The organism is Ruegeria sp. CF1, from assembly GCF_056537445.1.
The window spans coordinates 1-222,194 of sequence record NZ_JBQFRN010000006.1 but is presented as its reverse complement, the minus strand read 5'-3'; the positions used below and the strand labels follow the sequence as shown (position 1 = coordinate 222,194).

The window sequence follows — 222,194 nt, the reverse complement described above, 5'->3', positions numbered from 1 at the left end:
CCCAATCAAAAACCTCAGATGCCCCCAGTCTCTCCCGAGCGTCTCCGCAGCTTCCACCGCGTCCCAGCACCTCAGCAGCGCCGGTGAAGGGCGTTCTATGCCTTACGCATTCAACGCGCAAGTGGAAAATTCAAGAATATCGCAAAAAACTTCAAATTCATTTTTTATACAATAATTTCAAATATTTGAGTGGAACTCACCTCATGGAAATCGGCGAAAATCATCCTTCAAGCACATCAGATATACCGCCTAGGTTTCAGTGCTTGTTGGTTCAAACCCAACATATAGTGAGAACATTACAGTCACCCACAAGACTATACCGACTCGACGGCAATCAGCGATTCATTTCCAATCCCGGAATCGCGCCCGATATCGGCGCCGCCAGGCGCAATGCAAGTTGGTCTTACAGGGCCTTGCGCATTGTCTATGGATAGGCTCAGGTCTTTTCAAAGCAAACCCGATACGCCTGTGACCTTGATATGACGAATGACATTAAGTTTCCCTTGCTGCGAACCGTTGGATTTAACGGTCTCTTGGTGACCTTTGCGCAAACCATGTCCGAGCCGTCGAACCGCGCCGCCCTGGCGTTTCGGGGCGCAGTCGAGGCGCAGCAGATTGACGGCGTGCTTGAGACTTCGGCCTCGCTGGCATCTGCATTTATAAGGTTTGATCCATTAAGCCTGTCGCATCATGACATCGAAGAGTTGCTGCGGGCTATGCTGGTCAGTCGCGATTGGTACGCTGCACCTTTGCCTGCGGGGCGACGATTCTGGAAAGTGCCGACGGTCTACGGTTCCGATCTTGCGCCACAGCTAGAAGACGCGGCATTGGCAGCAGGGTTGTCACCAGCGGACGCCATTGATCGTCTCAGCCAATCGCGTGTGCGGGTTTTAACCATCGGATTTGCGCCGGGCCAACCTTATCTCGGGCCACTCGGACCCGAATTCAACATTCCACGCCTGAAAGAGCTGACGCCGATGGTACCTGAAGGGGCGTTGGTTTTGGCAATTTCGCAATTTGTCCTGTTCTCGGGGCCAACCCCAACCGGATGGCGTCATGTTGGACAAACCGCGTTTCGTTGCTTTCGTCCGGACATGGGGCGAAGTTTTGCCCTCAACCCCGGTGATGAGATGCAGTTCATCTCAGTCTCGCGCGAGGAGCTTGAGGATATCCGTACAACCTGCACTGATGGCTCTGGTGGTGCGAGTTGCGAGGAGATCGCGACATGACGCTGATCGTCCACCGCATCGGCCCAGCTTGCACGGTTCAGGATCAAGGGCGCACCGGGTATCTGGATCAAGGCCTGTCGTGTTCGGGTGCCGCAGATATAGTGGCACTTTATGAAGGGGCCGCGTTGCTTGGTAACACCCCAACGAGCGCCGCCCTCGAAATGGCGGGGATGGGTGGTGAGTTTGAGGCAACCGCACCAACCGCCATCGCGCTGACCGGCGCACCGATGCAGGCCAGTATCGATGGCAGCCCCGTCTTGTGGAATGCATCGCATCAGATGGAGGCTGGGCAGCGGCTGGTAGTCGGGTCGGTGCTGCAGGGCAGTTACGGGTATCTGAATCTGGGTGGCGGGATCGGGACCGACATGACTCTGGGCTCACGCGCGGCCCATCTGACCGCAAGGATCGGGCGCGCCGTTCAAGCGGGTGATCACCTGCCTTCGACGGAAACCGGCAAGACCGGCCTGAAACTGCGTTCGGAGGATCGGTTTTCGGGTGGGACGTTGCGGGTTGTGGCCAGCTTTCAAACCGCACTGTTCGATGACGAGACGCTGGCACGGTTTACGCAAACGACATTCCGCCGCGGTGCCCGAGCCAACCGGATGGGCATGCAGCTGGATAGCGACGGTAACGGCTTCGCGGCAAAGGGTCAGTTGAACATACTGTCCGAAGTCATAACTCTCGGCGATATACAGATGACCGGCACCGGTGCGCCCTTCATCCTACTGCCCGAGTGCCAGACCACCGGAGGTTACCCGCGCATCGCAACCGTTCTGCCCTGTGATCTGCCCCGCGCTGCACAGACCCCGGCGGGAGGCGAGGTGCGCTTCGAATTCGTAACACTGGAACAAGCCATCGCGCTGCAAGCCGCATTTAAGGCCGACCTTGCCCGCCTGCCCGCCCGTGTTGAACCATTGGTCCGCGATCCGCATGACATCCCGGACCTCCTGTCCTACCAACTGATCAGCGGAATGATCTCTGCCACCGAATAAGGAGTTATTGCGATGCCGAGCGTCGATCTGAATGCCGATATGGGCGAAAGCTTTGGCCCGTGGAAGATGGGTGACGATGAAAGCCTTCTGAAGATCATCACATCAGCCAATATCGCCTGTGGCTTTCATGCGGGTGACCCGGATGTGATGGCCAAGACCATGGCTCTGGCAGCCCAGAACGGTGTGGGCATCGGTGCGCATCCCGGTTTTCCTGACCTGCAGGGATTCGGGCGTCGAAACATGAAAGTGCCCCATGAGAGCTTGCGCAATCTGGTGCGTTATCAACTGGGATCGGCAATCGGCATGGCCAAGGCGGTGGGCACTGAAGTGCGCCATCTAAAGCTACATGGAGCGCTGGCCAATATGTGCTCGGTCGATATCGATATGGCGCGGGCCTGTTATCAGGGCGCATTGGACGTGGACCCGGACATCATCATCATGGTGCTGGCGGTAACCAAACAAGAAGAAGCGGTGCACAAGCTGGACTGCAAATGGGTGGGCGAAATCTTCGCCGACCGTGCCTATAACGACGATGGCACTTTGGTGGATCGGTCACTGCCGGGAGCCGTGATCCATGATCCGGCGCTGGCCGGACCGCGCATTCTGAACATGGTGAAGGAAGGCGCCATCATCACCAAATCCGGCAAACGCCTTGAGACCTCAATCGATACGATCTGCCTGCATGGTGATGGCCCGACGGCAGTTCAGATCGCGCACTCGGTGCGCGAGAACCTGATCGCGGGCGGAGTCGAGGTCACAAAATTCATCCGTTAGTTACAACAACGTAACTTTGGCACCCCATCTCCAAACTGTTGCCCATGCAGGTCTTAGCGCCTAGCATGCATGGCAAGTGCATGATCTGACTACCACAAATCCAAGCAACGCGCCGCAAGGAGGTGAGCCTATGTCTTTTGATCTGATGTCCTACCAGCCAAGGGGCGACAAGAAGAACTCAGACTTCTTCACCGAATATCTTCCCAGGATTTACGAGCGCCGCATCAGCTCGGGCATTGCGGATCAAGTCGGTGCGATGCGGGCCATTGTCATTCAGGTCGAGACAGATGCGCTGTTTGACACGCTGGTCGAGCTTTATGTGATGACCCCCTATCGCCACACCGCCAGCTATTTGGGACAGACACACAAGTTCTCGGTGATGCATTCACATGCCGATTATCCGGCGCTGATCCTGATGGCTCCGCTCAGCCCGGCATTCGAGGATTTCATCCCGCGTATCAATCGTATGTACCCGCTGGCGCGCGGTAAGCCGCAGACGCGATATGTAGGTGAGATTTACGGTGCCACCGACCTGAAGGCGCTGACTGGAACGCTGGAGGATCAGAATATTCGGTTCGAATATTCTGGGGACACCGAAAATCCGTTCTACACGCTGGAAGGATACCGCTTTACGACGCCATCGGATTTCACGTGCAATCGCGTCGGCTATTCCACGCTGGATTTCAACGACACAGACAGTCTGGGGTTAGGCGATCGTGTTTTGCTGAGCGATGTGGAACAAGCCAAGCTGGATCAGGCCGCTGCGTTTGGGATGGATAGCAAAATCGCACCCCTGATGCTGGGGATCGACCATCTGGCGACACGCATTCTGGCCGGGGAACGTGAGGACGCGATCCTCGAGTTTCTGACCATGGTGCCTTATTACTTCTGGGGGGCCTACAACATCTTCGACATGAACTCGTCGACCAATGTGAATCGCAATGCCAGTGTGGATGACGACAAGAAATCCCCTGCCAAGGTCTTTACTGCTAACAACACGCCGTCGTTCGTGAACTCTTTCGAGCAATTGCCGATGCCAACCGAGGATTTCGTGCGTAATTTCGGACGACGCTTGCACCACATGGCGGTTGAAATTCAGGACGGCGACCATGGCGCGGGTGAGAAAAATGTCGATTTCGTGGTCAACACTCTTAAAGACAAGGGCGTTCCGTTCCTGGCCCATGTGGTCGGGGAATGCAAAGATGATCCGAACCTGAAACAGATCTTCTCAAAGCACTCGAAACACACGCTGCTGATCACCGAATACATCGAACGTTGTCATCACTACGACGGTTTCTTCACCAAGGATAACGTTGCAGCCTTAACTGCGGCGGCCGGGCAAGATGAACAGTATAAGCACGGCCACGTCTTCGATTGATTTGCCATAAAAAATGGGCTGCGAGATCATCGCAGCCCAGGCCCATCCAGGAGAGAATGCCGGGTCTTATGACGGCCCGATCATGAAACACGTGACATTGCGCGCCTGTAACCGACGACAGGCCAGATCAGCCTGCTCGCGGGTCATGCCCTGAAATGTCGCGTCAAACCCACGCGAGCTTTGGTTCACCTTACGCAAAGTGCCTTCCAAAGTGGTCATTTCCGACAGCGCAGTTTTCAACAGAACCTTCTCGGCCTCATACCGTGTGGTGTAGCGGCCAACATTGACGCCCCAAAGGTGACCGCCGGATGTGGACAAGCGGGTCACAACTTCGGGTTCAGGCTCGGGCTGTTTGGCCGGTTCGACCGAGGCCAGCACCACGTTTTCGGAAGGCTTGGCGCCATCCGACGGTGCTATGTCTGCTGCTGCAATCGCAGCAGCGATACCGTCCTGAATCCGGGTGTTGTCTTTTTCAGCCGTTGCGGCGACCGACCCCGCGACCTGAACCGTTTCGCTCGCCACTGGGCGCAACACCGGGCGCAGGCTCTTTTTCGGCGGGCCCGCTTGGGCGACCACTTGTGCACTACCCAGACCAGCATTCCCTGCATAGGCCGGGCGGGCGGGCTTACGGATTGGCGCACGCGAGGGGGCACGGCGGAAACCCATATCCAAAAGCTCGGCCACCCGGGCGTTGCGCGATGCACCTGATTTGCCACCGAAGACGGTCGCGATGATACGTTCATCCTTGCGCTTGGCCGAAGCAACCAGATTAAACCCTGCAGCGCGGGTATAGCCGGTCTTGATCCCATCGGCGCCCCGATAGGCTGCCAAAAGGCGGCGGTTGGTGTTCGGTACAGTCTTGATCCCGGCATTCGTCGATTGGCGCGAGAACAGGTTGTAGTACTGCGGGTAATCATACAGCAGGTGACGGCCCAGCGTGGTCATATCCCGCGCGGTCGACAAATGCCCCGACTCGGTCAGACCATGGGCATTCTTGAAGGTGGTCCGGCTCATCCCCATCGCCTTGGCGGTGCGGGTCATGCGACGAGCAAACGCCGCCTCGGACCCGCTGAGGGCGATGCCGATCGCGGTTGCCGCGTCATTGGCGGATTTCACCGCCGCCGCCCGGATCAGATAGCGAAACGCGATTCGCTGCCCAGTGCGCAAACCCAGCTTCGAGGGCGGCTCAGCCGCTGCAGCCTTGGTGATGCGCACCTGAGTGTCCAACGTGATCTCACCATTCCGCACGGCCTCAAACGCAATATACAGCGTCATCATCTTGGTCAGAGATGCCGGATGCAACCGCGTGTCGGCATTGCGGGAATGCAGCACTTCTCCGGTGCGTGCGTCGATCACCATGGCCGCGTAAGGGGCCGCCATGCCCTGAAGTGGTGCAAATGAAAGCAGCCACAGAAATGCTATAAGTAATAAGCCCATTCGGGCCGGAACTGTCCGCCGAATCTGCACGATCTTTGCCTCTGTCTGCCTCGCGCCGCCAGGTTTTCCCGGTCAGCAATTTTTATTTTGATATTCTTCAGGCTAACACAGGGATGGGTTTAAAGAAACTGAAAGCTGCGTTTGAGTGGATCATATACACAGTCAGATTCACGCTACATATGGTGTTTCATGCGCGCCCGAACACCATACAGGCGATTGTGCCGAATTTCAGGCAAGCCGTGTCATCGAATTTTTTGTGACTGATGTCAAACGGCAACAGGTCAGGAAATCTGATCAATCAAAGCTGAAAGATCACCCAAATCCTTCAACTCGCGGAACCGTGGGTTGGAAGTTGGGACCTCGGCCTGCTCGACCTCCCATACCAACCCGTGCGGGACATGCACGCCCCAGCACCCGGCTTCGATTGGGGCCACCACGTCAGAACGCATCGAGTTTCCGATCATCATCGAAGCGTCGGGTCCATCACCGTACTGGTCAAAAATCATCGCATAGGTCGCCGCCGTTTTTTCGCTCACGATCTCGACGCCATCGAACAGCTCACCCAATCCGGATTGCGCCAGCTTACGCTCCTGATCGATCAAGTCGCCCTTGGTGATCAGCAGAACCTTATGCGTCTCGGCCACCGCCTCGATGGCCTCGCGCGCATGGGGGAGCAGTTCGATGGGATGTGCCAGCATCTCCTGCCCCGCTTCAACAAGTTGGCGGATGACGCGCGCCGGTACGCGATCTTCCGTCACCTCAATCGCTGTCTCGATCATCGACAGGGTAAAGCCCTTGATGCCATACCCATAGTGCTGGATGTTGCGCTTTTCGGCGGCAAGTAGACGTTCCATCAAGTGATCGTGATCGGCGTGATCGGCGAGCAATTCGGCAAAATATGCCTGAGTCAGCTGGAAGAAACGCTCGTTATGCCAAAGGGTATCGTCTGCATCGAACCCGATTGTTGTCAGCTTGTCCCGCATCGCATTTCCGTCCGGTTGCTCTTTTCTCTGGCCACCGTGACGTTATATAAGCCGGGAAACAATTCGTAGTGTTAATCGAGATTCTCTTACAGCAATGCGCAAACACCAGTGGATCATGTCTGAAAAGGACGACGAAGACGACGACACGTCGGTCCTGGTGCAAACGCGCCCCAAGACCAAGCGGCCGCCGCTGTATAAGGTGTTGTTGCTGAATGACGATTACACGCCGATGGAGTTCGTGGTGCATGTGCTGGAACGGTTCTTCGGCATGACCCATGCGCAAGCGTTTGAAATCATGCTGACCGTCCACAAGAAAGGTGTCGCCGTGGTTGGCGTGTTCAGTCATGAGATTGCCGAGACCAAGGTCGGGCAAGTCATGGATTTCGCGCGCAGGCATCAGCACCCGCTGCAATGCACCATGGAACGCGAAGAATAACGCGCGGCCATGTCCTCTCGCCTTGATCTAGCCTTGAACAGCGGGCTCAGCCTGTCGCAACCGCTGACTGTTTTGGCGCCTACCCCGGACCACGATTTGTCGGACCTTCCGCGCGAGGCGCAGATGGTGCAGCCGTTCAAACCGTTCCACGATCACTTTGCCACGCAGGGCTTTGTCGCTACGCCCAATAGTGACGCGCCTTGCCAGGATGCGGTCGTGTTTCTACCGCGCGCCAAGGCGCTGGCCCGGGCGCTGATCCATCAGGCCTGCAGCCGCGCCAGCGGGGTCATCGTGGTGGACGGGGCCAAAACCGATGGCGTCGACAGTTTGCTGAAAGATATCCGCAAGCGGGTTGCGATCGAGGGTCCAATCTCGAAGGCACATGGCAAGATTTTCTGGTTTCAGTCTGATGCGGACGCCTTTGCCGACTGGGCTGCGCCTGAAAACCAAATGGTTGACGGCTTCCATACCGCGCCCGGTGTGTTTTCCGCCGATGGTATCGATCCTGCCTCGGCCCTGCTGCTGAAGTCTCTGCCAACCAAGCGCGGCACGCGCATCGCTGATCTGGGTGCAGGTTGGGGCTTTCTGTCCGCCATGCTGATCGACGACACCTTGCGCAGCCTGCATCTGGTGGAGGCCGACCACACCGCCCTTACTTGTGCCCGCGCCAATGTCACCGACACCCGTGCGCAGTTCCACTGGGCCGACGCCACCAAATGGAGCGCGCCCGAGCCGCTGGACATGGTGATCATGAATCCGCCCTTTCACACCTCGCGCAGCGCCGACCCGACATTGGGCCAGGGCTTTATCACCAGTGCTGCACGCAACCTCACCCGCAACGGTCAACTCTGGATGGTTGCAAATCGCCACCTGCCTTACGAGGCCACGCTGGCCGAGGCTTTCGACCGTGTTGATGAAGTGGCAGGAGACAACCGCTTCAAGGTTTTCCATGCCTCTCGCCCTCGGGGCTGAGGCCCGCTAACCTGCGCCAGAACTCAGGAGGATTCGCATGTCCTTTTCCATCGCGGGCAAGACCGCAATCGTCACCGGGGGTGCCAACGGCATCGGACTGGCCATCGGACGGCACTTTGCCGATGCAGGCGCCAATGTCATGTTCGCCGATATGGATGAAAAGCGCCTGTCCGATGAGCTGGGCGAACAGGCGGATGACAGCAACATCCGTTATTTCGCCGGTGACCTGCGTGAAAAGTTGACCATCGCCAATCTGCTTTCGGCCACGCTGGATGCGTTTGATCAGGTTGATATCCTGATCAATGGTGCGCGGCAGGTGATCCCGTCGGACCCGCTGGACACCGATGACGATTCCGTGCGCACATTGCTGAACCAGAACCTGATGCCCGCGCTGCGACTGAGCCAACTAGTGGCTAAGCGATTTATCAAACAGGCTGATGGAGACGATGAGAACCCTGCCGGGTCAATCATCAACCTGTCCTCGATTGCCGCACGCCGCACCCATCCCGATCTGATGGCCTATTCCGTTTCGACCGCTGCGCTGGATCAGATGACCCGTTCGTTGGCGGTTGCACTTGCGCCCAGCCGCATTCGCGTAAACTCCATCGCACTAGGATCGGTCATGAGCGCTTCATTGCAGTCAACGCTGAAAGAAAACCGAGATTTCCGGGACGACATCGAAAAACATACTCCGCTTTCCCGGATTGCCGCTCCGAACGAACTGGTCGAAACCGCGCAATTTCTCGCGTCGGACGCTGCGGGCTTCATGACAGGCCAAATTCTAACCATTGACGGAGGCCGCACCCTGCTGGACCCTGTCGCAGCCCCGGCCCACTGATCCCAATGTTCGATAAAGAAAAAGCCACCGCCGCTGCCTGGTTCCGCCAGTTGCGAGATGACATCGTAACCGCCTTCGAAGCGTTGGAAGACAGCCACACCTCAGGCCCCTTCTCGGATTCTCAGCCGGGAAGGTTCGAAGTCAAAGAAACTAAACGGCAGTCTGACGATGGCTCCGACGCGGGCGGCGGGCTGATGTCGGTGATGCGCGGGGGCCGCGTGTTCGAGAAGGTGGGCGTTAATGTCTCAACCGTCTTTGGTACGCTGGGTGAGCGCGCGCAAAACGCGATGGCCGCGCGCAAGGGTATTCCGGGGATGAAGGACGACCCCCGGTTCTGGGCTTCGGGCATCAGCCTTGTGGCCCATATGCAGAACCCGCATGTGCCTGCGGTCCATATGAACACCCGGATGTTCTGGACCCCACATGCCTGGTGGTTCGGTGGCGGCTCCGACCTGAATCCCTGCATCGAATATGACGACGACACCGCCCATTTCCACGCCACCCAAAACGCGCATCTCGACCCGCACGGACCCGGCCACTACCCGCGCCTCAAAGATTGGGCTGACGAGTATTTTTATATCCCCCACCGAAAGCGCGCTCGGGGTGTCGGCGGGATCTTCATGGATGACTATTGCACCGGCGACTGGCAGGCGGATTTTGCGCTGACGCAGGACATCGGTCGCGCCTTCCTGCCCGCCTTTCTGCCTCTGGTCGAAAAACGCCGGGTGCAAAGCTTTGACGACGCGGACAAAAACACCCAGCTGGTGCATCGTGGGCTCTATGCCGAATACAATCTGGTCTATGACCGGGGCACCAAGTTTGGTCTGGAAACCGGGCACGACCCCGATGCTGTTCTGATGAGTCTGCCGCCCTTGGCCAAATGGGTCTGACCGCTAAAACCCCATATCGATGGAATTATCAAAGCAGTAGTTTTGCGCCGAAGCGGCGGACAGGTTCTCACCCACCCTGTTGACGGTCAAAGAATATCCCGGATTGGTATCCGCGCCGGGCGGTGGAGTTAGCGAAAACTGCACTGTCCGAACACCTTTCTCGTAAGCTTTGGAAACATAAATCCGCTGCGAGTTTGAAACTCCCAATGTGCGAACTGCATAATCCCCAATTCCACACCAATAGGTGACCGCAGCCGAGGATCCACCGACAGGCTTCACTTCGTAGGTTCCATCCTTTAGCGGCGTGATCTGGGTTCTGAACTGCGGTCTAAGTTTATAGCCAAAACCAACGCCCTGAGACTGCGCAATGGTGGGGGTCAGTATGATGGCTGTCAAAGAGAGGCATGTAAGAAAACGCATATAAAACACCCTATGAAAAACGCGATCACGGCTGAGACGACGTGGGACCAACCAGCCTATACGAATCAATATAGTCAAACCGGGCCTCAGGTCTAACTCAACCCGTAACACATCAGCTTGAGTGAAAATTCTTTCTTTGAATATGTGGTGCGCTATGATCTCTGCATCAGCAGTTTCCAGAGTGGCCCGTGGAAAAGTCATTTCCCAAAGACTGGTTCGATCTTTCCGGTGAAAAATACGCCGACTTCGGTGCGTTATTTTATCTGGCTGCCCTGACCAAAACGCATCGTAACCGCAGTTTGGCACAGGTTCTCTATGCGTTCGAAACGCCGCTGAGATTGGGCCAGTATCACATCTTCCGCCAAAATGGCTTTCCGCGCGGCTTCGTAACATTTGCCGGTCTCAGCCCGGAAGCCGAATATCGCTATGCAGTTAAAGAAGAGCCGCTGAAAGATACCGATTTCGCCAGCGGCACATCCTTCTGGATCATCGACATGGTGGCACCCTTCGGCCAAACCCGTCAGATCGTCGACATGCTGAAACGGGACATCCCGCACCCGCGTGTGCGCACCAATCGCCTTAGCAGCGACCTGTCCACAAAGCGCATCGTCGAATGGACACGCGATGACCAGCAGCAGGTGCATATGCGCCTTTACCGCGATGCCGAATTTGCCAGAACGCTTGAGCAGGAAAACGGATGACTTCGGTTGTAACCATATCGGGCGATACCACGGGCGACGTGACCGGCTTTCCTCCGAATGTCGCTTCGGGTGACCTCGATGTCACCGCAACATCGGATTTCGGAACCTTCACCGGGGCCACCTGGGCAATCTCCGATCAACCGGATTTCGGCACCGCCTCAATAGATGCGAACGGTACGTGGACCTATACCGTCGACCCGGCCTTCTTCGATAGCCTCGATGACGGAGAAATCCAATTGGACTCGTTCGAGGTGACGGTCACCGCCAATTTCGCCAATGGTTTCTTCACCTTCAGTGGAACCCAGACCCAGATCATTGATATCACGATCGAAGGCGTTTGCTTTACCGCAGGTACTCTGATTGAAACGGCGGAAGGCCAGCGCGCCATTGAGACCCTGCGCGTGGATGACGACGTGTTGACTGCCGATCACGGAATACAGCCGATCCGCTGGATCGAAAGCAGCACCATGTCGCCCGAGCGATTGCGCGCAAATCCTGCGATGCGCCCGGTGCGTTTGACCGCAGGCAGTCTGGGACCCGGTGTTCCATCCCGCGATTTGCTGGTGTCTCAACAGCATCGCCTCCTGATCCACGGCCCCAAGGTCGAGATTCTGTTTGGCGCGCCCGAAGTGTTGGTCGCCGCCAAACATCTGTGCTCGTGGCCGGGAATAGATATTGATACCGGTGATGAGCCGGTCGAATACCTGCATATCCTGCTGGACAGGCACGAGATTTTGTTTGCCGAAGGGGCTCAGGCCGAAAGCCTGTTTCTGGGTGAAGAAACCCTCCACACGCTGTCTTCTGACGCGCTGCAGGAACTCGCCGAGATATTCCCCGAGCGCGCCTCGGACGAACATATCGGCTTCGGCCTTGCTGCGCGGCTGATCCTGCGCGAACATGAGGCGCGTGCGCTTGCCTAGGTCTTAGACAACCCGCCCCCCGACATCCTGCGGAGCCAGCGCGACGGTCTTGATCACCGCATAGCATGTACTGCCCTGCTGCAAACCCAGCGCCGCGACCGAGCGTCGGGTCACGCGCGCCAGCACAACACCCGCAGTTGTTTTGACCGACACGATTGCACCGGGCCCCTCACCTGCCCGGATCGCCTCGACCTGCCCCGACAACACATTCAAGGCTGAAAGACCCTCGGGTGGTCTACTGGACAGGATCACCTCTTGCGCCGGAATACGAATACGCAGCTCTTCGCCGATTTGATGGGCAATCCGAGGCAGGTAAAGACGAGCGCCACCGGCATCAAGTTCGGACAGGCCATCGTCGTGATGCGCCGTAACACGGACCCGCAGAACGGCCCCCACCGCGCGCACGCCTGCAGGGGCCACGGATGGGTCCGACAGAACATCGGACGCGGGACCATGCCGCACGACACGCCCGTCCTGCAGCGCGACCACGGACGTTGCAAGCCGGGCAACCTCGGCCGCCGAATGGGTCACATAAAGTATCGGGACCGAGACCTCATCCCGCAACCGTTCGAAATAGGGCAGGATTTCAGCCTTGCGCGCGTCGTCGAGCGCGGCCAGAGGCTCATCCGCAAGGATCAGGCGCGGGCTGGCCAGCAGGGCGCGGCCAATGGCGACGCGCTGTTTCTCACCCCCCGATAGCATCGCTGGGCGGCGGTCCAGCAGATGGCCAACACCCAACATCTCGATCACCCGATCCGGGTTTTCGCGTCGTGCCCCGCGCGGTGCAAACCAGCGACCATAATTCAGGTTCTGGCGTACGGTCAGATGCGGGAACAGACGGCCTTCCTGAAAGATATAGCCCAGACGCCGCCGATGCGGCGGCAGCCATGCCCCACGATCCGTGTCGAATAACACCCAATCGCCGACCGCGACCCGCCCGGCCTCGGGCCTCAGTAGCCCCGCGACTGCATTCACCACCGTCGTCTTTCCCGAACCAGAACGCCCAAACAGAACCGTTACACCGGAAGGTGCGTCGAAATCGAGGTCCAGCTTCATCCCGGGCAGCTGGTGTTGCAGGCGGACGGACAGGCTCATGATCCGGCCACGCGTTTGGCCACACGACGGCCGACATATTCCGACAGCAAAAGCGCGCCCATAGCGACGATGATCGAGATGATCACCAACCGAGTCGCCGCCGCCTCACCCCCCGGAACCTGCAAGAACGCATAGACTGCCGAGGGCAACGTCTGCGTCTGACCGGGTATGTTCGAAACAAAGGTGATCGTGGCCCCGAACTCTCCCATCGCCTTGGCAAACGCCAGGATCGCGCCCGCAATGACCCCAGGCAGGATCATCGGCAGCGTCACCGTTCCAAAGACCAGCAGACGCGAGGCCCCCAAAGTGGCGCCTGCCTGTTCCAGTTTTGGGTCTACCGCCTCGATCGACAACCGGATCGCGCGCACCATCAGCGGAAAAGCCATGATCCCGGCAGCCAGCGCAGCGCCAGTCCATCGGAAAGCAAAAACGATCCCAAGCTCGGCCAAAGGCGCGCCCAACGGCCCCTGAATCCCAAAGGTCAGCAGCAGCAGATAGCCGGTCACCACCGGCGGCAGGATCAGAGGCAGATGAACCAGACCATTCAGCAACTGGCGCCCCGGAAACCGCCAGCGCGCAAGCGCATAGGCAATGAAAATCCCAAAGGGCAACGTGATCAGCGTTGCCCAGAACGATACGCGCAGCGACAGGCGCAATGCCTCCATCTCTGCCGGGCCCAACCATCCCATCGTACTACCCTTCGGGCAGGGAGAACCCCTGCCTCATAAATTCGGCCCGTGCGGAATTGCCTTGCAAATAGGTCAAAAGCGCGTGCGCCGCAGGTTCTGCAGTAGAAGTCAGGGCTGCCGGATACACAATTTTCGGATGGACATCCGCAGGGATGACACCGATGACCCCGACCCGCTCATCAGCCACAGCGTCCGAGCGATAGACGATCCCCAAAGGCGCCGCCCCCGTCGCAACCAGCGCCAGCGCGGCACGAACATTGTCCGTCTGGGCAATCCGGTCCTGAACATCGCCCCAGAGTCCCAGACCCTGTAACGCGGCCTTGCCATAGATGCCCGCAGGCACCGCATCGACCAAAGCCATGGCCAGATACCCACTGCCTAGACGGGTGCTCAGGTCAAACCCCGCCTCAATCTCGGCCGTGTCAGCCCCCGGCGCACCAATCAAAACCAGACCGTTACCCAGCAACTCAATACGTGAAGCGGTATCGATCAGGCCCTCATCCTGCAGCACGTCAATCCAATCCTCGTTGGCCGAAATGAACAGATCGGCGGGCGCCCCCGCTTGTATCTGCCGCGCCAGCACCGAGGAGGCCGCGTACGACACCGTCACCTCTTGCCCGGTCTCAGCCTCATAACTTCTGGCAATCACGTCCAGTGCGGTCTTGAGGCTGGCGGCGGCAAAAACCAGCACGCCCTCGGCCCGAACCGGGGCAGCGAGTATCGCGCAGAAGGCCAAAGCTGCGATCAGACAGCGACAGGCGCCCGTCATTCTTTGCCTCCGGATCAGAGGGTTGCAATCCCTCTGGGCATATCGGAGGCAACACATGGCAGGCAAGGCCCTTTGGCCTTACAACCAAAGCTACGGCCCATATTGAACTCAGAATTCGATGGAAAACGAGAATCGCCCAACCCAAGATCAATATGCTGTCGCGCTTCTCTAAAACCGGAAACTCCCGAGGTAGAGCGCTCAATCGCTAAACAACGTGTCTGATCCGCCTCGCCTGAACAGCGATATCCGCATTTCGCTATTCAACCACGATATGACAAATGAGTTTGCTCGATTGGTAACCGCGCCCAGTTGCCTAAACGCTGATCTGAAACCTTGCGCAATTTTGCAAAAGAAATTGTGCCATACCCTCTTGCACCCACGCACGGGCTTAGCTACATGAGCCCTCACGGGTGATTAGCTCAGTTGGTAGAGCGCTTCGTTTACACCGAAGATGTCGGGAGTTCGAGTCTCTCATCACCCACCATCCTTTCCCCACAATGGATCAAGGTCTTACGCGACTAGCACCTCTAAATCCGCCCGTTTTAGACATCATGGCCTTCGCATAATCACGATTTACCGTTGCACGGTCCTCGAAGCGAGCATGCACGACGCAAAAGAACAGGGCACCGTCATCTAGGCCGTTGCGAGGAGTAAACCAATCAAAGGGGTCGGTGGGCTCTATCGATGCAATCTGATTGGTTGGTGGATCAACAGGTGCGACATTGGCTTCACTATTTGTGATATCATCGAGCAGTGTTGGACGGGCCGTGCCGGTATCCGGCGTGAGAATACCCATGATCTGCTCGCGACCAGCCGGAACGAAACGTCCGCTCTCCTCGACTGGAAACCGGATCGGCTGTCCGGCATAAATATCCCGCTGAACTTCACTGTTGTTAACAACAAGGGTTCCGTTAACGAGCACGTACGGAATGCCTTCCGACGGAAGACCTTGCTGACCGAGAGTATAGTTCGCCTTTTCGGTCACAGATTCCGGGTCGAAAATCGTGATGTCAGCGACCATGCCTTCCTGCATACGCCCACGCACCTGCATTGCTCGCAACCCTGAGTCACCTAAGCGCTTCGCATGGATGTAACTTAACTGAGTGAGTGTGAGCATAAGCGGCACATTCGCTTCGCGAGCCAGTCTCAAGACAAGCGCGTGGCTGCCTGCTGACCGAGGATGCCCGGCATAATCTTCGTAAGGAGCATCCCAATTCATCAAGTTGCCCTCGATGTCTAGCCCGGCCATACCGTCGCCCGAGATGCCATAGCCTGCGATAGTAATCCAATCATTCAGCCATTGCTCCCTTGGCGGGCTAAAAACAATTGCCGTCCGTCCCGGTTCATTCTCAGCGAAGCTCAAAAACTCGTCTTTTGTAACGAAGCGATCGAGTTGGGGATCAAAGATGGTGTCTTCGTATTTGTACCCCATCGAACCTTCCCAATTTTCGGGGGCGATGATCGAAGCGCCGTAGTTTCCCGATCCGGCAGTCCAAGGATAGTAGCTGGACCAGACGTTGTAGCCTTGGTCGCGGGCCATCTGGAGCTTTTCCTGATTTTCCCACCACCCATAATCATTGTCATGATGAATGTGCAGCGGGGCACCAAGCACCATCGCATTGACCAAGATTTCATTTACACCCGTCTGTGTTTCTGTCGGCGTCGAAGCACTGGGATGAAATCGGTGATGGACGGAAGTCAGTCTACCGTAACGCGCCGCAGCCCGCTGTGCTTCGAACATCTCATAGGTGGTAATACCTTCGCGAGCGTAACCGATGGTCGATCCCACACCGAGTGCTCCAAGACGTAGTCCCTCATCCAGCTGGGCAGTGATTTCGTTCATCTGCTCACGGTTGCTTGGTACAGAAGACCACCCCTCGACGCCGTCTTCCACAGATTGTGCCCTCAGTGCGAAGAAGTTCCGGAAGTCTATATCTCCACCTTCAAGCACGAGCCCGTCATGGACCCGCATCCGTGCGAATTCTTGTCCAACCACCGTGCCATAATTTGCCTGCGTTGAGCCCTCTCGTGCTTCATACCATTCATCAATGTTAGCGGCTCCGACCTCAAAATCCATTTGAGTTGTGACGCCATCCCTAAGGTTTACTTTGATACCCCAAGGGTCCAACCCGTGTTGCTCAAGGTCGATAAATCCGGGTGCCACAACGTGCCCTGTCGCATCGATGGACTGGCTGCCGTTAATATCTTCGTCGGTGATCGCAGTGATCCAGCCGTTGCTTATTCCAACGTTAGCAATCTGGTCGAACCCAGTTTCCGGGTCCATGACCCGACCGTTGAGAATGACGATGTCGTAAGTCTGCGCGGCGCCTAGTGTCGAAAAAACAGACAACGTGCCCGCCAGAAACAAGGTACGCATGGATGGATCCTCCCTTTTATCGACAAAACTGAATGTTTTGTTATTTTTGGAGTCTGCTTTCGCCCCACCTCAGAAAACGATCCGAGTTCTTAGACCGAACAGCATAATGCTATCCTGCGTGGGGTTCAGCAGCGGGTCAGAAATGAACTGCAGTGATGGCGTGATCTGCAGCCCGGGTGATATTGAAAAACGATAGAATGCTTCGAGCGTGAACTGATCACCGTCTATGCCCCTTGCCTCGGCCCAGTTCAGTCCCAGCCCGGCCAGATCGGTATTGCGACCGTAATATCCCAGACCTGCAGAAACGGACCGATCATAAAGCGCCGCTGTCCCTTTTGAGGCCCCTGCCCTGAAGAATGGCATCCATTTATTGCCAACAAACCACGCCGCTGAAAACGCGGCCCCGTAGTCTTCTGGACGGCTGCCATCGTCGGCTGCATCCGCGTGCCAAAGGGTCAGGTGGATATTGTCAAAGTAGATGCGATCAAAGCCGGAGGTGTAACCAAGCTCGAGTGACTTGAAGAGATTGCCATCGCCAAACACATCAAAGTTTGGATCAGACGGGTCGGCGTTTGCGTCTGAGATGCTCGCAACAGCGTAGAAGTTTTCGCTCAGCTTTACCCCACCGGCAATGCCAAGGCCTTGATTGGGTGTGTTAATAGTCGGGTTGGTATTGAAAGACAGGTTCTGGAAACCGCTGTATGGGCTGACCAACCCATAAATGTCCACAAAGTCCGTTACATCAATCTGCCCGACTTGCAGTGTCCACGAGCCGTTCTCGGCCCTTTGCGTCCAGAACAGATTGGTCAGCAGCAAACCATTATCGTTGAAGGCTGTCCCAGTGATCGAAAGTGCTCCGCCATCCAGCCCGAGGAATTGCGGGGCAACATCGGTGTAACTGTGCCGGTCTTCGATCTTGAATGTCAGAGAGCCGCGTTCAGTTGCCTGCCAACTGCCGTAAAAACGCGCAATTCCGCTTGCCGCTTCGCCGGTTCCCAGATCAGCATTCGTGGATTGGCCCAATGCCAAGTAATCAATGTTGAACCGAAACCCACCCTCAGCCAGCCGGTCTTTCCACTGAAACCAACCTGGTGCGATATTGCGTGGAAAATCGGAACGGTATTGCGGATCGGTTAGCCCATCGCCGGGCTCTAGATCAGCTTCGACCGAAGATGGCCCGGACAGTCCCTGAGCCGACGCTGCGCCAGCAAAGGCAATACTCAATGCGGCAAACAGAAGTCTTATCATTCAGATGCCCTTGCCCCGCTGGTCTTGCGATCTCCCGCCGCCCGGATGCGATCGGCGGCGCGCTGCTTCCATTCCAGCCTGTCTGCTTCAGTTTCCAGAGTTTCGACGCGTTCCGTCTCCAACTGGAAAGTCGCATTCATAGGCATGAGGCCGTCCACAACCATCATATTCTGAACAGAAGGATCGATAGTCAGCGTGCCCGTCAGCCGAACGGGTTCGTGGAAATAGCTGGGCGTCCAGTCTCCATTCAACCGTACACGGATCATCTGGTTGGGCGGAGGAGGAGGCATGTGACTACACATCCCGCGTTCCGGCACCAGATACGCGACAGGTCGCCCGTCCGGATCACTCGGAGCGGGAATGGCAAAGCCCGCGAGTGTGATTGTTTGACCGTCGAATTGCGGATTTCCGTTTGTACCTGCTTTTCTTCGACGTTCCGTCACGACCTCTCGCTGATCCAGCAGCCAGTCGACATCAATCCCATCTGCCACCAAGGCATCCTCAGTCTCGGTCAGAAGCTCTTGCCATTTCTGCCTTTCTTCATTGCTACCAAAGTCCCGCTGCAATCTGCCGCGCAGTCGTACGACGTAAAGGACATCGTCGAATTGTTCGGCGCTAAGTTCGCGATAGGGGTCTTCAAAGACCTGCGCGGACGGGTCAGGCAGGTCAGACCAGTCTAACGCGGTTTCTGGCGTCGCCATGACAGGAAGAGCACACCAAACCAACCCTGCGAATACTACGGAGCGGAAGCAATGTCGCATAAATACTCTCCGGCTGTTCAGACAGGTCAATCCAGTGTGTTTTTGTAGATGACGCCGTCCTTCATGATCAGGCGGATCGTATCTGGGCTTTCAGGCCTCGGGTCGGCACCGAACCATTGATCACCCGTGCCAACAACCGTGAAGTCTTCAAGTGGGTTACCATCGATGAGCAGGATATCCGCATAAGCTCCTTCCTCGATAACGCCCAGTTTTCCGGCGGTGTACGGGTTCATAAAGTCACCTGACAAAGCGACCACCTCACCACCCGTCGATGTCAGCGTCACCATCGACGTGTAGGGTCCAAAAAACTCATTGTTCAGGTGCTTCTCGTAGGCAATCTGGATATTGCATGCCTCGACCGAACCAACACAGTCGGTCTGGAACCCTCGCTTCACCGGGCATTCCTTCATATTGTCGATGTAGCCCGCAAATGTGGCCGAGGCGGACTTTGCCTTAGCAAGACTCGACGGGACATTTGCCACTGCCGGAATATCTAGCAATCCGGGATCGAAGGCCGTCAGGTTGGTGGTAATGTATGCCCCTTTTTCGTTCATGACTTGGGCAATTTCACAGTCAAACGAGAAGCCATGTTCGATCGACATCACACCCGCATCTAGCGCGCTCAGGATTGCTTCCTTCCGATAGGAATGCGCCATGACATAGCTGCCATACTCGTTTGCCACCTGTACCGCAGCTTTGATTTCCTCAGGCGATCCAGCCAGCAACTGCCACGGATCGAAGGCCGATACGACGCCACCAGATTGCATGAACTTCAACTGCGTCGCGCCCATGCGGAAATTGTTGCGTGCGAACTTGTAAACGTCATCAACACCGCTAATTTCCTGCGCCAAGTTCAGCCTGCTCATGTTTGTTTCAGACCCGGGCGGTGCAGTGAAATTCGCGAAGTCAGCGTGACCACCTCGCGTTCCGATAAATGCACCAGATGGAAAGTAACGCGGGCCGTCAATTTGGCCTGCGTCAATTGCACGACGTAACCCGCCATTGGCGCCACCCGCATCCCTGACTGTGGTGAAGCCCTGCATCAAATACATCTCGGCCATCCGTGCACCGTGTATGGCAAAGTCCTCCCAGGTTGTGTTGGCCTCCATCGCAGGTAACGTCGGCCCCATCAGCATGAGGTGCGCGTGCAGTTCAATAAACCCGGGGGTCAGTGTCCGTCCCTCTCCGTCAATGACCGTAGCATTGGGGGCATCGATCGCTTCGGTTGATACGGCCTTAATCAGATTACCCTCGACCAATACGCTGGCATTCTCGATACGCTGTTCATTGACGCCATCGAAGACATGCACGTTGGTAAACAACGTTTGAGGTTCTTCTTGATCCTGAGCATGCGCGGACGTTGAAAAAGAAAGAGCTGCAGCGACAATTACCGTCGAGCAAAGGGACAATCGTAGGCCGGACATAAGTACTCCCTTCATATTCGTGTTTTGCAAACTGTAGTCCGGAAAATCTTGGCTCGGTTGCCACTTTCGAATTAGGATGTTCGAATGTGATTGAAAAAATGGCCACTTCTTAAAACTAATCCAGACAAGGGTGACGAGCTTGCCTTTCAACTCCACCTCTCAAGAGCATAGCGAGGGCTTTATTCGCCTCTCCTTAGCTGCTCCGTTCCTGCAATATCTCACCGAACGTAAGATCAATCCGCAACCAGCATTGGATCAGGTCGGCCTGAAAGCCGAACTGTTGTCTGACCCAGCCGTGTTCGTGCACTCAGAGTTGGTCTATGGTTTGGTAAATGCCTTCTCAGAAGTATCAGGGGATCGATACCTTGGACTGAAAGTAGGGGAGACGTTTGACCTGCAAGAGTGGCCTCCGTTCGCTCAGGCCCTGCAATCGACAAAGACGCTGTTCGAGTTCTTTACCCGTTTCGTGGGGCTTGTACCGCAGGAATCCAATTCTGTGCGACACAGCCTTGTCGTAGAAGCGGACAAAGCGACTTATCGAATCGAAAGGCAACAAGAGCCTACTGTACCGCCGATTCAGGTGACCGGTTTTGGTGCCGCAATCTATGTACGCCTATTGCAGACCGTCGTCGGGGATGCCTGGGATTCTTCGCGTGTGCGATGGGAAAGCAGATACATCAACGGACTACCTATCGACTACAAGGGGATCGAGGTCGGCCTTGGGACCGATCCCGGAATGCAGATTAGTTTCCCTGTAGAATGGTTGTTTTTGCACCATGTCTCGGAGGGCTCTGCCAAGCCCATCGCCTCACCGCGACAAGATGAAGAAGTAACCGTAGTAGCTGCTTTGCGATCTGTTTTACGCGATAAGCTGGATGAAACCGATTTGGGACCAGAGGTGGTGGCTGGATTGTTGGGAATACAGCCGGAACGGTTTCTTAAAGCGCTTCAGCAGCAAGGCACAACGCTGCCCCGCGAAATCAAACGGCTGCGTGTCGATGTCGCCAAGGAACACCTCGGAGAAGACAAAATGACAATAGCTGAGATCGGTCTAATGCTCGGCTACTCCGACAAATCCCATTTCACACGCTTTTTCAGGGGCCAGACCGGAATGACACCGACCAAGTTCCGCCTGGGTTCGTAATTATGTTGCAAATGCCTGGATCAGCTGTGCGAACTTGATCTCGGAACAAAAGCAAAGGCGCGACCAGACTGCCGTCTCGACCGCGCCTTAAATCATTCTATTCGAACGCCATTATTGGCCCGTGGTCTCTACGCACGTTCCCTTGCCCCATCCTGACTTGCTGCCAGAGGCAGAGTAATCAAACGTGCCCTTCTCAGGGTGAACGTTATAATTCAGCGTGTAATCCTCACCGACATACAGATAGGTCAGGGTGTCGAGACCGGGAAACACATCCACATCCTTGTCGATATCCCCGATCGTGATGTGGCCCTTTTGCTGCCCATCATACTTCACAAGCCGAGCGGCCATTTCCGGGTGTTCCGCATCCGGTGCCTCACATTCAAACACCCGTTCCTCGGCGAATGCGGCTGCAGGCAATAGGGTAAGAAGCAGAGCTGCCTTTTTCATTGATTTCCAATCTGTATTCGATCTGTTGCACTGCGGCGGCTATTGACGATTTTGGGCGGAATTTTGTCCAAACTCGGGTCGTTCTGCGGTCTCGTTACACGCATCTCGTTAGACCAATTCACGTTTGGGTTTCGCCTGCGTTTTGAGGTGAGCACTAAGCACATTTCCATCGCGTTTTGGGGAGTATCCAACCCAGCATTGAGGGCTCGAAGACAGAGACAATGGGTCTATGCACCCATCAGCTCCTGAGAAATTTCTTAGGGTTCGTCATGGCAACCATTTGGAACCTCAATTTGTGAATTCCAATGCTGAAGGGGGCAGCGCGGGACCGGGCCAACTCTGCCCTATAGCTTTGCCCATAGCGGGACGTGCGGTCGCAGTGGGGTGAAAATCCCTGCGCGCGCTCCCATCTGTTCAGGACAGAAAAAGGAGAGCGTCTGATGCAATGTCCGATTGATGGAACTCAGCTGGTAATCACCGAGCGGAGCGGGGTCGAGATTGATTATTGTCCGCAATGTCGTGGCGTGTGGCTGGACCGTGGAGAACTGGACAAAATCATCGATCGCTCTGCCGACCATACGCCGCCGCCACCGCCGCAGCGGGGTTTTGATGACCGATCTGATCACGGATACCGTAAAAAGAAGAAACGCGGCGGCTTTCTGGATGAGCTGTTTGACTTCTAAGACGTTGGCACCGTGATCTGAGAGGGTTTTATCGCTTGTTGTATAGTCACGGGTGAGATGGGTGCGAGCACCCATCCTACGCTTGCTAAAATTGGTTTGTCTCATCCTGAATTGGTCGAGGGACATTCTGAAATGTGAATTTTAGCGGAATCAAAGCTGTAAGAAACAACATCGTGATGCTGCTCACAGAAATTAAGATACCCGCCCAAACTATCCCATCTGATAGATCAAATTCATTGATTGGCAGTACAGAAGCAACGCAAATGGCTTGGGCAGCAAAGACGAGTAATATTGTTGAAACTGGAAGAACGAGTGAAAGGCTTAAGCCAATTGCTTGAGCGACGCGGTGAAGCCAATGGCTTTGGTAGCCCACTCTTTTTGGGATAAGGGCGTCAATCCAAGCGTTGTTCCCTTTTAGGTGCAACATCCGCATGTTCGGGTGTTCAGAGGTAGTAAGAGAGAACAGTTCGATTCGCATGCGAGTCATTGTGAAAATGTCGAGCGCTTGAAACACAATCAAGACGGCAAAAACGCTCAACGACAATGAGCAAAACTCCGTCAGATAGGGTATTTGATTGAAATTCAGTCCAAAATACCCTGCATCACCTATAGCGTCGTTTGCCGTTGCAATTGAGAGTATGCTTACAACAAATGCATAAACTATCGTTTTGCCGTAGTTTGCCTCTGCTCGATTTTGAACATTGCATAATGCTTGGATGTAGTCGTCATTAACGAAATAACTGTTGTCGCGTGTCTCACAATAGAATCCAAAAATGGCTCTACCTAGTGGCGTTTTCCAAATCGTTGACGGTGCATCTTCCTTTCGCTCTTGGTTAATATTTAGCTGACTATCACTTTGTTCCAATTAGCTTTTCCTTCTTCGCTTCACATTCCCGCCCCGCTGACCTGGCCTGCCCGCCGTTGACCTCCCGCGCGATTTCACGGCGTCTTCCGAGGCTTTCTCGACCGCCCATTGGCGCGCCATAGGGTCGTCGGCGACGGCCAGATCGACCGCTTCCAGACGTTTGATCTCATCCCGGATGTTGGCGGCCTCTTCGAATTCAAGATTCTCGGCGGCCTTGCGCATCTGGTCGCGCAGCCCGTCCAAGTGCGCTTCCAAATTCGCACCATGCATCGGTTTGTCGATGGTGGCGGTGACCCGGTTCATGTCGACATCGCCTTCGTAGAGACCGGCCAGAACGTCCTCGACGTTTTTCTTCACGGTCTCAGGCGTGATGCCGTGTTCTTCGTTATAGGCGAGCTGTTTGGCGCGGCGGCGGTTGGTTTCGCCCAAGGCGCGCTCCATCGAGCCGGTGATCTTGTCGGCATACATGATCACCCGCCCATCGGCGTTGCGCGCGGCGCGGCCGATGGTCTGGATCAGTGAGGTTTCCGAGCGCAGGAAACCCTCTTTATCCGCGTCCAGAATGGCGACCAGCCCGCATTCTGGGATGTCGAGCCCTTCGCGCAGCAGGTTGATGCCGACCAGAACGTCGAAGGCCCCAAGCCGCAAATCGCGCAGGATTTCGATGCGTTCCAGCGTGTCGATGTCCGAGTGCATGTAGCGCACTTTGATGCCCTGTTCGTGCAGGTATTCGGTCAGGTCCTCGGCCATGCGTTTGGTCAGCGTTGTCACCAGCGTGCGGAATCCGTTGGCGGCCACCTTGCGCACCTCGTCCAGCAGGTCGTCCACCTGCATCGACACCGGGCGGATTTCGACCTCGGGGTCCAAGAGGCCGGTGGGGCGGATGACCTGTTCGGTGAAGACACCGCCGGTCTGTTCGATCTCCCACTTCGCCGGGGTGGCCGAGACAAAGACGGATTGCGGGCGCATTGCGTCCCATTCCTCGAACTTCAAAGGTCGATTGTCCATGCAGGACGGCAGGCGGAACCCGTGTTCGGCCAGCGTGAACTTGCGCCGATAGTCGCCACGGTACATGCCGCCGATCTGCGGGACACTGACATGGGACTCGTCGGCGAAGACAATCGCGTTGTCCGGAATGAATTCGAACAGGGTTGGCGGCGGTTCGCCCGGCGCACGGCCCGTGAGGTAGCGCGAGTAGTTCTCGATCCCGTTGCAGACGCCGGTGGCCTCGAGCATTTCCAGATCGAAGTTCGTACGCTGTTCCAGCCTTTGAGCTTCCAGCAGCTTGCCCTCTCCGACCAGTTGATCCAGCCGGATGCGGAGTTCCTTTTTGATCCCAATGATCGCTTGGTTCATCGTCGGCTTCGGCGTCACGTAGTGCGAGTTCGCATAGACGCGCACCTGTTCCATCGTCGCGGCACGTTCACCGGTCAGCGGGTCGAACTCGGTGATGGTTTCCAGTTCCTCGCCGAAGAACGAGAATTTCCAAGCACGGTCCTCAAGGTGGGCCGGCCAGATTTCCAGGGAATCGCCACGCACCCGGAAGGACCCGCGCTGGAAAGCCTGATCGTTGCGGCGGTACTGTTGGGCAACCAGATCAGCCATCACCTGCCTCTGGTCATACTCATGACCCACCTTCAGATCCTGTGTCATCGCTCCATAGGTCTCGACCGAACCGATACCGTAGATGCACGAGACCGAGGCGACGATGATCACGTCATCGCGTTCCAGCAGCGCCCGCGTGGCCGAGTGGCGCATCCGGTCGATCTGTTCGTTGATCTGCGATTCTTTTTCGATGTACGTGTCCGACCGCGGCACATAGGCTTCTGGCTGGTAATAGTCGTAATAGGAAACGAAATACTCGACCGAGTTCTCTGGGAAGAAGCCCTTGAATTCCCCGTACAGCTGCGCTGCCAGCGTCTTATTTGGCGCCAGGATGATCGCAGGCCGCTGCGTTTCTTCAATCACCTTGGCCATGGTGAAGGTCTTGCCCGTCCCGGTCGCACCCAGCAGGACCTGATCTCGCTCACCATCATTCACACCGCCTGCCAGCTCTTTGATCGCCGTCGGCTGGTCGCCAGCCGGGGCGAACTCGGTGTGCATGACGAACTGCTTGCCGCCCTCCAGTTTCAGACGCGCGCGCACGTCGTCTGCGGTCAGTTGAGTCTTGTCGGAATGGGCATAAGGCATGGGCGGGCTCCGGGTCAGGCCCCTACATTTGTTCTTATTTTGTCCATCTGCAAGGGCTGATCTGGATTCATTTTCAGCTAAGCGGTCCGGGGTTGGGCGTCGGGGTGCGTTTGAACCTTCGCCGCCAAGGCCGACAGGTTCTCGGCCTGTACGCAACCCATCATCATCTTCAACAGGGTTTGTCCCATTAACCAGCCCAACGGTCCATATTTCATACGAAAATCCATACTCCAGATAACACGGCTGCGCGTGTCGGACAGCGGTGTGATGGCAATCGCCGCCTGTGCTTCGCGCAGAGGCATCGCCATCTGCGACAACCGTACGGTGTAGCCGCGGTCAACCTGCCAATCCGTCACCTCTTCGACCAATGATGTGCCGTTCGCGAAGTGACACCGGCGCTGTGACCCAACACCATCCGATCCGGCAGTCAAAGCATCAACCGATGTCACCTGCGGGGTAAACTCATCGATATGCATAAAGCGGCGGAGGATAGCCCAAATCTCATTGGGTCGGGCGTTGATGTCGAGGTGGCGTTCTTGGTGAAGCATCCTGCTGTCCTTTTATGTCTGCGCGCTTTCTACCCCGAACTAATGACAATACCTGTCATTAGGCAGTCCATGCGACCCGCGACAATTGTCATCTTGTCCCGGCGCGCGCTCTGACGCATAAACAGCTTCAGCCAAGTGAGTACGGAGAGGCGACATGCGCGCACGGATTTACCAGCCTTCGCGAAACGCGATGACCTCGGGGATGGCCAAAACCCGCAAATGGGTTCTGGAATACGCCCCGGCTTCTGCGCGTGAGGTCGATCCGCTGATGGGCTGGACCTCGTCCAATGACACCCAAACGCAGGTGCGTCTGAAGTTCGATACCAAGGAAGAGGCGCTGGACTATGCCAAAGACAACGGCATCGACGCGCAGGTATGCGAGCCGCACGAGCGCAAGCCGAACCTGCGGGCGCGCGGCTATGGTGAGAATTTCGCCACTGACCGGCGCGCTCCCTGGACCCACTGACAAGGCCCTGTGAATGATCGACATCCGCCAAGCAGACCCCGGCGCCAAGGATCTGCGCCCGATCATTCAAGCGCATCTCGCCCATAGCTGGGACGCGACACCGCAAACCTCAAATCATACGCTGGACATTGATGCCCTGCGCGAGCCGGGCATTCGCTTTTGGGCTATTTATGAGGCGGGTAAGCCCTTGGGTTGTGGTGCGCTTAAGGCGCTGCCGGATGGCACTGCCGAAGTTAAATCGGTGCACGTGGTTGCTGCTGCGCGCGGCCGAGGATTGGCGCGTGTGATCATGAACCATCTTGCCGATCTGGCCCGAGCCGAGGGCGTTTCCGCACTTGTCCTGGAAACTGGCGCAAATCATCTCTCGGAATATGACGCAGCACGCAAGCTATATGAAACATTGGGATATTCCTATTGCGGTCCGATCTACGGCTATGACGCCGATCCAAACAGCGCGTTTATGCGGTTGGACCTTACGTTCAGCCCAAAACACTGAGGGAAAAGCTGAAAGCACCCGCTTGGTGCAGTCTGACCGACCGCTTTGAATTCAGATATAAGGGCCGTACCCTTGCCCCGTTTCGAAAAACATCTGAAAAAATGGCGAGCCGTGGAGGACTCGAACCCCCGACCTGAGAATTAGAAGTTCCCTGCTCTAATCCAGCTGAGCTAACGGCCCGGTCTTGTTCCGCTTGTATCAGTCAATCCATTAGGATTGTCAACTTGATAGGGGGCAAGCTTGTTCTTTCAAAAAGGTTATTTCCATCAGGGTATTGGCCGAATCTGGCAGACCTCTCGGCAAGAGACATTGAACCTACCTGCAGTTCAAACTTGCAGCCCAGCGCGCCCTGCGTCACGTTTGAAATCACAAATTGTGATTCCAAACGGATATGATGACGAACCCGGAAAACCTGCCCAGCCCTCAAGAGGTCCAAAACGCCATTCATCGGGTGCGCGGTGTACGCGTGGTTCTGGCAGAAGATCTGGCGCAGTTTTACGGAAAATCCGTCAGCGCCTTCAATCAGGCCGTCTCGCGCAATAAGGATCTGTTCGAAGGCTACCGCTTTCAGCTTTCCGACGCTGAGGTCGCGGATTTGCAATCACAGAATGTGATCTCAAAACCCGAAGGCCGCGGTGGCCGACGGGTCAATCCGTGGGTCTATACCGACTACGGCGTAGCTATTGCCTCGACTTTGTTTAAAGATCCGCGCGCGATCAGGATCACGCGGATGATCACCGAAGCCTTTGTTGACGGCACCAATGCGCTAGCGGAAACCCCGCGCAACCCGCCTGAGATTCTGCCACCGCAAGATGCCCCTACGCCGTTGCTTCCAAATGGGGATCAACTGCGTGATCTGGCCGAAAACATCCTTGATTCCGGACAGCAAAGCCTTGTGGACTACATCGCCAATCCCACCACCAAACGGCAGCAGGCGGTGGCAGTGATCATGAAGACCCTCGCTGAAACGGCGGGCGAAGAGGTTCGCACACAACATGACCGTCTGCGCCTGAGCATCGCCGAACGGCTGGCCAGCGGAGACTATGCCGACGATGATGACCGGAAAAAACTGCTTGAGCTGCTGCACGCCATGAAAGACTGACCGCCTTAAAGGCCCAGCTCTGCCCGCGCCTTTCTGGTCAGCTTAGCTACGACCAGATCGTATGAGATTACAATATGATCTCGCAGCGACGCGTCGCTCATGCCACGTTCATCGTAAACCTGCAGCCATTTCATACCTCGCGATGCCAGATAAGGCGCTGGGCGGATACCTGGCTCATCTCCGAGGACCTCAAAGGCTAGATCGGTAGCCTTGAAGGTAAACGCATCCTTTCCGTCGTTCCAACCACAGATGGCAAAGACTTTGCCGCTTACTTTCCAGACATCTGCGTTGCCCCACTGCACGACATGGCTGGTGGCTTTGAGGTCCGAGCAAAAGGCATTGAATTCATCACGAGTCATCGCGGCGACTGTGGCGCTCTGGTCAGGACAAGGCAAGACCCGCTTTGCGGGCGCAACTTTCTTTACCCGGCATTAACCTAGCTGCGCCAAATCATAGGTGATGTATAACTGTAATTCTCCCCTCTCGCCTGAGGTTTGGCTCCGTGATCTATTCGCCTCCAAGGCGGTGCAGCAAGGTGGCGTAATCCGTCGCAAGGCGCGCGATATAGAGCGCTTTGCCGGGATGGAGCGTTTTATGGCCGAAATCAATCGTCGCGGTTATCAAGTGGCGGAAAACTCGGGCCAGATCGTAATCTTCTGCAACCGCGCACCCGTGCGTTGGCTCACCTGAGCCACGCAACGCTTTCTTGAAAAGAAAGCGCCCCGAAATCTTTTCAAGATTTCGCCCCCCACCGATTCAAGGCTTCAAAAACTTTGCCGTTCCGACAGTGCGCTGTTTCGGGGTCTGAAGATTCCGGGGATTGGCTTGGATATCTCCCGGCATCGCGACATTGCGTGGTTTCTGCAAGGCAAACGAGCCACAGGCGACACCATCGCCATCGGGGTCATTGCGCTTATGATATCCGGGCCTTCCTTCGCGAAAAGGCCCGAAACCCAGCATCTCCACCGCATCACACCCAGCCAGCGCCACCAGATGGATCACCGCTTCATGACGTTCGTAGTCTGAAACGCGCAGGTAGACACCGATTGCGATCATTCCTGTGGTTAAGGGCAAGGCCAGCACCATCAGTAGAATACGCACCGGGGACAGAGCCTGCCTGCGCAACGCGTCTGCCCGCCGTTGCCGCCGTGTAAGACGAGGGTTCGGATCGGTGTCTTTCGTTTGTTTCCCGGTTGTCATGCCATAGGTCTTACACGCGGTATGTGGCAAAGCCATGGCCGCAATCGGGGTCGGCTTGGAAAAAGCTCGACCTTATCGCACCACATGCACGGCACATTTGGCGTGGCGCACCACATGGGTCGCGGTTGAACCCAACAACAGGTCCTGCATCCCCGGGCGGTGCGAAGCCAGGATGATCAGGTCGGGCTTATTCACTTCGGCCCAGTCCAGAATCGTTCGCCCGGAATGGCCTTCAACCACCAGCCCCTTCGCATTCGGGACGCGCGCCGCCAGAGCATCAAGCTCGGTCTGAATGGCCTTGCGGGCTTCGGACAGATACTCGGCAGGCATGTACGAGATCGCATAATCCGGAATGTGCTCTACCACATGCAGCAGCGTAACCGCAGCCTCGGGCGTCGACAGTAGTTCTGCCAGCTTCAACGCTGCCGAGCTGTCCCGTTCGGCATCAAAGGAAATGGGAACAAGAATGTTATGATACATGGCTCGCGCCTCCGTAGTTGTGCCGCTATACTGCGCGACCGGTGGCGGCCGTGCATTGACTCAGATCAGGTCTCACCGAATGTCTCGGCGACGTCGTACATCACTGGTTCAAAGCTCTTGCACAGCTCGTTAACCCTGCGATTCCGCTCTCGCATCTCCGGTGTGCGCAACATCGCCAGGAAATCCTCGCGGCGCTCCCATTGTGAATAATTGGCAATCCGCGTCTGGGCATCATTCACATGCAATCCGGCTGAAATGAAACCCGGCTGTTTCGAAATGAACTCGGCATAAGCATCGGTCAGCGCCTCAAGAAGGTCCTGGCAGGTTCCGGGGGTCATCTCGAAGGTGGTGATGACAGTCTGATAGCTGTTGGTTTTGGAAATCTGCGGCATAAGGCTCCTCCTTTATAGCTGACCCGAGCCTAGCACAGCTTTTGAAAACGCCACCCTTTTCCTGCACATAGACAATGTTTTTGGATCAAAAAATCTTTCTCGAAGATGAACAAGAAACTAACCATCCGTTAACCATGTCTGCCGATGCTGCCCCCATGGCTCGTCTGGTTCTCGTCATTCCGCTGCTTTTCATGGTGTGCACTCCGGCATGGTCCGGTGCGTGGCTCCGCGAGAAGGGGTCAAGCTTCACCGCGTTATCTGTGACCGCTTTCAAAGAGGAAGACGTCTACAAGTACAAATCCTCGCTTTATACCGAGTGGGGATTGCGGCCGAAACTCACGATCGGACTGGATGCCGAGGAGCATCAGGATTTGTATGGGCACGCGCTGGTCTTTGCACGCGTGCCGGTTGCAGACATGGGGTCAGCAGGGCGTCTGGCGGCCGAGTTCGGCGTTGGCGCGCACCATCGCCAGTACAGTAGTTGGGCAATGTACAAAGCAACACTTTCCTACGGCAAAAGCACTCAAACCGGATTGGGAGGCGGATGGATCAATGTCGACGCAGCGCTCGAAAACCGCACCCATGAGGCAGTGATCCGCAAATTGGATTTCACGGCCGGTCTGTCCTCGGGTCGACGGTTTGACCCGCTCCTGCAGATCGAAACTTCTTATGTTTCGGACCGACCATGGTACTGGAGGGTGCGACCTTCGCTGATGTATCGCCCAAAGACGGGCAGACTCACCTGGATTCTGGGTGCCGAGCGCAATTCGGCTGATGATAACATCGGGATCAAATTTGGATTGTGGCGCAGCTATTAAAGATGGGCCGCCTACATTCAGGCGGCCCACCACATCAATCAGGTATCAATCCGCAGAATGGTCGAAACCGCACCACGCAAGCTTTCGGACCAGCGCAGGCGGATATCGCTCTGGCCCGATCCCTGTCGCAACTCGACATATGGCGCGGTATAGCGCACCGCATTCAACGATGTCCTGAGGCTTCCCAGGGCAACAACCGCATCACACCCGCGCGCCCTGCCCCCGAACGGCAATTGGCCCTGCGAACTGACGGTCCAGGCTGATGACGGTGAGCTTTGCGTGTGCTGCAGCCGCAATGGATTGGCGCAAGGCGTATCGATGCCGTGGAACGTATTGTTCTCGAAACACACCCTCTTGTGCCTTTCCGGATCAAGATCGGCAAAACTGGTATCGACCCGGTCCACTCGGTCGATCCGCACGTTGTTGACGCGGAACTTGTTGCCGGTGACGGTCAGCCCGTTCAAGAAATGCCCCGTGCCATGGGGGCGGATCACCAGATAGCTGAACCAGGGGGCAACATCGCTGGCATAAAAGATGTTATCCGTGATGCTCAGCGCGCTGAACGAGAAGCTGGTGAAATAATCCGGGTTGGCATCGTGCTCGTTGGTCCATTCGATAAAACAGTTATCGACATAGTTCTCGGCGATGGACGAACTGTTATAGCCGCCGATGATCACCAACCCGGCGTTGCGCACCCCGTTCGCGACGTTGTCGCCCTGGAAGAAGTGGTTGCCCAGCACCAGATTGTTGTCGCCGCTCAGCACCGCGAAATGATGGAACCGCGTGGCCCGGTTGTGGCGCAGCTTGACGTCGTTGGCATTGGCGTTCAGCGCGATTGAGCTTCGGTCCGGCACGTCCAGACTTTCCTCGGTCGATAGGAACTGACAGCCATCGATCAGCATCCCCTGACATCCGCGCCCGATTGATGTGATACCCCGGTCCTTCGGGCGACTGATGAAACAGTCTTTCAGTACAAAAGTGTTCCCGCCCGGAGACAACCGGATCGCGCTGCACCGACCGTTACACTGGAACTCGATCCCTTCCATGTTGAACTTCTGCAGCGCACTGAAACCGCTGAAATCTAGCAGGTACTTGAACGATGTGAAGGTGAAGGTCTGCGTCCCTGCGGCATCATAAGTCGGCGCACTCAGCGTGATTTCACCGGTGCTTTCGTTTTTCGACCGCACATAAACCTCACGCCCGACCCCGCTGCCGGTGACCAGCGAACCCACCGGTATATTCGCCACATTGGCCACGTTGGTCAGCGTATCAGGATCAGACGGGCTGTAGGTCGCGATCGAGGTGAAGGTCTCGGTATCCCAGGTCGAGCTGCTTTTGACGTCAAACTGCCCGTTGCGCACCACGCGACGGGTGGCATAGCCCGTCCGGTTCGGCACAGCCGCTGCCATATCGATGGGCTCGGTCACCGCGATCTTGCGCCCGCCCAGATCCAGCGATTCATGGTCCGAGCTGTTCAGCAGCGCCTGAAACGCCTTCTTGAACGCCAGCATTTCATCGCCGAAGGCGGTGATATAGGTGGGCAGATCGAAATTCTTGGTCAGCAGCAGCATCTTGTCGATCGGCATCGTGACAGTTCCGTCGAACGAGATCTCGGACGCCATATTGGTGTTCTCTTCCAGCCGGAACTCACCCTGCGGCACGTAAACCTTGCGACCGTTCGCCGCCTGATCCGCTGCCTCAAACGCTGCCGAGTCATCGGTGACACCATCCCCGACCGCCCCAAAATCACGCACATCGACCAAACCGATCATGTCGCGCAGGAAGACCGAGGTCACATCCGCGATCTCGATATCATCCACCCGCACCACCGCGCCGTTGGTGCCTTCGATATCCAGACCAAAGTGACCGTAAAGCGCCGCATTGCCCCACGGCATATCCACACCGGGGCGCAGCCCCGTGCCCACGATGGCCGTTACCTCATGGACGGTGCCATAGCCGGTCAGCTGCACCGCCGAGCCCTGCTCGACCAACCCGTCCACATGCGCATCTCCGGCACCACCGGCCCAGCCCGCGATCCGCACCTCGGGCAATGGCCCACTGATCGCCTTCACCCGCGCCTTGATCTGCAGATAGCAGCCCGGCAACAAGGGCGTCTGCCCCATATACCGCAGCCGCTGCGGTTCTGCCGTCTTGTAAATCTCCAGACAGCCTGCAAAATCCGCATCCGCAGGAACAAACACACCCGTGCCCGACCCCTCATAGGTCGGAGAGCCCGGCGTGCCGTCGCCGCTGGACCAGACCCCAAGACCAGCCGCATAGGCGGGCGGCATGAACACGATGCCGTCGGTGATTGCCTTGTTCATGTAAAATCCCCTTCCCAATCGCGCCAAGCACGCGCGCCAAAACCCGATACCGCCCGGGCCCTGAGCCCAAGCGCATGGGTCTGAGTATCGAAAAGGGATTAATCGCGGCTCTTACCACCGTGACGGTGGTGTTGCCTCAGGCCGCCGGGTCAGAATTACCCAGCAACTGCACGCCATTGATCTTCCAAAGGCCCTCTTGCTGGATCATCTGGTAATCCAGCAAATGCACGCGACCCTCGCCATCGGTGATCATGACCTTCTGCCACAGGTTCCCGGCGACCTCGCGCAGTTCCAGAAACCGCACCTCCGCTGGCCGCCAGACCATCGGATAACCGCGCCGAACCATGACCCCGAAATTATCCGGGTCGCCAAACATGCGCTGGATATTCGGGCTGGCAAAAGTGAACGCGGTGGCAAAGTCATCCGCCTTGAACGCCTGTATCTGGGCCGAGATATTGGCCTCGATCTCGTCACTCTGAGCAAAAGCTCCGGATGCCAGTCCGGCACTCAGGGATAGGGCAAGCAATAGTCGACGCATGGGGCCACCTCCTGAATCAAGAGTAGCCCCACACGGGATCAGGTCAAATCAGACCAGTTCTCCGGCCAGCGCCTTGTCGATCAGAGCTATCGTCTCCGGTACGCCATAAAGCGCGATGAACCCACCGAACCGAGGACCCTGCGACGCCCCCAGCAGCACCTCATAAAGCGCCGTGAACCAGCCGCGCATCGGATCAAACCGCTCGCGCCCGATGGAATAGACCACCGATTGCAGTGCCTCGTCTTCCATCGGGCCATCATAGGCTTCCAACGCCGCCTTCAACGCCTCCAGCGCCTCGTGCTCTTGCTCTGTCGGCGCGCGGTGCTTGCGCGTCGGTTTGACAAAATCGTTGAAATACCGCACCGCAAAGCCCGCCGCTTGATCCAAATCGGGGTGCGTCTCGGCAGTGGCTTCAGGCGCATAGCGGCGGATAAAGCCCCACAGCGCCTCTTTGTCTTCGGCCCCCGAAACAGACGCTAGGTTCAACAGCATCGCAAAAGGAACCATAAGCGTGGATACGGGCACATTCCCACCGTGGATATGCCACACCGGATTGTTCAGCTGCGCCTTCAGGTCCTGTCCCGGATAGGCCCGCAACTGTTGATGATATTCATCATACGCCTTTGGGATCACATCGAAATGCATCCGCTTCGCGGTCTTGGGCTTTTGATACATGAAATAGGCCAGCGACTCGGTGGGCGCATAGGTCAGCCATTCATCGATCGAAACACCATTGCCCGACGACTTCGAAATCTTCTGGCCGTTCTCATCCAGAAACAGTTCATAGCTGAAATGTTCCGGCGCACGACCGCCCAAGGCCCGGCAGATCGCGTCATAGATCTTTTCGTTAGTGGCATGTTCCTTGCCATACATCTCGAAATCAACGCCCAAAGCGGCCCAGCGCGCGCCAAAATCAGGCTTCCACTGCAGCTTCACATTGCCGCCAGTCACGGGCAGCGTCCATTCCTTGCCATCCTCGTCATCGAAGGTGACAGTGTAGGTATCGGCGCAAACCTTCTTCATCGGCACATACAGAACCCGCCCGGTCTCGGGATGGATCGGCAGGAAGATCGAGTAGGTCTGCTGACGTTCTTCGCGCAGGCTTTTCAGCATGATGGCCATCACGTCGTCATACTTCTCAACGGCGCGCTTCAGGATCTCGTCGAACTGGCCCGAGCGGTAAAACTCGCGCGCCGAATAGAACTCATACTCGAACCCGAAAGTATCGAGGAACCGGCGCAGCATCGCATTGTTATGCTCACCAAAGCTGTCATATTCACCAAACGGGTCCGGCACCGAGGTCAGCGGACATTGCAGATAATCCTGCAGCGCCTCGGGGTTCGGCACATTGCTGGGCACTTTCCGCATCCCATCCAGATCGTCCGAGAAACAGATCAGCTTGGTCGGGATATCCGACAGCGCCTCAAACGCGCGCTTGACCATCGTGGTCCTCGCGACCTCACCAAAGGTGCCGATATGCGGCAGACCTGAGGGGCCATAGCCCGTCTCAAACAGCACATATCCCTTCTCCGGAGCGCCCTGCTTATACCGTTTGAGCAACCGCCGCGCCTCTTCAAACGGCCACGCCTTGGACGTCATCGCGGTTTCACGCAGGTCAGACATTTGGATACTCCATCGGGAAACGTGCCAGACACCCCATGCGCCCGGACCGGCCCCTGTTATTGTGCAGGTGCAGTATGAGTCAATAAAGGGTGGTGATTTTCATGCCTCTATGAGCATGAATACCATGCCATCAATATCTGCTCTGAATTACGAATGTCCGCAACGTTGGATTGCCGCCTTTGACTTGCTAAGACAAACTAGCGACCGCGCCGACAAATTCGGTCCACCGCTCGCGATCTACAAACCCATAATGCCCCGCACCCGACCACTCATGCGCTGTGCAGTCGCGAAGTTCGGAGCAAAGGTGTCGCGGCATATCCGGCGAGATAATGTCGTCCGCCGTACCATAATACATTTCCACCGGTTGCTGGATGTCACCTGGCGAAAAGCCCCAGTCCCAAAGGGCCATCGTCATTTCGAAAACTCCTTCCTCGTATTGCAGATAACCAAGACGAAAGTTCTCTTCGAACAAGGCTTGCTGCTCTGGATTGCGGAGCATTGTTTTGGCTTCATTGGGCATTTGGTCAACGACAGACTCCACATATGAAGGGATGTCTTTCAAAGCACTATTAGCGCCAATACGCTCTGCCCATCGGATCAGTAAGCTCAGGTGGCGCAATTTTGCGATGGTTTTCAGATCCTTCAGTACCAGCATCTTGGTGACACCGGGCTCATCGAATGGTGCCACAGGAGAAGCGAGCGCAACTTTACGCACACGTTCAGGCATGTGAAATGCTATAGCCAAAGCGTGGGGGCCGCCTCCGGAATGGCCCGCTACATTGAATGTATCGAGGCCAAGTTGATCCGCCAGATCCTCCATATCAGCGCCCCAATCCATCATTCTCCGATCCTTCTTCGGGCTCGACCCTCCAACACCCGGTTCGTCGGCGGAAATCCAGTGTACGCCGAGCGAAGCGGTCAGACTGTCGTCAGGATGACGAATTACGTGAGAGTCGGAAAACCCATGGCTGAAAATCACTGGAGTTCCATCTGGGTCGCCGTAAGTGCTGAATGCAAGCGTTCTGCCATCTCTAAGAGTTATATGATTGGTCAATTTGTTCTCCAAAAACAAAATAACTTTGTGTGGTGAGTTCATTGGACTGCTGGCATAGATTTAATCCAAGAGTACGAGCCGATCTCACCTCTTTTGCACCATAACTATTGGTCCGCATAATGAAACGCCGATGTCAGATTGAGTTTTCAACGGACGTTTACATCAAAGCCGAAATCACCCACCTTCATTGATCGCATTCATTGCACCCCAAAACTACCAGTTGAACCTCCCCGCACCCGCTCCTATCGTGCGGCAACAAACGTTTCATTCAGGACGACACCATGACCGAGCAAACCCCACATCCGATGTCCCCGCAGGATTGCCTTGTGGCGATCATGGTGGCGATTTCCGCCTCGGACGAGAACATCCGAACCGCAGAGCTGGTCAAGATCGAAGGCGCGGTCAACATGCTGCCGGTGTTCGCGGGTTACGATATCGACCGAACCCGCCGCGTCTCGCAGATCGTGTTTGATCTGTTTGAGCAGGTGGACGGGCTGGATGCCCTGTTCGGACTGATCCGTGACAACCTGCCCGAACGCCTGAACGAAACCGCCTACGCGCTGGCCTGTGATGTGGCCGCCGCTGACGGCACTCTGGCCGAAACCGAACTGCGTCTGCTGGAAGAAATCCGGTACGAACTCAGCATCGACCGCCTGCACGCTGCCGCTATCGAACGCGGGGCACGGGCGCGGCATACAACCTAGCTACCGTAGAGCGTACCCCAACGCTCAATCAGATTGCGTTGCAATTTGCGAGACCGCCGGTTCCAAGCCCGCGCGCCGTCCGGGCGCTCGCGCGACGCACGCGGGATCGTGGCGCGGTGCGCGGTGTCGGCTGTGAAGATCGCAAAGGCCAGATCCACTCCATCTGCCGTTGTCATGTAACCGCCAAGACCCGAGACGAAGTTCAAAGTACCCGTTTTTGCGTCGACCTTGATCGGATGATCCTTGACCGGCTGCCCATTTTTGTCGGCCAGCGTGAAGGACCGAAGCAACGGCCGCAGCTCCTCTGATTGCCCCGCCGCCACCAGCGTATTGACCAGACCGGCGGGGGCCATACGTGAGGAACCGCTAAGTCCGGAATGATCGACCATCGCGATCCCATCCGCGCCAAAACGCTCTGCCGCCCATAAGTTCATTTCTGCGGCTGACTCCTCAAGGCTCTGCGGCGCAACCCCGCGCGCCTTGGTGGCCGCCAAACCCACCATTTCGGCGGTTATATTGGTCGAATATCTCAGCATCCCCTTCAGGATGCTTTCCAACGGATCGCTCTGATGCACCACCAGTTCGGTCCCTTGCGGTGCTTGCCGCGTCACCTGCACCCGGCCCAGCACGATCCCGTTCACGCGTGCCAAAGTGCGGAACACATCTCCGGCATAAAGCGCAGGCTTGCGCACCGGCAGCCAGCGTGCCCCGCCATTGCCTAGCGCGCCTTTGGCCACGGTCCAGCGATCCTGTCGCGCGCTTGGCTGATAGGTGTAAATCGGCAGGCTGCGGCTCTCGACTCGCATCGATGCCATCTCTACCGAAGGCGTATAATTCGCGCTGCGCGCATCCATGGTCACGCCATAGCCAGATCCTTCGCGTTTCCACTCGAAATGCACACGGTTGAAATTCAGGGAAATCCCGCTGATCGACGGGCTATAGCCCAGATGATCCGGCTGCCCCGGATCAATGCTGAAGACGTAGGGCAGCGCACCATCAAAGACTTTGAACGCGCCCTTCACCTCGGTGATCCCGGCCTTGCGCAGATTGGCTGCCATTGTGGCCAGCGCGTCTGTATCCAGCAGCGGATCACCGCCACCCGCAAGGATCAGGTCGCCTTTCAGAATGCCATTTTCGACCGGTCCATCCGCGATCAAGCGCGTTTCGAACCGATACTCCGGACCCAGCACATCCAGCGCATAAAGCGCGGTCAGCGCCTTGGCGACGCTGGCTGGTGGTAGGCTTTGGCCCTCGCCGAACACCTCCAGCGGCGTTCCGGTTTCCACGTCGGCCACGGCGAAAACAACCTCGCCCTTCAGCCCCGCTGCCTGAACCAGTCGCTCGGCCCCGCTGGGCTGCGGGCCACGCAGCACAGGGCGCAGAGACACCAAAGGCGCCTCGGCCAGACCTGCGCCCGGAACCAGAGACGCCCCTAATCCACCCAGAAACAAACGACGCGAAATTCGATCGACCATGGGTCTATTAGAATCCCAGAGCTTAAATGCAGACAATCACTTGATTAAGATTATGCGCCGAGAGGAGTCATTCCGGCAACACCCCATCGCCCCAGATGCCGCGATTGCGAAGATCAGTTGAACTCAAATCAACCATCGGCACGTTCACGAAACACCATGCTGGCGCGTCCGCACGCCCCAGCAAATGCCGCGCCTGTCCATCAATGCGGTACTTGGCATAAAGCCGCGCCGCCGGGGACATCCGGGCCGAAATCCGATCCCCCCGCCGTGCCACCACGCCCACCGGGATACTGTCCATGATCAGCCGCCAGTCCTTCCAGCGATGAAACTGCGCCAGATTATCCGCGCCCATCAGCCAGACGAATCGGACACCCGGATAAAGCCGCCTGAGCGCTGCCAACGTATCCGCCGTCGCCCGCGTACCCGTCAGTGCTTCTATATCCGTGACCTCAACCCGAGGATGCCGCATCACATCGCGCGCCGCCGCGACCCGTTGCGCCAAGGGCGCAGGCCCGCGTTCCTTCAGCGGATTGCCCGGAGACACCAGCCACCACACCCGATCCAGCCCAAACGCCTTCATCGCTTCACGCGTCACATGCACATGACCTTGATGCGGAGGATCAAATGACCCTCCGAACAACCCCACGACCTGCCCGGCCCCCGCATATGGAATGGTACTGCGTTCCATCCTCTGCTGATGTTCAGAACTGAGAGGTGTTGTCAATCAATCGGCTGCACCACATCGCCAAGCCTGACTTGCCCCGGCTGCACTACTTCGGCACACCAACCCCCATGCCCCCGCACAGCAGAATGGCCGCCTTTGCCCAACGCCTCCTCCATCCGACTGCATGGAGCGCAGATCACGGTAAAGCGTAAAATGGCCTCTCCCACTTGCACCTCACGCCCCTTAAGCGCCGCCAGATTGATCCCAGAAACCACCAGATTGCGCCGCAGGATCTCAGGCATAACCGATCCCTGCCCCAGATAAGAGCCAATCGCCGCCAGATGTTCCTGCTGGATCAAAGTCACCGCCCGCTTGCCCGCCCGGCTGCGGTCGCCGTCGAGCCCATCGGCTGAGACCCAAACATCGTTGCGCCCATCCATTTCCGCTCTGCGGCCGGGACGTAAACCGATCCATGTCACCCGGCCCGGTTGCGCCCAACCGGCAATCAGTTCCGCAAGTTCTGCCAAAACCCCACCACTCCTTGTCGTGTTGGTTCTACCGGATCAAACGACCACAGAAAATTCACAAAACCACCAGCTTGCCCCGCCCGCTCGCCTCGGATATCCAGCGTTCCAACTTGATTTCCCCGACCCAGAGGACGCGACATGGCCGCCTATCAATATGTCTACCACATGCAGGGTGTCTCCAAGACCTATCCCGGTGGCAAGAAGTGCTTTGAAAACATCCACTTGAGCTTTCTGCCCGGTGTGAAAATCGGTGTTGTCGGTGTCAACGGCGCGGGTAAATCGACGCTGATGAAGATCATGGCCGGCCTCGACACCGACTTCACCGGTGAGGCATGGGCGGCCGAGGGCGCCAAGGTCGGCTATCTGCCGCAGGAGCCGCAACTGGATGAATCGCTGACCGTCCGCGAGAACGTCATGCTGGGCGTGGCCGCGAAAAAGGCCAAGGTCGACCGGTTCAACGAGATTGCCATGGAGATCGCCGAGAACTATACGGACGAGCTGATGGAGGAAATGACCACCCTGCAGGACGCGATCGACGCCGAGAACCTGTGGGACCTCGACAGCCAGATCGACGTCTCGATGGAGGCGCTGCGCTGCCCGCCGGACGATACCAACATTGCCAACCTCTCGGGCGGTGAGAAACGCCGCGTGGCGCTCTGCAAGCTGCTGCTCGAAGCGCCCGATATGCTTCTGCTCGACGAACCAACCAACCACCTCGACGCCGAGACCATCGCCTGGCTGCAACAGCACTTGATCGACTACAAGGGCACCATCCTCATCGTCACCCACGACCGGTATTTCCTGGACGACATCACCGGCTGGATCCTCGAACTCGACCGCGGTCGCGGCATTCCGTACGAGGGGAACTATTCCGCATGGCTGGAACAAAAAGCCAAACGGCTGGAGCAGGAAGCCCGCGAAGACAAGTCCAAGCAGAAGACCCTGCAACGCGAACTGGAATGGATGCGTCAGGGCCAGAAAGCCCGTCAGGCCAAATCCAAAGCCCGGATTAACGCTTATAATGAGCTGGCCGAACAGTCCGAACGCGAAAAGCTGACCCGTGCCCAGATCGTCATCCCCAACGGCCAGCGCCTTGGCGGCAAGGTGATCGAGGTCGAGGGCCTGTCGAAACACATGGGCGACAAGCAACTGATCGAAGGGCTGGACTTTGCCCTGCCACCCGGCGGCATCGTCGGCGTCATCGGCCCCAACGGTGCCGGTAAATCGACCCTGTTCAAGATGCTCACCGGTCAGGAACAGCCCGACAGCGGCACCATCACGCTGGGCGACACGGTCGAGCTGTCCTATGTCGACCAGTCCCGCGACGACCTGAAAGACAACGACACCGTGTGGGAGGCGATCACCGGCGGCGCCGAGATCATCCAACTGGGCGACGCGCAGGTCAATTCCCGCGCCTATTGCTCGTCGTTTAACTTCAAGGGTGGCGACCAGCAGAAGAAGGTCTCTCTACTGTCGGGTGGTGAGCGCAACCGTGTCCACATGGCCCGCCTGCTGAAAGAGGGCGGCAACGTCCTGCTGCTCGACGAACCAACCAACGACCTGGACGTTGAAACCCTGCGCGCACTGGAAGACGCGCTGGTCGATTTCGCCGGCTGCGCCGTGGTGATCTCCCACGACCGCTTCTTCCTTGACCGGATTTGCACGCATATTCTGGCCTTCGAGGGCGATGCCCATGTGGAGTGGTTCGAGGGCAACTTCGAGGACTACGAAGAGGACAAAAAACGCCGTCTGGGACCGGACGCGCTGGAGCCCAAGCGGTTGAAGCACAAGAAGTTTGCGCGGTGATTTGATTGGAAAAAACAATCTAAGAAAATACATCCATTTTGGCGCAGTATTGCTTTTCGTTCGAAGCAATGCAGAGGATAGTTTGCCCTACATCGGAGAGGGATATATCCAACAAAATTTGGAACGAGTATTTAGTTACATCGAAGAACTAAATCTCAAAGTTTCAAACAATGCGTCAAAAAAACTCAAAGAAATGAAGGCGGAATTTGACAACAAATATAAAGATGGTTCGAACTTAGAGGCTCCCGACGGCAAGGCACGATTTGAGGAGATCAATGTTCTACAAAGAGTTATACTTGCCGAAGCAGAAGAATTATCCGCGTTCTTCCCTGATGAAAGAAGATACAATACCGACCTTTTGTTCGAAGATATCTCTGGAATATTTGGCAGAGAAACCTTTGGTCGATTGCCGGAAAACGCACAGAAAGACTTCCAAGAAGCCGGCATGTGCATAGTACTTGGACGCGGAACAGCTGCTGCTTATCACTTGATGCGCGGTTCAGAATGTTGCCTAAAGCATTTGTATTTCTCTGTTATCAAACAAAAAAGATTGAGCAAACCAATGTGGGGCCCAATGGTAAAAGCGCTATCAGAGCGCAAAGCACTTGACGATGCCTTGAGCGGAACTCTGGACAATTTCAGAAGCGGTTTTAGAAATCCTGTAGCTCACCCCGACAAGTTTTATACCATTGATGAAGCTCAAGATCTTCTAGGCACAACCACCCAACTTGTTTCTCTGATTGCCAACCACGACAAATACGTAACGCCGAAGCAAGCGTAGGATGGGGTTTCACCCCATCACGCACTCAACGATCATACCCGAAAACTCGCACGATCTGTTCCCGCGCACCAAACCACTTGCAAACTCCAACCTCTCAAATGATGGGGTAAGACCCCAACCTACGGCTCTCCGAACGTGCCATCGGTGACCACACCGCTCCACTCCGGATCAACCCGACCTGCACGAATATCGCGATGGATTGACGAATACGGCCAATCGGTGGGGCGCTCGACCAACCCGTGCTTCACCGGATTCCCCCGACAATATGCCATATGATTGCGATAATCCGTTTCATCCCGAATTGCATGCTCCCAAAACCGGCGCTGCCAAATCCCGGCATCCCCTTTCGCAATTTTCGAATCTGTGCGTAAGGTGGGGTTCCACTCCACCACTCCCGACGCCTTCACCCCACGCGTAAACCGCGCCTTAATCGCACCCCACCGTGTCGAATAATCCGCATCCCCCGGCGGCAAGGTCCACACCGCGTGCAAATGATCCGGCAACACCACAAGCGCATCGCACCAGAACGGCCGCTCCCTCTGGGTCACTGCAAAGGCGGCCCGCAAATGCGCCACCTCTCGCACCAGCAAATCCGACGACCGGTCGGCCAAAGACACGGTGAAAAAATACTTGGCCCCGGGAATGCGGACGCGTCGATAATCGCTCATGCTGTAACTTGATCATGACGAGGGTTAACGGATTCTGAATGCCACTCCGACGCGCCAGATAAATAACCGGACCTTATCAAAGCTCTGCTAACTAATAACCAGAACCATCGGCGGATTTTTGTACAAGACGGACGATTCCGCCTCAAACCCTTGTACAATCCATACAATCCGCCCTTGCCACACCGTCTGACCGATGCCATATCCAAGAGGCTTACGTTTTTCTATTTCGACCTGCAGTCTCCTTCTACGGCGCTCAGTCTATCGATACAGACAACGACGCCGGGCTGCCGCATCCACGTGGGCAGCACTAAACAGGAGACAACGGATATGCCCGCAGGCACCGTAAAATGGTTCAACACCACCAAAGGCTATGGCTTTATCGCACCCGAAGATGGCGGCAAAGACATCTTCGTACACATCTCGGCTGTCGAGCGTTCGGGCCTCACCGGTCTGGCCGACAACCAGAAGGTCACGTACGAGCTGCGCGCTGGTCGTGACGGCCGCGAAAGCGCCGACAATATCGAACTGGCCTAAGCCATTCAAAGGGCGGGATTTTTCCCGCCCTCTCCGCTATGCCCGCGCCCCGTGTGTGGCATAGGGAATACATCACAATCGGGTTATTCCTCCCCGGTGATTGACCAAATCCGCTATCATTTCAAAACTAGCGTTATGATTTCTTTGGTCATTTGAGGGATGTCACCATGTTCACACGCCGCGTATTTCTGGCCGGTACTGCCGTCAGCCTGCTTCCGGGCGTTGTCAGCGCCAAGAAAGCGGTCGAGTATGATCCCACGCCACAATTCGTGCGGGTCAAAAAGCAATTCCTACCCGGTCAGCTGCTGGTCGTTCCCCGTTCCTTCTACCTTTATTACATAACCGAACCCCGCAAAGCGATCCGCTATGGCTGCGGCGTCGGCAAAGCCGGACTGGAGTTTACAGGAACCGCAACTATCGACGTAAAGAAGGAATGGCCCACCTGGCGACCGACCGATGAGATGATCGAACGCGACCCGGTGGCCTATGGTCGGTTCAAGGACAACGACTATGTCCAACCCGGAGGGAGCGATAATCCACTGGGCGCGCGCGCTTTGTATCTGTTCCAAAACGGAGTCGACACCTATTTCCGCATCCATGGCACCACACAACCGCAAACCATCGGTCGCGCGGCCTCGAACGGCTGCATACGGATGCTGAATGAGCATGTAATCGATCTGTACAACCGGGTGCCGATTGGAACCGTGGTGACCGTGGTCTAAGCCGCCGACCAATCCACATCGTCGGCTTTTTCAATCCTCAGGCGACCTTCTGGCCATGGGCGCATCAGCTTCTGCGCCGCTTCTTCGGATCCATGTAACCAGCAATCCACATCCTGCGACCCCAGCAACACACCCATACGGTGGTGGATCGGCTTTACATCGGCATTTGGCTCGCAGGTGACTGAGGCGACCTGATCCACACGCTGCCCACCAGGGGCCTCCCAACTATCCGTAATTGCAGCAAATAACAGCGGTATGCCATCCTTCGCTGCGATACGCCATGCAGTTTTGCGCCGTTTCTCTCCGGTCCACTCGTACCAGCCATCAACTGGTATAACTGCGCGCCCAACACCTTCGAATGCGCTTTTGTCAAAAACCGTTTCAGAGCGAGCGTTGATAATGGTCTCCATCACCGGACGTCCGCGCGCATTGACCCTGCCGACCGGGATCATCCCCCAACGCATCATCTTCAAGCCTTCACCGGTCAATACCGTCACCTCCTGACCCGGTTGAATGTTTCTGCGCGGGGGTTGAGGCCTTACGTTATCTTTCACGTTCAGGAACTTAGCTATCTCGCCAATTGGTCGTGTGAGAAAAAACCGGCCTGGCATAGGACCCTCCTAATCGGTAGCACGCTCCGCTAAAGCCAGTACAAAAGGTCCTAGCGCGTCAACGATCAGCGCAACGCCTTGGGCATTTGGATGGATGCCATCAGATTGCATGAACTGGCGCGCGACTGCAGGATCGCCCTCGGTCGCGATCCCGTCAAAGAAGCTTTCCGCATAGATCGCGCCATACTGCTGCGCCAGTTCCGGATACATGGCATCGAAACTTTGCTTGTAATCCGTCCCATAGTTCCCGGGGGCTTGCATGCCGATCAGCAGAACTTTGACATTCGCAGCGTCAGCGGTGTTCAGGATTGCCTCAAGATTGGCGCGCGACACATCCGGATCGATACCGCGTAACAGATCATTGCCGCCGAGGGCTACAATCATGCCATCGACCTCTGGCGTCAGAGTCCAATCAACGCGGGAGGCTCCTCCTGCGGTCGTATCCCCGGAAACACCGGCGTTGATAAGCTGAATATCCGCCCCTTCCTCCTGCAACCAGCGTTGCAGTTGGGGCACAAACCCGTCTTGTTGCGGAAGTCCATATCCTTGTGTCAGGGAATCTCCGAGCGCCGCAATCACCACCGGCTCAGCCGTCGCGGCAAATCCGCAACAGATGAACACGCCTGACATCAAACCCTTGCGCAGCTTCTGTATCGCGCCATATCCCAATGGACTGTACCCCTCTTGATGGCCTGATCGATGACGACACCCGTTCTCACCCTCCAAGATGCCGCATTATCGCTGGATGGCAATGCCGGAAGAGTGGATATCCTGCACGACATCACCTTGACTGTGAGCAAGGGTGAAACTCTGGGGCTGATCGGTCCCTCTGGTTCCGGAAAGTCTTCGCTACTGATGCTAATGGGCGGCTTAGAACAGGCAACCGGTGGACGCGTTACCGCATTGGGCCAAGATTTGACGAAAATGAGCGAGGATGCACTGGCACGGTTCAGAAGAGATGCCATGGGCGTAGTGTTTCAGAATTTCCACTTGATTCCGACGATGACCGCGCTTGAGAACGTGGCGACCCCGTTAGAACTCGCGGGACACAAAGATGCATTCCAGCGCGCCGCGGCCGAGTTGGAGGCCGTGGGCCTTTCACATCGTATCGATCACTACCCGGCGCAGTTGTCCGGCGGCGAGCAACAGCGTGTGGCGCTGGCCCGCGCTTCGGCCCCGCGCCCGCATATATTACTGGCAGATGAACCAACGGGAAATCTGGATGAAACCAACGGTTCAGCAATCATTGATCTGTTATTCGGACTGCGGGACCGTCACGGGGCAACTCTGGTTCTGGTCACGCACAGCCATACGCTGGCTCAGAAATGCGACCGCGTTGTGCGCTTGCGCGATGGGCGTATCGCCGAGGAATCCCAGCGTGAGGCCGCCGAATGAGCCTGCGTCTGGCCGGTCGCCTGGCCCGGCGCGAACTGCGCGGTGGGTTGCGCGGGTTTCGGGTGTTTCTGGCCTGCCTGGCTTTGGGTGTTGCAGCAATTGCTGCGGTTGGCATGGTGCGCCAAGCCATTCAGACCGGATTGCAACAAGAGGGCGCGTCGCTCTTAGGCGGCGATGCCCAGTTGGAGTTCACCTATCGCTTTGCAAACGATGAGGAACGTGACTGGATGGCGGACACCGCGCAAGCAGTGTCGGAGGTCGTCGATTTCAGGTCCATGGCCGTCACGGGTGATGGCGCAGGCGCGCAACGGGCGTTAACTCAGGTGAAGGCCGTGGACGGGGCCTATCCGCTGTTGGGATCGGTGGCTCTGGAACCCGCAGTTTCTTTGCCCGAGGCCTTGGCGGGCGCCAATGGGCTGCCCGGCGCCGTGATGGCTCCGTCCCTGATTGACCGCCTGAACCTTGCGATTGGGGACCAATTTGATCTCGGCACGCAGAGGTTCGTTTTGATGGCCTCGCTGGAACACGAACCGGATGGTGCGGCAGATGGGTTCTCGCTGGGACCGCGCACGTTGGTTCGAACCGAGGATTTGCAATCATCGGGCCTGCTGGCTCCGGGTACTTTGTTTTCCACCAAATACAGGATGAACTTGCCGCAAACCGCCGAGTTGGAGGCGCTGTCGCAGCAGGCCAGGCAGGCCTTCGAGGGAACCGGCATGCGCTGGACTGATGCCCGCAATGGTGCGCCCGGGATATCCGAGTTTGTAGGGCGCCTCAGCGCGTTTCTGGTGCTGGTTGGTCTGTCCGGATTGGCGGTTGGGGGGATCGGCGTATCGGCTGCCGTGCGCGCCTATCTGTCCCAGAAAACGGAAACCATTGCGACATTGCGGACTTTGGGCGCTGATCGGGCCACAATCTTTCAGACATACATGATCCAGATCGCCGTTCTTTCAGGCGTTGGTATCGTCATGGGTTTGACCCTGGGCGCGGCGCTTCCAATGCTGCTGGCACCGGTTATCGAAACCCAACTGCCGATCCCTGCTGTATTCTCGCTATATCCGCAGCCCCTGTTCGAGGCCGCACTTTATGGTGTGCTAACCGCGTTCCTGTTTACGCTTTGGCCTCTGGCCAGAACCGAGGAGGTGCGTGCGGCAACATTGTTCCGGGATGCGCTGACTTCGGCAAGCAGCTTCCCGCGCTTGATCTATGTAATTGCGACTGCAATTGGCCTGGCCGTACTGATCGGAGCCGCCGCTTGGTTCAGCGGTTCAACCCGGTTGACCCTCTGGACAAGCGCAGGTCTGGCGGGGGCGCTCACTTTGCTGACCCTTTCTGCCATTGCCATTCGCAAATTGGCCCGCGCGGGCGCTCCTTGGGCCAGAGGGCGTCCAGCCCTGCGGTGGGCGTTGTCCGCCATCTCTGACCCACGCGAAGGCGCAGCATCGGTGGTCCTGTCCCTTGGGCTCGGCCTTTCGGTCCTTGCGGCGGTGGGGCAGATCGACGGCACGCTACGCAATGCGATTTCGGGCAACTTGCCCGAGGTCGCACCCTCGTATTTCTTCGTCGATATCCAGAAGGATCAGATGCCCGGGTTCAGCGAACGTCTCGACACCGACCCTGCCGTCAGTCGGGTAGAAAGCGCTCCGATGCTGCGTGGGATCATTACCAAAATCAATGGCCGACCCGCGCGCGAGATTGCAGGCGATCACTGGGTTCTGGACGGCGACCGAGGCGTAACCTACTCTGCCCGCCCCCCACGGAATGCCCGCGTGACTGACGGGGTTTGGTGGCCAGAGGACTACAGCGGCCCAGCGCAAGTCAGCTTTGCCGCAGAAGAGGCCGACGAGATGGGCCTGAAACTGGGCGATGAGTTGACCGTTAATATCCTGGGCCGCGATATCACAGCTGAACTCACATCGCTGCGCGAAGTTGATTTCTCCACTGCAGGAATGGGTTTTGTCATGTCGATGAACCCCTCTGCCTTGGCTGGTGCCCCGCATAGCTTCATCGCTACCGTCTATGCCGAAGAACAGGCCGAGGCCGCCATTCTGCGTGATTTGGCCAGTCAATTCCCCAACATCACGGCAGTCCGGGTCAGAGACGCCATCGACCGGGTATCAGGCCTGCTGGCAGGGCTTGCAGCAGCCACGTCATATGGCGCAGGGGTTTCTCTGTTGACCGGGTTTTTAGTGTTGATCGGTGCGGCGGCAGCGGGCGAACCGGCGCGTAGGTACGAGGCAGCGATCCTCAAGACTCTGGGTGCCAACCGTGGGCGCATATTGCGCAGCTTTGCCCTGCGGGCAATCCTTTTGGGAGCAGCCGCAGGTTGCGTTGCTTTGCTGACCGGAATTCTGGGCGGTTGGGCCGTGGCTACTTATATATTCGACACAGAGTTCGCGGTCATCTGGCCATCCGCGCTTGGGATCGTCATCGCCGGTGTTGGCGTTACCTTAGGCGCGGGGATGGTCTTTGCCCTGCGCCCGCTTTCAGTACGCCCTGCGCGTATACTGCGCGCCAGCGACTGAGTTCAGCGCATACAAGCGACAGGCTGCAATATTTTCAGCAATTGGTCATTGTCGCAAACCAACGCATCGAGCGTGATTTCGTCCAGCGACGCATAAAACACCTCAGCCGCATCTTGCAGCGCCAACCGGAGGCGGCAGGCATCGGTCAGTGGGCAGGTGTTGTCAGCATCCGCAAAACACTCGGCAATCGGCAACCCGCCTTCGACATGGCGAAACACGGACCCGACCCGGATCTGATCCGCCGGGCGTGCCAGCGTCATGCCGCCATTGCGGCCGCGTTGTGTGCTGAGATAGTCTAGCTGGCTCAGTTGGTTGATCACCTGTGCCAGATGGTTTTCTGAAATATTACAGACATCGGCGATCTCGGCCTTCGTGACCAGCCGTTCCTGATGTGCGGCGCAATACATCAAAACACGCACCGCGATATTCGTCCGTTTGGTAATCCGCATTAGGGCCTCCCGAATCTAAAGGTGAAGCTTTATTGCATGTCTCGTAAAAAGACTGTTTGACATACATCAATCGTCAAAGAAGGACGCGACCCGCATGGCAGACCCTTATTTCTTCGGCTATGGCAGCCTCGTGAACCTGTCGACGCATGATTTCCCCGACCCGCGCCCAGCGCGACTGAAAGGTTGGCGACGCGCATGGCGGCACACGGATCTGCGCCCGGTGGCGTTTTTGACCGCTGTGCCGGATGCTGATTCCGAGATCGATGGTATGATCGCCCATGTTCCTAAAAACGACTGGGCCGCGTTGGATGAAAGAGAATGGGCCTATGACCGCGTTCCAGCCACACGGTCGGTCACGCACACTCTGACGCAAGAGGTGGAAATCGCTGTCTACGCAGTCCCGCATGATCGACACACCGCGCCCAGCAATCACCATCCCCTATTGCTCAGCTATATTGATGTTGTCGTGCAAGGGTATCTGCGGGCTTTTGGACCAGAGGGCGCCGATCGCTTCTTTGCAACAACCGATGGTTGGGATGCTCCGATTTTGAACGACCGCGCCGAGCCCCGTTATCCCCGTCACCAACAATTGAAGCAGGCCGAGACCGAATTCGTGGATGACCGCCTGCAACGCGTTTCGGCGCAAGTTTTGCGACCCGGAGAACAAAGAAAGGCAGGTGATTTACCTGCCTCCTTCGTGTTCTAAAGCTCTGACCCTGAAGTCAGCCGCGAGCGCGGATCACCTGCAACAGCGGCAGCAAGGTCGCCATTTCGGGCCCGCGCTCCATCCCCGTTAGCGCTTTGCGCAGCGGCATGAACAGGCCTTTGCCCTTGCGGCCTGTGGCCTCTTTCACGGCCTTGGTCCATGTGCCCCAAGTTTCCCCATCGAATGGGCCTTCGGGCAGCAATGAGACAGCCTGAGCGATGAACTCACGGTCCTCGTCAGCGATCAGGGGTTCGGCCCCATCACGACACAATTCCCACCATCCCTCGAGATCGCTCAGCGTCGTGATGTTTTCGCGCGCCATGGTCCAGAAAGGCTCGGCCAGTTCAGCAGGTACACCTGCTTTAGCAACGGCATCGGCCACATCGGCCAGCGGTAGCGATTGCAGGTGCTTCGCGGTCAGCGGGAACAGGTCCTGCACGTCGAACTTGGTTGGGGCCGCACCGAAGCGTGTAACATCAAAGCCGTCGATCAACTCTGACATATCCGAGCGCAACTCAACCGGATCTGACGACCCCAGACGCGCCATCAGGCTCAGTAAGGCCATTGGCTGCACGCCCTGCTCTCGCAGATCGCGCAAGGCCAGAGTGCCCAAGCGTTTCGACAACGCCTCTCCCTGCGGGCCAGTCAGCAACGAGTGGTGCGCAAAACGCGGACAGGTGCCGCCCAACGCCTCGATGATCTGAATCTGCGTTGCGGTGTTGGTGACATGGTCCGAGCCGCGCACGACATCGGTTACGCCCATCTCGGTGTCATCGACCACAGAGGCAATCGTATAGAGAACCTGACCATCGCCCCGGATCAGCACCGGGTCGGATACTGAAGCTGCATCGATCGAGATGTCGCCCAAAATGCCATCGTTCCATTCGATACGCTCGTGGTTCAGTTTGAACCGCCAGACGCCATTGCCACGCTCAGCGCGCAGGGCTTCTTTCTCGGCATCGCTGAGGTTCAGCGCTGCACGGTCATAGACCGGCGGCTTGCCCATGTTCAGTTGCTTCTTGCGCTTGAGGTCCAGCTCGGTGGGCGTCTCGAACGCCTCATAGAACCGGCCCATCTCGCGCAGCTTATCGGCGGCCTCGGCGTAGCGGTCCAGACGCTCCGACTGTCGCTCAACCCGGTCCCAATGCAGGCCCAACCACTCCAGATCCTGCTTGATCGCGTCGACATATTCTTCCTTAGACCGCTCGGGATCGGTGTCATCAATGCGCAGAATGAACGTACCGCCAGCCTTGCGGGCGATCAGATAGTTCATCAGGGCGGTGCGCAGGTTGCCCACATGGATGTAACCGGTGGGCGACGGGGCAAAACGGGTCGTGGTCATGGAAGTCTCCTGTTGGCGCGGCTCATCTCACATGGGCGCGATTTTGTCCAGCAGGGGCTTTCAGGTCGGTTCAACCGGCCAAATGCCATCTAAGCGTTCGAGCCCGGCTTTGATGAGTTCACGAAGCACGTCGAGATCAATATCCGGTAGCTTATTCACATATAGGCAGGATTTACCCAGCTTGTGCTTGCCCAGTCTCGATAAGATATCTCCGAAGTCGGCATACCCTGGCATGATGTAGATGGAATGCGCCGCCTTGCGCGGAGAGAACCCAGTTGCGAGAAAGTCGCCCTCGCGCCCTGACGCATAGCGATAATGATATCGACCATAGCCAATGATCGACGGGCCCCACATTACTGGCGCATAACCTGTGGTTTCACGAAACAGCCTGTCCAGCACGTGCGCCTCCTCCGCCTTGCGGGTCGGCTGAATACTCGCCAGAAAATCAGCAACGTTTTGCTCGGTGGGTACGGTTTTATTCGCAGATCGCGGCATGAACAAAAATTAACACGTAATGTTCAACCACGCAGCCCATATAACAGTGCCATAGTATGGCCACAGGCCCAGACTGACCTAATTCAGTCAAACATGCTCTGACAGGGAGAACGACCATGACCATCAGATTGACTCGCCGGGCGGCGCTTGGAACGGTTGCGGCTCTGCCGCTTGCGGCAGCTACTTCGCCTGTTCTGGCCGCAGGTACCGAGACCAAAGCCAACTCTACAATAGCAAAATCGTTTCAACTGGGCGATTTCACCGTCACCACCTTGTTGGATGGCAGCCTGCCTCGTGATGGTGCGCAAGACATTTTCGGCGGCGGCGCCTCGGATGAAGATTTCGCCCGTGTATCGGCTGACAACTTCATCTCGCCAGATGTTGCGCAGTTCTTCTTCACACCAACGCTGGTTAATACGGGGTCCGAGATGATCTTGTTTGATACTGGGCTTGGCCAAGGTGGAATTCAGGCCGCGTTGGCCGACGCCGGCGTAACGCCTGATCAGATCGATGTGGTGGTCATTACCCACATGCATCCCGATCATATCGGTGGTATGACAACCAATGATGCCGCGACTTTTGCCAATGCGCGTTATGTAACAGCAGCACCCGAATACGACTTTTGGTCAGCGCAAGACGCGGGCAACCGAGTGGGTGATATGGTTGCAGCCAAAGTCACCCCGATGGCAGAGAAGATGACCTTTATCGGGGATGGTGGTGAAGTCGCATCCGGCGTCACCGGTATGGCAGCGTTTGGGCATACTCCGGGCCATATGGTCTATCACCTAGAAAGCAACGGTCAGCGTCTGGTCCTGACGGCGGATCTTGCAAATCACTATGTCTGGTCATTTGCACATCCTGAATGGGAAGTGCGATTCGACATGGACAAAGCCGCTGCAACGGAATCGCGCCGGAATGTGCTGGGCATGCTGGCTGCGGACAAAGTGCCTATGATCGGCTATCACATGCCTTTCCCAGCCGCTGGTTATGTCGAATCCCGTGGCGACGGGTTCCGGTTCGTGCCGGTCAGCTATCAAATGATGGGCTAGGAGCTAAAAACCAGCATCCGGCCGCACTTTTGACCCATCCGTGAAACGGGACAGGCGAAAGGCGGTCGGATCAACGCAAGGCGTGCTTTCCGTAACAAGGTCCGCCACTAATCGACCTGCGGCAGGACCGATGCCAAAACCGTGGCCGGAGAAACCGGTCGCAATATGAAGGCCCAGCACCGCGTCCACTTTCGAGATGACCGGGATCGCATCCGGGGTCACATCGATCAGGCCGGCCCAGCTTTGCACGATCTCCGCACTATCAAGCGCAGGCAACGCCTTGCGGGCGTTGGCCCACGCCCTTCGCAACACTTTCTGGGAAGGTTCCGGGTCGAGTACTCGGCAATGTTCAAACGGTGTCACATCGGTCGGCAGCCAGCTTCGGTCTTCATTCGCCTCGACCATCCAGCGTCTCGAAAGGCGAAACCTTAAGGACCGCCACTCTTGCCGGAATGCGGGCAGAAACTGCAACCCGAGTCGGAAACTGTCGGGAACGATATCCACCGTATTCTCGTGACCCGAAGCTATGGTGTATCCCCCGTCCGAGCGCTTTCGAATGGCAAAATCATCACTCCAAAGCGACACCTCTGGCCCTTCTGCAACCGGAGAGGTCCGCATGACCGTATTGAGCACTTTGAGCTGTGGCAGAGCGATTCCAGCGTTCCCCGCAAACAGCCGAGACCAGGCTCCGCCTGCAAGTACGACTTGACTACACCTTACGCGGCCGCGTTCGGTGAAAACACCTGCGATCCGGCCCGCAGCAACATCGACACTTCGCACCGCGCATTGCGTCATGATCGCGGCCCCACGGTCGCGCGCCGCCTCGGCGAATGCGGGGGCCGCCCATTGCGGCTCGGCTCGCCCGTCCTGCGGCATGTAAAGCGCTGAGCGCAGTTTCATACTGTTATCCGACAGCAACCCGTCCAGTTCAGGGCCGGATACCATGCGAGCACCTGTTTGCAGCCCTTCAACATGGTCCAGCCATCGCGTCAGGTTTTCATCGTCTCGTGCGCCAGATGCGCCAAACACGATTCCTGATTGAACATAGCCTGTGGCGCGTCCCAATCGCGCATCCAGCCCTTGCCAGATTCTAAGCGCCTCTTGCATCAGGGGGATCTCGCGCGGATCACGTGTCCCAAGGCGCACCCAGCCCCAATTGCGCGAGCTTTGCTCGCCCGCAATCCGGCCCTTCTCGCACAACAAAACGGAAGCACCTCGCTCAGCAAGCTCGAAGGCTGCCGAAGCCCCGATGATTCCACCACCTATGACGACAACATCTACGTGTTTGGGAAGTGTGAGATCAGATTCGACGGGTGTCGGTGTGGGGCCTGGCATTAACCGCTCGGTGCTCGTTCATCGGAGCGACATCCAGCCTGAAGGCGATTTCACTGGCAATGTAGAAAACGGTTGGTCCCGGGCAATTGCCGGAACCTGTGGCCAATTGGCCAATGCGCGGCGAATAACGCCGCGCAGATGCGTTCAGATTACGCCGCCCCGGAAAGTTGCGCCCATTTCTGGCGCAGTACCGTGCTGAGCTTGGGATCGGACTTTGATGCAAGCGATTCCTGTGGCTGCAACACCGGAAATTCCGATCGCAACGGAACCGGGCCTGCCACCGCGCCGGGCGTCGGCTCTTCCTGGCTCATAATGTCTGCAATCGCAGCATCCAGCGCCTGTTCATCCAACTTGCGCGGCGCTGATTCCATAGGCTTCAACTGCAACGGAGAATGAAGCGGCTTATCGTATCCATTCGTCATTTGACCACCAATACCTTTACTGACATCCCAAACACGGATGCCTTTTCCCAGTTCCACAATCCCGGTCATCGGCTCTGAAAATGGCAGGCCAACCTACCGGATTGCGTCACATCCGCCCCATATGAGGCAGACCCCTGTCGTAAATGTGGCAAAAAAAGGACGCACGTACAAGCGAAACATAGTCTTTTCATCGCACAACTGGCTGAAATGGATAAACAAACTGCCGCAGAAATCCACATTACCATGCACTTTCGAAACAATGGTAAATTCTTCAATCAGAGCGGTGCTTACGTTCTATCCCGCCAGCGATTTACAATCGGATAGCGGCGATCCAGCCAGAAGGCCCGCGGTGTCAACCGTGTGCCAGGCGCGGACTGGAAGCGCTTGTATTCACTAATGTAAATCAGATGTTCGACCCGCCGGGCCTCGGCCTCGTCAAATCCGGCTGCAACGCAGTCGGCGATTGAGCCATCCTGATCCACCAAAATATCAAGAATCGCATCGAGAACGGGGTAGTCCGGCAGGCTGTCGCTGTCTTTCTGGTCTTCACGCAATTCAGCACTTGGCGGCTTGTCGATCACCGAAGGGCGTATGACCTCACCCTCGGGACCCATCATCCAATCGCGATGATTGGCGTTGCGCCAGCGGCAGGTCTCGAACACGCGGGTTTTGTACAGATCCTTGATCGGGTTATAGCCACCGTTCATGTCACCATAGATAGTGGCGTAGCCGACTGCGACCTCGGACTTGTTGCCGGTGGTCAGCAGCATCTCGCCAAACTTGTTCGAGATCGCCATTAGCAGAAGACCGCGCAGGCGAGACTGGACATTTTCTTCGGTCAGGTCCTCATTCCGCCCTGCAAAAAGCGGAGCCAAAGTGTTGGTTACCGCTGCGCGTCCCTCAGAGATCGGCACAAAGTCGTAGTGCACGCCCAGCGCCTTGGCGACGGCTTCGGCATCATCCAAAGAACTTTGGCTTGTATATTCCGAAGGCAGCATTACGCAGCGTACATTTTCCGCACCGATCGCATCCACGGCTATTGCGGCCACCAGCGCCGAGTCGACGCCGCCCGACAACCCCAGCACAGCTTTGCCAAACCCCGTCTTGCCCATGTAATCGCGCAGAGATTGCACCATCGCGCGATAATCCTGCTCCCATTCGTCGGGTTGCGGCACGACTTCACCAGCCACAATACGCCATCCGTCATCTTGGCGCGACAGATCGATATGGCTGACGGCCTCATCGAAGACGGGCATGCGGAACGCAAGCTCTCCACCCGGGTTCAATCCAAACGTAGCACCGTCGAAAACCTGATCATCCTGCCCGCCGACCATGTTCAGGTAGATTACCGGCAGACCCGTTTCGACCGTGCGAGCCACCATGTGGTTCAACCGGATATCGTATTTGTTTCGAAAATAGGGCGAGCCGTTGGGGATCAGCAGAAACTCGGCCCCGGTTTCTTCCAGTGTCTCGGAGACATCCTCGTGCCACCCATCCTCGCAAATCGGGCTACCGATACGAACATTTCCAACCGCATAAGGGCCGCCCATAGGACCCGCATCATAAAGGCGTACTTCATCAAAGACGGTTTCATTGGGCAAATGATGTTTAAGAACTTTGCTGACAATCCGCCCACCTTTAAGGATCAGGTAGGCGTTATAAAGCTTCCCATCTTCAACCCAAGGACCGCCGATGGCCAACGCCGGGCCGTCGGCACAGTCTTCAGCCAACGCCTGCACCGCATTCATCGCGGCCCGATGAAACGCGGGCTTCATCACCAGATCCTGGGTATTGTAGCCGGTTATGAACATCTCGGGCAGCGCCACAAGATCGGCCTGCGCCGCGCGCCCTTGCTGCCAGGCTGCAGCAGCCTTGGCGGCATTACCGTCGATATCCCCAACCATTGGGTTCAATTGCGCCAGAGTGATGCGGAAACGATCGGCCATTTTTGCCCTCTTGCCCTCATGTCTTTCAGGGATTTAGCAGATCACACCGCGAGTGAAAGGCAAATGCGCCAAAAGCCGTTGCTCTGCCCTCGGCGGTATCTTAGTTTTGCGCCAACACAAACACCGCAGGCAGGTACAAAAATGAAAGCGATCCGCACATCCCTTACCGCTGCAACGCTTACAATGCTGGCATCTTTTGTGATCGCCCAACAGGACGGTCAGATTGTCATCGCTGATGATGATGTCGGAGGTGTCTACGAGGGCACGTTCGAAAACGGGCTGCGCCATGGCACCGGCACTTACCGCCTGCCGAACGGTTTTGAATATTCCGGTCAATGGGTCGAGGGCGAGATTCAAGGGCAAGGCACCGCGCGCTACGCCAATGGCTCTGTCTATGAAGGGACATTCACCAAGGGCCAACCAGAAGGGCGCGGCAAAATCGTCTATTCTGATGGCCAGTCCTATGAGGGCGAGTGGGCCAACGGCACGATAAACGGAACCGGTATTGCGACATATTCCAACGGCTCGCGATACGAGGGCGGCTTCAAGGACGCCAGATATCACGGTCACGGCGTGCTGACCGGCCCGGATGGCTCGGTTTATGAGGGCGACTGGGTAAACGGCCAGAAAACCGGCAGCGCCAAGATCACCTACGCCGATGGAAGTACCTATGAGGGCGACTTGAATGGCGGGCAACGGCATGGTCAGGGCAGTCAAGTCTGGGTCGACGGCATGACCTATGCCGGGTCATGGGCCAACGATCAGATGGCCGGAACAGGCCGTTTGGTTCAACCCAACGGAGATGTCTACGAAGGCGAAATGGTCGAAAATCGCCGACAGGGCAAAGGCAAGTCCATATACGCCAACGGTGCGACCTATGAAGGCGACTATTCTGACGACCAGCGCCATGGTCAGGGCACCTACAAGGGCAGCGACGGGTTTGCGTACACAGGTGCCTGGCAAAAGGGCCAGATTGAGGGCCTGGGTGAGATGCTCTATCCCGATGGTTCGGTTTATATCGGCGACTTTCTGGATGACCTGCCTCATGGCAAGGGGCAAACGACATACCCCGACGGATCAATTTACGACGGCAACTGGATCGCCGGGATTTTTGAGGGCACCGGCACGGCAACCTATCCCAACGGAACGGCTTATACGGGCCAGTTCAAAAACGCCCGCTTCGACGGCAAAGGTATTCTGACCTTTGCAAATGGCTATCGCTATGATGGCGATTGGGTAGACGGTGTCCGACAGGGGAAGGGCAAGGCTACGTTTCCGGACGGGATCATTTACGAAGGCGATTTTCTGAATGGCAAGCGTCACGGCAAGGGAACACTGACCCGACCGGGCGGATATAGCTACACAGGCGACTGGGCCAACGGCAAGATCACTGGATTTGGAACCGCCACCTATGAGACCGGTGATGTCTATGAGGGCAATTTTCTGGAAAATAAACGCCACGGTGACGGCACGATGCGTTTCGCGGGCGGCGAGGTTGAGATCGGCGTCTGGGAAAATGACACGCTGGCGACCGAAACAGAGACTGCCCCCGAAACCCCCGCTGCGGGTGCTGAAACCACTGAGCCAGACTCTACCCCCGACGCGCCCGCCCCTGACGCGACAGACCCGGATATAAACGACGGCTAAATCAGCCCTACCAAGGCACGCGCTTGCCAGCCCAATCGTAAAAACTGCCCGAGTCAGCGGGGGTGAGTCCATTGATGACGGACAGCAGATTGGCCGCGGCCTCAACGGGTTCAACAGCCGGGTGGCGGGCAAGGTACTTTTCGGTAAAGGCCGTTTTGACTGTTCCGGGGTGCAAAGCGACACATATGGCCTGTTTGTGCGTGCGCGCCAATTCGATGGCAGCCGTATGTACTATCTGATTCACAGCCGCCTTGGCCGCACGATAACTGACCCACCCACCCAGCCGGTTGTCCCCGATTGAACCAACCCGGGCCGACAGCACGGCGATCACCGATCTGCGGTCGCGTGGCAGCAGGCGGTGCACGTGCTTCAACACCAAGGCCGGGCCAACTGCGTTCAGTGCAAACTGGTCCATCATCGCCTTCGCCGACAAGGTGCGCATAGATTTTTCCGGACCCATACCGTTAATCTCAAGCGCCCCTGAGGCCACAAGGATCAGATCAAACGGATCAGAAAGGGACGCCAGCATACGCTCTGCGCCATCCGGGTCGGTCAGGTCAAACCCATCCGTTGATCTGGCCAGTCGGGTGACTTTGACACCATCCGTTGTCAGGTGGTCATTCAAAGCGCGCCCGATACCGCCAGAAGCTCCGATGATTAATGCAGTTTTCATGCACGAGAAGTTAGCCGAAAGCTTCATCGCTTCAACTCCACCGTCAATTTTGTTCCCCCGTAAATTTCCCGCTTTTCATTCGCCGCGCGCCCTGTATAAGCTGATCTCCATGATCAACCGCGCAGATATCGCTTTTGCAAACGCCGCACCCAGCGGTGCGTTGTTGCGTGGTCTACTGATCCTAATCCGCCTCTGAGCGTGCCATCCGGCGCGCCCGCTCAGAGGAGGACGCCCGCGCGCCAAGAGGCTTTAGGACAGAAGAAGAAAGAGAACCCCATGACAAACGTGACCGATCAAGACCGCGTCGTGATCTTCGACACCACCTTGCGCGACGGCGAGCAGAGCCCCGGCGCGACCATGACCCACAACGAAAAGCTCGAAATTGCCGAGCTTCTGGATGAGATGGGCGTCGACATCATCGAAGCCGGATTCCCCATTGCATCGGAAGGCGACTTCAAAGCGGTGTCCGAGATTGCCGAGCGCTCGAAGAACAGCCGCATCTGTGGTCTGGCCCGCGCCAATTTCGCCGATATCGATCGGTGTTGGGAGGCGGTGAAACACGCCGAGAAGAACCGGATCCACACCTTTATCGGAACCTCTCCGCTGCACCGGGCGATACCAAATCTGACGCAAGACGAGATGGCCGACAAGATCCACGAAACGGTCAGCCACGCGCGCAACCTTTGCGAAAACGTGCAGTGGTCGCCGATGGATGCGACCCGGACCGAATGGGATTATCTGTGCCGCGTGATCGAGATTGCAATCAAGGCTGGCGCCACCACGATCAATATCCCCGATACTGTCGGTTATACTGCCCCGGTCGAGTCTGCAGATCTGATCAAGCGCCTGATCGAGACGGTTCCAGGCGCGGATGAGGTAATCTTTGCCACCCACTGCCACAACGACCTTGGCATGGCGACAGCGAACTCTCTGGCAGCTGTCGCAGGTGGTGCGCGTCAGATCGAATGCACCATAAACGGGTTGGGTGAACGCGCAGGCAACACCGCGCTGGAAGAAGTTGTGATGGCGTTGCGCACACGCAACGACATCATGCCGTGGCATACTGGCATCGACACCACCAAGATCATGCATATTTCGCGCCGGGTCGCGACCGTGGCCGGATTTCCGGTGCAGTTCAACAAGGCCATTGTCGGCAAGAACGCTTTTGCCCATGAAAGCGGCATCCATCAGGATGGCATGCTGAAGAACCGCGAAAACTTCGAGATCATGCGCCCTGAAGACATTGGGCTCTCTGGCACCTCTTTGCCGCTGGGCAAGCATTCGGGCCGCGCTGCACTGCGCGATAAGCTTGAAACGCTGGGGTATGAGGTTGGTGACAACCAGCTCAAAGACATTTTCGTGCGCTTCAAGGATCTGGCCGACCGCAAGAAAGAAGTCTTTGACGATGACCTCATCGCGTTGATGAGCGTCGACGACGAAGCGGACGATCACCTGCAACTGGTGTCGATGAAAGTGACCTGCGGTACCGGAGGTCAGGCCGAAGCGACGGTCGAGCTGGAAGTAGAGGGTGCAGACAGGATCGCCACGGAAAACGGTGACGGCCCAGTCGACGCAACCTTCCGGGCGATCCGGGCGATCTATCCCAACACTGCGCGGCTGCAACTGTATCAGGTGCATGCGGTAACCGAAGGCACGGACGCGCAAGCCACGGTTTCGGTCCGTCTGGAAGAGGATGGTATGATCGCCACCGGTCAGTCTGCAAATACAGATACGGTGGTTGCGTCGGCCAAAGCCTATATCCACGCGCTGAACCGCCTGATCATGCGTCGTGAAAAGGCCGGTCCGGGGGCAGATACACGCGAGATCAGCTACAAAGACCTGACCTGATTGAAGGGTAAGGCGAATGGCTCCCGCACCCGCGGCGGCCCGGCTTCGCCGACCCTTCTTGGGTTTTGGGCCCGGCAGCGCGCCTCTGGCGCGCTGCCGGGCCCAACGCGTTTGACGGCATCTTTGATGCGGGCAAACAGGACGGGAGCTTTCCCTGCGTAATTCTTGCTTATCAAAGCTGAGCGAACAGCTCCGACAAGCGGCGCGTTTCGTCTTCGATCCCGAAGGGTGCATTCAACATGAACATACCTGATCCGACCATGCGATGACCTTCCCGCGCCGGAGGGAACGTGACCTCATGGCAAATCGTTTTGGGATATCCAGCGGATTTCAGAGACGAAATCATAGCCTTGTGACGTGCATCCGTCAGGATTGGATACCAAAGTGCGATCACACCCACATTCCATTTGCGGTGCAGCTTCGCGATCACCCCAGGCAAACGGTCATACTCGGCTTTCACTTCATAACTGGGATCGATCAGCATCATGCCCCGCCTCGGGGTCGGAGGCAGCAACGATTGGGCCAACTCAAACCCATCCTGCCGATAGACCTTCGCCCCGAAAGGAGACAGCGCCAGTGAAAGTGCCGTATGTTCCTGCGGATGCAGCTCGGCGAAATGCAAGCTATCCTGTTTTCGCAGCAGGTTGGCCGCAATCAGAGGTGAACCGGGATACGCTTGCACGCCGTGACTGGCCTGTATGGTATCCAGCACCCGCGCCATTGGATGATCGGAATCAAACCAACCTTCGCGCCTGACGCGCCCGATCCCGGCGACAGCTTCACCCGTTCGAACCGCCTCAGCCGCGTCAAGGTGATATAGTCCACGCCCGGAGTGCGTTTCGATATAGCTGAGGGGTTTGTCCTTTTGGGTCAAATAACGCAGCGTCCACGCCAATAAAGCGTGCTTTTGTACATCAGCCAGATTTCCTGCGTGGTAAATGTGTTGATATGAGAGCATCTTGCCTTCTAAAGTCCCCATCAATAAGGCGGAAAGGTGCTGACTGTCGCGGAATCAGCCCTTTAACCGGGCGAGTTGGCACCCTATAAGGCATCCGTCCCGGAACCGTCGAGTCGCGGGCAGTGGAAATTCTGACAAACGGGATCAGGGAAATATGGGCATCTTTGGCAATCTGGGCGGCCTGTTCACAGCGGACATGGCTATCGACCTTGGAACAGCGAACACGCTGGTTTATGTCAAAGGGCGTGGAGTGATCCTATCTGAGCCCTCGGTCGTTGCCTACCACGTCAAGGATGGGGTCAAGAAAGTCCTTGCTGTTGGCGAGGACGCCAAGCTGATGTTGGGCCGGACCCCGGGCTCCATTGAAGCCATCCGTCCGATGCGCGAGGGTGTCATCGCGGACTTCGACACCGCCGAAGAGATGATCAAGCATTTTATCCGCAAGGTGCATAAACGCTCGACATTCTCGAAACCCAAGATCATCGTTTGCGTCCCTCATGGCGCAACCCCGGTTGAAAAACGCGCAATCCGCCAATCGGTTCTGTCTGCAGGCGCGCGCCGCGCCGGCCTGATTGCCGAACCGATTGCTGCTGCGATTGGTGCAGGAATGCCGATTACCGATCCAACTGGCAACATGGTTGTGGATATCGGCGGCGGGACCACCGAGGTTGCAGTTCTGTCGCTGGGCGACATCGTCTATGCCCGCTCGGTCCGCGTGGGTGGAGACCGGATGGACGAAGCGATCATCTCGTACCTGCGGCGTCAACAGAACCTGCTGGTGGGTGAATCAACTGCGGAACGGATCAAGACCACCATCGGTACCGCACGGATGCCAGACGACGGGCGTGGCCAGTCGATGCATATCCGGGGTCGCGACCTGCTGAACGGTGTGCCCAAGGAAATCGAGATCAGCCAGGCTCAGGTGGCCGAAGCGCTGTCTGAACCCGTGCAGCAGATTTGCGAGGCGGTGATGACCGCGCTGGAAACCACGCCGCCCGATCTGGCGGCGGACATCGTGGACCGGGGCGTGATGCTGACCGGTGGCGGTGCGCTGCTGGGTGATCTGGATCTGGCGCTGCGCGAGCAAACCGGTTTGGCAGTTTCTATTGCTGATGAAAGCCTGAATTGTGTGGCTTTGGGCACGGGCAAAGCACTCGAATACGAAAAACAACTGCGCCACGCGATTGACTACGAAAGCTAAGGCGCGCACCCTGATGGGGTGAGAACTCGGGCACGAGCAGCACGGGAAGGTAACCTGTGGCAAAGGACCGATCACAGCGCGATGAATACACGACCCCTTTGCGCCGCCTGCTGCTGGGGATCGTGGTCCTGTGCCTGCTGGGTATCTTCCTGATCTGGCGCATCGACAGCCCGCGCGTCGAACGGTTCCGCGCGCAGGTGGTGGACACGGTTGTCCCCTCGATGGAGTGGGCAATGGTTCCGGTCACTGCGCTGGTGAACCTGTCTCGTGATTTCCAAAGCTATCAGCGGCTGAGCGAGCAGAACCAGGAATTGCGCAGCGAGCTGCGCCTGATGCGCGCCTGGAAAGAGGCCGCGCTGCAGCTGGAACAGGAAAACGCCCGCCTGCTGGATCTCAACAACGTACGGCTCGATCCGCGCCTGACCTATGTCACCGGGGTGGTGATGGCCGATAGCGGCTCACCCTTCAGGCAATCTGTGCTGTTGAACGTAGGCGAGCGTGACGGGATCGTGGATGGTTGGGCAACGATGGACGGGATCGGAGTGGTCGGGCGCATCTCGGGCGTGGGCCCGGATACCGCGCGCGTGATCCTGATGACCGATGCCTCAAGCGCGATCCCGGCGACGATCCAGCCTTCGGGGCAGACGGCGCTGATCGCAGGTGACAATACTTCGGCCCCTGCAGTGGAGTTTCTGGAAAACCGGGAACTCGTGCGACCGGGCGACCGGGTCGTTACATCAGGCGATGGTGGCGTGTTCCCCGGTGGCTTGCTGATCGGTCAAATCACGGTTGATCCCGGTGGCAGGTTGCGTGTGCGGCTGTCGGCAGATTTCGAGCGGCTCGAGTTTCTGCGCGTACTACGCTATCAGTCGGCCCCACCAATCACGGAATCCGGTGATATCGTCGGCCCGCGTCAACCCGAAGCATCCTTGACCCCATCCGAGGTCAATGATGGATAGGTCGGTCTCAGGTCTGTGGGCCAAGCGCGGTCTCTATGTCGCTCTGGCGGCATTTGTGGTTTTTCTGCACCTGTTGCCGCTGGATACAAAACCTGATCGCCTGCCCTTTCCTGACATACTGATCGCTCTTACTTACGCTTGGGTTTTGCGGCGGCCGGAATATATTCCGATCCTGATCATTGCCATGGTCATGTTCATGGCCGATTTGCTGTTGCAACGCCCACCGGGGTTGCTTGCTGCGTTAGTGGTTCTGGGTGCAGCCTATCTTCATTCCACTGCAGCTGGCATGAAAGACAGTGGGTTTGTGGGCGAATGGGCAACCGTCGGGGCAGTGATCACGGTTGTGTTTGTGCTCTATCGACTCATTCTTGCTATCCTCTCGGTGCAACAGGCAACTCTGGGACCGGTAGTGGTGCAAGTTATTCTGACAATCGCAATCTATCCTGTGATGGTTTTGATGAGCCAAACTGTGTTTGGCGTAAGGCGCAAATCTGTTGCCGACAGCACGATGCCACGGGTGCGGCCATGAAGCAGCGCAAACCAAAGCCCAAGGGCCTTGCTTACAAACGTTTGCCGCGCCGCGCCTTGATCCTCGGTGGGCTACAAGCGGCCTTTATCGGGGGGCTGGCAGCCCGGATGCGGTTCATGCAGGTGGATCAAGCGGATGAATACCGTCTGCTGGCCGAAGAAAACCGGATCAACATCCGTCTGATCCCACCAACCCGGGGCCGGATTTATGACCGAAACGGGCAGATCATCGGATTAAACTCTCAGTCCTATCGCATCGTCATCGTGCGCGAGGATGCAGGCGATATCGACAAGGTCATCGCCAAGCTTTCGGAACTGATCCCGTTGACCGGGGACGAAATCGAGCGTGCCAAAACCGAAATGCGCCGATCGGCCCCGTTTCTGCCGGTCACGCTGGCCGATCAAGTAACGTGGGAGGATATCTCGAAAGTCGCGGTCAATGCCCCCGCACTGCCTGGTGTCACGCCCGAGGTCGGCATGACACGTCAGTATCCGCGCTATGAAGATTTCGCCCATGTGGTCGGCTATGTCGGCCCGGTCAGCGACTATGATCTGAGCCAGATTGAAGACCCCGAGCCGGTACTGCGCATCCCACGGTTCCAGATCGGCAAGGTCGGGCTGGAAGCCAAGCAAGAGATCACCTTGCGCGGCAAGGCCGGGGCCAAGCGGGTTGAGGTCAACGCCACAGGCCGGGTGATGCGCGAGCTGGACCGCCAGGTCGGCGAAGCCGGGGCAGATTTGCAATTGTCAGTCGACGCCAATCTGCAGCAATACGCGCAGGCGCGATTGGCTGGGGAAAGCGCCGCTGCGGTCGTGATCGATTGCGAAACCGGCGACATCCGCGCCATCAGCTCGGCCCCCAGCTTCGATCCGAACCTGTTCGTGCGTGGGATCTCGGTGGCGGACTACCAGATGCTGACGCAGGACAAGTATCGCCCGCTTGCCAATAAGACAGTACAGGGCACCTACCCTCCTGGATCGACTTTCAAAATGATCACCGCCATGGCTGCGCTCGAAGCCGGGGTGATCAGCCCATCCAGTACAGTGTACTGTCCGGGTCACATGAAAGTGGGCAGCCGCCGCTTTCACTGCTGGAAACGCGGCGGGCACGGGACGGTTGACCTTGAAACCTCGCTGAAGCGCAGTTGCGACGTCTACTATTACGACGTGGCAATACGTGTCGGGATCGACAAGATTTCCGAGATGGCACGCACCTTCGGACTGGGTATCAAACATGACATTCCGATGTCTGCCGTTGCTGCCGGGCTTGCCCCCAATCAGGAATGGAAGCAGCGGGTTCACGGACAGGACTGGCTGGTGGGTGACACTGCAAACGCTTCGATCGGTCAGGGGTTCATGCTTGCCTCACCGCTTCAATTGGCCGTGATGACGGCGCGTTTGGCGACAGGTCGTGCCGTGCAACCACGCCTTGTTCGATCAATCAATGGGGTTGAGCAACCCACGGGCGCGGGTGAACCGCTGCAGGTCAATCGCAACAACCTTGAGCAAGTGCGCAAAGCCATGTTCACGGTCTCGAATAACAGGCGTGGCACCGCGTATCGCAGTCGCATCATTGCCGATGAGTTCCGCATGGCGGGCAAAACCGGCACTAGTCAGGTGCGCAATATTACCAAGGCAGAACGCGCCGCAGGTGTAATCCGAAACGAAGACCTGCCATGGGAGCGTCGAGACCACGCCCTGTTCGTCAGCTTCGCCCCCTATGACAATCCGAAATACGCCGTGGCTGTGGTGGTGGAACACGGCGGAGGCGGCTCCAAAGCCGCGGCCCCAGTGGCGCGCGATATCATGCTGCAGGCACTCTACGATGGCACGCCACCGCTCGAGGCGTATCCGGCCGGAGACCGAGAGCGCATCAAAGAACAACAGAAACGGCTGGAGGGTGACCGTCGCCCCAAAGCGCGTCCTGACGAGAAGGACCGCGCATGAGCTATCTTGAATATGCCGTCAAATCCACGCCGTCGGGGTTTCGCAAGTTCCTTTATATGAACTGGCCGCTCACCCTATTGCTGATCAGCGTGGCAAGCGCGGGGTTCCTGATGCTCTACTCGGTCGCGGGTGGATCCTGGATGCCGTGGGCGGAACCGCAAATGGAACGGTTCGGTCTGGGCTTGGCAGCCATGTTTATCATCGCGCTTGTGCCTATCTGGTTCTGGCGGAACATGTCGGTTGTGGCCTATCTGGGCGCGATCGGTCTACTGATCGTGGTCGAACTGTTTGGAACGATCGGCATGGGGGCGCAGCGCTGGATTGATCTGGGCTTCATGCGGCTGCAACCCTCAGAAGTAATGAAAGTGGCGTTGGTGATGGTGCTGGCCGCTTATTACGACTGGCTGCCGGCGCACAAAACGTCGCGCCCGCTCTGGGTGATTATCCCGGTCATTTTGATTCTGATCCCGACATTCATGGTGCTGCGCCAGCCCGACCTAGGCACATCGATCCTGTTATTGGCTGCTGGTGGTGGTCTGATGTTCCTTGCCGGGGTGCATTGGGCCTATTTCGCTGCCGTGATTGCAGCGGGGGTTGGCCTGATAGCTGCGGTGTTCAACAGCCGAGGGACAGAATGGCAGTTGCTCAAAGATTACCAGTTCCGACGCATCGATACGTTTCTGGATCCTTCAACCGATCCGTTGGGAGCGGGATATCACATCACGCAATCCAAGATCGCTCTGGGTTCGGGGGGCTGGAATGGGCGCGGTTTCATGCAGGGAACGCAATCACGTCTTAACTTCCTGCCCGAAAAACACACCGATTTCATCTTCACCACCTTGGCCGAAGAGTTCGGCTTTGTCGGCGGCATCACACTGTTGATCCTTTACGGTCTGATCCTGATCTTCTGCATGGTCACGGCGCTGTCGACCAAGGATCGTTTCTCGTCTCTGGTGACACTTGGGATCGCGCTGAATTTCTTCCTGTTCTTTGCCGTCAATATGTCGATGGTGATGGGGCTGGCCCCTGTGGTCGGAGTACCGCTGCCGATGGTCAGTTATGGCGGCTCGGCCATGCTGGTCCTGATGGCCGCCTTTGGCATCGTTCAAAGCGCCCATATACATCGTCCCCGCTGAAAGGTTTTCCATGCCCGTGAATGTCCTGTTTTCCGCGCGCCCTGAGTTGTGGCCTGAGTATGAAGCTCTGATGCATCAATACTTGTCGGACGCAGGGCTAGATTTTCATCTGGCCACGGACATCCCTGCAGATCAGGTCGACTACATCGTTTACGCCCCGAACGGAGGGGTGCAGGATTTCACCCCCTTCACACGGCTCAAGGCAGTGCTGAGCCTCTGGGCGGGGGTTGAGAAAATCTCGGGCAATGAAACCTTGACCGTTCCGCTGGCGCGTATGGTTGACGGGGGGTTAACGCAAGGCATGACGGAATGGGTGGTGGGCCATGTGCTGCGCTATCACCTTGGGATGGACCAACACATTACGCTACAGGATGGGGTCTGGACACCTGATGCGCCACCACTGGCCCAGCAACGCACCGTCTGCATCTTGGGTTTGGGCGCATTGGGTGAAGCATCGGCCCACGCGTTGGCAGCGTTGAATTTCCATGTCATCGGTTGGAGCCGTACCGCCAAGACTATTCCCGGCGTGACCTGTCTGCATGGTAAGAACGGGCTGCGCGATGCACTGTCCCAGGCCGAGATAGTGGTTTTGCTGCTGCCAGATACTCCGGCGACCGAAAACACGCTCAACGCCGAAACACTGGCGCTGTTGCCGGAAGGGGCCAAGATCATCAACCCGGGTCGCGGGCCGCTTATCGATGATGAGGCCCTGCTGGCCACGCTGAATTCAGGGCAGGTCGGGCACGCCACGCTGGATGTCTTCCGCACCGAACCCCTGCCGACCGAGCATCCCTATTGGGCACATCCCAGTGTGACGGTGACGCCACATATAGCCTCGGAAACCAGACCTGTTACCGCGGCTCAGGTGATCTGCGAGAACATTCGCCGAGGTGAAGCGGGTGAACCCTTTCTCCACCTCGTCGACCGAAAGCTTGGGTACTAGGCCGCGATCAGCCCGCGGCCTTTGAGCAAGGCTTCGACGCCAGGCAGACGTCCACGGAAGGCCAGATACAGCTCTTCCGCCTCGCGGGATCCGCCAGTTGACAGGATGTGTTCCTCCAGTGCCTTGGCGCGTTCGGGATCAAACGCACCGCCCGCTTCTTCAAAGGCGGCAAAGGCGTCGGCATCCATGACTTCGGACCACATATAACTGTAATAGCCCGAGCTATAACCGTCGCCCGCAAAGACATGGGCGAAATGCGGGGTGGCGTGGCGCATTCCAATGGCCCGAGGCATGCCGATTTCGGCCAGCACCTCGGCCTGTTTCTCCATCGGATCAGCGGGGGCAGCCCCCTCATGAAACGCCAGATCGACCAGGGCCGAGGCAACATATTCCACCGTCTGGAACCCCTGATCGAAATTGGCGGCCTGTAGCACCTTCTGCAACATCTCTTGCGGCATCGATGCGCCCGTTTCGGCATGAGTGGCGAACTCAGCCAATATCTCGGGCACTTCCAGCCAATGTTCGTAAAGCTGGCTGGGCAGTTCAACGAAATCACGCGCCACCGAGGTGCCCGAGATACTCTCATAGGTCACATTGGACAGCATCTGGTGCAGGGCATGGCCGAACTCGTGAAACAACGTTCGGGCGTCATCATAGGACAAAAGCGCTGGTTCACCTTTGGCAAAGTTACAGACGTTGATCACGACCGGAGCCTGTTCTTTCGGGTATTTCGCCTGCCCGCGCATTGCGCTGCACCATGCACCCGACCGTTTCGATCCGCGTGCAAAGTAGTCACCGATGAACACCGCAATATGCTGCCCGTCACGGGTCACCTCCCATGCACGGCAATCGGGATGATAGAGCGGCACATCAAGCGGCGCGAACTCCAGCCCGAACAGCCGTGTGGCGCAGGCGAAAGACGCCTCGATCATCCGGTCCAGTTGCAGGTACGGCTTCAGCGCCGCTTCATCGAGATCATGTTCGGCCTTGCGGCGTTTCTCGGCATAGTAGCGCCAATCCCACGCCTCCAGCGGGCCATTTACGCCATCCTCTTGCATCATTGCCGTCAGCACCTCGGCATCTGCGTCGGCGCGGGATTTGGCGGGCTCCCACACATCCAGCAGCAGCTCTCGCACGCGATCTGGTGTGCGGGCCATCTCGGTCTCAAGCTTGTAGGCGGCGAAGCTGGCATACCCCAGCAGCTTGGCGCGTTCTTCGCGCAGGCGCAGGATGTCCGCCGCAATCTCGCGGTTGTCGGTCTCACCTCCATTTGCCCCCCGTGCAGTCCACGCGCGATAAGCCTTTGCACGCAAATCCCGGCGGGGCGAGAATTGCAGAAAGGGCACGATAATCGACCGAGAGAGGGTCACCACCGGGCCATCCGCCCCCTTTTCCTGACCCGCTGCGCGCGCTGCATCGATAACAAAGTCCGGCAAGCCTTGCAGGTCTTCTTCGGTCAAATCCATGAACCAGTCGCGTTCATCCGCCAGCAAGTTCTGCGTGAAGGACGTGCCCAGAGACGCCAAACGGGCCTTGATCTCTTGCATTCTCGCATCGTCGTCGCCGGTCAACGCCGCCCCCGCCCGCACGAACCCGCGATGAGACAGCATCAAAACGCGCGCCTGTTCATCGGTCAGGTCCAGATTATCGCGCCGGTCCCATAAATCCGCCACGCGCTTAAACAGTGCTTTGTTTGATGAGATGCGCGAGTAGTGTGCCGCCAGCTTGGGCGAAAATTCGCGTTGCAGTTCTTCACGCTTGGGGTTGCTGTCCGCACCTGCAACGGTGAAAAAGACCGACAGAACCTTATCCATCTGCTCGCCTGCAGCCTCCAGCGCTTCGATCGTATTGGCGAATGTGGGCGTGTCCGGACTCGCTGCTATCGCCTCAATCTCGGCATCATGTGCGTGCATCGCCTGTTTCAGCGCGGGGGAAAAATCATCATCCGAGATTGTGTCAAACGGTGCGATTTCGAAAGGCGTGTTCCAGTCTGAAAGGATCGGATTGGTCATTGAGGTCTCCTTTGGCCTCATAGCTAAGACCGTCCGTCGAAATGATCCAGAGCTACCCGAAAATTTGAGCCCACCTTAATGAGATGCCCCGCAGATCGGGCAATCGGTGCGACGCGCCAGGGTGATCTTGCGGCTTTCGCCGTATAGCGCATCGTAGATCAACATCTCACCTCGCAATGCCTGCCCGGCGCCGGTGATCACCTTGATCGCCTCAACCGCCATCATCGAGCCGACCACACCCGGCAGTGGGCCGATTACTCCAGCTTCGGCGCAAGAAGGTGCAAGGCCGGCGGCAGGCGCTTCGGGGAAAATGCACTGATAGCACGGGCCGGTTGTGGCGGGATCGAACACACTCAGCTGCCCTTCCCATTGCGAAAGCGCCCCCGAGATCAGCGGTTTGCCCAACGCAACGGCCGTTCGGTTGGCCAGGTAGCGGGTATCGAAATTGTCAGTGCCATCAAGGATCAAATCGAAATCAGCGAACAGATCTGTTGCAATCTCTTCGGTCAGACGGCGATGATAAGGCAAGACAATCACATTGGGATTCTGCGCCAACATAGACTGCTGGGCTGAAAACACCTTGGGCATACCGATATCAGCATCGCGGTGAATAACCTGCCGCTGCAGGTTCGCGTTCTCGACCTCGTCATCGTCGATTACGCCGATTGTTCCCACTCCGGCGGCGGCCAGATATTGCAGGGCGGGTGCGCCAAGGCCCCCGGCCCCGATCACAAGCACCCGCGCCTGTTTCATTCGCTTTTGGCCGGGACCGCCCAGTTCACGCAGAACGATGTGGCGGGCATAGCGTTCAAGCTCGGTCTCGCTGAACTGATCGGATGGCTTGGCGGGCTCCGACGTCTGGCCGGACGCGGCGCGATTTCGCAACGCCTTCAAACCCCGCCCATAAAGCAGCACCAGCACAGCCGCTCCAGCGAGGATCAGCCACATCGCTGCCGACCCGCCGGTTGCCTGACGCAACGGGTTACCCTCGGGCAGCAGAAGTTGAGCAATAATCACGCCTGTCAGGAGCGCGCCAACAGAAACCAGCCGCGCGCTGCGCGACACCCCGGCAATATAGCCAACACCCCATAGCCCGGCAGCAAGGATCAGAACCAGCAGCATCAGCCCCGCCCGGTTGAACCGAACCCGCCCGCGCCGCGATCAGTCTCGGTCAGTGCCTCAACGTCCTGGAACATGGCCTGCACCACCGGTGCGACGATCAGTTGCGCGATACGTTCGCCATGCGTAATCTCGAACGGTTCCTGACCCGCGTTCATCACGATCACGCCCAATGGCCCGCGATAGTCGCTATCGATTGTACCCGGAGTGTTGGGCAAGGTGATCCCGTGTTTCAAGGCAAGGCCCGATCGTGGACGCACCTGAACCTCGAACCCCTGCGGAATTTCGATCCTAAGGCCTGTCGGTATCAGCGCACGACGGCCCGGTTCAAGAATAACAGACTCACCATCCGGCAGATTGGCGCGCACATCCGCCCCGGCAGCACCCGCGGTTTCGTAGGAAGGCAATGGCACCAACGGGTCAGCCCCCTCCTCTCGGATCACGCGAATTGCCACCATACCTGCACCTCTTGTCTTTATGGCTGTTATCTGGTCAGCGCGCCAGCGATCTTGGCTGCCAACCGCTTTGCCACATCATCTTTGCCCATACGCGGCCATTCTTCGGCACCTTGCTCTGAGATCAGGATCACCGCATTCTCAGAACCGCCCATGATACCTGTCGCGGGGCTGACATCATTCGCAACGATCCAGTCACATCCCTTGCGGGCACGTTTGGCCGTAGCATGTTCGATCACGTTGTCTGTTTCGGCGGCAAAACCCACTACCAAAACGGGCCTGCCACTTCCCATTCGCGCGATGCGCTTCAAAATGTCGGGATTCTCGGCAAACTCTAGCGCGGGCACCCCGTCGCGGCTTTTCTTCAGCTTCCGGTCCGAGGCACTGGATACCCGCCAATCGGCCACTGCAGCTGCAAATACCCCCGCATCCACCGGAAGCGCTGCGTCGACCGCATCCGACATTTGCAGCGCGGTCTCTACACGCACGACCTTCACGCCGTCTGGAGGAGGCACGTCAGCCGGACCCGTGATAAATGTAACATCGGCCCCCAGCGCAGATAGCGCGCGTGCAACAGCTGTTCCCTGAGCGCCCGACGATCGGTTGGCGATGTATCGTACCGGATCAATTGGTTCATATGTCGGACCCGATGTCACCAGAATACGTTTGCCAGCCAAAGGCCCATCCCCGAACTGCGCCTCGATCGCCGCGACAATTTCAAGCGGTTCCGACATGCGGCCCGGACCGTATTCACCGCAGGCCATATCGCCTTCGTTCGGGCCGACAAATCGCATCCCGTCTGCTTCCAGTTGCGCATGGTTGCGCCGGGTTGCGGGATGCTCCCACATGCGGACATTCATCGCAGGCGCACACAGAACCGGCGTATCGGTCGCCATCAAAAGGGTCGAGGCCAGATCATTAGCCAACCCGCCTGCCATCTTACCCATCAGATCGGCCGTTGCCGGAGCAACCACGATCAGATCAGCCGAACGGGAAAGCTGAATATGACCCATCTCAGCTTCATCGGTCAGATCAAAGAGATCTCGATAGACCTTTTCACCGGCCAGGGCAGACACGGATAACGGAGTTACGAATTCTTCGGCAGCACGCGTCAAAACCGGCGTGACCGCCGCACCACGTTCCCGCAACCGCCGGATCAGGTCCAGCGACTTGTAGGCCGCAATCCCACCGCCGATAATCAGCAGAATACGTTTCGATGACAGCATGGCTCGCCCTTCCCGTCCCGGTCGGCCCTGACATTAGGCAACGCTGGCGGGCAGTTCCAGCAGTTAATTCTGCACCTCAAAGGCTTTGCAGGGGTCTTCTCGCTCGACTGTGGGGCTATCGATAACAGCATCAAAATCCCCGCTCACGACCCCATCTTCGGATTGTCCAAGCACAAAGACCTTCAAACCGGGGCGCAGTCGCGACAGAAAAGTCGGAATTCCGCGATCCTTGCGGGCATGGCCATTGCCAGTGATGACCGCGACAGGCCCACCAGTTTCGTCGGTGGCGCGCAGAATGGCTCGGGTCAACACAGCGTCCCTCAGACGTTGAATGGCGACCATCTGCGGTAGAACTTCAGCGGGCAATGCGTCGCAATGTGCCGCCAGTTGATCAGCCTCGCGTGCGGCTTGATCTTCATCCGACAGAGGTACAGTCAATCCATATCTGGCCGCATCAGCCCCCAACGCTGTGGCCGCCCCGCGTTCCATCGCAGCGCGGGCCGCTTCACGCGGAACCATCGCGCCATACACCGGCACATCCGCGGCCTGAAAAATGGGGTAGTACATTCTGAGAGGCGGCCAGCCGGATTCTGCCCAGCGCAGAATTCGGGACAGCTCCTCGGGATTGGTTGCCGCTTTTTGAGCCAACCGCTGAGCACCTTCTTCGGTCACCATCTCCCAGACAACCGCCGTGGGCGTGATTGCCTCAACTGCTTCGGCTTGGACCAGATGATGCTGAGGGTTGTCATGTATCTCGCCCAGAATGACGACATCCGCGGCCCGCATGTCGGCCAACACGTCCTGAGGGATAAATTCAGCAGCTCGAACCGATTGAGGCAAAGTGGCGAGCAACCCAAAAGCTGTAAGAATCGCAAGAGGTTTCATGCGAAGAAGTGTTGCACCTCGCGCGATTGCGCTTCAAGGTTCTTGCGCATCTTTGTGAATGCTGCCGCCTCGAGTTGGCGCACACGCTCTTTCGACAGGCCAAGCTCTTTCCCAAGACTTTCCAGCGTCCGGGCAGGCTCACGCAGTTTTCTTTCGCGAACGATAAACCGTTCGCGATCGTTCAAAGCTTGCATCGCCGCCACCAGCCATTCGCGCAGTTGCTGGTTGTCGTGGCTGTTCTCTACTACCTCGGCGGCTTGTTCGCTGTCATCTTCCAGCGCATCAATCCACTCGCGCCCGTCCTCATCTGCAGACTGCACCGCATTCAGCGAGAAATCGGACCCTGCCAGACGGCCTTCCATCATCTCGACATCTCGCAGCGGGACTCCGATTTCGGCTGCAATCTTCTGATGCAACTGATGGCGATCCAGCTCCAGCCCCTCAGTTGCGGCTTCGCGCTCCAGACGCGCCTGTACCCGACGCATATTGAAAAAAAGCGATTTCTGGGAGGAGGTCGAACCAGTGCGCACCATCGACCAATTGCGCATCACATAATCCTGAATGCTGGCCTTGATCCACCACACTGCATACGTCGAAAACCGCACACCCCGATCCGGATCGAACTTGTCGGCGGCTTTCATCAAGCCCAGTCCCGCCTCCTGAATCAGATCATTCATCGGCGCGCCGTAGCGTTTGAATTTCGCCGCCATTGATATCGCCAGCCGCATATAAGCCGTAATGAGGCGATGCAGCGCCTGCTCATCGCGTTCGTCGCGCCAGGCATAGGCCAGTTTCAATTCAGTCTCCGCATCCAGCAGCTCGGCCTTCATTGCCTGCCGGGACATCGAAAAATCATGTGCGTTGTCGAGTGCCATGCAATTCTCCCCTTTTATCACAGGCGATGGGCCGGGCTTGCCTTGCCGACTTGTGATCGATACGCAGGACAAAACCGGGTGGATCACCAGAAAGGTAATAAAAGTGCATGCCGATTTAACCTTTATCTTGGGCGGCGCGGCATCCGGAAAATCTGCTTTTGCGGAGCAACTTGCTGTTTCAAATGGGAAAAGTCGCGTTTACCTTGCGACATCACAAGTGTTTGATGACGAGATGCGCCTAAAAATCAGGCAACATATTGCACAACGCGGCAGCGGGTGGACGACGATCGAAGCGCCATTTGATCTATCGCCGGAACTCGCCAAGCTGACAAATGATCAGATTTGCCTGATCGATTGTGCAACCATGTGGCTGACAAATCACCTGCTGGCAGAGAATAACCTAGAGGAAGCACAGGCCGGACTGCTTGAGGCGATGAAGACCTGTGCCGCCCAGATCGTCGTGGTATCAAACGAAGTCGGCCACGGGATCGTCCCCGACAACGCCCTTTCCCGCCGGTTTCGTGAGGCTCAGGGACGGCTGAACATCGCTCTGGCTGCGCAGGCAGATCGGGTGGTGCAGGTTGCGGCCGGGCTGCCGCTGGTTCTCAAAGGGCAACCCCTATGACGCGCCTGCATTTGGTACGGCACGGCCCCACCCATGCTAAAACTATGGCAGGCTGGTCCGACCTTCCTGCCGACTTGAGTGATGAGGCCGCGATTGCACGGCTTGATGCGCATCTGCCTTCCAATGCCGTCGTAATCTCATCAGACTTGTCACGCGCCAGCGATACGGCCAGCGCCATTCAAGGCACGCGACTCCGCCTTCCGCACCACCGCGATCTGCGCGAAATTAATTTCGGCAACTGGGAGATGCGCCCCTTCGCCGAGATCGAGGCGGAAGATCCCGAGCTTTGCTTTGCCTACTGGGATAATCCGGGCGAGGTCAGGCCTCCAAACGGGGAAAGCTGGAATGAGGTCCGCGCGCGTGTCGATAGGGTCGTCGACACCCTGATCGCGGTCCATACCGGATGTGACCTAGTCCTGGTCGCCCATTTCGGAGTGATCCTGACTCAGGTCCAACGCGCTCTGGACGTAGACGCCCAACACGCGTTTGGTCACCGCATCGACAACCTGTCCGTCACCGAGATCACGCGCCATAACGATGGTTGGACCGTAGGTCGGATTAATCACCGACCGTGATAAGTGTGCGCACAAATCTCTGATTTACCGACGCGTCTCTGTCCGACATCGTTGCTGTATGACATATGATCTCTTTATCGGTGACCGGTTGTTCTCCAGCTGGTCCATGCGCGGATGGCTAATGCTTGAGAAATTCGGCCTGCCATACCGCACCCACATGATTGGCCTTTATTCCGGCACCATGGCGGCAGATATGGAACCACTGGGCCCGGCGCGCCTTGTTCCTGCGCTGCGTCTTCCAGATGGAACCGTGGTCGGCGAAAGCCTCGCGATGGCAGAGACATTGGCAGAACGCCATCCCGAAGCAGGGCTTTGGCCGTCAGACCGCTCCGCCCGCGCCACAGCCCGGTGGCTTTGTGCTGAAATGGTTGCCGGTTTCACAGCGCTACGGGGGCAATGCCCCATGCAGTTGAAACATTGCTGGGAAGGGTTCAAACCTTCACCTGAAACGATGACTGATTTGCAGCGGATCGAAACCCTCTGGGCCCATGCACGGAAGGTCTCTGGCGCCGCGTCGGGCCCGCTGTTTGGTGCCTATTCTCTGGCTGATGTTTTCTACACGCCGGTCGCTGCGCGAATTATTGGCTACGGACTGCCAGTCTCCGAAGACAATCGCGCATACTGCATGCACCTGCTCTCGGATATCGCAGTTCGACAATGGCGCGCCATGGGCATGACGGTCGCGTATGAGCCCTTCCCGTATCCGCAAGACCGTCCCGCACACAGCTGGCCAATTGGCGGGGATTCAGGGGCATTGGCAGTCAGCACAGGCCCCTCGGTCAACACAGCCTGCCCCTATTCCGGCAAGCCTGTACAAGACTATCTGGAACTCGATGGCAAGATTTGGGGCTTTTGTAATCCGTTTTGCCGAGACAAGACCGTTTCTGACCCTGAGGCGTGGCCGAAATTTACGGCGATGGTTGCTGACGTTAACGATTCTTAAACTGCAGCCATGGCAGCAACGTCCTGTTAACCAAGGACAGGATTGCCATGGTCGCCCGTGCTCACACCGTTGCCTTTCAAGGGGTCGATGCCCGCCCGGTCGAGGTGCAATGCGCCGTCTCACCGGGCCTTCCGGCCTTTTCCATCGTGGGATTGCCGGACAAGGCAGTCTCCGAAGCACGGGACCGGGTACGCAGCGCGCTAAGTTCGATGGCGATCGCGCTGCCGTCGAAACGGATCACGATTAACCTTTCGCCTGCCGATCTGCCCAAAGAGGGCAGCCATTTCGACCTGCCTATCGCCGTCGCTTTGTTGACTGCGTTGGAAATCATTCCAGCGGATGCTGCTGAGGGCGCTGTCGCGTTGGGCGAGTTGTCTTTGGATGGTTCTCTGGTACCCGTCGTCGGCGCGCTGCCCGCTGCCATGACTGCAGCCGCCGATGATCGCAGCTTGCTTTGTCCCAGCGCCTCTAGCGCCGAAGCCGCGTGGGTTGACGCCACTCAGGTGATCGGAGCGGGCTCGCTTGGGGATGTGGTGCGGCACTTTACCGGTCAGTCTGCGCTGCCCGCTGCGACACCGGGCGAAGTGAAACTATCACCCAATGCACGGGACCTGCGGGACGTGAAGGGGCAAGAGCGCGCCAAACGCGCCTTGGAAATCGCCGCCGCCGGGCGGCATCATTTGATCATGATCGGGACACCGGGTTCCGGCAAATCCATGCTGGCGGCGCGTCTGCCGAGTATTTTGCCGCCTCTGAGCCCGGTCGAAGCTTTAGAGACATCGATGATCCAGTCGCTTTGCGGCTTACTGGACGAAGGTGGCATCAGCCGCGCCAGACCGTTTCGCGAGCCGCACCATACCGCTTCGATGGCCGCGATCGTGGGCGGTGGCAAAGGCGCGAAACCCGGAGAGATATCACTGGCGCATAACGGCGTCCTGTTCATGGACGAATTCCCCGAATTTCCGCGTACCGTTTTGGAAACCCTGCGCCAGCCTATTGAAACCGGCGAGGTAATGGTCGCCCGCGCCAACGCCCATGTGAAATACCCATGCCGCTTTATGCTGGTAGCCGCCGCGAACCCGTGTAAATGCGGATACCTTACGGACCCGTCCCGCGCCTGTTCACGCGCGCCGGTCTGTGGTGAGGATTACTTGGGGCGTATCTCAGGGCCGTTGATGGACCGGTTCGATTTGCGCATCGAAGTCCCTCCGGTCGGATTTACCGATCTCGACCTGCCGCCTACCGGCGACAGCTCTGCGACCGTCGCAGAGCGGGTTGAAGCGGCGCGCGCCATACAAGCAGATCGCTTTCGCGACACGCCAAATACCCGTCAAAACGCAGATGTCGAAGGCAATGTGCTGGAAGAAATCGCCGCCCCTGATGCCCAGGGCAAAGAACTATTACTGAAAGCCGCGGAACGCTTTGGCCTGTCGGCCCGCGCCTTTCACCGCATCCTACGCGTGGCCCGCACCATTGCCGATCTCGAAGGTGAGCCGGATGTGCGCCGCCCCCATGTCGCCGAGGCGCTGAGCTTTCGCATCAGCGCCAAAGCAGGAGCTTAAAGTTTCGCCTCAATCGCTTGCCAGATTTTCTCGGCGATGTTCACGCTATTGAACCGCTCAAGCTCCTGAATACCAGTGGGTGAGGTCACGTTGATCTCGGTCAGGTAGTCGCCAATTACATCGATCCCCACAAAGATCTGACCACGTTCCTTCAATAACGGTCCGATCGCAGCGCAGATTTCCATATCTCGCTCGGACAGGCCGATTTTCTCGGGGCGCCCGCCCACATGCATGTTCGAGCGGGTCTCGCCCTCAGCCGGAACCCGGTTGATGGCGCCCACTGGCTCCCCATCGACAAGTATGACCCGCTTGTCGCCATTGCGCACATCGGGCAGGAATTTCTGCGCGATCAGAGGCTCACGAGAAAAGCCGGTGAACAGCTCATGTAGCGATGTCAGGTTGCGGTCATTCGCATCAAGACGGAATACGCCAGCACCTCCGTTGCCGTAAAGCGGCTTGAGGATGATATCGCCATGCTTTTCCTTGAACGCCTTGATGGTTCGCAAATCCCGCGCAATCGTGGTGGGCGGAGTCAGTTCAGGGAAATCCAGAACCAGCAGCTTTTCGGGATAGTTTCGCACCCAAAACGGATCGTTAACCACCAGGGCCTGCCCCTTTAGCCGGTCAAGCAAATGGGTCGAGGTGATGTAGTGCATGTCAAACGGGGGGTCTTGGCGCAGCCAGACGACATCAAATTCAGCAAGGTCCACTTCACGCTCAGGGCCCAACACTGCCGGGTTGCCAGCGACTCGTTGCACCGTCATGTCATGGCCGCGCGCCGTGATCTTGCCTTCCTGGTAAGCCAGTTGATCCGGGCCATAAAAAAACAGCTGGTGGCCGCGCACCTGAGCCTCTTCTGCCAGACGGAAAGAGCTGTCGGCGTTGATATCCACGGCCCCGATTGGGTCCATCTGAAAGGCGATCTTCATGGTGTATCCCTCAATTCCACGCTCGATACATGGCGCAGAGGCTTGACGGGTTCAATGGGGGTCAGTCCAAACCAAAGGCGTTTTCGATGATTTGAACAGTTCCAGTGTCATCAACCAGTGCCGCATCAAACCGAGTATTCGTCAGCTGACCAGCAGGCTCCTGTTCAAGAAACTGGGCAGCGGATGCGCAAATTCGATCCATCTGTCGGCGACTAATCCGAGCGGCTGCACGGTCAAAACTACGGCTTTTCTTAACCTCAATGAAGACCAACCCATCTGCGTTGCGCGCGATCAGATCTATTTCACCGCCAGCACCGCACCACCTGCGTCTTGCGATTGAATAACCCCGTCGCACGTATTCGGCGGCCACGCAAAGTTCGGCGGATTGTCCAGCGTGATAAGATACAGAACCCCGAACGGATCTCTGTGCCATATCATCCCTTTCCCAGCTTCAGAGCCATCTGATAGATCGGACGGCGCGGCAGGCTGAACATCTCTGACACCAGATCTGCCGCATCACGCACCGAATGCGTTTGCAATGCTTTTATCAATGCCTCTTCTACGTCAGAGTCCTTAACAGATTGCGAATGGGCGCGATCCACAAGCAGAACCACCTCGCCCTTAACCGATAAGCCCTCGTACTCTGTTGCCAGATCAGCGAGCGTCCCTCGGCGAGTTTCTTCAAACTTTTTGGTGAGTTCACGGCACAGGGCCGCCTGTCGGTCTCCACCCAAAATATCCGCGAGATCAGAGAGGCAGGCAGCCACGCGCTTCGGCGATTCATAGAAGACAAGCGTTCCGGGGACGCTGCGCAGGGATTCGATTCGTGAACGCCGTGCGCCAGAGGCATTGGGCAAGAACCCGGCAAAGAAAAATGCATCCGTGGGAAGCCCCGCCAATGTCAGCGCCGTCAAAACAGCAGACGGTCCCGGAGCACATGTCACGTTGTGCCCAGCCTCAGCCGCCTGACGGCCCAAATCATAGCCGGGATCGGCGATCAGCGGCATTCCCGCCTCGGACGCGTAAGCCACCGATTGCCCTTGTTCCAGCGCCTCAAGTATTTTTCCCCGCGCGCCCGCGCCGCTGTGATCGTGGTAGGCCAATATGCGGCGCCCTTCGAGCGGCACGCCATGGATTTCCATCAAACGTCGCAAGCTGCGTGTATCTTCGGCAGCAATCATGTCTGCCGAGGCCAAAACATCGAGCGCCCTGAGCGTAATATCGCGTGCCGTCCCGATTGGGGTGGCAATAAAGTACAGCCCAGCGGCCAATCTGATCTTTTGGAAATTCAAAGCTGGACCCTCACAGCGTGACGTTTATTATCGCGGTTCAATAGACCAAGGTGCCCTCAGACGCCGGATCAGGGAGTTTTCTTTTAGATGTTTACCGTTTGCAAGCCCGCACGCAAACTGGCGAAATCCGCCATTGTACTGGCCTCGGCCGCTTTTCTGGCCGCCTGTGAAGTCGGCGGCATCAGCGGAGGCCCCTCGATCGACACCTCTGACCCGGTTCCGGTGGCCCTGTTGGTCCCAAGCGGATCACCTCAGTCTGGCGATGCGGCCCTTGCACGAAGCCTTGAGAACGCGGCACGGCTGGCCATCGCGGATTTGCCGAACGTCAAGATTGATCTGCGCGTCTACGACACGGCCGGCAATGCCGGAACGGCCTCGGCGGTTGCACAGCAAGCTGTAGCGGACGGGGCCAAGATCATTCTTGGGCCAGTGTACGCACAAGCCGCAAACGCGGCAGGACTTGCGGTGCTAAACAACAATGTGAACGTGCTGTCCTTCTCGAACAACACCAGCATTGCGGGCGGCAATGTCTATGTGCTTGGCCCCACTTTCCAGAACACGGCCAACAGGCTGGTGAACTACGCCGGACAGCAGGGTAAAAACAGTACTGTCATCGTGCACAGCAATGACTCAGCGGGCCAGCTAGGCCAGTCTGCCATCGCTGCCGCGCTCAGCAACAGCCGCGTCAACAATGCGGGCACGGTTGGATATGACCGGTCACAGCAGGGCGTGATCGATTCTGTTTCGGCGATCAAAGCAACGGTCGATTCGACCGGCGCAGATTCGATTTTCCTGACCGCGACAACCGCAGGCGCGCTGCCGCTTTACAGCCAGTTGTTGCCCGAGGCTGGTGTGTCGCCTGCGACAACTCAGTATATCGGCCTGACACGTTGGGACATTCCAGCCCAAACGCTGGAATTGCCTGGCGTACAAGGTGGCTGGTTCGCACTTCCCGATCCGGCAAAGGCACAGGCTTATCGCCAGCGTTACAACAACACCTACGGTGAGGCACCACACCCGATCAGCGGGCTTGCCTATGACGGAATCGCTGCGATCGGAGCCTTGGTCAGCCAGGGCAAATCGAACGCGTTGACAGGTGCAGCATTAACCCAGAACGCCGGTTTTCAGGGTGTCGGCGGTATTTTCCGCCTGCGGCCGAACGGTACGAACGAACGCGGTCTGGCTGTTGCCACGATCCAGAACAAACAGGTGGTTGTGATTGACCCTGCCCCACAAAGCTTCTCTGGCGCCGGATTCTAATCGACCGGCGCAGGGCTCTGCGCCAGATGTCAATCTGATCTGCGCGGCTGACGAGATTTTTAACAACGCCGAGGTCAATGCCAACCTGTCCGCCGCTGTTGAAAACAGTTCGGACAACGCAGCCTTGCGCGCCGAGACGGTGCGCATACTGCGAGAGGCGCAAAAGACAGGCCGCAAGGCGATTGCGGACGCCTTTGCCGAGCGCCCATTTGATGCACTGACGCTGACGCATTCCTATACCTATCTGACGGACCAGATGGTCGGCACAGCAATGCGCATTGCCAGCGAGCATCTGCATCCGCTGGCAAATCCCACGCAAGGCGAGAAAATCGCTGTGCTGGCAGTGGGAGGTTATGGCCGGGGTGAGATGGCCCCGTCATCCGATGTAGATCTGCTTTTTCTGACGCCGTACAAAATCACCGCCTGGGCCGAGAGCGTGATCGAATCCATGCTCTATATTCTCTGGGATCTGCGGCTGAAGGTCGGTCACTCTTCACGCACGATCAAAGATTGCCTGCGTCTGGGGGCCGATGATTTCACCATCCGTACCGCCATGCTGGAACAACGGTATCTCGTCGGGGATCAGCCCCTTGCGCAAGAACTTGAAGCGCGCCTGAAGACCGATCTTTTCAAAGGCACCGAGCGGGAATTTATCGAAGCCAAGCTGAAGGAGCGCGATGAGCGGCACCTGAAGCAGGGTGAACGCTATATGGTCGAACCCAATGTCAAAGAGGGCAAGGGCGGCTTACGCGACCTGCAATCGCTCTACTGGATCGCAAAATATATCTATGGCGTAACGGATGTGGCCGAACTGGTCCCTATGGGCCTCTTTACGCCCGAAGAGTTTGACGAGTTCGCGCAAGCCGAAGAATTCCTCTGGGCCGTCAGGTCTCATTTGCATCTGGTGACAGGCCGCGCGACGGAACAACTGACCTTCGATCTGCAGGTCGAGGTGGCCGATCGTATGGGATATCAAGACCGCGCCGGTCGGCGCGCCGTCGAGGTGTTCATGCAACGCTATTTCCGCGAAGCCACCCGTGTAGGCGAATTGACACGGATTTTCCTGACCAAACTGGAAGCCTCGCACATGAAGGGCGCGGCCTTGCTGGAACGTATTTTCCGCCGTCGCCCCCGCGTCAAGGCCGGTTACCGCGTGGTCCATGGCCGTCTGGATATCGCGGACCCTGACACGTTCCTGTCAGACAAGGTCAACCTGTTACGGTTGTTCGAAGAGGGTTTGCGCACGGGTATGCTGATCCATCCCGACGCAATGCGGTTGGTAACGGCCAACCTGAACCTGATCGACGATGAGATGCGCAACGACAAAGAGGCGCGGCGCATCTTTCTTGATCTGATGCTGAAACACGGCAACCCCGAACGTGCCCTGCGACGCATGAACGAGTTGGGGGTTCTGTCAGCCTTTTTGCCCGAGTTTGAGCACATCGTGGCGATGATGCAGTTCAATATGTATCACAGCTATACGGTGGACGAGCATACGATCCAGTGCATCGTCAATTTGGCGCAGATCGAGCGAGGAGAGTTAATCGAGGAACTGCCCTTGGCGTCATCCATCCTGGAGGGTGGTGTTAGCCGAAAGGTTCTATACGTGGCTCTGTTGCTGCACGACATCGGCAAAGGACGCCCCGAAGATCATTCGATTCTGGGTGCGCAAATCGCGCGCAAAGTGGCACCACGATTAGGGCTGAGCAAGGCGGATTCGGAAACCGTCGAATGGCTTGTACGCTATCACTTGCTGATGTCCGATATGGCGCAAAAACGCGACATCTCAGACCCGCGCACAATCCGCGATTTCGCGAAAGCTGTTGCAACCGTCAAACGGCTGGACTTGCTGACGGTGCTGACAGTCTGTGACATCCGCGGTGTCGGACCAACGACCTGGAACAACTGGAAGGCTACATTGCTGCGCGCTTTGCATGCTGACACCAAACACGCACTGGAATCCGGGATGGAGGCGCTTAACCGAGCCAATCGTGGAGATGGGGCGAAAAAGCGGTTGCGGGCCGAATTGGAAAACTGGTCCAAATCTGATCTGAAAACCGAAACCGGGCGGCATTATGATCCGTATTGGCAGGGACTGAACCTTTCGACACATGTCGAATTCGCGGAAATGTTGAAATCGCTGGAGGACAGCGGCGATCCGGGTGCCGTAGAAATCCGTCTGCATCCGGATGAGGATCGCGACGCCACCCGCGCGTGTTTTGCCATGGGTGATCATCCGGGTATTTTTTCTCGCATAGCGGGGGCACTTGCCCTTGTAGGAGCCAATGTGGTTGATGCCCGCAGCTATACGACGAAAGACGGATATGTAACTGATGCGTTCTGGGTTCAGGACGCCGAGGGCCATCCCTTCGAGGCTACGCGCCTGCCTCGGCTGACCCAGATGATTCACAAGACACTCAGGGGTGAGGTTGTCGCACGGGACGCATTGAAATCCCGCGACAAGATCAAGAAGCGCGAACGCGCCTTCAACGTCCCGACCCATATCACCTTCGACAACGAAGGTTCAGAGATTTACACGATCATCGAAGTCGACACCCGCGACCGGCCCGGACTGCTATATGATTTGACGCGCACGATGGCAGCCGCCAATGTCTATATCGCGAACGCAGTGATCGCCACCTATGGAGAACAGGTGGTCGACACGTTCTATGTCAAGGATATGTTCGGCCTGAAATACCACTCTGAGGCCAAGCAACGCGGGTTGGAAGCCAAGCTGCGCGCGGCCATCACCGAAGGTGCCGAGCGGGCCGCATCATGAAGCCGATCCGCCTGATTTCGGGCTTTTTCACCGTTGGGTTCTGGACCTTGGCAAGCCGCATTCTGGGCTTTTTGCGGGAAATCCTGCTGACCGCTTATATCGGGCCCGGACCCGTGATGGATGCTTTCGTCGCAGCCTTCCGACTGCCTAATATGTTCCGCCGCTTCTTTGCCGAGGGCGCATTCAACGCAGCCTTTGTTCCAATGTTCTCAAAACGCCTTGAAGGCGGCGAAGACGCCGAAGGTTTCGCACAGGATGCGTTTAACCTGTTGGCAGTGGCGGTGCTGGCGCTAGTCGGTCTGGCGATGGTCTTCATGCCCGCGTTGGTTTGGATAACCGCCGAAGGATTCTATGGTGATGAACGCTTCGATCTGGCGGTGGATTATGGGTACGTCGTGTTCCCCTACATCCTGTTTATGTCCCTCGCTGCGCTGTTTTCCGGAGTATTGAACGCAACCGGGCGCTTCGCCGCTGCAGCCGCCGCTCCTGTGCTGCTGAACATATTCGCCTGCTCCGCGTTAATCTTTGGCGCGATATCTGGTGGAGAAATCATACGCTGGCTCATCGCGGTCATCCCAGTCGCAGGCATCGCGCAATTGGCGCTTGTCTGGATTGCGACCGAACGCGCGGGAATTCGCATTCGGCCCGGTTGGCCAAAGCTCAGCCCGGAAATGCGCCGCATGGTGCGGATCGCGGTTCCTGCGGCGTTGGCCATGGGCGTAACGCAAGTCAATCTTGTAGTCGGACAGCTTGTGGCATCAAAAACCGAAAAGGCAGTCAGTTGGTTGTTTGCCGCAGATCGTTTGTATCAACTGCCGCTCGGAGTGGTTGGCATTGCCGTCGGCATCGTGCTGTTACCCGACCTGTCACGCCGCCTGCGCGCAGACGACAAAGATGGAGCACGCAATGCCTTTTCACGGGCCGGAGAGTTTACTCTGCTGCTGACCTTGCCTTCGACAGTTGCCTTTATGATCATCCCCGGCCCGTTGGTCTCGGTCCTGTTCCAACGTGGCCAGTTCAGCGCCGAAGATACAGCGGCGACCGCCTTGGCCGTGGCCATCTATGGTATCGGGCTGCCCGCATTCATGCTGCAGAAGCTACTGCAACCTTTGTTCTTCGCCCGCGAAGATACCAAATCACCGTTTCGATACGCAGTGGTTGCGATGGTGGTGAATGCCGGACTTGCCTTTGGGCTTTACCCCATTGTCGGGTGGATTGCGCCCGCAATCGCAGCGTCGACTGCTGGCTGGGCCATGGTTGCGCTGCTTGCAATCGGCGCGCGCAGAATGGGCGACGAAGCCCGATTTGATGACCGGTTCAGACAGCGGACCTGGCGGGTCGTGGCGGCATCGGCTGGCATGGGGGTGGTGTTGTTTACGGCCATTAACCTCTTCGGCTGGACGTTCGGCGTACCAGGCTGGCGTTACCTTGCGCTGATCGTGCTCATTGTAACTGCGGCGGTGGCCTACTTCCTTTTGGGGCACATCTTGGGGGCCTTCAGGATTTCGGAATTCCGAACAGCGCTGCGCCGTAGCTAAGGCGCATCAATCCCGCCGGGTTTTGCTAAGGATACGCGCCCATCCACCCGGAGCCAGAAAGAAAGACAAACCAAACCCGGTGGCAAAACCGCCCAGATCGGCGACCCAATCCGAGGTCCCACCGAAGATCAGACCGAACAGCAACTGAATGCCCATAAGAACCGCGATCAGGCTGAATGCGCGCGATTGGTTTTCACCCACCAGAGAAAGCTTGCGCCATAGCAACCACGTGAACGCACCGATTAGCCCGTAGACCGGAGGAAACCCACCAACCAGTGGATATGGCGGGTTCAACAGCACCGCATAGGCCAACGCTCCGCCGACACCGGACAAGACGAATATGATCAGCATGGCGACGCTGCCAAAGACCTCGGCCACCATCTTCCCCATCGCCAGAACAAACACGCAGACAAACACAGCTTGTGTGAAATTGGCCTGAACAAAGGGATATGTGACAAAGCGGATCACATGTTCGAACGGCCAGCGCCCGTTCTGGACCATCCAATCGAATATATCGGGCGAAAACGTATATTGCTGCAACGCATCCAAGCGCCAACCAACAGCAGTCGGCCCTCCGACCAAGCCCCTGCTGCCAAGCAAGAAGATCAGTTCAATCCCGATTATGAACAGAACCAGCGCCACCACGACCGGCGGCAGAGGGTTCACGGGCGGTGTATAATGCTCACTGCTCATTGGGCTGGCCTTTCGCGGCTGTTGACGTCCCTTGGCCTCATGGGTAAGCGACGGGGGCTGATTTTTCCAGACAGGAGTTTCCTTCGATGACCGAGACCCAATTCACGCCGCGCGTGTTTTCCGGCATCCAGCCTTCAGGAAACCTGCACTTGGGTAATTACCTGGGTGCACTTAAACGTTTCGTGGATATGCAGGGGCCGGAATACGAGACCGTCTACTGCATGGTCGACCTCCACGCGATTACTGTCTGGCAAGATCCGGATCGTCTGCGTGAAAAGACCCGCGAAGTTTGCGCGGGGTTCATTGCCGCTGGTCTGGATCCCGAGAAATCCATCCTGTTCAATCAAAGCCAGGTGCCCGAGCACACACAGCTGGCCTGGATCTTCAACTGCATCGCCCGTATCGGCTGGATGCAGCGAATGACACAGTTCAAGGACAAGGCCGGTAAGAATGCGCAGAACGCCTCTTTGGGTCTGTTCGCCTATCCTGCCCTGATGGCGGCAGACATTCTGGTCTATCACGCGACCCATGTGCCTGTTGGTGAAGACCAGAAGCAACATCTGGAACTGACGCGCGACATCGCAATCAAGTTCAACCATGACTATGGCGTCGATTTCTTTCCGGTGACCGAACCGGTCATCGGTGGGCCTGCGCCCCGTGTGATGAACCTGCGTGACGGGTCCCGGAAGATGTCGTCGTCAGACCCGTCTGATATGACGCGGATCAACATGACCGATGATGCCGATGCCATCGCCAAGAAGATCCGTAAAGCCAAGACCGATCCGGACGCTTTGCCGTCGGAGGTCGATGGCCTTGAAGACCGTCCCGAGGCGCGCAATCTGGTGAATATCTATGCCGCGCTTAGCGACCAGACGGCCGCACAAGTGCTGGCTGAGGTTGGCGGGAAGCAATTCGGTGAGTTCAAGCCAATGTTGGCAGAACTTGCGGTCTCGAAACTCTCACCCATTTCAACCGAAATGGCGCGCCTGATGGGCGAAGAGGCCGAGATTGATCAGATTCTCGCCCGAGGTGCTGAACGGGCACGTGCAATCGCGGCCCCGATTCTGCAGCAGACCTACGAGATTGTAGGGATGGTCGGCGCGGGCAAGTCCTGACCACGCGATCGCAATCCAAAAAAGAACGCCGCCCTTTCTCGGGCGGCGTTTTTCGTTCCGTCGGCTCTTATGCCGCCTGCAGGCTCAGCATCTCGTGCACGATGGATTCCGCAACTTCGTGCGGGCTGACCGCTTCGGCTTTGGCCCGTGTCAGGATGCGATCCATCGTCTGCTCCAGCGCCTGCAACCTACCGGCGACCCAAGCTTCACGCTCTGCGACACGCAGGATTTCCGTCGCCACATTCACGATACCACCGCCATTGGCGACGAAGTCAGGGGCGTAAAGAATGCCACGCTCGTGGAGCAACTGCGCGTCCCGATCGCTGGACAACTGATTATTTGCCCCTCCGGCCACAGCGCCGACTTTCAGTAATGGAATACTCGTTTCGTTCAGGATGCCGCCGATCGCACAAGGCGCAAAGATATCCGCTTCAACGCCGTAGATCGCATCGGGTGCAACGACCCGTGCCGCAAACCGTTCGGCCACGCGGGCCGCTTGCCGGGTGTCGATGTCAGTTACGATTAACTGCGCACCAGAATCGTGCAACAACTGGCACAAATGCTCGCCTACATGGCCAAGCCCCTGAACCGATACAGTCAGGCCTTTCAGGCCAGAAAATCCAAACCGGTGCTGCGCTGTCACCCGGATAGCATTGAATATCCCGCGCGCCGTTATCGGAGACGGATCACCGCTGGCGAACTCACCTTCCGCCAGCCCAGCCACAAATTCGGTTTCAGATCCGATATGCGCCATATCTGCAGGCGTCATACCCATATCTTCTGCCGTCCAGTACAGACCGTTCAAACCTTGAATCACGCGCCCAAAGGCCTGCAAAAGTTCAGGTGATTTATCCTCATGAGGATCCCCGATAATGACAGCCTTGCCTCCCCCGAGCGGCAGATCAGCCGCGGCGTTCTTGAACGTCATGCCCCTTGCCAGTCGCAAAGCATCGTCCAGGGCCTCGGCTGGGTGGCCGTAAGGGCGCATACGCACACCGCCCGCAGCGGGGCCACGTTGCGTTGAGTGGATCGCGATGTAGCCCAATAGACCAAGTGAGTTATCTTTGAATTCGACCACGCGCTCGTGCTCTGGCGCGTCTACGATGGTGATGTCCATTCTTCTCCTCCGGAGTGCTTCCGAGAGTTTGCCACCTATCGTCGAGTGATTTTCACCCTTTTGTCACTATATCAGGGAAATTTTTGGTGCTAACGTCTAAAATTGAAAACTTTTGTGGAGTTTTTCGCCATGGATGATATCGATTCCAAGATAATCCGCGCCCTTCAAAACGATGGCCGTATGACTGTCATCGATTTGGCGGAGCATGTCGGGCTGTCCCCGACACCCTGCGCACGGCGTTTGGATCGGCTGCAACGGGACGGGATTATCACCGGCTACGCCGCACAGGTCGACCCCGAGCGGCTTGGATTCGGCGTTACAATCTTTGTGTCTGTCGAGTTGGAGAAACAGGATCGCAACGCCATCGATTCCTTCGAAAAGGCGATTCGTCGCTGCGACGAGGTGATGGAATGCTACCTTATGACCGGATCACGCGACATTCTGCTGCGCGTGGTTGCCAAAGACCTCAATGCGTTTGATGCATTTCTGGAAAACCAGCTTATGAAAATTTCGGGCATTCGAAACCTACGATCAAACTTCGCTTTGCGCACCATGGTCAAACGCGAAGCGCTGCCTCAGCACCATGGATAATCTGCTGGACCTTGCGTCAGCCCCAACCTAGGTTTCCCCGGAGCTTGAGGGAGGGCGCAATGGCAGTCGGCAAAAACATCCGCACCTATTTCAACGGCCAATGGCATGACGGGGACGCACCGATCATGCGCGCTGCTGACCATGGCGCATGGCTGGGCTCATCGGTGTTTGACGGAGCCCGGTACTTTGATGGTATGACCCCGGATCTGGATGCCCATTGTGCCCGCGTGAACCGTTCAGCCGAGGCGCTGATGCTGACACCTTCTGTAACAACCGAACAGATGGTCGATCTGGTTCACGAAGGGTTGCAAAGTTACGCACCTGACACCGCCGTTTACATTCGCCCCATGTATTGGGGCATCGACGGGGATCACACCGCCATCGTCCCTCAGGAAAACAGCACTGGCTTTGCCATCTGTCTTGAAGAAATCCCAATGGCACCCAAAACCGCCTCGGCGACGCTGACAACCACTCGTTTCCGCCGCCCTGTTCTGGAATCCGCTGTGGTCAACGCAAAGGCAGGGTGCCTGTATCCGAACAATGCCCGGATGTTGCAGGAGGCACGCAACAAGGGCTTTTCAAACGCCCTTGTGGCCGACGCGATGGGGCATGTGGCCGAGACTGCGACCGCAAATATCTTCATGGCGCGCGATGGTGAGGTTTTTACTCCAATCCCCAATGGGACATTCTTGGCCGGGATTACACGCGCGCGGCATATTAAAAACCTGCGCGCCGACGGGGTAACCGTGCATGAAACCGTGCTGAGTTTCGATGACTTTCACGACGCGGACGAAGTGTTCATGAGCGGTAACATGAGCAAAGTGACGCCAATCACCGCGCTGGATGACACCCAGTATCAGGTGGGCCCAATCGCCCGTCGCACACGCGAGATGTACTGGGATTGGGCTGCAAGCAATTGCTGATCTGCTCCTTTTCTGTTTCAGTTGCCACTGCTTACCCTGTGAGGCATGATCCCGAAAACAAACGAGGACAAACATGCGCAAGTTCCTAGTCGTTCTGGACGACAGCCGTGAATGCCTGAACGCCATGCGCTTTGCCGCTATGCGTGCGGCACATACTGGCGGCGGGGTTACGGTTCTTTCGGTAATTCCACCGGACGAATTCAACCACTGGATCGGTGTTGCCGAGGTGATGCGCGAAGAAGCGCGTGAACGTATTCACGCCCATTTCGAGGTGTTCGCCAAATGGATGCGCGACAAACAGGGTGTCGAGCCCGAATTGGCAATCCGTGAAGGCGATCCGGTGGCCGAAATCATTGAACATGTCCAATCCGATCCCGAGATCGGCGTATTGGTTCTGGGTGCAGGTACTGACAAAAAAGGCCCCGGACCGTTGGTGACACAACTGACCCGGAACTCTGGAAGTTTGCCCATTCCTATTACTATCGTGCCCGGCGATCTGAGCAAAGAGAAGCTGGAAGCCATCACCTGAGGTGAATTTATGTCCGCGAAGCTGCAGTTCTGGTTCGACTTCGCATCGACCTATTCTTATCTCAGCGCGATGCGTATCCAGCAGGCGGCTTCGGAATATGGAGTTGCCGTAGAATGGCACCCATTCCTTCTGGGGCCGATCTTTGCTGAACAGGGATGGAAAAACTCGCCGTTCAACCTCTACCCTGCAAAAGGTCGGTACATGTGGCGGGACATGGAACGGCTTTGCGCCGCGCGCGATTTACCTTTTCGGCGGCCTGAGCCATTTCCGCAAAACAGCCTGAAAGCAGCAAGGCTAGCGCTGGCGATCGAACCAGCTGATCAACGGGCAGCCTTTGTACGCACTGTCTATTCTGCGCAGTTTGGTTCCGGTCGTGATATATCGAATCCGGCGGTTCTGGTTGAGTGCCTTACCAAATCTGGCGTTTCGACTGATCTGATGGATCGGATAAGCGACCCCGCGATCAAGGCTGCCTTGTTCGAGCAAGTTACTCAGGCCAAGGCTAAACACATCTTTGGTGCGCCGAGTTTCGTTATTGGGGACGAGCTGTTCTGGGGTGATGATCGTCTGGATGATGCGATTTCTTACGCCGTCACAATTTAGAACGGTTCCAAATCTTGACTTCCCCCGCACGGACGCGCATATCAGGTGCATCTTAGACGGAGCCGCGCCATGTTCATTCAAACCGAATCCACACCCAACCCGGCCACACTAAAATTCCTACCCGGCCAGACGGTTCTGGAAGCAGGCACCGCTGATTTTCCAAGCGCCGACGCTGCAGAAAAATCACCGCTCGCCAAACGCATATTCGGTGTAAACGGCGTAACAGGCGTGTTCTTCGGCAACGATTTTGTCACGGTAACCAAATCTGATGACGTGCAGTGGGATCACATCAAGCCCGCAATTCTCGGCGCTGTGATGGAGCATTACCAGTCCGGCCAACCGGTTATGGGCGCAGGTGCAGAGACCGCCTCGGGCCACGCTGAACACACCGGCGAAGATGCAGAGATTGTCAACCAGATCAAAGATCTGCTGGATAGCCGCGTGCGTCCTGCTGTGGCTCAGGACGGCGGTGACATCACCTTCCACGGCTTCGACCGCGGCGTTGTTTATCTGCACATGCAGGGAGCCTGCGCGGGCTGTCCGTCCTCGACCCTAACGCTGAAAATGGGGATCGAGAACCTGTTGCGTCACTACATCCCCGAAGTGACCGAGGTTCGCCCTGTTGCCGTCTGAACCGACGATTTTGGCATTCGATACATCGGCCGCGCATTGCGCGGCCGCTTTGCTGCGAGAGGGTAAGATTATCGCATCGCACGCCGAGGCGATGACTCGTGGGCAGGCGGAACGGTTGATGCCCTTGCTTGAAGAAATCCTGACCCGGAACAATTGCACATGGCGGCACCTTGATGCGATCGCCGTCGGAATCGGCCCCGGCAATTTCACCGGCATCCGTATCTCGGTATCCGCCGCGCGCGGGTTGGCGCTTGGGCTTGGTGTGCCGGCGGTTGGGGTGTCGGGGTTTGATGCAGTTGCGGAAATTGCGCCCGGCGGGCATCTCCCGGCGATAGCTGCACCGCGCGATCAGGTTTATGTGCAACCTAAGGGGCGCGCGCCTTACCTGACCTCACGTCATGCCGCTGACGATATTGGTCCCTTGTATTTCTGCGAGGACCCAGAACAGCAGGCCCGTGCGATCGCCCAGGTGGCCGCTGGTCGTTGGACGACAGTTCAAGCGCCACCCGCTCCGCTTTATGTCCGCCCTGCAGATGCGGCCCCTTCAAGCGATGTCCCACCGGTGCTTTTGGACGAATGACACCACAGGACATGGCAGAAACCCACGCCGCAGCCTTCACACAGTCACGCCCGTGGAGCGCGGAAGAATTCAGCAATCTGATTGCCAATCGCTTTACCCATGTTGTTGGCGACAAACGGTCTTTCGCCCTCATTCAAGTGATCGGCGAAGAGGCCGAGCTGCTCACGATCGCGACACGTCCAGACTATCAAAGACGCGGGCTGGCGCGGCGCATCATGGCAGACTGGCACGCCAAGGCACGAGAACTCGGTGCAATCCGTGCATTTCTGGACGTTGCCTCAGATAACCATTCGGCGATCTCTCTGTACCAAACCAGCGGATACACGGCATGCGGCAATCGCGCAGCCTATTATCATCGCAAAAGTGGCCCAAACGCCGATGCGATCGTCATGGAACGCCCCTTGAGCGAAAAATATTCGCTTTTTTAGACCATATGGTCAAAAATGTGTTGACCGAAGCTGTTGCAAACAGCTTCAATTCCCGCCATCACAACAGGTATGCTCGCTCTGAGTGGGTACCGGGGGATTAAGCCCCGGACCGATAACAGCCAACGGGAGTAACAAATGACATTTATGAAATCCTTGATGGGCGCAGCCGCTGCGGTTGCACTAACAGCAGGTGCTGCTATGGCAGAACCGGCCCTTATCTTTGATCTGGGTGGCAAGTTCGACAAATCGTTCAACGAAGCCGCGCATAATGGCGCTCAGCGTTGGGCGGAACAGACCGGCAAAAGCTATCGCGAGATCGAGCTTCAGTCGGAAGCGCAGCGCGAACAAGCGCTTCGCCGCTTTGCCGAAGCGGGCGCAAACCCGATTATCACAATGGGCTTCGCCATGGCCGATCCATTGGCTGCAGTGGCAGGTGACTATCCGGATACCAAATTCGTTGCGGTCGACGTGACCTGGCTGGAAGCCCCGAACATTCGCCAGATCGGATTTGCCGAACATGAAGGATCATACCTGGTCGGCATGATGGCGGCGATGGCGTCCCAATCCGGCACAGTGGGCTTTATCGGTGGCATGGATATCCCTCTGATCCGCCACTTTGGTTGTGGTTATGCACAAGGCGCGAAGTCCGTGAACCCGGACATCAACGTTGTTGCCAATATGACAGGCACCACCCCTGCAGCATGGAACGACCCGGTGAAGGGCTCGGAGTTGACCAAAGCACAGATCAGCCAGGGTGCTGACGTGATTTACGCCGCTGCGGGCGGTACCGGTGTTGGCGTTCTGCAAACCGCAGCCGACGAAGGCATCCTGTCAATCGGTGTCGATAGCAACCAGAACCACCTGCACCCGGGCAAGGTCCTGACCTCGATGCTCAAGCGTGTGGACGTTGCTGTATATGACGCCATGAAAGCTGGCGAAGACGTCCAGACCGGTGTTTACACCATGGGTCTTGCACAAGATGGCGTTGGCGTTGCGATGGATGAAAACAACGCGGAACTGGTGAGCGAAGAAATGAGCTCGGCCATTGAAAGTGCCCGTCGCGACATCATCGATGGCAACGTAAGCGTTGTCAGCTACTACGAGAACGACAGCTGCCCTGCACTGCAGTTCTGATGTAACTGGGGGCGGGGGCCATGGCCTCCGCCCTGCACCACTCTGCCGCATGCGGCCCTTTCGGCAACCCAAGGACAAGATATGACCGTCCCCGCCATTGAACTCAAAGGGATTTCCAAAGCCTTTGGGCCGGTTCAGGCTAATAAAGATATTTCCATCAGCGTCGCCCGCGGAGCGATCCACGGGATCATCGGTGAAAACGGAGCGGGCAAATCCACGCTGATGAGCATCCTCTACGGATTTTACAAAGCCGACAAAGGCGAAATCTGGATCAACGGCACCAAGACCGACATCCCTGACAGCCAGGCGGCGATCGCCTCGGGCATCGGGATGGTGTTTCAGCATTTCAAACTGGTCGAGAATTTCACCGTTCTGGAAAACATCGTTCTGGGTGCGGAAGACGGTGGGCTGTTGGCTCCGTCGCTGGCGAAAGCCCGGAAAGAGCTGAAAGACCTAGAGGAAGAATACGAACTGTTCGTCGACCCTGACAAACGCATCGATGAGATCGGTGTGGGCATGCAGCAGCGGGTTGAGATTCTCAAGGCGCTCTACCGCAAGGCCGAAATTCTGATTCTGGACGAACCCACGGGCGTTCTTACCCCTGCCGAGGCGGACCAGCTGTTTCGCATTCTCGACCGGCTGCGGTCCGAGGGTAAAACAATCATCGTGATCACGCACAAGCTGCGCGAAATCATGGAGAACACCGATACGGTTTCGGTTATGCGCCGCGGTGAGATGACCGCCACCGTCAAAACAGCTGACACCAATCCGCAGGCCCTGGCCGAATTGATGGTTGGCCGCAAGGTCTTGCTACAGGTTGATAAGGTGCCTGCACAGCCGGGCAAACCGGTTCTGGAAATCGAAAACCTCAGTGTCACCGATTCGGCCGGTGTCGAGCGTGTCAAAGGCATCGACCTAACCGTTCGCGCGGGTGAGATCGTTGGCATCGCGGGCGTTGCTGGCAACGGGCAGTCCGAGCTGCTTGAAGTTTTGGGCGGTATGCGACCCGGGGTAGGCTCGATCAAACTGAACGGCGAGCCTCTGGCGTTGCACGGCCCCGGATCGGACGGGCAAGCGCGGCGCGCCCGACATATCGCTCATGTCCCCGAGGATCGGCAGCGCGAAGGCCTGATCATGGATTTTCACGCGTGGGAGAATGTGGCGTTCGGCTACCACCGCGACCCTGCTTACAAACGCGGGCTGTTCATGGACAACGCTGCCCTGCGTGCCGACACCGAAGCCAAGATCGAGAAGTTCGATGTGCGCCCGCCCAATGGCTGGCTGACGGCAAAAAGCTTCTCGGGCGGCAATCAACAGAAAATCGTCGTTGCACGAGAAATCGAGCGCAATCCCGATCTGCTGCTGGTGGGCCAGCCCACACGCGGCGTGGATATCGGTGCCATCGAGTTCATTCACAAACAGATCGTCGCCTTGAGGGATCAGGGCAAAGCAATCTTGCTGGTCTCGGTCGAGCTGGAAGAGATCTTCTCACTCTCGGACCGGATCGCGGTTATGTTTGACGGACATATCATGGGCGAGCGTCTGCCCGCCGAGACGGATGAAAAAGAACTGGGCCTGCTGATGGCCGGTGTTGCAGGAGAGGCCGCCTGAACCATGGAAAAAATGCCCAAATGGGCCGATGTGGTGCTGATCCCGCTAATCAGTCTGCTTCTGGCCACAATCCTTTCGGCAATCGTCATCCTTGCCATCGGGGAAGATCCGCTTGAGGCGGTAAATCTGATGGTCACTGGGGCCCTAGGGTCAACCTACGGCTGGGGCTATACACTTTATTACGCAACGAACTTCATCTTCACCGGGCTCGCGGTTGCAGTTGCCTTTCACGCGCGCTTGTTCAACATCGGCGGCGAGGGTCAGGCCATGCTGGGCGGACTGGGCGTTGCCATCGTCTGTCTATCGGTCCCTTGGCCGCATTGGACAATAGCTTTGCTGGCCGCCTGTGCTGCTTCGATGATCTTCGGTGCAGCCTGGGCCGCGATCCCGGCCTATCTGCAGGCGAAGCGGGGCAGCCATATCGTGATCACCACGATCATGTTCAATTTCATCGCTGCCGCTTTCCTGAATTACATGCTGGTCAACGTCATGCGCCCGCAAGGGTCGCAAGACCCAGCAACGGCTCGTTTCCCCGAGGCAGTGCATCTCCCGACTTTCCAGTCGATGTTCTCGAGCGCCGAAAACATCGTTTTCCGAGGTGCGCCTGCCAACATCTCGTTCTTCGTCGCAATCCTTGCGTGTTTTGTTGTCTGGGCGCTGATCTGGCGAACTCGGTTGGGCTATGAAATCCGCGCCTACGGCCATTCGGAAACCGGTGCCGTCTACGCCGGTATCTCGCCTGTACGCATCACGATTATTGCCATGCTGATCTCGGGCGCTCTGGCGGGCCTGATGGCAGTCAACAACGTGATGGGCGAAGCCGAGCGGTTGGTGCTGAACGCAACCGAAGGCGCGGGTTTCATTGGAATTGCCGTGGCACTGATGGGTCGGTCGCATCCATTCGGGGTATTTCTAGCCGCTATTCTGTTTGGGTTTCTGTATCAGGGCGGGGCCGAACTGGCGCTTTGGACATCGATTCCGCGCGAACTGATCGTGGTCATCCAAGCGCTGGTCATTCTGTTTACCGGAGCACTGGACAACATGGTGCGCATGCCGCTTGAAAAGCTGTTCATGGCGCTTCGGAAGGGGTCGGCCTGATGGATTTCTTCCTGACACTCATCCAGGTTCTGGATTCGACCATCCGACTGGCTACGCCTTTGCTGCTTGCCTGTCTGGCCGGTCTATACTCCGAGCGCGCGGGCATCTTCGACATCGGCCTTGAAGGCAAGATGCTGATGTCAGCATTCTTCTCGGCTGCCGTCGCCGCCGTAACCGGTTCGGTGTGGCTGGGATTGCTGGCAGGGATCGCAGCATCTCTGGTCCTTTCGGCGCTACACGGGTTTGCGTCGATCACGTTCCGGGGCAATCAGCTGATCTCGGGGGTTGCGATCAACTTTCTTGCCTCAGGTATGACCGTTCTTGTCGCCCAAAGCTGGTTCAAGCAGGGTGGTCGTACGCCATCATTGTTCGGTGAAGGGCGGTTTGAATCTGCAGAATTCCCTTATGCGATCGGTCCGGCTGACGCCGAACTGACAGGCCGTCCGGTTTCCGAGCTGATGTCTGAAACCAATCCCCTGCATATGGCCTATTCCGAGCTCCTGTCTGGCCATTCCATTCTGGTGTACGTGGCTTTCCTTATGGTGCCACTGACTTGGTGGATTCTGTTCCGCACCCGGTTCGGGCTGCGTCTGCGCGCGGTCGGAGAGAATCCTGCGGCGGTGGATACTGCTGGAGTTTCGGTTGTAGGTCTCCGCTACGCAGCGGTTGCGATTTGCGGCGTACTTTGCGGCATCGCAGGTGCCTACCTGGCCACCGCGCTGCAAGCAGGCTTTGTGAAAGAGATGACCGCCGGGCGCGGATTTATCGCACTGGCTGCTTTGATCTTTGCAAAATGGCGTCCGTGGCACGCGATGTGGGCATGCCTGTTGTTCGGGCTGTTGCAGGCCATTGCCTTGCGTTTCCAGAACATCGATTTGGGCGGGGTCGTGATCCCGGTGCAGGTCATGGACGCCCTGCCCTATATCCTGACCGTGGTGATTCTTGCCGGGTTCGTCGGCAAGGCCATACCGCCACGCGCAGGCGGCGAACCATATGTAAAGGAACGCTGATAGAGCCAGTTCGGGACTGCCCCTCAGTCCTGTTTGCTGCAAAGCGGCATACAGAGTTGATTTTGTATGCCGCAACCGCTCTAAGGGGGTATGGACGTGTCCCGCATCAGTTCCGCAGCCATGCTATCGACTATTTTCAGGTTGAGCCACGGAAACAACTAGATGGCCCTACCTGGCACGCGCGCTTCGTCTGTTGAGATTTATGTTACCAATGGCTTTGCCACACCGCGTGGTACGGCCTCTCCTGTCTAGAAGAAGCCATGCAGATTTACCTCCCGATTGCCGAAGTATCCGTAAACGCGTTTCTACTGTTTGGACTGGGTGGAATGGTGGGCATTCTGTCTGGAATGTTTGGCGTTGGCGGTGGGTTTTTGATGACTCCACTGCTGTTCTTCATCGGCATTCCGCCTGCAGTGGCGGTTGCAACCGAGGCAAACCAGATTGTTGCTTCATCATTTTCTGGGGTGCTGGCGCATTTCAGGCGCCGAACCGTGGACCTTAAAATGGGTACAGTCCTTTTGGTCGGAGGGCTGACAGGCGCTGCGTTGGGTGTTGTTGTCTTCAACTATCTCAAGAGCCTCGGACAGGTCGATCTGCTGGTCAAACTTTGCTATGTCGTATTTCTGGGCATCATCGGCAGTCTGATGTTTGTCGAAAGCCTGAACGCGATTAGAAAAACGCGGAAAGGCGGCACGCCGCCTCCGAAACGACGCCAGCGCGGTTGGGTGCACGCCATGCCGTTCAAGATGCGGTTTCGGACGTCGGGCCTGTACATCTCGGTCATTCCACCGCTTGTCGTAGGCCTGTTTGTCGGTGTCCTGTCTGCTATCATGGGTGTCGGCGGCGGGTTTATCATGGTGCCCGCGATGATCTACCTATTGGGCATGCCGACCAAGGTTGTTGTCGGAACTTCGCTGTTTCAGATCATCTTTGTAACCGCCTTTACCACTATGCTGCACGCCACCACCAACTATACCGTTGATGTCGTGTTGGCGGTTCTTCTGCTCGTCGGTGGCGTAGTTGGTGCCCAAATCGGAACAGTCATCGGTGCCCGAATGCCGGCTGAACAACTGCGTGTTTTGTTGGCGGCTCTGGTACTTGTTGTCTGCGGCAAGCTGGCGCTTGATCTTCTGCTTCAACCCGCCGAGTTGTATTCGCTTGGCGATGCAGGAGGGCATTAAGATGCTGCGTCTGATTGCTCTTCTTTGTCTGATCTGTCTGCCAGCCTACGCAGCCGAAGAACAGGTTGTTCTGGGCCTAAGTCAGGATCGGGTGTCGATTACCGCCAATTTTGACGGGTCCGAAATACTGGTTTTCGGCGCGGTAAAGCGCGAAGCTCCAATCCCGGACGGTCCACCGCTTGAGGTCATCGTATCGGTGGTCGGCCCATCCGAACCTGTCACCGTACGCCGCAAAGAGAAACGGTTCGGTATCTGGGTGAACACCGACAGCCTTGTTGTTGATCTGGCTCCAAGCTTTTACGCTGTTGCCACCAGCGCCCCGTTTTCCGAGGTTCTGACCCAGACCGAAGACCTACGCTATAAGGTTTCGATCGAGCGTGCCATCCGGTCGGTCGGTGCGGACATGAGCATTCAGGGCGCACAGGATTTTTCCGAGGCGGTCATCCGCATCCGCGAAGATGAAGGGCTGTACTCGATCCGGGAAAACACAGTGGCTGTGGACGAACAGACGTTGTTCCGCACATCAATCGACATGCCGTCGGACCTGACCGAAGGCGACTACAGCGCCCGTATCTTCCTGACACGAGACGGAAAGGTGGTCTCAACCTTTGAAACCTCGATCGGAGTACGCAAAGTCGGGCTTGAGCGTTTCTTGTACGCGATGTCGCGTGAACAACCCATTTGGTACGGGCTTATGTCACTGGCCATCGCGATTGCCGCCGGTTGGGGCGCTTCGACAGCCTTCCGCCTACTGCGCGAGAACTGATCGTCACCCGCGACCGATATAGGGCATGGTCGTGGCCATAACGGTCATGAACTGCACATTCGCCTCAAGCGGCAGTTCGGCCATATGCAGTACCGAGCGGGCGGCATCCCCGACATCCATGGTGGGATCAGGGTCGCGGCCTTCGGCAAGCGCCTCATCGACCAACCCTTGCACCATCGGTGTGCGCGCATTTCCGATGTCGATCTGACCACAGGCAATTCCAAAACTCCGCCCGTCCAGAGACAGGCTGCGCGTCAGACCGGTAATCGCGTGTTTCGTCGCAGAATAATGCACCGAGTTCGGGCGCGGCACATGAGCAGCGATTGAACCGTTGTTTATGATACGCCCCCCTTGCGGCGCCTGAGCCCGCATCGCAGCAAATGCAGCCCGTGCACACAGGAACATGCCGTTCAGGTTCACATTGACCGAGCCGTACCAATCCTCAAGCGCGATCTCGTCGATGGTGCCACCAGGGGCAAAAATCCCGGCATTGTTGAACAGCACGTCCAGTCGCCCGGTCTGTCGGGTGAATGCAGTAAAGGCGTTTGCAACGGCATCCGGGTCAGTCACATCGGCAACCAGCGGGATCGCCGAGCCGTTATGCTGTGCCATAGCAAGAAGTTTGTCAGCGCTGCGGGCCAGAAGCCCGACAGTCCATCCTCCTGACAGAAACAGCTCGGCGGTGGCGCGGCCTATGCCCGAGCTTGCACCGGTCACTATGATCGTCTTCATGTCTCTTCCGCCTCCAATGTCAGGGATGGTGCCGCAACCGCACGCAGGTCATCCACACGCAACGGGTGGGTCGGTTTCGACAAGCGGTTCCGCACTACCCAGATTAGCCTCTCCTGTGCGCGGGTTATGGCGACATAAGCTAGGCGCTTCCACAACGGTTGCCCGGCCTCAGTACGGCCCATGCGGGCGGCTGCGTAGATGTCTGGCGCAAAGACCTGAACCGTGTCCCATTGCGACCCTTGCGCCTTATGGATCGTCACAGCGGCACCATGCAGGAACGTTGCCCCCATACGGGCAGCATAGGGAATGAACGGCTCCTCCTCATCGGGCTTTTCAATCTGCACGATCGACGCCGCCGAGACCTGAGGGTCTTCGGCCCCCATCACATGCAACCGCGAAAAACCCGGCTTGCGACCAGGGCCAAGGTAAATGACCTGCGCGCCTTTGATCAGCCCGCGCGCCTCAAGGTCCAGCCGCTTTTTGCGGTGCTTCAACGGCAGCTCAATGCCGTCACAAATCAACGGTTCCCCTTCCAGTAGTTCAGTTTCCGGCGCGCCATGTACGGTGCGGAACGCCTGAATCAGCCGGATTCGGGTCGCATTGCGCCAGACAAGAACCGGGCTGCGCGCCATCAGATCAACTTCTACCCGCTGTCCCCAGACAACGCGGTCATCCTTTCGGGCAGTGTCCTCGATCAGACGTTCGAAATCCTCAAACCCCATGGCCGGATCGGACAGAGCATGGGCGAGGTCTAGGATCGGGTTATCCGCAGTTTGCCGATGCACGCGATGCAGGATTTGCTTGCGCGGCTCTGGCAACCCGTCAAACACCATCGAGCCCGATTGGTTGACCGGCGCCAACTGCGCCGGATCACCAAATAGCAACAATGTTGGGAAGATTTCCTTTAGATCCTCGAATTGTCGGTCGTCTAGCATCGAGGCTTCATCCACAAAACCGATATCCAGCGGCTCTTCCCGACGTTTCCAGCCGGTGATGAAATCCGAACCGCGCAACCCAGCAGCGGCCAGCGCACCGGGGATGGATTTGTTGTTGGCATAGAACGCGGCTGCGCGGTCCAGCGCTTCGTCTGTCAGCCCTTCGATCTCGGGCCGTTCGTCATTGCCCGCTAGCCATTCGGCGATCCGCTCGTATTCAGGGTCGTAAACAGGCGTATAGAGGATACGGTGGATCGTGGTCGCAGGCACCCCACGCAGCCGCAATACGCTGGCGGCCTTGTTCGTCGGCGCGAGGATCGCAAGGCTGCGCTTGTCGCGGGATTTGCGGCTTTCGAAATCACCCGAGATCAGGTTGACCCCCGTCTCGGCCAAAGCTTTGTAAAGCTCTGCCAGCAACAGGGTTTTGCCCGATCCAGCCTTGCCAATAACAGCCATCACACCAGACTTTCCGTTGCCGGGCAGTTTCAGCAGAGCGTCGTCTTCAAGGTCTACTCCGGCACCTCGCAACATCTCGGCAATGTTGTCAAAAGCGGCAGCCTGATCTTCGGAAAATGTGACTTGGGGCAAGGACATGGCGCGACCCTACAGGGACGCGCCGCGCGCTGCCAGATGCCGATTGGTTTTTCCGTATGCTTATGCCGACAAAGCGAACCGGTGCTGTGCGCCATGGCCAAATGCTGTCTTGAACCACAGGCGCGACAACTCTCGCGGGATGCCTGCGCGGGCTGCTACACGGTTGCAATCATCCGCTGAATAAGGCCACAGGCCGACCGAGATCTGATCGCGCCCTTTCCCTTCGGTGCCCAAAACCACCGGAGACGATCCGATCATACGGTAGATCCGGATCATGCGGGCATCAAAAACGCCCGCTATGTGGGTCAGGCCAAACCCTTCCATCACCTCACCGCCGCTCAGCATGATGGCCCCGGCGGTATGAGCGCTGGCGTTGCGCGAGAGGCAAAAGCGAGTGACCTCCCAGATTAGTGGGCTTCGGATCGGACTGCCCCCGGTGAGATGTCCGAATATGTCGTTCACCATGACCGGACCGGTCGTCGGTAGGATCCGCATGGACCCGCCATGGCTGCCATCTGCCTCTTCCCAAATCACATAGAGCGGGTTCAGGTCATCGTACTGATCCCGCTCTTCCCCCTTTTCATTAACCTTAACATCCCAGCCAAGGCGGGTTTTGAACTGATCCGCGCGATCCCTGAACATCCCCCTGGCCAATTCCGGAAATTTATGCAGCTCATCGGCATACAAATAACGCAACATGACGTGCTCCCCTTATCGTCCACAGTTGGAACAAAGGGGGTACGAACACGTAGTTAATTTAAAGTGAGACCACCGTACGGTCGTTAAACGACTATTAATCCTCTACTGAGTGCAGTGGCGATTGCATGAGTCGTATTTTGCGCACCGAGTTTTGAGCGTGCGCTTTCGATATAGGCCCTGAGCGTATGCTCAGAAATGGAAAGCGAGTGCGCCACCTGCGCTCGGCTATACCCCAGCGCCAGCAATGTCATTGCATCGATTTCGCGGGGCGAGAGCCCCCGCATGTTGTCCGGCTGCCGTTCTTTTGCAAATTCCAGCGCTTTTCGATTGAGGAAATGCGCCACCAATATGAGATCGCGGCCATACGTTTCGACAAATGCCTGCCATGCGATGTCATCGCAGCTGTTGTTGACCGTAAACAGCGCGAATTGCCCGCCTGGCCCCCGCAGCGGGATCGAATAGCCCTGATTGCCGACGCCATGTTCCTGCGCGTCCTGCAGGAAGGCCTTTACTGCTTTGCCCGACCAATTCAGCTGTTTCCAGTCCACAGCGTGAAATCGCTGAAAACAACCTAGAATAACCGGATCAATACGATGATAATTCCTGTCTCGATACCGTTCATCCCAGGCATCCGAATAAGTCGTGAACCCGTATTGATCCCCGGCCCCATCAACCCAATGATATGTCATGTGGTCAATTTGCAGCTTGTCCCGCAACTGGACTGCTACGCTGGTCAGCTCGTCAAGCGTGCTGGTGCTTTCCAAATCCCCTAGGATCTGGCTCAAATCGAATTTTCTTCCCATTCGCGGGCGCGCAAGCCTCATCCTTTGAGGACGCAATCTCGGCCGCGGCGATCAGTCTTGTGTCGTCAAGCTGCTCGGCCAGCGCGCTCAACCCATTCGCCACAGCAAAGGCGTTGAGGTCCGACAGAACGTCCAAAATCCACTCATTTTGCGCCATCAGGGTGTCCCCGAAATAGTTAACGAAGGGTTAACACAACCATAACATGTGCAGACTAATTCGGCCTACTCGCTGCTTTCTACTCCCCAGAAATAGCGGGGGGCGATTTCTTAAAGCATTGAAAATGCATAATCATCGATAGAAACGATGAACACCCGCAAGGCGTGTGTGCGCCCTGCGGGTGTTGCAGCTGCTGTTCGCCTGAGACCGTTAGTCGCGGGCAGCCAATACTTCTTCAAGGGTGCGCATGCCTGTATGCGGAGCCTGAACCAGCACCGACATGTTGCCCGGCTTGTGTTCGTTGCGCATCATCTTCATGTGCGCCTCAGGCAGATCCTGCCAAGTGAACACTTCGGACATGCACGGATCCAAGCGGCGCTCGACCATTAGCTGGTTTGCAGCCGAGGCCTGTTTGAGATGCGCAAAATGCGAGCCCTGCAAGCGTTTCTGGTGCATCCACATGTAACGCACGTCGAAGGTCAGGTTGTAGCCAGTGGTCCCGGCGCAGATCACAACCATACCTCCCTTTTTCACGACAAAAGTGGACACCGGGAACGTGCTTTCGCCGGGGTGCTCGAACACCATGTCGACGTTCACACCTTTGCCGGTAATATCCCAGATGGCCTTGCCAAACTTGCGGGCTTCTTTGAACCATTCAGCATATTCCGGAGTATTCACCGTGGGCAGCTGGCCCCAGCAGTTGAAATCCTTGCGGTTGATGACGCCTTTGGCGCCAAGGTCCATCACAAACTCACGCTTGCTTTCATCCGATATCACGCCGATCGCATTGGCACCCGCAGTGTTGATCAACTGTATCGCGTAAGAGCCCAGACCGCCCGATGCACCCCAAACCAGGACGTTCTGGCCCGGCTTCAGATCGTGCGGCTCGTGCCCAAAAAGCATCCGATAGGCTGTTGCCAAGGTCAGCGTGTAGCAGGCGCTTTCTTCCCAGGTCAGGTGCTTGGGACGCGGCATCAGCTGCTGTGCCTGAACATTTGTAAACTGCGCGAACGAGCCATCAGGTGTCTCATATCCCCAGATGCGCTGGCTGGGCGAATACATCGGATCACCACCGTTGCAGTGTTCGTCATCGCCATCGTCCTGGTTGCAGTGAATCACGACTTCATCGCCGACTTTCCAGCGCTTCACTTTGTCACCAACCGCCCAGACGATGCCCGACGCATCTGAACCTGCGATGTGAAAGGGTTGGCCGTGGCCATCAAACGGGCTGATCGGCTTGCCAAGCGATGCCCAGACGCCGTTGTAGTTCACACCCGCCGCCATAACGAGAACCAGCACTTCGTGGCTGTCCAGCTTCGGGACATCAACGACTTCCAACTGCATCGCTGTGTCTGGCTCACCGTGGCGCTCTTTCCGGATGGCCCAGGCATACATTTGCTTGGGAACATACCCCATCGGGGGGATTTCACCCATCTCGTAGAGGTCCTTTTCCGGCGCCTCATACGACGCGATACCGCTGTCGACATCCAAAGCCATGCTGGCCTCCTTTTTTCCAACTGTTGCCGCGCCGCAGAATCGCGGCTTTCCAAAGACGAAATATTAGCCTCTGAGTAATATTGCAACCGTTTTTGGTATCTATTTTGTAATTTTATGACCCAGCAGTTGCAGAAATACTTTCTGCACTTGCATCATTCTCAGCCCGAACAACGGGTTCTGATGCTGCCGCGTAATAAGCAAGCAGCTCTGATCGCTCGCCTGATGGGCGCAACACTCCAGCCTCGCGACGCAGAATCCGTCGCTCGACCAACTGATTGATGGCATCGTCAACAGCCTCTCCATCATCCTGGGCAACCGCGTCGCCGCCCAACGTCAGCAAACGCGCCTTCAAATCCTGCTCTGACATCTCACCTTCTTCCTGAACCAGCCGACACGCAGCAGGCACTGGAACAAAAGGAATTGCGGCGCCGATCCTGCGCATCAACTCGCGGGCCAGATCGGTCGTCAGGTCCCGTTCGTGCGCGACTCGAAATTCTTTCAGAGAAATCGGTGTCGCATACCGCACCGAGGCAATCCCGAATCTCTTGTAGCGCCCGACAAGCTTGCGCCAAATCTGCTTGAGCGACCAGCGGGTGATAACCCCGATCCGCGCGCGGAAGCGGCGTTCACTATCCTTCGCTGCCGCTGTTAATACGGTATCTTCAAGCACCCGATCATAGTTCAAAGCAACCGGAACAAACACCACATCCCGCCCCTGCGGTTCGACTCCGTCAAGGATATACTTCAACAATCCCAGCTTGGGGCGCCCCAGTTTGCCAGTCAGACTCAGCCCGCCCTCAGGGAACATGGCCTGCGTCACGCCCGCTTCGGTCGCGTGTCTTACATAGCTTGCAAGGACCTGTCGATATAGGTCGCTACCCGACTTGCGGCGAATGAAATAAGCCCCCATCGCGCGAATCAATCGACTTAGAGGCCAGACACGGGCCCATTCGCCCACAGCATAGGATAAGGTCGAATGGTCTGCCGCCAGATAGGTGACCAGCACGTAATCCATATTGCTGCGGTGGTTCATGACATAAACGACCGTCGCATCGGGATCGATATTGTCCAGCGCGGCTTTGTCCTCGTAACCCAACTGCACCTTGTAAAAGGCGTTACTCAGCATGCGGGCAAAACGGATCGCGATGCTGAAATAGGCCACTGTCGAGAATGAGGGCGCAATCTCGCGCGCATAACGCCGTGCCAATTCTGAGGCAACAGCGTCAGGCACACCTTCTTCTTTGGCATGCTGCTGCACCGCCCGGCTAACCTGCGGGTCATAGATAAGCCGTTGAATCATGTCATGCCGCCCCGCCAATTTGAACGGTTGGATCGGACGCTGCAGTCGCTTGTTCAACCGTGCGACGGCGCGCTCAAGGCGGCGGCGGAAAAACCAGCGCACCGACGGAAACAAAAAATGCGAGGCAAATGTGACCGCGGCAAACAGCACGATCAGCACAAACAGCCAAAGCGGGATTTCCACAGTCTGCATCATTCGGGCACAGTGCCATCAAACGCGACCACCCACAATCTGCAGAAACCGTCGATGCCGCAACGCAGCGAATTGACATGTACTGAAAATTACTATTTACCACCATAGAACGTAATTTTGTTACCCACCGATCCGCGAGGCCCGACCCATGACGCAGTTGCAGAAAGATCGCCCCTGGCTCATCCGTACATATGCCGGTCACTCAACGGCCAAAGCGTCAAATGCGCTTTATCGTGCGAACCTAGCCAAAGGTCAGACCGGCCTGTCCGTGGCCTTCGATCTGCCAACCCAAACAGGGTATGACAGCGATCACACTTTGGCGCGCGGCGAAGTTGGAAAAGTTGGGGTTCCGATCTGCCATCTGGGGGACATGCGGGTTCTGTTCGATCAAATTCCGCTGGAACAGATGAATACCTCGATGACGATCAATGCGACTGCTCCTTGGCTTTTGGCGCTATACATCGCAGTTGCCGAGGAACAGGGCGCGGATGTCTCGAAATTGCAGGGGACCGTCCAGAACGACCTGATCAAGGAATACCTGAGCCGCGGCACTTATGTGTGCCCACCCAAGCCATCGCTGAAGATGATCGCGGACGTGGCCGAATATTGCTACGATAACGTGCCCAAATGGAACCCGATGAATGTGTGTTCGTACCACCTGCAAGAGGCAGGCGCGACGCCCGAGCAAGAGCTGGCCTATGCTCTGGCGACTGCCATTGCAGTGCTGGACGAACTTCGCCCGCGCGTTCCGGCTGAAGACTTCCCGGCACTCTGCGGGCGGATTTCGTTTTTTGTGAATGCGGGCATCCGGTTTGTCACCGAAATGTGCAAAATGCGCGCCTTTGTGGATCTTTGGGACGAAATTCTGCAGCAGCGCTATGGCATTGAAGACCCCAAGTTCCGCCGATTCCGTTATGGCGTTCAGGTAAACTCGCTGGGGCTGACCGAACAGCAGCCGGAAAACAACGTTTATCGCATACTGATTGAAATGCTTGCGGTGACGCTATCCAAACATGCCCGCGCACGTGCGGTGCAGTTGCCTGCATGGAACGAAGCGCTCGGCCTGCCTCGTCCCTGGGATCAGCAATGGTCGATGCGGATGCAACAAATCCTCGCCTATGAAACCGATCTGCTGGAATATGGCGATTTGTTCGACGGCAATCCGGTTGTCGACGCCAAAGTCGAAGAACTTAAAAATGGCGCACGGGCCGAATTGGCTAATCTCGAATCGATGGGCGGCGCGGTAGCCTCGATCGAATACATGAAATCGCGGCTGGTCGAGTCCAATGCCGAGCGCCTGAACCGTATTGAACGCAATGAAACCGTTGTCGTTGGCGTAAACAAATGGACCGAGGGCGAAGCCTCACCTTTGCAGACCGAGGATGGCGGCATCATGGTCGTCGACCCGGCGGTTGAACAGGAACAAATCGGGCGCTTGAACGACTGGCGTGCGGATCGGGATGACGCAGCAGTGGCCGCGGCGCTGCAAGCATTGCGCGAAGCAGCGCGATCCGGTGCCAACGTGATGGCACCTTCAATCGCTGCGGCCAAGGCCGGTATCACAACTGGCGAATGGGCCGAGGAAATGCGCAAGGCCTACGGTACATATCGTGGACCAACCGGCGTCTCGGGATCTGTTTCGAACAAAACCGAAGGTCTGGAAGACTTGCGCGCAGCCGTAGATGCGGTAAGCGACCGTCTGGGGCGCAGGCTGAAGTTTCTTGTTGGCAAACCTGGTCTGGACGGACACTCGAACGGAGCCGAACAGATCGCCTTCCGCGCACGCGACTGTGGCATGGACATCAGTTACGAAGGTATTCGTCTTACGCCCGAAGAAATCGTAACTGCGGCACAAGAAGACAAAGCGCATGTGATTGGTCTATCGATCCTCTCTGGCAGCCACCTGCCTTTGGTGAAGGACGTGATGACGCGGCTGAAAGCAGCAGGGCTAAGCGATATTCCCGTCATTGTAGGTGGGATCATCCCCGATGAGGACGCGGATCAATTGCGTTCCATGGGTGTATCGAAAATCTATACGCCGAAAAATTTCGAATTGAATGCAATCATGGGCGATATCGTCACATTGGTTGACCCAACGGAAATTGCGGCTGAATAGAAAATCATATTACAGAAATCTCCATTTCTATTTCCGGTAAAATGGGAATAGATAGGTTCGGGTTTATTCAATTTCCCCTGCAATAAGTAGGGGAATAGCCGAAATGGAGAAGATTATGGCAATCGATCTTGAAAAAATGTCGCGCAAAGAACTGCTCGAATTGCGCAATCGGGTCGAAAAGGCGCTAAAAACCGCCGAAGTGCGTGAGCGAAAAGAAGCGTTGAAAGCCGCCGAAAAGGCGGCGGCGGAATATGGGTTTTCGTTGTCTGAATTGTCAGGAGACAGCACTAAGTCGGTAAAGTCATCTAAAGCGAAATATCAAAATCCGAACAATCCGTCGCAAACCTGGACCGGGCGGGGCCGCAAACCGCAGTGGGTTCATGACGCCATAAAAGCCGGTACCGATATTACTGATCTGGAAATCTGATCGGGGGCAAGTGGCAAAATGACTATCCATATTGGAGCCCAAAAAGGCGAGATTGCCGAAACCGTTCTTTTGCCCGGCGACCCGTATCGTGCAAAATGGGCGGCCGAAACGTTTCTTGAAGACGTAAAGCTGGTAAACGAAGTGCGTGGCATGCTGGGGTTCACCGGCACCTGGAAAGGAAATCGTGTTACCATTCAGGGTAGTGGCATGGGGATGCCGTCTCTGTCGATCTACGTGAACGAATTGATCCGTGACTACGGCGCCAAAACTTTGATCCGGATCGGGTCCTGTGGCGGGATGCAAGACAGTGTGAATGTGCGTGATGTTATTCTGGCGATGACGTCGACCACACTCAGCACCCCTTCGCGCGGGATCATGAGAGAAATGAACTTCGCCCCTTGCGCGGATTGGGGTCTTTTGCAGTCTGCAGCATTGGCTGCACAAGCCAAAGGTACGCCAACCCATGTTGGCGGCATCTATTCATCCGATGTCTTTTATGACGAACGCCCGGACCTGAACGAACAAATGGTTCGGCACGGTATTTTGGGTGTCGAGATGGAAGCGGCAGAGCTTTACATCCTTGCCGCGCGTCACAAATGCCGCGCATTGGCGGTACTGACAGTCTCGGACCACCTGTTGACCGGCGAAGCCCTGCCCTCCTCGGACCGAGAAAGCAGTTTTGGCGACATGGTCGAAATCGCGCTGCAGGCGGCGTTCCCGGACAGCTGAATTGCGCGATATCTAGCGCCCGTGCGTGCGGTCATATCCGTTGCGCGCGGGGCTGCGCCATCCCTCAAGCGCACCTTCAGCCGGGGCAAAGGTTTCTACCAGCAGGGGATAACAGGCTGCGGTATCCGATGAATGCTCGGACGAGCAATCACCGCCCGGGCACGCGCTTAGATTTCCCAGCAGGTCAATCTCGGCGAAAAACTCAAGATAGTCTCCCGGACGGACAGGTGAGGCTTTCATGAAATACTGCCCGGTATCACGCGTGAAACCGGTGCACATGAACACGTTCAATACATCATGTACCGCAGGCTCGGCTTCGGCCAAAGAGACGCCCAAATGATCCGCCAGCGCGCGTGTCAGATTCGAATGGCAACAGTGATGGTACTGGGATCCAGCTAGCAGATTACCGGTATAGGGATCACATCGGGTCCCGATCACATCGTGCACCGACCCGCCGAAATCATCGATTCCGTACCACCCCAGCGTATCTGCAATGATTGTCGCCATCGGTCGCATATGTGGAAAGCTCGACCACATGCGCTCACCCACGGTGATATGTGTGCCATGCAACGCGCGCGTCTTGCCGGAATAGAACCGCTCGGAAAGGTCGTTGAGGTTCCACAGGTTTAGATCGCCAACTTGCGATCCTTCAACAGAAGTGATCCTAAAGAAATGCCCTGCAGGCACCTCAAAGCATCGCGCCTCTCGCGGTGGCACCAACACCTCACCCGTTTTGTGCGCTGTATCACGCCCAGTTTGATAGAGCCCTAAATCGGGTTTTGGTAGCCCTTCATTCGGGTAGCAAATAACGGGCGCAATCGCGCGGCGCGCATCTGCATCCATAGGTGGGCGGGGAGTATTCCGAGATTCTGACATGGGCCGAGAGTGGCGCAGTTCGGCCCGGTGGGAAACCCCCAACAGCAGCTACTGTCCTTTCAGACACTGCGTGGGCTCAACATCAGATTTTGACACCGCGCCACAGTAAGCACAGCGCCACTGGCCCTCGCTTCGATGTTGCCGCCACCTGCAGTCGCGCGTCAGAGACGACGTGCGGGACCGCCAGAAAAAATAGGCAAATACGCCAGCGGCGAGCAGAAGCAATAGAACGGGCATAGCTCTGCATTGCCTATTGTGTCGTAATATTCAAGCCCGCGCGACACGGTCAGGCCGCGTTCGCATATTCAAACAACTCTGGTGTTTCGTCTTTGGCCGGAACTTTGGGCTCGGGCGTATAATAGGCCCAGGCTTGTTCCAGAAATTCCAACGCTTTGGCCGCGTCGTGTTTTTGGTTTTGCATGTTCATCGGAGTGACCTCTTTTCGAACTCATCACTCCCCCCTGCGCGGACTTTAGATCCGCGCTTGTACAAGCGCATCGCATAGTTTTGCAGAGGCGGCATGCACTTGCCGCAACCCGGCAAGTGCTTTGTTTTGGTGCGTGATCAGACCGCGCGGTCCACCATCATCTTCTTGATTTCTGCAATCGCTTTGGCCGGATTCAGACCCTTGGGGCAGGTCTTGGCGCAGTTCATGATGGTGTGGCAGCGATACAGCTTGAACGGATCTTCCAACTCGTCCAAGCGCTCACCGGTGGCCTCATCCCGACTGTCGATGATCCAGCGGTAAGCATGCAGCAGCGCGGCAGGGCCGAGATAACGGTCGCCGTTCCACCAGTAGCTGGGGCACGAGGTCGAACAACTGGCACACATCACACATTCATAGAGACCATCCAATTTCTTGCGGTCTTCGATGGATTGCTTCCACTCTTTTGCCGGACGATTGGTCTTAGTCTCCAGCCACGGCATGATCGAGGCGTGTTGGGCGTAGAAATGAGTCAGATCAGGGATCAGGTCCTTGACCACTGGCATATGAGGCAGCGGATAGATTTTCACGTCGCCCTTGATCTCATCCATGCCATAGATACAGGCCAGCGTGTTGATCCCGTCGATATTCATCGCGCAGGAACCACAGATGCCCTCGCGGCAGGACCGGCGGAAAGTCAGGGTTGGGTCAATCTCGTTCTTGATCTTGATCAGAGCGTCCAGAACCATCGGGCCGCAAGTATCCATATCGACGAAATAAGTATCGACGCGCGGGTTCTGGCCATCATCCGGGTTCCAGCGATAGATCTGGAATTTGCGCACATTGGTCGCGCCGTCGGGCTTGGGCCAGGTTTTACCGGTGGTGATCCGGGAATTCTTGGGGAGGGTCAGTTGTACCATTAGTTCCTCTCCTTAGAACGTCCGCGCCTTGGGCGCGATTCTTTTCATGCTTATGCCGCCCTCGTCTTCGGTCGTCAGCGGATCAACGATAACCGGACGGTAGCTAAGCTCTACTTTATTGCCATCGACACGGCTGACCGTGTGGACGCGCCAGTTCTCATCGTCGCGCTCGGTGAAATCTTCATGGGCGTGCGCACCGCGGGATTCCTTACGCGCTTCGGCACCAACGATGGTGGCGAGCGCGCTTGGCATCAGGTTGGTAAGCTCGAGCGTCTCCATCAGATCGCTGTTCCAGACCAACGATCTGTCAGAAACCTTCAGATCATCCATCTTGGCGGCGATCGCCGTCATCTTCTCGACGCCCTCAGCCATGGTCTTCGAGGTGCGGAAAACCGCCGCGTCCTCTTGCATGGTGCGCTGCATCTCAAGCCGCAGATCTGCGGTTGGAATTGCACCGCTGGCGTTGCGCGCCGCATCGAACCTGTCAAACGCCTTATCGACAGAGGCCTGGTTCAGAACCGGGTTCGACGCGTCGGCATCCACAACTTTGCCCGCTCGGATCGCCGCAGCGCGGCCAAAGACCACGAGGTCGATCAGCGAGTTTGAACCAAGACGGTTTGCCCCGTGAACCGAGGCACACCCGGCCTCGCCCACAGCCATCAGACCAGGGACCACGGCGGTCGGGTTGTCGGCTGTCGGGTTCAGAACTTCACCCCAATAGTTCGTCGGGATACCGCCCATGTTGTAGTGCACGGTCGGCAGAACCGGGATCGGTTCCTTGGTAACATCAACCCCTGCAAAGACGCGCGCAGATTCTGAAATGCCCGGTAGGCGTTCCGCCAAAGCTTCGGCTGGCAAATGGCTGAGGTTCAGGTGGATGTGGTCGCCGTTGTCACCATGTCCGCGCCCTTCGCGAATTTCCATGGTCATTGAACGGCTAACGTAGTCGCGCGGCGCGAGGTCTTTGTACTGAGGCGCATAGCGCTCCATGAACCGCTCGCCTTCCGAGTTGGTCAGGTATCCGCCTTCACCACGCGCACCTTCGGTGATCAGGCAGCCCGATCCGTAGATGCCGGTTGGGTGGAACTGAACAAATTCCATATCCTGCAGTGCGAGACCCGCGCGGGCCACCATACCGCCACCGTCGCCGGTGCAGGTATGTGCCGAGGTTGCACTGAAATAGGCGCGGCCATAGCCGCCGGTCGCCAGAACAACCATCTTGGCGTTGAAGACGTGCATCGTGCCGTCGTCCAACTTCCAGCACACGACACCCTGACACTGTCCGTCCTCAGACATTATCAGATCAATGGCGAAATACTCGATGTAGAACTCAGCGTTGTTCTTCAGCGACTGACCATACAGCGTGTGCAGGATCGCATGACCGGTCCGGTCGGCGGCGGCACAGGTCCGCTGCACAGCGGGGCCTTCGCCAAATTCGGTGGTGTGGCCACCAAATGGGCGCTGATAGATCTTGCCTTCTTCGGTCCGGCTGAATGGCACTCCGTAATGTTCTAGCTCATATACAGCTTTGGGTGCTTCACGCGCGAGGTATTCCATCGCATCGGTGTCACCCAGCCAGTCCGAGCCCTTGACGGTGTCATACATGTGCCACTGCCAATGGTCTGGCCCCATATTCGACAAGGACGCCGCAATGCCGCCTTGGGCGGCCACTGTGTGTGACCGGGTCGGGAATACCTTCGTCACGCAAGCGGTGCGCAAACCCTGCTCGGCCATGCCCAATGTTGCACGCAGACCCGCGCCACCGGCACCGACAACCACCACGTCATATTCGTGGGTTTCGTATTCATATGCTGCTGTCATTGTTCTTGTTCCTTACTGCGCATATCCGAGAGCCAGACGCGCGAGCGCAAAGAGACCCGCAGCAATCAGTGTGTATGCAAAAGCCTGCGCTGCCATCAGCGCCAGCTTTTCCGCGACGCCATGCACGTAGTCCTCAATCGCTTCCTGGGCTTCGCGCAACAAATGCGGGACGACAACAACCAGTGTCAGACCCATGATAATCGCCGGGAACGGGCGGCTGTAATAGGCCAGAGCCTCTTCGTAGGTTCCACCTAGGGCGTGCCCGAAGGTAAATACAAACAGCGGAACAAGGATGACCAATGCCGCCGAGCTGAGCATCATTTGCCAGTGGTGATGTGTACCTGCACGTCCGGCCCCCATGCCCTGCGCGCGTTTACGGTCTGTGAGAAACTGCATCGCGAACCTCCCCTTAAAGCGCTACGGCTGTGATCAGAGCCAGAACAGTTGCCAGCACGAACATGCCAATGCCCATCTTCTCGGACACTTCAACATTCACGCAATATCCCAGATCCCAGATGACGTGCCGCAAACGGCCCAGCATGTGATAGAAAATGGCCCAAGCCGCGCCGAACATGATCAGATCACCCAGGAAACTGGTCATCAATCCATTGATCAGCTCAAAGGCGCTTTCCGATGTGGCCGCAGCAAGTAACCACCAGACGACCAACAAAGCCAAACCAAAAGACGCAAGACCCGTGATGCGCACCATAATCGAAGATATGGACGTCATCTGTGGACGATAGATCGTCAAATGTGGAGAAAGCGGGCGGTTGCCTCGATTTACATCGGCCATGTTGGCTCCTTTTCGGTTGGCTACCGAACGTTTTACTGTTTTTTACGACTCTGTCACGCGCTGCAGGTGCAAAATCCAGTAAATTTAACGCAAAATCGCTGATAAGCCGTGTTTGTGATCACACAAAATATTCTCGTGATCACAAATCACATTCGATACCGCCAATGTTAGCGTTTTCAATGAAAAAGCAATGTGATCACGAATCTATTATTGGAGCGGCGTCAGCCCTGCAGTCTGCTGTGTCACCTCGCGTAAAAGCTTCTTGCGAATACGTTCGGGATAATCCGCGAAGCCTGCTGCAGAGACGACAAAGGCCCCCTCGCCAACGATGACGTTCTCGAAGAAATAGGCTGTCAGATCGGGTTCACTTTCTTCAATCGCGATCGCGTTCACCGTGATGCCGCGATCCCGCAGTTTGGCGTGGATTGTCGATGGCTCGATTCCTTCATTCGAAATTCCGTCGCCCGAAAGATCAATAAGATGCCTTTCGCATTCGGGCACGTCGTCAAAGCTGGCAACCGTCATATCGAGCGCCTCACCTATCGCAGTTGAGAAGTTACGCCAGACACGAGGATCAGCTGCGACCTGATCAGCAAAACTGTCCAAGGTGTTAAAACTATCGATCCGGGTCCAGGGGATCGTGATCCTCTGGCGAGAACTGCCAGTCCATTGCACAAGCATCAGCCGAGCCTGTCCGCGCACCAAGGCCTCGGATACGATCGGGTCCCGCAGACCTGCGGCAAGACCGTCCATTTGGATACGATATTCCTCGGAATCAACCGAGCCTGAAACGTCTACGGCCAAGGCCAGAGCCAAATCACAAGCATAGGCCTGAGATGCCAGATACAGGCTGGCGGCGAGCGCACGAAACATCATCATGCGCCAAGCGTAGCATGGATTTCGTGGACCGTGATCACATGAATGTCAGCCGCCAGAAGGCATTGGCTACATTGGCATAAGAGCCCAATAATCCAAATCTAACAGAACGTTAGACAGGTACTTACCCTCATCATTGCGCAAAGTGAAAGGCTCGCCACCTTTGGTCGCAACCAAGCGCAAGCGGATGGCACCGATTCCGGGAGTTCCGGTCTCGGCCTTGTCCAAAATTTCGGACCAGGCTTTGATCGTATCGCCCGAGAAACAAGGGTTGGCATGGGCACCGCCGTTCAGGCCAACGATCATCTGCGCATTCGCCAGGCCATTAAACGATAAGGCACGCGCCATTGAGATAACGTGGCCGCCATAGATCAACCGTCCCTCTGGACGGAAGGTGAGGTCGAAATGCACTTTGGCGGTGTTCTGCCACAGGCGGGTGGCCAGCATGTGCTCGGCCTCTTCGACGGTCACGCCATCGACGTGATCAATCGTTTCTTCCGTGTTGTACGCATCCCAGCGGTGGTTTTCGCCGGATTGTACAAAATTGTATTTCGAGAAATCGAGCCCCTGCGGTACCACCAGATCGCTGACATCAAGCGCCTTTTTCAGATTGGGCACCACCGTCTCTGGTGCAGGCGCATCGAGGTTTGATTTGCGCACCATGACCCAGCGAACATACTCGATCACCACTTCGTCGCGCTGGTTCAGCCCGCGGGTGCGGACCCAGACGACACCGGTTTTGCCGTTTGAGTTTTGCTTGAGGCCGATCACCTCAGATTCAGCACGCAGCGTATCACCGGGGTAGACCGGTTGCAGCCAGCGCCCTTCGGCATAACCCAGATTGGCGACTGCATTCAGCGAGATATCGGGAACCGTTTTGCCGAATACCACATGGAAGGCCGCCAGATCATCGATCGGGCTTTGCGGCAGGCCACAATTCCGGGCGAACTCATCCGAGGAATAGAGCGCATGTCGTGCAGGGTAGAGCGCGTGGTACAACGCGCGCTCGCCTTCGGTCACCGTGCGCGGCACGGCGTGATGCAGGATCTGCCCGACTGAATAATCCTCGAAAAAGTTACCCGGATTGGTTTTTGCCATTATTGCTGTCCCAGTTTCATGACGGGGGTGTAATCAGCGGCGACCTCTTTGGTCACAGCCTGCGCGCAACGCATCACGTTATTTGCGGCGTCAAAGGCATAGGACGGGTCGCCATAAAGCTCCCATCCCTTTGCCAACGCGTCCGAGACCTTGTGGCAGAAGGCTGATGTGTCTTCCTCGGTCAACAAACGATAAAGTTTCGCCATTGATTAGGCCCCTTATCCACCAAACGGAGACGGACCAACCAGCCCGTGAATATAGCCCACAACGCCCAGCAGAACGATGGAGCCCACAAAGAACATGGCATCTTTGCCGTATGTGCCGGGTTCGCCCGGCGCCCAGTCTGGTTCGGATTTGTTGATCACGATCACTTCGACAATTGCCCAGGCCAGCAAGCCACCAAACAGGATGATCGAGGCCAGATCACCGTTCACCAACAGGTGCGCAAAGGCCCAGAGTTTAAAGCCACCCAGCATGGGGTGACGGACCTTGTTCAACAGGCGACCTTTGGTTCCCGCAGGGCTGGCCAGATAGAACGCGATCAACACCAGCAGGTTGTTGACGTGAATCAGAAAGGTTGGCGGCGCCCAGACATATATGAAATCGGTCATGCGATAACCGAAGATCATCAACAATACCGAGGCCACCAAGGCGAGCGCCACGGCGCCCTTGCCCGCGTCGCCCATGGCGGCACGTCGTTCCGGCATCGCGCGCTTAAAAAGATGTGCGGCCCACCAAAGTGCCACACCAAGGATCAGAAGAACAAAGCCCATACTGGCTTACCCCGCTTGCAAAGCTACTATCGCCTCTGCTTTTGCCAGAGTTTCGCGGGCAGTTACAACGTGTAGGTTTTCAACAATCTTGCCATCGACAACGGCGACCCCCTGCCCCTGCGACTCGGTTTCCTCGAAAGCGGCAATCTGACGGCGAGCCAGATCAATCTCATCCTCGGAAGGGGCAAAGGCGGAGTTTGCGATGTCGACCTGGGCCGGGTGGATCAGGGTTTTGCCATCAAAGCCCATGTCGCGGCCCTGGGCACACTCGGCGGCCAGACCGTCGGTGTCCTTGAAGGCATTGTAGACGCCATCGACGATGATCAGCCCCTCGGCCTTGGCCGCCAGCAGGCACAGGCCAAGCGAGGTCATCATCGGCAAACGGTCGGGGCGGAAGCGCGTCTGCAGCTCTTTCGCAAGATCGTTGGTCCCCATGACAAAGCCTGCCATCAGCGGATGTGCGGCAATTTCGGCTGCGTTCAGCATCCCGCGCGGCGTCTCCATCATCGCCCAGATCGGCAGGTCTCCGGTGATTGAGGTCAGCGCATCCACATCCGCAGCAGAACTCACCTTTGGCAACAGAACGGCATCTGCATCCATCTCGCGCACGGCTTCGGCATCCGCGCGCCCCCATTCGGTATCAAGCCCGTTGATCCGCACAATCTTGACCCGAGCACCATAGCCTCCGGCGGCCAAAGCCGCCTTGAGGGTCTCGCGCGCGTTCTCTTTCTCATCAGCCGCAACCGCGTCTTCAAGGTCAAAGATGATGGCGTCCACCGGCAATGTGCGGGCCTTATCAAGCGCGCGTTCACGCGAGCCGGGGATGTATAGTACCGAGCGATAGGGGCGTTGGCGCGGGTCCACTGGACTCTCCCATTGAAATAATGTTGCGCGGAATGGGGCATTTTTTGACGGAAAGTTCAAGAGCAAAATCGCCGCAGCGCAGCATTTCCTGCGCTGCGCAACGTGCGTTGCCTTAACGCGATGTCCTTTTGCCTACGGCACGCTGCTTTGAGGAAGAGCTTGAAAGGGGTGACCAATGAAAACGATTATGCTGAAAATGACGATTGGCTTGGGCATCATGGTACTGGCAGCGCAACAAGTCAGCGCACAGAATTGTGCGCCACGCGAGGACGTGATCAAGCGATTGGCAAAGTCCTATGGCGAAACCCGACGAGGCATCGGTATTGTGCGTCAGGGAGCGGTGATGGAGGTGTATGCCTCGGACCAAACCGGCAGTTGGACCATTGTTGTGACCTTGCCGGAAGGTGTGACCTGCCTGATCGCCTCGGGCCAGTCTTATGAAACACTGGCCGAAGCATTGCCGCCCAACGCCTAAACCAGCGCATCCCAAATAAGTTTGCTTCCCGTCAGGGTCAGCAAGACGTAGGCAATGTTGAAAAACAATCGTTCGGAGAGCATGAAATGCGCCCGGACGCCCAGCCAGGCCCCGAGGATCGCAAACGGGGTCAGCAACAGGTCTGCCAAGGCTGTGTGCCAAGTGAAGAGGCCCAGATAGGCGAAGGGCACGAATTTGACGGCGTTGATCACCCAGAAGACCAGCACGGTCGAGGCTTGAAATTCGGTTTTCGTCAGGCGTTGTGACAGCAGGTATACGGCGGCGGGTGGGCCGCCCGCATGGCTGACAAAGCTGGTGAATCCGGCGATAAGCCCGGCAAACAAACCCGCCGATGGAGGCAATTGGTTGGCAAAGCCCCGCACCCAGCCTCTGGTCTGGGCAACGTGCCAGATCACGAAACCGACCGATATTCCGCCAATCAACAGACGTAGCAGATCGTCATCCGTCGCACGATAAAGCCACGCGCCCAGCGCGATACCGGGTACTGCGCCCAACATCAGAAGGCGCGAATCCGGCCAGCTCCAGCGTTTCCAATACGGCTTTAACGTCGCCAGATCGATCACCATCAGTATCGGCAGCATTAGCGCTAGCGCCTGTCCTGGCGTCAGTATCAGAGCCAGAATCGACGAAGATGCAAACGCCACTCCCGAGCCGAACCCACCTTTCGAGATGCCCGCGAAGATCACCGCCGGGATCGCCACTGCAAAAAACATCAGGTTCATCTCGAACATCAGGCACCCCGGAAATATGCATGATTCACAGGCGGTTTAGCGCAATCGGCGGGGTGTGTGCAAACGGTATGCGGTGGCATGCCGCGCCGCAGAAGGCTTGCGTGACGCCGCTTTTGCGACTAGCACAACCGCGATTTCAAAACCGACCGGAGATATTCCAAATGGCCAGACCCAAGATCGCGCTGATCGGCGCAGGTCAGATCGGCGGCACGCTCGCCCACCTCGCTGCAATGAAAGAACTTGGTGACGTCGTGCTGTTCGACATCGCCGAAGGCACCCCGGAAGGAAAGGCGCTGGACATCGCCGAATCCGGTCCCTCGGAAGGCTTCGACGCCAAGCTGAAAGGCACCCAGTCCTATGAGGATATCGCCGGTGCCGACGTCTGCATCGTCACCGCTGGCGTGCCGCGCAAGCCGGGCATGAGCCGCGACGACTTGCTGGGCATCAACCTGAAGGTCATGAAATCGGTCGGTGAAGGCATCGCCGCAAACGCTCCGGATGCGTTCGTCATCTGCATCACCAACCCGCTGGACGCGATGGTTTGGGCGCTGCGTGAATTCTCGGGCCTGCCGCACAACAAAGTCTGCGGCATGGCGGGCGTTCTGGACTCGGGCCGTTTCGCACACTTCTTGTCGGAAGAGTTCAATGTGTCCATGCGCGACGTCACCGCTTTTGTTCTGGGCGGCCATGGCGACACGATGGTGCCTTCGGTACGCTACTCGACCGTTGCCGGTATCCCGCTGCCCGATCTGGTAGAGATGGGCTGGACCACGCAGGAAAAACTGGACGCCATCGTTCAGCGCACCCGTGACGGCGGCGCAGAAATCGTTGGCCTGCTGAAGACCGGCTCGGCTTTCTATGCACCGGCGACTTCGGCGATCGAAATGGCCGAAGCCTACCTGAAAGACCAGAAACGCGTTCTGCCCTGTGCTGCCTATTGCAACGGCGAACTGGGTGTCGACGGCATGTATGTCGGCGTGCCTACCGTAATCGGTGCAGGTGGCATCGAGCGCGTCGTCGACATCAAGCTGAACGAAGAAGAACAGGCCGGTTTCGACAATTCGGTCAATGCCGTTAAGGGCCTGATCGAAGCATGCAAGGGCATCGACAGCTCGCTGGCCTAAGTCACGAACCCTAGAACCAATGAACCGGCCCTCTTCAAGGGCCGGTTTTCTTTTACACGGTGCCAAGCTGGCTAAAAGATGTTCGCGCAAACGTCGCAAAACTCATCTATGAATGTGTTTTGTGGGCATGATCCCGGATCATCGAATCAATTTCCACGCCCCGCAATTTTTGTGATCACACCCCAAAAAACTGTGATCACAAATACTGAAAATCTTCGACAATTTCCCGTGACCGGTCAAAAAACTCTTTAATTTTGGCGCTTAGACACCCCTATAACGGTGTAATCGTAGTCAGACGGGACAATTTGGATGAACATTCACGAATATCAAGCCAAAGCGCTTCTTCGCAGCTATGGCGCTCCGGTCTCCGATGGTCGCGCAGTTCTGCGCGCCGAGGAAGCCAAAACCGCAGCCGGTGAATTGGACGGGCCGCTTTGGGTCGTCAAGGCGCAAATCCACGCGGGTGGTCGCGGCAAGGGTTCCTTTAAAGAGGCCGACGCCGGTGAAAAAGGCGGTGTCCGTCTGACCAAATCGGTGGAAGAAGCCGCCGAAGAAGCCAAAAAGATGCTGGGCCGCACGCTGGTCACCCATCAGACCGGCCCTGCAGGCAAGCAGGTGAACCGCATCTACATCGAAGCCGGTTCGGGCATCGAACGTGAACTTTACCTGGCCCTGCTGGTGGACCGCCAGACCAGCCGTATCTCATTCGTATGCTCGACCGAAGGCGGCATGGACATCGAAGAGGTGGCCGCTGCGACGCCTGAGAAAATCCTGTCCTTCTCGGTTGATCCCGCCACTGGTTATCAGCCCTATCACGGCCGCCGCATCGCGTTCTCGTTGGGACTGGAAGGCGCGCAGGTCAAACAATGCGTCAAGCTGATGAACCAGCTCTACAATGCCTTCGTCGAGAAGGACATGGAGATGCTGGAGATCAACCCGCTGATCGTCTCGGACAAGGGCGACCTGAAAGTACTGGACGCAAAAGTCGGCTTTGATGGTAACGCGGTATACCGCCACCCGGATATTGCCGAGTTGCGCGACACGACCGAGGAAGACCCCAAGGAACTGGAAGCGTCCAAATACGACCTGAACTACATCGCGCTGGACGGTGAGATCGGCTGCATGGTCAACGGTGCCGGTCTGGCGATGGCGACGATGGACATCATCAAGCTTTACGGTGCCGAGCCTGCCAACTTCCTGGATGTGGGCGGTGGCGCGACCAAAGAGAAAGTGACCGAGGCGTTCAAGATCATCACCTCGGACCCCAACGTCAAAGGCATTCTGGTTAACATCTTTGGCGGCATCATGCGCTGTGACGTCATCGCCGAGGGCGTTGTCGCCGCAGTGAAAGAGGTCGGGCTGCAGGTCCCGCTGGTCGTGCGTCTGGAAGGCACGAATGTCGAGAAAGGCAAAGAGATCATCAACACCTCTGGCCTAGACGTGATCGCGGCGGACAACCTGAAAGACGGTGCCGAGAAGATCGTGAAGGCGGTTAAAGGCTGAGTGTCATCCCGTAGGGTGGGCTTCAGCCCGCCTTTCCCAAGATTTTGGCGGGCAGAAGCCTGCCGTATAAAGGAGAACGCCAGATGGCAGTCCTCATCGACGAAAATACCAAAGTGATCTGTCAGGGCTTTACCGGCTCGCAGGGCACATTCCACTCTGAACAGGCCATCGCCTATGGCACCAAGATGGTCGGCGGCGTGACCCCGGGCAAAGGTGGGATGGAGCACTTGGGTCTACCAGTGTTCAACTCAGTCCACGAGGCCAAGCATGTGACCGAAGCCAACGCCTCGGTGATCTATGTTCCGCCACCCTTTGCGGCTGACTCGATCCTCGAAGCGATTGATGCCGAGATGGAGGTGATCGTCTGTATCACCGAAGGCATTCCGGTTCTGGACATGATGAAGGTGAAGCGCGCGCTGGAAGGTTCAAAATCGCGCCTGATCGGCCCGAACTGCCCCGGTGTCATCACGCCGGATGCCTGCAAGATCGGCATCATGCCCGGCCACATCCACAAGCGCGGCTCGGTCGGTGTAGTGTCGCGTTCGGGCACCCTGACCTACGAAGCCGTCAAGCAGACCACAGATGTGGGTCTGGGCCAGTCCACCTGCGTTGGCATCGGCGGCGACCCAATCAAAGGCACCGAGCATATCGACGTGCTGGAATGGTTCCTGGCGGATGACGAAACCGAGTCGATCATCATGATCGGTGAGATCGGTGGCTCTGCCGAAGAAGAAGCTGCACAGTTCCTGGCGGATGAGGCCAAGAAAGGCCGCAAGAAGCCCACGGCAGGGTTCATCGCGGGCCGCACGGCCCCTCCTGGCCGCCGCATGGGCCACGCGGGCGCCATCGTCGCCGGCGGCAAAGGCGGCGCCGAGGACAAGATCGAAGCCATGCGCTCGGCTGGTATTGTCGTGGCCGAAAGCCCGGCGCAGCTGGGTGAGGCTGTGCTGGAAGCCATCGGTTGACCAGAATTTGACTGCTTTGGGAGGAGCGGTAAACATGACTTTCGGCGAAGCCATTAAAACCTGTTTCTCCAAGTTTTTCACCTTTTCGGGCCGTGCCTCGCGGCCCGAATACTGGTTTTTTTTCCTGTTCATCGTGATCTGGAGCATCATTGCCGGGATCATCGACTGGCAGTTCTTCACTCAGGTCGCAGTGACTGAAACCGAAACATCCAAATCCGTCACGGCCACCTCAACAGGCCCGGTCCAAAGCATCGTCAGCCTGATTGTCTTCTTCCCGCATCTGGCCGTTGCATGGCGGCGGATGCATGATACCGGGCGCAGCGGGCTTTATGCTCTGCTGCCGATCCTGCTGATACTTGGTGCGCTTGCCGTCCTGATCTTTGGCATCGGCCTTGCCAGCCAGTTCCATGGCGGCACGTTGGATATCCTGTTCACCCGCGCAACTCTTCTTATTGTCATTCCGACACTTCTTGTCCTGTTTGTGTCGCCCCTCCTGGTTCTGTGGTGGCTGACCCGCCCCAGCGAACCAGGCACCAACCAATACGGTCCCAACCCATATGAGGTAGCCCAATGACCGAACACTCGCCCAACACCGCCTTTCATGCCTCAAGCTTCATGCAGGGGCATAACGCCGAATATCTGGAGCAGCTTTATGCCCAGTACACCAAGAACCCCGGTGCGGTCGACGCAGCCTGGGTCGAGTTCTTCAAGGCCATGGGCGATGACGCGCCGGATGTGCAGCGCGAGGCCGAGGGGCCTTCGTGGGCACGCAGCGATTGGCCTCCGATGCCTGCGGATGATCTGACCGGTGCGTTGACTGGCGAGTGGGCCGAGATCGACGCCAAGGCGGCAGGCAAGAAGATCAAGGGCAAGGCCGAAGCCAAGGGTGTTGAGGTCAGCGATGACCAGATCAAGCGCGCGGTGCTGGACAGCCTGCGGGCGCTGATGCTGATCAGGGCCTATCGTATCCGGGGCCATCTGGCAGCTGATCTGGACCCTCTGGGCATGCGGGCCGCCAGTACGCATCCCGAGCTGGACCCGAAGACTTACGGGTTCACCGATGCTGACATGGATCGACCGATCTTCATCGACAACGTGCTGGGCCTGCAGATGGCCAGCATGCGCCAAATCGTCGAGATCGTGAAGCGGACGTATTGTGGCACATTTGCCCTGCAGTACATGCATATCTCGAACCCGGAAGAGGCCGCGTGGCTGAAGGAACGGATCGAGGGGTTTGGCAAGGAAATCGCCTTTACCAAGGAGGGCCGCAAGGCGATCCTGAACAAGATGGTCGAGGCCGAGGGGTTCGAGAAATTCCTGCATGTGAAATACATGGGCACCAAGCGGTTTGGTCTGGATGGTGGCGAGGCGCTGATCCCTGCGATGGAACAGATCATCAAGCGCGGCGGCGCCTTGGGCCTCAGCGATATCGTGATCGGCATGCCCCACCGGGGCCGGTTGAACATTCTGGCCAACGTGATGGGCAAGCCCTATCGCGCGATCTTCAACGAGTTTCAGGGCGGCAGCTTCAAGCCTGAGGACGTGGATGGATCAGGCGACGTGAAATATCACCTCGGCGCCTCCAGCGACCGCGAGTTTGATGGCAACAGCGTGCACCTGTCGCTGACCGCAAACCCAAGCCACCTTGAGGCGGTGAACCCAGTGGTTCTGGGTAAGGTACGTGCCAAGCAGGACCAGTTGAACGACGAAGACCGCACCAAAGTGATGGGCATTCTGCTGCACGGCGACGCAGCCTTTGCCGGACAGGGTGTTGTCGCCGAAGGCTTCGGCCTGTCGGGTCTGAAAGGGCACAAGACCGGCGGCACCATGCATATCGTGGTGAACAACCAGATCGGTTTCACCACCGCGCCGCATTTCAGCCGTTCCAGCCCTTATCCCACGGATATCGCGCTGATGGTTGAAGCTCCCATCTTCCACGTGAATGGCGACGACCCCGAGGCGGTGGTGCATGCCGCCAAGGTGGCGACCGAGTTCCGCCAGAAGTTCCACAAGGACGTGGTGCTGGATATCTTCTGCTACCGCCGGTTTGGTCATAACGAGGGTGACGAACCCATGTTCACCAACCCGATCATGTACAAGAAGATCAAGACGCATAAGACCACGTTGTCGTTGTATACCGAGCGCCTTGTCAGGGACGGGCTTATCCCCGAAGGCGAGATTGAAGACATGAAGGCGGCCTTTCAGGCACATCTGAATGAAGAGTTCGATGCCGGGAAAGACTACAAGCCAAACAAAGCCGACTGGCTGGATGGGCGCTGGTCGCATCTGGACAAGCACAAAGACGAATACATGCGCGGTGAAACCGCAATTACACCAGAGACGCTGGCCGAGATCGGCACTGCTCTGACCAGCGCCCCCGAAGGTTTTGCGATGCACAAAACCGTGGGCCGGTTGCTGGACCACAAGAAACAGATGTTCGAAAACGGAACCGGCTTTGACTGGGCAACGGGCGAGGCTCTGGCGTTTGGCTCTCTGCTGACTGAAGGCTACCCTGTACGTTTGGCCGGACAGGACGCGACGCGTGGCACATTCAGCCAACGCCATTCCGGATTTGTCCATCAGGAAACCGAGGAACGGTATTACCCGCTGAACAATATCCGCAAGGGCCAATCACATTATGACGTGATTGACTCGATGCTGTCCGAATACGCGGTGCTTGGGTTCGAATATGGCTATTCACTGGCCGAGCCCAACGCGCTTGTTCTCTGGGAGGCACAGTTTGGCGATTTCGCCAATGGGGCACAGATAATGTTCGATCAGTTCATCAGTTCGGGTGAATCGAAGTGGCTGCGGATGTCTGGTCTGGTCACGCTGCTGCCGCATGGGTTCGAAGGGCAAGGCCCAGAGCACTCATCTGCACGGCTTGAGCGGTTTCTGCAAATGTGCGGTCAGGACAACTGGATCGTGGCGAACTGCACAACGCCTGCGAACTATTTCCACATCCTGCGCCGTCAATTGCACCGGACCTTCCGCAAGCCGCTTATCCTGGTGACGCCGAAGTCGCTGCTGCGCCATAAGCTGGCGGTCAGCAAGGCCGAGGAATTCACCACAGGCTCGAGCTTCCATAGGGTGCTGTGGGATGATGCTCAACAGGGCAACTCGGACACTAAACTGGTGGCAGATGACAAGATCAAGCGGGTCGTCATGTGCTCGGGCAAGGTCTATTTTGATCTGCTTGAGGAACGCGACGCGCGTGGCATCGACGACATCTACCTGATGCGGATCGAACAGTATTATCCTTTCCCTGCGCATTCGCTAATCAACGAGCTTGAGCGCTTCAAGGGGGCTGAGATGGTCTGGTGTCAGGAAGAACCCAAGAACCAGGGGGCCTGGACCTTTATTGAGCCCAATATCGAATGGGTTCTGACCCGCATTGGCGCAAAACACACCCGTCCGGTCTATGCCGGTCGCGCAACTTCGGCCTCGCCCGCGACGGGTCTGGCCAGCCAACACAAAGCCCAACAAGAAGCGCTGGTGAACGAAGCGCTGAGCATTGAAGGAAAGTAAACGATGACGATTGAAGTTCGTGTTCCCACGCTGGGCGAGTCTGTCACCGAAGCCACCGTTGCGACTTGGTTCAAAAAACCCGGCGATGCAGTCGCCGTAGATGAGATGCTATGTGAACTTGAGACCGACAAGGTCACGGTCGAGGTGCCCTCACCCGCTGCTGGCGTGATGGGTGAGATCGTTGCAGCCGAAGGTGAGACCGTGGGCGTCGATGCCCTGCTTGCCACGATAGCGGCGGGCGAAGCGGCTGCGCCTGCTCCGGCAGCGGCGGCCCCGGCCCCGGCCCCGGCGGCAGCGGCACCCGCAGCATCAGGCGGCAGTGTAGATGTGATGGTGCCGACATTGGGTGAATCCGTCACCGAGGCTACAGTCTCGACATGGTTCAAACAGGTCGGCGACAGCGTTGCACAGGATGAAATGCTGTGCGAATTGGAAACCGACAAGGTCTCGGTCGAGGTCCCTGCCCCGGCGGCAGGCGTTCTGGCTGAAATCGTTGCGCCTGAAGGCAGCACGGTCGATGCTTCTGCCAAATTGGCGGTGATCTCGGGCGCAGCCGCAGGTGCGGCAGCGGCTCCGGTGGCAGCCGTCGCCGCTCCGACTGCAGCCAGCACAGGTAAAGACGTGTCCAACGCTCCATCGGCTGAGAAAGCGATGGCCGAAGCTGGTCTGTCTGCGGATCAAGTCACTGGCACCGGACGCGATGGTCGTATCATGAAAGAAGACGTGGCAAAGGCAGTTGCAGCAGCTACGGCCCCAGCGCCTGCGGCGGCTGTGCCCGCCCCCGCTGCCCAAGCTCCGCGCGCGCCTGTGGCTGCCGAGGATGCGAGCCGCGAAGAGCGCGTGCGCATGACCCGTCTGCGCCAGACCATCGCCAAGCGCCTGAAGGACGCGCAGAACACCGCCGCGATCCTGACCACCTATAACGAGGTGGACATGACTGAGGTGATGGCCTTGCGCAACCAGTACAAGGACCAGTTCGAGAAGAAGCATGGCGTACGTCTGGGGTTTATGTCCTTTTTCACCAAGGCCTGCTGTCATGCGCTGAAAGAAGTGCCCGAAGTGAATGCCGAGATCGACGGCAATGACATCGTCTACAAGAACTTCGTGCATATGGGTGTGGCCGCAGGTACGCCGCAAGGGCTGGTGGTTCCAGTCATCCGGGATGCGGACTCCATGTCTTTCGCAGCGATCGAGAAAGCCATCGCCGAAAAGGGCAAGCGCGCCCGTGACGGTAAACTCTCAATGGCGGAAATGCAGGGCGGCACTTTCACCATCTCGAACGGAGGCGTCTACGGCTCGCTGATGTCTTCACCGATCCTGAACCCGCCGCAATCGGGCATTCTGGGCATGCACAAGATCCAGGATCGTCCCATGGTCATCAATGGTGAGATCAAAATCCGCCCGATGATGTATCTGGCGCTGTCCTATGATCACCGTATTGTGGACGGCAAGGGTGCTGTGACATTCCTTGTCCGCGTAAAAGAGGCGCTGGAAGACCCGCGTCGCCTGCTGATGGATCTGTAAGATGGCGACTCATGTACTGTGGCAAGCCGATGTGGCCGATTTCGATGCCTGGCTGAAGGTGTTCCGCGAGGATCAACCGATGCGCAAGGCCGCGGGTATCCGCGACCTGCATGTCTGGCGCGATCCAGATCAGCGGGATCATGCGATAGCGATGTTCGAGGTTATGAATCTGGATAAGGCCAAAGCCTTTTTTGGGTCCGAAGAACTGGCGATGCACCATGAACGCGGCGGCATTGCGCATATATCAATCAAGCTGCTGGAACCCGTTTGAAATATAGGTACCCGACCCGCCATACCGGATCGGGACGCTGCCGGATCAGCCGGTCGATTTAGGAGAATGTAATGGCAAATTATGACGTCATCGTAATCGGCGCCGGACCAGGCGGCTATGTCTGCGCCATCCGTTGCGCCCAACTGGGCCTTAAAACCGCAGTTGTCGAGGGGCGCGAGACGCTGGGTGGGACTTGCCTGAACGTGGGCTGCATCCCCTCGAAAGCATTGTTGCATGCCAGCCATCAGTTGCACGAAGCCGAACACAACTTTGCAAAGATGGGTCTGAAGGGGAAGTCACCTTCGGTCGATTGGAAGCAGATGCAGGCCTACAAGGACGAGGTGATCGATGGCAACACCAAGGGCATCGAGTTTCTGTTCAAGAAGAACAAGATCGATTGGCTGAAAGGTTGGGGCTCAATCCCTGCTGCGGGCAAGGTCAAGGTTGGTGATGAGGTCCATGAGACCAAGAACATCATTATCGCGTCGGGCTCTGAGCCATCGGCACTGCCTGGCGTCGAGGTTGACGAAAAGGTCGTGGTGACTTCGACTGGCGCGTTGTCTCTGGGCAAAGTTCCCAAGAAAATGATTGTGATCGGTGCCGGTGTGATCGGGCTTGAATTGGGCTCGGTCTACAGCCGTTTGGGCGCAGAGGTGACGGTGATCGAATTCCTCAAGGAAATCACGCCGGGTATGGACCCCGAGGTTCAGAAGACTTTCCAGCGTATCCTGAAGAAACAGGGTTTGAAGTTCGTCATGGGCGCTGCGGTGCAAAAGACCGAAGCCACCAAGACCAAAGCCAAGGTAACGTACAAGCTGCTCAAGGATGACAGCGAGCATGTCATCGATGCCGATACTGTGCTGGTGGCCACCGGGCGCAAGCCATATTCGGATGGGCTGGGGCTGGACGCTTTGGGCGTCGAGATGACCCCGCGCGGCCAGATCAAGGTCGGCAGTGATTGGCAGACCAACGTGCCGGGCATCTACGCCATCGGCGACGTGACCGAAGGCCCGATGCTGGCCCACAAGGCTGAAGACGAGGGCATGGCCGCAGCCGAGCAGGTTGCAGGCAAGCATGGTCATGTGAACTATGGTGTTATTCCTGGGGTCATCTACACTTGGCCCGAGGTGGCCAATGTGGGTGAGACCGAAGCGACACTCAAAGAACAGGGCCGCGCCTACAAGGTCGGCAAGTTCATGTTCATGGGCAATGGCCGGGCCAAGGCGAATTTCGCAGCCGACGGGTTCGTCAAGATTCTGGCAGACAAAGAAACCGATCGCATTCTGGGCGCGCATATCATCGGCCCCGCGGCCGGAGACCTGATCCACGAGGTTTGCGTCGCCATGGAATTCGGCGCATCAGCCGAAGATCTGGCCCTGACCTGTCACGCTCACCCGACCTATTCCGAAGCAGTGCGCGAGGCGGCGCTCGCCTGTGGTGACGGGCCAATTCATAGCTGACCAAACCTGAGCAGGTCCTCTACCTAGTCTCCTTGAGCGGCACCCCGTGTCGCTCAAAACCATTTGCGGCAGGTGATCAGACGCGGTTTACTGACTCCATTGCTTTTGGAAAGGAAGTCAGATGAGCGTCAGTTTACAGGTGATCTATCCCATAGGTACAGAAACACATTTCGATTTCGACTATTATGTCGACACACATCTTCCGCTTGTCGGCGAGCACATGGGGTCACATATCGAACGTACGGTCGTAACCAAAGGCATTGCGGGAGGCCCTGAAGCGCCAGCAGGTCATTACGCGATCGCAACGATCATGTTTGAAGATCAGGACGCCATGAACGACGCTATGTCAAAGGCAGGCCCTGTCCTGGCCGATCTGCCAAACTTCACCAATGTCAAACCGCAGATGCTGATCGGTGAGGTGATCGGCTGAATCAGAGCCATCCTTGCCTACCACATGGTTCTAGCGGCGCGGGCACCCCATTCCTGATCATATTGCGCGCCGCCTTCCTCTCCTGACGTCATTTCCGACAATATCTCGCCAGCCGTCGGCAGGCCCTCGCTTTCATCGTGGCCACTCCAGGTTCTGGCCCGGATCAGGGCGCGCGCGCATTGTGTGTAAATCTCGGATATCTCGATTACGATTACGGTTGCGGGGCGTTTTCCGTGTTTTTCGAACCGGGCGCGCAGGGCTTCATCAGCAGTCAGTTGAGCGTTCCCATTTACCCGAACCACATTGTTCGAACCGGGCACCATGAACAACAATGAGACGCGTGGATCGAGTACGATATTTCGCAGGGAATCCAAGCGGTTGTTTCCCCGCCAATCCGGCAGTGCCAGGGTGCCTTGGTCCAGTTCCAACACAACTGGCCCTTCATCTCCACGCGGGCTGCCATCGACACCTTCGGAGCCGACGGTGCTGAGGATACACAAGCGTGAGGCCATAATCCATTTGCGGTAGAGCGGTGTTAGCCGCCGCGCCACTTTGCGGATCGAGGCTGCTCCGGGCGTGCCATACAGAGCCTCAAGGGCAGTGATATCCTTAACGAATTCCATCCGGGTCAAACCCCACTTCTCGCATCAGTTCGTTGGACCGTGTCTCAATCACGTTTTCCAGCCGTTCCAGAAAGGCATTCCGCGCAACGCCGGGTTCGATTGGATTAAGGAAATCGACAATCGCCGTGCCGGGCTTGCGCATGACACCGGTTCTGGGCCAGAAGACGCCCGCATTTGTGGCAACGGGTACGCACGGGAACCCGAGCCCTTCATACAGAACCGCCGTTCCAACCTTATAGGGCTTGTGCACCCCAGGCGCGACGCGCGTACCTTGCGGGTAGATCACCAACTGACCGGGTTCGCTGAACTCGCGGGCGACATCCTTGACCATCTTCGCAACCGCCGCCCCGCGTTTGCCGCGATTGACCGGGATACATCCCAGACGGCGCGCATACATTCCGATGACCGGCGTCCACAGAAGCTCTCGCTTCATGATGAATTTGCCGTGTGGGATGGCGTCGAAGATTATGATGATGTCCAGAAACGACTGGTGCTTGGCGCCGATCACAACCTCGCCATGTGGGACTTCCCCGCGCACTTCGCAGCGAATACCAACCATCCAGCGGGCCAACCACTTGGTTGTGCGCGCATAGGTTTTGCATGCTCGCAATGCGCCACGCTTGGCGAACAGCGCATAGGGGGCAAAGACAAGCCCCAGCACCAGCATCCAGGCATAGATGGTGATCATAAAGATCAGCGACCGGACCCATTGAATAGCCATGAACATCACGAAAGCTCCTTCAACTTGCGCTGCGCGGCTGACCATGTGGCCAGAAACGCAACGGCCGCGCCCAATACCGGGATCAGCACGGGCAGGATCCAACCGATACCCTGAAACCCAAGGCCAGTGAGAAAACCACCCGCATCCGAGGCTTCAGGGAGCAACAATACACCCGTCATACCCAGCAAGGTGCCAACCGCTGCCCCAAACAGCGCCCGGAACGTAAAGCGGCGCACGAACGCTCCGGCGATGAACCGGTCCCGCGCGCCGACCTGACGCAGAACCTCGATTATCTGCGCGTTGGCGGCAAGCGAGGCGTTGGCGGCAAGCGTGATCATAGCGGCAGTGGCGCCACCGATCAGCAGGATCGAAATCCAGCCCAGACGCCGCAGCGAATTGGCCGCATCAACCAATGGCTCGCGCCAGCGAGTGTGATCATCCAGCACTGCGCCCGGCACCTCCGCCCCTAGCCGCAGCCGCAGGCCAGCCGCATCAAGACCCGGCTCACCTTCGATAATCTCTATCAGCTGCGGGATTGGTAAAGTGTCCAGAGGCAAGTCCGGTCCGAACCAGGGTGACAGCAGTGTGGCCTGCTCTTCGCTCGTCAACGCGCGAGCCGAAGCCACACCCGGCGTTTGCTGGAGGACATTCAAAGCAGCCTCGGTTTGCGCCGCACGTTGATCTGCAGGGGCATTGATCCGCAAGGTCGCTGCCCCCGCCAACTCTGAAGCCCAACGATCCGCCACACGGCCCGAGGCTAACGAAAGAGCCAGCGCAAAAACCGCCAGAAAGGCCATTGCACCAGACACGAACAGGGTCAATTGCGCGGTAAAGCCCGTGGGTGGCACCACCCGGTCGGCGCGGCTGTCACGGCGCAGCAAATTGCGGATCGTGCCCTTGCTCATAGATCCGCCCCCGCAAGCTGCACCCGGCGCTGCGCGATACGCAGAACGCGAGCCTGAACTTGGCTTTTGGCGGCGCGGATCAGGCTTAGGTCATGGGTGGCGATCAGCACGGTTTTTCCCATCCTGTTCAATTCGACCAACAGGCGCAGAAGTCGTTGCGACATCTCCCAGTCCACATTGCCGGTGGGTTCATCCGCAAGCACCACATCGGGCGATAGGATGACTGCGCGGGCCAATGCGGCACGCTGGCGTTCGCCCCCCGATAGTTCAGGCGGGTGCGCCTCAAGCCTGCTGCCAAGCCCGACCCAGCCCAGCAGTTCGGTCAGATCGTCCTGCTGCCCATTTTCAGAGCGCCCCGAGACCATCAGCGGCAACGCGACATTCTCGGCCAGCGTCATGTGATCCAAAAATCGGCAATCCTGATGCACCACGCCAATTCGGCGGCGCAGCAGCGCCATCTGATCACGGTCCATGCGGGCGATATCCTCGCCAAAGGCCATCAACCTGCCCGAGGTTGGCAACAACGCGCCATAACAGAGTTTCAGCAATGTGGTCTTGCCCGCACCCGAAGGCCCGGTCAGAAAGTGGAACGATCCGGGCTGTAATTGCAGCGAAACATCGCTTAGCAACTCACCACCGCCGTAGGTATAGCTGATATTCTCCAGCTCGATCACGCCTGCCCCCTTTATTCTGCTCACCTCTTGCCCGAGCGCAGCGGTGGATTCAATGCCTTGGGCGGGGCCAATTGGCGACACTTGGCCCGCGAAACCGAAAACACGCTTTGCTGTTGGGTCTTAACGGAATATCATCCCTGAAAAAACTATTATCAGGCCAGCCTTGAAGGCCAGGAGGCAGAATGCGTTTAACGTGTCCGAATTGCAGCGCCCAGTACGAAGTCCCGGACGAAGTGATCCCCGAGGACGGGCGCGAAGTTCAATGCTCGGCTTGCGAAGAGACCTGGTTTCAGGAAAAGTATCCAGTCGCCAGCAAAGCAGAGCCGGAAGCGAAATCTGCGACTGCAATCCAGGCAGCCTTTGCCGAACCGGAAGATGTTAAGTCAGAGGATGCGCCAGAACCCGATACGGCCAAGGCCGAGCCAGAAAAGGTTAAGGCAGAAGACACACCAGAACCCGATGCGCCCGAGGAATTGAGTGTTGGAAACGTAGACCCGGCGGTATCCAGCATCCTCAAGGAAGAGGCTGCACGCGAGGCAGAGCTGCGCGAGCGTGAAGGCAGCAATCTGGAAAGCCAACCTGATCTGGCATTGGATCCGCCTGAAGAGCCCAAGGTCAAACCGAAACGGCCCTCGGCCACTGAAACCGCCGCTGACGCAGGTCAGAAAGATGAGCTGCCGGATGTTGAGGCGATCAACTCGGGTCTGCGCAGCGACTTGACATCGGACGAAGCTGAAGCCGTTGCTCCGGCCCGCAAATCCGGTGGGTTTCTGCGTGGCTTTGCCTTGATCATTATCATCGGCGTCATTCTGTTTCTGATATATGGCAATGCCAATCAGATCAGCGAGGCGGTTCCTCAGGCTGATCCGATGCTGAAATCATATGTCTCACTGGTCGATCAAGCGCGCCTTTGGCTTGAGACACAGACCGGGGGCGCAGGGCAGAACTAGAACCTTTCGAGCAATCGCTTGAGGTATTCCAACTCGATCTGAGGCCGATCCTGTTCACCGGTCCTACGGCGGATTTCATCCAGCAACTCGCGCGCACGACGATATACATCTTCGCCTTGCAGCAAGTTGTCGTCGGTCGAGATTGATCCCGCGGAACCTGGCGTACGACCCAATGGATCGCGGTTATTGGCCTGCATGTCGCCGGCCTCGGTCCCTTGACCCGGCTGGTTCTGCTGGTTCTGCGCCAGGGCTTCGCCCAGTGAACGCATGCCTTCGCGCAAGGCTTCCATCGCCTCGGATTGACGGTCAATCGCCTCGGCCAGATCATCGCTGCGCAAGGCGTCTTCGGCGTCGTCCATGGCCCGGCCCGCACGGCCCAATGCTTCGCGCGCAGCGTCGCCTTCAGGTGTACCACCGCCGGGCAGACCTTGTTGTTGCCGTCTCAACTCATCCCTCAGCGCCTGCTGCCGATCCGCCAGTGACCCCTGACCTTGCTGGCCTTCACCAGCCTCATCCTGACCCTGGCCCTGGCCGCCCTGGCCTTCATGGCTCTGGCCGCGTCCCAGACCACCGTTGCGACCCTCATTGCCCTGACTTTCGCCCGCTTGCGCACCGGGGTTGAACTGTTCCTGCAGGTCGCGGAATGCCTGATCGCTGAGGCCCTGTTGTTCGCGCAGGGTTTCTGCCAGCCCTTCCATGGCCTGCTGTCCTTCGGACTGGCCACCTTGGCCCTGCCCTTGTGTGACGCGCATGTTTTCCATCATTTGCTGGAACTCTTCTAATGCCTGCTGCGCCTCGGCCATGCGGCCTTGTTCCATGAGCTCCTGAATGCGGTCCATCATTCGCTGCAGGTCATCCTGCGTCATCTGCAGGGTTTCGCCGTTCTGGCCCTGCTGTCCTTGCTGCGTCTCACCGTTTTCCTGCGCCAGACGCTGGAGTTGCCGCATGTAATCCTGTGTCGCTTCGCGCAGCTCCTGCATCAGTTCGGCAATCTCTTCGTCGCTGGCACCGTTCTGCATCGCTTCGGTCAGACGCTCCTGCGCACGGCGCATCCGTTCCAGTGCGTCGGCCAGCGTGCCATCCTCGATCAGAACCGCCAGATCCCACAGCGCTTGCGCAATTTCTTCCTGCTGTTTGACGTTCAGTGCGCCGTATTTGTCGAAGGTCTCCAGCCGCCGCAGGATCACACGCAGACGCAGATACGCTGTATCTGAGCGGAACAGGTCCTCGGGTAGGTGCGAAACCGCGCGCAGCAATTGCGATACACGCAGCGCATTTTCGCGCGACCAGAGCAGATCGCGCCGCTGTTCGATCACCGCAGCAGCCAATGGGTCAAAGAACCTACGGGCCGGCAGTTCTGTCAGATAAGGTTCTGCCACCGTCTCTTGATCCGCCGCATCGATGGCCATGAGGGTTATTTTCACCGGCAAATGTGCCCAAGGGTGCTGCGAGAAATCCTCGATCAAGTCTTCGGTGAAATCGGTCCGATCGCCTGTAATCGGCATTGGCAACTCGACCGTAATGATCTCGCGCGGTTCTGGCTCGGTCGCAAGACCGAATTGACGGTTGACCGCTAGCAGGTCCAATTCGATCCGGGCTGTGCCGGAGACGATTCCATAGTCATCCGCAGCAGCGAAGGGCAGCTTCATCTGTCCGCCAGCCTCTGATTGCGCCACTCCTGCCGTCGCGATCCTGGGCGCAGTGTCCGGAAGGATCTCAAGCGCCCAATCGCGCCCTGCCGGGCCATCAATCCGCATTTGGCCCGAGCGTTCCGCAACAAATTCCTGTTCCGGGTCCGTCGCGGCTTCGGTGCCCAGAGGTGTCGAAGATTCTGTCAGGCTGTGCGCGCCGATCTCGCCGTAGAACCGAAGTGTGATGCGGCTGCCTTTAGGCACCGTCAACGTCGGATCGGTCTGATCGGCAAGGTAGAGCGTTGGCAGCCCGGTGTAGCGCGGCGGTTCAATCCAACCCTCCCAAGTCGGGCCCTGCCCCGCCTGAGCGGTCCCCGGCGTCATGTCAGCGACCGAGCCTATCCGCCAGAACGAGCCGAACAGAGCCGCAACGACGAGTGCCAATAAGGCAGCATAGCGAAGCGCATAGGGATCGCGAGACGCCAGCCGCAAGTCGGGTTTCACCGGATCGGCCTTTGATGCACGATCTGCCATGCGCGTCTGGTGCGCATGCCACAGTGCCACCGAATCCGCATCCATCGCACCGATTGCCTGATCGTCCATCAGTGCTTGTATCGGGCGTCCGGGCAGGGTTTCATCCAGCCGAACCAGCGCCTCGGCCCGGGTTGGCAGGTGGAACCGTCTGATTCCCAAAACCGCTGTCGCAATTAAAGCAATCAATCCGATCGCTGCAGAAATCCAAACGGCTTCAATGCGCACAAGATCGTGCAGACCCAGCATCAGGGCGGCCAGCAGCGCCATAAGAATAGAAAAGAACGGCCAGAAGGCGCGCATCACCTGCTCAGCCAGCATACCCCCGTGCGTCAGCCACAGGGACAGTCTTGGAATTGGCAAGGTCTGGTTGTCGCGCAAGGCGGGCCTCCTGATCGGCCCGACGCGCCTATCGCGTCAAAGCCACTCAGGTATGGTATCGCGGTTTATGATTTCGTCAAAGCTTGGGCGTTCACGAATTACGGCAAATTGATCCCCGTTCACCAGAACCTCAGGGATCAGGGGCCGCGTATTGTATTCGCTAGACATGACTGCACCGTAGGCACCTGCACTGCGGAATGCGATAAGATCGCCCGATTTCAAAGCCGGCATGTTGCGTTGTTTTGCAAAGGTATCCCCGGATTCACAGACCGGACCAACGATATCATACGGGCGCTGTTCGACCCCTGCGGCAGGTTCTTCGACCGCCACTATATCATGATACGCCTCATACATCGCGGGGCGGATCAGGTCGTTCATTGCGCCATCGAGGATCAGGAAATCGCGGTCTTCGCCGGATTTAACATAGATGACCTTGGACACCATCAGACCCGCATTGCCAGCGATCAGTCGACCGGGCTCAATCTCGATCTCGCAGCCCAGATGGCCCAGTGTTTTCTTGACCATCGCACCATATTCAACCGGCAGCGGAGGCGCGTCGTTGGAACGGGCATAAGGAATACCCAAACCACCGCCCAGATCGAGGCGGCGGATGTTATGCCCCTCTGCGCGTAGGCGCTCTGTCAGTTCCGCAACCTTCATATAAGCCAGTTCAAACGGCTCAAGCTCGGTTAGTTGCGATCCGATATGGACATCGATCCCAATCACCTCCAGTCCCGGAAGGCTTGCGGCCAGTGCATAAACCTCGGTCGCACGCGAGATTGGGATACCGAACTTGTTCTCGGACTTGCCGGTGGCGATCTTGGCGTGGGTTTTTGCATCCACGTCCGGATTCACCCGAACAGTGATCGGCGCAACCTTGCCCAATTCCAGTGCAACCGCATTGATCACCTGCATTTCGGGCTCGGATTCGACGTTGAACTGACGAATGCCACCGGTCAGAGCGGTACGAATCTCATCCGCTGTCTTGCCGACGCCCGAAAAGACAATCTTGTCTCCGGGCACGCCCGCGGCTTTGGCGCGCAGATATTCCCCGCCCGAAACCACATCCATTCCCGCACCTGCCTGCGCCAGCGTCTTCAGGATGGCCTGATTGCTGGCCGCTTTCATCGCATAGCAGACTAGGTGATCAGTGCCCTCAAGCGCGTCATCGAACAGCTTGAAATGCCGCTGCAGCGTCGCCGTCGAATAGACATAGAACGGGGTTCCGACCGCGGCAGCGATTTCGGAGATTGGCACATCCTCGGCGAAAAGCGCGCCGTCGCGGTAGAGAAAATGATCCATACCGCGCGCTTAGACCAAAAGAGGTATGTGGATCAAATGATTCCGGTAGGGTTGTGGTCACCGTCGCGGTTCAGAATGTCTTTGACGCGCCAACCCTCGCATATCCTGAAACCGAGACCCCGGACCCGCTAGGTGCGGCGGTTGGTTCCGTTCGGGGTGCGCCTGACGGGTCGCAAGCTGCAAGTACGGCGAGGCAGAGGATCAGGCCGGCAGGTCTCATGCATTTTCTCTTTGTCATTCAGGATGTGTCAGATGCAGATGGGTGTGCGATCAGCAAATTGCAATTTTGGAGTTCAGAGCCCCAGATAAACGCCCAGCCCACCGCGTCTGAGACCAACGCCAACACCACCATAGGTGCCGCTGCTGCCTACGCCGACGCTTGCGCTCATGGTGGGCTGTATGGGTTCGCCATCGGCACCACACCCGGCCAAGGCCGCTGCGACCGCAATCAATAGCACCACCCGTCGTATCTGCATTACACCAGCGCCTTCCATCGCTTGATCTGGGCCCGCACCTGATCCGGTGCGGTGCCGCCATAGGATTGGCGAGAGTTTACCGAATTTTCGACGGTAAGAACAGAATAGACGTCGTCGGTGATGTCCGCGTGGACCGATTGCATGTCCTCCAGCGTCAGATCCGGTAGGTCGCAGCCCTTGCTTTCAGCCATGGCCACCAGCGATCCAGTGACATGGTGCGCGTCGCGGAAGGGCAGGCCCAGCACGCGGACCAACCAGTCGGCCAGGTCGGTCGCAGTTGAAAAGCCAGACCCGGCAGCGGCAGCCAGGCTTTCGCGATTGGCGGTCATGTCCTTGACCATGCCTTCCATCGCGGCAAGTGCCAGCATCCAGTTATCTGCCGCATCAAATACCTGTTCTTTGTCTTCCTGCATGTCCTTGGAATAGGTCAGCGGCAGCCCCTTCATCACCATCATCAGGCCAGTATTCGCACCAAATATGCGGCCAACCTTGGCACGGATGAGCTCAGCTGCATCGGGGTTCTTCTTTTGCGGCATGATTGATGAACCAGTCGAGAAGCGATCAGACAGTGATACAAACCGGAATTGGGCCGAGGACCAGATTACCAATTCCTCGGCAAAGCGCGACAAGTGCATGGCGCAAATCGAGGCGGTCGACAGGAACTCCAACGCGAAGTCGCGGTCGCTGACAGCGTCCAATGAGTTGGCTGCGGGGCGGTCGAAGCCCAGCGCCTCAGCTGTCATCTGGCGGTCGATTGGGAAAGAGGTCCCGGCCAACGCGGCTGCGCCCAAGGGGGATTCGTTCATCCGGGCACGGGCGTCGCGCACGCGGGACAGATCGCGGCCAAACATCTCGACATAGGCCATCATGTGGTGACCCCAGGTTACTGGCTGCGCGGTTTGCAGGTGGGTGAAACCGGGCATGACCCAGTCTGCCCCGGCCTCGGCCTGCGCCAAAAGCGCGCGGATCAGGGCCAGAAGACCGGATTCTGCGGCATCTAGCTGGTCGCGAACCCAGAGTTTGAAATCGGTCGCCACCTGGTCGTTTCGCGACCGGCCCGTGTGCAGACGGCCTGCGGGTTCTCCGATCACCTCTTTCAGTCGCGCCTCGACATTCATGTGAATGTCTTCCAGCGCAGTCGAGAACTGAAATTCTCCGTTCTGAATTTCTGACAAAACGGTGAGCAGGCCTTCCCGAATGGCGTGCGCATCACTATCAGTAATAACGCCTGTGGCAGCCAGCATGGCGGCATGGGCGCGCGAGCCTGCGATGTCCTGGGCTGCCATCCGCTGATCGAACCCGATCGAGGCATTTATCGCCTCCATGATCGCGTCTGGACCAGCGGCAAAGCGGCCGCCCCACATCTGGTTCGAAGATTGATCGGTCATGAAAGAAAACCCGGAGTTGATATGCGCCTGTTACGTCTGATCCCCCTTTATATGGCCCTAGCGCTGGGTGCAAACGCCGCTTTGGCAACAGATGCGGCAACGCTTGGCCCATTGCGTGAGGGCAGCCTGAAGCGGCTGATCCTGCATAGTGAGCCCAAGCCGGTCAAAGTGGTCGATTTTGAACTAGAAGATGATGGCGGCACCGGATCGCTGGCCGACTACAAAGGCAAGTATGTGCTGCTGAACTTCTGGGCCACATGGTGTGCGCCGTGCCGCAAAGAAATGCCTCAGATCGCTGAACTGCAACAGGAGTTTGGCGGTGACAAATTCGAGGTTCTGACCCTGGCGACCGGTCGCAACACACCTGCCGGGATCAAGAAGTTCTTTGACGAAAACGGCATCGACAACTTGCCGCGTCATCAGGATCCGAAACAGGCGGTTGCACGCGAAATGGGAGTGATTGGCCTGCCGATCACTGTGATCATCGACCCCGATGGCAATGAGATCGCACGCCTGATCGGTGATGCAGAATGGAACTCGGACAGTGCCAAGGCGATAATTTCAGCGCTTGTCGAAGGCAATAGCTGAGGTCCCGCGCGCTCTTGCAGAAAATCTGTGTTAGAATGAGACCGGCCCCAACGGGCCGGTTTTCGTTTGCGACCGGAAGAAAGGGAGACTCCGATGAAACCGGTAGTTCTGTTGATTGGGCGGTTGCCGAATGTAATCGGCAACGTGGCACAACAACTGGATCACCTGCCGATTCAGTGGCTCGGCGCGCATGATCAGGATGAGGTGCGGCGGCAGCTGGACGCGGAACCGCGCATCGCCTGTGCGATCATGGGCGCGGGCCTTGATGACAAGATACGCGGAGAAATGGTTGGCATCATCGCCGCGCGAAGGCCCGATATCTGCATCCATCTCAAAGATCGGGCCTCTGGCCCTGACGGGTTAATGCCGTTTGTCGCGCGCATCGTCCAGCATGAGATTCTGGAAAGCCTGGAAAGCGGCTGACGCCACGCCACCTTTGACAGACAAATCGCCCGCTTGCAGGTTATCTGCAGGAGGACGGAATGCCGCTGGAAATACTATTGATCCTCGTCGTCGGCGGCATTGCCGGGGTCGCCTTGCTGCTGCATCTGACGGGCAAGTCACGCTTGCAAGTGCTGACGCCCGAGACAGCGCACGAACAGTGGCTGCGTCACTTTCCAGATGATTCCATCATTGACGTAACCGTTGCCCATGATGGTCACGCCGCCCTTATCCGAACCGAAACCGGAGCCGGTCTGCTGTGGTCCTTTGGTGCCGATACCGTGGCCCGCCATTTGCGAGATTTCGATTGGCTGGATCATCCCGAAGGCTTTGAAGTCCTGTTCCACGATTTCAGCACTCCTCGGGTCATCGTCCACCTTGATGAGACCGAACGCCAGCACTGGCAAAATCTGATGGATCCCGCATGACCGATCAAGTGAGTTTTCCCGACGCGGTGCAATGGGCCGTGCCCTTCTTCATCGCGGCCATTCTGGCCGAATTCCTTTGGATCGCGATCAAAGGCCGGGGCGGTAGGTACGAAACCCGCGATGCCTTGACCTCGCTAATCATGGGGGCAGGCAATATCGCCTCGGGCTTTTTGCTGGGCTTCATCGCATATGCGTTTTTCATGTGGCTGTGGCAGATCACACCGCTCAACCTAGGGGCCTCGATCCCGGTCATCATCTTGTGCTTTGTACTGGACGATCTGCGGTATTACTGGGTGCACCGCTTTGGGCACCGCATTCGCTGGGTTTGGGCCAGTCATGTGAACCACCACAGCTCACAGCATTACAACCTGACAACGGCGCTGCGGCAGACCTGGACCTATACATTCACCTTTATGATGGTGGTACGTGCGCCGCTAATCTTACTAGGCTTTCACCCGGCGATGGTGCTGTTCGTCGGAGGTCTGAACCTGATCTACCAATTCTGGATCCATACCGAAGCGATCGGCAAAATGCCGCGCTGGTTCGAAGCCGTTATGAATACGCCCAGTCACCACCGCGCCCATCATGGGCGAAATGCGCGATATCTTGATTGCAACTATGCGGGTGTCTTCATCATCTGGGACAAGATGTTCGGCACATTTGTCCCCGAGCAAGAAGATGACAAGGTCGACTATGGGCTTGTCCACAATATCGGCACGTTCAATCCGCTGCGCGTGGCGTTTCATGAATGGGTTGGAATCTGGCGGGACGCCACCCAACCGGGCCTGTCCTTGCGCCAACGTCTGGCTTATTGTTTTGCCCCTCCGGGCTATAGCCACGATGGAAGCCGCGACAATTCCCAACAGATCAAGGCCAAGCACCTTGTCCGCCATCCGCAAGATCACGGCACACCGGGATTCGAGCAGTTCGGCACCAAATCACCTGCTTCCACAGCCAAGCGGGCCTAGGTCTCAAAAAGACCTTTTCTTTGCTTGAAATTTGGCACAAGCGCTCCATATCCCCTGAGATGTTTTAAGAGTGCATTTCCGGAGGTCCGCATGTCAAAGCTGATGAGAATTTCTACGATCACAGGTTTGCTGGGCCTCGTCATCACAATGACCGCCGCACTCAACGGAGCAATGCCCGCGCTATTGGGGTTGGGATTTGTCATGGCCGCGCTGGGACTTTTAGGAGCGCTTATCGGTGCGGCTGCTTCGCTGCGTCATGCTTGGCAATCAACACACTGATCTTACGCCCCGCCACCTGCGATAAAATTTTGAGCGTTAACCCCGGTTTTACCTGTCTTCCCTGAAACTGGCCCCGGCCAAAATCATCGGGATCAGGGGAACGGTACGTCATGGGAAACAGGAAACGCGCAGACCTGCCCGAGGGATCGGACGACCCTTTGAGCGCCGCCGTCACTTCACGGGATCGATCGGTGGTACAGATGGCGACCGAAGCCGTAAAGCATAGACAATGCAGGCTGGCGTTCCAGCCTGTCGTTCAAGCACATCCTCCTCAGGGAATCGCGTTCTACGAAGGGTTCATCCGTGTATTGGATGAAACCGGCCGCGTCATCCCCGCGCGCGAGTTCATGCCACAGGTTGAGAACACGCCAATTGGCCGGGACCTTGATTGCGTCGCGCTTGAAATGGGGCTGCGCACTCTGATCCGCAACCCTGGCATCCGCCTGTCGATCAACATGTCCGCGCGGTCCATCGGTTATTCCAACTGGTCGCGTGTGCTGGATAGGTTTCTGAAAAAAGACGCAAGCTTGGGCGAAAGGTTGATTCTGGAAATCTCAGAATCTTCGGCGATGCAGGTGCCCGAACTGGTGGTGGATTTCATGGATCGCCAACAAGCCCGCGGTATCGCCTTTGCGCTGGATGATTTTGGGGCCAGTAACTTTGGCTTTCGCCACTTTCGTGAATTTCTGTTCGATGCCGCCAAGATCGATGGGCAGTTCATCAGGGGCATCAGCAGCAATCCCGACAATCAATCGCTGGTGCGCGCACTGATTGCAGTTGCGCGGGAATTCGAAATCCTTGTCACCGCCGAATCGGTCGAAAGTGGCGAAGATGCTCATTTCCTGATCGCAAACGGTGTCGATTGTCTGCAGGGCTTTCTATATGGAGCGCCTTCAGTCACTCCGCCCTGGAGCCCGGAAAAAGCTGCAAAAACGGGCAGTTGATAGCAGCTGGTCGCGCGGAACACCGCCAAGGCTCACTCTGAGACAAGCTGTCCGTTGCTGCAGATGCAGCATTGCGCTATTGCAGAAGATGCTTGAGCGGGGGATCACGAGGCGCTCTTGCACCCGGAGAAGACTTCTCCTCAAACCGCGCCGTCAGATTTCCCACAGGACCATGACGGTAAAGGATTGACTTTATGACCAACGTAGTAATCGCATCCGCCGCACGTACGGGCGTCGGTAGCTTTAGCGGTTCGTTTGCGAACACCCCCGCACATGATCTGGGCGCTGCCGTCCTTGAAGCAGTTGTCGAACGTGCAGGGATCGACAAGGGCGAAGTAAGCGAAACCATCATGGGCCAGGTCCTGACTGCCGCCCAAGGTCAGAACCCAGCGCGCCAGGCGCATATAAATGCGGGCCTGCCGCAGGAAAGCGCGGCTTGGGGCATCAACCAGGTCTGCGGTTCGGGTCTGCGTGCTGTTGCTCTGGGTGCACAGCATATCCAATTGGGCGATGCCGACATCGTTGCCGCTGGTGGACAAGAAAACATGACCCTGTCGCCCCATGCCGCCGCCCTGCGCGCCGGTCATAAGATGGGTGACATGAAATACATCGACACGATGATCCGCGATGGTCTGTGGGATGCCTTCAACGGCTATCACATGGGTCAAACGGCTGAGAACGTCGCCGAGAAATGGCAGATCAGCCGCGATATGCAGGATGAATTTGCGGTCGCCTCGCAAAACAAAGCCGAAGCGGCCCAGAACGCTGGCAAGTTCGCCGATGAAATCGTGCCCTTCACCATCAAGACCCGCAAGGGCGACATCGTGATGGACAAGGACGAATACATCCGCCACGGCGCGACAATCGAAGCCATGGGCAAACTGCGCCCCGCCTTCGCCAAGGACGGTTCTGTCACGGCCGCAAACGCTTCGGGCCTGAATGACGGTGCCGCTGCCACCCTGCTGATGTCGGCTGAGAATGCCGAAAAGCGTGGGATTGAGCCCTTGGCCCGAATTGCATCCTACGCGACCGCCGGACTTGACCCGTCGATCATGGGCGTTGGCCCGATCTACGCTTCGCGCAAGGCTCTGGAGAAAGCTGGATGGTCGGTCGATGATCTGGATCTGGTCGAAGCAAACGAAGCCTTCGCAGCGCAAGCCTGCGCTGTAAACAAAGACATGGGTTGGGATCCGTCGATCGTAAACGTCAACGGTGGTGCAATTGCCATCGGACACCCAATCGGCGCGTCCGGCTGCCGGGTTCTGAACACCCTGCTGTTCGAAATGAAGCGCCGGGATGCCAAGAAAGGTCTCGCGACCCTCTGCATCGGCGGCGGCATGGGTGTCGCCCTGTGTGTGGAGCGTGACTAAGTGCGCTGAAAACTAAATACAAAAGGGCGTCCACTGGGCGCCCTTTTTTGTTACAATCGGATCATACCGCTTAGATGCGACAAAATCGCCGGACAGAAAGACAAGATCGATCACGAAACGATATTGCGCATCCTTAACTCTCAGAGTAACAGAATTACCAAGACGACTAAATTTGGAGGAGTCCTAAATGGCACGTACAGCACTCGTAACCGGCGGTTCCCGCGGCATCGGCGCAGCAATTTCCAAGGCGCTGAAGGCCGAAGGATACAATGTTGCCGCCACTTATGCAGGCAATGACGAAGCCGCCGCAAAGTTCACCGACGAAACCGGTATCAAAACCTATAAATGGAATGTTGCGGATTACGACGAATCCAAAGCGGGCATCGAAAAAGTCGAGGCCGAGGTTGGCCCGATCGACATCGTGGTCGCCAACGCCGGTATCACCCGCGACGCACCGTTCCACAAGATGACACCTGAACAGTGGCATCAGGTCATCGACACCAATCTGACTGGTGTTTTCAACACCGTGCACCCGGTATGGCCGGGTATGCGCGAGCGTAAATTTGGTCGTATCATCGTGATCAGCTCGATCAACGGTCAGAAAGGCCAGTTTGCGCAGGTCAACTATGCCGCAACCAAAGCGGGCGATCTGGGCATCGTGAAATCTCTGGCGCAGGAAGGTGCGCGGGCCGGTATCACGGCCAACGCGATCTGCCCCGGTTATATCGCGACCGAAATGGTCATGGCGGTGCCGGAAAAAGTGCGCGAATCGATCATCGGTCAAATCCCGGCTGGTCGTCTGGGTGAACCGGAAGAAATCGCGCGTTGCGTGGCCTTCCTGGCGTCAGACGATTCGCAGTTCATCAACGGCTCGACCATTTCCGCAAACGGTGCACAGTTCTTCGTCTAAACCGACGATCTGAGAATGAAAACGGGCCGGTCCATCAAGGACCGGCCCTTCTTTTATCCCGTAAGATCACGCGCGCTGCGATCAGCGGGAACCGAATAGCCAGGACCAGAATCCTACAACCGCCTTGCCGCGCTCTTCATGCGCGCGGTGAATGGCGTTCTGAATGGCTGGGTTTGTTGTCATCTCGATCATGCTGAACCCTTCTCAATCAAGTTGGTTTTGACTTGCCATCAACATGGCCTTTGATTTTAAATTGCACAAACGAGAGTTTTCGATCCTTCAGTTCAGAAAAACTTAACCGACATGACCGACCGCCTGCCTCCGCTGACTGCTTTGCGCGCCTTCGATGCCGCCGCACGACATATGTCGTTTGCCAAGGCGGCGGAGGAACTGAATGTGACACCTGCGGCTCTGTCCTTTCAAATCAAGTCGTTAGAAGAGCATCTGGGCCACCCCGTGTTTCGCCGGCTCAATCGCGCTGTCGAACTGACCGAAGCCGGGCGCACATTGGCACCCGGAACCGCAGATGGCTTTGCCGCCCTGCAAGCCGCGTGGCAGGCGACGCGGAGGCTGCAGGATGAAACCAGCCTCACGGTTACAGCAGGCCCTGCCCTGACGGCGAAATGGCTGGCACCGCGCCTTTATGAGTTTGCCCGTGCAAATCCGGGGATTGACCTGAAATTCTCGGCCACTCTGCGCAACATGGACCTTGAACGGGATGACGTGGACGTGGCGATCCGCTTTGGCTACGGGCCGGATGAGGGGCTCTATTCGGTTCCCGTCCGCAAGGAGTGGCTGACACCGGTTATGACCCCGGAGCTGGCCGAACAATTCCCCACGCCAGCGTCGTTGCGCGACGCCCCCCTGATCCATGACGATTCGATCAGTTTTCTCAAGCCGCGTTGCGACTGGCCCGCGTGGTTCCGTGCGGTTGGATTGGATTTCACTCCGACCCATGGGGCGCATTTTTCGAACGCCGATCACGCCATCGACGCTGCCGTGGCCGGGGTGGGCGTGGTTCTGGGGCGGCGCGCCATGATCCTGAAAGACCTGACCGAAGGGCGACTGGTCGCGCCGTTCAAAGTGGCACTGGAGACCGCCGGGCGATTTCGTTTCCTCTGCCTGCAAGGGGCAGAGAAGCGACCGCAGATCGCAGCGTTCCGCGACTGGTTCATTTCCGAGATTGAAAAGACCGCGCATATATCGGATGAGTTTGAAATCATCCCTGTTGAGAAGGTAGCTGGTGAATGAGCAGAATGGGCGCGACCGCGATTGGTTTTGTCGCCGTTTTGCTATGGTCTCTGCTGGCGCTGTTCACTGTGGGTTCGGCCCCGACGCCGCCTTTGTTGTTGAACGCGATCTGTTTTACCATCGGCGGTACGCTGGGTCTGATTTGGACATTCGCCAGCGGCGGGCTGGGTCAACTGCGCCGGGTCGCGTGGACGACATACCTGCTTGGATCAATTGGCCTTTTTGGCTACCACGCGCTGTACTTTTCAGCCCTTCGCATGGCCCCTGCAGCCGAGGCTGGGCTTATCGCTTATCTCTGGCCTTTGCTGATCGTTCTTCTGTCAGGCCTGCTGCCCGGAGAGCATCTGAAACCGGGCCACCTTATCGGAGCCTGCCTTGGCTTTGCTGGAGCCGCCGTCATCATCACCGGTGGAGGCAGCGCTGGCTTCCAGATTCAACACTTGCCCGGTTACGGGCTGGCTTTGCTCTGCGCGCTGACATGGTCCAGCTATTCAGTACTGTCGCGTCGGCTGGGCGATGTGCCCACAAGCTCGGTCGCGGTGTTCTGCGTCCTGACGGCCATCGCCTCATGGGGCCTGCATTTCGCGGTGGAAGAAACGATCTGGCCGCAAGGCGCATTCGGCTGGGCCTCGACCCTTGCGCTCGGCCTCGGGCCTGTGGGGCTGGCATTCTATGTCTGGGATATCGGGGTCAAGCGCGGAGACATTCAAATCCTGGGCACCGCCTCATACGCGGCACCTTTGTTATCGACACTTGTACTGGTTCTGGCCGGGATCGCCGCCCCGTCCTGGGGCTTGGCGATCGCGGCCTTGTTTGTCACCGGTGGCGCTGCCATCGCGGCCCGCGCCAGCCTGAAGGCCTAGAACCTTAGGTCGACAGGCGCTCGATCTCTTCTTTTAGCTTCAGCTTCTGTTTTTTAAGCTGTGCGATATGGAGATCGTCAATACCAGGTGAGCGTTGCGCTTCTTCCACTTCAAGACCGAGAATTTCGTGTTTTTTCTTCAACTCCGTCAGATGTGCGCTCACGCTCATGGCGGTCCTCCTTCTCTGGTTTGTAAGTGTCACGTAGGAAGTTGATCACATCATTTCCAGCCTGTCACGCTGCAGACGCACGAAATCTATAATAAATCCGACAAATTCGGCTGGTCATTGCCGATCAGGCAAAGTGCCCGGTCAAATCCGCCCCATCGCGCAACACCGCCGAGACCTTGGGGGTATAGCTTTCACCGTCTTCTAAGTGCCGGTCACCGAGGTGCAGAATCAGCGGTGCATGTAGCCGAAAAGCGGCGCGCCCGCCCTTTCTGGCGCGCAATATCACCAGCTCAGCCGCGCGATCCGCACGGGGAGCCAGAGGCAGCACCTGAACCGAGCCCAAGCGGCCCGCGCACCCCGCAAGCATATCGGGCAGCCGGTCTGCCCTCTGGATCATGTGAAGATAACCGCGCGGCGCCAGACGTCGGGCGGCGACATTGATCCAGTCCTCAAGCGGCGTGTCTTCACCCAGTGCGATCTGCCGTCCCGCATCGGTGGCAGGGCTGTGCGCGCCTGCCCGGTAGTAGGGCGGATTGGCGATCACATGATCGAACTGTTCTTGTCGCAGATCATTCGGTAGTGCGTTCAAATCCGCCTCAACCACGGTGATCGCTGCGTTTTGTTCCGAATTGCGGCGGGCCAGATCTGCATAGCCAGCCTGCAGTTCAACCCCAGTTGCCTTCAGGTGCGGCACTCGCGCCATTAGGCACTGAATAGCAGCCCCTGCCCCGCAGCCCAATTCCAGCACCGACTGGCCAGCTTGTGCCGGGACCGATGCCGCCAGTAAGACCGGATCGACCCCTGCACGATATCCTGAGCGCGGCTGCCACAGACGCACACGCCCGCCCAGAAAATCATTGCAGGTCAGATCACTGTCGGAAAAGCTGCTCATCGCCCCAGCGGGATCTCGTTATCGCGCATGACCCGTTCGGCGCGGGTCAGATCATCTGCCCGCACCATTAGGCGACGGGGAAAGATTCCGATGCCGCCTTCTAGGATGCTCATATTTACGTCCATCTGAAAGCAGTCTATATCCTCGCCCTCAAGGAGAGCCGTTGCAAAGGCTAGGATTGTCGGATCGGTGCTGCGCAATAGTTCTTTCATGGGGATGGATGTAAGGGCAAGGTGACAGGGATGTCGAGCCTTGTATCAGGAGAGTGATGAACGTCAGCACGATCTCGAAACCGCATGAGCGTCTGGCAGAGATGCTTGCGGGCGAAATGGCAGCAGTAAATACGCTGATTCGGACGCGTATGGCGTCGGAACATGCCCCGCGCATTCCCGAAGTGACCGCGCACCTGGTCGAGGCGGGCGGCAAGCGTCTGCGCCCGATGCTGACCCTGGCGGCGGCGCAGCTGTTCGGCTATTCAGGCGACCATCACGTCAAGCTGGCTGCAACGGTCGAGTTCATTCATACCGCAACCCTGCTGCATGACGATGTCGTAGATGAAAGCGGGCAGCGGCGCGGGCGACCGACGGCAAACCTGCTATGGGACAATAAATCCAGTGTTCTGGTTGGCGATTACCTGTTTTCCCGCAGCTTTCAGTTGATGGTCGAAACCGGTTCGTTGCGGGTTCTGGATATCCTTGCAAATGCGTCGGCCACAATCGCCGAAGGCGAGGTGCTGCAGATGACAGCGGCCACCGATCTGGGCACGGATGAAAGTGTCTACCTGCAGGTTGTGCGCGGCAAGACAGCGGCACTGTTTTCTGCTGCAACCGAAGTGGGTGGTGTGATCGCAGGCGCGACTGAGGCTCAGGTCAAGGCGCTGTATGACTATGGCGATGCGCTTGGAATCGCGTTCCAGATCGCAGATGATCTTTTGGATTATCAGGGCGATAGTGCGGCCACAGGCAAAAACGTCGGCGACGACTTCCGTGAACGCAAATTGACCCTGCCAGTGATCAAAGCCGTGGCTCAGGCAACTGCCGAGGAACACGCGTTTTGGGAACGGACGATCGGTCGCGGACGGCAGGAAGAGGGCGATCTGGATCACGCTTTGTCACTGATGGCCAAATACAGCACGCTGGACGCAACCCGCACGGATGCGTTTGGTTGGGCGGCCAAGGCCAAGGCTGCGCTGGCGCCTCTTCCGGATCACGAAATCCGCACCCTGTTAGGCGATCTGGCCGATTACGTCGTATCGCGCCTTAACTGAGCGTCGTTGCGCGGCACCACCAGCCGGGTTGGGCCGCGCCGATCTCATAGGCGGCAAAATGGGCTGCTTTGAGCGTTGGATAAAGTGCGAAACAGGTTGAGCCTGAACCCGACATACGAACCATCAACGCGTCTCGGGTGTCTTCCAACGCCGCTATGACCTCCGCAATATCCGGCGCTACAGATATTGCAGGTGCCTCTAAATCATTCCGCTGAACCTGCAACCACGTGGCGCAGTCTTCCGGAGTTTTGAATGCAGGGATCTCAGCAGGCATCGGTGCGTTGTCTCTGCTGTGCAAAGCGGAAAACACCGGGCCGGTGGGAACTTCAATACCCGGATTGACCAAAAGCGCCGGGAGGGGCGGCAACGCCATCGGCTCAATCTGTTCACCAATCCCGCGCATACGCGCTGCAGCAGCATGTATGCATACCGGGACATCCGCGCCAAGCGACAGCGGCACGCTATCGGGCCACTCTCCCCCCTTCGTCGCAGTGCGCAATAGCGCCGCAGCATCCGAGGAGCCGCCCCCGACACCGCCACCGTGCGGCAGTTGTTTGTTCAGATGAATGCGACCGGTCCAGCCTGCAGCCTCGGCGGCCTGCCAGACCAGATTGCGATCATCGGTCGGTACGCCATCCGAAAACTCACCCGTGACCGACAGAGACAGCTCGGGGCCGGAACTGAGGCTCAACTGATCCCCAACATCGGCAAAGGCAACCAACGAATCAAGCAGATGATAGCCATCCGCGCGTTGGCCGGTCACATGCAGGGTCAGGTTGATCTTGGCGGGGGCAAATGCCTCAGCCTTCATTGGCGACCTTCAGGGGTTCGGCACCTTCCTCGGCCAGAACCGCATCCAATCCGACTTCGATCTTGCGGCGGATGCGTTCAGGATCGGCTTCGCTGTCGGTATCTTCAGGATCAATGAAAGACAGTGCTCGTTTCCACTGGAACTCGGCTTCACGCCCACGACCTACAGCCCAGTAAACATCGCCCAGATGGTCATTTACCACCGGATCGACCGGCATCAGCTCAACGGCGCGCTCCATGTGGTCAACTGCTTCGTCGTACCGGCCCAGGCGGAACAACACCCAGCCCAAGCTGTCAACGATATAGCCGCTGTCAGGGCGCGCTGCGACGGCGCGTTCGATCATATTCAACGCTTCGTCCAATTTCTCGCGCCGCTCGACCAGCGAATACCCGAGATAGTTCAGCACCTGTGGTTGGTCCGGGTTCAACTCAAGCGCGCGGCGGAAATCGGCCTCGGCCTCGTCCCAGTTCTTCAGACGTTCATGCGATATCCCGCGGGCATAGTGCAGGAACCAGTTTCCGCCTGCACCCTCTTCCGTCAGGCCAATCGCCTTGTCGTAAGAGGTGACCGCTGCCGCGTAGTCCTCTTGCTGGCGCCGCAGGTCGGCCAAAGCTACATGCACACCGGGCAAATCGGGGCTTTGAGCGGCAAGGTTTTGCAGGACCTCGGCGGCAGCTTCTTTTCTGTCAGAGCGACTTAGGACCTCGGCGCGCCCCAGCTCGGCGGCGTGATAATCGCTGCTGTCCGGAGGCACCTGCCGATAGACATCAACCGCCAGATCATATTGTTCCAGCCCATCCAACAACTCAGCGCTTAGCAAAAGCGCATCAATATGGTCAGGCCGCAGAAAGGCCGCGACCCGGGCATATAGCAGAACATAATCCTGCGCGGCCTCCGCACTCAGCGCAGCGCCAACGGTAAAGAAAACCTCGGCCATGCCATCCTGTGCAGAACGGACATGGGTAAAGGGCAGCGTTTCGCCATCAGACAGCCGGGTGACGTAACTTTCGATGGTCGGATCACTGCCGGCGGCAAAGACGTTATCCAGAAATTCCAGCGCATCGTCGTTGCGATCCAGCTGCGACAGCACTTCGGCACGCGCCAGCGCAGCCCGGCGTGAAAAACGGGCGACCAGGCCATCATCTGCGGCAAGGATCGCCTCGGCCCCCTCAAAGTCTCCGACTGACGCCAACGCCATGGCCTTGTGATAAAGTGCAAATTCTTTCAGACCTTCCTGCGTGGTAACAACGTCAAATTGTTCCATCGCTTTGGTCATGGCGCCTTGCCCCATATGAGCCCAAGCAATCATCAGGCCATCAACCAGCGGTCCAACCCCTTGCGTTTCAGGATCGCGGGCCAGAAATTCATCCAGCTTGCCATCTGCCACCAGATTGGCGGCGATCACCATCCGAGCGGCCTGGCTGGGCAGTTCATTTTCCTCGATAACTTCGGCGACGGTCAGGGCTCGCTCAATCTCACCCAAAGCGAGCCGGGCGACGACCACGTTTTCCAGCAGTTTCGGATTTTGGGGATCAGCGCGCAGCGCCTGCGCATAGTAACGCTCGGCAGCGGGATAATCGCTCTGATAAATCGCCTGACGTCCAGCCAGATACGACCCCGATCCGGTATCCGATACCGCAGGGAGCGCAATTGAAGAGCTGAGGATCACGGCCAGTGCCGCACGTCGAACCAGGGAAACCACTGATAATCTGCCTTGCTGTCGTTGACTGACCGACAAGCTAGGGCTTTGCTGGGCGAGAGGCAATGGCAGAGCCTTCACGACCCTGCCAACGCCCGTGTTCTTGCCTACATATTGGGGTAGTTCGGCCCGTCGCCGCCCTGCGGTGTAGTCCAGGTGATGTTCTGGCTGGGATCCTTGATGTCACAGGTCTTGCAGTGAACACAGTTCTGGAAGTTGATCACGAATCGCGGCCCGTCTTCATCCTCGACCATCTCATAGACGCCTGCGGGGCAGTAACGCTGTGCCGGCTCGTCGAATTTGGGCAGGTTGACCTTAACCGGGATGTCCGGGTCGGCCAGTTTCAGATGACAAGGCTGGCTTTCCTCGTGATTGGTGGCCGCAAACGATACGTTCGTCAGGCGGTCAAAGGACAGTGTGCCATCGGGTTTCGGATAGTCGATGGGTTGATGCTTGCTGGCATCTTCGGTCGATTCCGCGTCGTTCTTGCCGTGGCCCAGCGTGCCCAACAGCGAGAAGCCCAGCGTGTTGGTCCACATGTCCATACCGCCCAGTACCAGGCTGGCGGTCAGGCCGTATTTCGACCACAGCGGTTTGACATTGCGCACCTTCTTCAGATCCGAGCCGATTGCACCATCGCGAACGTCGGCCTCATAAGCGGTCAGCTCATCACCCGAACGCTCGGCCTTGATGGCATCATAGGCGGCTTCGGCCGCGGCCTTGCCTGACAGCATCGCGTTGTGGTTGCCCTTGATGCGCGGCACGTTGACCATGCCCGCCGAGCAACCCAACAGCGCAACACCCGGTGCGACCAGTTTCGGCATCGACTGGTAGCCACCCTCGGTGATCGCGCGGGCACCATAAGCCACACGCTTGCCGCCCTTAAGCAGGTCAGCCACCATCGGGTGGTGCTTGAAGCGCTGGAATTCCATGTAGGGGTACAGGTGCGGGTTTTTGTAGTTCAGGTGAACCACAAAGCCGACATATACCTGATTGTTTTCAAGGTGATAGATGAACGACCCACCTCCCGCGTTGCTGCCCAGCGGCCAGCCCATGGTGTGCGTGACGCTGCCTTCTTTGTGCTTGGCCGGGTCGATCTCCCAGATCTCTTTCATGCCGACGCCGTATTTCTGCGGCTCTTTACCGGCAGACAGGTCGTATTTGGCGATGACTTCCTTGGACAGTGAGCCGCGCACGCCTTCCGACAGGAAGACATATTTGCCATGCAGTTCCATGCCCGGCTCGGTGTTGGGGCCGTAGGATCCGTCTGGCTCCAGACCAAATACACCGGCTACAACGCCTTTGACTTCACCGTTCTCACCGTAGACCAGCTCGGAACAGGCCATGCCGGGGAAGATTTCGACGCCCAGCTCTTCGGCCTGTTCGGCCATCCAGCGGCAGACATTGCCCATCGAGACGATGTAGTTGCCGTGGTTGTTCATCAGCGGCGGCATCGGGAAATTGGGGATGCGAATCTTGCCAGCCTCGCCCAGCATGTAGAAATTGTCTTCATGCACAGGCACGTTCAGCGGGGCACCCTTTTCCTTCCAATCGGGGATCAGAGCATCCAGACCACAAGGGTCCAGCACCGCACCCGACAGGATATGCGCACCCACTTCCGAACCCTTCTCTAGAACCACGACGTTCAGGTCGGCATCCAGCTGTTTCAGACGGATGGCCGCAGACAGGCCCGCAGGGCCAGCACCCACGATCACCACGTCATATTCCATCGCTTCGCGTTCAATCTCGGCCATCGCGGGCTCCTTAGCTAACTTTCCGAATTGGCGCTTTCTTCATGCGGTCGGCGCAATATTGTTTCACGGCTGATTACATGGTGATAAAGACTTTGGTCAATCGAAACACGGCGTAACAACGCCGCTATTCGACACTTCAGGCTTCGGGTGCGTCCCCCATAAGGTATCTGGGACCGCTACCATGGGATTTGGCCCTGTCATCGGGGTTGTAAAGCTTGCATTTCGGCAGGCTGAGGCAGCCGCAACCAATACATCCATCCAGATTGTCGCGCAGTCGCATCAGCGTATCGATTCGCTGATCCAGATGCGTGCGCAGCCGTTCGCTGATACTCTTCCAGTCCTGAGGCGTCGGTGTGCGGTTTCCTGGCAAGCCCGACAATACCTCGCGGATCTCGGGCAAAGTCAGACCGAATTGCTGCGCGATCATCACAAAGCTTAGCCGTCGGATATCGGCGCGCTGATAACGCCGCTGCCCACCCGCGTTACGCCATGGAGATATCAAACCTTGCGCCTCGTAGTATCGGATCGCCGACACTGCCAACCCAGTGCGCCGGGCCAATGCTCCAATCGCCAGACCTTCCGAAACAACCATTACATCCTCCCAAAGAAATCTCTTGACCTAAAGTTAGGTTTAGAAATTACAGTGAGTCGGGACAAGCCTCAAATTGGAAGGAGAATCCCATGATGGCGACGCTGGAACATACTAATTTCACGGTCCGCGACCCAAAGGCATCTGCGGCGTGGATGCAGAAAGTCTTCGACTGGAAAACACGCTGGGAAGGCCCTGCCATTGCCGGTGGCTATACGGTGCATGTGGGCAGCCCACATACCTATCTGGCACTCTACGCCCCCGGCGATCCCAAGCCATCAGGCGAAAACAGCTATGATTTCGTGGGCGGCTTGAACCATGTAGGTGTGCTGGTCGAGGATATCGACGCCACCGAGGAAAAGGTCCGCAAAGCGGGATTTGAACCGCACAACCACGCAGACTATGAGCCAGGCAAGCGGTTCTATTTCGAAGATGACAATGGCATCGAATTCGAAGTGGTTCAGTATGATTGAGATGCTGTGGCTTGGGCACGAAGCCAGCCGTTGGCGAAGTGGAGAATTGTTGGGAAAGCGCCACAGACGCACCCGCCCCCCGGAACGGCGGCGCTAAGTTGCGAGTTTACTGACAACGCACACCTCCCCTCTTGCAATTCACGCCTCATTTGGGTCAGGTAATTGCCAACCCATCCTTCGCCCCGACGCTATTGTGCGGCGGGGCGTAACAATTTCTGCGTGGACGACAAGACAATGGAAAAGATCCCCATGACGCCTTCGGGCAATGCCGCGCTCGAGGCAGAGCTGAAGAATCTGAAATCCGTCGAGCGCCCGGCGATCATCGAGGCGATTGCCTCAGCCCGCGAACTGGGCGACCTGAAAGAAAACGCCGAATACCACTCGGCGCGCGAAAAGCAGGGCTTTATCGAAGGCCGCATCAAAGAGCTTGAAGGCATCCTGTCGCTGGCAGATGTCATTGATCCGGCCAAACTGTCAGGGGCCATCAAGTTCGGCGCGAAGGTCACGTTGGTGGATGAAGATACCGACGAAGAAAAGACCTGGCAGATCGTAGGTGAGTATGAGGCCAATATCGAAGCGGGCCTTCTGAACATCAAATCCCCCATCGCCCGCGCCCTGATTGGCAAAGAAGAAGGCGACAGTGTCGAGGTCCGCACCCCCGGAGGCGTGCGCTCTTATGAAGTTCTGAGTATCGAATACGCCTGACCGGAGCGTTTGTCATGTCAGGGTCTGAACCTGAGCAAGAACCTGAGAAACCCACCTCGCTGGGTATCTACGACCGTCCGGCGCACCGTTCGGTCACCGAGATCGAGATCGCAGCAGTTGTTCTCAGCCTGATCTGGCTGGTGGTGTCGGTCGTGTTTCTGGTACTGCCCGGCGGGCAACAAGGAGGGTTCATCGTCACCTTCCTGGCGGTGTTCATGCCGGTCGCAATGATCTGGGTCGCAGCCCTCGCGATGCGCGCCAGCCGCGTAATGCGCGAAGAAAGCGCCCGCCTGCAGACAGCCATCGATGCGATCCGCAACAGCTATGTCGTACAGCAACAACGCGCGGCCAGCACGTATGAGCCGACGGTCGGCAAGAAACTGGATGAAATCGCCGAAAGCGCAAAAAAGACCGAGAGCGCGCTGGCGACATTCTCGACCAATCGCGGTGAACCCGGGCGCACCCAAAGGCCCGCGCCGGACATGGCCAATCAGACTTCGTTGGAACTTGGCACCTCAGCGGAAGAAATGGCGCCCCCGTTGCCCACCGACATCTTTATCCGCGCCCTGAACTTCCCCGAAACGCAAAGCGATGCCGAGGGATTTAACGCGCTGCGGCTTGCATTGAAAGATCGCAAGACCTCGAAACTTGTGCAGGCCTCACAAGATGTTCTGACCCTTCTCAGCCAGGAAGGCATCTATATGGATGACCTGCGCCCCGATATGGCGCGACCCGAAGTCTGGCGGCAATTTGCCCAAGGCGCGCGCGGGCGGTCGGTGGCTGCCTTGGGTGGCATTCGAGACCGTTCGTCACTGGCGCTGACTGCGGCGCGGATGAAACAGGATCCGATCTTTCGCGATGCCGCACACCATTTCCTGCGCCGCTTTGACCATATGATCGTCGAGTTCGAACCTAATGCCAGCGATGCCGAGCTTACAGCCCTGAGCGAAACCCGCACAGCGCGTGCCTTCATGCTGGTGGGGCGTGTCGCAGGGACGTTCGATTAAAGCCCAAAACTCCCGTAGGGTATGAACCTCACCAGATCGCCGGGCTTGATATCGCGGGCACCGTCCTCGATTTCGACCAAGCCTTCGGCCCAGCTCAGCCCGCTGATCCGGCCAGATCCTTCCGAATGGAATACCTCGGCCTGTCCTTCACGGATGCGCGCCCGCAGGTATTCCCGACGACCCGGTTTCTTGTGCTTTTTGAACGCGGCGGGCACGTCGAAGCCTTGCGGCTCTTGCCAGCCTGCACCGGCCAGCACGTTCAGTGCCGGGCAGGCAAAGATCAACGTGCAAACCAGTGCTGCCACCGGATTGCCCGGCAAGCCAAACACCGGCGTCTGATCCCACATGCCCAGCGCCAAAGGCCGCCCGGGTTTTAGTGCGATGCGCCATTCCTGCATCGCCCCGGCCTCTCGCAACAATGCCGAGACGTGATCTTCATCGCCGGCGGAGGCCCCGCCACTGGTCAGGATTACATCCACTTGCTGAGCCGCGCGATCCAAATGCTGTTTCAGCGCCGCGCGATCATCCTCGGCGCGCCCAAGATCAACCGATTTGAATCCAATCCGCTCGGCCAGTGACAGCAGCATCGGACGATTGGCATCATAAATCTGCCCCAGTCCGGCGCTGTCACCCGGCTCGACCAACTCATCCCCGGTCGATAGCACTCCGACGCGTAAAACCTTGCGGACGGAAACCTCAGCCAGACCAACCGCCGACAAAAGCGCCAGATCCGTTGGTGTTAAACGCCGCCCAACTGGCAAGGTCAGCGCGCCTTCAACCACGTCTTCGCCTGCCTTTCGCGTGTTCGCGCCCTGTTTCAACGGACCTCGGAATGCAATGTGCCCATGATCAAAGGTCACATCCTCTTCCAATATGACCGTATTAACACCCTTTGGCAGTGCAGCTCCGGTAAGAATGCGTATCGCATGGCCCTCTGGGACCTCACCGTCAAAGGGTACACCCGCAGCCGCCCGGCCCTCTACCAAAGGCATGACACAGGGTCCATCCGGCACCGGACCGGCAAATCCGTACCCATCGACAGCGGTGTTGGGCTGAGGCGGGTTTGATCGTTTGGCCGACACGTCCACCGCCAGAACTCGGCCCGCCGCCCGCATCACGGGCACGTTTTCAACCCCAGCTACCACCGACAATCTGTCTCGCAAAAGCGCCAGAGCCTCATCAACGGGTGTCCAGTTCACCCCTGCAGGCAAGGCGAAACAATCATTGCGCAAGGGCGGAGGTGAGATATCCGGCGTGCTCATAATCCGACCTCTTCCATGATGAAATCTGCAATGGCCGCCGTATCATCCAGATAAAACACCGGGCAATCCAATTCCAAAGGCGTATCACTTGCAACCGCGCGAACCGTCTCATCATCCGTGGCGATCAGCGGATTTCCGGGTTCAGCGCGAAACGCTTCGATCTTGGGGTGACGCTCGCGTTTGAAGCCTTCGATTAACACCAGATCGACAGGAGACAACCGCGACAGCAAGATGTCCAGCTTCGGCTCGGGCGCACCACGCAACTCCTGCATCAGTGCGATCCGCTGGCCGGATGCCAACAGCACTTCGGACGCACCCGCCGCGCGATGCCGCTGGCTGTCGGTACCCGGCTGGTCGACGTCGACGGAATGATGCGCATGTTTAACGGTGGAAACGGTATACCCACGTCCGGTGATTTCAGCCACCAGCCGTTCCACTAGGCCGGTTTTGCCCGCGTTTTTCCAACCGGTGACGCCGTAGACCCTCATACCTGCTCCAACAAGGTTTCAGCGCGGGCCAGATCATCGGGAGTGTTGACGTTGAAGAACGGATCAAACGGCTGGGCCGAAAACAGCGCCTCTCGCCCATCATGCTGGTCAGTCCACAGGACAACCTTGCGCAATCCAGCGTTCAACGCCTCCCTCAGATCATCGCGCAATGCCACCGGCCAGAGCCCAAAGGTCGGGTGCCGATTGATCCGCTTGCCGCCGCCGGATTTTAATGCCTCGTCACTCGTGCGCGGGGTGGTTGCCAGAACAAGGGGGTATTTCTGCCCTTTGGATGCGTTCACCAGTTGCGCCACAAGATCATGCGGAAAGAACGGAGTATCCGCCGCAACCGTCACGATAGAGTGCGCGCCCTGTTCAGCGGCCCAATCAAGCCCGGCCAAAACACCGGCCAGCGGCCCTGCAAAGCCCTCGATCGAGTCCGAAACAACCGGTAAGTTCAAGCGAGCAAACCGTTCGGCATCGCCGTTGGCGTTCAAAGCCAGCCCGCCGACCTGAGGGCGCAGCCTGTCTATCACCCGATCCAGCAGGCTCTGCCCGCCGATCTGCAATAGCCCTTTATCGCCGCCTCCCATTCGCGTTGCGAGGCCGCCTGCCAGAATAACCCCCAGCGGTTTTTGCGACTGTTCAGCCATCGGCACTTTTCCTGCGATGTTTTTTGTCCTCAATCGCCACGCTCGACGGATCAACATCGCGCACCAATCGGTCTTCGCCCGACAAACACACGAACCGCTGCCCGCGCATCCGGCCGATCAGAGTCAAACCGACCTCGCGCGCGATCTCGACACCCCAGGCGGTGAATCCCGATCGCGAAGCGAGAACAGGGATGCCCATCATTGCCGTTTTGATCACCATTTCCGAAGTCAAACGACCGGTCGTATAGAGGATCTTGTCAGACGCAGTCGCACCCTCGGAGAGCATCCAGCCTGCGATCTTGTCGACCGCGTTATGGCGGCCCACGTCTTCCATATAAACCAACGGGTGGCTTTCATGACAAAGCACCGTGCCATGGATGGCACCCGCCTCGAGGTACAGAGACGGGGTGCGGTTGATCTTCGACGCCAACTCATACAGCCACGAGGTGCGCAACGAGACCTGTGGCAGGCGCACGTCCTCTAGCCCCTCCATCATGTCTCCGAACACAGTGCCTACTGCGCAACCGCTGGTGCGGGTCTTCTTCTTCAGCTTGTCCTCGTATGAGGTCTCACGCGCGGTACGCACGACCACGGTTTCCAGATCGTCGTCATAGTCGACCCGAGTAATTTCATCATCTGCAAGCAGCATCCCCTGATTACGCAGAAACCCGAGCGCAAGGTATTCGGGATAGTCGCCGATGGTCATTGCCGTCACGATTTCCTGTGAGTTGAGGAAAATGGTCAGCGGGCGTTCCTCGACCACCGAGATCTGACTGATCTCACCATTCTGGTCCACACCCTCGACACCGCGCGTCAGGCGGGCAGCCCCCGGATCGGGCGCAATGAGGTAGTCTGACAGGTCGATCTCCGTGGCCAATTGCAACCCCTTCCCAAGACGGCTACTGCTGCTCGCGTCACCATAGGATTTAGCCATGGCCTCTGCCACATCCAAGTCATACTTCTGGAAAGGTTTTCGCGACGGGACGCCGTTTATCTTCGTCGCCATGCCCTTTGGCCTTCTGTTTGGTGTTTTTGCCACAGAAGCAGGGCTGGATATCATCCAGACGATGGCCTTTTCCGCCACGGTGTTTGCCGGCGCTGCTCAGTTCACCGCATTGCAATTGCTGCAGGACAATACACCAACGGTTATCGTTCTGATCTCGGCCCTGGCTGTGAACCTGCGGGTGGCCATGTATTCGGCTTCACTGACCCCTTATCTGGGGGCGGCTCCGCTGTGGCAACGGGCCCTTGGAGCCTATCTTATTGTTGATCAGTCTTACGCCTGTTCGATTGTCCGATTCGAGAAAGAACCGGATATGTCCGTGCCTCAGCGCATGGCGTACTTTGTCGGCTCGGTCACGCCGATCACGCCGCTTTGGATACTCGCCACTTATCTGGGTGCTGTTCTGGGGGCACAGATTCCGGAAAGCTGGGCTCTGGATTTTGCGCTGCCGATCACGTTCTTGTCCATGATCGGACCAATGATGCGCACCATGGCGCATGTTGTAGCCGCGCTGGTGGCGATTGTTGTCGCCCTGCTGTGCGTGGCAGTGCCGTTCAATCTTGGACTGTTGATCGCAGGGATAGCCGGGATGATGGCAGGTGCGCAGGCTGAATTGATGTTAGAGCGAAAAAAGTCATGACGCAGATCAACCCGACAACCATGTGGATCATCATCGTAGGTCTGGCGATAGGCAGCTACCTTCTGCGCTTTACCTTTATCGGGCTGGTTGGCGACCGCCCGATGCCACCCTGGCTTCTGCGGCACCTGAGATACACAGCAGTGGCGATTCTGCCTGCCCTGATCGCACCTTTGGTAGTCTGGCCCACGGCCACCGAAGGACAACCGGATATGCCGCGCATGGCGGCTGCGGCAGTTGCGTTGACGGTGGGAATTGTGACGAAGAACGTCATAGCGGCCATCTTTTCAGGGGCCGCCACGCTTTACGGTCTGCTGTACCTAGTTGGTTGAGACCGCTTCAAGCTGATTGAGGCGCGCATTGTTTTCCGCCAGCCCCTGCTGCAGATCAGCCGAGTCATTCTCACGATAGTCCATGGTGACAACGCCTGGAATCTGACCAAACTGATCGGATAGCTTCACCGGGTAGAATGTTGTTTTGATTTGCTCGAACCCCGGGACCTGTTGCAGCAATTGCGAGGTCGAATTTGCACAAAAAGCCTGCGAAACCGGGCCCATTTGCTTGGCCAATTGCAGCGCGATCTCGGCCTGCTGTGGCGTCACTTCGATCGTCTGAATACGGGCATAATGCGTCTCGCGCGCATGACTGCTACGATAGGCGCGCTCGACATTTGGCGTGATGCCATAAAGGACATCATTCTTGATCGGCACCACATCCGCCCGGAACGATCCGGCAGGGTCAAATATGACCCGCTCGCTGCCGCTGATCATCAGCGACGTGTGTGCCCCCGACCCGGTGCGTGTGCTGATCATCGTATAAAGCGTCAGCGTCGATGGCCCCGGATCACGATAGGATCGGGCCACGATTTCCGAGGGATCAGCCTGCGGGCGCTGCGATCCGGCGCAACCTGCAACGGTCACCGCCAACAGGCAGGCAATCAGAATTCTAAACAAGAGATGCGCCTCGGATGCTGTTTAGGCCGCAAAGACAGCCAGGAACAGACAAAGGAGTACAATAGCCACCACGCACCACGTGGTGAATTTGACGAACCCGTCGAAGGTTTTGGTTTGAACAGTGATGTCCATCTCGCCGTGCTTGTGATCAGCCATGTTTATTAGAATCCCAATTCGCGTATTTGAAATGTTGGATAATGCAAAACTCAGGGCCTGTCACGACGTCATTCGCGCGCAGTTGGTCCAAAAATCGTGCAGCCTGGATAACCAAACCCCCAGCGCCAGGGCAACCCGCTGCAGGGACCGCCCCCAAAACGCACGGCCAGAAACATCGCCTCGGAGGTGATCGAATGAACCGAGCGGATCTGATCCGGCGTCATGTCATAACGTTCGGCGTATTCATCAGCGTGGCTTTCGCCGTGGGTTTTGACACAGGTGCGCAGCGCGTCATCGGCAGCGAGCCGGGCGTCAAAGCTGTCATCGGCCTGCGATGCGCCGCCTGCATTGTAATAGGCGCGATCGTGGGTAACGCAGCAGTACTCCCATGGCGGGTGTTCTTCATAAAGCAGGCTGAACTTCGGAAAGGTCTCGGCGACCAGACGCCAGCTGGACGATAATCCACCCGAACAGCCATCCGTTTCAAAGGGGGTCAGTTCAGTGCCTTTTATCGTGTCGGACAAAGCCCGGTGAGCGGGCATTTCCACGCTACGCATCAGGTCCTGCGCACCTGCAGGCAGCGCGCAACAGACCAGAAGGGCGGCCAGTCTATGGTTCCGCATCACGCATCTCAGCAGTATCAATGGACAATCCGAATGTCGTCGCCAACCATAGCATCAGACGTTCGCCCGGTCCCATCTCGGCACGAACACGCAGCACTTCGCGGGCCATGGCCGGGCGGTCAGTGATCAGCCCGTCAACCCCCATCGATGCCATCGCCGACATCTGCAACGGGTCATTCACCGTCCATACATAGATGTCCTTGCCCGCCTCATGGACCGAGCGGATCAGACCCGGTGACACCGTTGCTGCGTTTACGGCCACGAAATCGCCCTCAAGCCCTGAAAGATCGCCTATCGCGGTCGCGGCCAGAACGCCTGCCCGCCAATCGGGGCGCAGCGCTTTCATCTTCTGCACGGCCGGATATTTCAATGACATGGTGGCGATGTCATCCTGCATATCCAGCTCCTCGACAATCGTGGCAACTCGGTTTTCCAGGTCGACGTCATGGCCATAGTATTTCAGCTCGATGATGACCTTGGATTTGCCCTTCGCAGCTTCCAGAACATCCCGCAGCGTGGGCGTCCGTTCCGAAGCATATTCGGGGCCGAACCAGCTGCCGATATCGATCTCGGCTATATCCTCAATGGTTGCGTCCCAGACCTTGAGCGGCACACCCGCCAGTTTCATGAAATCACTGTCATGCGCGATAATGACCACACCATCCGCAGTCTCCTGAACGTCGATCTCAACCCAATCGGCGCCATCTTCGATAGCCTTCAACACTGCCGCCATGGTATTTTCCGGCCTTATCGCCGCCGCACCCCTATGACCAATGACATCCGCATGATCGGAGGCCTGAATGCGGACCAGCAACTCCTGCCCGGACCAGAGCCCGATCAGCAGGGCGATTGCCGCGCCACCGACCACAGCGTAAAGCGGCGCGCGCAGGTTGCCGGGTTCGGGATGAGAGACCTCTCGGCCTTGTGTGTCGAAGAACCCATCCAGCAGAACCGCCAATGCTCCCAGAGCGACGGCTGCAAGCACAAGCCCAGCCAGCGACCATAGGCCCGCTACGATCATACTGAGGATCAGCGCAAAGCGCAGGTTCGTGCTTTCCTGCAACGGCACCAGATCGAACAACAGTCCGGCCACAAAGGCAATCAGTGCGGCGATCACGAGACGCATCGCAAGCCAAAGGCCGAGCTCGATCTTGAGGCGACCGCGTTTTCCTTCCATTCGATCCGTGCTGGTGGAAAAGGCTTCGGCGGGTTTGCAGCCCTCAAATAATACAAGATGCAGCGACAGCGCCCAGGCCGAGAGCCTGCGGATCAGAACCCAAGCCAGACACAGCACCACAAATCCGATCAGCACCACTGCGACCCAGAATGAAGGCGGGTGGAAGGTGAGGTAATAGTTGATGTCGTATTCAGTCAGCATCCACCAGGCGATCAGGCCAGCCACGGCGACAAAAGGCAGCGCAAGTACCAGCACACGCAAAATGAACCGTGCGGCAAAGCCGAAAAGCGCAGGTAAACGCGTCAGGATCAACCGGATGGAAGCACTGCCCGCGCGCCAAGGGTCACGCTCACCCATCCGCAATGATCCGGCCATGACCGAGAAGACAAAGACCTCGGCCAGTAAGAACAGGCTGAGAACTACAACCGCAGCGATGAAGCCCGCTGGTGACAGCAGGAACATCGCAATGTCCTGATCCGTCAGCGCCGATTGATCAGACAATGAAACAGCAACATTGACGGCGATGGCAACGCCCGGAGCGATCAGTGCAACCAGCAGCAACCGAACGGCGACATAAACAGGCACAAACACGCGCCGCCGCGACCATGCGCCCCGGTAGGCAGTTGTAACGGCTGAGAAATTGGTCACGCGGTTGCCTCCTGAATGGTCTATCCATTCAAGGCTGCGTAAGTGTGAATTGCAAGAGTGGGCGTCAGCTTTCTTCCAGATCAGCCGCCAGCCGGAAACCAATGCGGTTGGCTGGTTTATCCTCGATCGATTTCGGCAAGGCACGCAGCATCACATTCAACTGGCTGACATGCTGGACGAGCTGCGTTTTGGCGCCGCCTCCGTCCGAGCCATAGAAAGTAATCACATCCGGATCGAAATAGCCCATGCCCTCGATCCGCATTACACCGGCATCACCACCGGTGAATCCCATGGCAACCTCGTGATCGCCATCCAGAGTCTTCTCGAAATTCTGAATATACATGATCAGCCGCTCATAGGCCCATTGAGCAGGGCTTTTGCTTTCGACCGGCTTTTGCAATGGCTTGGGCAAATCCTTGTTCCCCGATGCCGTTTCAGGGTTGGCGTGTACCTCATAGCACCGCGGCAACGCCGCAGATTCCGCTGCCTCGGCTGAGGTTTCGATCTTGTCCATTGCTCTACCCTTTGCGCTGATATTCCCAAGCTCCGTCCGCGCGCCGCGTCCGGGCGACAGCTCCAATGTGGTAGAGATGGTTCATATGTGCAACCGCCTCGACCAGCGCGAGGCCGTATTCCCCGCCCCTGATCTGGCGCTTGAACAGCGGGGCAAAGCACTCGGCGGCAGTTTTGGGTTGATCGAGATCGTTCAGCAGACGCTCCAGCGCGCCGTGGTGGTTATCGATCAACTGCCGCATGCGGATCGGCAACCCGGTGAACGGCAGTTTGTGCCCGCCCAAAACCAAATGATCGGGCCGGGCCAGCGGTTGCAGGCGTTCACACGCCTCCAACCAGTCGGCCACCGGATCGGCCATCGGCTCGGTGGCATAGACGCCCAAGTTGGAACTGATCGAACTGAGGATCTGATCGCCGGTCAGCACCAGATTGTCCTCGCGGCTCCAGAAGGTGCAATGCTCGGGCGCATGGCCGTTGCCCATGTGAACATCCCAGTCGCGGCCACCCATGCGGATCACGTCGCCCTGTTTGACACGGGTAAATCCCAGCGGCATAGGGTACACGGCGTCGGCAAAGTTGAACGGACGCTCGGCCATCCGACCGGCCAGCACGTCCGGATCCATCCCCGCGCTGCGGTAATAATCCAACGTTTCCTTCGGCCAATTCTCTTGCACATCCAGCGTCAGCATACGTGCGAACAACCATGCGGTACGACTGGTGACCAGTTCTGCACCATGCTCGGACTGGAACCAGCCCGCATTGCCGACATGGTCAGGATGGTGATGAGTCACGACAACGCGACGGACGGGTTTGCCAGCCAATGGCCCTTCCATCAGGGCCTGCCAGATTCCCCGTGTTTTCTTTGAAGAAAGCCCTGTGTCGACTATGGTCCAGCCGTCGCCATCATCAAGTGCATAGACATTCACATGATCCAGCGCCATCGGCAAAGGCAGCCTAATCCACAGAACTCCTTCTGCAACTTCGACCCATTCGCCAGGAGCGGGTGGTTCCTCCCACGGATATCGCATCACTTGCGGAGCCTCGCCATCCATCAAACCGCCAGTTCCTCTGGGCTGAGGGCATAGAGGTCATCCGCCCCGTTCTGCGCCTGCGCAAGCAAGCCCGTATGTTCAGGCAGCAGCACATTAATATAATAACGTGCCAACTTGGCGCGCGGTCCATCGGGATCGGCTAGCGCCGCTGACAGATGGTAATGCCCGCCCAGAACCCGCGCGAACGCTTTTAGATACGAAGCCGCGCCAGCAAACCGGTTGTTCATATCCGATTGAGCAACGAGCCACTCCGTCGCTTCCCGCAGCGACTCGGAAGCTTCCCAAACAGGACCAGCAAGTTCAGGCATCGTGGCGCGCGCCTTCTCAGCTTGATCCTCGATCTCATCCAGAAGGTTCGAGGCCGCCTCACCCCCATCCATCATCTTGCGCGCTACGAGGTCCATGGCCTGAATACCATTGGTGCCCTCGTAGATCGCGGTCACACGGACATCGCGATAATATTGTGCAGCACCAGTTTCTTCGATGAAGCCCATGCCACCATGCACTTGAACGCCGGTCTCGGAAACGCGCATGCCGGTCTCGGTGCCAAAAGCCTTGCAGATCGGCGTCAGCAGCGCCGCACGTGCCGCCCAATCGGCCTCACCCGTGGCCTGCGCCATGTCGATTGCAGCTGCATTGGCCAGCATGATCGCCCGCGCCGCAAACACATCCGCGCGCATCGACATCAGCATCCGCCGTACATCCGCGTGGTCGATGATGGTGCCCGAGGGCGTCTTGCCCTGCTTACGCTCCAACGCATAGGCCAGCGCATGCTGGTAGGCTCCTTCGGCGACACCCACACCTTCGCCACCAACGCCCAAACGCGCGTTGTTCATCATGGTGAACATCGCGGCCATGCCGCCATGTTCCTTGCCGACCAGCCAACCCTTGGCCCCGTCATATTGCATCACGCAGGTTGGCGAGCCGTGCAGGCCCATCTTGTGCTCCAGCGAGACCACCTTGAGGTCATTGGCCACGCCGGGGTTGCCGTTCTCGTCGGGTATGTATTTCGGCACCAGAAACAGCGAAATCCCCTTGGTTCCCGGAACACCGTCTGGCAGGCGGGCCAGAACAAGATGGCAGACATTCTCGGCAAAGTCGTTGTCGCCCCAAGAGATATAGATCTTCTGCCCGGTCACCGAATAGGTGCCGTCGCCATTGTCTTCGGCCTTCGAGGTCAGCGCGCCCACATCCGATCCGGCCTGCGGTTCGGTCAGGTTCATGGTGCCCGACCACTCACCCGCCATCATCTTGGGCAGATAGATCGCTTTCAGCTCATCACTCGCGTGATGCTCCAACGCTTCGATCTGGCCTTGGGTCATCAAGGGGGCCAGTTGCAGCGACAGGCAAGCCGCGCTCATCATCTCATTCACGGCGGTGGTCATGGTCATGGGCAGACCCATACCGCCATATTCGGGATCGCCGCTCATCCCGATCCAGCCGCCTTCGGCAATCGCCCTCCAGCCCTCGGCATAGCCCGGAGAGGTCCGCAGCACGCCGTTCTCCAGCCGCGCGGGTTCCAGATCACCAGGGCGTTGAAGCGGGGCCATGATCTCTTCGCACATCTTCCCGGCTTCGGTCAGAATGGCACTGACCACATCCTCGCTGGCTTCCGAGAACTTTTCGGTCGCGGCGATCTGGTCAAAGCCGATCACGTTGCGGAACAGGAATTCATAGTCTGAGATCGGGGCACGATAGGGCATGGTTTCCCTCTGGTTCTGGCAAGTTGTCAGCGTGGGGTTGGAATCCCGGCCCCACGCCGGTATTCATCTGGGCTGGCACGATTACCTACCGTTACCTGAACTGCAAGCAACCAAAACGCGGCGTCACGATCCATGACCCTTCTCGGTACTCAAGACTTACCAGCAAACGCCGACGGGCTCGCCAAGGCCGCTGACCTGTTGCGACAGGGGCTGCTGGTCGCTTTCCCGACCGAGACCGTCTATGGACTGGGTGGCGATGCACGAAACGGCGAGGCTGTGGCCGCGATCTATGAGGCCAAGGGGCGACCCAGTTTTAACCCACTGATCGCCCATGTCGCCTCAACCGAGACCGCGAAACGCTTCGTCGAATGGACCGATCAGGCTGATTTGTTGGCTGATGCCTTCTGGCCCGGACCGTTAACTCTGGTTCTTCCTCTGCGCCCCGATCACGGGATTTCGTCGCTGGTCACAGCTGGCTTGGATACTCTGGCCGTTCGCGTACCTGCGCATCCCACAGCGCACGCTTTACTGACCGCTTTTGACGGTCCTGTGGCAGCGCCATCGGCCAACCCCTCTGGTCAGATCAGCCCAACGACGGCGGCCCATGTCCGAGCGGGGCTGGAGGGACGCATAGCCGCAGCTCTGGACGATGGGCCGTGCGGTGTCGGGCTTGAGTCCACTATTGTGGGTCTGGCCGGCACCCCTGCCTTGTTGCGTCCAGGTGGTGTCGCATTGGAACAAATCGAAGAGGTTCTAAAGGCAGAACTGCATCACCACCAACCCGGCGATCTGCTTACCGCGCCGGGGCAGTTGCAATCCCACTACGCGCCGGACGCGCCGGTGCGGCTAAACGCCCGGTCACGGCAGGGGGACGAGGTGTTGCTGGGTTTTGGCCCCGTTGATTGTGATCTGAACCTCTCCAGCACCAGCAACTTGCCCGAGGCCGCCGCCAACCTGTTTGCCGCCCTTCACAAACTTAACGATACCGGTCGGCCAATCGCCGTATCACCAATTCCCCATCACGGATTAGGTGCGGCCATCAACGACCGTCTACGCCGCGCAGCAGCCCCTCGCGATTAGGCGCGGCCTGCACTGGCTGATAGGGTCAGCGGATCAACACCAAGCGTAGCCAAAGCCGCCTCCCATTTCTCGTCATCAGGGACATCAAAGACCAGTTTCGACGACGCATCAGTCGTTAACCAACCATTCATCGCGATCTCATCTTCCAACTGACCCGGCCCCCAGCCGGAATAACCTAAAGTCAGCATCGAATTCAGCGGCCCCTTGCCCGAGGCCAGATCCTCGAGCACATCCAGCGTTGCGGTCATGCTGAAATCTTCGGAAATCTGCATTGAATGCAGATTCGCCTCGTAATCTGCGCTATGCAGGACAAAGCCACGCGACATCTCGACCGGGCCGCCAAACTGCACCAGCCGTTCGCCAATTACGGGTATCCGACACGGGATGTTGAGCTGTTCCAGCAAGGTCTTGATCCGCAAGTCCGAAGGCTTATTCACGATCAATCCCATCGCGCCGTCATCACCATGGCTGCAGATATAGACGACCGAATGCTCGAATCGCGGGTCGCCCATTCCGGGCATCGCAATCAACAGTTTTCCCGTAAGGTCCATCAGCAGATATCTCTTGCGCCATAGGATATCCCTAGAATGACCCTGTGAACCGGGGAATGGCAAGGGATCAGCCGGGATTTCCGTGCATTTCACAGAAGTGACCGGAACGTGACTTGGCAATCCCGACCGGAATGCGCATGTTCTGCATATGAAAGCGCTTTGCAAATCTGCTGCAGCCGTGCTGGCCGTCAGCCTTTGTTTTGGTGCCCCCGCCACTGCGCAGGGGGTTGATAATCTGGTTCAGCTTGAGGTGTTGGACGGCGGCAAAACCGCCGAAGGTACCTATCAGGGGGCCTTGCGTCTAAAGCTCAAGGGCGGGTGGAAGACCTATTGGCGCGCACCCGGCGATGCGGGCATTCCGCCACAGTTTGATTGGAAAGGCTCTCGCAATATTGCAGACATAGCCTTCACATGGCCCGCGCCGCATGTGTTTGATCAGAACGGGCTGCGCTCGGTCGGGTATGAGGATCAACTTGTACTGCCCGTTGAAATCACGCCTAAGAACCCTGCCAAACCCGTGCGTTTGCGCGGCGAGATGGACTTGGGCGTGTGTAAGGATGTCTGCGTGCCGGGTCGGTTGGAATTCGATCACACAATGGATGCCGACGCTGCACGCAATCCGGCCATCGCCGCAGCCCTCGCCCAGCGCCCGTTTTCCGAACGCGAAGCAGGCGTGGCGGATGCGACGTGCCAATTGACTCCCACTGCAGACGGAATGCGGATCGAGGCGCGTATCACCATGCCTTCAGCGGGCGGGTCCGAATTCGCCGTCATTGAACCAGGAAACCCGGCACTCTGGGCATCGCAGCCCGATACACGCCGTCAGGGCAACACCCTGATCGCAAGCTCAGAGATTATCGGCGCCTCCGGCGGGCCATTTGCGCTGGATCGGTCCGAAGTGCGCATCACGGTTCTGGGGGCAAACCACGCTGTCGATATCCAAGGATGCAGCGCAGGCTGACCGGATGAGCCAGACCCCAAAGATCGGTGCCTTGGCTGTCGTGCTGCACGATGGCCAGGTACTTTTGGTGCAACGCAGCAAGCAACCCGATCAGGGGCTGTGGGGCTTTCCAGGCGGCCATGTGGAATGGGGTGAAACGGTTCTGGACGCCGCCACCCGCGAGCTGCGGGAAGAGACCGGTGTGATTGCTGAGCCTTTGGTCTATCTCGACAATCTCGACCTTTTGCTGCGCGATGATAGCGGGCAGACCCGGGCGCACTACCTGCTGGTCGGAGTTGCGTGTCGCTATGTAACCGGCACGCCTGTCGCTGCAGACGACGCGCAGGACGCTCAGTGGTTTCCGGTGGACCAGATCACCAGCGGCGACCTGCCAATGAGCGACCGCGTTCCCGATCTTTTGCGGCGAGCTTTAGAGATGGATCAAGCCTCGACCCGATCCGACAAGCGTGCATAAAGCACGCTGGACAGCACCACACCCACCAGCAGGATTACGGTCGCACCCGCCACGAAAACGCCAAAGCCCATTTGCAGCACACTTGGACCTTCGGCGGCGGGGTAGAGACCCGAGAGCAGCACCAACGGCGCACCTGTCACTACGGGCCAGATCATCGAGGCACCCAGCCAGATCGCCAACGCTGCGCCCGTTGCGCGCACGGCATTGCGCACCACCCTGTCCGGCGCTCGCAAGGCCCGTCTCATCGATGTCATCGGGCGTGAGATGTCGTTCAGGATAGCCAGCAATGCAGGCACTAGCAGCAGGATCAGGGCCATACCAAAGCCCAGCCCATAGACCAGTGTGATCACGGTCGGTTTCAAAAACTGCGCCTGCTGCGAGCTTTCGTACATCAAGGGCGTCAGCCCGAGTACCGTGGTCAGCGTGGTCAGCATCACAGGCCGCAATCGATCTGCCGTGCCTTCGACGATTGACGGCACCAACCCGCGCTCTTTCCGGTATCCGTCGATTGTGGTCACCAGAACAATCGAGTCGTTGATGATGATCCCGGTCATGCCCAACAGGCCGACGACGGTGAACATGCTTAACGGCACGCCCCACAGGTAATGCCCCCAGATCGCGCCCACGAGGCCAAAGGGAATGATCGCCATGACCACCAAGGGCCTTGTCCAACTGGCAAAGACCCAAGCCAATACCAGATAAATTCCGGTCAGACACAGGATCAGGCCTGTGCGGGCCTCGGACAGGAATTCATCCTCCTGCTCACTCAGGCCAGCCATGCGCCATTCGACCTGCCGTTCGGCGGCTATGTTTGGCAATATCTCTTCGCGCATGGCGCGGGCGATTTCGGCAGCCTGCGCCGGGTCGTCCTCGGAAATATCACCATTCACCGAGATGACCCGCAGACCATTTTCGCGCCGGACGGTCGAAAAACCCGATTTACGCTCGACCGAGACGATATCGGCGAGCGGGACATAAACGCCATCCGGAGTCCGCATCAATGTGCGTTCGAGAAAATCAGCAGTCAGTTCGCCATCGGGCAGTTCGATCCGAATCTCGGTGCTACGCGGACCATCCGGGAAGGTCGCGGCCTCAATCCCGTTCAGCCGGTTTCGCAACACGCGGCCCAGTGTTTCGATGCGGAAACCCAGCGCCTGACCCTGCGCGGTGAGGTCCAGAATGAACTCTTCCTTGTCATAGGCGAGGTTATCCTCGAGCGCCGAAACTTCCGGGTATTTCGCGAGTTCCGCCTGGAGGTCCTCGGATGCAGATTTCAACGTGTTCACATCCGCACCGTAGAACTGCACGTCAATCGCGTCGCCACCGGGCCCTGAACGCCAACCACGGAAGCTAAGCAGCTCGACCTTCGGGTGGCGCGGCACGAAATCCTGCAGCTCGCCCACAAATTCAAAGCTGGAATAGGGGCGCAAGTCGGCATCAATCAGCTCGATCGAGATGCCGCCCAGTAGATCGTCATCCTTGCCATCCGCCGCGCGCAGCCCCCATCCGGCCGAACCGCCAACCTCGGCTAGAACGTATTCGATCGGGTTGCGGCCATGGCGTTCTTCGTAAACCTGACCCAGTTCTTCCGTGGCTTTCTGGACCATGCGCATCATTTCCAGCGTCTCTGCGCGCGTCGCCCCTTCGACCATGATGAAATTGCCAGTGACCGAACCGCGTTCCGGTGCGTTGAAGAACCGCCAATTCACGTCGCCCCGAATGAACAGAGCAATCTGGCTGGCCAGAATCACTACCATCAGTGCAACAACCACATACCGTGCCCAGACCACCCACGCGACCAACGGGCGGAACAGGTGGTCGCGCACCCAGCGGAAGCCCTTGTTCACAACCCGGTTGGGCCAGTCATACCAATGCTCCTTAGCCGAATGCGCGATGGCATGGGCCATATGGTTCGGCAGGATCAGGAAGCATTCGATCAATGAGGCAATCAGGACAGCGATAACGGTGAACGGGATGTCTCGGATCAGCTCTCCAAAGCGGCCACCGATGGCGGTGAGACCAAAGAAGGCGATGACCGTGGTCACTGTTGCAGCAAACACCGGCATCGCCATTCGGCGGGCAGCGCGTTCTGCGGCGACGATTGGCGCTTCGCCCAAACGGCGGGCACGGAAATCGGCGTGCTCTCCCACGACGATGGCGTCATCAACCACGATGCCCAAGGTAATAATCAAACCGAACAGAGACACCATGTTCAGCGACAACCCGCCCAGATACATCAGCGCAATCGCCGCAGACATTGCCACCGGAATACCGGCAGCCACCCAGAAAGCGATGCGGGCGTTCAGAAACAGGAAGAGTAGACAAACCACCAGCCCAAGCCCAACCAGCCCATTGTCGACCAGAATATCTAGTCGGTCGGTGATCGCTTGTGCGCGGGTGCGGATCAGCTCAATCGTGATACCTTCGGGCAGGCTGGCCTGCATCTCGGCCACGACATCCTCGACATCGCGCTGAATTCCGATGGCATCGCCCAAATTGGACCGGTCGACGCGGATCGACATCGCCGGATTGTCGCCGACGAAATAGCTGCGGTTGCGCGTGACCCCCTCGACCCGGATTTCCGCCACATCGCCCACAACCAGCTTTGAACCATCGGCAAAGTTGCGCAGGGCGATACCTTCGATCTCTTCCGGGGTGCGTTTCTCAACGCCTGTCCGAATACGCGCATTGGCACCTGTGACATCGCCCGCAGGGTTCGCGGTGACTTCTGCCGCGATGGCCTCGGCAATATCCGAAAGCGAGATATCATTGGCGATCAACTGTGCGGTGGGGACTTCGACCACCACACGCGGCGCGGCCAGTCCCCGGATCGTTGTCCGCGTGACACCAACCGCAAACAGGCGGCTTATCAATTCATCGGTGAATTTGGCCAGTTGTTCAGCTTCGATGGGCCCTGTTATGACAACATCCGTGACACGATCCCGCCAAGCGCCGCGCCTGATGGTTGGTTCCTCGGCGTCTTCGGGCAGGTTGGTGACGCTATCGACAGCCGTTCGAACCTCTTCAACCGCGCGGGACATATCCCAGTTCGGCTCAAACTCCAGCCGGACCTGTGCAGTTCCCTCGCGCGAGGTCGACTCGGTACTGGCAACGCCCTCAACCGCCAAAAGCGCCGGTTCGAGCAATTGGACGATGCCATTGTCGACATCCTCGGGGCCTGCGCCTTCCCATTGAACGTTCACATCGACGCGTTCGAGAATCACATCAGGAAAGAACTGTGCCCGCATGTTGGGGATCGCGGCGGCCCCCAGCACCAGCATGATCAGCAGCAACAGATTGGCCGCAGTCCGGTGCCGGGTGAAATAGCTGAGGATACCGCCCGCCGCGTTGGGAATGTCGCGGATCATCGCGCTTAGCCCCCGGCCCGATTGTCATCAAGACGGCGTATTAGGGTGGCGGGCACTTTGGCCTCGCTCAACTGGCCCAATACTTGGGCTTTGTCTTCCTGAGACATGGCATCACTGGCCTCGACCTGAGCCACAAGCTGAGCGCGCTTTTCGTCCGAAAGCTCGACCATGCCCGGATCAGCTTCGGCATTCGCCTCAATCCGTAGGGGCCGCACACGTACACCCGAACCCAGCAGAGGCGTCCGGCCAATCACAACCTCGCGGCCTTCCAGGCCTTCACCACGCAAAAGCACCTCATCGCCCTGACGACGGATCAATTGCACAGCCAACGGTTCCAGCCGGTCATCGGGGCCGAGAACAAGCACATTGCCCGTGGCGTCCAGAGCCGAGGATGGCAGACGGACCACATTATCGAGCGGCTGTTCTTCAATCGAAACGGTGACAAAATCCCCCGGCTTGAATCCCGGCGCGTCGTCGAGACGCGCATAGATCAGACGCCCGGTTTGCCCTTCACCCGCCGCGCCACTATCGCGACTGATCCGGCCGGTGGCAGTGAGATCGGTCCCCGTGACCTCAAGCGATACAGTCACCGGGGCTGAGATCAGATCACCCTGCGCGTCCAGCAACCGCACGAATTGCGCGGTGGAAACCCGAAACGCGACCTCAAGCGCATTGGGGTCGACGAGTTCGGCCAGCTTTTCGTTGGCCGCGACCAAGCGGCCTTCAACCAAAGTGACCTCGGTCAGCGTCCCATCAAACCCGGCATGGATCGTCATATCCTCCAGGTCACGCTCGGCCCCTTCCAACGCGATACGAGCCCGCGCAAACAAGGTTGTTGCCTGATCCACACGAGATTCGGCCTGCGCCAAAGCGATCCTGCGCGCGAGAACTGCCTGATGAGCCGATGTTGCGGCCAGTTCCGCTTCTTCGACGCTTGCAGCAGCCCCGACACCACGTGTCTGCAGATCCTGCTGGCGCTGCAGCGCCCGGTCACGCAGTTCGGCCTGTGCCTCGGCTGATTTCAACTCATCCTGCGCCAACAGCAGCGAGCGTTCGGCGTCCCGCTCTTCAAACTGGGCATCCAGAAGATCGGATTTGGCACGGTCCAGAGCAGATTGCATATCGGCTGGGTCCAGTTCGACCAGCAATTCTCCCGCCGTTACAGTACCGCCATCTTCAAAATCTTCGGCCAGTGATACAACGCGCCCACCCAAGGCCGCGCGCAGCTCTAACCGGCGGCGGCTTTGAATCTGGCCAAACGCTTCCAGATAAGGAGTGACGGTTTCCGGCTCGGCGGTTCGTACGGTAACGGCGAATATGCGTTCCCGCGCCTCAGGTGCCTGATTGTCCCGCGTCAGCACATCCTGAACCGCGCCCGAGATCATCTGTGCGGCAACGATCAACAGGCCCAGCGTCAGAAACGCCAGGAAGACCCCAACAAGGCTTTGCCGCAGAAATCGCATCGGTCACTCACCTTTGGTCGCACACGCTGCCTTCCGCAAAGGTAGCCGGGTCGCAAAAAATGCCAAGCCACAAAGCGGTTATGATCCATTAAACGCAGAACCAGTCTACTTCCGTCGCAGGTGTTCGTCCAATCTGGGCATTATTTCAACGAAATTACAGGGCCGGTGGCGATAATCGAACTGCTTCTCCAAAATCGCATCCCAAGCGTCTTTGCAGGCACCCGGGCTGCCCGGCAACGCAAACAGATAGGTTCCGCCTGCAACTCCGCCTGTGGCGCGGGACTGCACGGCAGAAGTACCTATCTTTTCCATGGACACGATGGTGAAAACGGTGCCAAACGCTTCGATCTCTTTTTCATAAACGTCCCGGTGCGCCTCGACTGTAACATCGCGACCCGTCAGACCTGTGCCGCCGGTCGAGATCACGACGTCGATTTCAGGATCCGCGATCCAACTGCGCAATTGCTCGGCAATCTGGGTGCGTTCGTCCTGAATGATCTTGCGGTCCGCCACTGAATGTCCAGCCGTTTCGATCCGGTCGACAAGCGTCTGGCCCGAGCGGTCGTCGTCCAGTGAGCGTGTATCCGACACGGTCAGAACCGCAATACGGACGGGGATGAACTCAATGCTTTCGTCAATGCGCGACATATGTCGTCAAGCCCTTTCCATAATGGCAAGCCGGATGGCAAGAGCCGCGAATATCCCGCCCGTGACCCATCCAATGATACGTGAAGCGCGTGGGTTTGAGATCAAAATGCGCCCTACTCCGCCCGCAAAGATACCGACCATCCCATTCACTAGAATGCTGCCCAAGGTGATAATTGCACCAAAGGTTAGGAATTGCAGCAGAACCGGGCCGTTTGCTGGGTCCACGAACTGAGGGATAAAGGCCAAAACAAACAGAATGACCTTGGGATTGGTCAGGTTCACCAGCAACCCCTCGCGAAACGCGAAATGAGCAGGCTTGATTGCTGCATCGTCCGACACTGCCCCTTTCCGGATTGCGCCCCATGCAAGAACCAACAGATAAGCAACGCCCATCCACCGGATAACGTCAAACAGCCAAGGCACGGCTGATACCAACGCCCCAAGTCCAAGCCCCGCCAGCAAAACTTGCACCATCAGACCCGTCGAAACACCGAGGCTGGCCATCATCGCTGGGCGTGACCCGGACCGTAACCCTTGCCCGAAACAGAACATCATGTCAGCGCCGGGTGTGAAATTCAGCACCAGTGCGGCTGGGACGAAGGCCATCAATGTCACTGTCTCGATCACGTTGTTACCTCGAACCAATGTGGTTTTGGGCCCAGATTGGCGATCTGAGACCGCCCGAGCATGCCGCGGTATCCCCAACTGTCGTGGATATGACCGCAAAAGACAAAATCGGGCTGGATGCGTTCAACCGCGTCCCGAACTGCGGTCGAGCCGACCGACACATCTTGCGATGTCACATCCCCATATCCTTTTGGCGGAGAGTGCGCGATCAGAACATCCGCAGCCTCGCACCGGTCCAGCAGTTCCGATGCTTCAGCTTCAGTAAGATCGCAGGACCAGTCTCCGAAAGGCGTCACCGGCACACCGTAACCCAGCCCGAACAGGCGCAGACCATCCAATGTCATGCCCGTCCCGTGCAGAACATGCGCGCCTTCGGGCGCAGCGGCTGTCAGTTCCTCGGCGCTCTCAGCGTTGCCCGGCACCAGGATCAGCGGCGCTGCAATGCCCGACAGCATCTGCATCGCTTCTTTCAGGCCCCGCCGCGCATTGCAAAAATCCCCCGCTCCGATGACAAGATCAGCCTCGGCGCTGGCGACCACCAGATCAGCGGCCCGGTTGCGCGCCATATGAAGATCGGAAAACGCCAGAACTCTCATCCCGCGCCCCTCAGCCTTGCTTGCAAATCCAGCAAATCGGCCCAGGCCTGACGTTTCATCTGCGGTTGACGCAGCAGGTAGGCCGGGTGGAACATCGGGATGACCGGCAGATTCAGCGCCTGATCCCATTTCCCGCGCAGCCGCGTGATACCGCGTTTGCCCAGCAAGGCCTGACAGCTGATATTGCCCATCACCACCAGCACCTCGGGCTTGGCCAACGCCACATGCCGTTCCAGAAACGGCTTCATCATGCCAATCTCTTCCGGCTTGGGATCGCGATTCTGCGGGGGCCGCCACGGCAGCACGTTGGTAATGTAGACATTCTCGCGCCGATCCAGATCAATCGCGGCCAGCATCCGGTCCAGCAATTGCCCAGCGCGCCCGACAAAGGGCTTACCTTCGCGATCCTCATCACGGCCGGGCGCTTCGCCGATGATCATTACCCGTGCACCGGGGGTGCCATCGGCAAACACCAACTGCCGCGCGCCGCGTTTGAGGTCGCAAAGATCAAACGCCTCCATCGCCGCACGCAAATCGACGAGCGATCCAGCGGTTTTCGCCGCCTGTTTTGCAACAGCTGCGGCATCGACCGGCTCTGGTTTTTTCGCAGGTTCAACCGCAGCTGGTTTCTTAGCCTTGGCCGCTTTGTCCGGCAACGCATAGCGATCCACCGGCGCGTCGCCGATCGCCTCGGTTGCGCCCAGCTCGATCTGCCATTCCAGCAGCGCCCGCGCGGTATGATGGTCCAAGCCCGATTCCATAACCCTCAATCTAACCAGCTTTTGACCGAGGGAAAGCGAATAGACCTTGCCATGGCACAGGGTCGCACCGACCATGGCAGGGTCATGCTGTCATTTCTGCGATTCCTTCTGATTGCTCTATTGCTGGCAACCTCTGGCGGTTCGGCGAGTGCGCAGCTGTTTGATCGGGATACACAATGCCGCGCCGGACAGTTGCAATGCGGGCGCGGTTGTTGCCCCGCAGGCCAGCGCTGCAGCTTTGATGGTCGCTGTATCCCGCCGGGACACACCTATTGTGGAGGTGGGCGCACCTGCGGCCCGTTCGAGCGCTGCGTGGCAGGAGGAACCCGTTGCGCCCCTGCTGGGGCGAATAAGTGCACCTCGCGCTTGGATTGCCCCGGTGGTAGCTTCTGCAACGGACGCGGTGAATGCGAGCGCAGCCGACCGGATTTGGTCCCAGCTCCACCCACAACCTGCGCAGATGGTAGGAGTTGCGGAGCCGGTTCATCCTGCTTGCCGGGCGGCGGATGTTCGCGCCCCGGCTGGTTTCTGTGTGAAGAAACCGGTTCGCAATGCCGACCCGGATTTAAATGCTCGGCTTATCAGGGCTGTGTTCCGATCAAGGCCATTGATTGTGGCTATGGCAAGTGGTGCAAACCAGGGGAACAATGCCTGCCCGAAGGCGGATGTGAGAAACTAACCGAAGGGTCGGAACCTTAGGTTGCCTTGACCTGCATGGCTTCCTATAAGCGGTCCGATTGTCAGACAGGAGCCCGCCCATGCGTTTCGCCCATCGTCACCTTCTTGGCATCGAGCATCTGTCGCAATCCGATATCACCGCTATCCTTGATCTGGCCGAAACCTATGTCGATCTGAACCGACAATCGACTAAGCATTCGGACGTGCTGTCGGGCCTGACTCAAATCAACATGTTCTTTGAAAACTCGACCCGCACGCAGGCCAGTTTTGAACTGGCGGGCAAGCGGTTGGGGGCTGATGTGATGAACATGGCGATGCAGGCCAGTTCGATCAAAAAAGGCGAGACGCTAATCGATACGGCTATGACGCTGAACGCGATGCATCCCGATCTGCTGGTGGTACGGCATCCTCATTCTGGCGCGGTCGACCTGCTTGCGCAGAAAGTGAACTGCGCCGTTCTGAACGCGGGAGACGGGCGGCACGAACACCCGACGCAAGCCCTGCTGGACGCGCTGACCATCCGCCGGGCCAAAAGTCGTCTGCACCGGCTGAACATCGCGATTTGCGGAGACGTGGCGCATTCGCGCGTGGCGCGTTCGAACCTGATCCTGCTGGGCAAGATGGAAAACCGCATCCGTCTGATCGGCCCGCCGACGCTGGTGCCGTCGCAATTCGCGGAATTCGGGGCCGAGATCTATGATGATATAAATGAGGGTCTGAAAGACGTCGACGTTGTGATGATGCTGCGCCTTCAGAAGGAACGGATGGACGGCGGCTTTATCCCCTCGGAACGCGAATATTATCACCGCTACGGTCTGAACGCTGAAAAGCTGGCGCTGGCCAAGCCAGACGCCATCGTGATGCACCCCGGTCCAATGAACCGCGGGGTCGAGATCGACGGCACTCTGGCCGATGACATCAACCGATCCGTCATTCAGGAACAGGTCGAGATGGGCGTTGCCGTCCGCATGGCCGCCATGGACCTGCTGGCGCGCAACGTGCGAGAAGCCGCATGAACGATCTGATCATCGCCCCCCATGAGCGCGGTGTGATCCGCCTGTTCTCGCTGGACATGCGCCCGGAAGAAGCGAAATTCCTGCGCGAACCGGGGGCTGTTGATCAGGTGTTGGGTGTCGAGGGGCTGGATCCAGAACAGATCGACATTTTTCCGGTATCCGACCTCGAAGATCTCGGGCTTTATGGCTATCTCAGCGAAGGCTGTGGTGTCTCGGAAGACCAGTTGGATCGCGCGAAGTTCGACGCCATTGAAGGCTGGGTGATGGTCCTGCGCAGTGCGGCGCTGGGTGGTCGATCTGCAACCCTTTCCCTCGATCCCCGCCTGCATCTGATTGGCCTGTTCACCGAAGAGGCTACCAACTGGTCCGGCGGCACGATTGAGACCGAAAGCGCAAAACCGTTCTCGGCCGCGCAAAGCCCGCCAGTGGATAATAAACCAAGCCGCATCGGTTCAGCCGTCATTGCCTTGCTGATTCTGATCGCCGTCGGAGGTGCCTTGTGGCTGATCCTGTAACATTCACGCCAGACAAGGGCGCTTATATCCGCACCAACGCATGGCTCGCCGCGTTTGCAATGGCGGCTGCGATGGTCTTGCTTTGGTTGATAGGCAACCCTTACGTCTGGACCGGCGCGCCCGCAGGGTTGGCCGCCATCACCATCCGCGCTTGGTATTTGGCTTCGGAAGAACTGGTCGCCAAGTGGGAAATGACGGGCACCACTCTCACCGGTCCTGGTCCGCGTAAGGTGGCGCTGAACCAAATTCAGGCGGTCAATACCATTGGCAGTTTTGTCCAGATCGTCACCAAAGGCGGCGACAAACACCTTATCAAATACCAGGCGGACCCCGCCGCCACCAAAGCTGCAATCGAAAGGGCCATGGCATGAGCAATCTGATTTTCACTAACGCTCGCCTGATCGACCCCGAAGCTGGCAAAGATAGCATCGGCTGGCTGCAGATTGCCGATGGTCGGATCGCAGCGCTTGGTGAAGGCACGGCCCCAGACGCTGACACGCAGGTGGTCGATTGCGGTGGGCAGTGCCTCGCCCCCGGCATTGTCGACATTGGCGTCAAGGTCTGTGAGCCCGGTGAGCGGCACAAAGAAAGCTATAAATCCGCAGGTCTGGCTGCGGCTGCAGGGGGTGTGACAACCATCGTCACCCGTCCCGATACTCTGCCTGCCGTCGACACACCCGAGACGCTTGAGTTCGCCACCCGCCGCGCGCAAGCGGACGCTCCGGTCAACGTTTTGCCAATGGCCGCCCTGACCAAAGAACGCGAAGGGCGTGAGATGACCGAGATCGGGTTCCTGCAAGATGCTGGAGCTGTGGCCTTCACCGATTGCGATCATGTCATCACCAATACCAAGGTGTTCTCACGCGCGCTGACCTACGCCAAATCCTGTGGCGCGCTTGTGATTGCCCACCCGCAAGAGCCGGGCCTGAGCAGCGGTGCCGCGGCCACCAGCGGTAAATTCGCCGCACTGCGAGGCTTGCCTGCCGTATCGCCTATAGCCGAGCGTATGGGGTTGGACCGCGACATCGCCCTGCTTGAAATGACCGGGGCCGCCTATCACGCCGATCAGATCACCACCGCCCGCGCCCTGCCTGCACTGGAGCGCGCCAAGCGCAACGGGCTGGACATCACAGCAGGCACGTCAATCCACCATCTGACGTTGAACGAATTGGACGTGTCTGATTATCGCACCTTCTTCAAGATCAAGCCCCCGCTGCGATCCGAAGATGACCGGCAAGCCGTGATCGAAGCAGTGCGAACCGGTCTGATAGACACGATCAGTTCCATGCACACGCCGCAGGATGAGGAAAGCAAGCGTCTGCCGTTTGAAGAGGCGGCCTCGGGCGCGGTGGCGCTGGAAACACTGCTGCCTGCTGCGCTTCGGCTATATCATTCCGAACAGCTGGACTTGCCGACCCTGTTCCGCGCCATGGCCCTCAATCCGGCCAAACGGCTGGGGTTGGAGAGCGGTCGCCTGGCCCTAGGCGCGCCTGCCGATCTGGTGCAGTTCGACCCGGATGTTCCCTTTGTTCTGGACCGATTTACGCTGAAATCGAAATCGCAGAACACACCGTTTGACGGTCAGCGGATGCAGGGTAAGGTCACCGCAACCTTTGTCGCTGGACAAGAAGTGTACCGGAGAGCCTGATGCCCCTGATCGACAGCACAATGACTCAGCTCATCCTGTGGGCCGCGTTGGGATACCTGCTAGGCTCCATACCCTTTGGCATGATCGTCGCGCGCGTGATGGGTCTGGGAAATCTGAGGCAAATCGGGTCGGGCAATATCGGCGCAACCAACGTCCTGCGAACCGGCAATAAGGCAGCGGCAGCGCTGACATTGCTGTTTGATGCAGCCAAGGGTGCCGTTGCTGTTCTGCTGGCACGCGCTTTGGCTGGTGAAGATGCCGCGCAGATCGCCGCGTTGGCCGCGTTCCTCGGGCATTGCTTTCCGGTCTGGCTGGGCTTCAAAGGCGGCAAAGGCGTTGCGACTTTTCTGGGCCTTTGGCTGGCACTTGACTGGCGCGTGGGTGTCGCCTGCTGCTTGACATGGCTGGTCGCGGCGCTGATCTGGCGTATTTCATCCGTTGGTGCGCTGGCCGCCGCCGCCCTATCCACCACCTGGATCATGGTGCTGACAGATGGCAGTACCTTCGTTCTTGGAATTGCTCTGACCTTGCTGCTCTACTGGCGGCACAGCGCCAACCTAGCGCGGATCAAGGCGGGGACAGAACCGAAAATCGGGAAATCGTGACAGCGCCCAGCGCGTTTCTGAAAGCGTTCCATGATCTGCCGGTCGGCACGTTCACCGGTTCCGTTGGGCCGCATCGATATTTGGTATCGCATCAGATCATGGCCTGCGGGAAATCTCACAAACTGGTGGCTCATCAATTGGGCGGACCGGATTACATCAGCCTGAACCTTTATCTCACACAGAAAAGCGGCGCATTGCTTCGCCCCTGCGAAATGCCTGCGGAAAAGGTGGTCGATTTTGTCCTGGCGCTGGTGCCTGACGTGCAGGAATGAACAACCGGTCTTTGTGATTGCACAATCACAATTGATTGCTTTGAACGTGATCAGGCCATTCCCCAACTGGGATTTTGTGACGGCCAATTACAGGCGTCGCGACAATCAAATCCGGTTCGCCCGGGCAAAATTACAGTGCTCTTCAGCGAGCCTATTCACGAAAGGTGAAGTCATGAACACGTTCAAATCCATCATCAGCGGAGTCGCGCTGTCTGTTGCGATCGCAAGCTCAGCAATGGCGGCTGGCGTCGAAATCAACGCAAGCTCGACCGGATTGGCAATGCAGGGCTATGACCCGGTTGCCTATTTCACCGTTGGCGAAGCAACCAAGGGTGATTACAAAATCACCACGCTGCACAACGACGCCCTGTACCGTTTTGCATCGGAAGAGAACAAAGCCGCTTTTGAGGCGAACCCAGAGGCCTATCTGCCTGCTTACGGCGGCTATTGCGCATTTGGCACCGCAATGGGCTTCAAGTTCGATGGTGACCCGAACTACTGGAAAATCGTCGACAACAAGCTGTATCTGAACCTGTCACAAGACATTCAGGAGCGTTGGGAAGGCGACATTCCGGGCTTTGTTGAGAAAGCCAGCGCGAACTGGGAAGACATCGCCGACAAAGACCCGGCTGAACTACAGCAATAATTCGCTGACAAGACCTTTGTGCATCGGCGGCAGATCGTATCTGCCGCCGATCTTCGTTTGAAGGCATCATGTTTCACCCTATCTAGCATGTGAGAAAAGAGCCCAACCTGAGTGGGCCCACGCCGGGGCACCGGCCAGAATAAAGTTGTTCGGGACAGTCAAAACATCACTGATCCGGCCTAAGGGCCGGAACGTAGATTCAATCATAACGCTGCCATTAGATTTGATTGGCAGCAGGTTTCGAGCGAAAGGAATGAGACGATGACAGGAAGATTGGCACTGATCACCTCGGTCGCCGTATTGGCTGCGGGATCCGCCATGGCGCAATCCTCAGGCAACTGGACTGGATTCTACGGCGGTGCGCAGTTTGGTTATGCGGACATCGACACAAACGTATCAGGCGTCGACGGCGATGGTGCGATCGGCGGTATCATCCTTGGATATGATTACGATCTGGGCGATTGGGTCGTCGGAGGTGGCTTCGACTATGACTGGAGCGACGTAGACCTTTCCGGCGCTGCCACGGTCGAGAATGTCTGGCGGCTCAAAGCGCGCGCGGGCTACAAGGTGAACCCGCAGGGCCTGCTTTATGGCACCGCCGGTTATGCCGATGCGGATACCGATAATCTGGGCAGTGACGATGGCTGGTTCATCGGCGCAGGCTATGAGCAGATCGTAGCCCCCAATATCAGCGTTGGAGGCGAGATTCTGTATCATGAGTTCGACGACTTCAACTCATCGGGCGTCGATGTTGACGCAACTACAGTTCAACTGCGTGTAGCATATCGGTTTTGATGAGAAAGTAGGGCCCGGCTATTTGCGCCGGGCCCGTGCCGCTAGGGCACCAAGACTGTGCTGCCGGTGGTTTGTCGTGCTTCCAAAGCACGATGCGCATCAGCAACTTGATCCAACGGAAACTCCTGATCGACATGGATCTTGACCTCGCGCCCGTCCACTTTGCCAAACAAGCGTCGCGCCATCGCCTGACAGGTGGCGTGATCCGAGATATGCGTGAACAAGGTTGGCCGCGTCACCTTCAGAGATCCCCGCTGCGCAAGCATTCCCAGATCGACAGGCGGCACTGGCCCCGAAGCGTTTCCGAATGAGATCATCATGCCCAAGGGTTTCAGGCAATCTAGCGATCCCTCAAACGTGTCCGCACCAATGGAGTCCATCACCACATCAACCCCTTTGCCTCCGGTGATCTCGGCGACACGCTCGACAAAATTCTCGGTCCGGTAGTTGATGCAATGTGACGCGCCATTGAATTGCGCCAGGCTGCATTTCTCATCCGTTCCCGCTGTCCCGATCAGTTTGATGCCTTCGGATTTCGCCCATTGGCAGGCGATCAGTCCCACACCTCCGGCAGCCGCGTGGAACAACACGGTATCTCCGCGCCTCAGCGGCGTTGTTCGGTGAAACAAGTATTCGACCGTCATGCCCTTTAGCATCATGGCCGCTGCGGTGCGGAACGAGATACTCTCGGGCAGCGGACAAACCTGTGCTGCAGGCATCACGCGCGCTTCGGAATATGCTCCCGATGGGCCTGCGGCATAGGCCGCGCGTTGGCCGGGGGCAAGATGCGTAACGCCTTCGCCTACCGCCTCAACGACTCCGGCCGCTTCCATTCCCAACGCATGAGGCAACTCCAGCGGATAAAGGCCGGTACGCTGGTACACATCGATGAAATTCAATCCGCAGGCATGATGGCGAATGCGCACCTCACCCGGGCCGGGATCGCCAAGCGGGCGATCCTCAATCCGAAGAACCTCGGGGCCGCCGGATTCGTGTATGACGACTGTGCGTGCTGTCTGCTGCATGAATGCCTCCCTTGCCTGTGGAAACAAAGCTAACACGCCTGTGCGGCAGAGCAATCCTTCCGGCTCTGCAAGGGTGATCGGGCAAAATTTCGCAATATGTGCTATAATGCAACGAGACGTTGTAATTGGGCAGACGTTGCCGGCTGATCCGGTCACGCGAATTGCCACGCCGGATGCATCCCGCGGCGCACCCACGCCAGAAAAGGGGATGAACATGGACAAGACAATCGGTAACCCAATCACCTGGGTCGCCCGAAATCTGCGGGCAACCAGCGATCATGTCACTGAATCCGTGACCGAGATCGGCAGCGCGGATGTTCAGGCTCTGCCGACGGTGCATACGCTGACCCTGCAGGATCTGCGCGAATGCCTGAAAGCTGGATATAACGATTTTCTCGAAACCCGGGCCGATGCGATCTTTGTCGTTCTGATCTATCCAATCGCAGGTCTGCTGATGTTCGGTATTGGGCTCAACAAAGACATGGTGCCCCTGCTGGCCCCGCTTGTCATGGGCTTTGCCCTGATCGGGCCGGTCGCCGCCGTCGGGCTTTATGAGATCAGTCGCAAGAGGGAACAGGGCGGAGACGTTCATTGGCTAGACGCGTTCGGCGTGTTCCGCTCACCTTCCTTCGGAGCCATACTGGCATTGGGCTTCTATCTGGTCATGCTATTGATGATCTGGCTGATGGTCGCGCAAGGCATCTACGCGCAAACCCTAGGGCCAGAACCTCCGGCCTCGGCCATGGCATTCGTGACAGAAGTGTTCACCACAGGAGCAGGCTGGAGCATGATCATCATCGGCACCGCCACCGGTTTCCTGTTTGCACTGGTCGCATTGGCGCTAAGCGTGGTCAGCTTTCCGCTGTTGCTGGATCGCAAAGTGGGCGTTCCCGTGGCCGTCGTAACGTCGGTCCGGGTCTTGCGTCAGAACCCGGGTGTGATCTTGACCTGGGGGGCTATTGTGGCCGCGATGTTGGTACTGGGCGCGATCCCGATGTTGCTGGGGCTGATCGTCGTCATGCCCGTTCTAGGCCACGCCACATGGCACCTGTATCGCCGGGCGGTCGCCTGACTAAATGGCAGCAGCTTAACCAGAGACCTTCAGAACGATCTTGCCAATGTGGCCCGATGCTTCCATCCGCGCATGTGCAACGGCGGCATCAGAAAGATCGAATTCTGAATCCATCACCGGTGCGACCTTCCCGGCCTCAAGCAATGGCCACACGGCTTCACGCAAGTCTTGCGCGATGCGCGCCTTGGCCAAATCGCTTTGTGGGCGCAAGGTGCTGCCAGTCAGGGTGAGGCGTTTCACCATCATCAGCGCAAAGTTCAGTTCGACTACCGGACCTTGCAGGAAAGCGATCTGAACCAGCCGCCCGTCTTCCGCCAAAGCCTTGATGTTGCGCGGGATATAATCACCACCGACCATGTCCAGGATCAGGTTCGCCCCGCCCTCGGCGCGCATCGCAGCCACGAAATCTTCGTCGCGATAGTTGATCGCCTTTTCGGCACCTAGCTTGATACAAGCCTCACATTTCTCAGCCGACCCGGCGGTTGCAAAGACGCGGGCGCCAAACGCATTGGCCAGCTGAATGGCCGTCGTGCCGATCCCGCTGGAACCGCCATGGACCAGAAACCGCTCCCCCGGCTTCAAGCCGCCACGGGTGAAGACATTGGACCAAACAGTAAAGAAGGTTTCGGGCAGGCAGGCAGCTTCTTTCAAACCCATACCCGCAGGCACAGGCAGACAATGGGCGGCGGGCGTTGCGACATATTCAGCATAACCGCCGCCGGGCAACAGGGCGCAAACCCGATCGCCAACGACCAGACCTTCGACACCCGAGCCGATGGCGACGACCTCTCCTGAGGCTTCCAGCCCCGGCAAATCGCTTGCACCGCGAGGTGGATCATACGCCCCTGCCCGCTGCAGCGCATCAGGACGGTTTACCCCGGCGTACGCGACTTTCAGAACCACCTGACCCTCTGCTGGTTCCGGCATCGGGCGTTCCGTCAGTTGCAGAACGTCCGGGCCACCAGCTTCAGTGATCTCGACAGCGCGCATTGTCTGGGTCATGGGCATATCTCCTTTGCCCAATGCCTAGCAGGCGAAAACGCAGAGGCCCAGCGGCAAGTGGAAACGCTGCGACTATTTTCCCGATGACAGCGAACCTGGCAGGTTGTTGGGCAACTTCGTCGGAGCCTTCACCTGACCCGCAAGCCAGTTGGGGACGGCCAGAAACGGTTTCAGCAGCGGGTTGCCATTCACCTGCGCCTTGAACTTTTCAAACTGCATTACGCCCTCGATCCGCCGATCCAGGAATTCCCATGTCGCCTGATAATCCGGGCTGTCATCACCCAGCCAATACAACAGTGTCGAAGAATAGACGCCCGACAGAGTGGCACGTTTGGTGTACCAGTTCACGTCGTCCGAAGTATCGCCAAGCGCTGTCCAGATCTGGTCACAGGTGCCCCAGACCGCCTTGGCCCCATCCGCGGCATGGATCGGCAACGCGAACAAAGTCATACCTCGGCGCACTGCTTCTTTGTCTTCGACCGCCTGCAGGCGGAAACGGACGGCGGCGGCGATCTTTTCACGGAATTTCAGCCCGCTCAGGTCTTCGGATTTCAACCGCTCCAACATCGCGGCATCCCCGCGCGCATGAAAGGACAGTGCCAGATCGACGGCACCACGCGGACAGATCGCTCGGGCCAGCGCGGGCTCCAGATCGCAATCGCTGATGGCCGCACGAAAGCTTGTTTCCGACCAGCCGTCGAACGGCACATGGTTCAGAATCGCATCGAGAAGCTGCCCTTTGGTGTCTTCATAGGTTGCTGTCATGTCGGGTCTCCGAGGCTGCGGGTCCAGTACTAGACAAGTTAGGCGTGCTTTGCTATACGGCCACTTCCTGCAAATCCTTGCAACTCTATCTAGAAAGGTGGTGACAACCACATGCAGGTTAGTGTTCGCGACAATAACGTCGATCAGGCGCTTCGTGCCCTGAAGAAAAAGCTGCAGCGCGAAGGCGTGTTCCGTGAAATGAAGCTGAAGCAACATTTCGAGAAACCGTCCGAGAAAAAAGCGCGCGAGAAAGCTGAAGCGATCCGCCGTGCCCGTAAACTGGCACGTAAGAAAGCACAGCGCGAAGGTTTGCTCTAAGAGCTTCCTGCGACTCGTCCAGCTTTGGATGACACTATTTGACGACCCCCGAGGCCCTGCCCGGGGGTTTGTCGTTTTTGGGGCGGATGATCCCGCCAAATCCCGGCTTTACCCTCGCGGCAACCTGCCGATTTTGATGCAATCGCCGCAGTCGGCATTTTACAGCGCAGCGAATCGCCGTTCGGTTGCATTCTGCCGCCGAAAAACGCCCATCGCCGTACCCGCCCTATTCAGCGTTCTTTGATCGTCTGTAAGTGAGGCCGTCCACTCAGACATAACCAAAAACGGAGGCACTGATGTCGACAGCAAGTACGGTCGAGCGCGAAATGCTCGCGCTGATCAACCAAGAGCGCACATCCCGCGGTCTTGATCCCCTGGAACTTGAACGCAACCTGAACGAATCTTCCGAGGACCACAGCAGCTGGATGCTGGATACCGACCGGTTCAGCCACACCGGTCAGGGTGGTTCATCCGCGACCCAACGGATGCAAGCCGCAGGGTTCGACCTGTCCGGGAGCTGGCGCACCGGAGAAAACATCGCTTGGCAATCCGAGCGTGGCGCACCCGGTATCAGCGATGATGTCGCCCAGTTGCACCAGAACCTGATGAATAGCCCCGGTCACCGCGCCAACATTCTGAACCCCGATTTCAAATATATCGGCATCGGGATCGAAGAAGGCGACATGCAGGGGTACGACGCTGTCATGGTGACGCAGAACTTTGCGGCGACTCAGGGCGATGTCGATCTTGATAACGGCGGCACCACCCCGCCGGTGACGCCTCCGGTTGAAGAAGTTGTTGAGCCAGAGGAGGAAGAGGTTACCACCCCGACCGAACCAGAAGTGCCGGAAACCGATGTGACCGAGACTGAGGAACCAGTTGACGAAACACCGGTAGCGGAAGTTCCCGATGCCGAAGAACCGGCAGAGGAGACCCCGGAGGAAGACGTCACCGAAACCGAAGAACCATCGGACGAAACACCCGACACCGATGTGACGGAAACCGAGCAACCGGCAGACGAAACGCCAGAAACTGACGTTACCGAGACCGAGGACCCGGTTGAGGAGACTCCGGAAACAGACGTGACCGAAACTGAAGAGCCGGAAACGCCTGATACCGATGTGACTGAAGTTGAAGACCCGGAACCCGATGTGCCGGATACTGAAGTCGTCGAGGTCGAGGAACCCGAAACTCCGGAGACCGACGTCACCGAGGTCGAAGAACCCGAGTCAGAAACACCTGAAGTTGTCGTTGACAATGGTGCACCGGGCGCGGACTGCTTTGACGTTCAGGCCTTCCTTGCCGGGATAGAAGCGTTTGTTAATGCGCTGCAAGCCCAATTTGACCAGTTCGAATGGTCTCCGGTGCAGCAGGCTGACACGACCCCAGAGATGGATGATTTCGATCTGGTGTTCGACACCGACTTCGCTGACGACATGATCGAAACCGTTGAGGCCACAGTCGAAGACATGAACGACGACATGTGCGGCGTGTTTGTTTTCGAAACGAACTGCGGATTTGATTGGGGTTAATCAAACCGTTCAGGTGCGGGGATCCTTTTCCCGCACCACTTTCCTGCCAAATCAATATATCTTAGGCACGTGTAGCTCATCCGGCAAAATGCGCCGTTCGTATTCGGGGTTATAGCGCCGATCCGGCAGATTGACCTTTTCCTGCGGCACATCCTCATAGGGGATCTTGGTCAGCAGGTGCTCGATACAATTGAGCCGTTCGCGTTTCTTGTCGTTGCCTTCAACAATATACCAAGGCGCCTCGGATATGTTGGTGCGAAAGAACATATCCTCTTTGGCCTTGGTGTATGCCTCCCACCGGATGCGGGATTCCAGATCCATCGGTGACAGTTTCCACTGCTTCATCGGATCGTGAATACGCATCAGGAATCGCAATTGCTGTTCTTCGTCTGTAATCGAGAACCAGTATTTCAGCAGGATAATCCCCGACCGCACCAGCATCCGTTCGAATTCGGGAACGTCCTGAAAGAACTGTTCGACCTGATCCTCGTTGGCAAATCCCATCACGCGTTCAACACCAGCGCGGTTGTACCAGGACCGATCGAAGAACACGATCTCACCGGCCGCAGGCAAATGGGGCACGTAGCGCTGAAAATACCACTGGCTTTGTTCGCGTCGGCTGGGTGCAGGCAAGGCGACCACACGCGCTACACGAGGGTTCAAGCGCTGCGTGATCCGCTTGATCACGCCCCCTTTCCCGGCGCTGTCGCGCCCTTCAAATAGAATACAGACCTTGGCCCCTGTATGGACCACCCAATCCTGAACTTTGATAAGTTCAGCCTGCAGCCGCAAAAGGTTGCGAAAATAGACCTTGCGATCCAGCATGTCAGGATGCTGGTCCTTGTAAATCTTGCGCACTTCCATCGAAAGCATGGGTTCGCTGAATTCGATCTCGAAATCTTCGTCCAGCGTGTCTTCCAGTTCAGCTTCCAGCCAATTTTTCGGCGTGCTGTTGTTTTCGTAAGCCAAGGTCTGCTCCTTATCGTTCATCGGGTTCGGACCGTACACGGCCAGTGTAACCACCGAGTGTCAGCGCAAAGTGCCGAGGTCGTACATAAGGTCGGAAACATGGATTTTGGCCCGACCGCACGACAGATACAAGCGGCAGAATTGACGCAAGGCTAACCCCAATAGTTGGTTTCAGACAGGCAAGGCCGTGGTTTTGAACACCGTGCGCAAAGCAAATGAGCTTTGCATCTGCGCCACCCCAGGCAAGCGAGACAGGTATTGCCGATGAATGCGAGCAAAATCCTCGGTATTTTCTGCGACGACCTTTAGAATGTAGTCCGCCGTGCCCGCCATCAAATGGCATTCCAGCACATCCGGAATCCGTGCTACGGCTTTTTCAAACGCCTCCAGCACTTCTTCCGCCTGACCCTGCAACGTGATCTCGACAAACACAGTGGTTGGAACGTTCAACTTCCGTGCATCCAACAGGGCGACGTAGTCCTTGATATAACCCTCAGCCTCAAGTCGCTGCACGCGTCGGTGGCAGGCCGAAGGGGATAGATTCGCCTGTTCGGACAATTCCGAATTTGACATCCGCCCTTTGCGCTGCAGGGCAGCCAGAATCTTCCTATCTGTTGCGTCAATCGTCATTTGCGCACATCCATTGCGTCAAGTTGTCTATATGCTGAATATTTTCCCGCAGATTGTGTGTTTAGCAAGTGGGGTTTCACAAAAATTGCACCAATTTATGCCCATAATTTAGGCTGTTTATGAATGGAGTCTCACATGAAAATCGGCTGCCCCAAGGAAATCAAACCTCAGGAATTCCGCGTCGGGATGACCCCGAACGCTGCTGGCGAAGCTGTGGCCCGCGGTCACGAAGTCATTATCGAAACCGGTGCCGGGATGGGCTCGGGCTTTGATAACGACGCTTATGTAGCGGCAGGTGCCCGCATCGTCGACACTGCAGAAGAAGTGTTCGCCACGGCTGATATGATCGTCAAGGTCAAGGAGCCTCAGGCGGTCGAGCGTAAAATGCTGCGCGAAGGTCAGTTGCTGTTCACCTATCTGCACCTGGCACCCGATCCAGACCAGACCCACGATCTGCTGGAATCCGGCTGCACCGCGATTGCCTATGAGACCGTGACTGACTCCAATGGCGGCCTGCCGCTGCTGGCGCCGATGTCTGAGGTTGCCGGTCGCTTGGCTCCGCAAGTCGGGTCCTGGACTCTGCAAAAGGCCAACGGTGGCCGCGGCGTTCTGATGGGTGGTGTACCGGGTGTAGGCCCTGCCAAAGTGATCGTCATCGGCGGAGGCGTCGTAGGCACCCACGCAGCGAAGATTGCCGCAGGCATGGGCGCGGATGTGACCGTACTGGACCGTTCGCTGCCGCGTCTCCGCTATCTGGACGATGTGTTCGGCGGAACCTTCAAGAACCAGTATTCAACCGCTGGTGCGACAGCCGAGCTGATCCAGGATGCCGACCTGGTCATCGGTGCGGTCCTGATCCCGGGCGCAGCTGCTCCCAAACTGATCTCGCGCGAACAGCTGTCGACCATGAAGCCCGGCGCGGCTCTGGTAGACGTTGCGATCGATCAGGGCGGCTGTTTTGAAACCTCGAAAGCCACCACCCACGCCGATCCGGTTTACGAAGTTGACGGCATCATGCACTACTGCGTCGCCAACATGCCCGGTGCGGTTGCCCGGACTTCGACCATCGCACTGGGCAACGCAACCATGCCGTTCATGTTGTCGCTGGCAAGCAAGGGCTGGAAGCAGGCCTGTAAGGACGACGCACACCTGCTGGCAGGTTTGAACGTCCACGCCGGCAAGCTGACTTACGAAGCGGTGGGCACCGCCCTCAACATCGCCTCTGTCGATCCAACAACTCTGTTGAACTAAGAGCGCTCCCGCCTCTGAAAGCGTCCTTTTCCAAAGGACGCTTTACAGACTTGGGCCCAGCGCCGCGCCAATAGCGCGGCGCTGTTTTTTCTGGACCAAGGTTCGCGCAAAAAAGCACCGCGCCTTAGCGCGGTGCCCGGCCCAACCGGAAGAGGGCATTTCAATGCCCGATCGACGGGCGGGAGGCTTACGCCTCTTTGTGAATCTCCACAGAATGCGGATACGGGATGGATACGCCTTTGGCGTCAAACGCTTCTTTGATCGCTTTGGTAAGTTCAAACTTCACATCCCAATAGTCAGCCGCTGCGCACCACAGGCGCGCGGTCAGATCAACCGAACTATCCCCAAGATTTGTCACGCGCACCCAGGGCTCAGGATCAGCCATGATACGATCGTCAGCTTTGGCCACATCCAGGATGATGTTCATAGCCTCATCCGCGCTATCGCCGTAGTCGATGCCAAACACCAGATCGACCCGGCGGGTGTCATGGGCGGAATAGTTGGTGATCACCGAACCCCAAGCCTGACCGTTTGGCACGATGATCTGCACGTTGTCCGGCGTCACCAGCTCGGTCGTGAACAGGTTCAGGTCTTTCACAGTACCCGCTGTGCCACCAATATCGACATATTGGCCCAGCTTATAGGGCCGGAACACCACCAGCATCACGCCCGCGGCCAGATCGCTGAGTGTTCCCTGCAGCGCCAAACCGATGGCCAGGGATGCGGCACCCAGAATGGCCACGATGCTGGTCGCCTCGATTCCGAAAATGCCCAGAACGGCGACAAAGACAATCGCCAGCAGCACCCATTTCACGAGGCTCGCAACGAAATTCCCCAAAGTCGGGTCGATATGTGGCGTGGCGTTGATCCGCCGCCGCACCAGACCGCTAATGGCTCCGGCAACGATCCAACCCAATACCAGAACGATCAACGCTTTGATCGCGCTCATGATCAGCGGACCAAATGCGCCCACCTGTGTTACGACATCTTCCACACGCTTCTCCTTTGCGCCAACAGCAAACCCGCGCCTTTTGGCGCGGGATCGCTGAAAAGTCTGGGCTAATTTTGCGCGCAGGTCTAGGTGCGGGATTTCCGAGTTTTCCCCCCTGCTGTTCCCCAGCAAACATCGACTGACCGATCACGCACAGAATTGGACCTTACAAAAGCGCCACAAATTACCAGATTGACTGAGACAGGCGCGATAAAAGGAGCCCATCATGCTGGACACAATCCAATTCCCGATCATGAATAAATGGTCCCCACAGTTCCCCGAGCGGATTCAGCTTTATTCCTTCCCCACACCCAACGGGGTAAAGGCGTCGATCATGCTGGAAGAAACCGGCCTGCCTTATGAGGCACATCGTGTCACACTGGCCGATGCAGATGTCAAAAGCCCGGAGTTTCTTTCGCTGAACCCGAACAACAAGATCCCGGCGATCATTGATCCCAACGGGCCCGACGATGCTCCGTTGGCTTTGTTCGAAAGCGGTGCAATCCTTCTGTACCTCGCTGAAAAGAGCGGTAAGCTGCTGGGTCAGAACAAAGGCGACAAGCACCGGGTCACCCAATGGGTTATGTTCCAGATGGGCGGTATCGGACCAATGTTTGGCCAGCTTGGGTATTTCCACAAATTCGCAGGGGCTGAAATCGAAGACCCCCGCCCGCGCGAACGCTACGTGTCCGAGGCCAAACGCCTGCTGAACGTTCTCGACCGGCAACTGGACGGCGAAGACTGGATCGCCGGAGAATTCTCGATCGCCGATATCGCAATCGCGCCGTGGCTGCGCGGTTTAGATTATTACGGCGTCAAGGATGTCATAGGCTGGGAAAGCTATGGCAACGTTACGCGCTATCTGGATAGGTTCCTGGATCGACCCGCAGTGCAAAGAGGGCTGAACATCCCCTCACGGGATTGATACACAAGGCCTGTGCGGCGGGATCCAAATCCGCCGCCACGGGCCATCGGGTTACCCAGGCAGCGCGCCTGTTAGAACGTAGCGCAAGATCTCAACAACTTGCGCGGGTTCTTCAGCGACGGCGAGTGCTGCTGCATCTACTTCTTTCAGCGCGTGCTGATGATCAGCCCCGTGCAGAACAATGATCGACTTGCCCAGTGCTGCCGCATAGCCCGCGTCAAATGCCGCGTTCCACTGCTTGTATTTGTCCCCAAAGCGTACAACCACAACATCCGCGTCTGATATGCCCTTGCGGGTCCGGATCGCGTTGACCATGGCACCCTTGTGATCGTGCCAGTACTTGTTCGGCTCGGCCCCCAAGATCGTGACACCGCAATCGTCCGAAGCACCGTGATCGGTGACCGGGCTACTGAACTCAACATCCAACCCATCGGCGCCCGCAATGATCTGCTCGCGCCAATCCGTGTGAATCTCACCGGACAAATAGACCTTCAGCATTTTTCTCTCCTCCCGTGAAAAAGGGGCGCAATGGCCCCTTTATCATTTCAAAAATACTCCCGCCGGAGGCGAAAACCAACTCATCCCCGCAAGACGCCGCCAGTGGCTTTCACCACTTTTTCGACAATCTTGGTGCTGACCGCCTCGATATCCTTTTCCTTCAGGGTCGCGTCCGACGGCTGAAGCCTTACGGTAATGGCCAGAGACTTCTTGCCCTCGCCGACGCTACCGCCAATGAATTCGTCAAAGACGCGCACGTCCTCGATCAGAGCCTTATCAGCACCCGCAGCCGCATTGACCAACGTCAGAGCTTCGATATCCGCATTTACAACAAAGGCGAAATCGCGCTCGACCGCCTGCAGGTCGCGCAATTCCAAGGCAGAACGGGTCGCACCGGATTTACGTGGCATCGGCACCTGATCCGGCCAAATGGTGAACGCCATCGCCGGGCCCTTGATGTCCATCGCCTGCAACACGCGCGGATGCAATTCGCCAAAGACGCCCAGTACCTTTTTCGGACCCAGACAGATTTTTCCATGTCGGCCCGGGTGCCACCAGGCATCGCTGTCGCGCAGAATCTGAACCTTCGCGGGCGCGCCAATTGCGGCAAGCACCGCCTCGGCGTCGGCCTTCGCGTCGAACAAGTCCACCGGGCGGGACGCACCGTGCACATCCTTGGGGCCGTTGCGCCCAACCAACAGGCCGGTGATCTGCGTCTGCTGATCCCCCGGCTCACCATCATGGAACACCGGCCCGACCTCGAACAAGGCCAGATCGGCATAACCCCGTGCCTGATTGCGCGCCGCCGCTTGCAGCAGACCAGGCAGCAGATCAGGGCGCATATGGCTCATCTCGGACGAGATCGGGTTTTCCAACATGGTTGCTGCGTCACCGCCCCCGAACAAGGCTGCCGAGGCCTGATCGATGAAGGTATAAGACACACATTCATTGTACCCCAGCGCTGCACAGGTCCGGCGCGCCATCGACTGGCGACGCTGCGTGGCTGTCATGACCGGTTTGGGGATACCCGCCGTCGTACGCGGCAGCGGAATACCCTGCAACTTGGTCAGAGAAGCGATCCGCGCAACCTCTTCCACCAGATCGGCTTCCCCCATGATATCGGGTCGCCAGCTGGGCACATGCGCCATCTCGCCATCCAGACGAAAGCCCAAACGGGTCAATGTCTGCCGCTGCTCGCTTTCCGGAATCTCCATCCCGACTAGGGACTGCACGCGCGCCGCGTCCAGTTTGTAGGCCCGCGCGTGGTTCGGCGCTTTGCCCGCCTCGACCACATTCGAGGCTTCACCGCCGCAGATATCCAAGATCATCTGCGTCGCATGCTCCAACCCTTCGCGCGTGTATTCCGGGTCGACGCCGCGCTCGAATCGATACCGCGCGTCCGAGTTTATCTTCAGCGCCCGACCTGTGAGGGCAATCTGCACATGATCCCAGAACGCACTTTCAAGGAAAACGTTCACGGTCTCCTCGGTACAACCGGTTTCCTCGCCGCCCATGATACCCGCGATAGATTCCGGGCCTTTGTCGTCCGAAATCACCATCATGCCAGGCTGAAGGGAGTATTCTTTTTCATCAAGCGCGACCAGCTTTTCACCACCCTTGGCGCGATGCACCCGCAAATTGCCCTGCACCTTGTCCGCGTCGAACACGTGCAGCGGACGGTTGTGGTCGAAGGTCATATAATTGGTGATATCCACCAGAGCCGAGATCGGACGCAGACCAATCGCTTTCAGTTGATCCTGCAGCCACTGAGGGCTCGGGCCGTTCTTTACGCCACGGATCAGACGCCCGGTGAAATGCGGCGCGCCGTCCAGCGTATCCTCGTCGATCGACACTTTGATCGGGCTTTCGAAATCACCCGGCACCGGAGTGTAATCGCGCACTTTCAGCGTGCCCAACCCGCGCGCGGCCAAATCACGCGCAATACCCGCAACACCCAGCGCATCCGGGCGGTTCGGCGTGATCGCGATCTCGATCATCGGATCAACCCTTGACGGATCGTTCTCAGCCAACCAATCGACAAACCGATCACCGACCTCACCCGAGGGCAGCTCGATAATCCCGTCGTGTTCATCCGACAGCTCAAGCTCGCGCTCGGATGCCATCATGCCAAAGCTCTCGACGCCACGGATCTTGCCGACGCTGATGGTGATATCCAGGCCGGGAATATACATACCCGGTTTACAAACCACCACGGTGATGCCTTCGCGCGCATTGGGCGCGCCGCAAATGATCTGCAGATCGCCCTCGTCGGTTTCAACCGTGCAAACGCGCAGCTTATCGGCGTCCGGGTGCTTCTCGGCATGTTTCACATGGCCCAGCGTAAAGCCCGCCAAACGGTCCACCGGGTTGACGATCTCTTCGACCTCAAGCCCGAGATCGGTCAGTGCTTCGGCGATCTCATCAACCGACGCATCCGTATCGAGGTGGTCTTTCAGCCAGGACAGAGTGAATTTCATTGCAGCGGGCCTTTTCGGCAAACATTCAGTCGGCACAGGCAATGGCAAAGATTGCGCCGAGGTGCAAGCGCTGCGGCTCACGGATAGGTGGGGGTGCGACCCAAAAGCTCGTCCAGCTGCCAGCCGATCCAGCCGTGGGGAATAAAGTGCCCGCCGGGATGGGTGTCCAGTGTCACCTGCCCTTGCGCGCAATCGGTCCACTCTACCCGGCTGAGCGTCAGGAACGGCTTCACGCTCCAATCCCCGCGCGGGGTCGCGCCGTTGCAGTTGAACTTGGCCTTCCACAGCGCCACCGGATAGGTCGTATCGCCGTCCGGCCCAAAGGGAAAATCCATCACCGTATCGTCCAGCCCATGCACATGGCGCACCTCGCGCGGGGCTTCCGGGCAGTCCTCGGTCTGGCGGATCGAGCCCGCTACCGCCAGCAGAGCGGCGATGTCGTTTCCCGACTGGCAGACATAGCGCCACGCCATTGCGCCGCCATAAGAATAGCCCGAGACATAGATACGCTCAGGATCAATGGGATAGCGTTTGGCGACGTCCTCAAGCACGCGATCTGCGAACGGCACGTCTGCGGTATCAGCAGTCCAGAAGTTCCAACTTTTGCCCAGCCCATTCGGAGCCACCAACAGCACATCGCGCAGCTTGGTTGCCCCGGCGATGCGCTCATGGTTCACCACCACATCGCCCTGCCGCGCCCAGCCGTGGAAATGCAGCAGCACCGGCAGAGGCGTTTCGCCATCCCAGCCATCGGGTTCCAGCACATGGTACGAACGGTCGCCGACCTCGCAGGCGGTATCGCCGTGACAATCAGATTTCCACGGCCCCATCGCAAAGGCCGGGGTTGCGGTCAGCAGAAGAAAAAGCAGTCGATAGATCATAGGCCGGAGCCTAGCGACGTCTGCCGCGCTGTCACATAACATATTGGTGTAGGGTGGGGTTTAACCGCACCAACCGCCCCACGGTGGGGTGAAACGCCACCCTACAACGGATCAAATCACAAAGCCGCGCTATCGCCCGACCGCGGGGTGGCGATCCACGGGCTGTGGTGGGCACTTTATGCCGGCCAAATCCGCGAAGCTTTCAAACGGAGCACTAACAGAGACAAATCGCCAGTCCGAGCAGGCGGTCTGTCGATGGTGCAGCAGCCTATCGGCCTTTGCTCCGCGCGAGCTATTTCGACTGCCTTTTCGCGAATTCATCAATGAACTTCTTAGACATGGCCTTTTGATCTTCCACCTCTTTCCGTGGATTCAGTTTCTTCAGGAACCCTTTGCGGGTCGCCAAAAGAGCCACCCACATTCCCGGAAACATAGCGATAAGCACAACCAGAAAAACCCAAAGAAAGGACGACCCGAACAAACGTTCTACCAAAAAACGTAGAACGTTTGCAGCAACAACTAATCCGACCAGCCATAGAAAGGGAGCATCGGTCACGCGGCGGCGCCACCAATCGACGTATCGAGCCAGACACACGCCCAGCAGGTACACCTACCTACTCAAACCACCATGCAGGTTCGGCATATCCAGCGCTGCAAAGCCGTAGTGCCGCAGCCAGCGCAGGTCGCTATCAAAGAACGCCCGCAGATCAGGAATGCCATATTTCAGCATCGCCAGACGGTCGATCCCAATCCCGAACGCAAAGCCCTGATAAACCTCGGGGTCGATGCCACCGGCGGCGATCACCTTGGGATGGACCATGCCGGAACCCAGAATCTCCATCCAGTCGTCGCCCTCGCCGATCTTCAGCTGACCATTGTCCCAGGAACAGCGGATATCGACCTCGGCCGATGGTTCGGTGAAGGGGAAGTGCGAGGCGCGGAAGCGCAGCTCGACGTCGTCGACCTCGAAGAACGCTTTCACGAACTCTTCCAGAACCCATTTCAGGTTCGCCATCGAGATATCCTTGTCGATGGCCAGCCCCTCGACCTGATGGAACATCGGCGTGTGAGTCTGGTCATAGTCGGCGCGGTAGACACCGCCCGGGCAGATCACGCGGATCGGCGCGCCCTGCAGTTCCATCGAGCGGATCTGCACTGGCGAGGTATGCGTGCGCAGCACATGCGGCGGGCGATTGTCGCCCTCGGCGCGGTGCATGTAGAATGTGTCCATCTCGGCCCGCGCAGGGTGGTGGCCGGGGATGTTCAGGGCGTCGAAGTTGTGCCAGTCGGTCTCGATCCGCGGCCCTTCGGCCACCGAGAAACCCAGTTCGGCAAAGATCGCGGTCAGTTCCTCGGTCGCTTGGCTGACCGGGTGGATCGAACCCTGACGGCGCGCGCGGGTCGGCAGGGTGACATCCAGCCATTCGGTGCGCAGACGCTCATCTAGCGCGGCATCGGCAAGCGCTGCTTTCTTGGCCGACAGGGCCGAGTTGATCTCATCCTTCAAGGCATTAAGCGCAGGGCCTGCGACCTGACGCTCTTCGGGGGTCATTTTGCCCAGTTCGCGCATCTTCAGCGCGACCTCGCCCTTTTTGCCCACGGCAGCGACGCGGATCGCCTCAAGCGCGTTTTCATCGCCAGCTTCGGCGATTTGGCCCAGATATTTTGCCTTAAGATCGTCCATGACGCCCTCTGAATTTGGTCGCCAACCTGCTATCGGCCCCGCCCCGCGAATGCAAGCGGGACGGTGGGGATCAATAGCTGTATTCGGGATAAATCCGGGTCAGGTCGCCATTCCAGTCGCCATTGTAGTGATCCAGCAACTCATCAGCGGGAACCTTGCCCGTATCGATGCTGTCCTTGAGCGCGTTCAGGAAATGCGTCTCGTCCTGCACCAGACCACCCGCACCGGGGCGCGCGCGGGACGCCAGACCGGCCTCGGCGATCGAGACCACTTGGCGCGCCAAATCATGCATGTTGATGTTGCCGACCTGCGCCTGAAGGCCATCCTTGGCAGCCTCAACCCGCAGCGCTTCGCGCGTCTCGGCATCCCAGCCTTTGACCAGATCCCAAGCGGCATCCAGTGCGGTTTGATCATAGGTCAGACCAACCCAGAAGGCAGGCAGCGCACAGAGCCTGCGCCATGGGCCACCATCGGCGCCGCGCATCTCCATGAATTTCTTGATCCGCGCTTCGGGAAATGCCGTGGTCAGGTGATCGGCCCAATCGGACAGAGTCGGCGTCTCACCGGGCAGTGCAGGCAGTTTGCCCTGCAGGAAGTCGCGGAATGACATGCCCAGCGCGTTGATATACTGGCCGTCACGATAGACGAAATACATCGGTACATCGAGCGCATATTGTACATAGCGTTCGAACCCGAAGCCTTCTTCGAACACAAAGGGCAGCATGCCCGTCCGTGCATCGTCCAGATGCCGCCAGATATAACTGCGCCAGCTTTTCTGGCCGTTCACCTTGCCCTCGAAAAACGGAGAGTTCGCAAACAGCGCCGTCGCGACCGGCTGAAGGGCCAGCGCGACGCGCAGCTTCTGCACCATGTCGGCCTCGGACCCGAAGTCGATATTGACCTGAACCGTGCAGGTGCGCCGCATCATGGCACGGCCCATGGTGCCGACTTTCTCCATATAATCGTTCATCAGCCGGTAACGGCCTTTGGGCATCAACGGCATCTCTTCATGGGTCCAGATCGGGGCTGCGCCCAGACCGATAAAGCCGACACCGATCTCATCGGCGATATCCTTGACCTCGCGCAGGTGGGTGTTCACCTCGTCACAGGTCTCGTGGATGGTTTCCAGCGGGGCACCCGACAGTTCCAGCGCGCCGCCGGGTTCCAGGCTGACATTCGCGCCGTCCTTCTCAAGCCCGATCAGATGCCCAGCTTCGCGCACCTCGGCCCAACCATGACGGTCGCGCAAACCTTCCAGCACAGCCACGATGGACCGTTTGCCTTCAAACGGCAGTGGTTTCAGAGTGTCTTTGCAATAGCCGAACTTCTCATGCTCGGTTCCGATGCGCCAATCTTCCTTGGGCTTGCAGCCCGATTCCAGATATTCGGCCAGTTGCTCATGGCGTTCGATCGGTCCGCCGCCGGACTGGGGGATGGACATGTGACCCGTGCTCCGATCCTGATGTGTCTATCTTGGCGGTCAGTCCTGAGCGCAAACCGCGCCAGTGTCAATGCAGCCTAAGGTGCGCAGGCCGTGACGGCGTGCGTTCCCAGATCACCACCGGATGTGCCGCACGACCGTTGAGTTCCGACAGCATTTGCTCGGTTTTAAGCCCCGGAAGTGCTGAGAACACATCAAACAGCGCTTCGGCCCCTTCGGCGTTCACCGGAATGTGAAGGGTCGGTTGCCCCGGCTGATCCAAAACCCAATGCGCAGGTTGCGAGGTCGGATCCAACGCCAACCGCTCGATTTCGCGGGCTGCAACGATGCCGCCGTCGAGCGGGCCCAGATAGGTGATCTGGCCTTCATCAATAGTCACCACACCCGGTCCTCCCGCACCATTGCGAAAGCGCGCGCGTTGCACTCCGATCACCGCCAGTGCCATCGAGACGACGATCAGCAGCCACCCCAACCACGCCAGCAATCCGCCGGGGCCGCTGATCCAGCTGAGGCCGAGGATCAGAACAAACCCTGCAACCAGCACTTCGCGCCAGCGCCACAGGGCCAGTTTGGCTTCGGGTCGAAAGAAACTCATGCCACGTCCTCCGGGTTTTTGAACAGGATCAGCGAGTATTGACCTGCAGGCTGGAACCCAATGGATATATAGGCACGCGCGGCCGCATCGGAAGCCGCAAAGAGGACAGCTCTGGAAACTCCCGCGTCGCTCGCCTCAACCAGATGCAGGGCAACAGCCAAACGCGCATAGCCCCGCCCTCGTAAATTGGGTGGTGTGTAGACACCGCCGATCTGCACCACTTCAGGCAAGCGAGCGTTGAAGCCGGTCATGCTGACCGGTAGGCCGTTATGTAGCAAAACTCGATGCGAATCCCGCTCGATATAGGTCTTGATGTCCTTCCCAGCCTGCGTCTGTGCGCGCAAAGGATCAAAGTCCATGGCTTCGATGAGGTAGCTTTCTCGCCAGTCTTCAAGGACCGAACGGTCTACATCAGTAAGCGGCATGAGATCTGCCCCACTGAAATCCGGTATTTGAAGTCGATCCAGCGCCAGGGAAAACCCCGGCTCATCGCTGTTCAGGGTCGCGGGTCGCCCTTCCCAACCTGCCAACCGGATTATCCGACGAGCCTGCGTTGCCTCAGCCGCGATGCCGAACAGGGCCCGGCCTCGAATAAGGTCAATCGCTGCGGCAAGTTCGGTATCCGAACAGTCGGGACATTGCAGCAGGATCATGCCTTCATTTGTTATGGCAAAGACCGCACGCAACGGGCTGCCAAGCGTCCATGCATTCAACGACCGGGGATGCGTACCGCACAGGCCAAAATCCCGTAGATTGGCCAAAGGGAACATCGATGTTTGGATATGTTGGGACAAAAACGAGTCGATCCTGGACAGGTCCGTTTCCTGCGCCAATTGCCACGTCACGTCCAATCTCCCAACGATTGCTGCCACATTGTCATCGCCGCAACGGCTGCTGTATCGGCGCGCAGGATGCGTGGGCCGAGGCTGACCACATGGGTAAATGGCAGCTCTGCCAACCGTTTGCGTTCGGGCTCGGAAAACCCGCCCTCGGGGCCGATCAGGATCGCCCACGGCTTACCTTTCTCATTCTCTGCCAAGCGCAGAGCCGAGCCGGCTTCTGCCTCGTCACAGAACATCAATTGGCGATCATCGGGCCACGCGCCCAGGATACGATCCAATCGCTGGAGGTCAGCGACCTCAGGCACAAAAGTGCCGCCACATTGTTCGGCCGCCTCAATTGCGTGGGCCTGCAAGCGATCCTGCCGAATGCGCTCGGAGTTGGTGAATTCGGTCTGCACCGGTATGATCCGCGCGGCCCCCATTTCAGCTGCTTTTTCAACGATGAAATCGGTCCGCGCCTTCTTGATCGGTGCAAAGAGAAGCCACAGATCGGGCGGTAATTGCAGAGGTTTCGATTGCTCCACGCACGACAGAATTCCGCCTCGTTTACTTGCTTCTGCTACCTCTGCCTGCCACTCGCCATCGCTGCCATTGAATAGCGCGACCTGCCCCCCAACCGACAGGCGCATGACACCGAACAGATAATGCGCCTGCTCACGCGTCAAAGGAACCGATTGCCCCGGACCCAAAGGGTGCTCTACATACAGTCTGATCTTCGCATTCATGAGACCCTACATATGCAAGGCAATGCCCCAACACCAGACGGTCAAGTCGCCGATGCCGTAACCGGCAATTGGGTCGACACCCACGCCCCCGCCTTTGCCCGCCCTTACCTGCGGCTCAGCCGCGCAGACCGACCCATCGGCACATGGCTTCTGCTGATTCCCTGCTGGTGGGGTCTGGCCTTGGCCATCCTGAGCGACGGCGCACCACGATGGGAGGATCTTTGGATCGCAGTTGGTTGTGCCATTGGTGCGTTTTTGATGCGCGGCGCGGGCTGTACGTGGAACGACATTACTGATCGTGAGTTTGACGGGAAAGTCGAGCGTACAAGGTCGCGCCCGATTCCCTCAGGCCAAGTGAGTGTCCGTCAGGCTGCATTCTGGATGGTGCTGCAATGTCTGTTGGCCCTGGCCATCCTTCTGACCTTCAACCGGGCCGCGATTGCGATGGGGGTTCTGTCTTTGCTGCCTGTTACCATCTATCCCTATGCAAAACGTTTTACGTGGTGGCCGCAGATTTTTCTGGGGCTGGCCTTCAACTGGGGCGCATTGCTGGCCTGGGCTGCACATACCGGCACCGTGGGCTGGCCTGCGATCATGCTTTATCTGTCAGGAATCGCGTGGACTTTGTTCTACGACACGATCTACGCCCATCAGGATGCTGAGGATGACGAGCTGATCGGCATCAAGTCCACCGCACGGTTGTTTGGCACCGATACCGCCCGTTGGCTCAAGTATTTTCTGATTGGAACCGTCAGTCTAATGGCCTTTGCAATTATCGACGCGGCTTTGCCCGGGACATCGGTTCTTGCTTTGGCGGTCGCCCTTGGCGGGCCTTGGGCGATGGGGTGGCATCTGGCCTGGCAATTGCGGGGGCTGGACACGGAGGACAACGCCAAATTGCTACAGCTTTTCCGGGCCAATCGCGACACCGGCTTGATTCCGCTGATCTTCCTCTGCGTCGCCCTTTTCCTCTGATTGCACCTCTGTGCTGCGCTCTGTATGAGTCCCGGAACCAACCGCCCGAGGAGTCTCGATTTCGCCCATGCGTCTGCCTTACGCCCTAGCTGTTGCGTTGATTTTCGCGGTGTCCGCCGTGCTATCGCTGGTGGTCGCTGGATTTGCGGTCAGCAAGATCGAAGACGCCTCGGAACTGGCCGTGCGAAAGGCCTTGAACTTGCAGGGGCATGATTGGGCCGAAGTCGAATCCGACGGCCTGCGTGTCGTTCTGACCGGCACGGCCCCGACTGAGGCGACCCGATTCAACGCCCTGATCGCTGCGGGCACCGAGGTCGACACCTCGCGCGTCATTGACGAGATGGGGGTTGCTCCCACCGCCGATCTGACACCGCCCCGCTTTTCTACCGAGATCCTGCGCAATGACAGTGGAATTTCGATTATCGGGCTAGTACCTGCGGCTCTGGATCGCGACGATCTGGTAGACAGGCTGCAACGCCTTGATCGGGACGCGTCAGTTTCGGACCTGATGGAAAGTGCCGACTATCCCAAGCCAGACGGTTGGGATCAGGCAATCGACTATGCGATCGAAGCGCTCTCGGATTTGCCACGGGCCAAGATATCTGCCAGCCCAGGGTTGGTGCGTATCACGGCCATTGCCGATAGCCAGCAAGAGAAAGACCAGCTGGAACAAGACCTGAGCCGCGCCGCGCCACCTGGTCTGCGAATCGGCCTTTCGATTTCGGCACCTCGCCCGGTAATCACACCATTCACGCTGCGCTATTTGATTGATGAAGATGGCGGGCAGTTTGATGCGTGCTCGGCCCAGGATGAAGTTGCGCGCGACATCATCGTCGCTGCAGCACAAGAGGCCGGATTAACCAGCCCCTATTCCTGCACCATTGGGCTAGGCGTACCGTCTCCGCGTTGGGCGAATGCAGCGCAGCTCAGCATTCGTGCGCTATCTGAACTTGGTCAGGGTTCAGTTACTCTGTCGGATGCAGATATCACTCTAGTTGCCACACAAGGGACAAACCCTTTGGAGTTCGACCGCATCGTGGGAGAGCTCGAAAATACGCTGCCCGAGGTTTTCGCCTTGCATGCAGTTCTTCCCGAACCCGAACCGGATGACCCGACTGGGCCTATTGAATTCGTCGCAACACGTAGCCCTGAGGGTTTGGTTCAACTGCGTGGCCGTCTGAGTGACGAAACGCTGCGTGAAATGACCGACAGCTTTGCACGTGCCGCCTTTGGATCATTGCAGGTGCACACAGCCACCCGGATTGCACCGGACCTGCCCGCGGATTGGCCCATACGCGTCTTGGCCGGGCTGGAGGCACTGTCGCAACTGCACAATGGCGCCCTGACCGTTACGCCGGACAATGTAGCACTGTCGGGCATCAGCCATGATCCCGACGCCAAGGCCCGGATCGCCGGCATGCTATCGGACAAGCTGGGCGAGGCGCAGGATTACACCCTGTCAATCACCTATCAGGAGCCGCCCGCACCCGCCGACGCGCCGCCCGACCCTGAGGTCTGCGAAGAGCAGCTGGCCGAGGTTCAGGCCGCCAGAAAAATTGCGTTCGAACCGGGATCAGCCACCGTCGCAGCAGACTCGCGCGATGCCCTGAACCAGATCGCGGACATCCTGCGTGAATGTGGCCCCATCCGGTTGGAGATTCAGGGCCATACCGACAGTCAGGGCCGTGAAGAGATGAACCAGCAGCTCAGCCAGTCGCGCGCGCAGTCGATCCTGAACGAATTGCGCGGACGGCGCGTGCCGACCTCAAGCTTTTCTGCGGTCGGGTATGGCGAGACGCAGCCCATCGCCGATAACGAAACCGAAGAAGGCCGCGAAGAGAACCGCCGCATCGAGTTTCGCCTGATCCGTCCTGAACCCGTGGCCAACACCCTGACCGGGCTTGAGGCGATGGAAGCCGAGGCCGAATCTGAGGCCGAAATCGAGACACCTGAAACCGACGCACCGGATGCAGGCTCAGAGGACCAGTAAGTTGAACAGAACAGAATTCATCATCGCCACAGCCATCATCCTGTTCGCAGCTTTCTGCATGGGTTGGTTCGCCAACTGGCTGGCCCATCGGCTGTCCCGTGTTCGCCAAAGCGACGTGGCCGATCTTGACCGCATGAGTCAGGAACTGCACGAGGCCGAAGAAACACGCGATCAGGCAATCACATATCTTCAGCAGCGCGAGGCAGAGCTGACCAACCAGCTGACTCAAACCGAAGCCGAGTTGAATGCCGCAATGGAAGGGCTGCGCGCGGCGCGGCAGGAAGCCGAAGAGATGCGCGGGCGGATCAACAACGCAGACTAGGCACCCTACCAGCGGGTCAGCGCGTCTTCATCCTCGTCCTTGGCAGTCACCCATTCTGCTCCGGACGTGGTGATTTCCTTCTTCCAGAATGGCGCGCGAGACTTAAGGTAATCCATCAGATATTCCGCCGCCTCAAACGCATCTTTGCGGTGCGGTGCGGCGGTGGCGACCATCATGATACGGTCACCCGGGGCAAGCCTTCCGTGGCGGTGGATCACCAGAACGTTGCCCAGTGACCAACGGGCTTGCGCCTCTTCCGCGATCTTGGTTAGGGCGCGTTCGGTCATGCCAGGATAGTGCTCGATCTCCATCACATCCAGATCGCCCGAAGCCAGATCGCGCACAACGCCTGTGAAGGTCACGATGGCCCCGTTGGTATCGTCCCCGGCGGCAAAAGCGTTGGCTTCGGCCCCCAGATCGAACGGAGCCTCCTGCACGACGATCCGCATTCTAGCCACCCGTCATGGGCGGAAAGAACGCAACCTCGCGCACACCGGTCAGCGGGGCGTCAAAATCCGAAAGCTCTTGGTCCAGCGCCACGCGCAGGGCCGACAGATCAGCAAAGGCAGCAGCATAGCGATCCTCACGCGCGCTCAGTTCCGCGACCAAATCGCTGACTGTTGCTGCCTCGGTTTCAATCTTCTCTTTCGGCAGGCCGATGCGTTCGCGCACCCAGGCGAAATACAGCACGTTCATCGGTTAGCTCTCCTTCAGGTGGGGCATGGCTTTACGTAGGTAGTCATAGCCTGTGATCAATGTCAGCGTCGCGGCAATCCAGAGCAGCCATAACCCGATACGACCTGACCAGAACATGGCCTCAAGATGCCAGCGGATGTTGTTCAGGTCCTCGACCTGCCCTGCCAGAACCTGGTCAATGGTTGTCGCATCCATGCCAAACGTGGCCATCACAAAATGGTGCTCGAATATCCCCTGCGAGAACAGGATCGCGATCGCTACCATCTGTGCCGTCGTTTTCCACTTGGCTAGCTTGGTGACCTTCAGGGTTCCGGCCACATCGCCCAGATACTCTCGCAAGCCTGAGACAAAGACTTCGCGAAACAGGATCACTGTCGCGGGCAGGACCAGCCATGGTGTCCAGTGTTCAGTCGAATAGCCCACCAATATCATCAGCGCGATTACCACCATTGCCTTGTCGGCAATGGGATCCAGCATGGCGCCAATCTTCGTTTCCTGTTTCCAGGCGCGCGCCAGATACCCGTCGAACCAATCGGTGATCGCCGCTGACAGGAACAGGATCAAAGCAAACCAATCCGCATAGGGACGGGTGAAATACAGAAACATCACGGCGAGACCGGGGGCCGCCACTAGGCGCAGTACAGTCAGAATATTCGGCAGGTTCCATTTCATGGCTTGGACCCTACATCGCCGGTTCAAGACAGAAAAGACAGGGGCTTAAAAAACTGACCCAACACAAGCGTTTGCTGTCTTAAAAGTCAAAGCGTCGCAGCGGTGGTCACATTACAGGTTTCATCTTGGCACTTGATTGCTTTGGCGTCAGATTGTCGGCTGGCCAACCAGACAACACCCCAGAGCTGACATGACACCGCATATTCAAACCGATCCCCGGTCAAATCTGATCGGCAGCGCCTGGATGGTCGCCGCAATGGCACTGTTCGCGCTGGAGGATGCGCTGCTTAAGGCGGCTTCGGCGTCGATCCCGATCTGGCAAGTGCTTGTTCTTTTCGGTGCTGGTGGTGCAGTGATCTATGCCGCGGTTGCCACAGTACGTAGCACGCGTCTGTTCCAACCCGACGTGCTGTCGCGCCCGATGAAGGTACGTGTGGTCTTCGAGATCCTTGGACGGCTTTTCTATGTATTGGCGATCGCTTTGACGCCACTGTCCTCGGCTACGGTGATCCTTCAGGCCACACCACTGGTTGTCGTCGCAGGGGCCGCGTTGTTCTTTGGAGAATCCGTCGGCTGGCGGCGATGGAGCGCCATTTTTATCGGTCTTGTTGGCGTTGTGATCATCATCCAACCGACCGGAGACAGCTTCTCGGCCCTGTCAATCCTTGCCGTGCTGGGGATGCTCGGCTTTGCGGGGCGCGATCTGGCCAGCCGCGCCGCGCCCGCAACACTGGGCACTGAGGTTCTGGGGTTCTATGGCTTCCTCTGCATCATTGTCGCGGGTTTGGCTTATCGATTCTGGGAAGGAACACCGCTGCAAACTCTGACGCCTAATGTCAGCCTGCACATGGGCGGGGCGATTGTGATGGGGGTCATGGCCTATGCCGCGCTGATGAAGGCGATGCGCACCGGCGAGGTCTCATCTGTGACGCCGTTTCGCTATTCGCGGCTGTTGTTCGGTATCGGCTTGGGCGTGGTGATGTTTGGCGAGCGATTGGATCAGACCATGTGGATTGGCTGCGGCCTCATCGTGGCGTCGGGCCTCTATATCCTTTGGCGGGGGCGAAAGGCCTAGCCCTTGTCATGGAAGAAGTCATAGACCTTCTGCGCCAACCCGGCTGAAATCCCCTCGACGGCTTTAAGATCCGCCAAATTGGCTCGGCTCACCGCTTTGGCGCTGCCGAAATGAGTCAGCAGGGCGCGTTTGCGCGCGGCCCCGACGCCGGGGATTTCGTCCAGTGGCGTTGCACCAACCGCCTTGGCGCGTTTCGCGCGATGGGTGCCGATGGCAAAGCGATGCGCCTCATCCCTCAAGCGCTGGATAAAGTACAATACGGGATCGTTGCGTTTCAGCGCAAAAGGGCGCTGCCCGATGCGGTGGAACTCTTCCTTGCCGTGATCTCGATCAACACCCTTGGCAACACCGACCATCGGGATGTCCTCGACCCCATGCTGGGCCATGATCTCATGTACGGCGCCCACCTGCCCCGCGCCACCGTCGATCAGCAGCAGATCGGGCCAATGCCCTTTGTCCCGATCCGGATCTTCCTTTTGCAGGCGCGTAAAACGGCGGGTCAGGACCTCTTTCATCATGCCGAAGTCATCGCCGGGGGTTAGATCATCGCCGCGGATGTTGAACTTGCGATAGGCGTTTTTCATGAACCCCTCTGGGCCCGCGACGATCATGCCACCCACGGCATTGGTGCCTTGAATGTGAGAGTTGTCATAAACTTCGATCCGGTTCGGTGGCGCGTCCAGATCAAAGGCCTCGGCCACACCGCGTAGCAATTTGGCCTGCGTGGCACTTTCCGACATCCGCCGGGCCAGCGATTCACGTGCGTTGCGCAAGGCACCGGCGATCAGTTCCTGCTTTTCACCGCGCTGGGGCACCAGGATTTCCACCTTGCGTCCAGCTTTTTCCGACAATGCCTCCTGCATCAGATCGGCATTCTCGATTGCATCAGACAGGATCAACTGCCGGGGTGGTTCCTTGTTGTCATAGAACTGGCCCAGGAACGCTTCCATCGCCTCAGCCTGTGACACATCCGGGCCGACGCGCGGATAGAAATCGCGGTTACCCCAGTTCTGGTTGGCCCGGATGAAAAACACCTGAACGCAGGCTTGACCGCTGTCCATATAGAGGCCAATGACGTCAGCCTCGGCCACGCCGCGCGGATTGATGCCCTGAGACGTCTGCACCTGCGTCAGCGCCCGGATACGGTCGCGCAAACCGGCGGCTCGTTCGAACTCCATCGCCTCGGAGGCAGCCATCATCTGCGCGGCGAGATCTTCCTGCACTTTGGTAGATCGGCCTGACAGGAACCTTTCGGCATCCTTAACGCTTTCACGATAATCGGCTTCCGAGATCAGTCCGACGCACGGCCCAGAACATCGCTTGATCTGATAGAGCAGGCACGGCCGGGTCCGGCTATCGAACATGGAATCCGAACAGTTCCGCAGCAGGAACGCCTTTTGCAGCTGGTTCAGCGTCCTGTTCACCGCGCCTGCACTGGCGAAGGGGCCAAAATAAGCCCCCTTTTCTTTCTTCGCCCCTCGGTGCTTTTTGATCTGCGGAAAGGCATGATCCTTGGCGACCAGAATATTCGGGAAGCTTTTGTCATCCCGCAACAATACGTTGTATTTGGGCTTGAGCTGCTTGATCAGGTTCTGTTCCAGCAGCAGCGCCTCGGTCTCGGTCCGAGTGGTCAGAAACATCATCGAGGCAGTTGCGGCGATCATTTTCTCGATCCGACCCGAATGTCCCGGGCGGGTGTAGTTCGATACCCTCGCCTTCAGGTTTCGCGCTTTACCTACGTAAAGAACTCGGCTGTCCCCATCCAACATCCGATACACACCCGGCGAGCTGTCCAGCGTTTTCGCATAACGCTGAATGCAGGCATAGCCGGTGGCTTGGGTCGACGATTCGGGATCGGTGCTGGCGGTCATGAGTCTGAGATATGATTCTCTGACCATGGCTGCAATCTTGTGCGCTTCAGATCAAGAGAAAACAAATCCACGACTTCTGTGGATAACTGTGCAGATAACTTTAGGGGCATCGTGATTTTCCCTTGAATCCTTGCCTATTCGTTGATCTGCACAAAAAATAGGCAGGAAATTATGGTGTTGTTTTTAAAAGATAAATTTGTTGATCTGAGACAAGTGTATGAAAATTAAGACATTTTTGTAACGCTCGAGTAACAGAGATGAGAGCGGTGCAAAACTTGCAGCAGATTTACTTATTCTACACCAAGAACATCGGGTGTTTGCCAACCCAAATGTTGCCCACCATCGACGCAAAGAAGCTGCCCCGTAACGGCATGTGCATCCAGAAAGTATCCCAGCGCAGCAGTAATATCCGACGGGTTCGCGCCGCGCTCCAGAATCGTGTTCTGCCGCTGAGCGCTAAAATGAGCATCACTTTGGCGATGACCCTGCAGCGTTGGACCGGGGCCGATCGCGTTCACACGGATTGCGGGTGTCAGAGCCTGCGCTGCAGTCCGGGTCAAGGCCCACAACCCCATCTTGGCAATCGTGTATGACATGAACTCAGGCGTCAGTTTACGCACCCGCATATCCACCATGTTCACGATCAGCCCAATCGCTAGAGGCTCTCCCTGATCATCAAGCTCCGACTGCAACCCCTGCTCGGCCATGGCTTGGGTCAGTACGAATGGTGCGCGCAGATTGCTGTCGAGATGCCGATCCCAGCTTTGGCGGGTAGCTGTGTGGATATTGTCATACTCAAATATCGATGCATTGTTGACCAGACAGGTGATCGGACCACCCAGCGCCTCAGCTGCACGCGGCAGCAATGAGCTGACTTGCCCCTCATCAAGCAGATCGGCCTGCAGCGCAACTGACCTTCGGCCCAGCGCCTGAACCTCATCAACCGTTTCACGCGCGGCCTGATCCGAACTGGAATAGTGCACAGCGACATTCATTCCGCGCTGCGCCAAATACAGCGCCATGGCACGACCAAGGCGTTTACCGGCACCGGTCACCAATGCTCGGGTCATGGGCTCATTCTCCTCGTCAGGTCAGGCTAACAGGCTTGCAACATAGATCACATAGAGCGCTGTCAAGATCAGGCCCCAGACGCGTGTGATATCTTTCTTGAAGAATACAAAAGGAACCAACAAGAGCGACGCGCCGAGCATCACCCACAGATCGAAACGCAGGAATTCAGGATCGACGGGAATACGCCCAAACAAGGTCGTAATGCCGACAATGGCCAGCAGATTGAACATGTTCGATCCGATGACGTTACCCAGTGCCACATCCGCTTGTCGCCTCAGGGCAGCCATGACGGTTGTCGACAGTTCCGGCAGGGACGTACCCACCGCGATCAGCGTAAGGCCGATCACTGTTTCGCTCACACCATAGTTCCGGGCAATGACGGTCGCATTTTCGACCAGCAGATGCGCACCCATTGGCAGTCCGATCAAGCCGAGGATCAGGTAGATCGCCACCTTCCAATAAGGCATGTCAGGATCTGCTTCCTCAAGACCCTCAAGCTCGTCCTCATCGGCACAAGCTTCACCACAGGCTTTACGGTGCGCATGTGCTTCGCGAAACGCGTTGCCGAGGATCAGAGCCAACGCAGCCAGCAAAATTGCCCCGCTGAGCAGATTAAAGACCCCGCAAAAAGCCAACCCGATAAATAACACCGACGCCAGAAGCATGAAGATGTAGTTCTTGCGGCTGTCGCACTCACTTGTGTGCAAGGTCGCCAGAAGCGCGGGCAATCCCAGAACCAGCAAGATATTCGCTGTATTCGAGCCCACCACGTTACCCAAAGCAATGCCCGGCGCGTTTTCCTTGATGGCGCTGATTGCAATCAGCAGCTCAGGGGCCGAAGTTCCAAAGGCAACTATTGTCAGGCTGACGATCAGGGCGGGAACCCCCAACCGCAGGCTGAGGTTCACGGCCCCTCGCACCAGCGCGTCGCCTGCCAACAACAGGATCAGCAGCCCGAGGCCGGAGAACAGCCATGCCGTCATCCACGGCCTCCTTCTTCGCAAGGACACGGGCCTTTGCCGATCCTAAACCGCCCACAACGCGGACATTTCGCAGAACTCAATCGTTTCTGTCCAGGAAAGCGTAGCTTGCCGAACATCGCCAGAACGCCCATGGCGATCAGGAACAAGGTGACTGCTTTGATGATCACTCTACAACCCGAAACGCGCGTAGGCAGCGCGCTCCTCAAACCCGGCTATGGCATCCTGCGCCAGCGTCGCGCCGAAGCGCGACCAGATCGGTTTGCGCAGGCCATAGCGGCGGAACCTGACTTTGTCGCCAAACTTCTCCTGCATCTTGGGCTTCAGATGGGCAATACCATCGATCAGGCCCAGCTGTTGCGCGCGACGGGCCAGCCAGACCTCGCCGTTGAACAGATCAGCGCTGCTGTCCAGCTTGCCGTCCCGGCGAGATTTCACATGGGTTATGAAATTCTCGTGGATATCGCCCAGCAGCACTTTGAGCCGTGCAATGTCTTCTTTCTTTTCCGGAGCAAACGGGTCGAGCATTGATTTCGACTGACCCGCAGTATGTACGCGCCGTTCAAAGCCCTGACGTGCCAGAAAAACATGCGCGCCAAATCCCGACGATATCACGCCGATCGACCCCAGAACCGAACTGTCATCGGCCCAAATCTCATCCGCTGAAACCGCCAACCAATATCCACCCGAAGCCGCCACGTCTTCGACGAAGGCGTAGACAGGGATCTTAAGCTCTTCCGCCAGCCGTTGGATACGCGCACCGATTAATGAGCTTTGAACGGGGGAGCCGCCCGGCGAATTGATCTCCAGCGCGACCGCAGCGGGCTTGCCCTTGCGAAAGGCTTTCTCCAACACCGGTGCCAGAGCGGTCGCGTTCATCGACCCTCGCCCGGCCATTCCAATGGCACCGGACAGGCGAACAACGGCCACAAGTGGCGGCTTTTTCATGAAGGGCAGGCTGAGTTTCATGGAAGCCGATGTAGAGCGCGCCGGAGCCGTAAACAAGAGACCCGAAGCGCCATAAACGCGACGTGAACCAATTTCACACACCTGATGGGCAAAAATGCAACGCCCTAGCTGCGGATGCGCCAACCGGTTTTGAAGATCCAGCCAATGATCGCGAGGCATATTCCGGTGAAGGCTAGTATGGCCAGAAGGCTCCAAAATATCGGGACATCTGCGATACCATAGAATGACCAGCGGAACCCGGAAATCAGATAAACCACAGGGTTGAACAGAGTGATCGTCTGCCAAAGCGGAGGTAGCATCGAGATCGAGTAAAACGTCCCACCCAGAAAAATCAGGGGCGTCACAACAAGCTGGGGGACAAGCGACATTTGCTCAAAATTTCCGGCCCAAATGCCCACGATAAACCCCAGCAGCGAGAAACTGAGGCAAGACAAGATCAGGAAAGCCGCCATGGCAAACGGGTGTTCAATGCGAATGTCCACAAAGAACGTCGCAGTGGCCAGAATGACAAGACCTACAAACAGTGCCTTAGTTGCGGCCGCGCCCACATAACCAATCACAATCTCGATGAAATTGATGGGGGCTGAAAGCAACTCATAAATCGTACCCAAGAATTTGGGAAAGTAGATGCCAAAGGACGCGTTCGAGATTGACAGCATCACTACGGACAACATGATAAGACCCGGCACAATGAAGGCCCCGTAGGACACGCCTTCAATCTCTTGAATGCGACTGCCGATGGCAGTGCCAAACACCACGAAATAAAGCGAGGTCGACAGGACCGGCGACAGAAAACTCTGCGCCAGTGTGCGAAAGAACCGGGCCATTTCAAACCGGTAGATGGCAGTAATAGCGGACCAGTTCATGCGGGTTCTCCGGACACGAGGTTGACGAAAATCTCTTCAAGGCTCGATTGCCGCGTCTGCACATCACGCAGCATTAGACCGGCCTGTGCAACATCATTGAGAAGAGTGGTGATGCCCGTGCGCTCGGCATTGGTGTCGTAAGTATAGATCAGCGCATCGCCTGCACCGTTGAGCGTCAGTTGATGATCGGACAGAACGTCGGGAACCGATAAAATAGGCTCGGTCAACATGACCTCAATCTGCTTTTTGCCCATCTGCGCCATCAATGTGTCTTTGTCCTGCACGAGCAAAAGCTCACCCTTGTCGATGACACCCACACGGTCGGCGATTGCCTCGGCTTCCTCGATGTAGTGAGTGGTCAGGATGATGGTGACACCAGCCTGCTTCAATTCGGCCACGATCTCCCACATGTCCTTACGTAGCTCGACATCTACGCCGGCGGTGGGTTCATCCAGAAACAGCACCCTTGGCTCATGCGCCAAGGCTTTCGCGATCAGCACACGTCGCTTCATGCCTCCGGATAGTTCCTTGATTGCGTTACGGCGTTTGTCCCATAGGGACAGCTTGCGCAGGATTTCCTCGATCCTAGCGTTGTCTCCGCTATGACCGAACAGCCCGCGCGAAAAGCGGACAGTGTTCCAGACCTTCTCGAACGGTTCCAGCGCGATTTCCTGCGGCACCAGCCCAATCATCTTGCGGGCTGCGCGATACTCGGTCTGGATGTCATGGCCACCTACGGTGACCGAGCCCGAAGTCGGCGTGGTAATACCGCACACAGTCGAGATCAGCGTTGTTTTACCCGCCCCATTGGGGCCCAACAGCGCTAGAATCTCACCTTCTTCAATGTCCAGAGACACACCTTTCAGCGCCTCAAACCCATCGGCATAAGACTTCCGCAAATCCCGGATCGACAATATGGTCGTCATGCGTAACCTCGTTCTGACCCCGCAACCTATCGTGACGGACCATCGTCGAACAGTCCAATTCCGCACAGTGCCATGCGCGTGTGCGCAGGGTTCAGTCTCGTCCCGTCAGGCGACCTAGCCAGCCTGACTTGGTCTCTTCTTCGGCAGCGTCTTCTTGCGGTGGCGGACCTTCGAAATATTCTTGAAGATTGGCGAAGAACTGATCGGCCATCTTCTTGGCAAACCCATCAATCAGGCGGCTGCCCAGCTGAGCCAGTTTGCCACCCACCTTAGCCTCGACCTCGTAGGTCAGAAGGGTGCCACCAGCCTCGCTGGGCGCGAAGGTTACATCTGCGCTTCCCTTGGCAAAGCCTGCAGCGCCCCCCTTGCCCTCACCTGCGATGGTCAGGCGTTCGGGCTCAATCATGTCGGACATGGTCACTGTGCCTTTGAAAGTCGCCTTCACAGGGCCAACCTTTTGCACCACGGTCGCATTATACCCCTCGGTTGGATCACCGGTAATCTCCTGCGCGCCGCTGATGCAGGCTTTTAATACTTCAGGGTCCAGCAACGCAGCGTAAACGGCGGCAGGCGGCGCCTGAATTTCACGGGTATCGCTTAACTGCATCTCTCAACCTCTTTTTAATCCTACGGCAGACCACAAAGACCTAGCCCTGAAACATCGATGCAGGCAACCAGTTTGCTCAAACCAAGGCACTGGATCGGGATTCTTCGCTTGCATTCGTTCCGCCCAACAGAAACCCTGCGCCGCAGGAGGAAGACATGCTGCACGGCATACGCATCATCGAAATCGAAGGGCTGGGCCCAGCCCCCTTCGCGGCCATGCTGCTGGCGGATATGGGCGCCGATATCATCACCATCCATCGCAAAGGGTCCGCCGTCACTCCGGGTATGCCTGAACGTTCGCTGCTGGATCGCGGCAAACGATCAATTGCGCTGGACCTCAAAGACCCTCTGGATCTTAGCGTTGCAAAACGGCTGATCGCAACGGCTGATGCGCTGATCGAGGGTTTTCGCCCCGGCGTGATGGAAAAACTGGGGCTGGGGCCGGAAGACTGTCATCACCTGAACCCAAAGCTGGTCTATGGCCGAATGACAGGCTGGGGGCAGCATAGCCCACTTTCTGAGACAGCGGGCCATGATCTCAACTATATCGCCCTTTCAGGGGCTTTATCCTACGCGTCGCCGCCCGGCCAACCGCCTTTGACGCCCGCAACACTAGTCGGGGATATCGGCGGTGGTGCGATGTATCTGGTTGCAGGTCTGCTCGCCGGGCTTCTGAATGCCCGGAGCACAGGCAAAGGCACGGTGGTGGACGCCGCCATCTACGATGGCTCGGCACACATGATGAATTTGCTGATGAGCCTGCGCCAAACCGGCAACCTGTCCGACACCCGGGGTCAAAGCCTGCTTGACGGACCGCATTGGAGCCGAACCTACGCCTGCGCAGATGGCGGCTTCATCTCAGTTCAATGTCTGGAGCCAAAATTCTATGCTCACTTCCTGGACATCCTCGGGCTCAGCGATGACGCGGAATTCGCTCAGCAATATAACCATGCGACGTGGCCCAACCTGACGAAGCGGTTGAGCAAAATCTTTGCCGAGAAGCCGCGCGACGAATGGGCGGCGCTGTTTCAAGGCACGGACGCCTGCGTTGCGCCGGTCCTAAGTCCACAAGAAGCACGGGATCACCCTATGAATTCGGCTCGCCAAACATGGATCGACCACGACGAAACACGTCAAGCCGCAGCCGCTCCTAGATTCTCAACCTACAACTGGCAACCGCGGCCCAGCCCCAAACGCGGAGAGCATACAAATGAGATTTTGAACGAACTTCCTCCCGCTTCATCTGGCTAAAAATACCTCGGGGGTGAATTGGCCGCAGGCCAAGAGGGGGCTGCCCCCCTCGCCAGGCTTACCGCCCGCGCACCGTATCGATCATCAATTGAACGTTCTCAGGGTCCGCATCTGGCGTAATACCATGACCCAAATTGAAGATATGCGGTCCTTTTGAGAAGGCTTCGACAATCCGCCGCGTCTCATCGACAAGCGCTTGCCCGCCTGTCACCATATGCGATGAAGCCAAATTGCCCTGCACACACCCATCGACTTGCACATTCGCAGCAGCCCATTCGGGCGACACAGAATTGTCCAGCGCGACACAATCCACACCGGTGGCCTTGGCGAAACCGATGTAACCCTGATCCGCTTCGCGTGGGAAACCTATCACGGGAATGCCCGGATGGCGGGCTTTTATGGCGGCAGTAATCACGCGACAGTGTTCTACGGCGTAATTCTGAAACGCTTCGCCCTTCAATGATCCCCCCCAACTATCAAATATTTTGACAACCTCGGCCCCTGCCTCGATTTGGGCAGACAGGTATTCAATTGTCGCGGCCGTGATCCGATCCAACAGCGCCTCGAACAGCGCAGTGTTTTCTTCGCGCAGCGCATGGGCTGGCCCCTGATCCGGGGTGCCCCGTCCGGCGATCATGTAGGTCGCTACTGTCCAGGGCGCGCCAGCAAAGCCAATCAAAGTAGTCTCAGAAGGAAGCTCGCGAGAAAGGATGCGCACGGTTTCATACACCGGAGAGAGCGTCTCATGAATTGCATCAACGGGCTTCAGCGCATCAAACTCCGACTGCCGTGTAATTGTCGAAAGGCGAGGACCTTCGCCGGTGACAAACCACAAATCCGCACCCAGCGCCTGCGGCACAAGCAGGATATCAGCAAACAGGATCGCGGCATCAAAGCCGTAGCGGCGAATAGGCTGAAGGGTGACTTCGGCGGCAAGCTCGGGGTTATAGCAAAGAGACAGGAAATCTCCGGCCTGTGCGCGCGTTGCACGATATTCAGGCAAATACCTCCCGGCCTGTCGCATCATCCAGATCGGCGGCACATCCTGCACTTCCCCCGCCAGCGCCCGTAGCAATTTCTTTGTCTCGGCCATTCGTGCCCCCAGTGTTCCGGTTTGGTGCAACGCGTCGGCCCTCAGTGGCAATTTGTCAAGCTCTGCCCCCATTGTCAGGGCAATGTGACGCGACTAAAGCTGTGCGCATGAGTCTTACATTGCCTACCCCCGCATCGCCTCTGAAAATCGGCACCCGTGGATCACCGCTGGCGCTGGCGCAGGCCTATGAAACCCGTCAGAGACTTGGCGCCGCTTTCGACCTGCCTGAGGACGCGTTTGAGATCGTGGTAATCAAGACCACCGGCGACAACCGCGCGATGATCGATGCGGACCGACCGCTGAAAGAGATTGGCAACAAGGGTCTGTTCACCAAGGAAATCGAAGAGGCGATGCTGAAGGGCGAGATTGATGTCGCCGTGCATTCGACCAAGGACATGCCGGTCGAACAGCCTGATGGGCTGGTGCTGGATACTTTTCTGCCGCGTGAAGACGTGCGCGATGCCTTTATCTCTCCGACGCTGAGTTCGATTCACGACTTGCCAGAGGGCGCAGTTGTCGGGACTTCATCGTTGCGCCGCCGGGCGCAGTTGCTGAATCGGCGGCCCGATCTGAAAGTGGTCGAGTTTCGCGGCAATGTGCAGACTCGCCTGAAGAAGCTGGCAGATGGCGTGGCCGATTGTACCTTCCTGGCCATGGCCGGATTGCGCCGCTTGGATATGAAAGACGTCCCCGCGACTGCTATATCGCCTGATGACATGCTACCTGCCATTGCGCAGGGCACCATCGGCATTGAACGGCGCAGCGACGATAGCCGCACCGCCGAGATGCTGGCGGCGATTCATCATGTTGAAACAAGCCAACGCCTTGCGGCTGAACGCAGCCTGCTGGCCGGGCTGGATGGCTCATGCGAAACACCGATCGCCGGTCTGGCACAAGTCCAAGATGGCCAACTGCATCTGCGTGGAGAAGTTCTGCGCCCGGACGGTTCCGAGGCGATCAGCGAAGAGGCCACCGGGGCGCTCGAAGACGGCGCAAAACTGGGTCAGACAATGGCCGCCTCTCTGTTGAAACAGGCCGGACCAGGGTTTTTCGACTGGCGCTAAGAAAAAATTTAAACAATTTCAGGGTAATGTGAACTTCTTCACTGTCTACCCTGCCGAATTCGTTAAATGTCAATGAGCGTTCAAAACTGACCCGGTTTCAGCATTTAAATTTGACCCACCCTATGTGGCGCAAAGCCCCCAGGCGGGCCGCCCTCATA

The 222,194-nt window shown here is 57.8% G+C and carries 231 protein-coding genes and 2 tRNA genes; 108 read left to right on the top strand and 125 right to left on the bottom strand.

Annotated features, from left to right (window positions below):
* Window positions 1-479: 479 nt before the first annotated feature.
* The 4 genes from ACRZ96_RS13150 (at window position 480) to ACRZ96_RS13135 (ending at window position 4,373) form a co-directional block, all read left to right on the top strand.
* Window positions 480-1,229, top strand: a complete 750-nt coding sequence (locus ACRZ96_RS13150; protein WP_480772049.1) for a 5-oxoprolinase subunit B family protein — start codon at window positions 480-482, stop codon at window positions 1,227-1,229.
* The gene (locus ACRZ96_RS13145; RefSeq protein WP_480772048.1) at window positions 1,226-2,221 is read left to right on the top strand and encodes a 5-oxoprolinase subunit C family protein; all 996 of its coding nucleotides are present in this window, start codon (window positions 1,226-1,228) and stop codon (window positions 2,219-2,221) included. The genes ACRZ96_RS13150 and ACRZ96_RS13145 overlap by 4 nt, the downstream gene beginning before the upstream one ends.
* Window positions 2,222-2,233: 12 nt before the next feature.
* Window positions 2,234-2,995 carry a LamB/YcsF family protein gene (locus tag ACRZ96_RS13140; protein ID WP_480814718.1) on the top strand — a complete coding sequence of 254 codons (762 nt, stop codon included), beginning with the start codon at window positions 2,234-2,236 and terminating at the stop codon, window positions 2,993-2,995.
* 130 nt (window positions 2,996-3,125) lie between these two features.
* Window positions 3,126-4,373: a hypothetical protein gene (locus ACRZ96_RS13135; protein ID WP_480593253.1), complete on the top strand. Its 1,248-nt coding sequence runs from the start codon at window positions 3,126-3,128 to the stop codon at window positions 4,371-4,373.
* Window positions 4,374-4,439: 66 nt separating this feature from the next.
* On the opposite strand, the gene ACRZ96_RS13130 is transcribed toward ACRZ96_RS13135, so the two are convergent.
* Together ACRZ96_RS13130 and ACRZ96_RS13125 are read right to left on the bottom strand one after the other, a co-directional pair.
* On the bottom strand, window positions 4,440-5,810 hold the full coding sequence (locus ACRZ96_RS13130) for a D-alanyl-D-alanine carboxypeptidase family protein (RefSeq protein ID WP_170396050.1): 1,371 nt from the start codon (window positions 5,808-5,810) through the stop codon (window positions 4,440-4,442).
* Between the two features lie 281 nt (window positions 5,811-6,091).
* Window positions 6,092-6,793, bottom strand: coding sequence for an HAD family hydrolase (locus ACRZ96_RS13125; protein ID WP_170423897.1), 702 nt, complete (start codon window positions 6,791-6,793; stop codon window positions 6,092-6,094).
* Window positions 6,794-6,887: 94 nt separating this feature from the next.
* On the opposite strand from ACRZ96_RS13125, the gene clpS reads away from it, so the two are divergent.
* From clpS to hemF, 4 genes are read left to right on the top strand one after another with little or no spacing between them, the layout of a single operon-like run.
* The gene (gene clpS / locus ACRZ96_RS13120; RefSeq protein WP_170396046.1) at window positions 6,888-7,229 is read left to right on the top strand and encodes an ATP-dependent Clp protease adapter ClpS; all 342 of its coding nucleotides are present in this window, start codon (window positions 6,888-6,890) and stop codon (window positions 7,227-7,229) included.
* 9 nt (window positions 7,230-7,238) lie between these two features.
* A complete protein-coding gene (locus tag ACRZ96_RS13115) occupies window positions 7,239-8,201 on the top strand; it encodes a class I SAM-dependent methyltransferase (protein WP_223117605.1) in 963 nt (320 codons plus the stop codon).
* 37 nt (window positions 8,202-8,238) lie between these two features.
* Entirely contained in the window at window positions 8,239-9,039 is an 801-nt protein-coding gene (locus tag ACRZ96_RS13110; protein WP_170408883.1) for an SDR family NAD(P)-dependent oxidoreductase, read from the top strand.
* Window positions 9,040-9,044: 5 nt separating this feature from the next.
* Entirely contained in the window at window positions 9,045-9,929 is an 885-nt protein-coding gene (gene hemF / locus ACRZ96_RS13105; protein ID WP_480772046.1) for an oxygen-dependent coproporphyrinogen oxidase, read from the top strand.
* Window positions 9,930-9,932: 3 nt separating this feature from the next.
* On the opposite strand, the gene ACRZ96_RS13100 is transcribed toward hemF, so the two are convergent.
* Window positions 9,933-10,349, bottom strand: a complete 417-nt coding sequence (locus tag ACRZ96_RS13100) for a hypothetical protein (RefSeq protein ID WP_480707214.1) — start codon at window positions 10,347-10,349, stop codon at window positions 9,933-9,935.
* Window positions 10,350-10,537: 188 nt separating this feature from the next.
* Between ACRZ96_RS13100 and ACRZ96_RS13095 the strand changes: the two genes are divergently transcribed.
* Together ACRZ96_RS13095 and ACRZ96_RS13090 are read left to right on the top strand one after the other, a co-directional pair.
* A complete protein-coding gene (locus ACRZ96_RS13095; RefSeq protein ID WP_480707212.1) occupies window positions 10,538-11,050 on the top strand; it encodes a toxin-activating lysine-acyltransferase in 513 nt (170 codons plus the stop codon).
* Window positions 11,047-11,970 (top strand): Hint domain-containing protein, encoded by a 924-nt coding sequence (locus ACRZ96_RS13090; protein ID WP_480814717.1) that lies wholly within the window; start codon window positions 11,047-11,049, stop codon window positions 11,968-11,970. The genes ACRZ96_RS13095 and ACRZ96_RS13090 overlap by 4 nt, the downstream gene beginning before the upstream one ends.
* A gap of 3 nt (window positions 11,971-11,973) precedes the next feature.
* On the opposite strand, the gene modC is transcribed toward ACRZ96_RS13090, so the two are convergent.
* The 3 genes from modC to modA are packed head-to-tail and all read right to left on the bottom strand — an operon-like array spanning window position 11,974 to window position 14,523.
* Window positions 11,974-13,065 carry a molybdenum ABC transporter ATP-binding protein gene (gene modC, locus ACRZ96_RS13085; protein ID WP_170423887.1) on the bottom strand — a complete coding sequence of 364 codons (1,092 nt, stop codon included), beginning with the start codon at window positions 13,063-13,065 and terminating at the stop codon, window positions 11,974-11,976.
* Complete coding sequence (gene modB, locus ACRZ96_RS13080) at window positions 13,062-13,754, bottom strand: molybdate ABC transporter permease subunit (protein WP_170423885.1); 693 nt, start codon at window positions 13,752-13,754, stop codon at window positions 13,062-13,064. Before modB ends, modC begins: the two co-directional genes overlap by 4 nt.
* A gap of 4 nt (window positions 13,755-13,758) precedes the next feature.
* Window positions 13,759-14,523 (bottom strand): molybdate ABC transporter substrate-binding protein, encoded by a 765-nt coding sequence (modA, locus tag ACRZ96_RS13075; protein WP_480707208.1) that lies wholly within the window; start codon window positions 14,521-14,523, stop codon window positions 13,759-13,761.
* Window positions 14,524-14,931: 408 nt separating this feature from the next.
* On the opposite strand from modA, the gene ACRZ96_RS13070 reads away from it, so the two are divergent.
* Window positions 14,932-15,007 (top strand) — tRNA-Val (locus tag ACRZ96_RS13070).
* 18 nt (window positions 15,008-15,025) lie between these two features.
* Here the strand turns inward: ACRZ96_RS13070 and ACRZ96_RS13065 are convergent.
* The 4 genes from ACRZ96_RS13065 to ACRZ96_RS13050 all read right to left on the bottom strand — a co-directional run bounded on the left by ACRZ96_RS13065 (window position 15,026) and on the right by ACRZ96_RS13050 (window position 20,348).
* The gene (locus ACRZ96_RS13065) at window positions 15,026-16,900 is read right to left on the bottom strand and encodes an amidohydrolase family protein (protein ID WP_480814716.1); all 1,875 of its coding nucleotides are present in this window, start codon (window positions 16,898-16,900) and stop codon (window positions 15,026-15,028) included.
* Window positions 16,901-16,969: 69 nt separating this feature from the next.
* A complete protein-coding gene (locus tag ACRZ96_RS13060; protein ID WP_480814715.1) occupies window positions 16,970-18,148 on the bottom strand; it encodes a carbohydrate porin in 1,179 nt (392 codons plus the stop codon).
* Complete coding sequence (locus tag ACRZ96_RS13055) at window positions 18,145-18,849, bottom strand: DUF3299 domain-containing protein (protein ID WP_480814714.1); 705 nt, start codon at window positions 18,847-18,849, stop codon at window positions 18,145-18,147. Before ACRZ96_RS13055 ends, ACRZ96_RS13060 begins: the two co-directional genes overlap by 4 nt.
* A gap of 86 nt (window positions 18,850-18,935) precedes the next feature.
* Complete coding sequence (locus ACRZ96_RS13050; protein ID WP_480814713.1) at window positions 18,936-20,348, bottom strand: amidohydrolase family protein; 1,413 nt, start codon at window positions 20,346-20,348, stop codon at window positions 18,936-18,938.
* Between the two features lie 124 nt (window positions 20,349-20,472).
* On the opposite strand from ACRZ96_RS13050, the gene ACRZ96_RS13045 reads away from it, so the two are divergent.
* Complete coding sequence (locus ACRZ96_RS13045) at window positions 20,473-21,477, top strand: AraC family transcriptional regulator (RefSeq protein WP_170395978.1); 1,005 nt, start codon at window positions 20,473-20,475, stop codon at window positions 21,475-21,477.
* Window positions 21,478-21,588: 111 nt separating this feature from the next.
* On the opposite strand, the gene ACRZ96_RS13040 is transcribed toward ACRZ96_RS13045, so the two are convergent.
* A complete protein-coding gene (locus ACRZ96_RS13040) occupies window positions 21,589-21,924 on the bottom strand; it encodes a hypothetical protein (RefSeq protein WP_170395976.1) in 336 nt (111 codons plus the stop codon).
* A gap of 440 nt (window positions 21,925-22,364) precedes the next feature.
* On the opposite strand from ACRZ96_RS13040, the gene ACRZ96_RS13035 reads away from it, so the two are divergent.
* Window positions 22,365-22,607 carry a zf-TFIIB domain-containing protein gene (locus ACRZ96_RS13035; RefSeq protein ID WP_170395975.1) on the top strand — a complete coding sequence of 81 codons (243 nt, stop codon included), beginning with the start codon at window positions 22,365-22,367 and terminating at the stop codon, window positions 22,605-22,607.
* 85 nt (window positions 22,608-22,692) lie between these two features.
* Here the strand turns inward: ACRZ96_RS13035 and ACRZ96_RS13030 are convergent, their stop codons facing one another.
* From ACRZ96_RS13030 to ACRZ96_RS13020, 3 genes are all read right to left on the bottom strand, one after another.
* Window positions 22,693-23,472 (bottom strand): hypothetical protein, encoded by a 780-nt coding sequence (locus ACRZ96_RS13030; protein ID WP_170597328.1) that lies wholly within the window; start codon window positions 23,470-23,472, stop codon window positions 22,693-22,695.
* Window positions 23,473-25,662, bottom strand: a complete 2,190-nt coding sequence (gene uvrB, locus ACRZ96_RS13025) for an excinuclease ABC subunit UvrB (RefSeq protein ID WP_480814712.1) — start codon at window positions 25,660-25,662, stop codon at window positions 23,473-23,475. It lies immediately after the preceding gene.
* A 77-nt stretch (window positions 25,663-25,739) separates the two neighbouring features.
* The gene (locus tag ACRZ96_RS13020) at window positions 25,740-26,210 is read right to left on the bottom strand and encodes an SRPBCC family protein (RefSeq protein WP_480707194.1); all 471 of its coding nucleotides are present in this window, start codon (window positions 26,208-26,210) and stop codon (window positions 25,740-25,742) included.
* A 154-nt stretch (window positions 26,211-26,364) separates the two neighbouring features.
* On the opposite strand from ACRZ96_RS13020, the gene ACRZ96_RS13015 reads away from it, so the two are divergent.
* Window positions 26,365-26,676 carry an ETC complex I subunit gene (locus ACRZ96_RS13015; RefSeq protein WP_480707192.1) on the top strand — a complete coding sequence of 104 codons (312 nt, stop codon included), beginning with the start codon at window positions 26,365-26,367 and terminating at the stop codon, window positions 26,674-26,676.
* Between the two features lie 13 nt (window positions 26,677-26,689).
* Complete coding sequence (locus ACRZ96_RS13010) at window positions 26,690-27,172, top strand: GNAT family N-acetyltransferase (protein WP_480707191.1); 483 nt, start codon at window positions 26,690-26,692, stop codon at window positions 27,170-27,172.
* A gap of 102 nt (window positions 27,173-27,274) precedes the next feature.
* Here ACRZ96_RS13010 and ACRZ96_RS13005 read toward each other — a convergent pair.
* Window positions 27,275-27,352 (bottom strand) — tRNA-Arg (locus tag ACRZ96_RS13005).
* A 214-nt stretch (window positions 27,353-27,566) separates the two neighbouring features.
* Here ACRZ96_RS13005 and ACRZ96_RS13000 point away from each other — a divergent pair.
* Window positions 27,567-28,274: an ORF6N domain-containing protein gene (locus ACRZ96_RS13000; protein ID WP_170408459.1), complete on the top strand. Its 708-nt coding sequence runs from the start codon at window positions 27,567-27,569 to the stop codon at window positions 28,272-28,274.
* Window positions 28,275-28,279: 5 nt separating this feature from the next.
* On the opposite strand, the gene ACRZ96_RS12995 is transcribed toward ACRZ96_RS13000, so the two are convergent.
* Window positions 28,280-28,633, bottom strand: coding sequence for an MmcQ/YjbR family DNA-binding protein (locus tag ACRZ96_RS12995; RefSeq protein WP_170514068.1), 354 nt, complete (start codon window positions 28,631-28,633; stop codon window positions 28,280-28,282).
* 100 nt (window positions 28,634-28,733) lie between these two features.
* On the opposite strand from ACRZ96_RS12995, the gene ACRZ96_RS12990 reads away from it, so the two are divergent.
* On the top strand, window positions 28,734-28,964 hold the full coding sequence (locus ACRZ96_RS12990; protein ID WP_480791442.1) for an aspartate aminotransferase: 231 nt from the start codon (window positions 28,734-28,736) through the stop codon (window positions 28,962-28,964).
* Window positions 28,965-29,030: 66 nt separating this feature from the next.
* On the opposite strand, the gene ACRZ96_RS12985 is transcribed toward ACRZ96_RS12990, so the two are convergent.
* The 3 genes from ACRZ96_RS12985 to ACRZ96_RS12975 all read right to left on the bottom strand — a co-directional run bounded on the left by ACRZ96_RS12985 (window position 29,031) and on the right by ACRZ96_RS12975 (window position 30,346).
* Complete coding sequence (locus ACRZ96_RS12985; protein ID WP_480537247.1) at window positions 29,031-29,510, bottom strand: excalibur calcium-binding domain-containing protein; 480 nt, start codon at window positions 29,508-29,510, stop codon at window positions 29,031-29,033.
* A 36-nt stretch (window positions 29,511-29,546) separates the two neighbouring features.
* On the bottom strand, window positions 29,547-29,954 hold the full coding sequence (locus ACRZ96_RS12980) for a universal stress protein (protein WP_170395959.1): 408 nt from the start codon (window positions 29,952-29,954) through the stop codon (window positions 29,547-29,549).
* Between the two features lie 65 nt (window positions 29,955-30,019).
* Window positions 30,020-30,346 carry an antibiotic biosynthesis monooxygenase family protein gene (locus ACRZ96_RS12975; RefSeq protein WP_170395957.1) on the bottom strand — a complete coding sequence of 109 codons (327 nt, stop codon included), beginning with the start codon at window positions 30,344-30,346 and terminating at the stop codon, window positions 30,020-30,022.
* 134 nt (window positions 30,347-30,480) lie between these two features.
* Between ACRZ96_RS12975 and ACRZ96_RS12970 the strand changes: the two genes are divergently transcribed.
* The gene (locus ACRZ96_RS12970; RefSeq protein WP_480814711.1) at window positions 30,481-31,164 is read left to right on the top strand and encodes a hypothetical protein; all 684 of its coding nucleotides are present in this window, start codon (window positions 30,481-30,483) and stop codon (window positions 31,162-31,164) included.
* Window positions 31,165-31,202: 38 nt separating this feature from the next.
* On the opposite strand, the gene ACRZ96_RS12965 is transcribed toward ACRZ96_RS12970, so the two are convergent.
* The 4 genes from ACRZ96_RS12965 to ACRZ96_RS12950 form a co-directional block, all read right to left on the bottom strand.
* The gene (locus tag ACRZ96_RS12965; RefSeq protein ID WP_480772036.1) at window positions 31,203-33,488 is read right to left on the bottom strand and encodes a glycosyl hydrolase family 28-related protein; all 2,286 of its coding nucleotides are present in this window, start codon (window positions 33,486-33,488) and stop codon (window positions 31,203-31,205) included.
* Window positions 33,489-33,624: 136 nt separating this feature from the next.
* Window positions 33,625-34,026 (bottom strand): DUF4864 domain-containing protein, encoded by a 402-nt coding sequence (locus ACRZ96_RS12960; protein ID WP_480707186.1) that lies wholly within the window; start codon window positions 34,024-34,026, stop codon window positions 33,625-33,627.
* Between the two features lie 48 nt (window positions 34,027-34,074).
* Window positions 34,075-35,649: a lysine--tRNA ligase gene (locus ACRZ96_RS12955; RefSeq protein ID WP_480814710.1), complete on the bottom strand. Its 1,575-nt coding sequence runs from the start codon at window positions 35,647-35,649 to the stop codon at window positions 34,075-34,077.
* 187 nt (window positions 35,650-35,836) lie between these two features.
* Window positions 35,837-36,745, bottom strand: a complete 909-nt coding sequence (locus ACRZ96_RS12950) for an alpha/beta fold hydrolase (RefSeq protein WP_480814709.1) — start codon at window positions 36,743-36,745, stop codon at window positions 35,837-35,839.
* A gap of 239 nt (window positions 36,746-36,984) precedes the next feature.
* Between ACRZ96_RS12950 and ACRZ96_RS12945 the strand changes: the two genes are divergently transcribed.
* Window positions 36,985-37,407, top strand: coding sequence for a tellurite resistance TerB family protein (locus tag ACRZ96_RS12945; protein WP_170395941.1), 423 nt, complete (start codon window positions 36,985-36,987; stop codon window positions 37,405-37,407).
* Here the strand turns inward: ACRZ96_RS12945 and dacB are convergent.
* The 3 genes from dacB to ACRZ96_RS12930 all read right to left on the bottom strand — a co-directional run bounded on the left by dacB (window position 37,404) and on the right by ACRZ96_RS12930 (window position 40,073).
* Window positions 37,404-38,882 (bottom strand): D-alanyl-D-alanine carboxypeptidase/D-alanyl-D-alanine endopeptidase, encoded by a 1,479-nt coding sequence (dacB, locus tag ACRZ96_RS12940; RefSeq protein WP_480814708.1) that lies wholly within the window; start codon window positions 38,880-38,882, stop codon window positions 37,404-37,406. The genes ACRZ96_RS12945 and dacB overlap by 4 nt on opposite strands.
* Window positions 38,883-38,949: 67 nt before the next feature.
* A complete protein-coding gene (locus ACRZ96_RS12935; RefSeq protein ID WP_480814707.1) occupies window positions 38,950-39,570 on the bottom strand; it encodes a nicotinate-nucleotide adenylyltransferase in 621 nt (206 codons plus the stop codon).
* 32 nt (window positions 39,571-39,602) lie between these two features.
* Window positions 39,603-40,073 carry an MOSC domain-containing protein gene (locus tag ACRZ96_RS12930; RefSeq protein ID WP_480814706.1) on the bottom strand — a complete coding sequence of 157 codons (471 nt, stop codon included), beginning with the start codon at window positions 40,071-40,073 and terminating at the stop codon, window positions 39,603-39,605.
* Between the two features lie 138 nt (window positions 40,074-40,211).
* On the opposite strand from ACRZ96_RS12930, the gene ettA reads away from it, so the two are divergent.
* On the top strand, window positions 40,212-41,879 hold the full coding sequence (ettA, locus tag ACRZ96_RS12925) for an energy-dependent translational throttle protein EttA (RefSeq protein ID WP_480707176.1): 1,668 nt from the start codon (window positions 40,212-40,214) through the stop codon (window positions 41,877-41,879).
* Window positions 41,869-42,660: a hypothetical protein gene (locus ACRZ96_RS12920; protein ID WP_480814705.1), complete on the top strand. Its 792-nt coding sequence runs from the start codon at window positions 41,869-41,871 to the stop codon at window positions 42,658-42,660. Before ettA ends, ACRZ96_RS12920 begins: the two co-directional genes overlap by 11 nt.
* A gap of 119 nt (window positions 42,661-42,779) precedes the next feature.
* Here ACRZ96_RS12920 and ACRZ96_RS12915 read toward each other — a convergent pair whose 3' ends face one another.
* Window positions 42,780-43,328 carry an REP-associated tyrosine transposase gene (locus ACRZ96_RS12915; protein WP_480707172.1) on the bottom strand — a complete coding sequence of 183 codons (549 nt, stop codon included), beginning with the start codon at window positions 43,326-43,328 and terminating at the stop codon, window positions 42,780-42,782.
* A 327-nt stretch (window positions 43,329-43,655) separates the two neighbouring features.
* Between ACRZ96_RS12915 and ACRZ96_RS12910 the strand changes: the two genes are divergently transcribed.
* Both ACRZ96_RS12910 and ACRZ96_RS12905 read left to right on the top strand, forming a co-directional pair.
* Entirely contained in the window at window positions 43,656-43,862 is a 207-nt protein-coding gene (locus ACRZ96_RS12910; RefSeq protein WP_010442474.1) for a cold-shock protein, read from the top strand.
* Window positions 43,863-44,029: 167 nt separating this feature from the next.
* A complete protein-coding gene (locus tag ACRZ96_RS12905) occupies window positions 44,030-44,584 on the top strand; it encodes a L,D-transpeptidase (protein ID WP_170395928.1) in 555 nt (184 codons plus the stop codon).
* On the opposite strand, the gene ACRZ96_RS12900 is transcribed toward ACRZ96_RS12905, so the two are convergent.
* Together ACRZ96_RS12900 and ACRZ96_RS12895 are read right to left on the bottom strand one after the other, a co-directional pair.
* Window positions 44,581-45,195, bottom strand: coding sequence for an SOS response-associated peptidase (locus ACRZ96_RS12900; protein WP_480814704.1), 615 nt, complete (start codon window positions 45,193-45,195; stop codon window positions 44,581-44,583). The two genes, ACRZ96_RS12905 and ACRZ96_RS12900, sit on opposite strands and share 4 nt — an antisense overlap.
* Window positions 45,196-45,204: 9 nt before the next feature.
* Window positions 45,205-45,825, bottom strand: a complete 621-nt coding sequence (locus tag ACRZ96_RS12895) for an arylesterase (RefSeq protein ID WP_480814703.1) — start codon at window positions 45,823-45,825, stop codon at window positions 45,205-45,207.
* A gap of 69 nt (window positions 45,826-45,894) precedes the next feature.
* Between ACRZ96_RS12895 and ACRZ96_RS12890 the strand changes: the two genes are divergently transcribed.
* Entirely contained in the window at window positions 45,895-46,590 is a 696-nt protein-coding gene (locus tag ACRZ96_RS12890) for an ATP-binding cassette domain-containing protein (protein ID WP_170395925.1), read from the top strand.
* On the top strand, window positions 46,587-49,115 hold the full coding sequence (locus ACRZ96_RS12885; protein WP_480814702.1) for an ABC transporter permease: 2,529 nt from the start codon (window positions 46,587-46,589) through the stop codon (window positions 49,113-49,115). Before ACRZ96_RS12890 ends, ACRZ96_RS12885 begins: the two co-directional genes overlap by 4 nt.
* Before the next feature lie 2 nt (window positions 49,116-49,117).
* Here the strand turns inward: ACRZ96_RS12885 and ACRZ96_RS12880 are convergent, their stop codons facing one another.
* Window positions 49,118-49,564 carry an RrF2 family transcriptional regulator gene (locus ACRZ96_RS12880; RefSeq protein WP_170395922.1) on the bottom strand — a complete coding sequence of 149 codons (447 nt, stop codon included), beginning with the start codon at window positions 49,562-49,564 and terminating at the stop codon, window positions 49,118-49,120.
* Between the two features lie 94 nt (window positions 49,565-49,658).
* Between ACRZ96_RS12880 and ACRZ96_RS12875 the strand changes: the two genes are divergently transcribed.
* A complete protein-coding gene (locus ACRZ96_RS12875) occupies window positions 49,659-50,270 on the top strand; it encodes a gamma-glutamylcyclotransferase family protein (RefSeq protein ID WP_170514025.1) in 612 nt (203 codons plus the stop codon).
* A gap of 16 nt (window positions 50,271-50,286) precedes the next feature.
* Here the strand turns inward: ACRZ96_RS12875 and gltX are convergent, their stop codons facing one another.
* Window positions 50,287-51,612, bottom strand: a complete 1,326-nt coding sequence (gene gltX / locus ACRZ96_RS12870) for a glutamate--tRNA ligase (RefSeq protein ID WP_170818627.1) — start codon at window positions 51,610-51,612, stop codon at window positions 50,287-50,289.
* 60 nt (window positions 51,613-51,672) lie between these two features.
* Entirely contained in the window at window positions 51,673-52,107 is a 435-nt protein-coding gene (locus tag ACRZ96_RS12865) for a DUF1801 domain-containing protein (RefSeq protein WP_480707167.1), read from the bottom strand.
* 116 nt (window positions 52,108-52,223) lie between these two features.
* Between ACRZ96_RS12865 and ACRZ96_RS12860 the strand changes: the two genes are divergently transcribed.
* A complete protein-coding gene (locus tag ACRZ96_RS12860; RefSeq protein ID WP_170395914.1) occupies window positions 52,224-53,156 on the top strand; it encodes an MBL fold metallo-hydrolase in 933 nt (310 codons plus the stop codon).
* A gap of 3 nt (window positions 53,157-53,159) precedes the next feature.
* Here ACRZ96_RS12860 and ACRZ96_RS12855 read toward each other — a convergent pair whose 3' ends face one another.
* The 3 genes from ACRZ96_RS12855 to ACRZ96_RS12845 all read right to left on the bottom strand — a co-directional run bounded on the left by ACRZ96_RS12855 (window position 53,160) and on the right by ACRZ96_RS12845 (window position 56,859).
* Window positions 53,160-54,491 (bottom strand): NAD(P)/FAD-dependent oxidoreductase, encoded by a 1,332-nt coding sequence (locus tag ACRZ96_RS12855; protein ID WP_480772029.1) that lies wholly within the window; start codon window positions 54,489-54,491, stop codon window positions 53,160-53,162.
* 149 nt (window positions 54,492-54,640) lie between these two features.
* A complete protein-coding gene (locus tag ACRZ96_RS12850; RefSeq protein ID WP_170395910.1) occupies window positions 54,641-54,982 on the bottom strand; it encodes a hypothetical protein in 342 nt (113 codons plus the stop codon).
* Window positions 54,983-55,200: 218 nt separating this feature from the next.
* Window positions 55,201-56,859, bottom strand: coding sequence for an NAD+ synthase (locus ACRZ96_RS12845; protein ID WP_480707163.1), 1,659 nt, complete (start codon window positions 56,857-56,859; stop codon window positions 55,201-55,203).
* A gap of 141 nt (window positions 56,860-57,000) precedes the next feature.
* Between ACRZ96_RS12845 and ACRZ96_RS12840 the strand changes: the two genes are divergently transcribed.
* Complete coding sequence (locus ACRZ96_RS12840; protein WP_480707161.1) at window positions 57,001-58,506, top strand: MORN repeat-containing protein; 1,506 nt, start codon at window positions 57,001-57,003, stop codon at window positions 58,504-58,506.
* Between the two features lie 7 nt (window positions 58,507-58,513).
* Here the strand turns inward: ACRZ96_RS12840 and ACRZ96_RS12835 are convergent, their stop codons facing one another.
* Window positions 58,514-59,179: an SDR family NAD(P)-dependent oxidoreductase gene (locus tag ACRZ96_RS12835; RefSeq protein ID WP_480563058.1), complete on the bottom strand. Its 666-nt coding sequence runs from the start codon at window positions 59,177-59,179 to the stop codon at window positions 58,514-58,516.
* Window positions 59,180-59,455: 276 nt separating this feature from the next.
* Between ACRZ96_RS12835 and ACRZ96_RS12830 the strand changes: the two genes are divergently transcribed.
* Window positions 59,456-61,027, top strand: coding sequence for a 2-isopropylmalate synthase (locus ACRZ96_RS12830; protein WP_170395900.1), 1,572 nt, complete (start codon window positions 59,456-59,458; stop codon window positions 61,025-61,027).
* A gap of 172 nt (window positions 61,028-61,199) precedes the next feature.
* Here ACRZ96_RS12830 and ACRZ96_RS12825 read toward each other — a convergent pair whose 3' ends face one another.
* Complete coding sequence (locus tag ACRZ96_RS12825) at window positions 61,200-61,985, bottom strand: 23S rRNA (adenine(2030)-N(6))-methyltransferase RlmJ (RefSeq protein ID WP_170612941.1); 786 nt, start codon at window positions 61,983-61,985, stop codon at window positions 61,200-61,202.
* A gap of 154 nt (window positions 61,986-62,139) precedes the next feature.
* Here ACRZ96_RS12825 and ACRZ96_RS12820 point away from each other — a divergent pair, with 154 nt between their 5' ends.
* From ACRZ96_RS12820 to ACRZ96_RS12795, 6 genes are read left to right on the top strand one after another with little or no spacing between them, the layout of a single operon-like run.
* Window positions 62,140-63,186, top strand: a complete 1,047-nt coding sequence (locus ACRZ96_RS12820) for a rod shape-determining protein (RefSeq protein ID WP_039523195.1) — start codon at window positions 62,140-62,142, stop codon at window positions 63,184-63,186.
* 56 nt (window positions 63,187-63,242) lie between these two features.
* The gene (gene mreC, locus ACRZ96_RS12815; RefSeq protein WP_170423788.1) at window positions 63,243-64,145 is read left to right on the top strand and encodes a rod shape-determining protein MreC; all 903 of its coding nucleotides are present in this window, start codon (window positions 63,243-63,245) and stop codon (window positions 64,143-64,145) included.
* Window positions 64,138-64,674, top strand: coding sequence for a rod shape-determining protein MreD (locus ACRZ96_RS12810; RefSeq protein WP_170423786.1), 537 nt, complete (start codon window positions 64,138-64,140; stop codon window positions 64,672-64,674). Before mreC ends, ACRZ96_RS12810 begins: the two co-directional genes overlap by 8 nt.
* Complete coding sequence (gene mrdA, locus ACRZ96_RS12805; RefSeq protein ID WP_480814701.1) at window positions 64,671-66,620, top strand: penicillin-binding protein 2; 1,950 nt, start codon at window positions 64,671-64,673, stop codon at window positions 66,618-66,620. Before ACRZ96_RS12810 ends, mrdA begins: the two co-directional genes overlap by 4 nt.
* Window positions 66,617-67,756 carry a rod shape-determining protein RodA gene (gene rodA, locus ACRZ96_RS12800; protein ID WP_170395892.1) on the top strand — a complete coding sequence of 380 codons (1,140 nt, stop codon included), beginning with the start codon at window positions 66,617-66,619 and terminating at the stop codon, window positions 67,754-67,756. The genes mrdA and rodA overlap by 4 nt, the downstream gene beginning before the upstream one ends.
* 10 nt (window positions 67,757-67,766) lie before the next feature.
* Entirely contained in the window at window positions 67,767-68,699 is a 933-nt protein-coding gene (locus ACRZ96_RS12795; protein WP_170626147.1) for a 2-hydroxyacid dehydrogenase, read from the top strand.
* Here ACRZ96_RS12795 and ACRZ96_RS12790 read toward each other — a convergent pair.
* From ACRZ96_RS12790 to ACRZ96_RS12765, 6 genes are all read right to left on the bottom strand, one after another.
* Window positions 68,696-70,711: a M3 family metallopeptidase gene (locus ACRZ96_RS12790; RefSeq protein ID WP_480707153.1), complete on the bottom strand. Its 2,016-nt coding sequence runs from the start codon at window positions 70,709-70,711 to the stop codon at window positions 68,696-68,698. The two genes, ACRZ96_RS12795 and ACRZ96_RS12790, sit on opposite strands and share 4 nt — an antisense overlap.
* Window positions 70,712-70,786: 75 nt before the next feature.
* A complete protein-coding gene (locus ACRZ96_RS12785; protein WP_480707151.1) occupies window positions 70,787-71,833 on the bottom strand; it encodes a HesA/MoeB/ThiF family protein in 1,047 nt (348 codons plus the stop codon).
* A complete protein-coding gene (gene dut, locus ACRZ96_RS12780; RefSeq protein WP_170408302.1) occupies window positions 71,833-72,288 on the bottom strand; it encodes a dUTP diphosphatase in 456 nt (151 codons plus the stop codon). The genes ACRZ96_RS12785 and dut overlap by 1 nt, the downstream gene beginning before the upstream one ends.
* A 26-nt stretch (window positions 72,289-72,314) precedes the next feature.
* Window positions 72,315-73,511, bottom strand: coding sequence for a bifunctional phosphopantothenoylcysteine decarboxylase/phosphopantothenate--cysteine ligase CoaBC (gene coaBC / locus ACRZ96_RS12775; RefSeq protein WP_480814700.1), 1,197 nt, complete (start codon window positions 73,509-73,511; stop codon window positions 72,315-72,317).
* Window positions 73,512-73,574: 63 nt separating this feature from the next.
* Window positions 73,575-74,396 carry a ChaN family lipoprotein gene (locus ACRZ96_RS12770; protein ID WP_480814699.1) on the bottom strand — a complete coding sequence of 274 codons (822 nt, stop codon included), beginning with the start codon at window positions 74,394-74,396 and terminating at the stop codon, window positions 73,575-73,577.
* Window positions 74,393-75,271 (bottom strand): RNA polymerase factor sigma-32, encoded by an 879-nt coding sequence (locus ACRZ96_RS12765; RefSeq protein WP_170423772.1) that lies wholly within the window; start codon window positions 75,269-75,271, stop codon window positions 74,393-74,395. Before ACRZ96_RS12765 ends, ACRZ96_RS12770 begins: the two co-directional genes overlap by 4 nt.
* Window positions 75,272-75,374: 103 nt before the next feature.
* Here ACRZ96_RS12765 and cobU point away from each other — a divergent pair, with 103 nt between their 5' ends.
* From cobU to ACRZ96_RS12745, 4 genes are read left to right on the top strand one after another with little or no spacing between them, the layout of a single operon-like run.
* Window positions 75,375-75,896 carry a bifunctional adenosylcobinamide kinase/adenosylcobinamide-phosphate guanylyltransferase gene (gene cobU, locus ACRZ96_RS12760; RefSeq protein WP_480814719.1) on the top strand — a complete coding sequence of 174 codons (522 nt, stop codon included), beginning with the start codon at window positions 75,375-75,377 and terminating at the stop codon, window positions 75,894-75,896.
* Window positions 75,893-76,471 carry a histidine phosphatase family protein gene (locus ACRZ96_RS12755; RefSeq protein ID WP_480814698.1) on the top strand — a complete coding sequence of 193 codons (579 nt, stop codon included), beginning with the start codon at window positions 75,893-75,895 and terminating at the stop codon, window positions 76,469-76,471. Before cobU ends, ACRZ96_RS12755 begins: the two co-directional genes overlap by 4 nt.
* 58 nt (window positions 76,472-76,529) lie before the next feature.
* On the top strand, window positions 76,530-77,414 hold the full coding sequence (locus ACRZ96_RS12750) for a glutathione S-transferase N-terminal domain-containing protein (protein WP_480814697.1): 885 nt from the start codon (window positions 76,530-76,532) through the stop codon (window positions 77,412-77,414).
* A gap of 47 nt (window positions 77,415-77,461) precedes the next feature.
* Window positions 77,462-78,976, top strand: coding sequence for a YifB family Mg chelatase-like AAA ATPase (locus ACRZ96_RS12745; RefSeq protein ID WP_170513000.1), 1,515 nt, complete (start codon window positions 77,462-77,464; stop codon window positions 78,974-78,976).
* Here ACRZ96_RS12745 and gshB read toward each other — a convergent pair.
* The 3 genes from gshB to rsmI form a co-directional block, all read right to left on the bottom strand.
* Window positions 78,973-79,905, bottom strand: coding sequence for a glutathione synthase (gene gshB, locus ACRZ96_RS12740; protein ID WP_480707143.1), 933 nt, complete (start codon window positions 79,903-79,905; stop codon window positions 78,973-78,975). The two genes, ACRZ96_RS12745 and gshB, sit on opposite strands and share 4 nt — an antisense overlap.
* Before the next feature lie 61 nt (window positions 79,906-79,966).
* Complete coding sequence (locus tag ACRZ96_RS12735) at window positions 79,967-80,338, bottom strand: YraN family protein (protein ID WP_223117558.1); 372 nt, start codon at window positions 80,336-80,338, stop codon at window positions 79,967-79,969.
* Window position 80,339: 1 nt separating this feature from the next.
* Window positions 80,340-81,197 (bottom strand): 16S rRNA (cytidine(1402)-2'-O)-methyltransferase, encoded by an 858-nt coding sequence (rsmI, locus tag ACRZ96_RS12730; protein ID WP_170395867.1) that lies wholly within the window; start codon window positions 81,195-81,197, stop codon window positions 80,340-80,342.
* A gap of 87 nt (window positions 81,198-81,284) precedes the next feature.
* On the opposite strand from rsmI, the gene ACRZ96_RS12725 reads away from it, so the two are divergent.
* Genes ACRZ96_RS12725 through murJ form a run of 3 tightly spaced genes read left to right on the top strand, consistent with a single transcriptional unit; the run spans window position 81,285 to window position 86,774 of the window.
* Window positions 81,285-82,457 carry a penicillin-binding protein activator gene (locus ACRZ96_RS12725; protein ID WP_170612915.1) on the top strand — a complete coding sequence of 391 codons (1,173 nt, stop codon included), beginning with the start codon at window positions 81,285-81,287 and terminating at the stop codon, window positions 82,455-82,457.
* Window positions 82,417-85,236 carry a [protein-PII] uridylyltransferase gene (locus ACRZ96_RS12720; RefSeq protein WP_480571546.1) on the top strand — a complete coding sequence of 940 codons (2,820 nt, stop codon included), beginning with the start codon at window positions 82,417-82,419 and terminating at the stop codon, window positions 85,234-85,236. The genes ACRZ96_RS12725 and ACRZ96_RS12720 overlap by 41 nt, the downstream gene beginning before the upstream one ends.
* Window positions 85,233-86,774 (top strand): murein biosynthesis integral membrane protein MurJ, encoded by a 1,542-nt coding sequence (murJ, locus tag ACRZ96_RS12715; RefSeq protein WP_480707137.1) that lies wholly within the window; start codon window positions 85,233-85,235, stop codon window positions 86,772-86,774. The genes ACRZ96_RS12720 and murJ overlap by 4 nt, the downstream gene beginning before the upstream one ends.
* 6 nt (window positions 86,775-86,780) lie before the next feature.
* Here the strand turns inward: murJ and ACRZ96_RS12710 are convergent, their stop codons facing one another.
* Complete coding sequence (locus tag ACRZ96_RS12710) at window positions 86,781-87,467, bottom strand: rhomboid family intramembrane serine protease (protein WP_170423757.1); 687 nt, start codon at window positions 87,465-87,467, stop codon at window positions 86,781-86,783.
* A gap of 86 nt (window positions 87,468-87,553) precedes the next feature.
* Between ACRZ96_RS12710 and trpS the strand changes: the two genes are divergently transcribed.
* Entirely contained in the window at window positions 87,554-88,582 is a 1,029-nt protein-coding gene (gene trpS, locus ACRZ96_RS12705; protein WP_170423755.1) for a tryptophan--tRNA ligase, read from the top strand.
* Between the two features lie 67 nt (window positions 88,583-88,649).
* On the opposite strand, the gene ACRZ96_RS12700 is transcribed toward trpS, so the two are convergent.
* A complete protein-coding gene (locus ACRZ96_RS12700) occupies window positions 88,650-89,699 on the bottom strand; it encodes a Glu/Leu/Phe/Val dehydrogenase (protein ID WP_170513963.1) in 1,050 nt (349 codons plus the stop codon).
* Window positions 89,700-89,828: 129 nt separating this feature from the next.
* Between ACRZ96_RS12700 and ACRZ96_RS12695 the strand changes: the two genes are divergently transcribed.
* The 13 genes from ACRZ96_RS12695 (at window position 89,829) to ACRZ96_RS12635 (ending at window position 100,786) form a co-directional block, all read left to right on the top strand.
* Window positions 89,829-90,290: an Lrp/AsnC family transcriptional regulator gene (locus ACRZ96_RS12695; RefSeq protein ID WP_480707135.1), complete on the top strand. Its 462-nt coding sequence runs from the start codon at window positions 89,829-89,831 to the stop codon at window positions 90,288-90,290.
* 59 nt (window positions 90,291-90,349) lie between these two features.
* Complete coding sequence (locus ACRZ96_RS12690) at window positions 90,350-91,213, top strand: branched-chain amino acid aminotransferase (protein WP_170597286.1); 864 nt, start codon at window positions 90,350-90,352, stop codon at window positions 91,211-91,213.
* A 73-nt stretch (window positions 91,214-91,286) separates the two neighbouring features.
* The gene (locus ACRZ96_RS12685) at window positions 91,287-91,742 is read left to right on the top strand and encodes a universal stress protein (RefSeq protein WP_074736907.1); all 456 of its coding nucleotides are present in this window, start codon (window positions 91,287-91,289) and stop codon (window positions 91,740-91,742) included.
* A gap of 9 nt (window positions 91,743-91,751) precedes the next feature.
* Window positions 91,752-92,345, top strand: coding sequence for a 2-hydroxychromene-2-carboxylate isomerase (locus tag ACRZ96_RS12680; RefSeq protein ID WP_170597285.1), 594 nt, complete (start codon window positions 91,752-91,754; stop codon window positions 92,343-92,345).
* 69 nt (window positions 92,346-92,414) lie between these two features.
* Entirely contained in the window at window positions 92,415-92,978 is a 564-nt protein-coding gene (locus ACRZ96_RS12675) for a NifU family protein (protein ID WP_170395847.1), read from the top strand.
* Window positions 92,968-93,558 (top strand): tRNA (adenosine(37)-N6)-threonylcarbamoyltransferase complex dimerization subunit type 1 TsaB, encoded by a 591-nt coding sequence (gene tsaB / locus ACRZ96_RS12670; protein ID WP_170597283.1) that lies wholly within the window; start codon window positions 92,968-92,970, stop codon window positions 93,556-93,558. Before ACRZ96_RS12675 ends, tsaB begins: the two co-directional genes overlap by 11 nt.
* Window positions 93,559-93,569: 11 nt before the next feature.
* Window positions 93,570-93,986 (top strand): GNAT family N-acetyltransferase, encoded by a 417-nt coding sequence (locus ACRZ96_RS12665; protein ID WP_480707131.1) that lies wholly within the window; start codon window positions 93,570-93,572, stop codon window positions 93,984-93,986.
* A 135-nt stretch (window positions 93,987-94,121) separates the two neighbouring features.
* Window positions 94,122-95,120, top strand: a complete 999-nt coding sequence (locus tag ACRZ96_RS12660; protein WP_170395841.1) for a BMP family lipoprotein — start codon at window positions 94,122-94,124, stop codon at window positions 95,118-95,120.
* Window positions 95,121-95,201: 81 nt separating this feature from the next.
* The gene (locus ACRZ96_RS12655) at window positions 95,202-96,731 is read left to right on the top strand and encodes an ABC transporter ATP-binding protein (protein ID WP_170395839.1); all 1,530 of its coding nucleotides are present in this window, start codon (window positions 95,202-95,204) and stop codon (window positions 96,729-96,731) included.
* A 3-nt stretch (window positions 96,732-96,734) separates the two neighbouring features.
* The gene (locus tag ACRZ96_RS12650; RefSeq protein ID WP_170513031.1) at window positions 96,735-97,829 is read left to right on the top strand and encodes an ABC transporter permease; all 1,095 of its coding nucleotides are present in this window, start codon (window positions 96,735-96,737) and stop codon (window positions 97,827-97,829) included.
* Entirely contained in the window at window positions 97,829-98,839 is a 1,011-nt protein-coding gene (locus ACRZ96_RS12645; protein WP_170408321.1) for an ABC transporter permease, read from the top strand. Before ACRZ96_RS12650 ends, ACRZ96_RS12645 begins: the two co-directional genes overlap by 1 nt.
* A gap of 260 nt (window positions 98,840-99,099) precedes the next feature.
* On the top strand, window positions 99,100-100,020 hold the full coding sequence (locus tag ACRZ96_RS12640) for a sulfite exporter TauE/SafE family protein (RefSeq protein ID WP_170395834.1): 921 nt from the start codon (window positions 99,100-99,102) through the stop codon (window positions 100,018-100,020).
* Window position 100,021: 1 nt separating this feature from the next.
* Window positions 100,022-100,786 (top strand): TIGR02186 family protein, encoded by a 765-nt coding sequence (locus tag ACRZ96_RS12635; RefSeq protein WP_170395832.1) that lies wholly within the window; start codon window positions 100,022-100,024, stop codon window positions 100,784-100,786.
* A gap of 3 nt (window positions 100,787-100,789) precedes the next feature.
* On the opposite strand, the gene ACRZ96_RS12630 is transcribed toward ACRZ96_RS12635, so the two are convergent.
* The 6 genes from ACRZ96_RS12630 to ACRZ96_RS12605 form a co-directional block, all read right to left on the bottom strand.
* Window positions 100,790-101,518, bottom strand: coding sequence for an SDR family oxidoreductase (locus ACRZ96_RS12630; protein WP_480772023.1), 729 nt, complete (start codon window positions 101,516-101,518; stop codon window positions 100,790-100,792).
* Window positions 101,515-103,047: an AAA family ATPase gene (locus ACRZ96_RS12625; protein ID WP_170566301.1), complete on the bottom strand. Its 1,533-nt coding sequence runs from the start codon at window positions 103,045-103,047 to the stop codon at window positions 101,515-101,517. The genes ACRZ96_RS12630 and ACRZ96_RS12625 overlap by 4 nt, the downstream gene beginning before the upstream one ends.
* 60 nt (window positions 103,048-103,107) lie before the next feature.
* The gene (locus tag ACRZ96_RS12620) at window positions 103,108-103,746 is read right to left on the bottom strand and encodes an acyl-homoserine-lactone synthase (protein WP_170647111.1); all 639 of its coding nucleotides are present in this window, start codon (window positions 103,744-103,746) and stop codon (window positions 103,108-103,110) included.
* Between the two features lie 83 nt (window positions 103,747-103,829).
* Window positions 103,830-104,549, bottom strand: a complete 720-nt coding sequence (locus tag ACRZ96_RS12615) for a helix-turn-helix transcriptional regulator (protein ID WP_170395826.1) — start codon at window positions 104,547-104,549, stop codon at window positions 103,830-103,832.
* Between the two features lie 367 nt (window positions 104,550-104,916).
* Window positions 104,917-106,203, bottom strand: coding sequence for a crotonyl-CoA carboxylase/reductase (gene ccrA, locus ACRZ96_RS12610; RefSeq protein ID WP_170395824.1), 1,287 nt, complete (start codon window positions 106,201-106,203; stop codon window positions 104,917-104,919).
* Between the two features lie 112 nt (window positions 106,204-106,315).
* Window positions 106,316-107,698 carry a 1-acyl-sn-glycerol-3-phosphate acyltransferase gene (locus ACRZ96_RS12605; protein WP_480814696.1) on the bottom strand — a complete coding sequence of 461 codons (1,383 nt, stop codon included), beginning with the start codon at window positions 107,696-107,698 and terminating at the stop codon, window positions 106,316-106,318.
* Window positions 107,699-107,843: 145 nt separating this feature from the next.
* Between ACRZ96_RS12605 and ACRZ96_RS12600 the strand changes: the two genes are divergently transcribed.
* From ACRZ96_RS12600 to deoD, 3 genes are all read left to right on the top strand, one after another.
* Entirely contained in the window at window positions 107,844-109,811 is a 1,968-nt protein-coding gene (locus ACRZ96_RS12600) for a methylmalonyl-CoA mutase family protein (protein ID WP_480707122.1), read from the top strand.
* A gap of 115 nt (window positions 109,812-109,926) precedes the next feature.
* The gene (locus ACRZ96_RS12595; protein WP_223117549.1) at window positions 109,927-110,238 is read left to right on the top strand and encodes an H-NS histone family protein; all 312 of its coding nucleotides are present in this window, start codon (window positions 109,927-109,929) and stop codon (window positions 110,236-110,238) included.
* A gap of 18 nt (window positions 110,239-110,256) precedes the next feature.
* Entirely contained in the window at window positions 110,257-110,967 is a 711-nt protein-coding gene (deoD, locus tag ACRZ96_RS12590; RefSeq protein ID WP_170395810.1) for a purine-nucleoside phosphorylase, read from the top strand.
* Between the two features lie 12 nt (window positions 110,968-110,979).
* Here deoD and ACRZ96_RS12585 read toward each other — a convergent pair whose 3' ends face one another.
* The 11 genes from ACRZ96_RS12585 to ACRZ96_RS12535 all read right to left on the bottom strand — a co-directional run bounded on the left by ACRZ96_RS12585 (window position 110,980) and on the right by ACRZ96_RS12535 (window position 119,412).
* Window positions 110,980-111,843, bottom strand: a complete 864-nt coding sequence (locus ACRZ96_RS12585; RefSeq protein WP_480772052.1) for an urea carboxylase-associated family protein — start codon at window positions 111,841-111,843, stop codon at window positions 110,980-110,982.
* A 286-nt stretch (window positions 111,844-112,129) separates the two neighbouring features.
* Window positions 112,130-112,270 (bottom strand): hypothetical protein, encoded by a 141-nt coding sequence (locus ACRZ96_RS12580; protein ID WP_170395806.1) that lies wholly within the window; start codon window positions 112,268-112,270, stop codon window positions 112,130-112,132.
* Between the two features lie 137 nt (window positions 112,271-112,407).
* Window positions 112,408-113,187 (bottom strand): succinate dehydrogenase iron-sulfur subunit, encoded by a 780-nt coding sequence (locus ACRZ96_RS12575; RefSeq protein ID WP_170408332.1) that lies wholly within the window; start codon window positions 113,185-113,187, stop codon window positions 112,408-112,410.
* 12 nt (window positions 113,188-113,199) lie between these two features.
* Window positions 113,200-115,008 (bottom strand): succinate dehydrogenase flavoprotein subunit, encoded by a 1,809-nt coding sequence (sdhA, locus tag ACRZ96_RS12570; RefSeq protein ID WP_170395802.1) that lies wholly within the window; start codon window positions 115,006-115,008, stop codon window positions 113,200-113,202.
* Window positions 115,009-115,020: 12 nt separating this feature from the next.
* Window positions 115,021-115,404: a succinate dehydrogenase, hydrophobic membrane anchor protein gene (locus tag ACRZ96_RS12565; protein WP_170395800.1), complete on the bottom strand. Its 384-nt coding sequence runs from the start codon at window positions 115,402-115,404 to the stop codon at window positions 115,021-115,023.
* A gap of 13 nt (window positions 115,405-115,417) precedes the next feature.
* Window positions 115,418-115,801: a succinate dehydrogenase, cytochrome b556 subunit gene (sdhC, locus tag ACRZ96_RS12560; protein ID WP_170395798.1), complete on the bottom strand. Its 384-nt coding sequence runs from the start codon at window positions 115,799-115,801 to the stop codon at window positions 115,418-115,420.
* 207 nt (window positions 115,802-116,008) lie between these two features.
* Window positions 116,009-116,680 (bottom strand): DUF1194 domain-containing protein, encoded by a 672-nt coding sequence (locus tag ACRZ96_RS12555; RefSeq protein WP_370644346.1) that lies wholly within the window; start codon window positions 116,678-116,680, stop codon window positions 116,009-116,011.
* Window positions 116,681-116,746: 66 nt separating this feature from the next.
* Window positions 116,747-117,775, bottom strand: coding sequence for a MaoC family dehydratase (locus tag ACRZ96_RS12550; RefSeq protein WP_480814695.1), 1,029 nt, complete (start codon window positions 117,773-117,775; stop codon window positions 116,747-116,749).
* Complete coding sequence (locus tag ACRZ96_RS12545; protein ID WP_480814694.1) at window positions 117,775-117,981, bottom strand: DUF1737 domain-containing protein; 207 nt, start codon at window positions 117,979-117,981, stop codon at window positions 117,775-117,777. The genes ACRZ96_RS12550 and ACRZ96_RS12545 overlap by 1 nt, the downstream gene beginning before the upstream one ends.
* Before the next feature lie 12 nt (window positions 117,982-117,993).
* Window positions 117,994-118,548 (bottom strand): NnrU family protein, encoded by a 555-nt coding sequence (locus tag ACRZ96_RS12540; RefSeq protein WP_480707116.1) that lies wholly within the window; start codon window positions 118,546-118,548, stop codon window positions 117,994-117,996.
* A 6-nt stretch (window positions 118,549-118,554) separates the two neighbouring features.
* On the bottom strand, window positions 118,555-119,412 hold the full coding sequence (locus ACRZ96_RS12535; protein WP_170395792.1) for an HpcH/HpaI aldolase/citrate lyase family protein: 858 nt from the start codon (window positions 119,410-119,412) through the stop codon (window positions 118,555-118,557).
* Between the two features lie 175 nt (window positions 119,413-119,587).
* Here ACRZ96_RS12535 and ACRZ96_RS12530 point away from each other — a divergent pair, with 175 nt between their 5' ends.
* Window positions 119,588-119,887 (top strand): hypothetical protein, encoded by a 300-nt coding sequence (locus ACRZ96_RS12530; protein WP_480814693.1) that lies wholly within the window; start codon window positions 119,588-119,590, stop codon window positions 119,885-119,887.
* Here ACRZ96_RS12530 and ACRZ96_RS12525 read toward each other — a convergent pair.
* Complete coding sequence (locus ACRZ96_RS12525) at window positions 119,884-120,639, bottom strand: sulfite exporter TauE/SafE family protein (RefSeq protein WP_480772022.1); 756 nt, start codon at window positions 120,637-120,639, stop codon at window positions 119,884-119,886. The two genes, ACRZ96_RS12530 and ACRZ96_RS12525, sit on opposite strands and share 4 nt — an antisense overlap.
* A gap of 161 nt (window positions 120,640-120,800) precedes the next feature.
* On the opposite strand from ACRZ96_RS12525, the gene mdh reads away from it, so the two are divergent.
* From mdh to ACRZ96_RS12480, 9 genes are all read left to right on the top strand, one after another.
* A complete protein-coding gene (gene mdh, locus ACRZ96_RS12520; protein ID WP_170353522.1) occupies window positions 120,801-121,763 on the top strand; it encodes a malate dehydrogenase in 963 nt (320 codons plus the stop codon).
* A 309-nt stretch (window positions 121,764-122,072) separates the two neighbouring features.
* Window positions 122,073-123,266, top strand: a complete 1,194-nt coding sequence (gene sucC / locus ACRZ96_RS12515) for an ADP-forming succinate--CoA ligase subunit beta (protein ID WP_170395786.1) — start codon at window positions 122,073-122,075, stop codon at window positions 123,264-123,266.
* An 83-nt stretch (window positions 123,267-123,349) separates the two neighbouring features.
* Window positions 123,350-124,231, top strand: coding sequence for a succinate--CoA ligase subunit alpha (gene sucD, locus ACRZ96_RS12510; RefSeq protein ID WP_152456828.1), 882 nt, complete (start codon window positions 123,350-123,352; stop codon window positions 124,229-124,231).
* Window positions 124,232-124,265: 34 nt separating this feature from the next.
* Window positions 124,266-124,805, top strand: a complete 540-nt coding sequence (locus ACRZ96_RS12505; RefSeq protein ID WP_170408341.1) for a DUF805 domain-containing protein — start codon at window positions 124,266-124,268, stop codon at window positions 124,803-124,805.
* Complete coding sequence (locus ACRZ96_RS12500; protein ID WP_170408342.1) at window positions 124,802-127,759, top strand: 2-oxoglutarate dehydrogenase E1 component; 2,958 nt, start codon at window positions 124,802-124,804, stop codon at window positions 127,757-127,759. The genes ACRZ96_RS12505 and ACRZ96_RS12500 overlap by 4 nt, the downstream gene beginning before the upstream one ends.
* A 3-nt stretch (window positions 127,760-127,762) precedes the next feature.
* Entirely contained in the window at window positions 127,763-129,283 is a 1,521-nt protein-coding gene (odhB, locus tag ACRZ96_RS12495) for a 2-oxoglutarate dehydrogenase complex dihydrolipoyllysine-residue succinyltransferase (RefSeq protein ID WP_480814692.1), read from the top strand.
* Window position 129,284: 1 nt separating this feature from the next.
* Window positions 129,285-129,554, top strand: coding sequence for a hypothetical protein (locus ACRZ96_RS12490; RefSeq protein WP_170395780.1), 270 nt, complete (start codon window positions 129,285-129,287; stop codon window positions 129,552-129,554).
* Between the two features lie 71 nt (window positions 129,555-129,625).
* Window positions 129,626-131,014, top strand: coding sequence for a dihydrolipoyl dehydrogenase (gene lpdA, locus ACRZ96_RS12485; RefSeq protein WP_170465907.1), 1,389 nt, complete (start codon window positions 129,626-129,628; stop codon window positions 131,012-131,014).
* A 121-nt stretch (window positions 131,015-131,135) separates the two neighbouring features.
* On the top strand, window positions 131,136-131,444 hold the full coding sequence (locus ACRZ96_RS12480) for an EthD family reductase (protein WP_170513910.1): 309 nt from the start codon (window positions 131,136-131,138) through the stop codon (window positions 131,442-131,444).
* Between the two features lie 17 nt (window positions 131,445-131,461).
* Here the strand turns inward: ACRZ96_RS12480 and ACRZ96_RS12475 are convergent, their stop codons facing one another.
* From ACRZ96_RS12475 to ACRZ96_RS12460, 4 genes are read right to left on the bottom strand one after another with little or no spacing between them, the layout of a single operon-like run.
* Complete coding sequence (locus ACRZ96_RS12475) at window positions 131,462-132,067, bottom strand: pyridoxamine 5'-phosphate oxidase family protein (protein ID WP_170395774.1); 606 nt, start codon at window positions 132,065-132,067, stop codon at window positions 131,462-131,464.
* The gene (locus tag ACRZ96_RS12470) at window positions 132,054-132,794 is read right to left on the bottom strand and encodes a lysophospholipid acyltransferase family protein (protein ID WP_480571499.1); all 741 of its coding nucleotides are present in this window, start codon (window positions 132,792-132,794) and stop codon (window positions 132,054-132,056) included. Before ACRZ96_RS12470 ends, ACRZ96_RS12475 begins: the two co-directional genes overlap by 14 nt.
* Window positions 132,794-133,693, bottom strand: coding sequence for an FtsX-like permease family protein (locus ACRZ96_RS12465; protein ID WP_170408348.1), 900 nt, complete (start codon window positions 133,691-133,693; stop codon window positions 132,794-132,796). The genes ACRZ96_RS12470 and ACRZ96_RS12465 overlap by 1 nt, the downstream gene beginning before the upstream one ends.
* On the bottom strand, window positions 133,690-134,367 hold the full coding sequence (locus ACRZ96_RS12460) for a cell division ATP-binding protein FtsE (protein ID WP_170423929.1): 678 nt from the start codon (window positions 134,365-134,367) through the stop codon (window positions 133,690-133,692). Before ACRZ96_RS12460 ends, ACRZ96_RS12465 begins: the two co-directional genes overlap by 4 nt.
* Window positions 134,368-134,549: 182 nt before the next feature.
* Between ACRZ96_RS12460 and ACRZ96_RS12455 the strand changes: the two genes are divergently transcribed.
* On the top strand, window positions 134,550-135,317 hold the full coding sequence (locus ACRZ96_RS12455) for a zinc-ribbon domain-containing protein (protein ID WP_170597269.1): 768 nt from the start codon (window positions 134,550-134,552) through the stop codon (window positions 135,315-135,317).
* Here the strand turns inward: ACRZ96_RS12455 and ACRZ96_RS12450 are convergent.
* The 4 genes from ACRZ96_RS12450 to argH all read right to left on the bottom strand — a co-directional run bounded on the left by ACRZ96_RS12450 (window position 135,314) and on the right by argH (window position 141,026).
* Entirely contained in the window at window positions 135,314-137,800 is a 2,487-nt protein-coding gene (locus tag ACRZ96_RS12450; RefSeq protein WP_480707226.1) for a TIGR02302 family protein, read from the bottom strand. The genes ACRZ96_RS12455 and ACRZ96_RS12450 overlap by 4 nt on opposite strands.
* A 96-nt stretch (window positions 137,801-137,896) precedes the next feature.
* Window positions 137,897-139,162, bottom strand: a complete 1,266-nt coding sequence (lysA, locus tag ACRZ96_RS12445) for a diaminopimelate decarboxylase (RefSeq protein ID WP_223117535.1) — start codon at window positions 139,160-139,162, stop codon at window positions 137,897-137,899.
* Window positions 139,163-139,455: 293 nt separating this feature from the next.
* Complete coding sequence (locus ACRZ96_RS12440) at window positions 139,456-139,638, bottom strand: argininosuccinate lyase (RefSeq protein ID WP_170395762.1); 183 nt, start codon at window positions 139,636-139,638, stop codon at window positions 139,456-139,458.
* Complete coding sequence (gene argH, locus ACRZ96_RS12435; protein WP_170408352.1) at window positions 139,638-141,026, bottom strand: argininosuccinate lyase; 1,389 nt, start codon at window positions 141,024-141,026, stop codon at window positions 139,638-139,640. The genes ACRZ96_RS12440 and argH overlap by 1 nt, the downstream gene beginning before the upstream one ends.
* A 21-nt stretch (window positions 141,027-141,047) precedes the next feature.
* Between argH and ACRZ96_RS12430 the strand changes: the two genes are divergently transcribed.
* The 10 genes from ACRZ96_RS12430 (at window position 141,048) to yddG (ending at window position 149,068) form a co-directional block, all read left to right on the top strand.
* Window positions 141,048-141,614 (top strand): TlpA disulfide reductase family protein, encoded by a 567-nt coding sequence (locus tag ACRZ96_RS12430; protein ID WP_170395758.1) that lies wholly within the window; start codon window positions 141,048-141,050, stop codon window positions 141,612-141,614.
* 93 nt (window positions 141,615-141,707) lie between these two features.
* The gene (locus ACRZ96_RS12425; protein WP_170395756.1) at window positions 141,708-142,037 is read left to right on the top strand and encodes a hypothetical protein; all 330 of its coding nucleotides are present in this window, start codon (window positions 141,708-141,710) and stop codon (window positions 142,035-142,037) included.
* 59 nt (window positions 142,038-142,096) lie between these two features.
* Window positions 142,097-142,483 carry a hypothetical protein gene (locus tag ACRZ96_RS12420; protein ID WP_170408353.1) on the top strand — a complete coding sequence of 129 codons (387 nt, stop codon included), beginning with the start codon at window positions 142,097-142,099 and terminating at the stop codon, window positions 142,481-142,483.
* On the top strand, window positions 142,480-143,451 hold the full coding sequence (locus ACRZ96_RS12415) for a sterol desaturase family protein (RefSeq protein ID WP_480763396.1): 972 nt from the start codon (window positions 142,480-142,482) through the stop codon (window positions 143,449-143,451). The genes ACRZ96_RS12420 and ACRZ96_RS12415 overlap by 4 nt, the downstream gene beginning before the upstream one ends.
* 90 nt (window positions 143,452-143,541) lie before the next feature.
* Window positions 143,542-143,730 carry a hypothetical protein gene (locus ACRZ96_RS12410; protein ID WP_170395750.1) on the top strand — a complete coding sequence of 63 codons (189 nt, stop codon included), beginning with the start codon at window positions 143,542-143,544 and terminating at the stop codon, window positions 143,728-143,730.
* Window positions 143,731-143,840: 110 nt separating this feature from the next.
* A complete protein-coding gene (locus tag ACRZ96_RS12405) occupies window positions 143,841-144,674 on the top strand; it encodes an EAL domain-containing protein (protein WP_170395748.1) in 834 nt (277 codons plus the stop codon).
* A gap of 194 nt (window positions 144,675-144,868) precedes the next feature.
* Window positions 144,869-146,044 (top strand): acetyl-CoA C-acetyltransferase, encoded by a 1,176-nt coding sequence (locus ACRZ96_RS12400; protein WP_170395746.1) that lies wholly within the window; start codon window positions 144,869-144,871, stop codon window positions 146,042-146,044.
* 187 nt (window positions 146,045-146,231) lie between these two features.
* On the top strand, window positions 146,232-146,954 hold the full coding sequence (gene phbB, locus ACRZ96_RS12395; protein ID WP_170395744.1) for an acetoacetyl-CoA reductase: 723 nt from the start codon (window positions 146,232-146,234) through the stop codon (window positions 146,952-146,954).
* A gap of 303 nt (window positions 146,955-147,257) precedes the next feature.
* On the top strand, window positions 147,258-148,205 hold the full coding sequence (locus ACRZ96_RS12390; protein WP_170513880.1) for a transcriptional regulator GcvA: 948 nt from the start codon (window positions 147,258-147,260) through the stop codon (window positions 148,203-148,205).
* On the top strand, window positions 148,202-149,068 hold the full coding sequence (yddG, locus tag ACRZ96_RS12385) for an aromatic amino acid exporter YddG (protein ID WP_480707106.1): 867 nt from the start codon (window positions 148,202-148,204) through the stop codon (window positions 149,066-149,068). The genes ACRZ96_RS12390 and yddG overlap by 4 nt, the downstream gene beginning before the upstream one ends.
* Window positions 149,069-149,072: 4 nt before the next feature.
* On the opposite strand, the gene ACRZ96_RS12380 is transcribed toward yddG, so the two are convergent.
* The 3 genes from ACRZ96_RS12380 to ACRZ96_RS12370 form a co-directional block, all read right to left on the bottom strand.
* Window positions 149,073-149,237: a YdcH family protein gene (locus ACRZ96_RS12380; protein WP_170395738.1), complete on the bottom strand. Its 165-nt coding sequence runs from the start codon at window positions 149,235-149,237 to the stop codon at window positions 149,073-149,075.
* A 124-nt stretch (window positions 149,238-149,361) separates the two neighbouring features.
* Entirely contained in the window at window positions 149,362-150,129 is a 768-nt protein-coding gene (locus ACRZ96_RS12375) for a tRNA1(Val) (adenine(37)-N6)-methyltransferase (RefSeq protein WP_480707104.1), read from the bottom strand.
* Window positions 150,126-150,341, bottom strand: a complete 216-nt coding sequence (locus ACRZ96_RS12370) for a putative signal transducing protein (protein ID WP_008755664.1) — start codon at window positions 150,339-150,341, stop codon at window positions 150,126-150,128. Before ACRZ96_RS12370 ends, ACRZ96_RS12375 begins: the two co-directional genes overlap by 4 nt.
* Window positions 150,342-150,397: 56 nt before the next feature.
* On the opposite strand from ACRZ96_RS12370, the gene ACRZ96_RS12365 reads away from it, so the two are divergent.
* On the top strand, window positions 150,398-151,396 hold the full coding sequence (locus ACRZ96_RS12365; protein ID WP_170513874.1) for a polyprenyl synthetase family protein: 999 nt from the start codon (window positions 150,398-150,400) through the stop codon (window positions 151,394-151,396).
* Here the strand turns inward: ACRZ96_RS12365 and ACRZ96_RS12360 are convergent.
* From ACRZ96_RS12360 to soxR, 4 genes are all read right to left on the bottom strand, one after another.
* The gene (locus ACRZ96_RS12360; RefSeq protein WP_480814691.1) at window positions 151,389-152,207 is read right to left on the bottom strand and encodes a 4-(cytidine 5'-diphospho)-2-C-methyl-D-erythritol kinase; all 819 of its coding nucleotides are present in this window, start codon (window positions 152,205-152,207) and stop codon (window positions 151,389-151,391) included. The genes ACRZ96_RS12365 and ACRZ96_RS12360 overlap by 8 nt on opposite strands.
* The gene (locus ACRZ96_RS12355; RefSeq protein ID WP_480814690.1) at window positions 152,197-153,909 is read right to left on the bottom strand and encodes a tetratricopeptide repeat protein; all 1,713 of its coding nucleotides are present in this window, start codon (window positions 153,907-153,909) and stop codon (window positions 152,197-152,199) included. The genes ACRZ96_RS12360 and ACRZ96_RS12355 overlap by 11 nt, the downstream gene beginning before the upstream one ends.
* A 104-nt stretch (window positions 153,910-154,013) precedes the next feature.
* Window positions 154,014-155,660, bottom strand: coding sequence for an electron transfer flavoprotein-ubiquinone oxidoreductase (locus tag ACRZ96_RS12350; RefSeq protein ID WP_170626187.1), 1,647 nt, complete (start codon window positions 155,658-155,660; stop codon window positions 154,014-154,016).
* 136 nt (window positions 155,661-155,796) lie between these two features.
* Window positions 155,797-156,252 (bottom strand): redox-sensitive transcriptional activator SoxR, encoded by a 456-nt coding sequence (gene soxR / locus ACRZ96_RS12345; protein WP_170395726.1) that lies wholly within the window; start codon window positions 156,250-156,252, stop codon window positions 155,797-155,799.
* 89 nt (window positions 156,253-156,341) lie between these two features.
* Here soxR and ACRZ96_RS12340 point away from each other — a divergent pair, with 89 nt between their 5' ends.
* The 3 genes from ACRZ96_RS12340 (at window position 156,342) to ACRZ96_RS12330 (ending at window position 158,434) form a co-directional block, all read left to right on the top strand.
* Window positions 156,342-156,722: a VOC family protein gene (locus ACRZ96_RS12340; protein ID WP_170408363.1), complete on the top strand. Its 381-nt coding sequence runs from the start codon at window positions 156,342-156,344 to the stop codon at window positions 156,720-156,722.
* A gap of 234 nt (window positions 156,723-156,956) precedes the next feature.
* Window positions 156,957-157,427 (top strand): transcription elongation factor GreA, encoded by a 471-nt coding sequence (gene greA, locus ACRZ96_RS12335; RefSeq protein WP_170395722.1) that lies wholly within the window; start codon window positions 156,957-156,959, stop codon window positions 157,425-157,427.
* A 14-nt stretch (window positions 157,428-157,441) separates the two neighbouring features.
* Entirely contained in the window at window positions 157,442-158,434 is a 993-nt protein-coding gene (locus tag ACRZ96_RS12330; protein ID WP_170395720.1) for a hypothetical protein, read from the top strand.
* Here ACRZ96_RS12330 and ACRZ96_RS12325 read toward each other — a convergent pair.
* Genes ACRZ96_RS12325 through ACRZ96_RS12310 form a run of 4 tightly spaced genes read right to left on the bottom strand, consistent with a single transcriptional unit; the run spans window position 158,431 to window position 161,771 of the window.
* Window positions 158,431-159,696 (bottom strand): molybdenum cofactor synthesis domain-containing protein, encoded by a 1,266-nt coding sequence (locus ACRZ96_RS12325; RefSeq protein ID WP_480772016.1) that lies wholly within the window; start codon window positions 159,694-159,696, stop codon window positions 158,431-158,433. The genes ACRZ96_RS12330 and ACRZ96_RS12325 overlap by 4 nt on opposite strands.
* Window positions 159,693-160,184 carry a molybdopterin-guanine dinucleotide biosynthesis protein B gene (gene mobB / locus ACRZ96_RS12320; protein WP_480772015.1) on the bottom strand — a complete coding sequence of 164 codons (492 nt, stop codon included), beginning with the start codon at window positions 160,182-160,184 and terminating at the stop codon, window positions 159,693-159,695. Before mobB ends, ACRZ96_RS12325 begins: the two co-directional genes overlap by 4 nt.
* A complete protein-coding gene (mobA, locus tag ACRZ96_RS12315; protein WP_480772014.1) occupies window positions 160,181-160,837 on the bottom strand; it encodes a molybdenum cofactor guanylyltransferase MobA in 657 nt (218 codons plus the stop codon). The genes mobB and mobA overlap by 4 nt, the downstream gene beginning before the upstream one ends.
* Window positions 160,830-161,771 (bottom strand): formate dehydrogenase accessory sulfurtransferase FdhD, encoded by a 942-nt coding sequence (locus tag ACRZ96_RS12310; protein ID WP_480772013.1) that lies wholly within the window; start codon window positions 161,769-161,771, stop codon window positions 160,830-160,832. Before ACRZ96_RS12310 ends, mobA begins: the two co-directional genes overlap by 8 nt.
* Here ACRZ96_RS12310 and ACRZ96_RS12305 point away from each other — a divergent pair.
* Both ACRZ96_RS12305 and ACRZ96_RS12300 read left to right on the top strand, forming a co-directional pair.
* Window positions 161,770-162,480, top strand: coding sequence for an AzlC family ABC transporter permease (locus ACRZ96_RS12305; RefSeq protein WP_170423672.1), 711 nt, complete (start codon window positions 161,770-161,772; stop codon window positions 162,478-162,480). The two genes, ACRZ96_RS12310 and ACRZ96_RS12305, sit on opposite strands and share 2 nt — an antisense overlap.
* Window positions 162,477-162,809: an AzlD domain-containing protein gene (locus ACRZ96_RS12300; protein ID WP_480707095.1), complete on the top strand. Its 333-nt coding sequence runs from the start codon at window positions 162,477-162,479 to the stop codon at window positions 162,807-162,809. Before ACRZ96_RS12305 ends, ACRZ96_RS12300 begins: the two co-directional genes overlap by 4 nt.
* Here ACRZ96_RS12300 and ACRZ96_RS12295 read toward each other — a convergent pair.
* The 7 genes from ACRZ96_RS12295 to ACRZ96_RS12265 all read right to left on the bottom strand — a co-directional run bounded on the left by ACRZ96_RS12295 (window position 162,798) and on the right by ACRZ96_RS12265 (window position 169,302).
* Window positions 162,798-163,430, bottom strand: a complete 633-nt coding sequence (locus tag ACRZ96_RS12295) for a hypothetical protein (protein WP_480707093.1) — start codon at window positions 163,428-163,430, stop codon at window positions 162,798-162,800. The two genes, ACRZ96_RS12300 and ACRZ96_RS12295, sit on opposite strands and share 12 nt — an antisense overlap.
* Window positions 163,431-163,451: 21 nt before the next feature.
* Complete coding sequence (locus ACRZ96_RS12290; protein WP_480707091.1) at window positions 163,452-163,586, bottom strand: aa3-type cytochrome c oxidase subunit IV; 135 nt, start codon at window positions 163,584-163,586, stop codon at window positions 163,452-163,454.
* A 68-nt stretch (window positions 163,587-163,654) separates the two neighbouring features.
* Entirely contained in the window at window positions 163,655-164,209 is a 555-nt protein-coding gene (locus ACRZ96_RS12285; protein WP_480707089.1) for a hypothetical protein, read from the bottom strand.
* Window positions 164,196-166,034 carry a glycerophosphodiester phosphodiesterase family protein gene (locus ACRZ96_RS12280; RefSeq protein ID WP_480814689.1) on the bottom strand — a complete coding sequence of 613 codons (1,839 nt, stop codon included), beginning with the start codon at window positions 166,032-166,034 and terminating at the stop codon, window positions 164,196-164,198. Before ACRZ96_RS12280 ends, ACRZ96_RS12285 begins: the two co-directional genes overlap by 14 nt.
* 64 nt (window positions 166,035-166,098) lie before the next feature.
* Window positions 166,099-166,548 carry a DUF6173 family protein gene (locus tag ACRZ96_RS12275; RefSeq protein WP_170736722.1) on the bottom strand — a complete coding sequence of 150 codons (450 nt, stop codon included), beginning with the start codon at window positions 166,546-166,548 and terminating at the stop codon, window positions 166,099-166,101.
* A gap of 4 nt (window positions 166,549-166,552) precedes the next feature.
* Window positions 166,553-167,599, bottom strand: a complete 1,047-nt coding sequence (locus ACRZ96_RS12270; protein WP_170423666.1) for an MBL fold metallo-hydrolase — start codon at window positions 167,597-167,599, stop codon at window positions 166,553-166,555.
* Complete coding sequence (locus ACRZ96_RS12265) at window positions 167,599-169,302, bottom strand: acyl-CoA dehydrogenase family protein (protein WP_480814688.1); 1,704 nt, start codon at window positions 169,300-169,302, stop codon at window positions 167,599-167,601. The genes ACRZ96_RS12270 and ACRZ96_RS12265 overlap by 1 nt, the downstream gene beginning before the upstream one ends.
* A 132-nt stretch (window positions 169,303-169,434) precedes the next feature.
* Between ACRZ96_RS12265 and ACRZ96_RS12260 the strand changes: the two genes are divergently transcribed.
* Entirely contained in the window at window positions 169,435-170,382 is a 948-nt protein-coding gene (locus ACRZ96_RS12260) for an L-threonylcarbamoyladenylate synthase (protein WP_480814687.1), read from the top strand.
* Here ACRZ96_RS12260 and ACRZ96_RS12255 read toward each other — a convergent pair.
* Window positions 170,379-170,933: a YqgE/AlgH family protein gene (locus ACRZ96_RS12255; protein WP_170395693.1), complete on the bottom strand. Its 555-nt coding sequence runs from the start codon at window positions 170,931-170,933 to the stop codon at window positions 170,379-170,381. The genes ACRZ96_RS12260 and ACRZ96_RS12255 overlap by 4 nt on opposite strands.
* A gap of 148 nt (window positions 170,934-171,081) precedes the next feature.
* On the opposite strand from ACRZ96_RS12255, the gene ACRZ96_RS12250 reads away from it, so the two are divergent.
* Together ACRZ96_RS12250 and ACRZ96_RS12245 are read left to right on the top strand one after the other, a co-directional pair.
* Complete coding sequence (locus ACRZ96_RS12250) at window positions 171,082-171,894, top strand: protein-disulfide reductase DsbD domain-containing protein (RefSeq protein WP_480814686.1); 813 nt, start codon at window positions 171,082-171,084, stop codon at window positions 171,892-171,894.
* A gap of 4 nt (window positions 171,895-171,898) precedes the next feature.
* Window positions 171,899-172,348, top strand: coding sequence for an NUDIX hydrolase (locus ACRZ96_RS12245; RefSeq protein ID WP_170612826.1), 450 nt, complete (start codon window positions 171,899-171,901; stop codon window positions 172,346-172,348).
* Here the strand turns inward: ACRZ96_RS12245 and ACRZ96_RS12240 are convergent.
* The 6 genes from ACRZ96_RS12240 to ACRZ96_RS12215 all read right to left on the bottom strand — a co-directional run bounded on the left by ACRZ96_RS12240 (window position 172,315) and on the right by ACRZ96_RS12215 (window position 179,811).
* Window positions 172,315-175,716 carry an efflux RND transporter permease subunit gene (locus tag ACRZ96_RS12240; RefSeq protein ID WP_480814685.1) on the bottom strand — a complete coding sequence of 1,134 codons (3,402 nt, stop codon included), beginning with the start codon at window positions 175,714-175,716 and terminating at the stop codon, window positions 172,315-172,317. The genes ACRZ96_RS12245 and ACRZ96_RS12240 overlap by 34 nt on opposite strands.
* A 5-nt stretch (window positions 175,717-175,721) precedes the next feature.
* Window positions 175,722-177,179, bottom strand: a complete 1,458-nt coding sequence (locus tag ACRZ96_RS12235) for an RND family efflux transporter (protein ID WP_170395685.1) — start codon at window positions 177,177-177,179, stop codon at window positions 175,722-175,724.
* Between the two features lie 105 nt (window positions 177,180-177,284).
* Complete coding sequence (gene moaB, locus ACRZ96_RS12230; RefSeq protein WP_170395683.1) at window positions 177,285-177,827, bottom strand: molybdenum cofactor biosynthesis protein B; 543 nt, start codon at window positions 177,825-177,827, stop codon at window positions 177,285-177,287.
* 6 nt (window positions 177,828-177,833) lie between these two features.
* Window positions 177,834-178,454: a LysE family translocator gene (locus tag ACRZ96_RS12225; RefSeq protein ID WP_170395681.1), complete on the bottom strand. Its 621-nt coding sequence runs from the start codon at window positions 178,452-178,454 to the stop codon at window positions 177,834-177,836.
* A complete protein-coding gene (locus tag ACRZ96_RS12220) occupies window positions 178,451-179,050 on the bottom strand; it encodes a metallophosphoesterase family protein (protein WP_170395679.1) in 600 nt (199 codons plus the stop codon). Before ACRZ96_RS12220 ends, ACRZ96_RS12225 begins: the two co-directional genes overlap by 4 nt.
* A complete protein-coding gene (locus ACRZ96_RS12215; protein WP_170514155.1) occupies window positions 179,047-179,811 on the bottom strand; it encodes a uracil-DNA glycosylase in 765 nt (254 codons plus the stop codon). The genes ACRZ96_RS12220 and ACRZ96_RS12215 overlap by 4 nt, the downstream gene beginning before the upstream one ends.
* A gap of 758 nt (window positions 179,812-180,569) precedes the next feature.
* Here ACRZ96_RS12215 and ACRZ96_RS12210 point away from each other — a divergent pair.
* From ACRZ96_RS12210 to ACRZ96_RS12175, 8 genes are all read left to right on the top strand, one after another.
* Window positions 180,570-181,505 (top strand): aspartate carbamoyltransferase catalytic subunit, encoded by a 936-nt coding sequence (locus ACRZ96_RS12210; protein ID WP_170597244.1) that lies wholly within the window; start codon window positions 180,570-180,572, stop codon window positions 181,503-181,505.
* Window positions 181,502-182,020 carry a hypothetical protein gene (locus ACRZ96_RS12205; RefSeq protein WP_170626197.1) on the top strand — a complete coding sequence of 173 codons (519 nt, stop codon included), beginning with the start codon at window positions 181,502-181,504 and terminating at the stop codon, window positions 182,018-182,020. The genes ACRZ96_RS12210 and ACRZ96_RS12205 overlap by 4 nt, the downstream gene beginning before the upstream one ends.
* On the top strand, window positions 182,005-182,391 hold the full coding sequence (locus ACRZ96_RS12200; protein WP_170597242.1) for a hypothetical protein: 387 nt from the start codon (window positions 182,005-182,007) through the stop codon (window positions 182,389-182,391). Before ACRZ96_RS12205 ends, ACRZ96_RS12200 begins: the two co-directional genes overlap by 16 nt.
* Complete coding sequence (gene pyrC, locus ACRZ96_RS12195) at window positions 182,388-183,668, top strand: dihydroorotase (protein ID WP_480814684.1); 1,281 nt, start codon at window positions 182,388-182,390, stop codon at window positions 183,666-183,668. The genes ACRZ96_RS12200 and pyrC overlap by 4 nt, the downstream gene beginning before the upstream one ends.
* The gene (gene plsY, locus ACRZ96_RS12190) at window positions 183,668-184,273 is read left to right on the top strand and encodes a glycerol-3-phosphate 1-O-acyltransferase PlsY (RefSeq protein WP_170395665.1); all 606 of its coding nucleotides are present in this window, start codon (window positions 183,668-183,670) and stop codon (window positions 184,271-184,273) included. The genes pyrC and plsY overlap by 1 nt, the downstream gene beginning before the upstream one ends.
* Window positions 184,270-184,545, top strand: coding sequence for a hypothetical protein (locus tag ACRZ96_RS12185; protein WP_170395663.1), 276 nt, complete (start codon window positions 184,270-184,272; stop codon window positions 184,543-184,545). The genes plsY and ACRZ96_RS12185 overlap by 4 nt, the downstream gene beginning before the upstream one ends.
* A gap of 172 nt (window positions 184,546-184,717) precedes the next feature.
* Complete coding sequence (locus tag ACRZ96_RS12180; protein WP_170395661.1) at window positions 184,718-185,191, top strand: YHS domain-containing (seleno)protein; 474 nt, start codon at window positions 184,718-184,720, stop codon at window positions 185,189-185,191.
* Window positions 185,192-185,452: 261 nt separating this feature from the next.
* Complete coding sequence (locus tag ACRZ96_RS12175; RefSeq protein WP_170395659.1) at window positions 185,453-185,986, top strand: porin family protein; 534 nt, start codon at window positions 185,453-185,455, stop codon at window positions 185,984-185,986.
* Window positions 185,987-186,027: 41 nt separating this feature from the next.
* Here the strand turns inward: ACRZ96_RS12175 and ACRZ96_RS12170 are convergent, their stop codons facing one another.
* Complete coding sequence (locus tag ACRZ96_RS12170) at window positions 186,028-187,011, bottom strand: quinone oxidoreductase family protein (protein ID WP_170423639.1); 984 nt, start codon at window positions 187,009-187,011, stop codon at window positions 186,028-186,030.
* Window positions 187,012-187,225: 214 nt separating this feature from the next.
* On the opposite strand from ACRZ96_RS12170, the gene ACRZ96_RS12165 reads away from it, so the two are divergent.
* The gene (locus tag ACRZ96_RS12165; RefSeq protein WP_170408392.1) at window positions 187,226-188,083 is read left to right on the top strand and encodes a DUF2189 domain-containing protein; all 858 of its coding nucleotides are present in this window, start codon (window positions 187,226-187,228) and stop codon (window positions 188,081-188,083) included.
* A gap of 15 nt (window positions 188,084-188,098) precedes the next feature.
* Here ACRZ96_RS12165 and ACRZ96_RS12160 read toward each other — a convergent pair whose 3' ends face one another.
* Both ACRZ96_RS12160 and ACRZ96_RS12155 read right to left on the bottom strand, forming a co-directional pair.
* Window positions 188,099-189,085, bottom strand: a complete 987-nt coding sequence (locus ACRZ96_RS12160) for an NAD(P)H-quinone oxidoreductase (RefSeq protein WP_480814683.1) — start codon at window positions 189,083-189,085, stop codon at window positions 188,099-188,101.
* 72 nt (window positions 189,086-189,157) lie between these two features.
* Window positions 189,158-189,850 carry a COQ9 family protein gene (locus ACRZ96_RS12155; RefSeq protein WP_480814682.1) on the bottom strand — a complete coding sequence of 231 codons (693 nt, stop codon included), beginning with the start codon at window positions 189,848-189,850 and terminating at the stop codon, window positions 189,158-189,160.
* Window positions 189,851-189,961: 111 nt separating this feature from the next.
* Here ACRZ96_RS12155 and rpsU point away from each other — a divergent pair, with 111 nt between their 5' ends.
* Together rpsU and ACRZ96_RS12145 are read left to right on the top strand one after the other, a co-directional pair.
* Window positions 189,962-190,168 (top strand): 30S ribosomal protein S21, encoded by a 207-nt coding sequence (rpsU, locus tag ACRZ96_RS12150; RefSeq protein WP_005614280.1) that lies wholly within the window; start codon window positions 189,962-189,964, stop codon window positions 190,166-190,168.
* A 296-nt stretch (window positions 190,169-190,464) separates the two neighbouring features.
* The gene (locus tag ACRZ96_RS12145) at window positions 190,465-191,700 is read left to right on the top strand and encodes a CAP domain-containing protein (RefSeq protein ID WP_480814681.1); all 1,236 of its coding nucleotides are present in this window, start codon (window positions 190,465-190,467) and stop codon (window positions 191,698-191,700) included.
* Between the two features lie 51 nt (window positions 191,701-191,751).
* Here the strand turns inward: ACRZ96_RS12145 and ppk2 are convergent, their stop codons facing one another.
* Entirely contained in the window at window positions 191,752-192,690 is a 939-nt protein-coding gene (ppk2, locus tag ACRZ96_RS12140; protein ID WP_480772005.1) for a polyphosphate kinase 2, read from the bottom strand.
* A 150-nt stretch (window positions 192,691-192,840) separates the two neighbouring features.
* Window positions 192,841-193,299, bottom strand: coding sequence for an Lrp/AsnC family transcriptional regulator (locus tag ACRZ96_RS12135; RefSeq protein ID WP_170395646.1), 459 nt, complete (start codon window positions 193,297-193,299; stop codon window positions 192,841-192,843).
* Window positions 193,300-193,434: 135 nt separating this feature from the next.
* On the opposite strand from ACRZ96_RS12135, the gene ald reads away from it, so the two are divergent.
* A complete protein-coding gene (ald, locus tag ACRZ96_RS12130) occupies window positions 193,435-194,550 on the top strand; it encodes an alanine dehydrogenase (RefSeq protein ID WP_170647155.1) in 1,116 nt (371 codons plus the stop codon).
* 187 nt (window positions 194,551-194,737) lie between these two features.
* Here ald and ACRZ96_RS12125 read toward each other — a convergent pair whose 3' ends face one another.
* Complete coding sequence (locus tag ACRZ96_RS12125) at window positions 194,738-195,544, bottom strand: mechanosensitive ion channel family protein (protein ID WP_170423629.1); 807 nt, start codon at window positions 195,542-195,544, stop codon at window positions 194,738-194,740.
* A gap of 223 nt (window positions 195,545-195,767) precedes the next feature.
* On the opposite strand from ACRZ96_RS12125, the gene ACRZ96_RS12120 reads away from it, so the two are divergent.
* Complete coding sequence (locus tag ACRZ96_RS12120; RefSeq protein WP_223117509.1) at window positions 195,768-196,466, top strand: glutathione S-transferase family protein; 699 nt, start codon at window positions 195,768-195,770, stop codon at window positions 196,464-196,466.
* Window positions 196,467-196,517: 51 nt separating this feature from the next.
* Here the strand turns inward: ACRZ96_RS12120 and ACRZ96_RS12115 are convergent, their stop codons facing one another.
* The 9 genes from ACRZ96_RS12115 to ACRZ96_RS12075 form a co-directional block, all read right to left on the bottom strand.
* Window positions 196,518-196,964 carry a YtoQ family protein gene (locus ACRZ96_RS12115; protein WP_170423625.1) on the bottom strand — a complete coding sequence of 149 codons (447 nt, stop codon included), beginning with the start codon at window positions 196,962-196,964 and terminating at the stop codon, window positions 196,518-196,520.
* 80 nt (window positions 196,965-197,044) lie between these two features.
* Window positions 197,045-199,441, bottom strand: a complete 2,397-nt coding sequence (gene pheT, locus ACRZ96_RS12110) for a phenylalanine--tRNA ligase subunit beta (protein ID WP_480772004.1) — start codon at window positions 199,439-199,441, stop codon at window positions 197,045-197,047.
* 77 nt (window positions 199,442-199,518) lie between these two features.
* On the bottom strand, window positions 199,519-200,322 hold the full coding sequence (locus ACRZ96_RS12105; RefSeq protein ID WP_480772003.1) for a CE1 family esterase: 804 nt from the start codon (window positions 200,320-200,322) through the stop codon (window positions 199,519-199,521).
* A gap of 292 nt (window positions 200,323-200,614) precedes the next feature.
* On the bottom strand, window positions 200,615-200,932 hold the full coding sequence (locus ACRZ96_RS12100) for a hypothetical protein (protein WP_480772002.1): 318 nt from the start codon (window positions 200,930-200,932) through the stop codon (window positions 200,615-200,617).
* The gene (pheS, locus tag ACRZ96_RS12095) at window positions 200,933-202,006 is read right to left on the bottom strand and encodes a phenylalanine--tRNA ligase subunit alpha (protein ID WP_010443591.1); all 1,074 of its coding nucleotides are present in this window, start codon (window positions 202,004-202,006) and stop codon (window positions 200,933-200,935) included. It abuts the gene before it with no gap.
* Window positions 202,007-202,076: 70 nt separating this feature from the next.
* Window positions 202,077-203,447 (bottom strand): glutamate--cysteine ligase, encoded by a 1,371-nt coding sequence (locus tag ACRZ96_RS12090; RefSeq protein ID WP_480707065.1) that lies wholly within the window; start codon window positions 203,445-203,447, stop codon window positions 202,077-202,079.
* 67 nt (window positions 203,448-203,514) lie between these two features.
* The gene (locus ACRZ96_RS12085; RefSeq protein WP_170408404.1) at window positions 203,515-204,042 is read right to left on the bottom strand and encodes a hypothetical protein; all 528 of its coding nucleotides are present in this window, start codon (window positions 204,040-204,042) and stop codon (window positions 203,515-203,517) included.
* Complete coding sequence (locus tag ACRZ96_RS12080; protein WP_480772001.1) at window positions 204,039-204,887, bottom strand: GNAT family N-acetyltransferase; 849 nt, start codon at window positions 204,885-204,887, stop codon at window positions 204,039-204,041. Before ACRZ96_RS12080 ends, ACRZ96_RS12085 begins: the two co-directional genes overlap by 4 nt.
* Window positions 204,884-205,609: a 16S rRNA (uracil(1498)-N(3))-methyltransferase gene (locus ACRZ96_RS12075; RefSeq protein WP_170408406.1), complete on the bottom strand. Its 726-nt coding sequence runs from the start codon at window positions 205,607-205,609 to the stop codon at window positions 204,884-204,886. Before ACRZ96_RS12075 ends, ACRZ96_RS12080 begins: the two co-directional genes overlap by 4 nt.
* A 12-nt stretch (window positions 205,610-205,621) precedes the next feature.
* Here ACRZ96_RS12075 and ubiA point away from each other — a divergent pair, with 12 nt between their 5' ends.
* The 3 genes from ubiA (at window position 205,622) to ACRZ96_RS12060 (ending at window position 208,896) form a co-directional block, all read left to right on the top strand.
* A complete protein-coding gene (gene ubiA / locus ACRZ96_RS12070) occupies window positions 205,622-206,584 on the top strand; it encodes a 4-hydroxybenzoate octaprenyltransferase (RefSeq protein WP_170423611.1) in 963 nt (320 codons plus the stop codon).
* A 67-nt stretch (window positions 206,585-206,651) separates the two neighbouring features.
* Window positions 206,652-208,574: an OmpA family protein gene (locus tag ACRZ96_RS12065; RefSeq protein ID WP_480814680.1), complete on the top strand. Its 1,923-nt coding sequence runs from the start codon at window positions 206,652-206,654 to the stop codon at window positions 208,572-208,574.
* Between the two features lies 1 nt (window position 208,575).
* On the top strand, window positions 208,576-208,896 hold the full coding sequence (locus ACRZ96_RS12060; RefSeq protein ID WP_170395619.1) for a hypothetical protein: 321 nt from the start codon (window positions 208,576-208,578) through the stop codon (window positions 208,894-208,896).
* 5 nt (window positions 208,897-208,901) lie between these two features.
* Here ACRZ96_RS12060 and ACRZ96_RS12055 read toward each other — a convergent pair whose 3' ends face one another.
* From ACRZ96_RS12055 to pgsA, 3 genes are read right to left on the bottom strand one after another with little or no spacing between them, the layout of a single operon-like run.
* Window positions 208,902-209,345, bottom strand: a complete 444-nt coding sequence (locus tag ACRZ96_RS12055) for a molybdopterin synthase catalytic subunit (RefSeq protein ID WP_170566171.1) — start codon at window positions 209,343-209,345, stop codon at window positions 208,902-208,904.
* Between the two features lies 1 nt (window position 209,346).
* The gene (gene moaD, locus ACRZ96_RS12050; protein ID WP_170395615.1) at window positions 209,347-209,592 is read right to left on the bottom strand and encodes a molybdopterin converting factor subunit 1; all 246 of its coding nucleotides are present in this window, start codon (window positions 209,590-209,592) and stop codon (window positions 209,347-209,349) included.
* A gap of 3 nt (window positions 209,593-209,595) precedes the next feature.
* Complete coding sequence (pgsA, locus tag ACRZ96_RS12045; protein WP_170395613.1) at window positions 209,596-210,264, bottom strand: CDP-diacylglycerol--glycerol-3-phosphate 3-phosphatidyltransferase; 669 nt, start codon at window positions 210,262-210,264, stop codon at window positions 209,596-209,598.
* A gap of 190 nt (window positions 210,265-210,454) precedes the next feature.
* Here pgsA and ACRZ96_RS12040 point away from each other — a divergent pair, with 190 nt between their 5' ends.
* A complete protein-coding gene (locus ACRZ96_RS12040) occupies window positions 210,455-211,339 on the top strand; it encodes a DMT family transporter (RefSeq protein ID WP_480707059.1) in 885 nt (294 codons plus the stop codon).
* Here the strand turns inward: ACRZ96_RS12040 and uvrC are convergent.
* The 7 genes from uvrC to ACRZ96_RS12005 all read right to left on the bottom strand — a co-directional run bounded on the left by uvrC (window position 211,336) and on the right by ACRZ96_RS12005 (window position 218,629).
* Entirely contained in the window at window positions 211,336-213,210 is a 1,875-nt protein-coding gene (gene uvrC / locus ACRZ96_RS12035) for an excinuclease ABC subunit UvrC (protein ID WP_480707058.1), read from the bottom strand. The genes ACRZ96_RS12040 and uvrC overlap by 4 nt on opposite strands.
* Window positions 213,211-213,500: 290 nt before the next feature.
* Entirely contained in the window at window positions 213,501-214,280 is a 780-nt protein-coding gene (locus ACRZ96_RS12030) for an SDR family oxidoreductase (RefSeq protein WP_480707057.1), read from the bottom strand.
* A 21-nt stretch (window positions 214,281-214,301) separates the two neighbouring features.
* Window positions 214,302-215,264 (bottom strand): calcium/sodium antiporter, encoded by a 963-nt coding sequence (locus ACRZ96_RS12025; RefSeq protein ID WP_170395605.1) that lies wholly within the window; start codon window positions 215,262-215,264, stop codon window positions 214,302-214,304.
* A gap of 168 nt (window positions 215,265-215,432) precedes the next feature.
* Window positions 215,433-216,230: a S49 family peptidase gene (locus ACRZ96_RS12020; protein WP_170395603.1), complete on the bottom strand. Its 798-nt coding sequence runs from the start codon at window positions 216,228-216,230 to the stop codon at window positions 215,433-215,435.
* A gap of 104 nt (window positions 216,231-216,334) precedes the next feature.
* A complete protein-coding gene (locus tag ACRZ96_RS12015) occupies window positions 216,335-217,096 on the bottom strand; it encodes an ABC transporter permease (RefSeq protein WP_170395601.1) in 762 nt (253 codons plus the stop codon).
* Complete coding sequence (locus ACRZ96_RS12010; protein ID WP_480707054.1) at window positions 217,093-218,022, bottom strand: ABC transporter ATP-binding protein; 930 nt, start codon at window positions 218,020-218,022, stop codon at window positions 217,093-217,095. The genes ACRZ96_RS12015 and ACRZ96_RS12010 overlap by 4 nt, the downstream gene beginning before the upstream one ends.
* Before the next feature lie 91 nt (window positions 218,023-218,113).
* The gene (locus tag ACRZ96_RS12005) at window positions 218,114-218,629 is read right to left on the bottom strand and encodes an SRPBCC family protein (protein WP_170395597.1); all 516 of its coding nucleotides are present in this window, start codon (window positions 218,627-218,629) and stop codon (window positions 218,114-218,116) included.
* A gap of 155 nt (window positions 218,630-218,784) precedes the next feature.
* Between ACRZ96_RS12005 and ACRZ96_RS12000 the strand changes: the two genes are divergently transcribed.
* A complete protein-coding gene (locus ACRZ96_RS12000) occupies window positions 218,785-219,879 on the top strand; it encodes a CaiB/BaiF CoA transferase family protein (protein ID WP_480772000.1) in 1,095 nt (364 codons plus the stop codon).
* A gap of 58 nt (window positions 219,880-219,937) precedes the next feature.
* Here the strand turns inward: ACRZ96_RS12000 and hemE are convergent, their stop codons facing one another.
* Window positions 219,938-220,972, bottom strand: a complete 1,035-nt coding sequence (hemE, locus tag ACRZ96_RS11995) for a uroporphyrinogen decarboxylase (RefSeq protein WP_170566156.1) — start codon at window positions 220,970-220,972, stop codon at window positions 219,938-219,940.
* 107 nt (window positions 220,973-221,079) lie between these two features.
* Here hemE and hemC point away from each other — a divergent pair, with 107 nt between their 5' ends.
* Complete coding sequence (gene hemC, locus ACRZ96_RS11990; RefSeq protein ID WP_480562781.1) at window positions 221,080-222,036, top strand: hydroxymethylbilane synthase; 957 nt, start codon at window positions 221,080-221,082, stop codon at window positions 222,034-222,036.
* The last annotated feature ends 158 nt before the right edge of the window (window positions 222,037-222,194 follow it).

Coding starts and splice junctions, on each gene's coding strand:
- ACRZ96_RS12415 (WP_480763396.1), top strand. CDS start 142,480: ATGACCGATCAAGTGAGTTTTCCCGACGCGGTGCAATGGGCCGTGCCC.
- ACRZ96_RS12180 (WP_170395661.1), top strand. CDS start 184,718: ATGAACACGTTCAAATCCATCATCAGCGGAGTCGCGCTGTCTGTTGCG.
- ACRZ96_RS13060 (WP_480814715.1), bottom strand. CDS start 18,148: ATGATAAGACTTCTGTTTGCCGCATTGAGTATTGCCTTTGCTGGCGCA.
- uvrB (WP_480814712.1), bottom strand. CDS start 25,662: ATGCCTTATGCCCATTCCGACAAGACTCAACTGACCGCAGACGACGTG.
- ACRZ96_RS12440 (WP_170395762.1), bottom strand. CDS start 139,638: ATGCAGATACGACGGGTGGTGCTATTGATTGCGGTCGCAGCGGCCTTG.
- ACRZ96_RS12420 (WP_170408353.1), top strand. CDS start 142,097: ATGCCGCTGGAAATACTATTGATCCTCGTCGTCGGCGGCATTGCCGGG.
- ACRZ96_RS12585 (WP_480772052.1), bottom strand. CDS start 111,843: ATGTCAGAATCTCGGAATACTCCCCGCCCACCTATGGATGCAGATGCG.
- sdhC (WP_170395798.1), bottom strand. CDS start 115,801: ATGGCCGATGTAAATCGAGGCAACCGCCCGCTTTCTCCACATTTGACG.
- ACRZ96_RS12980 (WP_170395959.1), bottom strand. CDS start 29,954: ATGTATCATAACATTCTTGTTCCCATTTCCTTTGATGCCGAACGGGAC.
- ACRZ96_RS12300 (WP_480707095.1), top strand. CDS start 162,477: ATGACGCAGATCAACCCGACAACCATGTGGATCATCATCGTAGGTCTG.
- ACRZ96_RS12475 (WP_170395774.1), bottom strand. CDS start 132,067: ATGGAATTCGTTAAGGATATCACTGCCCTTGAGGCTCTGTATGGCACG.
- pyrC (WP_480814684.1), top strand. CDS start 182,388: ATGAGCAATCTGATTTTCACTAACGCTCGCCTGATCGACCCCGAAGCT.
- ACRZ96_RS12685 (WP_074736907.1), top strand. CDS start 91,287: ATGCGCAAGTTCCTAGTCGTTCTGGACGACAGCCGTGAATGCCTGAAC.
- ACRZ96_RS12820 (WP_039523195.1), top strand. CDS start 62,140: ATGGGCATCTTTGGCAATCTGGGCGGCCTGTTCACAGCGGACATGGCT.
- ACRZ96_RS12945 (WP_170395941.1), top strand. CDS start 36,985: ATGACCGAGCAAACCCCACATCCGATGTCCCCGCAGGATTGCCTTGTG.
- mobB (WP_480772015.1), bottom strand. CDS start 160,184: ATGAGGGTCTACGGCGTCACCGGTTGGAAAAACGCGGGCAAAACCGGC.
- pheT (WP_480772004.1), bottom strand. CDS start 199,441: ATGAAATTCACTCTGTCCTGGCTGAAAGACCACCTCGATACGGATGCG.
- ACRZ96_RS13135 (WP_480593253.1), top strand. CDS start 3,126: ATGTCTTTTGATCTGATGTCCTACCAGCCAAGGGGCGACAAGAAGAAC.
- ACRZ96_RS12275 (WP_170736722.1), bottom strand. CDS start 166,548: ATGGACAAGATCGAAACCTCAGCCGAGGCAGCGGAATCTGCGGCGTTG.
- ACRZ96_RS12270 (WP_170423666.1), bottom strand. CDS start 167,599: ATGGATGGCGAGGCTCCGCAAGTGATGCGATATCCGTGGGAGGAACCA.
- ACRZ96_RS12010 (WP_480707054.1), bottom strand. CDS start 218,022: ATGACGACCATATTGTCGATCCGGGATTTGCGGAAGTCTTATGCCGAT.
- ACRZ96_RS12325 (WP_480772016.1), bottom strand. CDS start 159,696: ATGAGCACGCCGGATATCTCACCTCCGCCCTTGCGCAATGATTGTTTC.
- greA (WP_170395722.1), top strand. CDS start 156,957: ATGGAAAAGATCCCCATGACGCCTTCGGGCAATGCCGCGCTCGAGGCA.
- mrdA (WP_480814701.1), top strand. CDS start 64,671: ATGAAGCAGCGCAAACCAAAGCCCAAGGGCCTTGCTTACAAACGTTTG.
- ACRZ96_RS13050 (WP_480814713.1), bottom strand. CDS start 20,348: ATGAAGGGAGTACTTATGTCCGGCCTACGATTGTCCCTTTGCTCGACG.
- ACRZ96_RS12765 (WP_170423772.1), bottom strand. CDS start 75,271: ATGGCACTCGACAACGCACATGATTTTTCGATGTCCCGGCAGGCAATG.
- moaB (WP_170395683.1), bottom strand. CDS start 177,827: ATGTCGCGCATTGACGAAAGCATTGAGTTCATCCCCGTCCGTATTGCG.
- ACRZ96_RS12055 (WP_170566171.1), bottom strand. CDS start 209,345: ATGCGGATCGTCGTGCAGGAGGCTCCGTTCGATCTGGGGGCCGAAGCC.
- murJ (WP_480707137.1), top strand. CDS start 85,233: ATGAAGCCGATCCGCCTGATTTCGGGCTTTTTCACCGTTGGGTTCTGG.
- ACRZ96_RS12895 (WP_480814703.1), bottom strand. CDS start 45,825: ATGTCAGGCGTGTTCATCTGTTGCGGATTTGCCGCGACGGCTGAGCCG.
- ACRZ96_RS12040 (WP_480707059.1), top strand. CDS start 210,455: ATGACACCGCATATTCAAACCGATCCCCGGTCAAATCTGATCGGCAGC.
- ACRZ96_RS12650 (WP_170513031.1), top strand. CDS start 96,735: ATGGAAAAAATGCCCAAATGGGCCGATGTGGTGCTGATCCCGCTAATC.
- ACRZ96_RS12965 (WP_480772036.1), bottom strand. CDS start 33,488: ATGAACAAGGCAATCACCGACGGCATCGTGTTCATGCCGCCCGCCTAT.
- ACRZ96_RS12245 (WP_170612826.1), top strand. CDS start 171,899: ATGAGCCAGACCCCAAAGATCGGTGCCTTGGCTGTCGTGCTGCACGAT.
- ACRZ96_RS12680 (WP_170597285.1), top strand. CDS start 91,752: ATGTCCGCGAAGCTGCAGTTCTGGTTCGACTTCGCATCGACCTATTCT.
- ACRZ96_RS12075 (WP_170408406.1), bottom strand. CDS start 205,609: ATGAATGCGAAGATCAGACTGTATGTAGAGCACCCTTTGGGTCCGGGG.
- ACRZ96_RS12970 (WP_480814711.1), top strand. CDS start 30,481: ATGTCTGCCGATGCTGCCCCCATGGCTCGTCTGGTTCTCGTCATTCCG.
- ACRZ96_RS12375 (WP_480707104.1), bottom strand. CDS start 150,129: ATGAGCAGCTTTTCCGACAGTGATCTGACCTGCAATGATTTTCTGGGC.
- mobA (WP_480772014.1), bottom strand. CDS start 160,837: ATGGCTGAACAGTCGCAAAAACCGCTGGGGGTTATTCTGGCAGGCGGC.
- sdhA (WP_170395802.1), bottom strand. CDS start 115,008: ATGACAGCAGCATATGAATACGAAACCCACGAATATGACGTGGTGGTT.
- ACRZ96_RS12115 (WP_170423625.1), bottom strand. CDS start 196,964: ATGCTGAAGGTCTATTTGTCCGGTGAGATTCACACGGATTGGCGCGAG.
- hemC (WP_480562781.1), top strand. CDS start 221,080: ATGAGTCTTACATTGCCTACCCCCGCATCGCCTCTGAAAATCGGCACC.
- ACRZ96_RS12160 (WP_480814683.1), bottom strand. CDS start 189,085: ATGACCCAGACAATGCGCGCTGTCGAGATCACTGAAGCTGGTGGCCCG.
- ACRZ96_RS12915 (WP_480707172.1), bottom strand. CDS start 43,328: ATGAGCGATTATCGACGCGTCCGCATTCCCGGGGCCAAGTATTTTTTC.
- ACRZ96_RS12165 (WP_170408392.1), top strand. CDS start 187,226: ATGGACAAGACAATCGGTAACCCAATCACCTGGGTCGCCCGAAATCTG.
- ACRZ96_RS12795 (WP_170626147.1), top strand. CDS start 67,767: ATGCCCGTGAATGTCCTGTTTTCCGCGCGCCCTGAGTTGTGGCCTGAG.
- ACRZ96_RS13065 (WP_480814716.1), bottom strand. CDS start 16,900: ATGCGTACCTTGTTTCTGGCGGGCACGTTGTCTGTTTTTTCGACACTA.
- pheS (WP_010443591.1), bottom strand. CDS start 202,006: ATGGACGATCTTAAGGCAAAATATCTGGGCCAAATCGCCGAAGCTGGC.
- moaD (WP_170395615.1), bottom strand. CDS start 209,592: ATGAACGTGCTGTATTTCGCCTGGGTGCGCGAACGCATCGGCCTGCCG.
- ACRZ96_RS12950 (WP_480814709.1), bottom strand. CDS start 36,745: ATGAACTCACCACACAAAGTTATTTTGTTTTTGGAGAACAAATTGACC.
- ACRZ96_RS12860 (WP_170395914.1), top strand. CDS start 52,224: ATGACCATCAGATTGACTCGCCGGGCGGCGCTTGGAACGGTTGCGGCT.
- ACRZ96_RS12500 (WP_170408342.1), top strand. CDS start 124,802: ATGACCGAACACTCGCCCAACACCGCCTTTCATGCCTCAAGCTTCATG.
- ACRZ96_RS12830 (WP_170395900.1), top strand. CDS start 59,456: ATGACAAACGTGACCGATCAAGACCGCGTCGTGATCTTCGACACCACC.
- ACRZ96_RS12655 (WP_170395839.1), top strand. CDS start 95,202: ATGACCGTCCCCGCCATTGAACTCAAAGGGATTTCCAAAGCCTTTGGG.
- ACRZ96_RS12455 (WP_170597269.1), top strand. CDS start 134,550: ATGCGTTTAACGTGTCCGAATTGCAGCGCCCAGTACGAAGTCCCGGAC.
- sucC (WP_170395786.1), top strand. CDS start 122,073: ATGAACATTCACGAATATCAAGCCAAAGCGCTTCTTCGCAGCTATGGC.
- ACRZ96_RS12975 (WP_170395957.1), bottom strand. CDS start 30,346: ATGCCGCAGATTTCCAAAACCAACAGCTATCAGACTGTCATCACCACC.
- uvrC (WP_480707058.1), bottom strand. CDS start 213,210: ATGACCGCCAGCACCGATCCCGAATCGTCGACCCAAGCCACCGGCTAT.
- ACRZ96_RS12290 (WP_480707091.1), bottom strand. CDS start 163,586: ATGGCTGATCACAAGCACGGCGAGATGGACATCACTGTTCAAACCAAA.
- ACRZ96_RS12405 (WP_170395748.1), top strand. CDS start 143,841: ATGGGAAACAGGAAACGCGCAGACCTGCCCGAGGGATCGGACGACCCT.
- pgsA (WP_170395613.1), bottom strand. CDS start 210,264: ATGAAATGGAACCTGCCGAATATTCTGACTGTACTGCGCCTAGTGGCG.
- ACRZ96_RS12855 (WP_480772029.1), bottom strand. CDS start 54,491: ATGCCAGGCCCCACACCGACACCCGTCGAATCTGATCTCACACTTCCC.
- ACRZ96_RS12550 (WP_480814695.1), bottom strand. CDS start 117,775: ATGGCAAAAACCAATCCGGGTAACTTTTTCGAGGATTATTCAGTCGGG.
- ACRZ96_RS12030 (WP_480707057.1), bottom strand. CDS start 214,280: ATGACCCGAGCATTGGTGACCGGTGCCGGTAAACGCCTTGGTCGTGCC.
- ACRZ96_RS13145 (WP_480772048.1), top strand. CDS start 1,226: ATGACGCTGATCGTCCACCGCATCGGCCCAGCTTGCACGGTTCAGGAT.
- ACRZ96_RS12750 (WP_480814697.1), top strand. CDS start 76,530: ATGACATATGATCTCTTTATCGGTGACCGGTTGTTCTCCAGCTGGTCC.
- ACRZ96_RS12015 (WP_170395601.1), bottom strand. CDS start 217,096: ATGAACTGGTCCGCTATTACTGCCATCTACCGGTTTGAAATGGCCCGG.
- ACRZ96_RS12120 (WP_223117509.1), top strand. CDS start 195,768: ATGCTGGACACAATCCAATTCCCGATCATGAATAAATGGTCCCCACAG.
- ACRZ96_RS13000 (WP_170408459.1), top strand. CDS start 27,567: ATGACGAACCCGGAAAACCTGCCCAGCCCTCAAGAGGTCCAAAACGCC.
- sucD (WP_152456828.1), top strand. CDS start 123,350: ATGGCAGTCCTCATCGACGAAAATACCAAAGTGATCTGTCAGGGCTTT.
- clpS (WP_170396046.1), top strand. CDS start 6,888: ATGCGCAAACACCAGTGGATCATGTCTGAAAAGGACGACGAAGACGAC.
- ACRZ96_RS12880 (WP_170395922.1), bottom strand. CDS start 49,564: ATGCGGATTACCAAACGGACGAATATCGCGGTGCGTGTTTTGATGTAT.
- ACRZ96_RS12620 (WP_170647111.1), bottom strand. CDS start 103,746: ATGTTGCGTTATTTGTATGCCGATGAGCTGCATAAATTTCCGGAATTG.
- ACRZ96_RS12155 (WP_480814682.1), bottom strand. CDS start 189,850: ATGACAGCAACCTATGAAGACACCAAAGGGCAGCTTCTCGATGCGATT.
- ACRZ96_RS12910 (WP_010442474.1), top strand. CDS start 43,656: ATGCCCGCAGGCACCGTAAAATGGTTCAACACCACCAAAGGCTATGGC.
- ACRZ96_RS13090 (WP_480814717.1), top strand. CDS start 11,047: ATGACTTCGGTTGTAACCATATCGGGCGATACCACGGGCGACGTGACC.
- ACRZ96_RS12545 (WP_480814694.1), bottom strand. CDS start 117,981: ATGGCGAAACTTTATCGTTTGTTGACCGAGGAAGACACATCAGCCTTC.
- ACRZ96_RS12020 (WP_170395603.1), bottom strand. CDS start 216,230: ATGAAACTCAGCCTGCCCTTCATGAAAAAGCCGCCACTTGTGGCCGTT.
- ACRZ96_RS12695 (WP_480707135.1), top strand. CDS start 89,829: ATGGATGATATCGATTCCAAGATAATCCGCGCCCTTCAAAACGATGGC.
- ACRZ96_RS12745 (WP_170513000.1), top strand. CDS start 77,462: ATGGTCGCCCGTGCTCACACCGTTGCCTTTCAAGGGGTCGATGCCCGC.
- ACRZ96_RS12625 (WP_170566301.1), bottom strand. CDS start 103,047: ATGTCCTTGCCCCAAGTCACATTTTCCGAAGATCAGGCTGCCGCTTTT.
- ACRZ96_RS12660 (WP_170395841.1), top strand. CDS start 94,122: ATGACATTTATGAAATCCTTGATGGGCGCAGCCGCTGCGGTTGCACTA.
- ACRZ96_RS12285 (WP_480707089.1), bottom strand. CDS start 164,209: ATGCGGAACCATAGACTGGCCGCCCTTCTGGTCTGTTGCGCGCTGCCT.
- ACRZ96_RS12575 (WP_170408332.1), bottom strand. CDS start 113,187: ATGGTACAACTGACCCTCCCCAAGAATTCCCGGATCACCACCGGTAAA.
- phbB (WP_170395744.1), top strand. CDS start 146,232: ATGGCACGTACAGCACTCGTAACCGGCGGTTCCCGCGGCATCGGCGCA.
- ACRZ96_RS12540 (WP_480707116.1), bottom strand. CDS start 118,548: ATGGGCTTTGTTCTTCTGATCCTTGGTGTGGCACTTTGGTGGGCCGCA.
- lpdA (WP_170465907.1), top strand. CDS start 129,626: ATGGCAAATTATGACGTCATCGTAATCGGCGCCGGACCAGGCGGCTAT.
- ACRZ96_RS12430 (WP_170395758.1), top strand. CDS start 141,048: ATGCGCCTGTTACGTCTGATCCCCCTTTATATGGCCCTAGCGCTGGGT.
- ACRZ96_RS12835 (WP_480563058.1), bottom strand. CDS start 59,179: ATGAAAACTGCATTAATCATCGGAGCTTCTGGCGGTATCGGGCGCGCT.
- ACRZ96_RS13110 (WP_170408883.1), top strand. CDS start 8,239: ATGTCCTTTTCCATCGCGGGCAAGACCGCAATCGTCACCGGGGGTGCC.
- ACRZ96_RS12145 (WP_480814681.1), top strand. CDS start 190,465: ATGTCGACAGCAAGTACGGTCGAGCGCGAAATGCTCGCGCTGATCAAC.
- odhB (WP_480814692.1), top strand. CDS start 127,763: ATGACGATTGAAGTTCGTGTTCCCACGCTGGGCGAGTCTGTCACCGAA.
- ACRZ96_RS12615 (WP_170395826.1), bottom strand. CDS start 104,549: ATGGGAAGAAAATTCGATTTGAGCCAGATCCTAGGGGATTTGGAAAGC.
- ACRZ96_RS12260 (WP_480814687.1), top strand. CDS start 169,435: ATGACCCTTCTCGGTACTCAAGACTTACCAGCAAACGCCGACGGGCTC.
- ACRZ96_RS12410 (WP_170395750.1), top strand. CDS start 143,542: ATGTCAAAGCTGATGAGAATTTCTACGATCACAGGTTTGCTGGGCCTC.
- ACRZ96_RS12240 (WP_480814685.1), bottom strand. CDS start 175,716: ATGATCCGCGACATTCCCAACGCGGCGGGCGGTATCCTCAGCTATTTC.
- ACRZ96_RS12595 (WP_223117549.1), top strand. CDS start 109,927: ATGGCAATCGATCTTGAAAAAATGTCGCGCAAAGAACTGCTCGAATTG.
- argH (WP_170408352.1), bottom strand. CDS start 141,026: ATGACCGATCAATCTTCGAACCAGATGTGGGGCGGCCGCTTTGCCGCT.
- ACRZ96_RS12635 (WP_170395832.1), top strand. CDS start 100,022: ATGCTGCGTCTGATTGCTCTTCTTTGTCTGATCTGTCTGCCAGCCTAC.
- ACRZ96_RS12785 (WP_480707151.1), bottom strand. CDS start 71,833: ATGCTGCTGGTTCTGATCCTTGCTGCCGGGCTATGGGGTGTTGGCTAT.
- hemE (WP_170566156.1), bottom strand. CDS start 220,972: ATGGCCGAGACAAAGAAATTGCTACGGGCGCTGGCGGGGGAAGTGCAG.
- ACRZ96_RS12580 (WP_170395806.1), bottom strand. CDS start 112,270: ATGAACATGCAAAACCAAAAACACGACGCGGCCAAAGCGTTGGAATTT.
- modC (WP_170423887.1), bottom strand. CDS start 13,065: ATGAGCCTGTCCGTCCGCCTGCAACACCAGCTGCCCGGGATGAAGCTG.
- ACRZ96_RS12400 (WP_170395746.1), top strand. CDS start 144,869: ATGACCAACGTAGTAATCGCATCCGCCGCACGTACGGGCGTCGGTAGC.
- ACRZ96_RS12255 (WP_170395693.1), bottom strand. CDS start 170,933: ATGGACCTTACGGGAAAACTGTTGATTGCGATGCCCGGAATGGGCGAC.
- ACRZ96_RS12985 (WP_480537247.1), bottom strand. CDS start 29,510: ATGGCTTTGCCACATACCGCGTGTAAGACCTATGGCATGACAACCGGG.
- ACRZ96_RS12000 (WP_480772000.1), top strand. CDS start 218,785: ATGCTGCACGGCATACGCATCATCGAAATCGAAGGGCTGGGCCCAGCC.
- ACRZ96_RS12555 (WP_370644346.1), bottom strand. CDS start 116,680: ATGATGATGTTTCGTGCGCTCGCCGCCAGCCTGTATCTGGCATCTCAG.
- ACRZ96_RS12450 (WP_480707226.1), bottom strand. CDS start 137,800: ATGCTGGCTGAGCAGGTGATGCGCGCCTTCTGGCCGTTCTTTTCTATT.
- ACRZ96_RS13115 (WP_223117605.1), top strand. CDS start 7,239: ATGTCCTCTCGCCTTGATCTAGCCTTGAACAGCGGGCTCAGCCTGTCG.
- rodA (WP_170395892.1), top strand. CDS start 66,617: ATGAGCTATCTTGAATATGCCGTCAAATCCACGCCGTCGGGGTTTCGC.
- ACRZ96_RS13150 (WP_480772049.1), top strand. CDS start 480: ATGACGAATGACATTAAGTTTCCCTTGCTGCGAACCGTTGGATTTAAC.
- ACRZ96_RS12825 (WP_170612941.1), bottom strand. CDS start 61,985: ATGCTCTCATATCAACACATTTACCACGCAGGAAATCTGGCTGATGTA.
- gshB (WP_480707143.1), bottom strand. CDS start 79,905: ATGAAGATCGCCTTTCAGATGGACCCAATCGGGGCCGTGGATATCAAC.
- ACRZ96_RS13055 (WP_480814714.1), bottom strand. CDS start 18,849: ATGGCGACGCCAGAAACCGCGTTAGACTGGTCTGACCTGCCTGACCCG.
- ACRZ96_RS12465 (WP_170408348.1), bottom strand. CDS start 133,693: ATGAGCAAGGGCACGATCCGCAATTTGCTGCGCCGTGACAGCCGCGCC.
- ACRZ96_RS12210 (WP_170597244.1), top strand. CDS start 180,570: ATGCGTTTCGCCCATCGTCACCTTCTTGGCATCGAGCATCTGTCGCAA.
- dut (WP_170408302.1), bottom strand. CDS start 72,288: ATGGTGGCAATTCGCGTGATCCGAGAGGAGGGGGCTGACCCGTTGGTG.
- ACRZ96_RS13010 (WP_480707191.1), top strand. CDS start 26,690: ATGATCGACATCCGCCAAGCAGACCCCGGCGCCAAGGATCTGCGCCCG.
- ACRZ96_RS12645 (WP_170408321.1), top strand. CDS start 97,829: ATGGATTTCTTCCTGACACTCATCCAGGTTCTGGATTCGACCATCCGA.
- ACRZ96_RS12865 (WP_480707167.1), bottom strand. CDS start 52,107: ATGCCGCGATCTGCGAATAAAACCGTACCCACCGAGCAAAACGTTGCT.
- ACRZ96_RS12735 (WP_223117558.1), bottom strand. CDS start 80,338: ATGGCACAGAGATCCGTTCGGGGTTCTGTATCTTATCACGCTGGACAA.
- ACRZ96_RS12305 (WP_170423672.1), top strand. CDS start 161,770: ATGGCCTCTGCCACATCCAAGTCATACTTCTGGAAAGGTTTTCGCGAC.
- ACRZ96_RS12845 (WP_480707163.1), bottom strand. CDS start 56,859: ATGGCCGATCGTTTCCGCATCACTCTGGCGCAATTGAACCCAATGGTT.
- ACRZ96_RS12600 (WP_480707122.1), top strand. CDS start 107,844: ATGACGCAGTTGCAGAAAGATCGCCCCTGGCTCATCCGTACATATGCC.
- lysA (WP_223117535.1), bottom strand. CDS start 139,162: ATGGATCATTTTCTCTACCGCGACGGCGCGCTTTTCGCCGAGGATGTG.
- ACRZ96_RS12215 (WP_170514155.1), bottom strand. CDS start 179,811: ATGGAATCGGGCTTGGACCATCATACCGCGCGGGCGCTGCTGGAATGG.
- gltX (WP_170818627.1), bottom strand. CDS start 51,612: ATGACCACGACCCGTTTTGCCCCGTCGCCCACCGGTTACATCCATGTG.
- ACRZ96_RS12025 (WP_170395605.1), bottom strand. CDS start 215,264: ATGACGGCATGGCTGTTCTCCGGCCTCGGGCTGCTGATCCTGTTGTTG.
- ACRZ96_RS12995 (WP_170514068.1), bottom strand. CDS start 28,633: ATGACTCGTGATGAATTCAATGCCTTTTGCTCGGACCTCAAAGCCACC.
- ACRZ96_RS13140 (WP_480814718.1), top strand. CDS start 2,234: ATGCCGAGCGTCGATCTGAATGCCGATATGGGCGAAAGCTTTGGCCCG.
- ACRZ96_RS12170 (WP_170423639.1), bottom strand. CDS start 187,011: ATGCAGCAGACAGCACGCACAGTCGTCATACACGAATCCGGCGGCCCC.
- deoD (WP_170395810.1), top strand. CDS start 110,257: ATGACTATCCATATTGGAGCCCAAAAAGGCGAGATTGCCGAAACCGTT.
- ettA (WP_480707176.1), top strand. CDS start 40,212: ATGGCCGCCTATCAATATGTCTACCACATGCAGGGTGTCTCCAAGACC.
- ACRZ96_RS12265 (WP_480814688.1), bottom strand. CDS start 169,302: ATGCCCTATCGTGCCCCGATCTCAGACTATGAATTCCTGTTCCGCAAC.
- ACRZ96_RS12630 (WP_480772023.1), bottom strand. CDS start 101,518: ATGAAGACGATCATAGTGACCGGTGCAAGCTCGGGCATAGGCCGCGCC.
- yddG (WP_480707106.1), top strand. CDS start 148,202: ATGAGCAGAATGGGCGCGACCGCGATTGGTTTTGTCGCCGTTTTGCTA.
- ACRZ96_RS12505 (WP_170408341.1), top strand. CDS start 124,266: ATGACTTTCGGCGAAGCCATTAAAACCTGTTTCTCCAAGTTTTTCACC.
- hemF (WP_480772046.1), top strand. CDS start 9,045: ATGTTCGATAAAGAAAAAGCCACCGCCGCTGCCTGGTTCCGCCAGTTG.
- plsY (WP_170395665.1), top strand. CDS start 183,668: ATGCCCCTGATCGACAGCACAATGACTCAGCTCATCCTGTGGGCCGCG.
- modB (WP_170423885.1), bottom strand. CDS start 13,754: ATGGGATGGTTGGGCCCGGCAGAGATGGAGGCATTGCGCCTGTCGCTG.
- mdh (WP_170353522.1), top strand. CDS start 120,801: ATGGCCAGACCCAAGATCGCGCTGATCGGCGCAGGTCAGATCGGCGGC.
- ACRZ96_RS13035 (WP_170395975.1), top strand. CDS start 22,365: ATGCAATGTCCGATTGATGGAACTCAGCTGGTAATCACCGAGCGGAGC.
- ACRZ96_RS12725 (WP_170612915.1), top strand. CDS start 81,285: ATGTTTACCGTTTGCAAGCCCGCACGCAAACTGGCGAAATCCGCCATT.
- ACRZ96_RS12875 (WP_170514025.1), top strand. CDS start 49,659: ATGGCAGACCCTTATTTCTTCGGCTATGGCAGCCTCGTGAACCTGTCG.
- ACRZ96_RS12490 (WP_170395780.1), top strand. CDS start 129,285: ATGGCGACTCATGTACTGTGGCAAGCCGATGTGGCCGATTTCGATGCC.
- ACRZ96_RS12205 (WP_170626197.1), top strand. CDS start 181,502: ATGAACGATCTGATCATCGCCCCCCATGAGCGCGGTGTGATCCGCCTG.
- ACRZ96_RS12135 (WP_170395646.1), bottom strand. CDS start 193,299: ATGACGATTGACGCAACAGATAGGAAGATTCTGGCTGCCCTGCAGCGC.
- ACRZ96_RS12235 (WP_170395685.1), bottom strand. CDS start 177,179: ATGCGATTTCTGCGGCAAAGCCTTGTTGGGGTCTTCCTGGCGTTTCTG.
- ACRZ96_RS12525 (WP_480772022.1), bottom strand. CDS start 120,639: ATGTTCGAGATGAACCTGATGTTTTTTGCAGTGGCGATCCCGGCGGTG.
- ACRZ96_RS13040 (WP_170395976.1), bottom strand. CDS start 21,924: ATGAAAAAGGCAGCTCTGCTTCTTACCCTATTGCCTGCAGCCGCATTC.
- ACRZ96_RS12770 (WP_480814699.1), bottom strand. CDS start 74,396: ATGAAACCTCTTGCGATTCTTACAGCTTTTGGGTTGCTCGCCACTTTG.
- ACRZ96_RS12690 (WP_170597286.1), top strand. CDS start 90,350: ATGGCAGTCGGCAAAAACATCCGCACCTATTTCAACGGCCAATGGCAT.
- ACRZ96_RS12005 (WP_170395597.1), bottom strand. CDS start 218,629: ATGCAGTTAAGCGATACCCGTGAAATTCAGGCGCCGCCTGCCGCCGTT.
- ACRZ96_RS12250 (WP_480814686.1), top strand. CDS start 171,082: ATGAAAGCGCTTTGCAAATCTGCTGCAGCCGTGCTGGCCGTCAGCCTT.
- ACRZ96_RS13130 (WP_170396050.1), bottom strand. CDS start 5,810: ATGGGCTTATTACTTATAGCATTTCTGTGGCTGCTTTCATTTGCACCA.
- trpS (WP_170423755.1), top strand. CDS start 87,554: ATGACCGAGACCCAATTCACGCCGCGCGTGTTTTCCGGCATCCAGCCT.
- ACRZ96_RS12960 (WP_480707186.1), bottom strand. CDS start 34,026: ATGCGTCGACTATTGCTTGCCCTATCCCTGAGTGCCGGACTGGCATCC.
- rpsU (WP_005614280.1), top strand. CDS start 189,962: ATGCAGGTTAGTGTTCGCGACAATAACGTCGATCAGGCGCTTCGTGCC.
- ACRZ96_RS12340 (WP_170408363.1), top strand. CDS start 156,342: ATGATGGCGACGCTGGAACATACTAATTTCACGGTCCGCGACCCAAAG.
- ald (WP_170647155.1), top strand. CDS start 193,435: ATGAAAATCGGCTGCCCCAAGGAAATCAAACCTCAGGAATTCCGCGTC.
- ACRZ96_RS12665 (WP_480707131.1), top strand. CDS start 93,570: ATGGCAGAAACCCACGCCGCAGCCTTCACACAGTCACGCCCGTGGAGC.
- ACRZ96_RS12530 (WP_480814693.1), top strand. CDS start 119,588: ATGAAAACGATTATGCTGAAAATGACGATTGGCTTGGGCATCATGGTA.
- modA (WP_480707208.1), bottom strand. CDS start 14,523: ATGACGGGCGCCTGTCGCTGTCTGATCGCAGCTTTGGCCTTCTGCGCG.
- ACRZ96_RS12365 (WP_170513874.1), top strand. CDS start 150,398: ATGAACGTCAGCACGATCTCGAAACCGCATGAGCGTCTGGCAGAGATG.
- dacB (WP_480814708.1), bottom strand. CDS start 38,882: ATGGTCGATCGAATTTCGCGTCGTTTGTTTCTGGGTGGATTAGGGGCG.
- ACRZ96_RS12330 (WP_170395720.1), top strand. CDS start 157,442: ATGTCAGGGTCTGAACCTGAGCAAGAACCTGAGAAACCCACCTCGCTG.
- ACRZ96_RS12955 (WP_480814710.1), bottom strand. CDS start 35,649: ATGTCTGACCTGCGTGAAACCGCGATGACGTCCAAGGCGTGGCCGTTT.
- ACRZ96_RS12905 (WP_170395928.1), top strand. CDS start 44,030: ATGTTCACACGCCGCGTATTTCTGGCCGGTACTGCCGTCAGCCTGCTT.
- ACRZ96_RS12840 (WP_480707161.1), top strand. CDS start 57,001: ATGAAAGCGATCCGCACATCCCTTACCGCTGCAACGCTTACAATGCTG.
- ACRZ96_RS12090 (WP_480707065.1), bottom strand. CDS start 203,447: ATGTCCATCCCCCAGTCCGGCGGCGGACCGATCGAACGCCATGAGCAA.
- ACRZ96_RS12675 (WP_170395847.1), top strand. CDS start 92,415: ATGTTCATTCAAACCGAATCCACACCCAACCCGGCCACACTAAAATTC.
- ACRZ96_RS12220 (WP_170395679.1), bottom strand. CDS start 179,050: ATGAGAGTTCTGGCGTTTTCCGATCTTCATATGGCGCGCAACCGGGCC.
- ACRZ96_RS12885 (WP_480814702.1), top strand. CDS start 46,587: ATGAGCCTGCGTCTGGCCGGTCGCCTGGCCCGGCGCGAACTGCGCGGT.
- ACRZ96_RS13125 (WP_170423897.1), bottom strand. CDS start 6,793: ATGCGGGACAAGCTGACAACAATCGGGTTCGATGCAGACGATACCCTT.
- ACRZ96_RS12085 (WP_170408404.1), bottom strand. CDS start 204,042: ATGAGTTTCTTTCGACCCGAAGCCAAACTGGCCCTGTGGCGCTGGCGC.
- ACRZ96_RS12350 (WP_170626187.1), bottom strand. CDS start 155,660: ATGGCCGAGATTGAACGCGAAGCGATGGAATATGACGTGGTGATCGTG.
- ACRZ96_RS12370 (WP_008755664.1), bottom strand. CDS start 150,341: ATGAAAGAACTATTGCGCAGCACCGATCCGACAATCCTAGCCTTTGCA.
- ACRZ96_RS13015 (WP_480707192.1), top strand. CDS start 26,365: ATGCGCGCACGGATTTACCAGCCTTCGCGAAACGCGATGACCTCGGGG.
- ACRZ96_RS12890 (WP_170395925.1), top strand. CDS start 45,895: ATGACGACACCCGTTCTCACCCTCCAAGATGCCGCATTATCGCTGGAT.
- ACRZ96_RS13020 (WP_480707194.1), bottom strand. CDS start 26,210: ATGCTTCACCAAGAACGCCACCTCGACATCAACGCCCGACCCAATGAG.
- ACRZ96_RS12105 (WP_480772003.1), bottom strand. CDS start 200,322: ATGATCTATCGACTGCTTTTTCTTCTGCTGACCGCAACCCCGGCCTTT.
- ACRZ96_RS12790 (WP_480707153.1), bottom strand. CDS start 70,711: ATGACCAATCCGATCCTTTCAGACTGGAACACGCCTTTCGAAATCGCA.
- ACRZ96_RS12755 (WP_480814698.1), top strand. CDS start 75,893: ATGACGCGCCTGCATTTGGTACGGCACGGCCCCACCCATGCTAAAACT.
- ACRZ96_RS12425 (WP_170395756.1), top strand. CDS start 141,708: ATGAAACCGGTAGTTCTGTTGATTGGGCGGTTGCCGAATGTAATCGGC.
- ACRZ96_RS12900 (WP_480814704.1), bottom strand. CDS start 45,195: ATGCCAGGCCGGTTTTTTCTCACACGACCAATTGGCGAGATAGCTAAG.
- ACRZ96_RS12710 (WP_170423757.1), bottom strand. CDS start 87,467: ATGAGCAGTGAGCATTATACACCGCCCGTGAACCCTCTGCCGCCGGTC.
- ACRZ96_RS12380 (WP_170395738.1), bottom strand. CDS start 149,237: ATGAGCGTGAGCGCACATCTGACGGAGTTGAAGAAAAAACACGAAATT.
- ppk2 (WP_480772005.1), bottom strand. CDS start 192,690: ATGAACGATAAGGAGCAGACCTTGGCTTACGAAAACAACAGCACGCCG.
- ACRZ96_RS12810 (WP_170423786.1), top strand. CDS start 64,138: ATGGATAGGTCGGTCTCAGGTCTGTGGGCCAAGCGCGGTCTCTATGTC.
- ACRZ96_RS12605 (WP_480814696.1), bottom strand. CDS start 107,698: ATGATGCAGACTGTGGAAATCCCGCTTTGGCTGTTTGTGCTGATCGTG.
- ubiA (WP_170423611.1), top strand. CDS start 205,622: ATGCAAGGCAATGCCCCAACACCAGACGGTCAAGTCGCCGATGCCGTA.
- ACRZ96_RS12360 (WP_480814691.1), bottom strand. CDS start 152,207: ATGAAGGCTGAGGCATTTGCCCCCGCCAAGATCAACCTGACCCTGCAT.
- ACRZ96_RS12700 (WP_170513963.1), bottom strand. CDS start 89,699: ATGGACATCACCATCGTAGACGCGCCAGAGCACGAGCGCGTGGTCGAA.
- ACRZ96_RS12065 (WP_480814680.1), top strand. CDS start 206,652: ATGCGTCTGCCTTACGCCCTAGCTGTTGCGTTGATTTTCGCGGTGTCC.
- coaBC (WP_480814700.1), bottom strand. CDS start 73,511: ATGCTGTCATCGAAACGTATTCTGCTGATTATCGGCGGTGGGATTGCG.
- ccrA (WP_170395824.1), bottom strand. CDS start 106,203: ATGGCTTTGGATGTCGACAGCGGTATCGCGTCGTATGAGGCGCCGGAA.
- ACRZ96_RS13100 (WP_480707214.1), bottom strand. CDS start 10,349: ATGCGTTTTCTTACATGCCTCTCTTTGACAGCCATCATACTGACCCCC.
- ACRZ96_RS12470 (WP_480571499.1), bottom strand. CDS start 132,794: ATGTTCATGGCTATTCAATGGGTCCGGTCGCTGATCTTTATGATCACC.
- ACRZ96_RS12935 (WP_480814707.1), bottom strand. CDS start 39,570: ATGGAACGCAGTACCATTCCATATGCGGGGGCCGGGCAGGTCGTGGGG.
- ACRZ96_RS12390 (WP_170513880.1), top strand. CDS start 147,258: ATGACCGACCGCCTGCCTCCGCTGACTGCTTTGCGCGCCTTCGATGCC.
- ACRZ96_RS12175 (WP_170395659.1), top strand. CDS start 185,453: ATGACAGGAAGATTGGCACTGATCACCTCGGTCGCCGTATTGGCTGCG.
- soxR (WP_170395726.1), bottom strand. CDS start 156,252: ATGGTTGTTTCGGAAGGTCTGGCGATTGGAGCATTGGCCCGGCGCACT.
- ACRZ96_RS12850 (WP_170395910.1), bottom strand. CDS start 54,982: ATGACCGGGATTGTGGAACTGGGAAAAGGCATCCGTGTTTGGGATGTC.
- ACRZ96_RS12310 (WP_480772013.1), bottom strand. CDS start 161,771: ATGGCTAAATCCTATGGTGACGCGAGCAGCAGTAGCCGTCTTGGGAAG.
- ACRZ96_RS12640 (WP_170395834.1), top strand. CDS start 99,100: ATGCAGATTTACCTCCCGATTGCCGAAGTATCCGTAAACGCGTTTCTA.
- ACRZ96_RS12565 (WP_170395800.1), bottom strand. CDS start 115,404: ATGCAGTTTCTCACAGACCGTAAACGCGCGCAGGGCATGGGGGCCGGA.
- ACRZ96_RS12990 (WP_480791442.1), top strand. CDS start 28,734: ATGTATAACTGTAATTCTCCCCTCTCGCCTGAGGTTTGGCTCCGTGAT.
- ACRZ96_RS12480 (WP_170513910.1), top strand. CDS start 131,136: ATGAGCGTCAGTTTACAGGTGATCTATCCCATAGGTACAGAAACACAT.